235 protein-coding genes, 3 tRNA genes, 3 pseudogenes, 1 riboswitch and 3 other annotated features (2 of these 245 only partly in view) are annotated in these 230,686 nt (G+C 34.9%); of the genes and pseudogenes, 211 read left to right on the top strand and 30 right to left on the bottom strand.

All coding sequences use genetic code 11. The features are described from left to right. From QM017_RS03275 to trxA, 10 genes are all read left to right on the top strand, one after another. On the top strand, positions 1-354 hold the final stretch of the coding sequence (locus tag QM017_RS03275; protein WP_178198033.1) for a CdaR family protein. It extends 762 nt beyond the left edge of the window; only the last 354 of its 1,116 coding nucleotides appear in the window; the start codon falls outside the window, past its left edge; its stop codon occupies positions 352-354. A 23-nt stretch (positions 355-377) separates the two neighbouring features. Further along, positions 378-1,727 (top strand): phosphoglucosamine mutase, encoded by a 1,350-nt coding sequence (gene glmM / locus QM017_RS03280; RefSeq protein ID WP_178198034.1) that lies wholly within the window; start codon positions 378-380, stop codon positions 1,725-1,727. 43 nt (positions 1,728-1,770) lie between these two features. Further along, the gene (locus QM017_RS03285; protein ID WP_178198035.1) at positions 1,771-2,031 is read left to right on the top strand and encodes an IreB family regulatory phosphoprotein; all 261 of its coding nucleotides are present in this window, start codon (positions 1,771-1,773) and stop codon (positions 2,029-2,031) included. Positions 2,032-2,043: 12 nt separating this feature from the next. Continuing rightward, positions 2,044-2,472: a Holliday junction resolvase RuvX gene (gene ruvX / locus QM017_RS03290; protein ID WP_178198046.1), complete on the top strand. Its 429-nt coding sequence runs from the start codon at positions 2,044-2,046 to the stop codon at positions 2,470-2,472. A gap of 16 nt (positions 2,473-2,488) precedes the next feature. Then, the gene (locus QM017_RS03295; protein ID WP_178198036.1) at positions 2,489-2,782 is read left to right on the top strand and encodes a DUF1292 domain-containing protein; all 294 of its coding nucleotides are present in this window, start codon (positions 2,489-2,491) and stop codon (positions 2,780-2,782) included. A gap of 17 nt (positions 2,783-2,799) precedes the next feature. Further along, a complete protein-coding gene (locus tag QM017_RS03300) occupies positions 2,800-3,399 on the top strand; it encodes a sugar O-acetyltransferase (protein WP_282708847.1) in 600 nt (199 codons plus the stop codon). A gap of 84 nt (positions 3,400-3,483) precedes the next feature. After that, positions 3,484-3,732 (top strand): cell division protein ZapA, encoded by a 249-nt coding sequence (zapA, locus tag QM017_RS03305; RefSeq protein WP_282708848.1) that lies wholly within the window; start codon positions 3,484-3,486, stop codon positions 3,730-3,732. Positions 3,733-3,740: 8 nt separating this feature from the next. After that, the gene (locus QM017_RS03310; protein ID WP_178198039.1) at positions 3,741-4,241 is read left to right on the top strand and encodes a CvpA family protein; all 501 of its coding nucleotides are present in this window, start codon (positions 3,741-3,743) and stop codon (positions 4,239-4,241) included. Between the two features lie 22 nt (positions 4,242-4,263). After that, positions 4,264-6,624: an endonuclease MutS2 gene (locus QM017_RS03315; RefSeq protein WP_282708849.1), complete on the top strand. Its 2,361-nt coding sequence runs from the start codon at positions 4,264-4,266 to the stop codon at positions 6,622-6,624. 74 nt (positions 6,625-6,698) lie between these two features. After that, the gene (gene trxA, locus QM017_RS03320) at positions 6,699-7,007 is read left to right on the top strand and encodes a thioredoxin (protein WP_178198041.1); all 309 of its coding nucleotides are present in this window, start codon (positions 6,699-6,701) and stop codon (positions 7,005-7,007) included. Positions 7,008-7,178: 171 nt separating this feature from the next. On the opposite strand, the gene QM017_RS03325 is transcribed toward trxA, so the two are convergent. After that, entirely contained in the window at positions 7,179-7,625 is a 447-nt protein-coding gene (locus QM017_RS03325) for a YslB family protein (protein ID WP_282708850.1), read from the bottom strand. A gap of 157 nt (positions 7,626-7,782) precedes the next feature. Between QM017_RS03325 and QM017_RS03330 the strand changes: the two genes are divergently transcribed. The 7 genes from QM017_RS03330 (at position 7,783) to QM017_RS03360 (ending at position 11,465) form a co-directional block, all read left to right on the top strand. Beyond that, complete coding sequence (locus QM017_RS03330) at positions 7,783-8,379, top strand: XTP/dITP diphosphatase (protein ID WP_178198043.1); 597 nt, start codon at positions 7,783-7,785, stop codon at positions 8,377-8,379. Between the two features lie 12 nt (positions 8,380-8,391). Further along, entirely contained in the window at positions 8,392-8,907 is a 516-nt protein-coding gene (locus QM017_RS03335; RefSeq protein ID WP_178198044.1) for a metallophosphoesterase, read from the top strand. 649 nt (positions 8,908-9,556) lie between these two features. Further along, positions 9,557-9,628, top strand: a tRNA-Glu gene (locus tag QM017_RS03340). Positions 9,629-9,754: 126 nt separating this feature from the next. Continuing rightward, positions 9,755-10,063 carry a hypothetical protein gene (locus QM017_RS03345; protein ID WP_178198045.1) on the top strand — a complete coding sequence of 103 codons (309 nt, stop codon included), beginning with the start codon at positions 9,755-9,757 and terminating at the stop codon, positions 10,061-10,063. Positions 10,064-10,327: 264 nt separating this feature from the next. After that, positions 10,328-10,528 (top strand): hypothetical protein, encoded by a 201-nt coding sequence (locus tag QM017_RS03350; protein WP_282708851.1) that lies wholly within the window; start codon positions 10,328-10,330, stop codon positions 10,526-10,528. A 69-nt stretch (positions 10,529-10,597) separates the two neighbouring features. Continuing rightward, positions 10,598-11,203: an IS3 family transposase gene (locus QM017_RS03355; protein ID WP_282708852.1), complete on the top strand. Its 606-nt coding sequence runs from the start codon at positions 10,598-10,600 to the stop codon at positions 11,201-11,203. A gap of 133 nt (positions 11,204-11,336) precedes the next feature. Then, positions 11,337-11,465, top strand: a complete 129-nt coding sequence (locus tag QM017_RS03360; protein ID WP_178198025.1) for an IS3 family transposase — start codon at positions 11,337-11,339, stop codon at positions 11,463-11,465. Between the two features lie 77 nt (positions 11,466-11,542). Here QM017_RS03360 and QM017_RS03365 read toward each other — a convergent pair. Both QM017_RS03365 and QM017_RS03370 read right to left on the bottom strand, forming a co-directional pair. Then, positions 11,543-11,615: transfer RNA gene (locus QM017_RS03365), tRNA-Gln, on the bottom strand. 119 nt (positions 11,616-11,734) lie between these two features. Continuing rightward, complete coding sequence (locus QM017_RS03370) at positions 11,735-12,820, bottom strand: M42 family peptidase (protein ID WP_282708853.1); 1,086 nt, start codon at positions 12,818-12,820, stop codon at positions 11,735-11,737. Positions 12,821-13,217: 397 nt separating this feature from the next. On the opposite strand from QM017_RS03370, the gene QM017_RS03375 reads away from it, so the two are divergent. The 3 genes from QM017_RS03375 to QM017_RS03385 are packed head-to-tail and all read left to right on the top strand — an operon-like array spanning position 13,218 to position 15,698. Further along, complete coding sequence (locus QM017_RS03375; protein ID WP_178195614.1) at positions 13,218-14,672, top strand: amino acid ABC transporter substrate-binding protein/permease; 1,455 nt, start codon at positions 13,218-13,220, stop codon at positions 14,670-14,672. Continuing rightward, on the top strand, positions 14,672-15,412 hold the full coding sequence (locus QM017_RS03380; RefSeq protein ID WP_178195612.1) for an amino acid ABC transporter ATP-binding protein: 741 nt from the start codon (positions 14,672-14,674) through the stop codon (positions 15,410-15,412). The genes QM017_RS03375 and QM017_RS03380 overlap by 1 nt, the downstream gene beginning before the upstream one ends. Before the next feature lie 19 nt (positions 15,413-15,431). Then, positions 15,432-15,698: a LysR family transcriptional regulator gene (locus QM017_RS03385; RefSeq protein ID WP_282708855.1), complete on the top strand. Its 267-nt coding sequence runs from the start codon at positions 15,432-15,434 to the stop codon at positions 15,696-15,698. 37 nt (positions 15,699-15,735) lie between these two features. On the opposite strand, the gene QM017_RS03390 is transcribed toward QM017_RS03385, so the two are convergent. After that, positions 15,736-16,080 (bottom strand): hypothetical protein, encoded by a 345-nt coding sequence (locus QM017_RS03390; RefSeq protein ID WP_178195608.1) that lies wholly within the window; start codon positions 16,078-16,080, stop codon positions 15,736-15,738. Positions 16,081-16,267: 187 nt separating this feature from the next. Between QM017_RS03390 and QM017_RS03395 the strand changes: the two genes are divergently transcribed. Continuing rightward, positions 16,268-16,930, top strand: a complete 663-nt coding sequence (locus QM017_RS03395; RefSeq protein ID WP_178195606.1) for a histidine phosphatase family protein — start codon at positions 16,268-16,270, stop codon at positions 16,928-16,930. Positions 16,931-16,942: 12 nt separating this feature from the next. Further along, the gene (locus tag QM017_RS03400) at positions 16,943-17,938 is read left to right on the top strand and encodes a serine hydrolase domain-containing protein (protein ID WP_282709553.1); all 996 of its coding nucleotides are present in this window, start codon (positions 16,943-16,945) and stop codon (positions 17,936-17,938) included. A 39-nt stretch (positions 17,939-17,977) separates the two neighbouring features. Here the strand turns inward: QM017_RS03400 and QM017_RS03405 are convergent, their stop codons facing one another. After that, positions 17,978-18,682, bottom strand: coding sequence for a glutamine amidotransferase (locus QM017_RS03405; RefSeq protein ID WP_178195604.1), 705 nt, complete (start codon positions 18,680-18,682; stop codon positions 17,978-17,980). Further along, entirely contained in the window at positions 18,682-20,031 is a 1,350-nt protein-coding gene (locus QM017_RS03410) for a Mur ligase family protein (RefSeq protein ID WP_282708856.1), read from the bottom strand. Before QM017_RS03410 ends, QM017_RS03405 begins: the two co-directional genes overlap by 1 nt. Positions 20,032-20,197: 166 nt before the next feature. On the opposite strand from QM017_RS03410, the gene QM017_RS03415 reads away from it, so the two are divergent. The 27 genes from QM017_RS03415 (at position 20,198) to QM017_RS03545 (ending at position 42,925) form a co-directional block, all read left to right on the top strand. Then, positions 20,198-20,800 (top strand): thymidine kinase, encoded by a 603-nt coding sequence (locus tag QM017_RS03415; RefSeq protein ID WP_282708857.1) that lies wholly within the window; start codon positions 20,198-20,200, stop codon positions 20,798-20,800. Beyond that, positions 20,793-21,875 (top strand): peptide chain release factor 1, encoded by a 1,083-nt coding sequence (gene prfA / locus QM017_RS03420; protein ID WP_282708858.1) that lies wholly within the window; start codon positions 20,793-20,795, stop codon positions 21,873-21,875. The genes QM017_RS03415 and prfA overlap by 8 nt, the downstream gene beginning before the upstream one ends. After that, positions 21,868-22,713 carry a peptide chain release factor N(5)-glutamine methyltransferase gene (gene prmC / locus QM017_RS03425; protein WP_282708859.1) on the top strand — a complete coding sequence of 282 codons (846 nt, stop codon included), beginning with the start codon at positions 21,868-21,870 and terminating at the stop codon, positions 22,711-22,713. Before prfA ends, prmC begins: the two co-directional genes overlap by 8 nt. A gap of 15 nt (positions 22,714-22,728) precedes the next feature. Further along, a complete protein-coding gene (locus tag QM017_RS03430; protein ID WP_282708860.1) occupies positions 22,729-23,742 on the top strand; it encodes an L-threonylcarbamoyladenylate synthase in 1,014 nt (337 codons plus the stop codon). A gap of 317 nt (positions 23,743-24,059) precedes the next feature. After that, complete coding sequence (upp, locus tag QM017_RS03435) at positions 24,060-24,689, top strand: uracil phosphoribosyltransferase (RefSeq protein WP_178198221.1); 630 nt, start codon at positions 24,060-24,062, stop codon at positions 24,687-24,689. 289 nt (positions 24,690-24,978) lie between these two features. Beyond that, positions 24,979-25,692, top strand: coding sequence for a F0F1 ATP synthase subunit A (atpB, locus tag QM017_RS03440; RefSeq protein ID WP_178198220.1), 714 nt, complete (start codon positions 24,979-24,981; stop codon positions 25,690-25,692). A gap of 32 nt (positions 25,693-25,724) precedes the next feature. Then, positions 25,725-25,949 (top strand): F0F1 ATP synthase subunit C, encoded by a 225-nt coding sequence (atpE, locus tag QM017_RS03445; protein WP_178198219.1) that lies wholly within the window; start codon positions 25,725-25,727, stop codon positions 25,947-25,949. Positions 25,950-26,014: 65 nt separating this feature from the next. Then, entirely contained in the window at positions 26,015-26,539 is a 525-nt protein-coding gene (gene atpF / locus QM017_RS03450) for a F0F1 ATP synthase subunit B (RefSeq protein ID WP_178198218.1), read from the top strand. Next, positions 26,526-27,068 carry an ATP synthase F1 subunit delta gene (atpH, locus tag QM017_RS03455; protein WP_178198217.1) on the top strand — a complete coding sequence of 181 codons (543 nt, stop codon included), beginning with the start codon at positions 26,526-26,528 and terminating at the stop codon, positions 27,066-27,068. The genes atpF and atpH overlap by 14 nt, the downstream gene beginning before the upstream one ends. Before the next feature lie 22 nt (positions 27,069-27,090). Continuing rightward, entirely contained in the window at positions 27,091-28,602 is a 1,512-nt protein-coding gene (atpA, locus tag QM017_RS03460) for a F0F1 ATP synthase subunit alpha (protein ID WP_282708862.1), read from the top strand. A 19-nt stretch (positions 28,603-28,621) separates the two neighbouring features. Beyond that, positions 28,622-29,557 carry a F0F1 ATP synthase subunit gamma gene (locus QM017_RS03465; RefSeq protein WP_282708863.1) on the top strand — a complete coding sequence of 312 codons (936 nt, stop codon included), beginning with the start codon at positions 28,622-28,624 and terminating at the stop codon, positions 29,555-29,557. Between the two features lie 21 nt (positions 29,558-29,578). Next, on the top strand, positions 29,579-30,982 hold the full coding sequence (gene atpD / locus QM017_RS03470) for a F0F1 ATP synthase subunit beta (RefSeq protein WP_178198214.1): 1,404 nt from the start codon (positions 29,579-29,581) through the stop codon (positions 30,980-30,982). A 13-nt stretch (positions 30,983-30,995) separates the two neighbouring features. Then, a complete protein-coding gene (locus QM017_RS03475) occupies positions 30,996-31,418 on the top strand; it encodes a F0F1 ATP synthase subunit epsilon (RefSeq protein ID WP_178198213.1) in 423 nt (140 codons plus the stop codon). 262 nt (positions 31,419-31,680) lie between these two features. Then, positions 31,681-31,911 carry a DUF1146 family protein gene (locus tag QM017_RS03480; RefSeq protein ID WP_178198212.1) on the top strand — a complete coding sequence of 77 codons (231 nt, stop codon included), beginning with the start codon at positions 31,681-31,683 and terminating at the stop codon, positions 31,909-31,911. Positions 31,912-31,945: 34 nt separating this feature from the next. Further along, entirely contained in the window at positions 31,946-33,247 is a 1,302-nt protein-coding gene (gene murA, locus QM017_RS03485; RefSeq protein WP_282708864.1) for a UDP-N-acetylglucosamine 1-carboxyvinyltransferase, read from the top strand. 165 nt (positions 33,248-33,412) lie between these two features. Further along, the gene (locus QM017_RS03490; protein WP_282708865.1) at positions 33,413-34,402 is read left to right on the top strand and encodes a rod shape-determining protein; all 990 of its coding nucleotides are present in this window, start codon (positions 33,413-33,415) and stop codon (positions 34,400-34,402) included. Positions 34,403-34,415: 13 nt separating this feature from the next. Then, on the top strand, positions 34,416-34,682 hold the full coding sequence (gene yidD / locus QM017_RS03495; protein WP_178198209.1) for a membrane protein insertion efficiency factor YidD: 267 nt from the start codon (positions 34,416-34,418) through the stop codon (positions 34,680-34,682). 11 nt (positions 34,683-34,693) lie between these two features. Then, positions 34,694-34,915 carry a DUF2969 domain-containing protein gene (locus QM017_RS03500; protein WP_282708866.1) on the top strand — a complete coding sequence of 74 codons (222 nt, stop codon included), beginning with the start codon at positions 34,694-34,696 and terminating at the stop codon, positions 34,913-34,915. Between the two features lie 28 nt (positions 34,916-34,943). After that, the gene (locus QM017_RS03505; RefSeq protein WP_178198207.1) at positions 34,944-36,137 is read left to right on the top strand and encodes an FtsW/RodA/SpoVE family cell cycle protein; all 1,194 of its coding nucleotides are present in this window, start codon (positions 34,944-34,946) and stop codon (positions 36,135-36,137) included. A gap of 120 nt (positions 36,138-36,257) precedes the next feature. Further along, positions 36,258-36,614, top strand: coding sequence for an arsenate reductase family protein (locus QM017_RS03510; protein ID WP_178198206.1), 357 nt, complete (start codon positions 36,258-36,260; stop codon positions 36,612-36,614). Positions 36,615-36,697: 83 nt separating this feature from the next. Continuing rightward, positions 36,698-37,477 (top strand): Fe-S cluster assembly ATPase SufC, encoded by a 780-nt coding sequence (sufC, locus tag QM017_RS03515; protein WP_178198205.1) that lies wholly within the window; start codon positions 36,698-36,700, stop codon positions 37,475-37,477. 13 nt (positions 37,478-37,490) lie between these two features. Beyond that, positions 37,491-38,774 (top strand): Fe-S cluster assembly protein SufD, encoded by a 1,284-nt coding sequence (sufD, locus tag QM017_RS03520; protein ID WP_282708867.1) that lies wholly within the window; start codon positions 37,491-37,493, stop codon positions 38,772-38,774. Continuing rightward, positions 38,755-39,993 (top strand): cysteine desulfurase, encoded by a 1,239-nt coding sequence (locus QM017_RS03525; RefSeq protein WP_282708868.1) that lies wholly within the window; start codon positions 38,755-38,757, stop codon positions 39,991-39,993. Before sufD ends, QM017_RS03525 begins: the two co-directional genes overlap by 20 nt. Beyond that, complete coding sequence (sufU, locus tag QM017_RS03530; protein ID WP_178198202.1) at positions 39,980-40,420, top strand: Fe-S cluster assembly sulfur transfer protein SufU; 441 nt, start codon at positions 39,980-39,982, stop codon at positions 40,418-40,420. The genes QM017_RS03525 and sufU overlap by 14 nt, the downstream gene beginning before the upstream one ends. 1 nt (position 40,421) lies before the next feature. Then, entirely contained in the window at positions 40,422-41,825 is a 1,404-nt protein-coding gene (gene sufB / locus QM017_RS03535) for a Fe-S cluster assembly protein SufB (protein WP_282708869.1), read from the top strand. A 225-nt stretch (positions 41,826-42,050) separates the two neighbouring features. After that, positions 42,051-42,464: a hypothetical protein gene (locus QM017_RS03540; RefSeq protein ID WP_282708870.1), complete on the top strand. Its 414-nt coding sequence runs from the start codon at positions 42,051-42,053 to the stop codon at positions 42,462-42,464. 224 nt (positions 42,465-42,688) lie between these two features. After that, on the top strand, positions 42,689-42,925 hold the full coding sequence (locus tag QM017_RS03545; RefSeq protein WP_282708871.1) for a DUF4357 domain-containing protein: 237 nt from the start codon (positions 42,689-42,691) through the stop codon (positions 42,923-42,925). A 150-nt stretch (positions 42,926-43,075) separates the two neighbouring features. Here QM017_RS03545 and QM017_RS03550 read toward each other — a convergent pair whose 3' ends face one another. The 3 genes and pseudogenes from QM017_RS03550 to QM017_RS03560 form a co-directional block, all read right to left on the bottom strand. Beyond that, positions 43,076-43,996, bottom strand: coding sequence for a site-specific integrase (locus QM017_RS03550; RefSeq protein ID WP_282708872.1), 921 nt, complete (start codon positions 43,994-43,996; stop codon positions 43,076-43,078). A 26-nt stretch (positions 43,997-44,022) separates the two neighbouring features. Beyond that, positions 44,023-44,658, bottom strand: a complete 636-nt coding sequence (locus QM017_RS03555; protein WP_282709554.1) for a restriction endonuclease subunit S — start codon at positions 44,656-44,658, stop codon at positions 44,023-44,025. Between the two features lie 18 nt (positions 44,659-44,676). Beyond that, positions 44,677-45,090 (bottom strand): annotated as a pseudogene (locus QM017_RS03560) (restriction endonuclease subunit S); the annotation flags it as partial. Positions 45,091-45,239: 149 nt separating this feature from the next. Between QM017_RS03560 and QM017_RS03565 the strand changes: the two are divergent. From QM017_RS03565 to thiT, 20 genes and pseudogenes are all read left to right on the top strand, one after another. Further along, positions 45,240-47,837 (top strand): type I restriction-modification system subunit M, encoded by a 2,598-nt coding sequence (locus tag QM017_RS03565; protein WP_282708874.1) that lies wholly within the window; start codon positions 45,240-45,242, stop codon positions 47,835-47,837. Beyond that, positions 47,830-49,023 (top strand): restriction endonuclease subunit S, encoded by a 1,194-nt coding sequence (locus QM017_RS03570; protein WP_282708875.1) that lies wholly within the window; start codon positions 47,830-47,832, stop codon positions 49,021-49,023. The genes QM017_RS03565 and QM017_RS03570 overlap by 8 nt, the downstream gene beginning before the upstream one ends. Before the next feature lie 59 nt (positions 49,024-49,082). Then, a complete protein-coding gene (locus tag QM017_RS03575; RefSeq protein WP_282708876.1) occupies positions 49,083-52,166 on the top strand; it encodes an HsdR family type I site-specific deoxyribonuclease in 3,084 nt (1,027 codons plus the stop codon). Positions 52,167-52,300: 134 nt separating this feature from the next. Continuing rightward, complete coding sequence (locus QM017_RS03580) at positions 52,301-53,449, top strand: cysteine desulfurase family protein (protein WP_282708877.1); 1,149 nt, start codon at positions 52,301-52,303, stop codon at positions 53,447-53,449. A gap of 14 nt (positions 53,450-53,463) precedes the next feature. Continuing rightward, on the top strand, positions 53,464-54,681 hold the full coding sequence (thiI, locus tag QM017_RS03585) for a tRNA uracil 4-sulfurtransferase ThiI (protein ID WP_282708878.1): 1,218 nt from the start codon (positions 53,464-53,466) through the stop codon (positions 54,679-54,681). Positions 54,682-54,763: 82 nt separating this feature from the next. Then, a complete protein-coding gene (gene rihA / locus QM017_RS03590; protein WP_282708879.1) occupies positions 54,764-55,714 on the top strand; it encodes a pyrimidine-specific ribonucleoside hydrolase RihA in 951 nt (316 codons plus the stop codon). Positions 55,715-55,750: 36 nt separating this feature from the next. Next, positions 55,751-55,957, top strand: a binding site (T-box leader). A gap of 54 nt (positions 55,958-56,011) precedes the next feature. Continuing rightward, positions 56,012-58,675 carry a valine--tRNA ligase gene (locus QM017_RS03595; RefSeq protein ID WP_178198190.1) on the top strand — a complete coding sequence of 888 codons (2,664 nt, stop codon included), beginning with the start codon at positions 56,012-56,014 and terminating at the stop codon, positions 58,673-58,675. Between the two features lie 114 nt (positions 58,676-58,789). After that, entirely contained in the window at positions 58,790-60,100 is a 1,311-nt protein-coding gene (locus QM017_RS03600; protein ID WP_282708881.1) for a folylpolyglutamate synthase/dihydrofolate synthase family protein, read from the top strand. Then, positions 60,091-60,744 (top strand): HAD family phosphatase, encoded by a 654-nt coding sequence (locus QM017_RS03605; protein ID WP_178198188.1) that lies wholly within the window; start codon positions 60,091-60,093, stop codon positions 60,742-60,744. Before QM017_RS03600 ends, QM017_RS03605 begins: the two co-directional genes overlap by 10 nt. Before the next feature lie 46 nt (positions 60,745-60,790). Continuing rightward, positions 60,791-61,324, top strand: a complete 534-nt coding sequence (locus QM017_RS03610; RefSeq protein WP_178198187.1) for a JAB domain-containing protein — start codon at positions 60,791-60,793, stop codon at positions 61,322-61,324. Positions 61,325-61,915: 591 nt separating this feature from the next. After that, positions 61,916-62,065, top strand: a pseudogene (locus QM017_RS03615) (JAB domain-containing protein); the annotation flags it as partial. An 80-nt stretch (positions 62,066-62,145) separates the two neighbouring features. Continuing rightward, positions 62,146-62,355 (top strand): cold-shock protein, encoded by a 210-nt coding sequence (locus tag QM017_RS03620; RefSeq protein WP_282708883.1) that lies wholly within the window; start codon positions 62,146-62,148, stop codon positions 62,353-62,355. Between the two features lie 130 nt (positions 62,356-62,485). Continuing rightward, positions 62,486-63,490: a rod shape-determining protein gene (locus QM017_RS03625; RefSeq protein ID WP_178198184.1), complete on the top strand. Its 1,005-nt coding sequence runs from the start codon at positions 62,486-62,488 to the stop codon at positions 63,488-63,490. Between the two features lie 218 nt (positions 63,491-63,708). Further along, positions 63,709-64,560 carry a rod shape-determining protein MreC gene (mreC, locus tag QM017_RS03630; protein ID WP_282708885.1) on the top strand — a complete coding sequence of 284 codons (852 nt, stop codon included), beginning with the start codon at positions 63,709-63,711 and terminating at the stop codon, positions 64,558-64,560. A 13-nt stretch (positions 64,561-64,573) separates the two neighbouring features. Then, positions 64,574-65,089, top strand: a complete 516-nt coding sequence (gene mreD, locus QM017_RS03635; RefSeq protein WP_282708886.1) for a rod shape-determining protein MreD — start codon at positions 64,574-64,576, stop codon at positions 65,087-65,089. Between the two features lie 24 nt (positions 65,090-65,113). Further along, on the top strand, positions 65,114-65,779 hold the full coding sequence (locus QM017_RS03640; protein ID WP_282708887.1) for a septum site-determining protein MinC: 666 nt from the start codon (positions 65,114-65,116) through the stop codon (positions 65,777-65,779). A gap of 3 nt (positions 65,780-65,782) precedes the next feature. Beyond that, a complete protein-coding gene (gene minD, locus QM017_RS03645; RefSeq protein WP_282708888.1) occupies positions 65,783-66,586 on the top strand; it encodes a septum site-determining protein MinD in 804 nt (267 codons plus the stop codon). Between the two features lie 111 nt (positions 66,587-66,697). Further along, a complete protein-coding gene (gene cls, locus QM017_RS03650; RefSeq protein WP_282708889.1) occupies positions 66,698-68,167 on the top strand; it encodes a cardiolipin synthase in 1,470 nt (489 codons plus the stop codon). 128 nt (positions 68,168-68,295) lie between these two features. Further along, on the top strand, positions 68,296-69,228 hold the full coding sequence (locus tag QM017_RS03655; RefSeq protein WP_178198178.1) for an alpha/beta hydrolase: 933 nt from the start codon (positions 68,296-68,298) through the stop codon (positions 69,226-69,228). 122 nt (positions 69,229-69,350) lie between these two features. Beyond that, positions 69,351-69,450: riboswitch (TPP riboswitch) on the top strand. Positions 69,451-69,492: 42 nt separating this feature from the next. Continuing rightward, a complete protein-coding gene (gene thiT, locus QM017_RS03660) occupies positions 69,493-70,068 on the top strand; it encodes an energy-coupled thiamine transporter ThiT (protein WP_178198177.1) in 576 nt (191 codons plus the stop codon). 44 nt (positions 70,069-70,112) lie between these two features. Here thiT and QM017_RS03665 read toward each other — a convergent pair whose 3' ends face one another. Beyond that, a complete protein-coding gene (locus tag QM017_RS03665; RefSeq protein ID WP_178198223.1) occupies positions 70,113-70,229 on the bottom strand; it encodes a DUF4044 domain-containing protein in 117 nt (38 codons plus the stop codon). Positions 70,230-70,402: 173 nt separating this feature from the next. Here QM017_RS03665 and dapG point away from each other — a divergent pair, with 173 nt between their 5' ends. The 17 genes from dapG to ileS all read left to right on the top strand — a co-directional run bounded on the left by dapG (position 70,403) and on the right by ileS (position 88,472). Further along, positions 70,403-71,605 (top strand): aspartate kinase, encoded by a 1,203-nt coding sequence (dapG, locus tag QM017_RS03670; protein WP_282708890.1) that lies wholly within the window; start codon positions 70,403-70,405, stop codon positions 71,603-71,605. 22 nt (positions 71,606-71,627) lie between these two features. Continuing rightward, a complete protein-coding gene (locus QM017_RS03675) occupies positions 71,628-71,981 on the top strand; it encodes a DUF3397 family protein (RefSeq protein ID WP_178198175.1) in 354 nt (117 codons plus the stop codon). A gap of 175 nt (positions 71,982-72,156) precedes the next feature. Beyond that, on the top strand, positions 72,157-72,588 hold the full coding sequence (gene mraZ, locus QM017_RS03680) for a division/cell wall cluster transcriptional repressor MraZ (RefSeq protein WP_282708891.1): 432 nt from the start codon (positions 72,157-72,159) through the stop codon (positions 72,586-72,588). A 12-nt stretch (positions 72,589-72,600) separates the two neighbouring features. Further along, positions 72,601-73,548, top strand: coding sequence for a 16S rRNA (cytosine(1402)-N(4))-methyltransferase RsmH (gene rsmH, locus QM017_RS03685; RefSeq protein ID WP_282708892.1), 948 nt, complete (start codon positions 72,601-72,603; stop codon positions 73,546-73,548). A gap of 14 nt (positions 73,549-73,562) precedes the next feature. Beyond that, positions 73,563-73,928 (top strand): cell division protein FtsL, encoded by a 366-nt coding sequence (gene ftsL, locus QM017_RS03690; RefSeq protein WP_178198172.1) that lies wholly within the window; start codon positions 73,563-73,565, stop codon positions 73,926-73,928. After that, positions 73,925-76,066, top strand: a complete 2,142-nt coding sequence (locus tag QM017_RS03695) for a penicillin-binding transpeptidase domain-containing protein (RefSeq protein ID WP_282708893.1) — start codon at positions 73,925-73,927, stop codon at positions 76,064-76,066. Before ftsL ends, QM017_RS03695 begins: the two co-directional genes overlap by 4 nt. Positions 76,067-76,103: 37 nt before the next feature. Continuing rightward, positions 76,104-77,066 (top strand): phospho-N-acetylmuramoyl-pentapeptide-transferase, encoded by a 963-nt coding sequence (gene mraY, locus QM017_RS03700; protein WP_178198170.1) that lies wholly within the window; start codon positions 76,104-76,106, stop codon positions 77,064-77,066. 27 nt (positions 77,067-77,093) lie between these two features. Continuing rightward, on the top strand, positions 77,094-78,470 hold the full coding sequence (gene murD / locus QM017_RS03705; RefSeq protein ID WP_178198169.1) for a UDP-N-acetylmuramoyl-L-alanine--D-glutamate ligase: 1,377 nt from the start codon (positions 77,094-77,096) through the stop codon (positions 78,468-78,470). A 1-nt stretch (position 78,471) separates the two neighbouring features. Continuing rightward, on the top strand, positions 78,472-79,566 hold the full coding sequence (murG, locus tag QM017_RS03710) for an undecaprenyldiphospho-muramoylpentapeptide beta-N-acetylglucosaminyltransferase (RefSeq protein WP_282708894.1): 1,095 nt from the start codon (positions 78,472-78,474) through the stop codon (positions 79,564-79,566). Between the two features lie 26 nt (positions 79,567-79,592). Then, entirely contained in the window at positions 79,593-80,453 is an 861-nt protein-coding gene (locus QM017_RS03715) for a cell division protein FtsQ/DivIB (protein WP_178198167.1), read from the top strand. 133 nt (positions 80,454-80,586) lie between these two features. Next, positions 80,587-81,921, top strand: a complete 1,335-nt coding sequence (ftsA, locus tag QM017_RS03720; protein WP_282708896.1) for a cell division protein FtsA — start codon at positions 80,587-80,589, stop codon at positions 81,919-81,921. Between the two features lie 17 nt (positions 81,922-81,938). Beyond that, the gene (gene ftsZ, locus QM017_RS03725) at positions 81,939-83,135 is read left to right on the top strand and encodes a cell division protein FtsZ (RefSeq protein WP_282708897.1); all 1,197 of its coding nucleotides are present in this window, start codon (positions 81,939-81,941) and stop codon (positions 83,133-83,135) included. A gap of 26 nt (positions 83,136-83,161) precedes the next feature. Next, a complete protein-coding gene (gene sepF, locus QM017_RS03730; protein ID WP_282708898.1) occupies positions 83,162-83,584 on the top strand; it encodes a cell division protein SepF in 423 nt (140 codons plus the stop codon). 21 nt (positions 83,585-83,605) lie between these two features. After that, positions 83,606-83,860, top strand: coding sequence for a YggT family protein (locus QM017_RS03735; protein ID WP_178198222.1), 255 nt, complete (start codon positions 83,606-83,608; stop codon positions 83,858-83,860). A gap of 10 nt (positions 83,861-83,870) precedes the next feature. Next, positions 83,871-84,656, top strand: a complete 786-nt coding sequence (locus QM017_RS03740) for a YlmH/Sll1252 family protein (protein WP_178198163.1) — start codon at positions 83,871-83,873, stop codon at positions 84,654-84,656. Between the two features lie 34 nt (positions 84,657-84,690). Next, complete coding sequence (locus QM017_RS03745; RefSeq protein ID WP_178198162.1) at positions 84,691-85,422, top strand: DivIVA domain-containing protein; 732 nt, start codon at positions 84,691-84,693, stop codon at positions 85,420-85,422. A 254-nt stretch (positions 85,423-85,676) separates the two neighbouring features. Next, positions 85,677-88,472 carry an isoleucine--tRNA ligase gene (gene ileS / locus QM017_RS03750; protein ID WP_282708901.1) on the top strand — a complete coding sequence of 932 codons (2,796 nt, stop codon included), beginning with the start codon at positions 85,677-85,679 and terminating at the stop codon, positions 88,470-88,472. A 152-nt stretch (positions 88,473-88,624) separates the two neighbouring features. Here ileS and QM017_RS03755 read toward each other — a convergent pair whose 3' ends face one another. After that, positions 88,625-89,170, bottom strand: a complete 546-nt coding sequence (locus QM017_RS03755; protein WP_282709555.1) for a glycoside hydrolase family 16 protein — start codon at positions 89,168-89,170, stop codon at positions 88,625-88,627. Between the two features lie 12 nt (positions 89,171-89,182). Beyond that, positions 89,183-89,611, bottom strand: a complete 429-nt coding sequence (locus tag QM017_RS03760; RefSeq protein WP_282708902.1) for a hypothetical protein — start codon at positions 89,609-89,611, stop codon at positions 89,183-89,185. A gap of 267 nt (positions 89,612-89,878) precedes the next feature. Between QM017_RS03760 and dapF the strand changes: the two genes are divergently transcribed. From dapF to QM017_RS03810, 10 genes are all read left to right on the top strand, one after another. Then, positions 89,879-90,856, top strand: coding sequence for a diaminopimelate epimerase (gene dapF / locus QM017_RS03765; protein WP_282708903.1), 978 nt, complete (start codon positions 89,879-89,881; stop codon positions 90,854-90,856). Positions 90,857-90,864: 8 nt separating this feature from the next. Further along, positions 90,865-91,407 carry an NUDIX hydrolase gene (locus QM017_RS03770; protein WP_282708904.1) on the top strand — a complete coding sequence of 181 codons (543 nt, stop codon included), beginning with the start codon at positions 90,865-90,867 and terminating at the stop codon, positions 91,405-91,407. A 4-nt stretch (positions 91,408-91,411) separates the two neighbouring features. Further along, a complete protein-coding gene (locus QM017_RS03775) occupies positions 91,412-91,675 on the top strand; it encodes a hypothetical protein (RefSeq protein WP_178197258.1) in 264 nt (87 codons plus the stop codon). A gap of 15 nt (positions 91,676-91,690) precedes the next feature. After that, the gene (locus QM017_RS03780) at positions 91,691-92,380 is read left to right on the top strand and encodes a 5'-methylthioadenosine/adenosylhomocysteine nucleosidase (RefSeq protein WP_282708905.1); all 690 of its coding nucleotides are present in this window, start codon (positions 91,691-91,693) and stop codon (positions 92,378-92,380) included. A gap of 28 nt (positions 92,381-92,408) precedes the next feature. After that, the gene (locus tag QM017_RS03785; protein WP_282709556.1) at positions 92,409-93,551 is read left to right on the top strand and encodes a cysteine desulfurase family protein; all 1,143 of its coding nucleotides are present in this window, start codon (positions 92,409-92,411) and stop codon (positions 93,549-93,551) included. Positions 93,552-93,574: 23 nt separating this feature from the next. After that, positions 93,575-93,916 (top strand): DUF1831 domain-containing protein, encoded by a 342-nt coding sequence (locus tag QM017_RS03790; protein ID WP_178197262.1) that lies wholly within the window; start codon positions 93,575-93,577, stop codon positions 93,914-93,916. A 100-nt stretch (positions 93,917-94,016) separates the two neighbouring features. Continuing rightward, positions 94,017-95,150 (top strand): tRNA 2-thiouridine(34) synthase MnmA, encoded by a 1,134-nt coding sequence (gene mnmA / locus QM017_RS03795; RefSeq protein WP_282708906.1) that lies wholly within the window; start codon positions 94,017-94,019, stop codon positions 95,148-95,150. A gap of 378 nt (positions 95,151-95,528) precedes the next feature. After that, complete coding sequence (locus tag QM017_RS03800; RefSeq protein WP_282708907.1) at positions 95,529-96,182, top strand: histidine phosphatase family protein; 654 nt, start codon at positions 95,529-95,531, stop codon at positions 96,180-96,182. A 10-nt stretch (positions 96,183-96,192) separates the two neighbouring features. Further along, positions 96,193-96,834: a tetratricopeptide repeat protein gene (locus QM017_RS03805; RefSeq protein WP_282708908.1), complete on the top strand. Its 642-nt coding sequence runs from the start codon at positions 96,193-96,195 to the stop codon at positions 96,832-96,834. A gap of 17 nt (positions 96,835-96,851) precedes the next feature. Continuing rightward, positions 96,852-99,248 carry an ATP-dependent RecD-like DNA helicase gene (locus QM017_RS03810; RefSeq protein ID WP_282708909.1) on the top strand — a complete coding sequence of 799 codons (2,397 nt, stop codon included), beginning with the start codon at positions 96,852-96,854 and terminating at the stop codon, positions 99,246-99,248. A 27-nt stretch (positions 99,249-99,275) separates the two neighbouring features. Here QM017_RS03810 and QM017_RS03815 read toward each other — a convergent pair whose 3' ends face one another. From QM017_RS03815 to QM017_RS03825, 3 genes are all read right to left on the bottom strand, one after another. Further along, positions 99,276-100,250 carry a YegS/Rv2252/BmrU family lipid kinase gene (locus tag QM017_RS03815; RefSeq protein ID WP_178197271.1) on the bottom strand — a complete coding sequence of 325 codons (975 nt, stop codon included), beginning with the start codon at positions 100,248-100,250 and terminating at the stop codon, positions 99,276-99,278. Positions 100,251-100,322: 72 nt separating this feature from the next. Continuing rightward, positions 100,323-101,999 (bottom strand): ribonuclease J, encoded by a 1,677-nt coding sequence (locus QM017_RS03820; RefSeq protein ID WP_178197273.1) that lies wholly within the window; start codon positions 101,997-101,999, stop codon positions 100,323-100,325. Further along, entirely contained in the window at positions 101,996-102,214 is a 219-nt protein-coding gene (locus QM017_RS03825; RefSeq protein ID WP_178197275.1) for a DNA-directed RNA polymerase subunit epsilon, read from the bottom strand. Before QM017_RS03825 ends, QM017_RS03820 begins: the two co-directional genes overlap by 4 nt. A 242-nt stretch (positions 102,215-102,456) precedes the next feature. Between QM017_RS03825 and QM017_RS03830 the strand changes: the two genes are divergently transcribed. Beyond that, entirely contained in the window at positions 102,457-102,939 is a 483-nt protein-coding gene (locus QM017_RS03830; protein ID WP_282708910.1) for a hypothetical protein, read from the top strand. Between the two features lie 66 nt (positions 102,940-103,005). Here the strand turns inward: QM017_RS03830 and def are convergent, their stop codons facing one another. Then, the gene (gene def, locus QM017_RS03835; RefSeq protein WP_282708911.1) at positions 103,006-103,566 is read right to left on the bottom strand and encodes a peptide deformylase; all 561 of its coding nucleotides are present in this window, start codon (positions 103,564-103,566) and stop codon (positions 103,006-103,008) included. A gap of 156 nt (positions 103,567-103,722) precedes the next feature. On the opposite strand from def, the gene QM017_RS03840 reads away from it, so the two are divergent. The 15 genes from QM017_RS03840 to holA all read left to right on the top strand — a co-directional run bounded on the left by QM017_RS03840 (position 103,723) and on the right by holA (position 120,143). Next, entirely contained in the window at positions 103,723-104,004 is a 282-nt protein-coding gene (locus QM017_RS03840) for a UPF0223 family protein (protein ID WP_178197280.1), read from the top strand. A 1-nt stretch (position 104,005) separates the two neighbouring features. Continuing rightward, positions 104,006-104,782, top strand: coding sequence for an inositol monophosphatase family protein (locus QM017_RS03845; protein ID WP_282708913.1), 777 nt, complete (start codon positions 104,006-104,008; stop codon positions 104,780-104,782). Positions 104,783-104,913: 131 nt separating this feature from the next. Next, on the top strand, positions 104,914-106,758 hold the full coding sequence (gene typA, locus QM017_RS03850; RefSeq protein WP_178197284.1) for a translational GTPase TypA: 1,845 nt from the start codon (positions 104,914-104,916) through the stop codon (positions 106,756-106,758). 229 nt (positions 106,759-106,987) lie between these two features. Then, a complete protein-coding gene (locus QM017_RS03855) occupies positions 106,988-107,275 on the top strand; it encodes a DUF1507 family protein (RefSeq protein ID WP_178197286.1) in 288 nt (95 codons plus the stop codon). Between the two features lie 8 nt (positions 107,276-107,283). Beyond that, positions 107,284-108,492: an FtsW/RodA/SpoVE family cell cycle protein gene (locus QM017_RS03860; protein ID WP_349238467.1), complete on the top strand. Its 1,209-nt coding sequence runs from the start codon at positions 107,284-107,286 to the stop codon at positions 108,490-108,492. A 36-nt stretch (positions 108,493-108,528) separates the two neighbouring features. Continuing rightward, entirely contained in the window at positions 108,529-111,960 is a 3,432-nt protein-coding gene (locus tag QM017_RS03865; protein WP_178197290.1) for a pyruvate carboxylase, read from the top strand. Positions 111,961-111,973: 13 nt separating this feature from the next. Continuing rightward, a complete protein-coding gene (locus tag QM017_RS03870) occupies positions 111,974-113,074 on the top strand; it encodes a CAP-associated domain-containing protein (RefSeq protein WP_178197291.1) in 1,101 nt (366 codons plus the stop codon). Positions 113,075-113,099: 25 nt separating this feature from the next. After that, on the top strand, positions 113,100-113,384 hold the full coding sequence (locus QM017_RS03875) for a YlbG family protein (RefSeq protein ID WP_178197293.1): 285 nt from the start codon (positions 113,100-113,102) through the stop codon (positions 113,382-113,384). A gap of 14 nt (positions 113,385-113,398) precedes the next feature. Then, positions 113,399-113,953 (top strand): 16S rRNA (guanine(966)-N(2))-methyltransferase RsmD, encoded by a 555-nt coding sequence (rsmD, locus tag QM017_RS03880; protein ID WP_282708915.1) that lies wholly within the window; start codon positions 113,399-113,401, stop codon positions 113,951-113,953. Positions 113,954-114,007: 54 nt separating this feature from the next. Further along, the gene (gene coaD / locus QM017_RS03885; RefSeq protein WP_282708916.1) at positions 114,008-114,493 is read left to right on the top strand and encodes a pantetheine-phosphate adenylyltransferase; all 486 of its coding nucleotides are present in this window, start codon (positions 114,008-114,010) and stop codon (positions 114,491-114,493) included. Next, on the top strand, positions 114,489-115,520 hold the full coding sequence (locus QM017_RS03890) for a SepM family pheromone-processing serine protease (protein WP_282709557.1): 1,032 nt from the start codon (positions 114,489-114,491) through the stop codon (positions 115,518-115,520). The genes coaD and QM017_RS03890 overlap by 5 nt, the downstream gene beginning before the upstream one ends. A 75-nt stretch (positions 115,521-115,595) precedes the next feature. Beyond that, positions 115,596-116,291: a helix-hairpin-helix domain-containing protein gene (locus QM017_RS03895; RefSeq protein ID WP_178197301.1), complete on the top strand. Its 696-nt coding sequence runs from the start codon at positions 115,596-115,598 to the stop codon at positions 116,289-116,291. 68 nt (positions 116,292-116,359) lie between these two features. Next, positions 116,360-116,848, top strand: coding sequence for a ComE operon protein 2 (locus tag QM017_RS03900; protein WP_282708917.1), 489 nt, complete (start codon positions 116,360-116,362; stop codon positions 116,846-116,848). Positions 116,849-116,896: 48 nt separating this feature from the next. Further along, a complete protein-coding gene (locus QM017_RS03905; RefSeq protein WP_282708918.1) occupies positions 116,897-119,146 on the top strand; it encodes a DNA internalization-related competence protein ComEC/Rec2 in 2,250 nt (749 codons plus the stop codon). Next, entirely contained in the window at positions 119,118-120,143 is a 1,026-nt protein-coding gene (gene holA, locus QM017_RS03910; protein WP_178197308.1) for a DNA polymerase III subunit delta, read from the top strand. Before QM017_RS03905 ends, holA begins: the two co-directional genes overlap by 29 nt. An 89-nt stretch (positions 120,144-120,232) precedes the next feature. On the opposite strand, the gene rpsT is transcribed toward holA, so the two are convergent. Continuing rightward, complete coding sequence (gene rpsT / locus QM017_RS03915; RefSeq protein ID WP_178197310.1) at positions 120,233-120,487, bottom strand: 30S ribosomal protein S20; 255 nt, start codon at positions 120,485-120,487, stop codon at positions 120,233-120,235. A gap of 285 nt (positions 120,488-120,772) precedes the next feature. On the opposite strand from rpsT, the gene rpsO reads away from it, so the two are divergent. From rpsO to QM017_RS03975, 12 genes are all read left to right on the top strand, one after another. Then, positions 120,773-121,042 carry a 30S ribosomal protein S15 gene (rpsO, locus tag QM017_RS03920; protein WP_178197313.1) on the top strand — a complete coding sequence of 90 codons (270 nt, stop codon included), beginning with the start codon at positions 120,773-120,775 and terminating at the stop codon, positions 121,040-121,042. Positions 121,043-121,181: 139 nt separating this feature from the next. After that, on the top strand, positions 121,182-123,383 hold the full coding sequence (pnp, locus tag QM017_RS03925) for a polyribonucleotide nucleotidyltransferase (RefSeq protein ID WP_282708919.1): 2,202 nt from the start codon (positions 121,182-121,184) through the stop codon (positions 123,381-123,383). A 100-nt stretch (positions 123,384-123,483) separates the two neighbouring features. After that, the gene (locus tag QM017_RS03930; protein WP_282708920.1) at positions 123,484-124,536 is read left to right on the top strand and encodes an aspartate-semialdehyde dehydrogenase; all 1,053 of its coding nucleotides are present in this window, start codon (positions 123,484-123,486) and stop codon (positions 124,534-124,536) included. Between the two features lie 14 nt (positions 124,537-124,550). Further along, the gene (gene dapA / locus QM017_RS03935) at positions 124,551-125,426 is read left to right on the top strand and encodes a 4-hydroxy-tetrahydrodipicolinate synthase (RefSeq protein WP_178197401.1); all 876 of its coding nucleotides are present in this window, start codon (positions 124,551-124,553) and stop codon (positions 125,424-125,426) included. A gap of 17 nt (positions 125,427-125,443) precedes the next feature. Further along, a complete protein-coding gene (locus QM017_RS03940; RefSeq protein ID WP_282708923.1) occupies positions 125,444-127,174 on the top strand; it encodes a ribonuclease J in 1,731 nt (576 codons plus the stop codon). Between the two features lie 48 nt (positions 127,175-127,222). Then, positions 127,223-128,080 (top strand): hypothetical protein, encoded by an 858-nt coding sequence (locus tag QM017_RS03945; RefSeq protein ID WP_282708925.1) that lies wholly within the window; start codon positions 127,223-127,225, stop codon positions 128,078-128,080. A gap of 209 nt (positions 128,081-128,289) precedes the next feature. Next, a complete protein-coding gene (gene tuf, locus QM017_RS03950; RefSeq protein ID WP_178197324.1) occupies positions 128,290-129,477 on the top strand; it encodes an elongation factor Tu in 1,188 nt (395 codons plus the stop codon). A 217-nt stretch (positions 129,478-129,694) separates the two neighbouring features. Beyond that, positions 129,695-131,002 (top strand): trigger factor, encoded by a 1,308-nt coding sequence (tig, locus tag QM017_RS03955; protein WP_282708928.1) that lies wholly within the window; start codon positions 129,695-129,697, stop codon positions 131,000-131,002. Positions 131,003-131,167: 165 nt separating this feature from the next. Beyond that, complete coding sequence (clpX, locus tag QM017_RS03960; protein WP_282708930.1) at positions 131,168-132,406, top strand: ATP-dependent Clp protease ATP-binding subunit ClpX; 1,239 nt, start codon at positions 131,168-131,170, stop codon at positions 132,404-132,406. Positions 132,407-132,527: 121 nt separating this feature from the next. Further along, a complete protein-coding gene (gene gndA / locus QM017_RS03965) occupies positions 132,528-133,952 on the top strand; it encodes an NADP-dependent phosphogluconate dehydrogenase (RefSeq protein WP_178197330.1) in 1,425 nt (474 codons plus the stop codon). Positions 133,953-134,256: 304 nt separating this feature from the next. Beyond that, entirely contained in the window at positions 134,257-134,964 is a 708-nt protein-coding gene (locus tag QM017_RS03970) for a response regulator transcription factor (protein WP_282708931.1), read from the top strand. Continuing rightward, positions 134,961-136,460, top strand: coding sequence for an ATP-binding protein (locus QM017_RS03975; RefSeq protein ID WP_178197334.1), 1,500 nt, complete (start codon positions 134,961-134,963; stop codon positions 136,458-136,460). Before QM017_RS03970 ends, QM017_RS03975 begins: the two co-directional genes overlap by 4 nt. A 249-nt stretch (positions 136,461-136,709) precedes the next feature. Here QM017_RS03975 and yidC read toward each other — a convergent pair whose 3' ends face one another. Together yidC and QM017_RS03985 are read right to left on the bottom strand one after the other, a co-directional pair. Beyond that, the gene (gene yidC / locus QM017_RS03980; protein ID WP_282708932.1) at positions 136,710-137,633 is read right to left on the bottom strand and encodes a membrane protein insertase YidC; all 924 of its coding nucleotides are present in this window, start codon (positions 137,631-137,633) and stop codon (positions 136,710-136,712) included. Between the two features lie 148 nt (positions 137,634-137,781). Further along, positions 137,782-138,057 carry an acylphosphatase gene (locus QM017_RS03985; protein ID WP_282708933.1) on the bottom strand — a complete coding sequence of 92 codons (276 nt, stop codon included), beginning with the start codon at positions 138,055-138,057 and terminating at the stop codon, positions 137,782-137,784. A gap of 140 nt (positions 138,058-138,197) precedes the next feature. Here QM017_RS03985 and QM017_RS03990 point away from each other — a divergent pair, with 140 nt between their 5' ends. From QM017_RS03990 to QM017_RS04005, 4 genes are all read left to right on the top strand, one after another. Then, entirely contained in the window at positions 138,198-139,364 is a 1,167-nt protein-coding gene (locus QM017_RS03990) for a hydroxymethylglutaryl-CoA synthase (RefSeq protein ID WP_282708934.1), read from the top strand. Positions 139,365-139,657: 293 nt separating this feature from the next. Then, entirely contained in the window at positions 139,658-140,548 is an 891-nt protein-coding gene (locus QM017_RS03995) for an exonuclease SbcC (RefSeq protein WP_178197342.1), read from the top strand. Beyond that, positions 140,541-141,530, top strand: coding sequence for a hypothetical protein (locus tag QM017_RS04000; RefSeq protein WP_178197344.1), 990 nt, complete (start codon positions 140,541-140,543; stop codon positions 141,528-141,530). Before QM017_RS03995 ends, QM017_RS04000 begins: the two co-directional genes overlap by 8 nt. A gap of 15 nt (positions 141,531-141,545) precedes the next feature. Further along, entirely contained in the window at positions 141,546-142,004 is a 459-nt protein-coding gene (locus tag QM017_RS04005) for a hypothetical protein (protein WP_178197346.1), read from the top strand. Positions 142,005-142,245: 241 nt separating this feature from the next. On the opposite strand, the gene QM017_RS04010 is transcribed toward QM017_RS04005, so the two are convergent. Then, on the bottom strand, positions 142,246-143,535 hold the full coding sequence (locus QM017_RS04010; RefSeq protein WP_282708737.1) for an ISL3 family transposase: 1,290 nt from the start codon (positions 143,533-143,535) through the stop codon (positions 142,246-142,248). Positions 143,536-143,706: 171 nt separating this feature from the next. Next, positions 143,707-143,780 (bottom strand) — tRNA-Arg (locus tag QM017_RS04015). Positions 143,781-143,980: 200 nt separating this feature from the next. Between QM017_RS04015 and QM017_RS04020 the strand changes: the two genes are divergently transcribed. The 12 genes from QM017_RS04020 (at position 143,981) to QM017_RS04075 (ending at position 155,722) form a co-directional block, all read left to right on the top strand. Further along, positions 143,981-144,886 (top strand): ABC transporter ATP-binding protein, encoded by a 906-nt coding sequence (locus tag QM017_RS04020; protein WP_282708935.1) that lies wholly within the window; start codon positions 143,981-143,983, stop codon positions 144,884-144,886. Then, a complete protein-coding gene (locus QM017_RS04025; RefSeq protein WP_282708936.1) occupies positions 144,876-146,126 on the top strand; it encodes an ABC transporter permease in 1,251 nt (416 codons plus the stop codon). The genes QM017_RS04020 and QM017_RS04025 overlap by 11 nt, the downstream gene beginning before the upstream one ends. Before the next feature lie 90 nt (positions 146,127-146,216). After that, positions 146,217-146,870 (top strand): hypothetical protein, encoded by a 654-nt coding sequence (locus tag QM017_RS04030; protein WP_178197350.1) that lies wholly within the window; start codon positions 146,217-146,219, stop codon positions 146,868-146,870. A 24-nt stretch (positions 146,871-146,894) separates the two neighbouring features. Further along, on the top strand, positions 146,895-147,656 hold the full coding sequence (locus tag QM017_RS04035; RefSeq protein ID WP_282708937.1) for an RNA methyltransferase: 762 nt from the start codon (positions 146,895-146,897) through the stop codon (positions 147,654-147,656). Positions 147,657-147,785: 129 nt separating this feature from the next. After that, positions 147,786-148,280, top strand: coding sequence for an HD domain-containing protein (locus QM017_RS04040; protein ID WP_178197354.1), 495 nt, complete (start codon positions 147,786-147,788; stop codon positions 148,278-148,280). Positions 148,281-148,356: 76 nt separating this feature from the next. Next, positions 148,357-148,686: a helix-turn-helix domain-containing protein gene (locus tag QM017_RS04045; protein WP_282708938.1), complete on the top strand. Its 330-nt coding sequence runs from the start codon at positions 148,357-148,359 to the stop codon at positions 148,684-148,686. A 57-nt stretch (positions 148,687-148,743) separates the two neighbouring features. After that, positions 148,744-148,946, top strand: a binding site (T-box leader). Between the two features lie 45 nt (positions 148,947-148,991). After that, a complete protein-coding gene (pheS, locus tag QM017_RS04050; protein WP_282708939.1) occupies positions 148,992-150,038 on the top strand; it encodes a phenylalanine--tRNA ligase subunit alpha in 1,047 nt (348 codons plus the stop codon). A gap of 9 nt (positions 150,039-150,047) precedes the next feature. Next, positions 150,048-152,465 (top strand): phenylalanine--tRNA ligase subunit beta, encoded by a 2,418-nt coding sequence (gene pheT / locus QM017_RS04055; RefSeq protein ID WP_282708940.1) that lies wholly within the window; start codon positions 150,048-150,050, stop codon positions 152,463-152,465. A 104-nt stretch (positions 152,466-152,569) separates the two neighbouring features. After that, entirely contained in the window at positions 152,570-153,688 is a 1,119-nt protein-coding gene (gene mltG / locus QM017_RS04060) for an endolytic transglycosylase MltG (protein WP_282708941.1), read from the top strand. Between the two features lie 33 nt (positions 153,689-153,721). Further along, a complete protein-coding gene (gene udk, locus QM017_RS04065) occupies positions 153,722-154,363 on the top strand; it encodes a uridine kinase (RefSeq protein WP_178197360.1) in 642 nt (213 codons plus the stop codon). A 75-nt stretch (positions 154,364-154,438) separates the two neighbouring features. After that, a complete protein-coding gene (gene greA, locus QM017_RS04070) occupies positions 154,439-154,912 on the top strand; it encodes a transcription elongation factor GreA (protein WP_178197362.1) in 474 nt (157 codons plus the stop codon). Positions 154,913-154,969: 57 nt separating this feature from the next. Further along, positions 154,970-155,722 (top strand): NADPH-dependent oxidoreductase, encoded by a 753-nt coding sequence (locus QM017_RS04075; RefSeq protein ID WP_282708942.1) that lies wholly within the window; start codon positions 154,970-154,972, stop codon positions 155,720-155,722. A 461-nt stretch (positions 155,723-156,183) separates the two neighbouring features. Here the strand turns inward: QM017_RS04075 and QM017_RS04080 are convergent, their stop codons facing one another. Further along, a complete protein-coding gene (locus QM017_RS04080) occupies positions 156,184-157,146 on the bottom strand; it encodes a nucleoside hydrolase (protein WP_178197364.1) in 963 nt (320 codons plus the stop codon). A gap of 187 nt (positions 157,147-157,333) precedes the next feature. On the opposite strand from QM017_RS04080, the gene QM017_RS04085 reads away from it, so the two are divergent. From QM017_RS04085 to QM017_RS04120, 8 genes are all read left to right on the top strand, one after another. Further along, positions 157,334-157,825: a DUF3013 family protein gene (locus QM017_RS04085; RefSeq protein WP_282708943.1), complete on the top strand. Its 492-nt coding sequence runs from the start codon at positions 157,334-157,336 to the stop codon at positions 157,823-157,825. A 16-nt stretch (positions 157,826-157,841) separates the two neighbouring features. Next, positions 157,842-158,729, top strand: coding sequence for a 50S ribosomal protein L11 methyltransferase (gene prmA / locus QM017_RS04090; RefSeq protein ID WP_178197368.1), 888 nt, complete (start codon positions 157,842-157,844; stop codon positions 158,727-158,729). Then, positions 158,729-159,475, top strand: coding sequence for a 16S rRNA (uracil(1498)-N(3))-methyltransferase (locus tag QM017_RS04095; RefSeq protein ID WP_282708944.1), 747 nt, complete (start codon positions 158,729-158,731; stop codon positions 159,473-159,475). The genes prmA and QM017_RS04095 overlap by 1 nt, the downstream gene beginning before the upstream one ends. A 38-nt stretch (positions 159,476-159,513) precedes the next feature. Next, positions 159,514-159,840 (top strand): hypothetical protein, encoded by a 327-nt coding sequence (locus QM017_RS04100; protein ID WP_282708945.1) that lies wholly within the window; start codon positions 159,514-159,516, stop codon positions 159,838-159,840. 96 nt (positions 159,841-159,936) lie between these two features. Continuing rightward, a complete protein-coding gene (locus QM017_RS04105) occupies positions 159,937-162,150 on the top strand; it encodes a bifunctional (p)ppGpp synthetase/guanosine-3',5'-bis(diphosphate) 3'-pyrophosphohydrolase (RefSeq protein WP_178197374.1) in 2,214 nt (737 codons plus the stop codon). Between the two features lie 12 nt (positions 162,151-162,162). Further along, positions 162,163-162,609 carry a D-aminoacyl-tRNA deacylase gene (dtd, locus tag QM017_RS04110; RefSeq protein WP_178197376.1) on the top strand — a complete coding sequence of 149 codons (447 nt, stop codon included), beginning with the start codon at positions 162,163-162,165 and terminating at the stop codon, positions 162,607-162,609. A gap of 12 nt (positions 162,610-162,621) precedes the next feature. Continuing rightward, positions 162,622-163,557: an alpha/beta hydrolase gene (locus tag QM017_RS04115; RefSeq protein WP_282708946.1), complete on the top strand. Its 936-nt coding sequence runs from the start codon at positions 162,622-162,624 to the stop codon at positions 163,555-163,557. Next, positions 163,554-164,183 carry an HAD-IA family hydrolase gene (locus QM017_RS04120; RefSeq protein ID WP_178197380.1) on the top strand — a complete coding sequence of 210 codons (630 nt, stop codon included), beginning with the start codon at positions 163,554-163,556 and terminating at the stop codon, positions 164,181-164,183. Before QM017_RS04115 ends, QM017_RS04120 begins: the two co-directional genes overlap by 4 nt. Positions 164,184-164,225: 42 nt before the next feature. Here QM017_RS04120 and QM017_RS04125 read toward each other — a convergent pair whose 3' ends face one another. Beyond that, complete coding sequence (locus QM017_RS04125) at positions 164,226-165,098, bottom strand: N-acetylmuramoyl-L-alanine amidase (RefSeq protein WP_178197382.1); 873 nt, start codon at positions 165,096-165,098, stop codon at positions 164,226-164,228. 393 nt (positions 165,099-165,491) lie between these two features. Here QM017_RS04125 and hisS point away from each other — a divergent pair, with 393 nt between their 5' ends. The 6 genes from hisS (at position 165,492) to QM017_RS04155 (ending at position 172,002) form a co-directional block, all read left to right on the top strand. Continuing rightward, positions 165,492-166,760 carry a histidine--tRNA ligase gene (gene hisS, locus QM017_RS04130; protein WP_178197384.1) on the top strand — a complete coding sequence of 423 codons (1,269 nt, stop codon included), beginning with the start codon at positions 165,492-165,494 and terminating at the stop codon, positions 166,758-166,760. Between the two features lie 17 nt (positions 166,761-166,777). Continuing rightward, positions 166,778-168,565: an aspartate--tRNA ligase gene (gene aspS / locus QM017_RS04135; RefSeq protein ID WP_178197386.1), complete on the top strand. Its 1,788-nt coding sequence runs from the start codon at positions 166,778-166,780 to the stop codon at positions 168,563-168,565. Between the two features lie 128 nt (positions 168,566-168,693). Then, positions 168,694-169,215 (top strand): peptide-methionine (S)-S-oxide reductase MsrA, encoded by a 522-nt coding sequence (msrA, locus tag QM017_RS04140; RefSeq protein ID WP_282708947.1) that lies wholly within the window; start codon positions 168,694-168,696, stop codon positions 169,213-169,215. A 20-nt stretch (positions 169,216-169,235) separates the two neighbouring features. Further along, positions 169,236-170,108 (top strand): YitT family protein, encoded by an 873-nt coding sequence (locus QM017_RS04145; protein WP_178197389.1) that lies wholly within the window; start codon positions 169,236-169,238, stop codon positions 170,106-170,108. An 18-nt stretch (positions 170,109-170,126) separates the two neighbouring features. Further along, complete coding sequence (locus tag QM017_RS04150; RefSeq protein WP_282708948.1) at positions 170,127-171,086, top strand: glycosyltransferase family 2 protein; 960 nt, start codon at positions 170,127-170,129, stop codon at positions 171,084-171,086. Between the two features lie 13 nt (positions 171,087-171,099). Then, on the top strand, positions 171,100-172,002 hold the full coding sequence (locus tag QM017_RS04155; protein ID WP_282708949.1) for a deoxyribonuclease IV: 903 nt from the start codon (positions 171,100-171,102) through the stop codon (positions 172,000-172,002). Between the two features lie 47 nt (positions 172,003-172,049). Here the strand turns inward: QM017_RS04155 and QM017_RS04160 are convergent, their stop codons facing one another. Further along, complete coding sequence (locus QM017_RS04160) at positions 172,050-172,865, bottom strand: pyruvate, water dikinase regulatory protein (RefSeq protein ID WP_282708950.1); 816 nt, start codon at positions 172,863-172,865, stop codon at positions 172,050-172,052. A gap of 250 nt (positions 172,866-173,115) precedes the next feature. Between QM017_RS04160 and rpsU the strand changes: the two genes are divergently transcribed. The 25 genes and pseudogenes from rpsU (at position 173,116) to recN (ending at position 193,264) form a co-directional block, all read left to right on the top strand. Beyond that, complete coding sequence (gene rpsU / locus QM017_RS04165) at positions 173,116-173,301, top strand: 30S ribosomal protein S21 (protein ID WP_003694124.1); 186 nt, start codon at positions 173,116-173,118, stop codon at positions 173,299-173,301. 22 nt (positions 173,302-173,323) lie between these two features. Then, positions 173,324-173,767, top strand: a complete 444-nt coding sequence (locus tag QM017_RS04170; RefSeq protein WP_282708951.1) for a GatB/YqeY domain-containing protein — start codon at positions 173,324-173,326, stop codon at positions 173,765-173,767. Positions 173,768-173,899: 132 nt separating this feature from the next. Then, positions 173,900-174,895: a PhoH family protein gene (locus QM017_RS04175; RefSeq protein WP_282708952.1), complete on the top strand. Its 996-nt coding sequence runs from the start codon at positions 173,900-173,902 to the stop codon at positions 174,893-174,895. Then, positions 174,895-175,374, top strand: coding sequence for an rRNA maturation RNase YbeY (gene ybeY, locus QM017_RS04180; protein WP_282708953.1), 480 nt, complete (start codon positions 174,895-174,897; stop codon positions 175,372-175,374). The genes QM017_RS04175 and ybeY overlap by 1 nt, the downstream gene beginning before the upstream one ends. Further along, a complete protein-coding gene (locus tag QM017_RS04185; RefSeq protein ID WP_282708954.1) occupies positions 175,352-175,765 on the top strand; it encodes a diacylglycerol kinase family protein in 414 nt (137 codons plus the stop codon). Before ybeY ends, QM017_RS04185 begins: the two co-directional genes overlap by 23 nt. A 20-nt stretch (positions 175,766-175,785) precedes the next feature. Further along, positions 175,786-176,688, top strand: coding sequence for a GTPase Era (gene era, locus QM017_RS04190; protein WP_282708955.1), 903 nt, complete (start codon positions 175,786-175,788; stop codon positions 176,686-176,688). Positions 176,689-176,740: 52 nt separating this feature from the next. Next, on the top strand, positions 176,741-177,544 hold the full coding sequence (gene recO / locus QM017_RS04195) for a DNA repair protein RecO (RefSeq protein WP_282709558.1): 804 nt from the start codon (positions 176,741-176,743) through the stop codon (positions 177,542-177,544). A 277-nt stretch (positions 177,545-177,821) separates the two neighbouring features. Next, positions 177,822-178,739 (top strand): glycine--tRNA ligase subunit alpha, encoded by a 918-nt coding sequence (gene glyQ / locus QM017_RS04200; RefSeq protein ID WP_282708956.1) that lies wholly within the window; start codon positions 177,822-177,824, stop codon positions 178,737-178,739. Continuing rightward, a complete protein-coding gene (gene glyS, locus QM017_RS04205; RefSeq protein WP_282708957.1) occupies positions 178,739-180,820 on the top strand; it encodes a glycine--tRNA ligase subunit beta in 2,082 nt (693 codons plus the stop codon). The genes glyQ and glyS overlap by 1 nt, the downstream gene beginning before the upstream one ends. A 177-nt stretch (positions 180,821-180,997) precedes the next feature. Beyond that, positions 180,998-182,138: pseudogene (locus tag QM017_RS04210) on the top strand (MFS transporter). A 57-nt stretch (positions 182,139-182,195) separates the two neighbouring features. After that, positions 182,196-182,270 (top strand) — a sequence feature (ribosomal protein L21 leader region). 19 nt (positions 182,271-182,289) lie between these two features. Then, positions 182,290-182,598: a 50S ribosomal protein L21 gene (rplU, locus tag QM017_RS04215; RefSeq protein WP_178195518.1), complete on the top strand. Its 309-nt coding sequence runs from the start codon at positions 182,290-182,292 to the stop codon at positions 182,596-182,598. A 23-nt stretch (positions 182,599-182,621) separates the two neighbouring features. After that, positions 182,622-182,945, top strand: a complete 324-nt coding sequence (locus tag QM017_RS04220; RefSeq protein ID WP_178195516.1) for a ribosomal-processing cysteine protease Prp — start codon at positions 182,622-182,624, stop codon at positions 182,943-182,945. Positions 182,946-182,965: 20 nt separating this feature from the next. Then, positions 182,966-183,253: a 50S ribosomal protein L27 gene (gene rpmA, locus QM017_RS04225; RefSeq protein WP_178195541.1), complete on the top strand. Its 288-nt coding sequence runs from the start codon at positions 182,966-182,968 to the stop codon at positions 183,251-183,253. Positions 183,254-183,563: 310 nt separating this feature from the next. Then, positions 183,564-183,956, top strand: a complete 393-nt coding sequence (locus tag QM017_RS04230) for a type II toxin-antitoxin system HicB family antitoxin (RefSeq protein ID WP_282708958.1) — start codon at positions 183,564-183,566, stop codon at positions 183,954-183,956. A gap of 71 nt (positions 183,957-184,027) precedes the next feature. Next, positions 184,028-185,095: a Xaa-Pro peptidase family protein gene (locus tag QM017_RS04235; RefSeq protein ID WP_178195512.1), complete on the top strand. Its 1,068-nt coding sequence runs from the start codon at positions 184,028-184,030 to the stop codon at positions 185,093-185,095. Positions 185,096-185,247: 152 nt separating this feature from the next. Beyond that, entirely contained in the window at positions 185,248-185,805 is a 558-nt protein-coding gene (efp, locus tag QM017_RS04240) for an elongation factor P (protein WP_178195510.1), read from the top strand. Between the two features lie 21 nt (positions 185,806-185,826). After that, positions 185,827-186,258, top strand: a complete 432-nt coding sequence (locus QM017_RS04245) for an Asp23/Gls24 family envelope stress response protein (RefSeq protein ID WP_178195508.1) — start codon at positions 185,827-185,829, stop codon at positions 186,256-186,258. Continuing rightward, a complete protein-coding gene (gene nusB / locus QM017_RS04250) occupies positions 186,255-186,656 on the top strand; it encodes a transcription antitermination factor NusB (protein ID WP_178195505.1) in 402 nt (133 codons plus the stop codon). Before QM017_RS04245 ends, nusB begins: the two co-directional genes overlap by 4 nt. Before the next feature lie 118 nt (positions 186,657-186,774). After that, positions 186,775-187,623: a bifunctional methylenetetrahydrofolate dehydrogenase/methenyltetrahydrofolate cyclohydrolase FolD gene (folD, locus tag QM017_RS04255; RefSeq protein ID WP_178195503.1), complete on the top strand. Its 849-nt coding sequence runs from the start codon at positions 186,775-186,777 to the stop codon at positions 187,621-187,623. After that, positions 187,624-188,967 carry an exodeoxyribonuclease VII large subunit gene (gene xseA, locus QM017_RS04260; protein ID WP_282708959.1) on the top strand — a complete coding sequence of 448 codons (1,344 nt, stop codon included), beginning with the start codon at positions 187,624-187,626 and terminating at the stop codon, positions 188,965-188,967. Beyond that, a complete protein-coding gene (locus tag QM017_RS04265; RefSeq protein WP_178195499.1) occupies positions 188,967-189,185 on the top strand; it encodes an exodeoxyribonuclease VII small subunit in 219 nt (72 codons plus the stop codon). The genes xseA and QM017_RS04265 overlap by 1 nt, the downstream gene beginning before the upstream one ends. 13 nt (positions 189,186-189,198) lie before the next feature. Continuing rightward, a complete protein-coding gene (locus QM017_RS04270; RefSeq protein ID WP_282708960.1) occupies positions 189,199-190,080 on the top strand; it encodes a polyprenyl synthetase family protein in 882 nt (293 codons plus the stop codon). A gap of 3 nt (positions 190,081-190,083) precedes the next feature. Continuing rightward, the gene (locus tag QM017_RS04275) at positions 190,084-190,899 is read left to right on the top strand and encodes a TlyA family RNA methyltransferase (protein WP_178195497.1); all 816 of its coding nucleotides are present in this window, start codon (positions 190,084-190,086) and stop codon (positions 190,897-190,899) included. A gap of 91 nt (positions 190,900-190,990) precedes the next feature. Further along, positions 190,991-191,446 (top strand): ArgR family transcriptional regulator, encoded by a 456-nt coding sequence (locus QM017_RS04280; RefSeq protein WP_178195495.1) that lies wholly within the window; start codon positions 190,991-190,993, stop codon positions 191,444-191,446. 144 nt (positions 191,447-191,590) lie between these two features. Next, the gene (gene recN, locus QM017_RS04285) at positions 191,591-193,264 is read left to right on the top strand and encodes a DNA repair protein RecN (protein ID WP_178195493.1); all 1,674 of its coding nucleotides are present in this window, start codon (positions 191,591-191,593) and stop codon (positions 193,262-193,264) included. Positions 193,265-193,628: 364 nt separating this feature from the next. Here the strand turns inward: recN and lexA are convergent, their stop codons facing one another. Further along, positions 193,629-194,252 carry a transcriptional repressor LexA gene (gene lexA, locus QM017_RS04290; protein ID WP_178195491.1) on the bottom strand — a complete coding sequence of 208 codons (624 nt, stop codon included), beginning with the start codon at positions 194,250-194,252 and terminating at the stop codon, positions 193,629-193,631. Between the two features lie 149 nt (positions 194,253-194,401). On the opposite strand from lexA, the gene QM017_RS04295 reads away from it, so the two are divergent. Together QM017_RS04295 and QM017_RS04300 are read left to right on the top strand one after the other, a co-directional pair. Then, positions 194,402-194,650 (top strand): DUF896 domain-containing protein, encoded by a 249-nt coding sequence (locus tag QM017_RS04295; protein ID WP_282708961.1) that lies wholly within the window; start codon positions 194,402-194,404, stop codon positions 194,648-194,650. Between the two features lie 91 nt (positions 194,651-194,741). Then, complete coding sequence (locus tag QM017_RS04300) at positions 194,742-194,966, top strand: YneF family protein (protein ID WP_178195488.1); 225 nt, start codon at positions 194,742-194,744, stop codon at positions 194,964-194,966. A gap of 80 nt (positions 194,967-195,046) precedes the next feature. Here the strand turns inward: QM017_RS04300 and QM017_RS04305 are convergent, their stop codons facing one another. Beyond that, positions 195,047-195,673 (bottom strand): 1-acyl-sn-glycerol-3-phosphate acyltransferase, encoded by a 627-nt coding sequence (locus QM017_RS04305; RefSeq protein ID WP_178195486.1) that lies wholly within the window; start codon positions 195,671-195,673, stop codon positions 195,047-195,049. A gap of 91 nt (positions 195,674-195,764) precedes the next feature. Here QM017_RS04305 and QM017_RS04310 point away from each other — a divergent pair, with 91 nt between their 5' ends. The 5 genes from QM017_RS04310 (at position 195,765) to tsf (ending at position 199,887) form a co-directional block, all read left to right on the top strand. Continuing rightward, positions 195,765-196,517: a tRNA1(Val) (adenine(37)-N6)-methyltransferase gene (locus tag QM017_RS04310; protein ID WP_178195484.1), complete on the top strand. Its 753-nt coding sequence runs from the start codon at positions 195,765-195,767 to the stop codon at positions 196,515-196,517. After that, positions 196,507-196,785, top strand: coding sequence for a GIY-YIG nuclease family protein (locus tag QM017_RS04315; protein ID WP_178195482.1), 279 nt, complete (start codon positions 196,507-196,509; stop codon positions 196,783-196,785). Before QM017_RS04310 ends, QM017_RS04315 begins: the two co-directional genes overlap by 11 nt. A 112-nt stretch (positions 196,786-196,897) precedes the next feature. Beyond that, positions 196,898-197,890: a D-2-hydroxyacid dehydrogenase gene (locus tag QM017_RS04320; protein WP_178195480.1), complete on the top strand. Its 993-nt coding sequence runs from the start codon at positions 196,898-196,900 to the stop codon at positions 197,888-197,890. A gap of 225 nt (positions 197,891-198,115) precedes the next feature. Beyond that, positions 198,116-198,913 (top strand): 30S ribosomal protein S2, encoded by a 798-nt coding sequence (gene rpsB, locus QM017_RS04325; RefSeq protein WP_178195478.1) that lies wholly within the window; start codon positions 198,116-198,118, stop codon positions 198,911-198,913. A 95-nt stretch (positions 198,914-199,008) separates the two neighbouring features. Then, positions 199,009-199,887, top strand: coding sequence for a translation elongation factor Ts (gene tsf / locus QM017_RS04330; protein ID WP_178195476.1), 879 nt, complete (start codon positions 199,009-199,011; stop codon positions 199,885-199,887). Between the two features lie 125 nt (positions 199,888-200,012). On the opposite strand, the gene QM017_RS04335 is transcribed toward tsf, so the two are convergent. Next, positions 200,013-201,554, bottom strand: coding sequence for an Nramp family divalent metal transporter (locus tag QM017_RS04335; protein ID WP_282709559.1), 1,542 nt, complete (start codon positions 201,552-201,554; stop codon positions 200,013-200,015). A gap of 238 nt (positions 201,555-201,792) precedes the next feature. On the opposite strand from QM017_RS04335, the gene QM017_RS04340 reads away from it, so the two are divergent. From QM017_RS04340 to QM017_RS04375, 8 genes are all read left to right on the top strand, one after another. Continuing rightward, a complete protein-coding gene (locus QM017_RS04340; protein ID WP_282708962.1) occupies positions 201,793-202,833 on the top strand; it encodes a helix-turn-helix domain-containing protein in 1,041 nt (346 codons plus the stop codon). Beyond that, complete coding sequence (locus QM017_RS04345) at positions 202,820-204,244, top strand: RecQ family ATP-dependent DNA helicase (RefSeq protein WP_282708963.1); 1,425 nt, start codon at positions 202,820-202,822, stop codon at positions 204,242-204,244. Before QM017_RS04340 ends, QM017_RS04345 begins: the two co-directional genes overlap by 14 nt. A gap of 99 nt (positions 204,245-204,343) precedes the next feature. Then, positions 204,344-204,919: an SAG1386/EF1546 family surface-associated protein gene (locus QM017_RS04350; RefSeq protein WP_178195470.1), complete on the top strand. Its 576-nt coding sequence runs from the start codon at positions 204,344-204,346 to the stop codon at positions 204,917-204,919. 19 nt (positions 204,920-204,938) lie between these two features. Then, a complete protein-coding gene (cmk, locus tag QM017_RS04355) occupies positions 204,939-205,619 on the top strand; it encodes a (d)CMP kinase (RefSeq protein ID WP_178195468.1) in 681 nt (226 codons plus the stop codon). A 71-nt stretch (positions 205,620-205,690) separates the two neighbouring features. Further along, entirely contained in the window at positions 205,691-206,881 is a 1,191-nt protein-coding gene (rpsA, locus tag QM017_RS04360; protein WP_282708964.1) for a 30S ribosomal protein S1, read from the top strand. 107 nt (positions 206,882-206,988) lie between these two features. Next, positions 206,989-208,299, top strand: a complete 1,311-nt coding sequence (gene der / locus QM017_RS04365) for a ribosome biogenesis GTPase Der (protein ID WP_178195464.1) — start codon at positions 206,989-206,991, stop codon at positions 208,297-208,299. Positions 208,300-208,562: 263 nt separating this feature from the next. Beyond that, the gene (locus QM017_RS04370; RefSeq protein WP_178196416.1) at positions 208,563-208,838 is read left to right on the top strand and encodes an HU family DNA-binding protein; all 276 of its coding nucleotides are present in this window, start codon (positions 208,563-208,565) and stop codon (positions 208,836-208,838) included. 122 nt (positions 208,839-208,960) lie between these two features. Then, positions 208,961-210,229 (top strand): tetratricopeptide repeat protein, encoded by a 1,269-nt coding sequence (locus QM017_RS04375; RefSeq protein ID WP_282708965.1) that lies wholly within the window; start codon positions 208,961-208,963, stop codon positions 210,227-210,229. Positions 210,230-210,271: 42 nt separating this feature from the next. Here the strand turns inward: QM017_RS04375 and QM017_RS04380 are convergent, their stop codons facing one another. Next, entirely contained in the window at positions 210,272-211,093 is an 822-nt protein-coding gene (locus QM017_RS04380; RefSeq protein WP_282708966.1) for an integrase, read from the bottom strand. A 137-nt stretch (positions 211,094-211,230) separates the two neighbouring features. Continuing rightward, complete coding sequence (locus QM017_RS04385; RefSeq protein WP_282709560.1) at positions 211,231-212,052, bottom strand: YitT family protein; 822 nt, start codon at positions 212,050-212,052, stop codon at positions 211,231-211,233. A 163-nt stretch (positions 212,053-212,215) separates the two neighbouring features. Between QM017_RS04385 and dapB the strand changes: the two genes are divergently transcribed. The 5 genes from dapB to QM017_RS04410 are packed head-to-tail and all read left to right on the top strand — an operon-like array spanning position 212,216 to position 217,595. Further along, a complete protein-coding gene (gene dapB / locus QM017_RS04390) occupies positions 212,216-213,004 on the top strand; it encodes a 4-hydroxy-tetrahydrodipicolinate reductase (protein ID WP_178196408.1) in 789 nt (262 codons plus the stop codon). After that, positions 213,001-214,221, top strand: coding sequence for a CCA tRNA nucleotidyltransferase (locus tag QM017_RS04395; RefSeq protein ID WP_282708967.1), 1,221 nt, complete (start codon positions 213,001-213,003; stop codon positions 214,219-214,221). The genes dapB and QM017_RS04395 overlap by 4 nt, the downstream gene beginning before the upstream one ends. Further along, complete coding sequence (locus tag QM017_RS04400; protein WP_178196404.1) at positions 214,222-216,108, top strand: ABC-F family ATP-binding cassette domain-containing protein; 1,887 nt, start codon at positions 214,222-214,224, stop codon at positions 216,106-216,108. It begins immediately after the preceding gene. A gap of 17 nt (positions 216,109-216,125) precedes the next feature. Beyond that, the gene (locus QM017_RS04405; protein ID WP_178196402.1) at positions 216,126-217,082 is read left to right on the top strand and encodes a thymidylate synthase; all 957 of its coding nucleotides are present in this window, start codon (positions 216,126-216,128) and stop codon (positions 217,080-217,082) included. Positions 217,083-217,091: 9 nt separating this feature from the next. Next, complete coding sequence (locus QM017_RS04410) at positions 217,092-217,595, top strand: dihydrofolate reductase (RefSeq protein WP_282708968.1); 504 nt, start codon at positions 217,092-217,094, stop codon at positions 217,593-217,595. An 85-nt stretch (positions 217,596-217,680) separates the two neighbouring features. Here QM017_RS04410 and QM017_RS04415 read toward each other — a convergent pair whose 3' ends face one another. Continuing rightward, the gene (locus QM017_RS04415; protein WP_178196398.1) at positions 217,681-218,286 is read right to left on the bottom strand and encodes a hypothetical protein; all 606 of its coding nucleotides are present in this window, start codon (positions 218,284-218,286) and stop codon (positions 217,681-217,683) included. Positions 218,287-218,417: 131 nt separating this feature from the next. Here QM017_RS04415 and QM017_RS04420 point away from each other — a divergent pair, with 131 nt between their 5' ends. The 12 genes from QM017_RS04420 to trmFO form a co-directional block, all read left to right on the top strand. After that, positions 218,418-219,326 (top strand): SGNH/GDSL hydrolase family protein, encoded by a 909-nt coding sequence (locus QM017_RS04420; RefSeq protein WP_178196397.1) that lies wholly within the window; start codon positions 218,418-218,420, stop codon positions 219,324-219,326. A 4-nt stretch (positions 219,327-219,330) separates the two neighbouring features. Further along, positions 219,331-219,954, top strand: a complete 624-nt coding sequence (locus QM017_RS04425) for a YpmS family protein (protein WP_282708969.1) — start codon at positions 219,331-219,333, stop codon at positions 219,952-219,954. A gap of 15 nt (positions 219,955-219,969) precedes the next feature. Next, the gene (locus QM017_RS04430) at positions 219,970-220,194 is read left to right on the top strand and encodes a YozE family protein (RefSeq protein WP_178196393.1); all 225 of its coding nucleotides are present in this window, start codon (positions 219,970-219,972) and stop codon (positions 220,192-220,194) included. Positions 220,195-220,213: 19 nt separating this feature from the next. After that, positions 220,214-221,620: a S41 family peptidase gene (locus QM017_RS04435; protein ID WP_178196391.1), complete on the top strand. Its 1,407-nt coding sequence runs from the start codon at positions 220,214-220,216 to the stop codon at positions 221,618-221,620. Between the two features lie 101 nt (positions 221,621-221,721). Continuing rightward, the gene (gene lepB, locus QM017_RS04440; protein ID WP_282708970.1) at positions 221,722-222,258 is read left to right on the top strand and encodes a signal peptidase I; all 537 of its coding nucleotides are present in this window, start codon (positions 221,722-221,724) and stop codon (positions 222,256-222,258) included. Between the two features lie 208 nt (positions 222,259-222,466). Then, on the top strand, positions 222,467-224,725 hold the full coding sequence (gene pflB, locus QM017_RS04445) for a formate C-acetyltransferase (RefSeq protein WP_178196418.1): 2,259 nt from the start codon (positions 222,467-222,469) through the stop codon (positions 224,723-224,725). A gap of 183 nt (positions 224,726-224,908) precedes the next feature. Next, positions 224,909-225,637 (top strand): ABC transporter ATP-binding protein, encoded by a 729-nt coding sequence (locus tag QM017_RS04450; RefSeq protein ID WP_282708971.1) that lies wholly within the window; start codon positions 224,909-224,911, stop codon positions 225,635-225,637. 253 nt (positions 225,638-225,890) lie between these two features. Further along, on the top strand, positions 225,891-226,751 hold the full coding sequence (gene ylqF / locus QM017_RS04455; RefSeq protein ID WP_282708972.1) for a ribosome biogenesis GTPase YlqF: 861 nt from the start codon (positions 225,891-225,893) through the stop codon (positions 226,749-226,751). 5 nt (positions 226,752-226,756) lie between these two features. After that, a complete protein-coding gene (locus QM017_RS04460; RefSeq protein WP_282708973.1) occupies positions 226,757-227,524 on the top strand; it encodes a ribonuclease HII in 768 nt (255 codons plus the stop codon). Between the two features lie 58 nt (positions 227,525-227,582). Then, positions 227,583-228,467 (top strand): DNA-processing protein DprA, encoded by an 885-nt coding sequence (gene dprA / locus QM017_RS04465; RefSeq protein ID WP_178196381.1) that lies wholly within the window; start codon positions 227,583-227,585, stop codon positions 228,465-228,467. A 54-nt stretch (positions 228,468-228,521) separates the two neighbouring features. Continuing rightward, complete coding sequence (gene topA / locus QM017_RS04470) at positions 228,522-230,642, top strand: type I DNA topoisomerase (RefSeq protein ID WP_178196379.1); 2,121 nt, start codon at positions 228,522-228,524, stop codon at positions 230,640-230,642. A 23-nt stretch (positions 230,643-230,665) separates the two neighbouring features. Continuing rightward, a protein-coding gene (gene trmFO, locus QM017_RS04475; protein WP_178196377.1) for a methylenetetrahydrofolate--tRNA-(uracil(54)-C(5))-methyltransferase (FADH(2)-oxidizing) TrmFO crosses the window boundary here: on the top strand, positions 230,666-230,686 show its beginning. The gene runs 1,290 nt beyond the window's last position; only the first 21 of its 1,311 coding nucleotides appear in the window; the start codon lies at positions 230,666-230,668; its stop codon lies beyond the right edge, outside the window.

Raw genomic sequence — 230,686 nt, forward strand, 5'->3', positions numbered from 1 at the left:
AATAATAAACGGTATAGTTTTTATTCTGATACTAAATCTGTCATAGTTTATGGAACTAAAGATTCATTAAGTAAATTAACGACTTTAGATGTTCCTGTTTCAATTACAGGGGTTAATGAATCTTTAACGCGAACAATTCAGATTACACCCACATTGGCAGGAATAACATCTGTTGCACCAGATACCATCATGGTAAAGATTACGGTAACAGACGCTGCGCAAAGTTCATCAGCAGAATCAACTGTGGAAAACAATCAAACACAAGATAATGAAAATAAAGATCAAAGTGCCACAAGTAGCTCAAGTAGTAGTCAAATTAGTTCTTCGAGCTCGAGCGCAACTAATAAAAATTAATTTGTGAAATGAGGATATGAATAATGAAGTATTTTGGTACAGACGGTGTTAGAGGGATTGCAAATCAATCATTAAGTCCAGAATTGGCTTTTAGATTAGGACGTTGTGGAGGTTACGTTTTAACCCAACATGCTAAAGACACCAAGCGTGCACCGCGTGTGTTGGTAGCACGTGATACTAGAATTTCTGGACAAATGTTAGAACAAGCTTTGGTTGCAGGATTGCTTTCCGTAGGGATTGAAGTTTTTTCTTTGGGTGTAATTACAACACCAGGGGTTGCTTATTTGGTTCGTGCTCAAGGAGCTGATGCTGGGGTAATGATTTCAGCTTCACATAATCCTGCACAAGATAATGGTATTAAGTTTTTCGGCGGAGATGGCTATAAATTATCTGATGAACAAGAAGAAGAAATTGAAGATTTATTGGAAAAAGAAGATACTTTGCCACGTCCATCAGCTGAAGGTTTAGGTACAGTCAATGATTATCATGAAGCTGCATTGAAATATACTCAATTTTTAGAACAAACAATTCCAGATGATTTATCAGAAATGAGAATTGCAATTGATGCAGCCAATGGGGCAACTAGTGGTTTAGTATCACATTTATTTGCTGATTTAGGTGCTGACTTTGAATTGATGGCAACCAATCCAGATGGTTTGAATATCAATAAAGGTGTAGGCTCAACTCATCCTGAAGCTTTGGCTAAATTTGTAGTTGAAAAAGGTGTGCAAGCTGGGATTGCATTTGATGGTGATGGCGATCGTTGTATTGCTGTAGACGAATTAGGTAACATTATTGATGGCGACAAGATTATGTTTATTTGTGGTAAATATATGAATGAACGTGGCCGTTTGAAAAAAGATACAATCGTAACAACCGTTATGAGTAATATTGGTTTATATAAAGCCATGGAAAAGGAAGGTTTAACTTCTGTCAAAACTAAAGTTGGCGATCGCTATGTTGTCGAAGAAATGCGTAAATCTGGTTACAATATTGGTGGTGAACAATCAGGGCATATCGTCTTTTTAGACTTTAATACAACTGGTGACGGAATGTTGACAGCTTTACAATTACTAAATGTTATGAAGCAAACAGGTAAAAAGTTATCTGAATTAGCTAATGAAGTAATTACGTATCCACAAGAATTAGTTAATGTTAAGGTTACTGATAAAAAAGCGGCCTTAGATAATGAACAAATCAAAGCAGCAATCGCAAATGTTGAAGTTAAGATGGGTGATGAAGGACGCGTCTTGGTTCGCCCAAGCGGAACAGAAGATTTATTGCGTGTAATGGCCGAAGCTAAGACGGAAGAATTAGTTCATGAATATGTAATGGAAATCGTAGATGTTGTTCAACGGCAAATGGGTGTTTAAAAAGTTATTGAGGTAAAAAGGGCTTTTCATGGAGGTGCAAAAAATGAGTTCACTGGATAAAACAATGTATTTCAATTTTGAAGATGGCAATCAAAAAGATGTCCATGATACGTTGACTACGGTTTATGCGGCTTTGGAAGAAAAAGGATATAACCCGATTAATCAGATTGTAGGGTATTTGCTTTCAGGCGATCCGGCTTATATACCGCGACTCAATGATGCACGTAACTTGATTCGCAAGCATGAACGTGATGAAATTATTGAAGAGCTAGTTCGTTCATACTTGGATAAGGAGGATAAATAATTGGGACGAATCATGGGCTTAGATGTAGGTTCACGAACAGTCGGTGTAGCTCTTAGTGATGAGCTAGGATGGACTGCACAAGGATTAGAAATTATTCCTATCAATGAGGAACAAGGTGAATTTGGCATCGAACGTGTCAAAGAAATAGTTGATCAATATGAAGTGGTGGGCTTTTTATTAGGGTTACCCAAAAATATGAACAATACGTTAGGTCCTAGAGCACAAGCAAGTCAGGCCTATGGGGAGTTATTAACTACTACTTTTGGCTTGCCTGTTGATTTTGAAGATGAACGCTTAACAACAGTTGAAGCTGAAAGAATGCTTGTTGAACAAGCAGATACATCACGAAAAAAACGTAAGAAAGTCATTGATAAGTTAGCAGCAGGCTTAATTTTACAAAATTATTTGAATCGTAAAGGAAAATTATTAGAGTTATTATAAGAAATGAGGAAATAAAATGAGTGAACAAAATAACCAAGAATTAATTACATTAGTTGATGATCAAGGCAATGAAACTTTATACGAAGTTTTATTTACATTTGAATCTGAAGATTATGGCAAATCATATATTTTACTAATTCCAGCTGGTTCTGAACCAGAAGAACAAGTTGACGTTTTAGCATTTTCGTTTGATCCAAACGAAGATGGTGAAGCAACAGAAGCTGAGTTGCATGATATTGAAAGCGACGAAGAATGGGATATGGTTGAAGGTGTCTTAGATACATTTATCAACGATGAAAATATGCATTAATGATGGAATAAAATAACTTGCATACTGGAAAACTTTATTTTCCAAGCGATGAAAAATTAGTTTTAGAGCAACAAAAATGTTTAGAAAAAGTTTACGACTATAACTTAACCAGACCTAGTGAGACTTTAAAAAGACAAAATCTGTTAACAGAAATGTTAGCAGAAGTTGGTAAAGATTGCTATATTGAGCCACCTTTCCATGCTAATTGGGGCGGTAAGCACCTACATTTAGGGAAATCAGTGTATGCAAATTTTAATTTAACAGTGATCGATGATACACATATTTATGTCGGTGATTACGCTATGTTTGAACCTAATGTTGTTTTAGCAACGACAGGACATCCAATTTTACCAGAATTACGCCAAAAAGCTTACCAACATAATCAACTCATTAAGATTGGGAAAAATTGTTGGTTAGGAGCAGGGGTGATTGTTGTTGGTGGTGTGACAATCGGTGATAATACTGTGGCTGGCACTGGGAGTGTTGTTACCAAGGATTTACCAGCAAATGTCGTAGCAGTAGGTAATCTTTGTCGTGTTTTACGTCCAATCGGTGAACATGATAGGTACTATTATTTTAAGGATAAAGAGATTATCATGGATAATTTAGATTCTTAAGCTTAGATGCACAAAGGGATGCTCAATCAAAGAGCATCCCTTTGTGTGTTATAATGATAACAAGAAATAACGGGAGGAAAAAAGATGACAGATAAGCGGCGTTTTAAGGTACAAATTGCTAATCAAACTTATACCATAATTGGTAAAAGTACCCCAGAACACATGAATGCAGTCGTAGAATTAGTTGAACAACAATTATCTGAAATTAAAGAGATGATGCCAAATTTAAGTCCTGAAAAAGCAGCAATTTTATTGGCGATTAATGCGGTTTCAGATCAATTATATAAACAAGAACAATTAGATGAACTAATGACTAAACAAGTAGAAAAGTAGGTGGTGAGATGATAGTATCGTTAATTATCATCCTCATTTGGTTATTAGCTTTTCGACATGGATTTAAAAAAGGTTTAATTAATACTTTATTGAGCTTTACTGGCTATATTGTTATTTTTGCTTGTGCTCTTTTGTTTGCAATGCCTTTAGGTGATTGGTTATTAGAATTAACAAATGGTTTAAATCAATCACTAACTAGCCAATGGTTATATCGGTTACTTGCTTTTTGGCTACTTGTTTTTTTAGGTGCTTTGCTGTTTAGGATTTTAAAAAGATTTGCCAATAAAATTTTTCGTTTACCACTTTTGGCACAGCTTAATGCTTTAGCTGGAGGTATTTTAGGATTTTTAATTGCCTATGTAGTAGTTTTTTTAGGATTATTATTATTAAAAGATTGGCCAGCAATTACGATTCAACAGTCGCTCAATAATGTTGCCTTAGTTGAATGGATTCTTAATCAGACACCAATATTTTCAAATGAATTAATACAGTGGTGGCAACAATTTTAAGTTTTGAAAGGAGGGTATATCTGTGAATCCTAAGGTCTGTAAGACATTAGAATACGCTAAAGTAAAACAAGAATTAAAACCATATCTGTTAACACAAGATGGCTTAGAAATTGTAGAACAATTAAAGCCAAGCAGTGATTTTTTGGCAGTACAAACACAACTTTTAGAAACTAAAGATGGAGTCGATATTTTACGTTTAAAAGGTGATTTACCGCTTAGTAAGTTATTTAGTATCAAAGCACAACTAAAACGTTTAGAAATTCAAGCAAACTTAAGTGCTAAAGAATTAGCGGCTATTTGTCGGCTTTTACGTTGTAGCGGTGAGATAAAAAGTTTTTTTGCTAAATTAAAGCAAGAAGAAGTTAAACTTAGTCAGCTTTATGATTTAGTAGATGGTCTAGAAACTTTGCCTGAAATCAGTAAACATTTATTAGTTGCAATTGAACTTGATGGTTATGTTACTGATGAAGCTTCAGGACTTTTAAAAAGTTTACGCAGACAAATAGCAACGACAGAAAGCCAAATTAGAGAACAACTTGCACAGTTGACCAAAGGCAAGGATGCTAAATATTTAAGTGATGCTGTTGTTACTATTCGTAATGATCGCTATGTTATTCCGGTTAAATCAGAGTATCGCACTTATTTTGGTGGGATTGTTCATGATCAAAGTTCGTCTGGACAAACATTATTTGTTGAACCACGAGCAATGGTAGAATTAAATAATCGTTTGAAACAACAACAAGTAGCTGAAAAAGAAGAAATTAATCGTATTCTAGCTGCTTTTTCTGAGCAACTTGCACCTTATACAAAGCAACTGGCATTAGATGCTCAAATTTTGGCTCGGTTAGATTTTGTTAATGCTAAGGCTAAATATGCTAAGCAACTTAATGCAACGCAACCGTTATTATCTGAGAATAACGAAATTCATTTAAGAAAAGCATGGCATCCATTATTAGAAGCAAAAAAAGCTGTTAAAAACGATATATTGCTAGGTAAAGATTATCAAGCTATTGTGATTACCGGACCTAATACTGGGGGAAAAACAATTACGCTTAAAACACTAGGCTTAGTTCAATTAATGGGACAATCGGGCTTGTTTATTCCAGCTGGTGAAGAAAGCACATTAGCAGTCTTTAAAGAAATATTTGCAGATATCGGTGACGAACAGTCGATTGAACAAAGCTTGAGTACTTTTTCATCTCATATGACCAATATTGTTGAAATTTTAAACAATGCTGATGAACATTCATTAGTTTTATTTGATGAATTAGGCGCAGGAACTGATCCGCAAGAAGGCGCAGCATTAGCGATTGCAATTTTAGATGATTTAGGTGCAAAAGGTAGCTATGTGGTGGCGACTACTCATTATCCAGAGCTTAAAGCCTATGGTTATCAACGCCCTAAAACGATTAATGCTTCGATGGAATTTGACAGCCAGACTTTGCATCCAACCTATCATTTACTTTTAGGAATTCCTGGACGCAGTAATGCTTTTGATATTTCTTATCGTTTAGGGTTAGATCAACAAATTGTTGCCAATGCACGTCAATTGATTTCAAAAGATAGTCAAGAATTAGATGAGATGATTGCAGATTTGGTTAAAAAGCGTCAAGATGCTAAAGAAGAGCAGATTATGTTTAAACACTATTTAACACAAGCTCAGCAGTTGCATGAAGAGTTAGAAAATAACTATCATAAGTTTTTAAATGAACGTGAAAGCATGCTAGAAAAAGCACGAAAGCAAGCTAATGAAATTACAGAACAAACACGACAAAAAGCAGATGAATTAATTTCAGAGTTGCGTAAACTCAAGTTAGAATCAGCCGCTAATATTAAAGAAAATGAGTTATCAGATGTTAAAGGACGCTTGAATGCTTTAGAACAACCACTTAATTTGCAAAAAAATAAGGTATTAAAAAAGGCTAAAAAACAACAAAGTTTCCAACCTAACGATGATGTCTTAGTTAAAACTTATGGGCAACGTGGCGTCTTATTAAAAAAGAATGGGGCGCATAGTTGGGAAGTTCAAATCGGTATTTTAAAGATGAAAATAGATGAAGATGATCTTGAAAAAATTCAAGTCAATGAATCTAAGACAACACGGGCGCATACGAGTGTGAAATCAGCACGTAGTAGTCATGTTTCACCAAATCTAGATTTACGTGGCAAGCGTTATGAAGAGGCTTTAACCGAAGTTGATCGTTATTTAGATGCAGCTTTGTTGGCTGGATATCAATCGGTAACAATTGTTCATGGGAAAGGAACAGGGGCTTTACGCCAAGGAATTACTAATTTCTTGCAACAGCATCGTTCGGTTAAACGGTTTGAGTTTGCCCCACCTAATGCAGGTGGTAATGGAGCAACAGTAGTTTATTTCAAATAATCAGACAAAAATATTTGCAAAACAAGAAAAATATGGTAAAATTTACTTACTAAAGTATAGTGGGAGGGTAAAAAATGGCAGTAGAATTTACAAAAGAAAATTTCGCACAGACAGATGAAGGTTTAGCAATCATCGATTTTTGGGCAACATGGTGTGGCCCATGTCGTATGCAAGGACCAGTAATTGAACAATTAGCTTCAGAATATGAAGGTGAAATTTTAATTGGTAAAGTTGATGTTGATCAACAAAAAGAATTAGCTGCTCAATTTGGAGTAATGAGCATTCCAACGATTGTCTTCAAGAAAGATGGTCAAGTGGTAGACCAAGTGGTGGGATATCATTCTAAAGATCAATTAGAAGCGATTATCGCACGTTTAAAATAATAAAAATATGAGTATGATACCTTTTAAGTATGCAGATTAAGTATGCTTAAAAGGTATTTTTTATGGACATTGATAATTAAGATTAAAAGTTCAAAAAAGACCTGATCGCAAAATAAATACGCAATCAGGTCATATAAACAGTTTTATAATATTAAGCAAGCTATTTAGTTATTATTCTTTGTCATTAATGGGATCTTTTAAGTCGATCTTGACTAACAAGGTAACGCCATTTTTGTTAGTTTTAGCGATGATAGCTTCAGTGATAAAACCGACTTGTTGTTGAATTGTTTGAGCTAAAAATCCAGCTTCCAATAAGAACTCAGCTCGCCCTAACTCTTGTCGTTTTTTTACTATTGGCCCACTAAGCTCGAAGGTTTGTTCATCTTTTTTGACTTTGACTTGTTCTAACTTTCCAAAATTAGCGTCTAGATAAAAAGCACTTAAATTATCGAGGTTAGCGACTTTAAATTTACGTGCTAAAGATTTACCCATCCAATATAAGATATTGTTGTCTGTGCCAACTAATTCGGGAATTAAAGCATCACGCAAAAGAAGTGTGCCAAATGTAGTACCTAATGAATTAGTTTGAACGGCTGATTGATAAAATTCGTTTTCCATCGATTTGCTCCTTTAAAATCTCTATATTCCATTATACTTGTTACTGGCCAAAAATGAAATTAAAATAAGCATAAGTTTGTGTTAGTAGCTCTTGAATGTCTAGAGGTAATAAAGCATAATAATAGTAAATTAAGTTAAGTAGGGATTGATAATAATTATGGAAAAAATTTTGATTGCCACAAATAATCCAGGTAAGGCACGCGAATATAAGAAAATTTTTGAACCTAGGAGGTTAGAAGTCTATACTTTAGCAGATTTAAAAGAAGTTCCAGAAATTGTCGAAGATGGCCAAACCTTTGAACAAAATGCCACAATTAAAGCTCAAACATTAACCGATATGTTAAATGTTCCAGCATTAGCTGATGATTCAGGGATTGTAGTTGATGCTTTAGATGGAGCTCCTGGAATCTATTCAGCTAGATATGCAGGTGATCATGATGATCAAGCTAATAATGCTAAATTATTAGCCGAATTAAAAGATGTACCTTATGAGAAAAGAACAGCCCATTTTCATTGTTCGATTGTTGTGACTCGCCCTGGAAAAGAACCATTAGCAGTTGCAGGAGATGCATATGGTTATATTTTAACAAAGGCTCAAGGTACAGGTGGTTTTGGGTATGATCCATTATTTTATTATCCAAAATTAGATAAGACATTTGGGGAATTAAGTGCAGAAGAAAAAAATAAAATCAGTCATCGTGGATTGGCTGTTCAAAAATTAATGGAACAATTTGATCAATGGTGGCAAGTTTAGGAGGCATTTTAAATGAAATACTTAGTAATCAGTGATAATCATGGAGATGCACAAATTTTACAAACAGTTGCGCGTCATTTTAAAGGACAAGTCGATTACATGCTACATTGTGGAGACTCATGTTTATCGGCTGATTCACCAGCTTTAGTAGGTTATCAAACTGTGTTGGGCAACTGTGATTATGAAAATTATGCAGAAAAAAAGTTATTAGAAGTTGAGCAAGACAAGATTTTATTGACACATGGTCATCTTTATGATGTCAATTACGGGTTAAATAGATTGAGTTTAGCCGCTAAGCAAGAACAAGCAAACCTTGTCTTTTTTGGTCATACGCATTGCTTAGGAGTTGAGTATGTTGAAAATTGTTTATACCTAAATCCAGGCAGTATTAGTTATCCACGTGGACAGTATCGTGCTTTAGGTGGTAGCTTAGCAATCGTTGAGACAACACCAGCTAAAATCAAGGTTCAATACTATGATCGTAATTTTGACGCGGCAAAAGAATTAGCGTGGGAGTTTGCGCGTTAGTTGGTAAGAAAATGGCTAATCTTTAGGGATTAGCTATTTTCTTTGCTAAAAACAAACTAAAAAGCTGATTATCCGCTAAAACACTGTATCTATCAGCATTTTCAAGGGAGAAAAGCAATCAATTTACTACGATTGAATGAGCCTTGATACGTTAAATATCCCAGATATGCAAAGATATGGCATAACACATCAATATTGAAACAATAAAAAATTGAATATCTCATACTAAAGGAAATATAATTACTGGTCTTGGTGTAATGTTTTTTGCATTGTTGTATGGATTGAGGTATATTTTTCTAAATCGAAATGCTAAATACTCATATCTTGCAATGCTGTTAGCTTTTATAATTTAGATAATTATATTATCTTTTATATGGCGGTTAATCATAAGATTGACCGCTTTTGCCATATCCAGAAAGGAGTGTTATATGGTATTGCTCAAATACAAGGGAAAGCGTATCAGAGCTTCTGACAGAAACCTTGTGTATCGCTTTTGAAATTCAAATACTTTAAAAAGTATATAAGCAACATACAAAGATAGAATTGTGGAAGTAGCATAAAGTATGATAACATATCTATTTAAAAAAAGTACGACTTTAGTTTGACAAGTAAAGGCTGAAGAGTATAATTATAAGAGTAATTTGATTAATGCCCGTTGGTCAAATGGTTAAGACGTCGCCCTCTCAAGGCGGAGTTGCGGGTTCGATTCCCGTACGGGTGATTTTTACCAAGGTCAAGGATTTGGCGTTGGTTTTTTTGTTTAGAAAAATTTTAAGTTAGTGTGTTATGAAATACTAAATAGTGCTATAATGAAATGATAGATTAGACGATGATAAGGAGGGGGAAAATGTTAAGAAAGACCAAAAACTTCTTGAAAGCATACAACGTTGATTACATGAAAGAACATGTTAATCCTTTGATGGTGCCAGATAAGGTTTATGTTTTAAAGTTTGGTAAAAAAGGTGGCGAATACAATAATCGTTTTATAGTTGAACATAGTTATACTTGGACGGGTAGAATCAAGATTAATAAGATCACTTTACGTTTGCATGGACAACAACATCCACGTGAATTTAGAAATGAAACAGAATTGTTACACTATCTCAAGAAAAATGTTAAGCGGTATGCTAAACAATTAAAGCAACCAACTAAATAAACAAAAACCTCTTCACTAGTCTGATATGTACCCTCTTTACTGGACATCCAGTAAGGAGGGTTATTTTTATGCGCTACTCGCAAGAATATAAAATAAAATGTATCGAATTATACCGAGAAGGTAAATGGCCTGAAACACCAGATGGAATCAAAATATGGTGAGAAAATGGGCTCGAATGCAAGAAGTACATGATTTTGATATCTTAAAACACAAGAATTTCAATAAAAATTGGACTCCTGAAAAAAATTCAAATTAATTTCTCAAATGATTGCTGAAAAAGCTATTCAAGCAGGTATTAATGGTGGTTTATTGTATCAATGGGTTCGAAAATATAAGATTTATGGTTATAATGGTCTTGGAAATAAAAAGAAAGGTCGAAAATTCAGGAGCCCAACTATGAAAAAAGAGATATGCAAAAACCAAGAAAACTTAAAAAAAGCGAATATGAAGAGCTCATTCGGTTAAGAGCCGAAAATGAATATATTAAGACCAAAATTGCAGTGATAAAAAAAGGATCGCCTTGAGGCACGAAAAGTGGGCTGCGCAACTCAAGGCCAAAAAGCAGCGCTCATCAAAGAACTCCGGAAAGAAGGATATCAATTAAAGTATCTTTTAAAAGCCATGCGAATGGCTAGATCTACCTATTATTTTGAGATAAATAAAGTTGATGTTGTAAAAGTTAGAAACAAAGGATTGATCGCTAAGATTCAAGAAATATTTGAACGCAACAAAAGTAGATATGGCGTGCGTAGAGTTCACAAAGAACTAGTGAATTGTGGATATAATGTAAATCATAAACGAGTTCAACGTCTTATGCATAATATGAACTTGTTAGGAAAAACACCAAAACGTAGTTATCATTCTTATAAAGGTAAAGTCGGAAAAAGCACAGATAATATCATAGATAGAGATTTCAGCACACCTGCACCATTACAAAAATGGGCTACAGATGTATCGCAGTTTAGTTTTTCATGGGGAAAGTGTTATATTTCTCTAATTCTAGATATGAATACAAATGAGATTATTTCCTATGATTTGTCGTTAAATCCAAACTTAGAACAAATTAAACGAATGCTTGATATGGCCTTTAAAAAATTCCCATCTATAGAAGGACTAATATTGCATTCTGATCAAGGATAGCAGTATCAGCACGCGTATTTCAGAAATACCTTAAAAGAACACGGGATTATTCAATCGATGTCACGGAAAGGCAACTGTTATGATAATTGTGTCATGGAGACTTTCTTTGGAAGACTTAAAAATGAGGTCTTTTATGGATATGAAAAAGATCACAGCTCATTTAATTATTAGTAAATATATCGATTACTATAACAATCAAAGGATTAAAGCCAAAACAAAATGGATGCCTCCTGTAAAATACAAGGAAGCATCCATAGGATAATTTATTAAATTTTAACGTGTCCAGAAAACTGGGTACACATCAGTCTAGGCTGATGAAGAGGTTTTTATTATATATGATTGGGCATACAGGGTTCGAACCTGTAAATTATGGATTCAGAGTCCACTGCCTTACCAATTTGGCGAATGCCCAATAAAATCAACTTCTTTAGTATAGACCTTTTTTGAAATAGTTGTCAACCGACAAAATATCTATTTTGACGCATAAAAATAAGCTTTACTTCACGATTCTGTGAAATAAAGCTTATTTTTTTAATCTGCTAATTTAAAAGATGCAATTGTTTTTTCGTCTAATTCTTTAAGAACATTAACCGCAATTTTAACGGCGTTTTGGTAATCACTCAAAGCTGCCCAATTATAGGCGGTATGTTCGTAACGCACAGGGATACCTAAAACGATTGTTGGAGCTCCGTTCCAGTATGCAATGGCAGCTCCATTCATTCCTCCACCTGTTCTAACAGAACGTGTGTAAGGGATATTAAGTTTATCAGCAAGATTAGCTGCGAATTCTTCAAAAATCGGATTGGCAATGAATGTTGTATCTAAATCACGTAACATTGGTCCGCGTTTTAAACCTGTTTGAGCCAACCAATCAGGGGTGAAAGTATCATCACATGGACAACCTTCAAAAACAATTGCTAAGTCGGGATTAAGCTTGCGTGCTGTAACATGAGCACCTCGTAAGCCGACTTCTTCTTGGCTTGATAAGGCAGCTGTCACATCGACTGCTAAATTTTGACCTTGTAATTGATCTAAAACATCGATCAATGCTGCTGCTCCAAGGCGATTATCAAAATCTTTGCCTAAGAATAGGCCTGTTTGCTCAAAATATTCACAAGTAGCATCGACAAAGATTGGGCACCCTGTGTTAATCTTATATTCATCGATTGTTTCTTGCCGACTGGATGAACCAACATCGATTGACATTTCGGCAATTACAGGGACTTGATTTAACTCTTCTTTAGTCATGAAGTGAGGTGGCTTGGTTGCAACAACTCCTTTGATATATTTGCCTTCTTTATTTTTGATGACAACTTTAGTGGCAGGAATATTTGTAGGAACCCAGCCACCAAGTGTGGCAAATTTAATTAAACCGTTGGGACGAACGGCTTGAACAATAAAACCAACCGAATCAGAATGAGCATCGAGTTGAACAAGAGGCTTTTGTCCATTGTTTTCATGGCGTGCGACATATGCATTAAATAAGCCATCGACTTCGGTTTGACCATATTTTTTAGCATAGCTCAAGAAGCGTTTAACCATGGCTTGTTCGAAACCAGGTACGCTATATTCATCGGCAAATTCCTTGATTAAATTGATTTGTGAAGTTTTGTCCAAAATGAGGACCACCTTTCATGAAAAAATAACTGATATTTTTAATTCTACCACCGTGGTGATTAAAATTGGTAATTTTTTTGAATATTTAAATGTTATATTTTATTACATTTAAATGTAAATTTAATTTTTGGGGAAAATGCTTTTATATTAAATGGAAACACTATTTTTGATGATTTATTATATAACATGTATGAAAAAGGGTAGAGGAGTGATGTGGAAAAATATTATTTTTTTAAAAAGTTCCTCATAACGCTGAAAACCTTGTTAAATAAGTGTTTTCTTCCTTTTGGAGGGCTGGAAAAGAAAACATAGTTTATTTTAACTGAGGTTTTATGTATCATTTTATGACAAAGATATGCTATACTTAATATTATTAAAAAAGATTGGGGAAGATATGATGAAAAAATTTATTACAACGGTTAGTCTGATTTTTAGTGTGTGCTTAGCTTTCGTCTTCTTCCAGTCAACGACAGCTAATGCAAAAGAAAAAACGTATGTTATTGATACAGACGTAACTTTCCCACCGTTTGTGTATGCTAATGCAGACAATAAATATGTCGGAATTGATATGGATTTAATACGGGCAATCGCTAAAGAAGAAGGGTTTAAGGTTGATATTAAACCAGTTGGCTTTAATGCTGCGATTCAATCGGTAAGTTCTGGTCAAGCAGATGCAATGATTGCTGGGATGACGATTACAAATGAACGTAAGCAAAAGTTTGACTTTTCTGATCCATATTATTCTTCAGGAATTGTAATGGCAGTTAAGCCAGGATCTGGAATTAAGAGTCTTAAAGACTTGAAAGGTAAAAATGTTGCGGTTAAAACTGGAACAGCTGGGGCGGATTATGCAAACTCCATTAAGGATAAGTATGGTTTTACAACGACAACATTTGATGATTCTGATAGTGTTTATAATGATGTTAAAAATGAAAATTCCGTAGCATGTTTTGATGACAGTGCAGTTTTAGAATATGGCGTTAAGACCGGGCTAGGCTTAGAAATTGCTACAAAGCCGACCGATATTGGTGATTATGGTTTTGCTGTAAAAAAAGGTGAAAATCAAGAATTATTAGCAAAATTCAATGCGGGTTTAAAGAAACTCAAAGAAAACGGTGAATATAACAAGATTATCCAACGTTATGTAGGGAAAAAAGCAACTGTTGCCAAAAAACAAGCTACTGCCAAACAAGGCGATAGCCATACTATTTTAGGCTTGTTAAAAGAAAATAAAGAAGTTTTGTGGGATGGAGTTTTAGAAACCTTAAAATTAACCGTAGTTTCAATCATTGGAGCAACTATTTTTGGTGTTTTCCTAGGTCTTTTGGGAGTAGTACCTAATAAATTTGCGCGTGGAGTATCAACTACGATTATTTATATTTTCCGTGGGTTACCATTGATTGTTTTAGCACTGTTTATTTATAATGGTATTCCTAGTCTAACAGGTTCAAAGATTCCGGCTTTTATTGCAGGGGTTATCACTTTAACTTTGAATGAAGGTGCCTATACAGCGGCTTTTGTTAAAGGTGGAATTGAATCAATTGATAAAGGACAAATGGAAGCTGCAAGAAGTTTAGGTTTGCCGTTTGGCAAGGCGATGCGTAGGGTTATCTTACCGCAAGGGATTAAAGTGATGATTCCATCATTTATCAATCAATTTATTATTACTTTGAAAGATACCTCGATTTTATCAGTAATTGGGTTATTAGAATTGACACAAACTGGTAAAATCATTATTGCACGTAACCTTGAAGGCTTTAGAATCTGGGCGATTGTAGCCGTGATTTATTTACTTTTAATAACGTTATTGACATTATTATCTAACTGGGTTAAAAGGAGGATTCACAACTAATGGAAGAATTAAAGGTTAATGTTTCAAATTTAAAGAAAAGTTATGGCAGTAATGAAGTCTTAAAAGATATTGATTTTAAGGTCAAAGCTAATGAAGTAGTTGTGTTGATTGGGCCTTCTGGTTCTGGTAAAAGTACACTTTTGCGTTGCTTAAATCGCTTAGAAGAACCAACATCTGGTCAGATTATTATTGATGGTAACGACATAAGTAATCCTAAGACAGATATCGATAAGGCTAGAGAAGATATCGGAATGGTGTTTCAACATTTTAACTTGTTTAACAATCTGACGGTTGGTCAAAATATTATGTTAGCACCAGTTGAACTAGGGAAAATGTCTAAAGATGAAGCTAAAAAAGTGGCCTACCAATTACTTGAAACAGTTGGTTTAACTGATAAATTTGATGCGATGCCATCGTTATTATCTGGGGGACAAAAACAAAGAGTTGCGATTGCTAGGGCGTTAGCAATGAATCCTGATATCATGTTATTTGATGAACCAACTAGTGCGCTTGATCCAGAAATGGTCGGAGATGTTTTAGAAGTTATGAAAGCTCTAGCCAAAGATGGGATGACGATGGTGGTAGTGACTCATGAGATGGGATTTGCTAAAGAAGTGGCTGATCGTGTAGTCTTTATGGCCGATGGATACGTGGTTGAAGAAGGTACACCGCAAGAAGTGTTTGATAATCCGCAACATGAACGCACAAAAGCATTTTTAAATAAAGTTATTAACATTTAGTTAAAAAGGTGGATTCGCAATGATTAAAACATTATTAGTGATGCATGATGCTAAACATGATGATTATTATCGTATGAATAAAACTTTTTTTGAAAGTTTACCTTGTGTTGGCCAATACATCTACAATTCAGATGGCTTAGCTTATCGTGTCCAAGAGGTTGTTAATTTAGCAGGTTATGTTTCTAGTAAGGGAGTAGTTGCGATTTTAGTAGTACAATCAGCTGCCAAGGATGCACCAGTTAATAATTTATATGGTTTAGATATTGAACAAGATTTAGATGATTAATAAAAAACTCAGGCTGACAAATGTAAGCCTGAGTTTTTTAGCTTAATAGTTCTTCGTAAGAAATTTCGATGAAATAAGTTTCTTGTTTTGTTAAATAAGCTGTAGTTAACCAGATTTCATTGTATTTAAGTGATGCTTTGGTAACTTTATGCCACAAGTTTTCTAGTAATTGCTGGTGTTTTTGTTGTGCTGTAGGATACAAGCACCAAGAATCTAGCATATTGCATTGAAAGTAGCGTTGATAGTCGATTTGAAAATCAAAATTTTTAGGAATGAAGATTTGAATCACGTTGCAATAACTTGTTTTTGAAAAAACAACTTTATTTGGATTACGATAAATATATGTTAATAAATCAAAGATAGTTGCAGAATGTTTGGTCACTATTACAAACCTCCTTTTTAAAACTTTTTCTTATTTATTGTACCAGTTTTTAAAGGAGAAAAAAACCAATCTGTTCATTAAAAAGTATTTAAAAATAAGGATAATAAATCGCGTAAATCTTTTGAATACTTAGGCTTAACGTATTATAATCAAAGTATAATTTTTAATGGGAAGGAGGTAGATTTAAATGGCAGTTGTTCATTTTTATTTGGTACGGCATGGACAAACGCGGCTCAATCGCTCTAAAAGATTACAAGGCATAACCAATTCACCACTAACCAAAAAAGGGATTCGTATGGCAAGACGCTTAGGTTATGAGTTGCGTGATGTGAAGTTTACAGCGGTCTATACAAGTGATTTAAAACGTACAAAAGAGACCGCAAATTATATTTTGAGTGAAAACAAACAAAACTATACACCGATTTATAGTGATCCGGATTTACGTGAGTTAAGTTTTGGGAAATTTGAAGAAGCTAAAAATATCAAGATGATTCCGGTTGCGTTGCGAACATTAGGAGTTAAACGGATCTTACAAGCTTTCATGAATCAAGAGCATGTGGCTGAGTTGACAGAATTGTTTCGCACGATGGATGGTACAGAGCAAATAGAAGACTCTGCACATTTAAATCTGCGCATGACACGTGCTTTAGAAACAATCGCAAAGCAATATCAAGAAGAGGAATGCAATATTTTGATTGTAACACATGGGTTGATTTTATCGAATTTTATTGAAGGTTTACGTGGAGACGTTCCTTTGTTTTTATTGGATAATTCACGGGCTAGTCGTGTTGATTATCAAAATGGGCGTTTTACGATCGTTTATATCAATCAATTGAAACAAGATGGGTGAAAATAAGTAATGATTTATCCAAAGACAACACGTTTGTTACATGAATTACAAGAAAATAAAATAGTTCCAGGAGTTTCATATGCGCTTTTTGCCTCGGGAAAATTTCAAAGTGAATCTTTTGGATTTAGTCAAATTTTACCATGCAAAAAATTTTTAAAGCCAAATATGTTGTATGATGTAGCTTCTCTGACTAAGGTCATTGGGACGACAACGGTAATTTTAAAATTATTAGAACAACGCAAGATAGCGTTGGATGAACCGATTTGTCGGTATCTTTCACGATTTAAAGATAAACGTGTGACTGTACGTCATTTGCTGACACATACTTCTGCAATTAATGGTTACATAAAAAATCGTAATCAATTAGCAGCGTCTGATTTGTTAACGGCACTGTATGGTTTAGAAGTAGGGGATTGGATAGGGGAAAAAGTAGTTTATTCAGATATCGGTTTGATTTTTTTAGGCGAGATTATTGAGCATTTTTATCAAAGACCTGTACAAGAAGTTATCGTAACAGAAGTTTTAACGCCTTTAGAAATGTTTGATAGTACATTTGAACCTACAGATCTAAGCATGTGTGTACCGACACAATTAGATGAAAAAAGAGGTTTGATTTGTGGACAAGTCCATGATCCTAAAGCTTTTATCTTAAAAAAACATTGTGGTTCAGCAGGGTTATTTAGTTCATTAAACGATTTGGTGAAATTTAGCCAATGGTTGTTAGATTCAAAAGATCAAAGAGTACTTACACCAAAGACAATTGAGCTATTGTTTGCCGACCAAACTCCAAATAACAAATTAGGACGGTCGTTAGGTTGGGATTTGCGCTTTAATAAAAAAGGTGCTTTGTGTTTATACCATACAGGATTTACCGGAACTTTTATGTTATTGGATCGAAGCGAACAAAAAGGTTTGATCGTGTTAACGAATCGAATTCATCCAACTGGGGTTAATCAGCTTTTTTTGGATAAGCGTGATGAAATTGTGATGACATATTTAAATGAATAAAAGCGAAGTGAGACATTTTGTCAAACTTCGCTTTTTGCTTTAATAAGTCGGTTTAATTTCTAATTGTTCTTGTTTGCTTAAATTGGCATCTGGATATTTGCGCTTAAGTGCTAGTAACAAAATGCGTTTAGCCAATTCGCCATTACGTGCTAGAATTGGTCCATGAAAATAGCTACAAAAGACGTTTTTATAGATAGCACCTTCGCCTTTGTCTTGACCGTTGTTGCCATAACCTTCTAAAACTTTTCCTAAAGGACGCTCACCTTCTCCAAGATAGGTGACGCCGTTATGGTTTTCAAAGCCATGATAGATTTGTTTAGTTTCGGAATTTTCAATCACAACATCACCAATAAAGCGATTGTTATCTTGACTTTCAGTATAGTGATTTAAAGCAGCGATGCCATCGATTTTTTGGCCATTAGCACCAATGTAATATTTTCCTAATAACTGATATCCACCACAAATCGCAAGCATTGGACCATCACTTTCGATAAAATCAATCAAGGCTTGTTTTTTATTTTGAATATCTTTTGAGACGATGACTTGCTCATAGTCTTGTCCACCGCCAAAAAAAGCGAGATCAAATTTTTGTGGATTAAAATCAGTGTCTAATGAAACGATTTCGCTAGTTAGTTTAACATCCATTTGCTTGGCATAATAATCTAAGACTAAGACGTTACCAATATCTCCATAGGTATTTAATAAATCACCATAGAGATGGGCTAAATGTAGGCTGTAAGTCATTACTGCATTCCTCCTTTTAGGTAACCTTCGCTAGCCAAAAGTTTACGCAATTGTAAAACTGCTGTATAAGTCGCCAAAACATAAATATGTTTGCTAGGGACTGTTTTTAAATAAGTTACAACTTCTTCTAAATTAGGGCGTTGTACAAAAGTAGTCTGCTCAGCTCCTGCGACACGCAATCTAAAAGTGATATCGCGGTAACGTTGACCACCGGTTAAGACTACTGGAATATTGGTGAAGTCTAAACTTTCAAAATTTCCATCCCAAATCCAACTTGTATCAATACCATCTGCGTAATTAGCGTTCAATAAAACTGCAAGTGAAAACGGCTCGTTGTCGGTTTTGATCATTTCTAAGACTTGATCTAAGCCAACAGGGTTTTTGACTAGAATTAAAGTAACTTCTTTATCATCAAGTTTAATAACTTCTTGACGTCCAAAGACTTTTTGATCATTATTACTGATAGCTTGAGCGATTTCTTCCGGTTTAACATCGTATAAGCGTGCTACACTATAGGCAGCTAAAGCATTATAGATGTTGTAGGTTCCTCCGATAGGTAATGTGATTTCTTGTGTGTCGATTGTGAAAGTTGAACTTTGTGGAGTTTGACAACTCAACTTAGTCACTTTATGAGTTAATTTAGGGCGCTTGAAATCACAGTTTAAACAGATATACTTACCAAGGTTGCTATATGTTCGTTTGTAAAAATGTAAGATGTGTTGGCAATGTGGGCAAAGTAAACCATCGGTATTGGCCGGAGCATTTTGCAACATGTCTTCTTGATAGTCACAACCATAATAAATAGTTGGATTAGGTAAGGGCTTGCTGTTAAAGATAGGAGCATCTCCGTTAGCAATGATAGTTGCTTGGGGATGTTTTTTAATGCCTGTTAAGATTTTATCGTAAGTAGTATAGATTTCGCCATAACGATCCATTTGATCACGGAAAAGATTAGTTAAAACAAACGCACTAGGTTTGATATAATCGCAAATAATAGGGACATTGGCTTCGTCTGTTTCTAAAACAGCTAATTTTTTGTGTCCTTTAACTTTTTTGGCAGTTAAAAAGGCGGTTACGATACCTTGTTTCATGTTTGAACCGCTTGGATTGGTTAAGACGTTAGCAAACTTGGCATTTAAAGCTTTGACTGTTAAAGCTGTTGTCAAGGTTTTACCGTTAGTACCGGTTACGATGACAATTTCGTAGTCTGCAGCTAATTTTTTTAAAACGTCAGGATCGATTTTTAAAGTTAATTTACCGGGCAACGAGGTACCACCATGCAAAAAATTGTGTAAGAACCAGTAAGAAAATTTACCGGCTGTAATTGCAAGAGAACTTTTCAGAGTCATCTTGTTCCTCCATCATTAAATAATATGCTATCTTGTATATTAGCATAATTTAGCAAAATATGCTGAATTTATCGCTAAGATTGGTAAAAATAAAAACCGATGATGAAATTTTAGTGTAAATCATATATACTTGAAGGTAGAGACTAATTTTTGGAGTGTGGGATAGGTGGCACAGCTTTTTTTCCGTTATGGTGCGATGAATAGTGGTAAGACTATTGAAATTTTAAAGGTTGCTCATAACTACGAAGAACAAGATAAAGACGTTTTGATATTCACGAGCGGTGTAGATAATCGGGCTGGCATAGGATATGTTGCTAGTCGAATTGGAATGAAACGCAAGGCGATTCCTATTTTTGCGCAAACAGATGTATTTTCATGTGTTAAACAAAGCCAAACTAAGGTAGCTTGTGTTTTGATTGACGAGGCGCAATTTTTAAATAAACATCACATTTTACAACTAACCAAGATTGTTGACGAATTAAACATTCCAGTCATGGCATTTGGTTTGAAAAATGATTTTAGAAACGAATTGTTTGAAGGTTCTAAGTATTTGTTGTTGTATGCCGATAAAATTGAAGAAATGAAGACAATTTGTTGGTTTTGTGGTAAAAAAGCAACGATGAATTTACGGCTTCAAGATGGCAAACCAGTATATACAGGTGAACAGGTTCAAATTGGTGGCAATGAGATGTATTTTCCAACTTGCCGTAAGCATTACTTTGCACCAGAGTTATCAGTAAAATCAATTAAAGGAGAAAAAAATGGATAAGTTATTTGATAGACTACAAATGTTAGAAGATCGTTATGAAGAATTAGGAGAACTTTTATCTGATCCTGATGTGATTGCAGATACACAGCGTTTTACCAAGTTATCAAAAGAAATGGCGGATTTACGCGAAACAGTTGAAAGCTATGATCGCTATAAAGAAGTCATTCAGTTAATAAAAGATGATGAAGAAATGCTTGGTGGCGGTTTAGATGATGAAATGACTGAAATGGTTAAAGAAGAATTGGCAGATGCTAAACGTCAAAAAGAAACGCTTGAAGAACAAATCAAGATTTTGTTACTTCCTAAAGACCCTAACGATGATAAAAACATTATCATGGAAATTCGTGGAGCAGCTGGTGGAGATGAAGCGAGCTTGTTTGCCGGTGATTTGTTGACAATGTATACTAAATATGCTGAACGTCAAGGTTGGTCGATTGAAGTGATTGATTCAACATTGACTGAAGTCGGCGGTTTCAAAGAAGTTGCGCTATTGATTAATGGGAATAATGTGTATTCCAAGTTGAAATATGAAAGCGGCGCACACCGTGTACAACGTGTACCAGTGACTGAATCAGCTGGCCGTGTGCATACTTCAACGGCAACTGTGGTGGTCATGCCTGAATCCGAAGATGTTGAAATTGAAATTGATCCAAAAGATGTTCGTGTGGATGTTTACCGTGCTTCTGGGGCTGGTGGACAACATATTAATAAGACATCTTCAGCGGTGCGCATGACGCATTTACCAACCGGGATTGTTGTAGCAATGCAAGATCAACGTTCACAACAACAAAACCGTGAAAAGGCAATGAAAATCTTGAAAGCACGTGTTTATGATTACTATGCAAGTAAAGAACAAGATGCATACGATGAAAATCGTAAATCAGCGGTCGGGACAGGAGATCGTTCAGAACGTATTCGAACATACAACTATCCACAAAACCGTGTGACTGATCATCGAATTGGTTTAACCTTAAATAAATTAGATCGTATCATGAATGGTGAATTAGAAGATGTTGTTGATGCGCTAGTTTTATATGATCAAACAAAAGCATTGGAGAAACTCCAAAATGGCTAACATTACCTTTTTTGAAGCTCAGAAATGGGCTTTTTCTTTTATAAAACAGTTTGATAATAAGCATCAAGCAGATGTAATGTTGTTGCTTCAAGGCCAGATGAATTGGACCAAAGTTCAGCTACTAACCAATTATCAAACGCAAATGACAGTCAAAGATTGGGAGCATTTCAAAAGAAATGTTGAAAAATATTGTCAAGATTGGCCAGTGCAATACTTGTTAGGATATGCAGATTTTTTTGGTTTGCGTTTAAAAGTTACTCAAGCAACTTTGATTCCACGGCCAGAAACCCAAGATTTGGTTGAATGGATTTTAGAAACTGAAGAAGCTAAGCCACAAAAGGTCTTGGATTTAGGTACGGGTAGTGGTGCGATTGGGCTTGCTTTAAAGACACAACGTCCACAATGGCAAATTACTTTGAGTGATTTGATGCCAGAAGCATTAACAATAGCTAAAGAAAATGCACTTACTTTTGGTTTGACATGTCAATATGTTGTCAGTGATGTCTTAGATGCATTTGACAATCAAGCCAAATATGATATTTTGATTTCTAATCCACCATATATTGCAGATGATGAAGTAAAGTATATGGATGCTTCTGTTTTAAAGTATGAGCCACATAGCGCATTATTTGCTAAAAATCAGGGTTTAGCTATTTACCAAAAGATTGCCAAGCAAGCACCAATGCATTTGACAAAACATGGTAGAATTTATTTAGAGATAGGCTTCAAACAAGCACGAGCTGTCAGCGATATTTTTACACGACTATATCCAAAAGCTAAAATTGAAGTTAAACAAGATTTAAGTGGCCACGATCGAATGGTCAAGGTTAGTTTTTAGAAGGGAAAAATAGCGATGTTAATTACAAAGATTTATCAATTAAACGAAATTGCACAGGCTGCAAATGAATTAAGATTGGGTGAATTAATTGCTTTTCCAACCGAAACAGTCTATGGATTAGGCGCGGATGCGACAAATGAAAAAGCAGTAAAGCGTGTCTATCAAGCAAAGGGGCGACCTTCTGATAATCCGTTAATCGTAACTGTGTGTGATCGACAAATGGTGATTGAGTATACAGGTGAACTTTCTAAACAGGCAAGTGCGCTAATGGATGCTTTTTGGCCAGGACCATTGACTTTGATTCTAAAAATAAAGCCAAATGCGTTACCTAGTGTAGTAACTGGCGGGTTAAAGACTGCAGCCTTTAGAATGCCACAAAATCAAGCAACTTTAGAATTGATTAGACAAGCGCAGGTTCCTTTGGTAGGGCCATCAGCTAATTCTTCAGGTAAACCCAGTCCAACAACGGCGCAGCATGTTTTTCATGATTTAGAAGGGAAAATTGCTGGGATTTTGGATGATGGACCAACTCAAGTCGGAGTAGAGTCGACGATTTTAGATTTGAGCACCGAAACACCAACTGTTTTACGTCCAGGTGCGATTAGTCCTAAACAGATTGAAGCAATCTTAAAAACAGAAGTATTATATGATAACCATCAAGTTAAGCAACAAGAAGTACCAAAAGCGCCTGGAATGAAGTATAAGCATTATGCTCCAGATGCTCAGGTAATCATTGTAAATGAAACTTCTTGGCCAGCTGCTTTAGCTTGGGCTAAACAACAAGTTGAAGCTGTTGGAATAATGGCTACAACAGATATTTTAAATGAACTTGAAACTACTAAATTGACTTATTGTCTTGGTGATGATGTTGTTTCGGCTAGTCAGAAACTTTTTGATGGTTTGCGTTATTTTGATGAGCAACCGGCAGTAAAATATATTTTAGTACAAGGATTTGCAGAAGAAGATTTAGGAGCCGCATATATGAACCGCTTAAAAAAGGCGGCAGGTAACACTTTTTTTGATAAATAATAGTTGCTAACGTAAGTGTTTGTAACTTTTTGTTAAATGCCTATCTTACCAAATGAAAACGGTGAGAAAGGTGTTTTTTTATAAACAGTGCGCCTATATTTTTAAACTTGAAAGCTTATATAGTAGTTTAAAGTAAATTTAATATTAGCTTTATTTTATCTTAAAATTATGATTAAAGATTTTAGTAATTTAAATCACAAATTCTAGTTAAATTATTTGTGAAATTTTAAATTTAAGTAGCTGTAATGATTGGCAAAAAATGCTTAATCGTCTAAAATATTAAGAGAACAATTATTATTTTTTTAGGAGGAAATTTGATGGGAAAGTTTGAAGTTTTAGATCATCCATTGATTCAACATAAGATGACAATTATTAGAGACAAAAAGTGTGGTACACGTGAATTTCGACAATGTGTTGATGAAATTGCAGGTTTGATGGCTTATGAAGTTTCGCGTGATATGTCTTTAGAAGAAGTTGAAATTGAAACACCGCTTGTTAAAGGAAAATTTAAGCGCTTAGCAGGTAAAAAAGTGGTTATTGTTCCGATTTTACGTGCGGGGTTAGGTATGGTAGATGGGATGTTAGATATGATTCCAGCAGCTAAGGTAGGACATATTGGAATGTATCGTGATGAAGAAACACTTCAACCCCATGAATATTTTGTAAAGATGCCAGCAGACTTACAAGAACGTGAAATGATCATTGTAGATCCAATGTTAGCAACAGGTGGATCTGCGGTAATGGCTGTTGATGCCTTAAAGAAACGTGGTGCACGAGCAATTAAATTTGTTTGTTTAGTAGCCGCACCAGAAGGCGTAAAAGCTTTGCGTGAAGCTCATCCTGACATTGACATTTATGCAGCAGCTTTAGATGATCATTTGAATGAACATGGATATATCATTCCTGGTTTAGGGGATGCAGGCGATCGCTTATTTGGTACTAAGTAAAAATATGGAAACATATTTTAGAAAGTGTCGCATTTCACGAAGTTAGTATGAAAACGCTGTGAATGTTGTGGTATCAAATAATTATAATAGTGCAAGGTTACACATAATGTTTCTTGTATAGCTAAATTTGTGACAAAATGTGAAAAAAGTAGTAATTTGTGCTTTGTAATTTAGCTAGAATGGTGGTATTATTGCATTTGTATTCAAGGATGGGTGTCTTTGAATCTTTCTATCTTATGGTTCGACCATCTGTTTAACCGTATTGATCACAAGTGAAAAGAGGTGAAACTTGGTGGAGAATACTCAAATTTTTAAGCTTTTTGGTATTCCCTTTAACGTTGGTAACTGTCTTTCGAGTTTGCTTGCGGCGATTATCATTTTTGCACTAGTTTTTTGGCTGTCGCGTGATATTAAACTCAAGCCAACGGGTAAGCAAAATTTACTCGAATGGATGATGGATTTTACTAACGGTATTATCAAGAGCACCATTCCTGATGCAGAAGGAAAGAAATACGGCTTGTTGGCATTTACTTTGTTCTTGTTTGTATTTGTTTCTAACCAAATCGGGCTGATGCTACAGTTCACAATGAACGATATCACTTATGTCAAGAGTCCGACTGCTTCGCCAATGACGACGTTGACGTTGGCTTTCATGGTATTGTTATTAGCACACTTTGCTGGGGTGGCAAAATTTGGTTTTAAAGGCTATGTAAAAAATTCCTACTTTAGCCCAATGCCAGCCTTGTTACCAATCAATATCTTGGAACAATTTACGAATTTCTTGACGTTAGCTTTACGTTTATATGGGAACATTTACTCTGGTGAAGTTTTGCTCACCACGATAGGATCTTTTGCTAAATCAAAGGGTGTTTTAACATTTATCCCTGCGATTCCGCTAGAAATGATCTGGCAGGGTTTCTCCGTATTTATTGGATCAATCCAAGCCTATGTCTTTGTCACATTGACAATGGTATATATTTCTCAAAAGGTCGAAAAAGAATAATCATATAGGATACTAAGGAGGATTTTTATATTATGACTACAGGATTAGCTTTACTCGGTGCAGGGATTGCTGCAGGTTTTGCCGCTATTGGTACAGGTGTAGGTAACGGTTTGGTTATCTCAAAAATGTTGGAATCTATGTCTCGCCAACCAGAATTATCTGGACAATTAAGAACAAACATGTTCATCGGTGTTGGTTTGATCGAAGCTGTGCCTATCATCGCGATCGTTATTTCATTCATGTTATTGGCAAAATAATTTCCTTGATGTACGTAAACGTCAAACATTTAAAGTTATTTGTAGATTAAGGGAGGTGTCAATAGATGAATTCAACATTTTTACTCGGAGCTGCTGAAGGTGTGCAATGGGGTGATTTCTTATTCATCTTAATTTTGTTTGTCATCTTGATGCTTCTAATCAAAAAGTTTGCTTGGGGTCCGGTTTCTGACATGATGGAAAAGCGTGCCAGCAAGATTGCTTCTGATTTAGATTCTGCTGAAGATGCACGCCAAAAGGCTGAAGAGCTCGCACAAAAGCGTGAAGCAGCTCTTAAAGATTCACATGTTGAAGCTTCTAAAATCATTGATCGTGCTAAGAAAAATGGTGAACAGCAAAAAGCAAATATCGTTGATTCTGCTACGCTAGAAGTTAAGACAATGAAAGAAAATGCTAAAAAAGATATTCAACAAGAACGTCAAGAAGCATTAGACAGTGTCAAAAACGATGTGGCTGAATTATCTATTGAAATTGCTTCAAAAATCATTCAAAAAGAATTGAATGCTAACGACCAAAAAGCCTTAGTTGATTCTTACATCGAAGGGTTGGGGAAGCAAAATGGCACTAGATAAAGCAACGATTTCACATCGCTACGGTAAGGCGTTATTTGAACTTGCATTAGAACAAGACAAACGCCAAGAAGTATGTGAAGAACTCAATGAGTTACAAAAAGTTATTCAAGAAGAACCACAATTGGTTCTTTTCATGACAAGCCCACAGATTGGTGGTCAACAAAAGCTTGCCATGTTGAAAACATTACAAGAAGGTGCTAGTCAATTAACGGTTAATTTGTTAGCAATGCTACATGATTATGGCCGAATTGCTAATTTAGCATCTATCATCGATGAATTTAACAGATTAAATGATGAATTTGAAAAGACGGTGCGTGCAACCGTCACAACCGCAGTTGAATTGGATGAAGGACAAAAAGAAAAGCTAGCCGCCGCATTTGCTAATGTTGTTGGTGCTAATAAAGTTGTCATTGATCAAGTCGTTGATGAATCAATCATCGGCGGAGTTATTTTGCAATCACAAAGTAACATCTATGACGGCTCAATCAAATCCAAGCTTGAACGCATCAAGCGTCTGTTATTAAAATGATTTTTAAAGAGGTGAGACTTTTATGAGCATTAAGGCTGAGGAAATCAGTGCTTTGATTAAACAACAATTAGCAAATTACCAAGATGAGCTCACTGTTGATGAAGTCGGAACAGTCACTTATGTCGGTGACGGGATTGCTCGTGCAAACGGACTTGATAATGCCTTATCCGGCGAATTGTTGGAATTTGCAGACGGCACATATGGGATGGCTCAAAACTTAGAGTCAAATGATGTCGGTATCGTTATTTTAGGTGCTTATAAAGGCATTCGTGAAGGCGATACAATTAAGAGAACCGGTCGTATCATGGAAGTTCCTGTTGGGGAAGAATTGATTGGCCGTGTTGTTAATCCATTAGGACAACCAATTGATGGCCTAGGTGATGTTAAAACTACAAAGACCCGTCCAATCGAAAAGAAAGCTCCTGGTGTTATGGAACGTCAATCTGTTAGTGAACCATTACAAACAGGGCTTAAAGCGATCGATGCGTTAGTACCAATCGGTCGTGGTCAACGTGAATTAGTTATCGGGGACCGCAAGACAGGTAAGACATCTGTTGCTATCGATACAATTTTGAACCAACGTGATCAAAACATGATTTGTATCTACGTTGCTATTGGTCAAAAAGAATCAACTGTTAGAACACAAGTTGAAACATTGCGCAAGTATGGTGCGATGGATTATACAATCGTTGTGTCTGCTGGTCCTTCTTCACCAGCTCCATTACTTTGGTTAGCTCCATATGCAGGGGCTGCAATGGGTGAAGAATTCATGTACAACGGCAAACATGTTTTGATTGTATATGATGATTTGTCAAAACAAGCTGATGCTTATCGTGAACTTTCCCTTATCTTACGTCGGCCACCTGGTCGTGAAGCTTATCCAGGGGATGTTTTCTACTTGCATTCTCGCTTGTTGGAACGTGCTGCTAAGTTAAGCGATGAATTAGGTGGCGGTTCAATGACTGCTTTGCCATTCATTGAAACTAAAGCAGGGGATGTTTCTGCTTATATCCCAACCAACGTTATTTCAATCACTGATGGCCAAATCTTCTTAGATAGTGATAACTTCTATTCTGGTGTTCGTCCTGCTATTGATGCTGGTACTTCCGTTTCACGTGTTGGAGGTTCTGCACAAATTAAGGCGATGAAGAAGGTTGCTGGGACATTACGTTTGGATTTAGCCTCTTATCATGAATTAGAATCATTTGCACAATTTGGTTCTGATTTAGATGAAGCAACACAAGCTAAATTGAATCGTGGTCGTCGTACAGTGGAAGTTTTGAAACAACCATTGCATAAACCACTTCCAGTTGAACGTCAAGTTGTCATCTTATATGCTTTGACCCATGGTTACTTGGATGGTGTCTTAGTTGATGATATTTTGAATTTCCAAGATCAATTATTTGAATTTATTGAAAGTAATCACAATGAAATCTTTGCTGATATTGCTAGCTCCGGTCAACTTCCAGAAGGTAGCAAGTTAGATGATGTCATCAAAGAATTTGCTGAAACATTTCAATCAAGTGTGAGATAAGAAAGGGTGGTGAGAACTGATGCCAGCTTCTTTACAAGAAGTTAAACGTCGAATTGCATCGACTAAAAAGACCGGTCAAATTACTAGTGCTATGCAAATGGTTTCGACCGCTAAACTTAGTCAGATTCAACGACATACAGCTAACTACCAAGTTTATGCCACCAAGATTCGCAGTGTCATTACCCATTTGGCAAAATCTCACCTTTTAGATTCTGCCGCTGCTGGCGGAGGTAGTAATAAAGAAGGTCAAGTAAATAACTTGGCTTTATTAAAGCAAAGACCGGTCAAAAAAACTGGGATTGTGGTTATTACCTCAGACCGCGGGCTTGTGGGCAGCTACAACAGTAACGTTATCAAACAAACGATGGAATTAATCAATGATAATGGTCGTAGTCAAGATGATATAGTTATCGTTGCGATCGGTGGAACTGGCGCTGATTTCTTTAAAAAGCGTGGGTTTAATATTGGTTATGAATATCGTGGAGTTAACGATATTCCAACGTTTAGAGAAGTGCGTCGAATTGTTGAAGCAATCGTAACGATGTATGACAGTGAAATTTATGATGAGTTATATGTATGTTATAACCATTTCGTTAATACATTGACTTCTGTATTCCGTGCAGAAAAGATGTTGCCAATTTCAGCTGAAAATATGGGTAACGATGATTTTATCGAAGAAACCAAGGAAGGTTATAATATTTCTTATGAAACGGAACCTTCACAAGATGCAATTTTGGAGGTCATTTTGCCACAATATGCTTCTAGTTTGGTTTATGGAGCAATTTTAGATGCTAAAACTTCAGAACATGCTTCTAGCTCGACTGCGATGAAATCTGCTTCTGATAACGCTAAGGATTTAATTTCTTCGTTGCAGTTGCAATATAACCGTGCACGTCAAAGTGCAATTACTACAGAAATTACTGAAATCACAGGTGCTCAAGCAGCCTTAGATTAGTATAACAGGAGGAATTAACAAATGAGTTCTGGTAAAGTAGTTCAAGTTATCGGACCTGTTGTTGATGTGCAATTCCCTCTTAATGAAACATTACCTGATATTAACAATGCGCTTTATGTTGAACGCGAAGACGGTACAAAATTAGTTATCGAAGTTGCGCTTGAATTAGGCGATGGCGTAATGCGTACAATTGCCATGGATTCTACCGATGGTTTGAAGCGTGGTGCCGATGTTACGGATACTGGTCATTCAATCAGTGTTCCAGTTGGGGAAGATACACTTGGTCGTGTGTTTAATGTTTTAGGGGATACCATTGATAATGGACCTGAATTTGCAGCAGATCATCGTCGTGATCCAATCCACCGCGATGCACCTGCTTACGATCAATTAAGTACAAGTACAGAAATTCTTGAAACAGGGATTAAGGTTATCGACCTTTTGGCTCCTTATATCAAGGGTGGTAAGATTGGGTTATTCGGTGGTGCCGGTGTTGGTAAGACCGTTTTAATTCAAGAATTAATTCATAATATTGCTCAAGAACATAACGGTATTTCTGTGTTTACCGGTGTTGGTGAACGTACTCGTGAAGGTAATGACCTTTATTATGAAATGAAAGAATCCGGCGTTTTAGCTAAAACAGCTATGGTGTTTGGACAAATGAATGAGCCACCTGGAGCTCGTATGCGTGTGGCATTGACTGGTTTGACAATTGCGGAATACTTCCGTGATGTTGAAGGACAAGATGTGTTATTGTTCATCGATAACATTTTCCGTTTCACACAAGCTGGTTCAGAAGTTTCTGCTTTGCTTGGTCGCATTCCTTCTGCCGTAGGTTACCAACCTACACTTGCTACTGAAATGGGGCAATTACAAGAACGAATCACTTCGACCAAAAAAGGTTCGGTTACTTCGATTCAAGCTGTTTATGTGCCAGCCGATGACTATACCGATCCTGCGCCAGCAACAACTTTTGCTCACTTGGATGCCACAACTAACTTGGAACGTGCTTTGACACAACAAGGTATTTATCCAGCTGTGGATCCATTGGCTTCAACTTCAAGTGCTTTGTCACCAGAAGTTGTTGGCGAAGAACATTATGCAGTTGCAACTGAAGTTCAACATGTTTTGCAACGTTACCGTGAATTACAAGATATCATCTCTATTTTAGGTATGGATGAATTGTCTGATGAAGAAAAAGTTGTCGTAGCACGTGCACGTCGTATCCAATTCTTCTTATCACAAAATTTCCACGTTGCTGAAAACTTTACAGGTGTACCTGGCTCTTATGTTCCGGTTGCTGAAACTGTTAAAGGATTTAAGGAAATTTTGGAAGGTAAATATGATGATTTACCAGAAGATGCTTTCCGTTCAGTAGGTCGTATCGAAGAAGTTGTTGAAAAAGCTAAGCAAATGACAAACAATTAAGGAGGTATGTCGCATGGATGACAAACCCGTTTTAACTGTTAATGTCGTTACGCCAGACGGCAGTGTTTATGAAAATACAACAACTTTGGCGATTTGCAAGACAACTGTTGGGGAAGTTGGGATTATGCCCAACCATATTCCAATGTTGGCTTCGCTTGCCATCGATGAAGTCCGGGTTAAGGTTGCAGAAGATCAATTTGATGAAATTGCAATCAGTGGCGGATTTTTAGAATTTTCGGATAACGTTTTATCGATTGTTGCATCTGCAGCAGAACGCAAAGAAGATATCGATACTATTCGAGCAAAGCGTGCAAAAGAACGTGCTGAAAAGCGGATTGCACAAGCTAAGCAAACACAAGATATCGATGAATTGAAACGTGCTGAAGTTTCCTTACGGCGAGCAATGAACCGTTTGAATATTTCTAGTCATAAATAAGCAAGAACCTCTTTAAATTTTTAGATTTAAAGAGGTTTTTGTTTGAGTTAAATCAAAGCAAAAAATTGGTGGAATTTAGCCAAGGCGGCATTTTTCATGCTAGGTTAACAATGAAAATTTGACTCAAATTAAACAAAGCAATTAATATTTAAAAATACTTTGAAAAAAAGATAAATATTTCTTGAAGTGGTATAGTTATGGCTTGCTAGCCAATAACCAGTTATGCTATGATTATTTCGAGTTGATATGTGAGGGATGTATCATGAAATTTTATGGATTTATGGCAATTTTAACAATGATTAGTCATTTAGCTTTTATTACAATTGCATTTAATGGATTACAGGCATTACGATTAGATCATTATATTGCTCGTGAAAAACAAGCTAAGTTTAAAATTGTCTTAGTGATGTTATCAGTAGCAATCGGTTATGGTTGTAGCCAATTTTTCTTGAGTTTTATCGATAACATTCGTAATTTAGCTTATCTTTTATAATGGCTTGTGAAAGTAGACGTGGAGGAAGTTAGTCGTGGAAAAAATAATTGTACGTGGCGGTAGGCGTTTGGAAGGTACTGTAGAAATAGAAGGTGCCAAAAATGCAGTTTTGCCGATTTTAGCTGCGAGCATTTTACCTAAAAAAGGGCGAACAGTGTTAACTAATGTTCCGATTTTGTCGGATGTTTATACGATGAATAATGTCATTCGTTTCTTGAATGTTAAAGTTGGTATGGACGAAGTTGAAAAAAAGATTGTTTTAGATGCAACGGGAACTTTATCATACGAGGCACCATTTAAATATGTTTCTAAAATGCGTGCTTCAATCGTTGTTTTAGGCCCACTTTTAGCGCGTTTGAAGCATGCTAAAGTGGCTATGCCAGGTGGATGTGCGATTGGTTCACGTCCTATTGACTTGCATTTAAAAGGCTTAGAAGCAATGGGCGCTAAGATTACGCGACATGATGGTTATATCGAAGCAACAACGGATGGCTTAGTAGGAGCTAATATTTATCTTGATTTTCCAAGTGTTGGAGCTACACAAAATATTATGATGGCTGCTACCTTAGCAAAAGGGACGACTGTGATTGATAACGTGGCACGCGAGCCAGAAATTGTTGATCTTGCCAATGTTTTAAACAAAATGGGTGCTCGTGTGATGGGAGCTGGAACAGAAACCATCAAAATTATTGGTGTAGATGAGTTACATGGAACCGAACATTCGATTATTCAAGATCGTATTGAAGCGGGAACATTTATGGTTGCAGCAGCTCTGACCAAAGGCAATGTGTTAATCAAAAATGGAATTGTTGAACATAATAAGCCGTTGATTTCAAAATTAGAAGAAATGGGTGTTATTGTCCAAGATGAGCCTGAAGGTGTACGAATTATTGGACCTGAAACACTAAAACCAGTTGCTGTCAAAACTTTACCACATCCAGGTTTTCCAACTGATATGCAACCACAAGTAACGGTGTTACAATTGATGGCAAATGGAACGAGTATTTTGACTGAAACGGTTTTTGAAAATCGCTTTATGCATATGGAAGAATTACGGCGAATGAATGCTGATTTTAAAATCGAGGGTAATTCAGTAATCATGTATGGTCCAACTAAGTTTAGTGGAGCAGAAGTGGCGGCTACTGATTTGCGCGCAGCAGCAGCGTTGGTTTTAGCAGGTTTAGTGGCTGAGAGTGTAACGCAGGTAACGCAATTGCAATATTTGGATCGTGGATATTATCATTTTCATCAAAAATTAGCTGCGTTAGGTGCTCAAATCAAACGAATCAACGATGTGACTGAAGAAACCACGTATTCTATCCCTGTAAAAGGTTAATAAAGTTAAGTAGTGCTACGTCTTTGATGTGGCACTATTTTTTACTTAAAGATTTAGTTAATCCTTATTTTTGATTGTTACTAGTTATGGTATAATTAACTGGATACGAAAAATTTCGTCTACTAAATATAATTAACTATGAGGATTTAAAGAGGAGAAATTAGTATGGCTAAGGATATCGGTATCGATCTTGGAACTGCTAATGTTTTGATCAACATTCAAGGCAGTGGCATCGTTTTAAATGAGCCTTCAGTAGTTGCAATTGACACTCAAACCGGTCGCATTTTAGCGGTAGGATCAGAAGCTTATAAAATGGTGGGACGTACACCTAATAATATTCGAGCAGTTAGACCATTAAAAGACGGTGTAATTGCTGATTTTGATATGACAGAACAAATGTTGTCATATTTCATAAAGAAATTAAATGTAAAAGGTTTAATGTCTAAACCTAATATTTTGATTTGTTGCCCAACAAATACGACAGATATTGAACGAAAAGCAATCCGGCAAGCAGCTGAGAAATCTGGCGGTAGTAAGGTTTATCTAGAAAGTGAACCTAAAGTAGCGGCAGTGGGAGCTGGTTTGGATATCTTCCAACCATTTGGTAGCATGATTATTGATATTGGTGGTGGAACCAGTGATATTGCAGTCTTGTCATTAGGTGATATTGTTGAAAGTAGTTCATTGCGGGTAGCAGGTGATCGCTTAAACGTTGATATCGCAAATTATGTTAGAAAGAAACATAGTTTACAAATCGGTGAACATACAGCCGAAAAGATTAAGATTGAAATTGGGACTGTTGTTAAAGGCCACAGACAAGAAGCGATGAATGTTCGTGGCCGCGATGTTGTAACTGGTTTACCAAAAACAATCACGTTAACTTCAGATGAAGTACAAGAAGCAATTAAAGATACTTTAGATGCGATTGTAATTGCATGTAAGGATGTTTTAAGCAAGACCCCACCAGAACTTGCTTCCGATATTATTGATCGCGGAGTTGTTGTCACCGGTGGTGGTGCATTACTTGATGGAATTGATATTATGTTATCTGAGGAATTACAAGTTCCAGTGGTTGTTGCAGAAACGCCACTTGATGATGTTGCTGTTGGAACAGGAATTTTGTTAGATAATATCGATAAATTAACCGATAACTAACGGGTTTAAAAACTTGAAAAAACTATTAATTTTCTTGATACGTGGTTATCAAAAATTTATTTCTCCACTTTTGGGACCAAATTGTCGTTATCAGCCAACTTGTTCTGCTTATATGATTCAAGCACTAGAAAAGCATGGACTTTTATTAGGCTTTTTATTGGGAATCAGCCGGATTTTACGGTGCCATCCATTTGCCAAAGGAGGCTTTGATCCGGTGCCAGATAAGTTTAGTTTACGACGAAATTTACAAGACACGCATGAGAAGACAAAACATAAGTAGGAGGGACTTTTGTGTCTAAGAGAGAAAAAAATATTCAAATTATCGAAAATGAAAAAATGGTTAATGGGCAACTAGTGACCGAACTAACTATTAAAGACGAATCTTTAGGAACCATCAGCCAAGATGGCAAGCGTTTTGTTGCAAAATTACCAAGTGGTGAAGAGTTTCGAGTAGCAACACAAAACGAAGGAATAGACGTATTGATTCGAGACTATCACTTACATCGTGGCTAATAAAGCCGCATAAAGGAGCGAAAGCAGCATGAAAAATGACGGTCTTAAGCGATCTGGTAATGAAGATGCCAGAATCGATTGGGGGATTATTCTCTCTGTGATGTTACTTGCAGTTATTGGAATGTTGGCTTTATATGTTGCCATTAGTCATGACAATGGTAGTGTAGGTAAGGCTATGTTTACCCAAGCTATTTTTTATGGAATCGGTACGGCCTTAGTGGTTTTCATCATGCAATTTGATGCTGAACAACTTTGGAAAGTGGCGCCAATTGCTTATGGCTTAGGAATCACGCTTTTGATTTTAGTTTTGTTTTTTTACAGTCGTTCCTATGCAGCTAATACTGGGGCTAAGAGTTGGTTTGCTTTGGGGCCATTGACGTTTCAGCCATCTGAAGTAATGAAGCCTGCTTATATTTTGATGTTAGGTCGTGTCGTGACTCAACATAATAGCGAGTATTATACACACACTATTCGAACAGATTGGCAGTTATTAGGCAAGATGTTTGCTTGGACGTTACCGGTAGCAGTACTTTTGAAATTACAAAACGATTTTGGGACGATGTTAGTCTTTTTTGCCATTTTAGGTGGTGTTATTCTGGTATCCGGGATATCGTGGCGTATTATTGTGCCGGTGGTTTTAACCGTGACGATTTTAGGTGCATTGTTGATTTTCTTAGTGGTCTATAGTCGTGACATTTTATTGGCGATTGGATTTCACCAATATCAGTTTAGCCGTATTGATTCATGGCTTAATCCTTCAGCAAATACTTCCTCGAGTGCTTATCAATTATGGCGAAGCATGAAAGCTATTGGTTCAGGATTATTATTAGGTAAAGGATTTAATGTATCAAATGTTTATGTGCCCGTGCGTGAGTCAGATATGATTTTTTCTGTTATCGGTGAAAACTTCGGCTTTGTGGGTGGTTGCGTGTTGATTTTCATTTATCTTTTATTGATTTTCCAAATGATCCAAGTAACTTTTGAAACCAAAAACGAATTTTATGCTTATATTTCAACAGGCGTAATTATGATGATTTTATTTCATGTATTTGAAAATATTGGAATGAGTATTGGTTTGTTACCATTAACAGGGATTCCGTTGCCATTTATCAGTCAGGGTGGTTCTGCTTTAATTGGGAATATGATTGGAATTGGCTTGATTATGTCGATGAGATATCATTATAAGAGTTACATGTTTAGTAATGAGGAAACATTTAAATAGTTTAGGATTTTTCTAAAAAAGCTTATTTCTTTTAATAGAAATAGGCTTTTTGTTGTTTTTGAAATCAATTTGAGGCATAATAGATAGTGTAAAATATATTCTTTTAAAGAGGACTTGATTATGAAAAAATTTTATTGTTATTCACGTTGCAGTACTTGTAGAAAAGCACAAAAATGGTTGGAAGAACATCAAGTAGAGTTTGAAAGCCAAGATATTGTCAAAAATCCGCCTAGTCAAGAAGAGTTGTTAGCCTGGTTGACCGCTAGTGACAAACCATTACGTTATTTTTTTAATACAAGCGGACAACGATATCGTGAATTAGGCTTAAAAGATAAATTAGCAGATATGACATTACAAGAAGCTAGTGCATTATTGGCGAGTGATGGTAAGTTGATTAAACGACCATTGATGGTTGAAGATAAACAAGTAACTTGTGGTTTTAAAGAAGATGTTTATCAAGAATTATGGCTTGATTAGGAATAAAGGGTAATTGAAAATAGTTCTCAACTAGTCTACAATAAAGGAAATTACTCATAATTTTAGTGGAGGGACGAAAGAAAATGGCAACATTAGAAATTAAAGATCTTCATGTTGAAGTCGAAGGTAAAGAAATCTTAAAAGGGGTTAACTTAACACTTAAAACAGGTGAGATTCATGCAATCATGGGACCAAACGGAACCGGAAAATCTACACTTTCAGAATCAATCATGGGTAATCCTGCTTATAAAGTAACTCAAGGTGAAATTTTATTAGATGGTGAAAACATTTTGGAATGGGAAGTAGATGAACGTGCTAGAGCAGGCTTATTTTTAGCGATGCAATATCCATCTGAAATCCCAGGAATTACTAACGCTGAATTTATGCGCGCTGCTATTAATGCGCGTCGATCTGAAGATGATGCAATGTCTATTCGTGCATTCTTGAAAAAATTAGATGAAAAAATGGCCTTTTTAGATATGAAAGAAGAAATGGCCGATCGCTACTTGAACGAAGGCTTTTCTGGTGGTGAAAAGAAACGCAATGAAATTTTGCAAATGATGATGATTGAACCTAAGTTTGCCATTTTAGATGAAATTGATTCTGGGTTAGATATCGATGCGTTAAAAGTTGTATCTAAAGGTGTCAATGAAATGCGTGGAGCAGAGTTTGGGTCATTGATCATTACTCATTATCAACGTTTGCTAAATTATATCGTTCCAGATGTTGTGCATATTATGATGGGTGGTAAAGTTGTTAAAACTGGTGGTCCAGAGTTAGCTAAGCGTCTAGAAGAAGAAGGATATGCAACTTTACGCGACGAATTAGGTCTAGACATCAAATTAGTAGATGAACAGGCTTAAGGAGGATGGTTAGATGACAATGATTGAAGCAAATTCTGCAGATATTTTAGCTTATTGCAAAGCAAATAATGAGCCTGCTTGGTTTAAGGATCAACGCTTACAAGCTAAAGAGCTCGCACCAACCTTACCATTACCTAATTTTGAAAAGATTCGTTATCAAAGATGGCCAATTCATTTGACAAAAGATTTGGTTAATCCGCAAGTTACTCCAAATGAGACTTTAAATAATTTAAAGACTAAAAACTGTGTGGTTCAACAAGCTGACCGTATTATTTGGCAAGATGTAACTGAACTGACACAACAAGGTGTTGTGATTTGTGATTGGCAAACAGCATTAGCTAAACATCCTCAATTAATCGAGGAATATTTTATGACTAAGGCGACAAAGTTAGCTGAAAACCAATTAAACGCTGAACATGTGGCGCAATTAACCAGTGGGTTGTTGATTTATGTTCCTAAAAATGTAATATTAACAAAACCGCTAACAACTTATTTTGTGCAAGATGCGCAGGTACAACAAGATTATGTGCATCATGTTTTAATCATTGCAGATGACAATAGCGAATTTTCATATTTAGAAAATCTGTTAACTGTAGGTCAAGAACAAGCAACGGCTAACATTATTGTCGAAGTAATTGCTAAGCCAAATAGCCATATTAAGTTTGCTAGTGTCGATCGTTTGGGTAAAAATACGACGACATATCTTAATCGCCGAGGCTATTTGCAACAAGATGCTAAAATCGACTGGTCATTAGGGATGATGAACGATGGTAATATCGTTGGCGATTTTGATTCTGAATTGGTCGGAGATGGTTCACATGCGGAGGTAAAAGTGATTGCGATTTCGACTGGTAAACAATTTCAAGGAATCGATACACGTGTGACTAACTATGGGCGCCACTCGATTGGTAATATCTTGCAACATGGGGTAATCCTTGAAAAATCAAGTTTGGTCTTTAACGGTATCGGTCATATTATCAAAGGAGCTAAAAGAGCAAATGCCCAACAAGAAAGTCGCGTGTTGATGTTGTCTAAGCGTGGACGTGGTGATGCTAATCCGATCTTATTGATTGATGATAACGATGTTGTTGCAGGACATGCTGCTAGTGTAGGCCGAATTGATGAAGAAAAAATGTATTATTTGATGAGTCGAGGCTTACCAGAAAAATTAGCCCAAAGACTCGTGATTCGTGGTTTCTTAGGTTCGGTATTAAAAGAAATACCAAGTCGAGATGTGCAAGTTTACCTTGAACAGATGATTGAAAGGAAGTTAATCGATGGGCAAAAAGATTTCTGATGCACGCGCAGACTTTTTGATTTTAGACCAAATTGTCAACGATGAGCCGTTGGTTTATTTGGATAGTGCGGCAACAAGTCAAAAGCCTAAACAAGTGTTAACAGCACTGCAAAACTATTATGAAACGACTAATGCAAATGTGCATCGGGGCGTGTATCTTTTAGCGCAACAAGCAACCCAAGCTTACGAAGATATCAGACAAAAAGTTGCAACTTTTATCAATGCCAATAGTAGCCAAGAAATTGTTTATACTAAAGGAACGACAGAAGCACTTAATTGGATTGCGCAAGGCTATTTTCGCCAGTTTTTACAACCAGGTGATGAGATTGTTTTGAGTTATCTAGAACATCATAGTAATTTGGTGCCCTGGCAGATCGTAGCTAAGCAAACGGGTGCTAAACTTAAGTATATTAAGCTAACAGATGAAGGTTTTTTAGATCTTAATGATGCTACTAAGCAAATTACGCCTAAGACTAAAGTTGTGGCATTAGCTCATGTTTCAAATGTCTTAGGAGTATGTAATCCGTTAAAACAATTAGCGCAGTTAGCTCATGAAAATGGTGCATTATTAGTAGCTGATGGAGCTCAAGCAGTTGGGCATCAAAGTGTGGATGTCCAAGATTTAGATGTTGATTTTTATGCTTTTTCAGGTCATAAAATGCTAGCTCCAACTGGAATCGGGGTATTATGGGCCAAAGCAGAATTGCTAGATAAGATGAGTCCACTTGAATTTGGAGGCGAGATGATTGAAACTGTTGAATTATATGAAACAACTTTCAAGCAAGCGCCGTATAAATTTGAAGCAGGAACGCAAAATATCGCTGCAGTAGTTGGTTTGGGAGCAGCAATTGATTATTTGAATCAATATGGTGTAAAACAAATTGCTCAACATGAAAAAGAATTAATGCAGCAAGCTTTACCAGCACTACAAGCAATTCCTGGGATTACCATTTATGGTCCACTAGATCCGGCTAAACGCCATGGAATTATTTCGTTTAACTTGAATGATTTGCATCCACACGATACTGCAACAGCGCTAGATATGGAAGGCATCGCTGTGCGCGCCGGACACCATTGTGCGCAACCGCTGATGCGTTATTTGAATACGCCAGCAACAGTACGTGCTAGTTTTCATTTATATAATACACCACAAGACGTCAGCCGCTTGATTGACGCCATTTGGGCGACAAAGGAGTTTTTTGAAAATGGGTCTTTCTAAATTAGATAATTTATATCGGCAGATGATTTTAGATCATGCGACACATCCGCATCATCATGGACAATTGGCGCAGCCTGATCATCAATTAGAGCTGGCTAATCCAACGTGTGGTGACGTTTTGACTGTACAATTAGAATTAAAAGATGGCAAAGTTAGTGATGTAGCCTTTTTTGGAACGGGTTGTACGATTTCTCAAGCCTCTGCTTCAATGATGACCGATGAGATTATCGGTAAAACACCAGCTGAAATTGAAAAGATGGTATTAACCTTTTCGGAGATGGTGACTGGTAAAGAAGTGGATGATGAGATTTTAGGGGATGCTGCGATTTTAGAAGGTGTAGCACAATTTCCAGCGCGTATCAAATGTGCAACGCTTGCCTGGAAAGCAGTTTACCAAGCATTAAAGCAGCAAGGAAAGGAAGAGTGAGATGACTGAACCAAAGATGCCAGATATTGGCGGTGAATATAAATACGGATTTAAAGATGATATTGAGCCAATTTTTACGACCGGTGAAGGTTTAAACGAAGAGACGATTCGGGCAATTTCCAAGGCTAAAAATGAACCAGACTGGATGTTAGAATTTCGTTTGAAGTCTTTTGAAGTTTACAAAAAATTGCCAATGCCTGATTTTGGCCCTGATTTATCAGGAGTTAACTTTGAAACAATCAATTATTTTAGACGTGATTCTGATCGCGTAGCACGCAAATGGGAAGACGTGCCCGAAGATATAAAAAGAACCTTCGACCGTTTAGGCGTGCCTGAAGCTGAAAGAAAGTATTTGGCAGGATCTTCAGCTCAATATGAATCCGAAGTTGTTTATCACAACATGCGTGAAGACTTTGAAAAGATGGGCATTATCTTTATGGCAATGGATTCAGCGATTCAAGAATATCCTGATTTGGTGCGAGAATACTTTGGCAAATTAATTCCACCAACAGATAACAAGTTAGCCGCTTTGAATTCAGCTGTCTGGTCGGGGGGAACCTTTATTTATGTGCCTAAAGGTGTTAAGACACAAGTGCCAATTCAAAGTTACTTTAGAATTAATGCCGGAAATTCTGGACAGTTTGAAAGAACCTTGATTATTGTGGATGAGGATGCCAGTGTTAACTATGTTGAAGGTTGTACGGCACCTAATTATTCTGAAGATAGCTTGCATGCGGCTGTCGTAGAAGTTAATGTGTTAAAGAATGCCTATTGCCGTTATACCACGATTCAAAACTGGTCTGATAACGTGTATAGTTTGGAAACAAAACGCGCGCGAGCGTTAGAAAATGCGACAATGGAATGGGTTGATGGTAACCTCGGTTCAAAAGTGACGATGAAATATCCAGCCGTGTATCTTGATGGCAAAGGTGCAAGAGGGACGATGTTGTCGATTGCTTTTGCGGGTAAAGATATCAAATCAGATACTGGGGCTCGCATGATTCATAATGCACCAAATACTTCATCATCGATTGTTTCAAAATCATTGGCTAAAGATGGTGGTCGGGTGGACTATCGTGGTAAGGTGCGCTTTGGTCGCGATAGTGCCGGTTCAATTTCACATATCGAATGTGACACGATTATTATGGACGATAAATCTTCAAGTGATACAATTCCATTTAATGAAATCTTGAATGGCGATGTTTCGCTAGAACATGAAGCTAAAGTTTCCAAGATTTCTGAAGAACAATTGTATTACTTGATGAGTCGGGGAATTTCTGAAGAAAAAGCGACCGAAATGATTATCATGGGCTTTGTTGAGCCATTTACTAAAGAATTACCAATGGAATATGCCGTTGAGTTGAATCGTTTGATCGAATATCAAATGGAAGGCTCAGTTGGTTAAAGATATTTAAAGCTAGCAGTAATGCTGGCTTTTTTTGTTAGAGTTAAAACTATGCTATGGAAAAAGTTGTATATTATTGTATAATGAGAATGTTATTTTAATGCGATTTAGAAGCAAAAAGACCAATATGTATCATAGATTTAAAAATCAGTATGGTGATAACTGTAGGAACGAAATATTTATATTACGAAATATCTTAAGCATTTTGTGGAAGAAGGCATATAGATGAAAATAAGCGAGGTATTAGCTAAATTAAAAAAAGCACCAGATGATACAAAATATTCTAAAAGAATGTTTAAAGAATATGAAGAAGGAAAAGAAGATCAAATAATCAAGCAAAGCAATAGCCGTCATCGACGAGACTGGTTGATTATTGCTGATATTTATCATGATGGAAATTACAATCAAAAGTTTCATTTGCAAAATTATTTAGAATTTCGTTTGCAAGATGGTTTAACCAAAGACGATTTATTTGAAACAAATTGTTATAGATATTTAAGAAATGCAGCGTTAATTTTGTACATCAGAGAGGTAATTTTTGAAGAATCAACAAAGCAACTCGAAGAAGCGTTTAATAGGGCTAAAAAATACTATGAAAATAATGGCAGGGTTAATAATTGTCCTAATTTGAGGAAGTAAACAATTATTGACTTTATAATTGACGATTTAGTTTGGTTTTAAGGAATAGTGTGTTTTTGGCACCCTCAGTATAAAAGTAGCTACTTTTATGATAAAATATATTAAAAATTTATAGATGGGGAGATTTATATTATGGAGTCCAATCCCAGAAAATTACTAGACGAATTTATTCCGGAGGCTATGGGAAAACAGTTTGTAATTCCAGTATATCAGAGAAAATATACATGGACAGTAAAAAACAATTGATTCAATTGATGAAGGATTTGGTTGGGTTAATCGAAGATGAAACGAAACAAAAGCAACATTTTTTAGGAACTGTTGTCTATTTAGAAAATGTTGTTGATTATAAAACGGTGTCCAATGCAGCTACATTAGTTCTTGGTGGAAGTAGAAACGGCTGGGATTATTGGAAAGATTCAACTGGAATGAGTATAAATGATTCATTAAGGAAAAAGAAATGACTAAATAAAGAATTTAAGGTATTTAAGTTAGTCAATTTTATTGAAAAAGCAAGTAATTTAATTTTAGAAAAGAACTAAATCACAAATGCGTGGTTTAGTTCTTTTGTTATGTAGTAGACTTCCTGATTTTTTCAGAAAGTCTATATGAGTTTATTGTAAGTTGGATAAACAGCGCATCACAATATCAGTATCTTGGTTTTCAAGTTCTTGAATAACGTGTAAATAGGTGTTTTGAGTAGTTGTCATGCTAGAATGCCCCAGTCGGCGTGAAACACTAGCAATTGATACTCCAGCAAAAAGAAGTAAAGAAGCATGAGTATGTCGTAAGCCATGAATAGAAATTTCGGTAATACCAAGGGCTTTGCAGTGTCGAGCAAGAACTCCATTGGGGGTTGAATTATAGATTTTTTGTCCAGGCTTAACAAAGATTGGTTGATTTTCTGGTAAATCTTTAATAAGTTGGGAAAATTGAATAGCTGTCATCCAATCTAGTGAAACTTTACGCACTGATGAAAAATTTTTGGTAGGTTGAAATCCGCCACCTTCTTTATAATTCCAAGTCTTATTGATAGAAATTGATTGCCGTGGAAAATCGAAATCTGCAGGAGTTAATCCAAGAGCTTCAGAAAAACGGACACCTGTTTTAGCAATTAATAAAATTAACCAATCCCAGTTTATTTCTTCTTTCAAATTAAGATGTCCAATAAGTGACTGGAGTTCAAATTGATTTAGAAATTTACTTTTTTTAGGACGTGGAGCTTTTCCTTTAATTATTGCTCTACGTGTAGGGTCACGATCAATGAGTCCTTCATCTACGGCATCTAAAATAGCGGCTTTAATATGATGATGAAAGTCCATAGTAGTTGTACGCTCATGATACATAGCATAGTTGTTAAGCAAATTTTGATATGAAAGACGAGTTACTTCACAGAGTTTTAAATTTGGAGCAAGTCGGCGCAACCATTGAGAACTAAGCGAATATTTTTTCATGGTTACCTCACGTATTGCCCCTACTTTATAGGTTTCCACCCATTTATCAAAATAACAACATAGTAATTCTTGATTGTTCATAAAAAACATTCCTTTCTTAAAAGCTACTAATATTGTATGCCAAAATGCGTACGCTGATGAAGGGTGATAAGGTTGTCAAGACTGCGAAAATAGTCCGCAATTAGGTGTTGCTCATCCTTACATTCCGGATAGCACACCATAGTTTTTTGCACATTAGTCCTACTTAACGATAAAACTTTAATACCTTGCATAAGAGGTAGAAGCTGATAATGATAAGCGTTGGAATTTAAGTAATAACCGAGATAACCAAATGCCATTTTATTGTGTGGACGACATACCATAGTGTGGAGTCCAGACACGACATTTAACCCTTGTGAATTTCCTATTTCACAGACTTTTCCAGTTGTTTCATCTTCCGCTGTATCTGCAATTATAATATCGCCATCTTGTAATAATGCACCCTTGAAATCATCGCTACTTTTTCCTGTCACAAAAGGTATTTTATCGTTTTGAACATCTACAACAGAACCGTATTTTATGAGAATATCTCCGTAGTGAATATTTCTTACAGAACCACTCTCATAATTCAGTTCCGCACGAGATAAGGTGTTGTTAGGTATAGTACTATCAAACACTTCATCGAACTTACGCTGTTCCCAAGCGTTAGTAAATGATTTATGAATAGAAATAATGAATAATTTTGCAAAAAAACTATATTCCAATAATTCCTTACGCTGATGAAGGGTGATAAGGTTGTCAAGACTGCGAAAATATGTCCCAATTTTATGTTGCTCATCATATTGAGGTACGAAAATATTTATTTCATTTATAGCTCCTTTTGATAAACTCGGCACCCCGGTTGACTCATCTTCCCTTTTCCAGTCAATATTTTGGAATATATCAAAAGCAAAATTCAAATCAACTTCTTTTCTTGGAAGGGCATAGAACAGCGTATCTACTGTCCAAAATGGAGATTTTAAGATATAAGGTGCATTAATTGTACCTTTTCTCCCAATTCCAATTGCATCTTTATCATAAGATAAAGCTTCATTTACGCTAAGCATATAACCCCCAGTTCCATAAACAGGAATATCACCTTCCGAGAGATGTCTATAATCTTTACCACTACAAATATTAACTAACTCTCCCAACTTACGCTGTTCCCAAGAGTTTCAAAATGAGTTAATAATTTTTAAGAGTTTTTGATATAATTATACTATCTTACAATAAAATGAAAATTAGGGTAGTTGAAGTAATAAAGTTTTAGCCTATGTAAAATAGTTTTATTTTTGGAGGAAATAACATGATTACGTCAGAGGGAATTAAACGAAAATTATGGAATGGTGCCAACGATCTTCGAGGATCAATGGATGCTAGTAAATATAAGGATTATATGCTTGGATTGATGTTTTATAAGTTTTTGAGTGATAAAACTTTGCAAGTATTCAAGATTAATTTTGATAATAGAGATTTAGAAGGTGATAACCTTTTAAAAGAATATGAAAGAAGCTATGAACAATATGGCGAAACTTTAGAAAAAATGATGAAGAAGATTCTCGGATATTATGTTTTACCACAATATTTATATCAAAGATGGTTACAAGATATACGAGAAGGGGAGTTTGAATTACAAAAGGTAATGGATAGTTTAAATAGTTTTGAACGGTCAATTACAGTTGCAGAAGATTCAAACGATTTTAAAGGCCTTTTTTCTAGTTCAATTATTGATTTAACTAATACTGCCTTAGGAAGTGACTTAAATAAGCGAAGTAAAAACATTAAAGATTTAATTTTACTTTTTGCAGATTTGAACATGGTAGAGTTGCAAGAAGGTGATGTACTTGGTGATGCATATGAATACTTAATTGGACAATTTGCATCAAATGCAGGTAAAAAAGCAGGGGAGTTCTATACTCCACATCAAGTTAGTGAGGTTATGGCACAAATTATTGCCAAAACAACTCCACAAGTTGGATCTATTTATGATCCAACCGTGGGCTCAGGGTCATTGCTTTTAACTGTTAGCAAACATCTAAGCAAAGATGCTCAAAAAGCGTTGAATTATTATGGTCAAGAATATATTACAGAAACATATAATTTAACACGGATGAACCTTTTATTGCACGGAGTTCGGCCTGAGAAGATGGATATCAGAAATGGCAATACATTGGCGCAAGATTGGCCGGAGGATCCTGAAAAGCCTAATGAGGGAGTTCAATTTGATGCGGTTGTTATGAATCCGCCATATTCTGATAAAAGATGGAACAAGCGTGAAGACAAACCGTTAAAAGTGAGTGATCCACGTTTTGCAGATTTTGGAGTGTTGCCACCTGACAACAAAGGAGATTTTGCTTATTTAATGCATGGACTATATCACTTAGGGCAAAATGGGACAATGGCAATTGTTTTGCCTCATGGAGTACTATTCCGAGGAGCAGCAGAAGGGGAGATTCGGAAACGACTCCTAGATAAAAACTATATTGATGCAATTATTGGTTTACCAAGTAATTTATTTACCAATACTGGTATTCCGGTATGTGTCTTGATTTTAAAGAAAAATCGCGATTTATCTGATCCGGTTTTAATAATTGATGCATCTCGTAATTTTATAAAAGTTGCTAAGCAAAATGTTTTACAAGAAAAAGATATTGCCAAAATTGTTGATGTCTATACTAATAAAACTGAGATAAAAGGGTATAGTCACTTAGCGACACGTAAAGAAATCCAAGATAACGAATATAATATGAATATTCCGCGTTATGTAGAAGCGATAGATACTGAAGTTCCTCATGATGTTGATGCACATTTATTGGGTGGAATTCCAGAAAAAAATATTAAAGATTTAAAGGTCTTACAATCACTTGTTAAAGATGTCATGACTTCATCATTAGTCCAAATCAGACCAAATTATGTTGAGTTAAAATGCTCAATTTCTGAATTAACAGATAAGATTTTATCTAATGAACATATCCATGAATTAACAGCTGATCTTAAAGGAAAAACAGAAAAATATATTGATAAATATTGGGATATTTTGCGCAATGTAAGCCAACAAGATAACATTATTGATTTACGTGAAGCGATGTTAGTAGAAATTAAAGAATTACTTGCGAGTTATCATTTTATAGATGTTTATGAAGGTTATCAAGTTATTGCAGAACTTTGGAAAGAATTTTTAACTCATGATTTAGAGTTTATTAAAACAGAAGGGTTCCATAAGGTTGGCAAGAAACGAATTCCAAATCTAGTTGTAAAAGGAGCTGGAAATAAAAAAAGAGAAGAACAAGAAGGTTGGAACGGAGTAATTATTCCTAACGATTTAATTTCTAAGTATCTTTATGTTGAAGAAAACGAAGAACTAGATCGTATAAAATTTGAACAAGATAATATTGAAAATGAACTATCGGAACTAGCTGAGTCAGCTAAGAATGAAGAATCAGCAGAAAATGAATATTTATACGAAATTCTAAAGAAAAACAGCGATGATGAGCCGCAAGATACCTTTGACGCAAAACTAGTTAAAGATAAATTAAAAGAGGTAGCTAAGCAAACAGATGAATTCATTATAATTAATAAGGTAAAAGAGTTATTAGAAAAGAAAGCATCTTTAGCTAAAGAACTAAAAGAAAAGGAAAAAACTCTAAAAGAATCAATATATGAAAGAATAACAAAGCTAACAGATAAGGAAATTGATACGTTAGTAAGAGAAAAGTGGTTTGGAGACACAGTTGAAAAGATAACAAGCTTAATTGAGGCGCCAATTCACGCTGAATTAGCTACTTTAGAAATGTTACAAAGCAGATATGTTAATACCATAGATGATTTGGATAAAGAAATAAGTAATTTAGAAGCTGAGTTTGAAAAAATGATGAGCGATTTGGTGGTGATGCGAGATGAATAAAGGAAAAATACCAAAACGTCGCTTTAAAGAGTTTCAAAATGCAGACGCTTGGGAACAGCGTAAGTTGTCAGAGATATCAGATGTACGAGATGGAACACATGATTCCCCTAAATATGTGGAACAAGGTCATCCGTTTATTACCTCTAAAAATATAAGTGATGGGTCTATAAACTATGATGACGTTCAATATATTTCTAATGGAGATTTTGAAGAAATAAATAAACGTTCAAAAGTAGATATAAATGACATACTTATGGGGATGATTGGAACTATCGGAAATATCGCTCTAATCCGTACAGAACCTAATTTTACAATTAAAAATGTTGCTTTAATTAAAGATACAAAGCAAGTTGATTACTTATATCTATATAACTATTTACAATCTATGTCTGTAGAGCATCAACTAGCTAATTGTATGGATGGTGGAACCCAGAAATTCATTGCATTGGGAAAGATTCGACAACTAGAAATTATGATTCCATCAGAGCAAGAGCAAGTCGGAATAGGACATTATTTAGATAGCCTTGACAACCTTATCACCCTTCATCAGCGTAAGTTAGAAAAATTAAAAAATTTAAAATTAGCATATTTGTCTGAAATGTTTCCTGCTGAAGGAGAGCGTAAGCCTAAACGAAGATTCTCAGGATTTACTGGTGATTGGGAACAGCGCAAGTTGGGGGAAGTGGTAGAAATAACAATGGGTCAATCTCCATCCTCCAAGAACTATACCGAAAATCCAAATGATCATATCTTAGTTCAAGGAAACGCCGATATGAAGAATGGGCATGTTGTTCCAAGAGTATGGACAACACAAATTACTAAGCAAGCAGAGAAAGGTGATTTAATCCTTAGCGTTCGTGCACCAGTAGGAGATATTGGTAAGACAGATTATGACGTAGTTCTTGGTCGCGGTGTAGCAGCTATAAAAGGAAATAGTTTTATCTTCCAATTACTCACAAAAATGAAAATAAACGGATATTGGGCAAGATTTAGTACAGGTTCAACATTTGAAAGCATTAATTCTGACAATATAAAGAATGCCCAGATATCGATTCCAAGTCTTAGAGAACAAGAAAAAATTGGAGGATTATTCAACGAGTTTGATTCCCTCATCGCCCTTCATCAACGAAAGTTAGAAAAATTGCAAAATTTGAAAAAAGCTTATTTAAATGAGATGTTTGTTTAATTTCAGCGTAAGTAAAAAGAGTTTATTGTTTTTATTGGTTCGAGAGGAGACAGATTTTTATGAGTAATGTTGCCAAAAGTGCTAGTGAAAAAAGATTTCAAGAAAATTTTGTCCAAGAGTTGAAAAAGTTTAAATGGCAAACTCCAGATGAGCTAAATGGAAATACGCATAAAGTAACAGTTGATGACTTAATTGATCATTGGCGTTCTGAATTAAATCGAATAAATGCTGATCAATTAGAGGGAGTTGCATTGACCGATAATGAATTTAAGCAAGTTTTAGCTAAGGTCAGTCAAATAAACAATAGTTATGAAGCCGCTAAGATTTTAGCTATTGAAGATTCAAAAGGTAAGATTGATGGAATTTATCGTGATGATAATTTGCCTGGGGTAACACGTAGACAAATAACATTAACTATTTTTAAAAAGGCAGAAGTTAGTGGCGGAGACTCGTCGTATAAAATTGCTAGAGAAATATCTACTAGCAAAGGAAATCGTTTTGATATTGTCTTGTTGATTAATGGTTTGCCTTTAATTAATATTGAACAAAAGCGTGCTGATAAGACTTTGAATGAAGCTTTTGGTCAATTCAAACGGTATTATCAAGATGGTGAATATAGTAACAATTTTATGGCTTTTTCACAAATGATGGTGGTAACTTCTGAAATAGAGACACGTTATTTTGCTACACCTAAGACCATTGACGATTTTAATCCTAGTTTTGTTTTTCATTGGTCAGATAAAGAAAATAAAATTGTCAACGATTGGCGCAAAATAGTTGAAACTTTTTTGATGATTCCAATGGCACATCAAATGGTTGGGGATTATTTGGTAATCGATGAAGCAAAAGATGAAGAAAATAGACGACACATGTTGATGCGCCCTTATCAAGTCTATGCTTTACAAGCAATTGAATTAGCTGCTTTTGGATCAGATAATGAAAGTAAAATAGCTCATGGTGGTTTTGTGTGGCATACCACAGGTTCAGGTAAGACAATAACTAGCTTTAAAACAGCACTATTTCTTGCTACGAGAGCAGGATTTGACAAAGTTATTTTTTTAGTTGATAGACGAGAGCTAGATAGTAGAACATCTGATAATTTTAAAGCATATGCAGCATATGAACCTGTAACAGTTGATGATACTCAGTCTACTTATCAATTAAAAAAACGTTTGAAATCGTCGAAAGGAATTATAGTAACGACAACTTTTAAGCTAAATTCGTTAGTTAAAGATTTGGAAGAACAACATGATGATAGTTTAAAAGATAAGAATTTTATTTTTATCATTGATGAGGCTCATCGGACAACTATGGGACAAATGATGGGAACTATTAAACATTATTTCAAGCAAAATGGCTTATTTTATGGCTTTACAGGAACGCCTTTATTTGATGAAAATAATGTTAAAGGAAAAATTAATGAAAAAAGTGAAGTTATAAATACCACAGAAAAGCTGTTTGGACCGTTGCTTCATCAATATACTATTGATGAGGCAATTGCAGATGGTAATGTTTTAGGTTTTCATGTTGATTATATTAATACAGGGGAATTCAAAAACTATGAGGATTTGCGGGAACAAATTATTGAGAAATTTGTAAATGAAAATCCGCAGTCTTCAAGAAAAGCTATTGAGCGTGAGATTCAAGCTTTATCAGAGTTAGAAATAGAAAAAAAGGCCTCAGAACTTAATTTGTTAATCTATCAAGATAAAACGCATATTCCACGAGTTGTGACAGAAATTCTTGAAAATTGGGATAGTCAATCTCAAGCTAAAGAATTTAATGCAATTTTAACAGTAGCGTATAAGGAAAGGGTCTTGGCATATTATCAAGAGTTCAAAAAACAAATTAAGGATCGTGGAATAAAACTAAACGTAGCAATGACATTTAGTTTTGGAAATGAAAATGACCCTCAAAATGTTTCTTTAACTGATGTTGAACAAATGTTTAAGGACTATGCTGGTTTTACAGGAATCGAATTTGTGGCTGGTGATAAAAAACATGGAGAAGATGCTTATTTTGAAGATTTAATAGAACGTGCGACACGTGGTGGAAGTGGGAGAAATCCTAAGAATATTGACTTAATTATTGTGGCTGATCAACTTTTGACAGGCTATGATTCTAAAAGATTGAATACCTTATATGTTGATCGTAAATTAGAACTTCAAAAATTAATTCAAGCTTATTCACGAACGAATCGGGTGTTTGGTAGTTCTAAAGAGTTTGGAACAATTATTAATTTTCAATATCCACGAACAACAGAAGAAAGAGTAGATATGGCGCTTAAACTCTATGGAAGTGGTGGAAAAAATAGTCGTGTAATTGTTGATATGTATGAAGTAGCAGTTAACAAACTAAAAAATTGTATGCTACAATTACAGCAAGTTTGTCAAGATCCGACTGCTTGGGCAGATATTAAAGGTGACAAAAAGGCTGAAAAAGAATTTAAGAAAGCTTTTATGGCTGCTGCAAGTCAATTTAATCTAGTTGAGCAGTACTATGAATATAAGTGGGATGATAAACAATTTGGAATAACAGAGCATGTTTGGCTTCAATATGTAGGGGCTTATAAAAATATCTTTGATACACAAATTCCACCAGTTGAAGATGAAATAATTAGACCGTTAGTTGGTAAAACTAGATTAACTAGAACTCAGGTTATTAATGCATCTCATATTTTAGGTTTGATAGATGAAAAAATTCATGTAGTTAATGGATTGCAAACGATTGATAGTGAAACTTTAAGACTTATTTATGAGCAGATCCAAGAGTTAAGTGATATGGGTGAAGCTCAGCAAGCTAAATTACTAAAAGAATTTGTTGACGAGAAATTATCTAAAAATCAGTTAGCTGCAGGTTTAAGATTTGACGAAGCTTTCGAAGCTTGGAAGCAAGATAAAATACAAGCAGAAATTGTAGCCTTTGCTAGAGATTGGGGTATAAATGAAGAAATCTTGGCGCAATCTGTTAGAGATTATTCGGAAGCTAAGCCACATGAAATACCATATTATGATGAAATTTCAGAAAGTCTCTCATATTATGATGCAGAAAAAAAATCTGGTAAAAATGCGCTAGAACATAGAATGAGTTTATCAAATGAGATAGATGAATGGATGAAAAATTTAAAGAAAAATTATCAATAATAATTTATCTTTAAAAAGGACGTATTTTCCCTACGTCCTTTTTAATTTTTTCAGTTCACTTTTTTTAGCCTAAGTGATATGCTAAAATGATATTTGGTTTAAATACGAGAATAAAAAAATTAAGAAGGGAAAATATGATTTACTTTGATAATAGTGCAACGACCAAGGTTGCGCCTGCAGTTTTAGCCACTTATAATGCTGTTAGTGAAAAAATTTGGGGTAATCCTTCCTCGTTACATGCTTTAGGCGAACAGTCCTATGAATTATTGGAACAGGCCAGAGCTCAAATTGCGCAGCTGATAGGCTGCCAAGCTCATGAGATCTTTTTTACCAGTGGCGGTACGGAAGGCGACAACTGGATTATAAAAGGAACTGCTTTTGAAAAGATGAAATATGGCAAGCACATCATTGCTTCGAGCATTGAGCATCCAGCGGTCAGTCATACCTTACAACAATTAGTAAAATTAGGTTTTGAAGTAACATACTTGCCAGTTGATCGTCAAGGTCGTGTTAGTCCGGCCGATTTACGGCAAGCTTTACGTAAAGACACAATTTTGGTGACGGTGATGGCAGTTAATAATGAAGTTGGTAGCATTCAACCGCTAGCAGAAATTGCCGAGATTTTGAAAGAATATCCTAAGATTCATTTTCATGTCGATGCTGTCCAGGCCTTAGGCAAAGGGTTACAAACGTTGCTTAACAATGAACGTATTGATTTTTTAACTTTTTCAGGGCACAAATTTCATGCGCCGCGTGGAGTTGGTTTTATATATAAAAAACAAGGCAAGAAAATCCAACCTTTACTAGCTGGGGGCGGTCAAGAAAAAAACTTGCGTAGTGGGACCGAAAATCTGCCTGCAATCGCTGCGATGGCCAAGGCGTTACGTTTGCTTTTAGACGATGAACAAGCCAAAGTTAAGCAACAAGCCACCATCAAAGAGTATCTTGCAAATAAGCTTAGCACTTATCCAAATGTTGTCATGCATTCGCAAACAAGCGCAACTTTTGCACCGCACATCTTATGCTTTAGTATTTTAGGTGTTCGGGGCGAAACGATTGTGCATGCTTTTGAAAAAGAAGGTATCTACATTTCGACAACCAGTGCATGTTCGTCTAAAAAAGGTATTTCTTCAAGTACGCTAGCCGCAATGCATGTTGCCGATGATATTGCCACTAGTGCGGTGCGGGTTAGTTTAGATGAAGAAAACACTTTGAAAGAAGCTGAAGAATTTTTAGCTGTTTTTGCCAAATTATATCAACGTTTTGAACAATTAAATTCTTAAGAAAGGAAGTTTTTATGCAATACACAGAAATTATGGTTCGTTACGGCGAATTGTCAACCAAAGGCAAAAATCGCCAAAACTTTATCGATCGTTTAGCTACAAACGTTTCGCAAACTTTAAACGCTTTTCCGGAAGTAAAAATCAAGGCTCATCGTGATCGGATGCATATCCATTTAAACGGAGCTGATTCAGCTGAAATCATTAAACGCTTAAAAGTTGTTTTTGGGATTCAAAACTTTTCACCTTCCATTAAAGTTGAACGTGATGTAAAGCAAGTACGCCAAGTTGCTTTAGAATTAATGCAAAAACTGTATCATGAAGGAATGACCTTTAAGATCAATACACGGCGTTCCGATCACAACTTTGACTATGATACTAATCAAATGAATGATTATTTAGGTGGATATTTGTTAGAAAAAATTCCGGGATTAAAGGTTCAAATGAAAAATCCGGATGTAACTTTACGTTGTGAGATCCGCTTAAACGGAATCTATCTTTCCTATGAAACAATCGATGGAGCAGGTGGCTTGCCAGTTGGAACAGCAGGAAAAGCCGTTTTGATGCTTTCGGGTGGGATTGATTCACCTGTTGCGGGTTATTTGGCCTTAAAACGTGGAGTTGATATTGAAATGGTGCACTTCTTTAGTCCGCCATACACAAGTCAAAAAGCTTTAGATAAAGCTAAGGAATTAACTGTGAAGTTAACACCATTTGGCGGTAATATTCAATTTATCGAAGTGCCTTTTACCAAGATTCAAGAAGAAGTCAAAAAAGCCGTGCCATCTGGTTATTTGATGACGATTCAACGGCGCTTTATGTTTCGTTTGGCCGAAGCAATCGCGCGCAAACGCAATGATTTGGCGATCTTTAACGGTGAGGCTTTAGGGCAAGTTGCTTCACAAACACTTGAAAGTATGGCAGCCATCAATGATGTAACCAACATGCCAATCTTGCGACCAGTTGTTTCAATGGACAAAAATGAAATCATCGATATTGCCCAAAAGATTGATACTTTCGATTTATCAATCATGCCATTTGAAGATTGTTGCACGGTCTTTGCGCCACCAGCACCAAAGACTAAACCACGTATCGAAAAATGTCGTGAATATGAGCAAAGATTAGATGTCGAAGGCTTAGTCAATGAAGCTTTAGCAAATATCAAAGTAACTGAAATCAAACCAGGTGAAAGCTACTTAAACAAGCAAGCCGACACCTTTGCCGAATTACTTTAAAAAGGAGGCCATCTAAGAATTCTTAGGTGGCTTTTTTGTATGTTATAATAAAGATAACATTTTATTTAAAGGAGTGTTAACCATGGAAAAGATTATTTTAGATTGTGACCCCGGACATGATGATGCGATGGCTTTGATGATGGCCGTTGCTTCTCCTGAAATCGAATTGTTAGCGGTAACAACTTCAGCTGGTAACCAAACACCTGAAAAGACGTTAAATAACGCTTTGAAAATGTTGACTTTATTAGGTGCAACCGATGTGCCAGTCGCTGGTGGCAATCAGAGTCCTTTGATGAAAGAACTAGAAATTGCGGCGGATGTGCATGGTGATAGTGGTTTAGATGGGGCTCCATTACCTGAACCAAATTTTGCACCGGTTAAAATGCATGCAATCGAATTGATGGCACAGATTTTACGTGCGCAAGCAGAACCAATTACACTAGTGGTAACTGGTCCAATGACTAATATGGCGTTATTTTTGAAGGTTTATCCAGAATTGATGCCTAAAATTAAGCAAATTGTTTTCATGGGTGGCGCTAAAGGCTTTGGTAATCGCACGCCAGTGGCTGAATTTAACATTGCTGTTGATCCCGAAGCGGCTAAAATCGTGATGAATGCAGGAATTCCGCTTGTTATGGCAGGCTTAAACGTGACTCATCAAGCTCAGATTTGGCCCAATGAACTTGAAGAAATTGCCGCAATTACAGATAATGTCGTTGCGCAAACTCTTGCTGGTCAAATGAAGTTTTACAGCATTTATTACAGTGATGAAAAGTGGGGCTTTAAAGGAGTTCCAATGCATGATCCGTGTGTTTTGGCCTGGTTGATTGATCCAAGTTTGTTTACTTGTGCCAAATATAATGTCGATGTTGAAACCAAAGGTGAATTAACTAGCGGGCAAACCGTCGTTGATGAATGGGATTTGACCGGCAAACCTAAAAATACCGAAGTCTTGTTAGACGTTAAGCGTCAAGACTTTGTCGCTTTAATTTTCAAATTATTACATCATTTTGATGGGAAAACTACCTTCTAAGACTTGACGAGACTTTTTTTGAACGCTAAAATACACATATAAGTGATGAACAAGAGCAAAAAATTAAGCCTTTTTTCAGAGAAAGATGGGTTGGTGTGACATCTTAAAAAGTTAATTTTTTGGTAGCTTGGGAGCTGTTATCTTGAAATTAGTAGGGATAACCGGATGTCAATTCGTTAACAATGAGTTTAAGCGGGGTTAAAAGCCCAATTTAGGTGGTACCACGGCACTGTCGTCCTATTTGTGGATGGCAGTGTTTTTTTAAGCTCATTTTTACAAAAGAAAGGAAGATGATTTATGGCAAAAGAAGTTGAAATGTCAACTAAATACGATCCTAGTCAAGTTGAACCAGGACGCTATCAAACTTGGGTTGATGCTGGTTTATTTAAGCCAAACGCTAATCCAGAGGCAAAACCTTATTCAATTGTAATCCCACCGCCAAATGTTACCGGAAAGTTGCATTTAGGTCATGCATGGGATACAACTTTACAAGATATGATTATTCGCCAAAAAAGAATGCAAGGCTTTGATACTTTGTGGTTACCAGGGATGGACCATGCTGGGATTGCAACACAAGCTAAAGTTGAAGCGCGTTTAGCAGAAGATGGAATCTCACGTTACGACTTAGGACGTGAGAAATTTGTTGATAAAGTCTGGGAATGGAAAGGTGAATATGCTGATATTATTCATCAACAATGGGCTAAATTAGGCTTGTCACTTGATTATGATCGTGAACGTTTCACCTTAGATGAAGGCTTGTCTAAAGCTGTCCGCAAAGTTTTTGTTAAGCTTTATGAAAAAGGTTTGATTTATCGTGGCGAATACATCATCAACTGGGATCCAAAGGCTAAGACGGCTTTGTCTGATATCGAAGTTATCCACCAAGATGATCAAGGTGCCTTTTATCATGTGAAATATCCATTTGCCGATGAAGGTTTCACTTTTGCTGGTAAAAACTATATTGAAATTGCGACAACCCGTCCTGAAACAATGATGGGGGATGTGGCCGTAGCCGTTAATCCTAAAGATGAACGCTATCAAGAATTGATTGGTAAAGAAGTTATCTTGCCACTTCAAGGCCGTAAGATTCCAATCATTGCCGATGAATATGTTGATATTGAATTTGGAACGGGGATGGTAAAAATTACCCCAGCCCATGATCCTAACGACTTTGAAGTCGGGAATCGTCATAACTTGGAACGCATCAATACAATGAATGACGATGCAACCATGAATGAAAAAGCTGGCAAATACTGTGGCTTAGATCGTTTTGCAGCACGTAAAGCAATTGTGGCTGACTTACAAGAACAAGGCTACATGCTTGAAATCGAACCAATCACACACTCTGTTGGCCATTCAGAAAGAACCGGTGTCCAAGTTGAATCACGTCTATCAACACAATGGTTTGTGAAGATGGAACCTTTAGCTAAAGCTGCTTTAGCCAACCAACAAAGTGATGATCGGGTTGATTTTGTACCGCCACGCTTTGAACACACCTTTAATCAATGGATGGAAAATGTTCATGATTGGGTTATCTCACGCCAATTATGGTGGGGTCATCAGATTCCAGCTTGGTACCATAACGAAACTGGTGAAGTTTATGTTGGTGAACAAGCCCCAGCAGATATTGAAAATTGGACCCAAGATCCAGACGTTTTAGATACTTGGTTTTCAAGTGCTTTATGGCCATTTTCAACAATGGGTTGGCCAGATGAAAAAAGTGCTGACTTTAAGCGTTACTTCCCAACTAATACTTTAGTAACTGGTTATGATATCATCTTCTTTTGGGTTGCGCGGATGATGTTCCAAAGTGTTGAATTCACAAAACGTCGTCCGTTTAAACATGTGTTGATTCATGGTTTAATTCGTGATGAACAAGGTAGAAAGATGAGTAAATCACTAGGCAATGGGATTGATCCAATGGATGTCATCGACAAATACGGTGCCGATGCTTTACGGTGGTTCTTGTCAAATGGTTCAGCACCTGGTCAAGATGTGCGCTTCTCTTATACTAAGATGGATGCTGCTTGGAACTTCATCAATAAGATTTGGAATGCTAGTCGTTTTGTAATCATGAATCTAAGCGAAGACACAACCGGTCAATTACCAGCTAAAGAACAATGGCAATTAGCCGACAAATGGATCTTGGCGCGCTTAAATGAAACGGTTGAACAAGTAACACGCTTATTTGATAACTTTGAATTTGGTGAAGCAGGTCGTGCCTTGTATAACTTCATTTGGAATGATTTTTGTGATTGGTACATTGAAATGGCTAAAGAAAATCTCAATGGTCAAGATCAACAACAAAAACAAAACACGCAAAATATCTTATGCTATGTCTTAGATCAAACTTTACGCTTATTGCATCCAATCATGCCATTTGTGACTGAAAAAATCTGGTTGTCAATGCCACATCAAGGTCAATCTTTAGTAACCGCAGCTTATCCAACCCCAAATGCTGATTTTAGCAATGAAACAGCCAAAGCTGAAATGGAAAACTTAATCGAATTGATCAAAGCAGTACGTAACAGTCGGGCGGAAGTAAATGCGCCAATGTCTTCAGCAATTGAAATCTTAATTAAGACAACTAATCCACAAACTAAAGCGGTGTTTGAGGCTAATAAAGACTATATTGATCGTTTCTGCCATCCAAAACATTTGGAAATTGGTAGCGATGTAACACCACCAGCTTTAGCAATGACCTCAGTGATTACAGGAGCTGAAGTCTATTTACCATTAGCTGATTTAATTGATTTAAATGAAGAAGTTGCTCGTTTACAAAAAGAAGCAGCTAAGCTTGAAAGTGAAGTAGCACGTGGCGAAAAGAAATTAGGCAATGAACGCTTTGTGGCCAATGCACCAGAGCAAGTTGTCGCTAAAGAAAAAGAAAAATTAGCCGGCTATCAAGCTAAATTAGTAGCAACTAACGAACGGATTGCAGCTTTGAAAGCTCAACTTTAAGTAAAAAAAGACTTGTTTTAGTGCTAAAACAAGTCTTTTTTATTACATTAATTTACGTTAATAAGATTTTACGGTAAAATAAGGTTGAAACTATTATTAAAAGGATTTCAAAAAATGGAAATTACAACTTATCAGGATGCCTTAGCCTTTATTCATGGACGACAAAAATTTAAAAAGATTCCAAGTTTAAAGCGAATGCAGCAACTTTTAAAAAATTTAGGCAATCCCCAAGAAAAACTCAAGTTCATTCATATTACCGGAACAAATGGCAAAGGTTCAACAACCGCTTATACCCGTGATTTGTTATTAAATGCTGGGTTTAGTGTAGGAACTTTTATTTCACCATTTATTACCAAGTTTAATGAGCGTATCATGTTAAATGGTGTGATGATTAGTGATGCAGAACTTTTAGCTGAAGTCTTAGAACTTGCGCCTCATGTGGCTAAATTAGATCAACAAGATTTAGGACCAACTGAATTTGAAATTGTTACCGCATTGATGTTTAATTATTTTGCTAAAAAACGCCCCGATTATGTCATCTTAGAAGTCGGAATTGGTGGTTTATATGATTCAACTAATGTCATTACACCAGCTGTTAGTGTGATTACAACGGTTGCTTTAGATCACGGTGAGCTTTTAGGGACGACCTTAGCTCAAGTTGCCAAACACAAAGCCGGCATTATTAAAAAGCAAGTTCCACTTGTGCTAGGACAGCTACCAACCGAGGCCTTAGAGGTCATTAAGACAACTGCACAAGCAAAGCAAGCTAAAGTTTATGCCTTAGGAACTGATTTTGCAGTTACGTCTAAAAAGACCAGCACTTTTTTAGGAGAACAGTTTAGTTATCAAGGCTTAGAGCAAAACTTTATCGATTTAAAAACAAGTTTATTAGGGACCTATCAGCCTAAAAATGCCGCCTTAGCTATCACAGCCGTGTTGCTTTTAGCCAAACAAGAAGGCTGGCAGCTCACCAGTCAAATCGTCAAGCAAGCTATTGCCAAAACAAAATGGCCCGGTAGAATGGAAATTATTAATGAGGAACCATTAATTATTTTAGATGGAGCGCATAATTTAGCGGCGATTGAAGAACTCGATAAAACGCTCAAGCAACATTTTAAAAATTATCATGTACAGATTATTTTTGGGGCCTTAGCAGATAAACAACCACAACAAATGTTGGCTAAATTAGCGCAAGTAAAGCATTGTGAGGTTTATCTAACACCATTTGCTAGTCATCGCCCGACATTTGCGGCTCAAGAATTAGCCCAAAAGCTTAAGATGCAAGCATTTGAAAATTGGCCACAAGCTTTACAACAAGCACTTGATAACTTACAAGGGCAAGATTTAATTTTATTTACAGGATCGTTATATTTTATTTCGGAAGTAAGACAGTATTTTAAAGAAGGAGAATTGTCATGGATGTAGAATTAGTAATTTTTGATATGGATGGAGTTATTTTTGATTCAGAAAAAGTTTATTTCAAATCAAATAGCATTGCAGCCGAACAATTAGGCATGGATTATTCATTTGAATACTACCGTCAATTTATTGGTGGGGGCAATGAAGCAATGTTTGAACAAATGGTTAAAGACTATGGGGATCGTGATTTAATCAGCAAGTTTTTTGAAATTAGTTTTGCTAACATTTATCCAGTAGTTGACCAAGGTGAGTTGAAGTTAAAACCAGGATTTTTAGAATTAACTAAATATCTCGATGAACAAAAGATTGCCTATACGCTAGCTTCAAGCAATGACAAAGACAAAATTGAATATTTCTTAGAAAAAACGGGCTTAGAACATAATTTTCAACATATTATCTGTGCTGATGATGTGCATGAAGCTAAGCCAGATCCAGAAGTCTTTAATGTCGCTTGGGCAAAATCTGGCGCACCAGATAAGCAAAAAACAATTATTATCGAAGACTCAGTAAATGGCATTAAGGCCGCTAATAACGCGGAAATTCCAGTTATTATGGTACCTGATTATCTACAACCAGGTGAATACGAAAGACAACATACTTTAGCTATTTTAGACGATTTACATCAAGTCAAAGATTTTATTGTAAAATAAAAAGTTAAACCTTCCAGTGCGTATTTTATAACTGGGAGGTTTTTTTATGACATTAATTAATGAATATTCTAATGCCTATTTGACAGAACAAATTCAACGTTTTGGTGCACAAAATCTCAGTGACAAAGAACTGTTGTATTATGTTTTAAGTCAAACAACTAATCAAAAACAAGCAAAACAAGGTGTTAATAATTATTTTGCACAGCATACTAACTTAGGACAGTTTAGAGAATTGTTTAAAGGTGAATGGGTGTTGCTTTTTGCTAAGCAAGCGTGTTTTTTAGAAGTGTTAGTGGAGTTTTCAAAACGGATTAATTCGCTACGTCCATTAAATTTAGGGCAAATTTATTCAAGTCAAGAAATTGGTGAACATATGGCTAAAGAATTAGGAAATTTACAACAAGAAGTTTTAGTGTGTCTATATTTGGATACAAAAAATCAAATTTTAGCGCAAGAAACATTGTTTAAAGGAACTTTAAACAGTGCCACGGTTCATCCGCGTGAAATATTTAAAGAAGCTTTGCGTCATGCAGCAGCACGTTTCATGGTTATCCATAATCATCGTGAGACATGTTTGTAGTTGAAAAGACTGCACATATTTATAATATGAACGCTTTAGGTGTTGGATGAAATGATAAAGTAACGTTTTGAAGCATCCGCTTTGAGACTCCGACATGCGAATAGTTAGATGTTTAACTGTTGGTGTGAAACTCGGTAAAGGCGGCTTTTTGTGAGCCGGAAGTCGTAAAAAGTCTAATATGGTGAGGATACAAGTTTGTCGACGAACCACCGACTTAAAGATCTGAGTGGACAAAAAACAACTAGTGGTCAAGTAAAATGATGGTTATGAACGACCATGTGCATTTAAAGGATGTAGGTTAGTTGTTAGGTCAGAGGTGGCACCTAAGTTAGAAATTGAACACCTAAAGTGAACGTGGAAAGCTAGCAACGTGGAGAAAGCATCTTTGATGAAGCGGTTTGAGAAAAATAATAATTTCAATTAATGTTAGTGAGAGCGAAGGCACGAGCAAAGAAGCCTTTTAATCGAGGAAAAGCAACAGCCTTCAGCCGTCAAATGACGGTGGAACGCCGAGTACGGTGAAAGTCGTATGCTCGGTGTGAAGCAGGGGAAAAGTTGGAGTTAACAACAAAAGCTTACCTATTGCTATCAAGTGGAAACGTGACGCCTTCAAAAAATGATCTACTCTTAACTAAGAGATTAGCCGAGGCTGGCAAACTTTTAGGGATTGATTTGTTAGATCATTTGATTGTTGGACGCAATAATTATTTAAGCATGAGAGAAGAAAAAATTTTACATTAAGTCGTCTAGAACGCTTGTCGCTCATTTTAAATTATGTTAAACTTTCACAAAAGTGTTAAATTACAAGGGGTGAATGTGTGTTGCTAACTGGTAGTGTTTTGTCGTTTGATAAGCAAAAAGGTTTTGGTTTTATTAAGCCTGATGATCAAAGCGAAGAAGTATTTGTTCATTTTTCAGCAATTCAAAGTTCAGGTTACAAAACTTTAGAAGTCGGTCAGCGAGTAAATTTTGTCTCAGTTGAAGGCAAAAAAGGTCCACAAGCAGCTTTGGTAACTATCGAAGAGCAGTAAAAATAATATTTTCTTAAAAGTTAGACTATAATTTTAACTAAAAGATAAGCTCTAAGTATGGTATAATTTAAATAATGTGAATTTTATGCTTCACTCCTAGTTAGGAAGCATCATGAAGGGATGAAAGACAGTGTTCGGAATCGGGACAAAAAATATCGGAATTGATCTTGGAACTGCAAATACAATCGTTTATGCTGAAGGTAAAGGAATCGTTTTACGTGAACCTTCAGTTGTAGCTAAAAATACTAAAACAGGTGAAATAGTTTCTGTTGGTTCAGAAGCACGTGCCATGATTGGACGTACTCCAGCTAGTATTGTAGCAATTCGTCCAATGAAAGATGGCGTAATTGCTGATTATGATACAACAGTGGCAATGATGAAATATTATATTCAAAAAGCTTTGGGTGGTAAAAGTGGCAAGCCATACGTGATGGTTTGTGTACCAAGCGGTGTTACTGAAGTTGAAAAACGTGCTGTAATCGATGCTACACGTGTAGCTGGAGCTCGTGATGCTTATGTGATTGAAGAACCATTTGCTGCTGCAATTGGTGCAGGGCTACCAGTTATGGACCCAACAGGTAGTATGGTTGTTGATATCGGTGGTGGAACTACGGATGTTGCAACGATTTCTTTAGGTGGGATCGTTTCTAGTCGTTCAATTCGTATGGCTGGAGATAAGATTGATGATGCTATCATTTATTATGTGCGCAAGAATTACAATTTATTGATTGGTGAAAGAACAGCTGAGCAACTTAAGATGGATGTTGCTTCTGCTTCAGTGGAAGCTGCACGTGGATTAGATAGCCAAACTATTCGTGGTCGTGATTTGGTAACAGGTTTACCAAAGACTATTGAAATTAAGGCTGAAGATGTTGCCGAAGCTATCCAAGAAGTTGTTGAAGAAATTATCACAGCTATTAAAGAAACTTTGGAAGAAACATCACCAGAAATTGCAGCTGATGTTATCGATCACGGAATTGTTTTGACTGGTGGTGGAGCACAGTTGCGTCATTTGCCAGATGTTATCTCAGAAGCAACTAAAGTTCCTGTTTTTGTAGCAACTGAACCATTAGATTGTGTTGCTGTTGGTACGGGTGAATCTTTAAAGAGCATCGAAGTTATGAAGAAAAAATAGACGATTGAAGTCATTTTAGTTAGGAGGTTGGAGCTTAGTCGTCCAACCTCTTAATTTTTTTGTAAGGTAACTTAAAAAAATGAGTCCTAATTAACGTTATGCTATAATTTATAAAGTGATTGTTTTTACACGGCATAAATAATAAAAAAATGATATTATATTAATATGAGAAAGGAAAAAGCTAGGAGTAATTGAAGACTAGCTAGGAGTTTATTAAGATGCAAAAATCTTTTTTTAATAAGAAACTCGTAATCATCTTGATTGCAATTACAATTAGTTTTTTGATGATTGCCTTTTCGATTTCAGTACGTAACAATCGTTCGATGCCCACTTTTGTGCAACAGTTTGGTAATGAGGCAGCTGGGTTAGTAGAACGAGTAGTAAATGCCCCAATTGCAGCGGTTAGTTCAGCTGGAAAATCTTTTAGTGATTTGATTAACACTTATCAAGAAAATCAAGATTTAAAAAAGCAAGTTGATAATTTAGCTGCTCAAAAGGTTGAAAATCAAACGTTACGTGAAGAAAACAAGGCATTAAAACAACAATTAAAGTTAAATAAGTCTTTAACTGATTACGATAAAATCAGTGCATATGTTATTTCGCGTTCACCTTCGACTTGGCAAAATCAAGTTGTGATTAACAAGGGTTCTTTAGCAGGTGTGACTAAAAATGCTGCGGTACTATCACGAAGAGGATTGATTGGACGTGTCACAGAAGTCAACCAAACTAATAGTAAAGTTGAATTGATTACAACGCAAAATGATTCGGCTAATAGATTTGCAGTTCAATTGGTGAATGCCAAAGATAATGTTGTTAATGGATTGATTACCGGTTATGATGTCGATAACAATTTGTTAATAATGGGACAGGTAATCTTAAAAGAAGAAATCAAAAAAGGAACAAAAGTAATCACTTCTGGTATGGGAGGGAATACTCCTAAAGGTTTATTAATTGGAACCGTTGAAAAAGTGGCAGACAACGATTATGGCTTGCCATCAAAAATTTATATTAAACCCGCAGCTAATATTACTGATTTGGGTGTGGTAACGGTGGCCAAGAGAACTGATTAAAGGACGTGAAGTGATGCAAGCGATAGCTAAGAAGCGCTATATTTTTATTAGCGGAATGTTCATTTTTTTATTGCTCGATGGCTCGCTTAGCTACAATTTTTCAAAATGGATGTTTACTGCGACATCGAGTATGGAGAGTCGATTATTATTATTGTGGTTAATTTTAGCATTGTGTTATTTAGATTACGATAAGATTTTATGGTGGGCGTTTGTTGCAGGGATATTTTACGATTTATATTACAGCGGTATCTTGGGAATATTTACGTTTTTATTCCCATTGATGGTGTATTTAAATCGGGAAACCTTTAACTTTTTTTCACCGACATTTATGTTGGTCTTTTTGATCTATTTAATCGATGTAACTTTATTGACAACTTTATCTTATTGGATTAATTCGTTAATTGGATTGGCAAATGTTTCTGCAACTAATTTTATTGCACGAACATTAGGGCCAACATTAGCTTATAATATGTTTTTCTTTGTGGTCTTGTATGTGCCATTGAGAAAACTTTTTGAAAAATTCGCATGAGTTTAATTTAAAGGAGTTGTTAGCATGACAGCGGTTGTCTTAAAGGGGTTTAAAAATGGTTATGAATTAATTATTAAATCAGAAGCAAGCTTTGAACAAGTACTAGTAGAATTAACTGAGTTATTAAAAAAGCTACATGACGATACTAAGTCAACTAAACCAGTGGCATTTAATGTTAATACAAAACAACGCTTATTGACTGCTGAGCAAAAACAACAATTGGAAAAAGTTTTCAGTGTTTATCCACAATTTTCAATTCATAAGATTTTAGCAGATGTAATCACAGTAACCGATGCGCAAGAAATAATGCATAAAAACATGACACATTTTTGTGCAGATGTTATCCGCAATGGTCAAATTAAGACAATTGATGGAGATGTATTATTTTTAGGGTGTGTGCACCAAGGTGGCATCTTACAAGCTAAAGGAAGCATCTTTGTTTTAGGAGATGTTCAAGGAATTTTGCATGCTGGATATAAAGATGATACACGTGCTGTAATTGTTGGTAAAATCAAAGATGCTCAACAAGTTAGAATTGCAGATTTGGTAGATGTTTTAGAAGATGAGACAGTCGTGCAAGATGAAGATAATGTGGTCTATGTTAATGATTTGCATGATTTAGCGCATACACAAGTTGTTGAATTAAAGAACTTAAGACCGAAACTATTTGCACAGATGGGAGGTTTTTAATTTATGGGAAGATCAATAGTTATTACATCAGGTAAGGGTGGTGTTGGAAAGACAACTACAGCTGCTAATTTAGGCAGTGCCCTTGCGTTACTTAATAAGAAGGTGTGTTTAATCGATTTAGACATTGGTTTACGTAATTTAGACGTAGCCTTGGGATTGGATAATCGTATTATTTATGATATTGTTGACGTGGTTGAAAAACGAGCAAAGTTACATCAAGCTTTGATTAAAGATAAAAAGTTTGGTGATAAATTATTCTTACTACCGGCAGCACAAAATACTGATAAATCAGCTATTACCCCTGAACAAGTTAAAGAATTAGTTGAGGAGTTAAGACCTGATTTTGATTATATCTTATTAGATTGTCCGGCTGGTATTGAACAAGGGTTTATGAATGCTATTGCAGGAGCAGATGAAGCAATTGTTGTTTCTACACCTGAGGTTTCTGCTGTAAGAGATGCTGATCGAGTAGTTGGATTATTGGAACAGCGCCAACTAGAAAACCCACCAATGTTAGTAATTAGTCGAATTAGAAAGCATATGGTTAATGATGGAGATATGTTAGATATTGATGAAATAACACATCACTTAGCAATTAAATTATTAGGAATTGTTTTTGATGATGATGAAGTAATCAGTTCGGCTAATAAAGGTGAACCGATTGTTTTAAATGAAAATAATCCAGCTGGTCAAGGTTATCGTAATATTGCGCGTCGTCTAGAAGGAGAAACCGTACCGTTAATGTCTATGCAACAAGAAACGGGTGGCTTTTTCAAAAAAATCAGTGCATGGTTTAAGAAAGCTTAATTAGGTTATGCCATACTTAGGTGTGGCATAACTTTTTTTAGGCATCAGAGTGGAAATGTGCGTATAACCATAGTATAATCGCACTAGAATAATGACTAGGTGGTGGATGAAGTGGACGCAATTTCAAGCGTGATTGTGGCAATTATTGTTATTAACACTTTTTTAGCAGTAATTACGGTTTTTAAAGAAAAAAGAGATATTGCAGCAACATGGGCATGGCTGTTAGTCTTAAATTTATTACCAATTTTTGGATTCATTTTATACTTATTTGCCGGTAAAAAAATCTCTAAAGAAAAAATCTTTGATTTGAAGGCACAAACTAAACTAGGAATCGATCAACTTGTTGATTTACAAAAAGAACAATGGAATCGCCAAGAGCTGTTACCTAGTGATTTATTAACAAATGAGGCTAGACAAGCTGCGCATTTGTTTTTAGAATGTGATCAAGCTATTTTTACAAAAAATAATTCGTTGCAAATTTTTACTGATGGTAAAGAGAAATTTGCAGCACTTTTTGAAGATATGCGCAAGGCAACCAATCATATTCATATTGAATACTATTCAATCTTTAGTGATGAGATCGGTACGCAATTTTTAAAAGAACTAGAAGATGCAGCCAAGCGTGGTGTAGAAGTACGTGTAATTTATGATAGCATGGGATCTAGAGGGCAACGACATAACTTTTTTAAGAATTTAGAAAAATTAGGAGGACAAGCTGAACCATTCTTTGGCTCCAAGCGAGCACCGATTCATAGTCCTCGTATCAATTATCGTGATCACCGTAAAATCGTGGTTATCGATGGTAAGATTAGTTATATTGGTGGATTTAATGTTGGAGATCAATATTTAGGAAAATCAAAGAAGTTTGGCTACTGGCGTGATACACATGTCAGAATAGACGGTAATGCTACCGTTGCCTTACAATCTCGTTTCTTTATGGATTGGAATGCAACAATCAAAAATAGCAATGGTGGCAAAAAAGTAGAATATAGTGACAATTATTTTCCACTACGGCATGAATCAACAGCAGGTTCGACTGGTATTCAAATTGTTTCTTCTGGACCTGATAGTGAAACCGAGGCTATTAAATTAGGTTATTTAAAATTAATCAGTAGTGCTAATGAATATATCTATATTCAAACACCATACTTAATTCCTGACGATTCTGTATTAGAAGCTTTAAGTTTAGCTGCTTTGTCAGGTGTCAAGGTTAAAATTATGATTCCAAGTATGCCGGATCATATTTTTGTTTATCGAGCTACGCAATATTATGCAAAGAGTTTGCTTGAAAAAGGAATCGAGATTTATCAATACGAAAATGGCTTCCTTCACTGTAAATCATTTGTGATTGATGGTCAGTTGACATCAATTGGTTCAGCTAATATGGATATTCGAAGTTTTAAACTTAATTTTGAAACTAATGCGTTTTGTTATGATCGGCAATTAGCTTATGAATTTGCACATATTTTCGAAGAAGATCTTAAAAAATGTCGCCAGTTGACTCCAGAATTTTTTGAAAAACAATCAGCCTGGTTGAAATTTAAGCAATATTTCTCACGCTTATTATCACCAATTTTATAGTTAATCAAACTCATGAGCATTTTAAATGACATGAGTTTTTTAATTTTAGTTAAAAATAGTTAGCAAATTTCAAGAGAAGGTGTATAATAAATTTTGCCTGCGTAAAACATTTGAAACGAGGTTAGACTTTGAGTAAGAAAAAGAAAATTTTACTAATTAGCTTAGTCAGTGTTTTATGTATAATTGTCGTAGGCCTTGGTGCTGGGGCAAATTATTTGGTAAGTTATGCGTTTGGAAATCCATTAAAATCAACTAGAGCGCCTAAGCTAAAAGGAATCGATGCTCAATCGATTAGTTGGTTGAAAAAACAAGATCAAGAAGTTTGGCATCAAAGAGCTGTTGGAACCGATTTGGATTTGGTGGCTTATTATTTGCCGGCTAAAACAAAAACTAATAAAACGATTGTTGTTGCACATGGTTATCAAGGAAGTCATTGGAATATGGCTTCTTATATCAAGATGTTTCATGAATTAGGCTATAATGTCTTAGCTCCAGATGATCGTGGAAGTGGTGCAAGTCAAGGAAAGTATATTCATTTTGGATGGGATGATCGTTTAGATTATATCAAATGGGTTAAGCAAGTAATTGCTAAAGATGGTCAGGATTCAAGAATTGGTTTGTTTGGTGTCAGCATGGGAGGCGCTACTGTCATGATGATGAGTGGCGAAAAATTGCCAAGTCAAGTTAAAGCGATTATTGAAGATTGTGGTTATTCCAAGACAGAAGATGAACTAGCTTATCAATTAAAGGCGCAGTTTGGTTTGCCTAAAGAACCGTTGATTACGCTTGCTAATTGGATTGCTAAAGCGCGTGTAGGTTTTGACTTTAAAGAAGCTGACTCGCTTAAGCAACTTCAAAAAAACAAGTTACCAATCTTTTTTATTCACGGTGATAAAGATGATTTTGTTCCAACAAAGATGGTATATCAAAGTTATCGGGCAACTACAGCTCCAAAGCAAATTTGGATAACGAAAAATACGACTCATGCCAAGTCGTATATCAATTATCCTAAGCAATATCAAGAAAAAGTCAAAACGTTCTTAGATAAATATATGAACTAGTTTTGATTAATGACCTTAACTTCGAAACGGAACGGCTTGTCCGTTTTTTTATTTAAATAAAAAATGATATTTGAGTTTAAAGTGATTTCACGGTATAATCATTTTTGTAGTTAAATAAATGTTACCAGCACTAGGGGAGCCATTGGCTGAGAGTGAAATTTAATTTCAGACCCTTTGAACCTGTTCGTTAGTACGAGCGTAGGAAAGTGTTGCTTATTTATGCACTTCTTAGTGTCTGGCAACGTAGACATTAGGAGGTTTTTTATGCAAAGAACAACTACAACTAATAAGAGATTAAAGGTGATGCTTGAAGCGGCCTTGATGGCGGCATTAGCTACGATTTTATCGGTAGTCGTACCATCGATTGCTAGTTTCGATATAGCTTTAGGGATTATTCCCATAGTTATTTACAGCTTACGACGTGGTTTAAAGGCTGGGGTGCTAGCTGGCTTTTTATGGGGGTTATTGCCAATTTTGTTGGGCAAAGCTTCTGTGTTGACCTTATGGCAAGGGTTGTTAGAATATCCAATTGCTAATATGGTAGTTGGCTTAGCGGGCTTATATGCTAATAAAATAAAGCTAGCATTATTAAATAAACAACAAAAAACAGCTTGGTTATATTTATTTTTAGCAATTTTAATTAGTGTAACAGCTAAATATTTGATTCACTTTTATGCTGGAATTGTTTATTGGGGAAAGTATGCTCAATGGGGCTTAGGACCAATTTTATATTCGTTGGTGATAAATGGTGGAAGCTTAGTGATTAATTTAGTTTTAACTAGTATAGTTTCTTTTGCTATTGTTTCGCGCATGCCAGCATTAATTTCGTTGCAAGATTAAAAAACAGGATTTACACTAAATGTAAATCCTGTTTTTTAATGCTGTTATCCTAAAAAGGAACCAACAGCTCCTAAAACTAAGGCGCTTAAGGTGAAGATTAACATCAACCAAACAACGACCATTGTTATTTTTTGGAAAGTCGAACGCTTTTTTTTCAAAATAATTCACCCTTTATCATTTATACAGTTTACTATAATTCAAACATTATTCTCTGTCAAATTAAGATATTTATGATAATAAATTAAATTGCTATTAGTAAATTAAACAATTATAATAAAAAAAACGATGTTTTTTTAATCAGTCGTTAAAAGAACCAATGCAAGGGAGTTTTTCTATGAAAATAATGGTGCAAAAATTTGGTGGAACTTCAGTTCAAGATACTGATTCACGAAAAAAAGCGATGAAACATGTTGCATATTCGTTGAAAAATGGCTACAAAGTAGTAGTTGTTGTATCGGCAATTGGGCGTAAAGGTGCACCTTATGCAACTGATTCTTTGCTGGCTTTAGTTGGGGGAACAGATACACATTTAAATAAGCGTGAGTTAGATATGGTGGTATCTGTAGGTGAAATCATTTCGACGGCAGTTTTTGCTGAAATGTTAAATGCAAATGGAATTAAAGCAACAGCTTTAACGGGACCAGATGCAGGAATTAAGACGAATAACGATTATCAAAATGCGAAAGTTTTAGATGTTCAAACGGTAAATATTTTAAAAGCATTTGAAAATAATGATGTTGTCGTTGTAGCAGGTTTTCAAGGCTTATCAAAAGAAGGGCATATTACTACCTTAGGACGCGGGGGTTCAGACACCTCAGCAGCATTATTAGGTGTTGCTTTAGGTGCTGAAAGAGTTGATATTTTCACCGATGTATCTGGAATGATGACTGGTGATCCGCGTCTTGTTAAAAAAGCACGTTTTATTGAAAGTGTTAGTTATGAAGAAGTCGCTAATATGGCTCATGAAGGAGCTAAAGTAATTCATCCACGAGCAGTAGAAGTCGCTTATCAAGAAAACTTGCCTTTACGTATTCGTTCTACTTGGGATGATGTAACAGAAATGGGGACTTTAGTTTCTAACCGTAAATTAGCATTACGCCATTATCGTTCGGTGACCGGTGTTGCACATCAAGTTGGTTTAATGCAATTTACTATTTTTTCCAAAGATTGCGATGCACAAACCGTATTTGATTTGTTAGCAGAAAATAATCTAAGTGTAGACTTTATTAATATTGATTTAGAAAAAGTCGTATTTAACTTAGATCAAGAGCAAGGGCTAGTTGCACAAAAATTGTTGCAGTCACAAAATATTGCTGTGCAAATTATTGCAGATTGTGTTAAAGTTTCAATTATCGGGGCAGGAATGTTAGGAACCCCAGGGATTACTGCTAAGATGGTACGAGCTTTGACAAAACATCAAATTCAAATTTTGCAAACAACGGATAGTGATACTACAATTTGGGTTTTGGTGCATGGTAAAGATTTAACAGCAGCAGTTAATACTTTACATGATGTCTTTTTATTAGACGAAGAATAATGAAATAGGTGAAACAATGTTGATGGAATGGTATATACAACTAGCAATTATCTTTGTTTGCTGGCTAATATTAGATTTGATTTGGAAGAAATTAAAGATAAAAAAATTACGCGTAATTGATTTGTTAACACCATTGATTTTAGTGGCGCTTCATTTTTTGTCAGTGCAACTAATGGGATTATCAGTAATACCATTTATTATTTTTGGTTTAGCAGTTTTTGGTGTATTAAAAACTGTTTTACATGCTTATTTAGAGGGTGAAATTTTATATAGTTCCTTTTTATTAGGTTTTTGGCGTGTAGTTGATTTAGTTGCTTTAAGTAGTTATATTGTATTGTTGATTTTTCAATTGTGTATGCTTCTCAACATTGTCTAAACAAAGAAGCGATATCTGAGCATGATTTGATTGCTAAGATATCGCTTTTTTTAAATTATATAACTTTTTCTAAAATTATATAAAAGGATATTATTTTTTTAGTGGTATATTGTGGTGGAGAGTGGGGGAATGTGGTAGTATATAGGGTATAAGTGTAGTTTAGGAGATGATTTCTATGCTCATGGGAGAGTTTCGCCACGCCCTTGATTCTAAAGGACGTTTGATTATACCAGCAAAATTGCGTGAAAAACTTGGTGAGCGCTTCGTTTTAACACGAGGGCTCGATGGGTGTTTGTTTGGTTATCCTATGAGTAATTGGGAAACACTCGAAGAAAAACTACAAAAATTGCCTTTAGCAAAAAGAGATGCCAGAACTTTTGTCCGTTTCTTTTATTCGGCTGCAACTGAGTGCGAATATGATAAACAAGGAAGAATTAATATTCCTAAGTCATTACAAGAGCATGCTGCTTTGAGTAAAGCTTGTGTGATTGTTGGAGTTTCTGAACGAATTGAAATTTGGTCACAAGAACGTTGGCAAGAGATTTCGCAAAAGGCAGAAGAAGATTTTGATGAAATTGCAGAAAATATGATTGATTTTGGTTTTTAGAGGAGATTTTTTATGAGTGAGTTTCAACACACTACGGTTCTTTTAAATGAGGCTGTCGATAATTTAAATATTAAACCAGATGGTATTTATGTCGACTGTACCTTAGGTGGCGGTGGACATACTGCTAAAATCTTGAAACAATTGTCTCAAAAAGGACATTTATATTCATTTGATCAAGATCAAGTGGCGCTTGCTTATAATCAAGAAAAATTTGCACAAGAAATAGCAAATGGTCGTCTTACCTTAATTAAGAGTAATTTTTGCAATTTAAAAGTACAGTTGGAACAATTAGGTGTTAATCATGTAGATGGAGTTTTGTATGATTTAGGTGTTTCATCACCTCAATTTGATGTAGCAGATCGAGGATTTAGTTATCGCTTTGATGCGACTTTAGATATGCGAATGGATCAAAGTCAATCTTTAAATGCAAGAGTTATTGTTAATGAATGGCCCTATGAAGATTTAGTACGGATTTTCTTTCGTTATGGGGAAGAAAAATTTGCTAAATCAATAGCTAGAAAGATTGAACAAACAAGACAAAGTGAAGCAATCGAAACTACGGGACAGTTAGTCGAGTTAATAAAAGCTGCAATTCCAGCTAAGGTACGTCGTAAGAGTGGACATCCGGCAAAAAAAGTCTTTCAAGCAATTCGAATTGCTGTTAACGATGAATTAAAAGTCTTAGAACAATCACTTGAACAAGCATTAGAGATTTTAAACATAGATGGAAGAATTAGTGTGATTACTTTCCAATCTTTAGAAGATCGTTTGGTAAAATCTATGTTTAAAGAAAAGACAAGCTTACCTTCACTTCCTAATGGTTTACCGATTATTCCTGAAGAGCACCAACCCGATTTTAGGTTGGTAACGCGCAAGCCAATATTACCAACAAAAGAGGAAATAATACAAAATAAACGCGCACATTCGGCGAAATTACGTGTAATCGAGAAAATCAAATAAAGGATGTGGAAGTTATGCCAGCAACAGCAAGAAAATTAAATGTAGTTACGCCCAATCGGAAAGTCGATGTTAATCAACCGCAAACGCTAGCCCCTGGATATAGCGTTAATCCGTACATAAAGAAAACAAGAGCATTAATTATTAAAACAGCTCTTTGCTTAGCGTTTTTAGCAATCGTTATAGTTACATTCAATGCTAGATTAGCAACAGCTCAAATGCAGTTGCAAAAAGTTACCCAAAATGTCTCGCAAATCAATAATAGTAATGAAAGTAAAAAACAAGAGATAAGTGAATTATCGAGTCGTTCACGATTGGATAAAATTGCTAAAAAAGCGGGATTAACAATAGATGAACAAAAGGTAAGGAATGTTACTAAATGAAAATGGATAAACGGACGATGAATCAAAAAAAGCAAAAAAGTAATCGGAAATTATTTGGGATTATTTTATTTTTTGCAACATTAGTGTTTTTCACGGTTTTTATCGGCCGTTTTTTTTATGTTGCATTAGGTCATAATGTTTCAGGGATAAATCTTATCAAAAGTGCCCAAAGCATTTATGAACGGGCAACAACTATTAAAGCTAAACGTGGAACGATTTATACTGCAGATAAACAAGTAATTGCAGAAGATACCGAAACATATACGGTTTATGTAGTGCTTTCTAAAAATGCTGCTCCTAATTATTTAAAACCACAGCAAAAACCAGAGGCTGCTGAAATTTTGAGTAAAGCTTTGAATATGAGCTATGGTAAAGTTATTAAAATTTTGAATCCGGATAATCAAGAATTATATCAGGTAGAATTTAATGGTACTTCAATTTCACGCGAAACAAAGCAAATTATTGAAAAACAAATGGCTAAAAAAAATATCAAAGGTATTAATTTTACGGCCTCAGTTGCACGTTTATACCCTAATGGAGTTTTTGCCTCACATTTAATTGGGGTTGTTAAAAAAGATGAAAGTGATTCAGATAAGATGCTTGGAATCATGGGGTTAGAAAAGGTCTTTGATAAACAATTATCAGGTCAAGATGGGATTAAGACAGCTTCAACCGATGTTTATGGTATAGCAAATCCAAATACCAAAGTTAAAGCGCGTAAAGTCAAAGATGGAGATGATATTTATACAACATTAGATTCGCGTTTACAGACGTATTTAGAGACACTTTTAAGTAAAGCCCAAGAAAATTATCATCCTAAAAATATCAATGCAGTCTTGATGAATGCCAAAACTGGTGAAATTTTAGCTGCCAGTCAACGGCCAACCTTTAATGCGCAAACACGCGAAGGTATCAATGATCAATGGGCTAACACGTTATTTGAAGATACTTACGAACCAGGATCAACAATGAAAGTTTTTACGATGGCAGCTGCAATTGAAAGTGGGATATATAACCCAAATGCAACATATAAGTCAGGAACTTATCGAATTGATGGTATTCCAATTAATGACTGGGCAAGGAATTGGGGAACTTTAACATATCGTCAAGGTTTTATTCGTTCATCTAATGTTGGAATGGCCTATTTAGAACAACAAATGGGTGCTAAGACGTGGGAAAAGTATATTAAACGTTTTGGTTTTTTAAAAAGTACAAATAGTGGCTTAGGAAAAGAAGCAAGTGGTTCAATTAGTTTTAAATATCCTATTGAACAAGCAAACACTGCTTTTGGTCAAGGAATTGATGTGACAGTTTTACAGATGATGCAAGGGTTTAGTGCTATTGCTAATGGTGGGACAATGGTTAAACCGCGGTTGGTTGATAAGATTGTCGATCCAGATACCGATGATGTGGTTTATCAGTCTAAAAAAGAAGTAGTTGGTCATCCTGTATCAAAAGAAACGACAACACAGGTAATAGATATGATGCGTGACGTTGTCAATGATCCAAATGGGACAGGAACGCCATATAAAATGCAAGGGTATGATATTGCTGTGAAAACGGGTACGGCCCAATTTGCTAATGAATCTGGTAATGGTTATTTAACAGGTGAGAAAAATTATATTTTTTCTGTCGTAGGATTGGCACCTGCATCTAACCCAAAATATATTTTGTATGTTACAATGAAACAACCTAAGAGTTTAGGGACAGGTAATACAATTATTCTTTCGAGCATTTTTAATCCATTGATGAAACGGACTCTAGATCAGGATGAAGAAAGTATCAATGGAGCACAAACTATTACTGTTAAAAACGTGGTAGGTCAAAGTATAGAAACTGCTAAGGTACAGTTACAAGAAACTGGAGCTAATGTAGTAGTTGTAGGTAATGGTAGTGTGGTTAAAAAGCAAACCGATGTTAAAGAAACTTTATTAAAAGGACAAAGAGTGATTTTATTGACCAATGGTACTAAATTGATGCCAGATATTAGTGGTTGGTCGCGTAGTGATATTACCAAATTGGCTTATCTTTTAGGGGTAAAGGTTAGTTTTACAGGTTCAGGATATGCTACAAGTCAAAGTATTGTAGCTGGAACAGATGTAACTAATTTAAAGACTTTAGATGTAAAATTAAACTAAGTTTGTATTTAGTTGAAATAAAGGAGCAATTTTTTTAATGAGTACGATTCAAATCTTAATACCATTAATTAGTAGCTTAATTGTAACGGTATTATTTTTACCGTTGTTTATCGATTATGCACATAAAAAAAAGCAAGGTCAAATGATTAGAGAAGAAGGCCCAAGTTGGCATGAAAAAAAATCAGGAACACCAACTATGGGAGGTTTTGTTTTTAATTTGGCTATTTTGTTTACCGGGTTATGGTATCCATTATGGCAAAAAGAATTAACAGCAACACTGTTGGTATTAGATTTTATTTTGGTTTTATATGGCTTTTTAGGATTTTTTGATGATTCTATCAAATTGTGGAAGAAGCAAAATGAAGGCTTAAAAGCTTGGCAAAAATTATTGGGTCAAATTATTGGTGGTGTAATCTTTTTGATTGTTTATGTTCATAATAAAATGCCAATGGCACTACATTTTTTTGGATATGAACTCAATATAGGTTGGTTATATGCAGCTTTTGTTTTATTTTGGTTAGTTGGATTTTCTAATGCGGTTAATTTAACCGATGGTATTGATGGTTTAGTAGCAGGACAATCAATTATTGCTTTTGGAGCATATGCGGTTATTGCTTATGTGCAAAAACAAATTGATGTTTTAATCTTTTGTTTAGCAGTGATTGGAGCAATGATTGCCTTTTTAGGATTTAACCATAAGCCAGCTAAGGTATTCATGGGAGATATGGGATCGTTGGCTTTAGGTGGAGCTTTAGCGGCGGTCTCGATTATGTTAGGTCATGAATTATCCTTATTATTTATTGGAATAATTTTTGTTTGTGAAACAGCAAGTGTTATGTTACAAGTTACGTCATTTAAATTGACGGGCAAGCGTATCTTTAAAATGAGTCCGATACATCATCATTTTGAATTGTGTGGTTGGAGTGAATGGCGCATTGATTTAACATTTTGGTTAGTTGGATTGATTTTTGCAATTGTTAGTGTGTATATTATTATTTAGTAATTTATGTAAGGAAGTCCTGTTATTATGAAAATGATTAGTGATTATCAAGCAAAAAAAGTTTTAGTAGTCGGCTTAGGGAAAAGTGGTTTTAGTGTAGCCAAGCTGTTGGTTAAGTTAGGGGCTAAAGTTACCCTTAATGATAAAAAAACTGTAAATGATCAAGATACATTGGCACAATTAAAGCAGCTAGGAATCAAGGTTATTACTGGAAGTCATCCGTTGGAATTATTAGATGAAAATCAAATAGTTGTTAAAAATCCCGGAATTCCTTATAGTAATGAGTTAATTCAAGCTGCTCAAGCAAAGGGATTGCCGATTATCACAGAACCCGAAGTAGCTACAAAAGTACTAGAAGCTTCGCTAATAGGAGTTACAGGTTCTAACGGTAAAACAACTACGACAACATTAATTAGCCTGATGTTAAATGCGGGATTTCCTACTAAAAAAGCTTATGTTGCAGGAAATATTGGGATTCCATTGGCAGATGTTGCAAGCCAAGCTACTGTAGATGATACGGTAGTTGCAGAACTATCAAGTTTTCAATTATTAGGTATGCAAACTGTACATCCAAAAGTTGCAGTTTTAACTAATATTTATGAGGCGCATATTGATTATCATGGTTCGCGTCAAGCATATGTTGAAGCAAAGTTACGCTTGATTCAAAATCAAACTTCAAGTGATTATTTTGTTGTTAACTGGGATGAAATTGAATGGCAAGAATTGAGTAAAAAAGCCGTTAGCAAGGTTGTACCATTTTCACGTAAAAATCTAACACAAGCTGGTGCATATCAAAAAGATGGAGCATTATACTTTAAAGACGAAAAGATTATAGATGTTACTGATATCAAACTTCCAGGAACACATAATATTGAAAATGCTTTAGCTGCTATTTGTGTAGCGAAGATTTTTGGTGTAAAAACCGCAGCAATTTGTGAAGTGTTGGCAACCTTTGGTGGCGTTAGACACCGCACACAGTATGTAACGACAATTAATGAACGCAAATTTTACAATGATTCAAAAGCAACTAATATGCCTGCTACACAAAAGGCCTTAAGTGGTTTTGCTGATAATGTTATCTTATTGGCAGGTGGATTAGATCGTGGTTTTACTTTTGAAAATTTAGTACCTGATTTTAAAGAACATGTCTGTGCTTTAGTAGTTTTTGGGCAGACAGCAAAACTTTTTGCCAAAGCAGGCAAGCAAGCTGGGATAAAAGAGATTGTCGAAGTTAAAGATGCAGTAGCTGCAGTTAAAGTTGGTTATGAGTTAAGTAAGCCTGGAGATGTTATTTTACTTTCACCAGCATGTGCAAGTTGGGATCAATGGCCAACATTTGAGGTGCGGGGCGATAAATACATTGAAGAAATTCAAAAATTAGCCCAAGAAGTCGGAGGAAACTAAGATGAGACTATTAATCTCTGGTGGTGGAACTGGTGGTCATATTTATCCTGCGTTAGCGTTGATTGAAGAAGTTAAAAAAAAGCAACCAGATTCACAAATTTTATATGTTGGAACCACTAAAGGTTTGGAAAGTCGAATTGTTCCTAATGCAGGAATCGACTTTAAAACAATCGAAATTCAAGGCTTCAAACGGTCATTATCGTTGCAAAACTTTAAAACAGTTTATTTATTTTTAAAGAGTGTACGGGATGCTAAACAAATTATTCGTGAATTTAAACCAGATGTTGTAGTCGGAACTGGCGGATATGTTTGTGGTTCTGTAGTATATGCAGCTGCTAAATTAGGAGTGGCAACTTTTATTCATGAACAAAATAGTGTAGCTGGGGTAACAAATAAGTTTTTGAGTCGTTATGTTGATAAGATTGGTATTTGTTTTGATGATGTAAGTACAGCTTTTCCAAAACAAAAAGTTGTGTTTACTGGTAATCCACGTGCTCAACAAGTTGTTGGAATTAAGTCTAGTCAAAGATTAAAGGATTATGGATTGCAGGTAGGCAAAAAAACTGTTTTAATTTTTGGTGGTTCAAGAGGAGCTAAAAAAATTAATGAGACTGCGATTCAAACAGCGCCATTGTTTGCTGATAAAGATTATCAAGTTTTATTTGTTACAGGCCAAGTTCATTATCAACAAATAAAAGAAAAATTTGCAAACATACAATTGCCGGATAATTTTGTGATGGTTCCATATATTGATGATATGCCCGAATTGTTGCCAGATATTGATGTAATCGTAGGGCGAGCTGGTGCAACGAGTTTAGCTGAAATAACAGCATTAGGCATTCCAAGCGTCTTAATTCCAAGTCCATATGTAACGCATGATCATCAAACAAGTAATGCTTTGAGCTTGGTTAATAAAAAAGCAGCTTTGATGATTAAAGAAGATCAATTGACTACACAAAGTCTATTTGAGGCACTAGATGACTTGTTAAGTGATGAACAAAAACGCCAAGAAATGGCACAAAATGCTAAAAAAGCTGGAGTTGCAGATGCAAGTGATCGTGTCATAGATGTATTAGAAAATATAATGCACAAGTAGTAATTTAGTAGAAAGGAGCTAGCTAGATGGTCAAAAAAAATAACCGTAAAAATAATGATTATTATGCTAATCAAGAGCTAACTCCTTGGGAAATTGAACAACAAAAACGCCAAAAAAGGCAACAAAAACAGCAAAAAAAGCAGCGTTTTAAGCCGGAATCAATTAAAATAAATTTACCTAAATTAAAAGAAAGTCGTCAAAAGCGCTTGCGTTTGCGAATGAGTATTTTGTTAGCCGTATTTGGCACTTGTGCGTTAGTCATGTTATTTTTTATTTTACCATTTAGTAGAGTATGTAAAATAATTGTGCAAACCAATGATCCATTTTTGCGCAAAGAAGTAATTCAAGCCAGTGGTTTAAGCTATTATGAGTCTTTATTTGATGTAAAGCCACATACAAAGCAATTAGAGCAAAAAATTACACAACATGTTGGTGAAGTTAAAAGTACAAAGATTTCCTATCAAACAAGTACTGTCATCATTAATGTCAAGACTTATCCGTTGATTGGTTATGTTTTAAAAGATAATCAGTATTATAAATTAACGACTTCTGGCATTCCTGCAACACTTGCGGAAAAAAATATTAGCGGTAATTATCCTGTTTTTTATGGTGGAACAAAAAAACAAATTAAAAAGATGGCCAAGCAACTTTCACATGTTGCTCCCAAAATTATAAATGCTATTTCAGAGGTGCATTTTATTCCGACTAAAGCAGATCCAGGTAAGGTTCATCTTTACATGAATGATGGCAATGAAGTCATTGCAACTACAGCTACTTTTGATGAAAAAATCGGGTATTATCCAGGGATTGCAGAAAGTATGGGATATCAAGGAATCGTTGATTTAGAGGTAGGGGCATATTCTTATCCCTATTCTCAAACAAAATAAGAAAATTTATAATTAAAAGGTCTTAAATTATAGTATTTAGGGCCTTTTTTATGTTAAAATGAAGCGTAGTGTATACAATTGTAATTAAAAGTAAATTAATTAAGTGAAATTTTTAGTGGAAGGATTTGAGTTGATGGAAAATTCTGGAATTTACGTAGGATTGGACATCGGAACAACATCAATAAAAGTCATTATTGCAGAATATGTTAAAAATCAATTGAACATTATAGGTTATGGTAATGCTCGGTCAAATGGTTTGAGACGAGGAGTAATTGTGGACATAGATCAAGCTGTTAGTGCGATTAAGGCTGCAATTAAACAAGCTGAAGAAAAGGCGAGTGTATCAATTTCTCAAGTGACAGTTGGAGTTCCTGCTAACATGTTACAAATTGAACAATGTAAAGGAATTGTAGCTGTTAGTGCTGAAGATGGAAATTCAAAAGAAATAGATGATAATGATGTAAGAAGGGTTACAGAAGCTGCTTTAGTTCAAAATCTTCCTCCTGAAAGAGACGTTATCGATATTGTTCCAGATGAGTTTATTGTAGATGGATTTGATGGTATTAAAGATCCTCGAGGAATGGTAGGCGTTCGCATGGAGATGCATGGAGTAATGTATACTGGACCACGAACGATCTTACACAATACGAAAAAATGTATTGAAAAAGCAGGTTTGGTAGTCAAAAACACTGTGGTTGCGCCAATTGCATTATCAGAAATTGCTTTGAATGATGGAGAAAAAGATTTTGGAGCGATTTTAATTGATTTGGGTGGCGGTCAAACAACAGCAGCTGTTGTTCATGATCATAAATTAAAATATACTTATGTAGATCAAGAAGGCGGAGATTATGTAACACGCGATATTTCAGTTGTCTTGAATACTTCGATTGAAGATGCGGAAAATCTCAAACGCAATTATGGTTATGCTCTAGCCCAATTGGCTTCAAGTGAAGATTTCTTCCCAGTTCAAGTTGTTGGGCAACAAGAACCTGAAAAAATTACTGAAAGATATTTGGCCGAAATTATTGAAGCACGTATGTATCAAATATTCAGTAAAATGCGTAATGCACTTGAAAAAATCAATGCTTTGCAATTACCTGGTGGAATTATTTTGACCGGAGGGATGGCAGCCTTACCGGGAGTTAAAGAATTAGCCCAAGATGTTTTTGGAGTGAATGTGAAAATTTATGTTCCTCAAGAAATGAATTTACGTATTCCATCTTTTGCGCAGGTTATAGGACTGATTAGTCACATAACCAATCAAAGCGAAATTAATATGGTAGTAAAAGGCATTTTAGATGGCCAAGAGGCTCTTGAAGCATCAACAAACATACAGATAACTAATAATGAATCACATAAAGTTTATGAACAAACAACAAAACAAGATGACATGCCAAAAGAAGAAAAAAGTGGATTATTCAGTAAAGTTTTCAATGGCTTTAAAGGCATGTTCAATGATGATGAGTAACTAGGAGGAAATGAAGTATGGAATATTCATTAGATACAACGGTAGGAAGTAATGGTGCAAGAATTAAAGTAATTGGAGTCGGTGGAGCTGGTGGAAATGCCGTTAACCGTATGATTCAAGACGATGTTAAAGGTGTTGAATTTATTGTTGCTAATACCGATGTACAAGCTTTAGAAAGCTCTAAAGCGGAAGTCAAAATTCAATTGGGTCCTAAATTGACCGGTGGTCGTGGTGCTGGGTTCCAACCAGAAGTTGGTAGTAAAGCAGCTTTAGAAAGTGAAGAAGTAATTGCTGAAGCGTTAAAAGATGCTGATATGATTTTTGTTACAGCAGGTATGGGCGGTGGCACTGGTACAGGTGCAGCCCCAATTATCGCGCGTATTGCAAAAGAACAAGGTGCATTAACAGTTGGTGTTGTAACACGTCCATTTACTTTTGAAGGACCAAAGCGTTCAAATTATGCAGCTGAAGGTATCGTACAACTTAAGGAACAAGTTGATACATTAGTTATTATCTCAAATAATCGTTTATTAGAAATTGTTGATAAAAAGACACCAATGATGCAAGCTTTCCAAGAAGCAGATAATGTTTTACGCCAAGGTGTTCAAGGTATTTCTGATTTAATTACTTCGCCAGGATATGTGAACTTGGATTTTGCCGATGTGAAGACTGTTATGGAAAACCAAGGATCTGCATTAATGGGAATTGGTATTGCAAGTGGCGAAAACCGTGCCGAAGAAGCAACCAAAAAGGCTATTTCATCACCATTATTGGAAGTTTCCATTGCTGGTGCCGAACAAGTCTTGTTAAATATTACTGGTGGTCCAGATTTAAGCTTATATGAAGGACAAATTGCTTCTGACATTGTAGGACAAGCAGCAACTAATGATGTTAATATTATCTTTGGTACTTCGATTAACGAAAACTTGCAAGATGAAATTATTGTTACTGTAATTGCAACAGGAATTGATAAGAAAGAAAAAGCTGCTAAGTTGATGACCAACAGTCAAGCTAATTTGAAAAAAGATCCTTTGAGTGATTGGGATTTAACACGTGAGTTAAGTGGCGAGCGTAATGTTAATCAAATGAAACGCGACAATGATTTTAAAGATATTGAAAAGAAAGATTTCAATGTCTTTGGAACAGATTTTGCTCAGACAAATACAGATGATAATTTAGATGTGCCACCATTTTTACGTCATCGTAATAAATAAAATTAAAAATAGGGAGGAAATTGACAATGGCGGTTAAAGAAAAATTTTTCAATTTTTTTCATGGTGATGATGATTATGAAGAGTATGTGGATTATCAAGAAACAGACACTTCCCTTAGTGAAACCAAACCGCAAGCAACTCCCAAAGAAACAAAGGTGATGTCTTTGGTTAATAAGAATAATGGTGAAAAAAAGATTATGATTTTTGAACCACGAGTTTTCTCGGATGTTAAAGCGATTGCGACACGTTTGTTAAATGGACAAGCTGCAGTTGTCAATTTCCAAAGAATGGATGATCAACAAGCTCATCGTGTTGTTGATTTTTTATCGGGTGTTGTTTTGGCGGTAGATGGTAAGATTCAACGGATTGGAGAACAAATTTTTTTGTGTACTCCAAATGATTATGTTGTCGAAGGTGACATGACAGATAATTCGTTGATAGATATTTAAAAGAGTAGGAGCATTTAGGTGATATTTTTAATTCGGTTAATCAATATATTCTTTGAAGTTTATGAGATGGCGATTCTGGTTTATGTTTTGATGTCATGGTTTCCAGGTGCATATCAAACCAAGGTTGGTCAGTTGTTGACGCGCGTATGTCAACCTTACTTGAATATTTTTCGTTTTATACCACCGATATTGGGTGTAAGTTTTGCCCCGTTGGTTGCTTTGATTTTCCTAGAATTTGTTAAACAAGGTTTATACGCTATTTTATTTGGCTTTTAGGTGAAAAATGATGGATAATTCTGCAATTTATCAGCATTTTCGTCCTGAAGAGCGTCCATTGATAGATAATTTAGCTACTTTGATAGCACAAGCTGAAAATGAATATCGTCCAATTTTGACACATTTTTTAGATCCTAGACAGTGTTATATTGCGAACACTTTAGTTAAACGCAATGGTGGAGTTAAAATTAGTGAGCAGGGAGCTTATCCAGATGCCCAACGCAAACGATTAATATTTTATCCACCGTATTATGAGGTGCAAGCTAGTGACTTTGAGATAGCTATATTAGAAATTAATTATCCGGTTAAATTTGCAACGCTTAAACATAATCAGGTTTTAGGAACTTTATTAAACAGTGGTTTGAATCGAGAAGTATTCGGTGATATCATTCATAATCAGCAACGTTGGCAAGTTGTAGTGCAAGCAAATGTCGCAATGTATTTGATAAATGAAGTTCAAAAAATTGGAGCCATCAAAGTTAATCTACAACAAACACAAGACGTTTTACAAGCAACGCAGATTGATTGGCAAAAAGAGCAAGAAACAGTTAGTTCTTTACGTGTCGATAACGTGATAGCTGAGTTGTATCATATCTCACGTAAACATGCTAAAGAATTGATTTTGGCTAAAAAAGTTCAACTCAATTGGATGACTTTACCACGTGTTGATTACGAGTTAGCACAGTATGATTTGATATCTGTACGTGGCTATGGAAGAATTCAAATAGATGAAGTATTAGGCATGTCTAAGAAAGGCAAAATTAAGTTAGAAGTTTCAATTTTAAGAAAAAAATGATGAAATATCATCATACATAGGAGGTGTTGGGGAAATGACGTTGACCCCATTAGATATTCACAATAAAGAGTTTCATGTGAAGTTGCGCGGATATGATCAAGACGAAGTTAATGATTTTTTAGATCAAATTATCAAAGACTATGAGTTAGTGCTAAAAGAAAATGATAAATTAACAGGCAGTCTAGAACAAAGTCAAGAAAAATTGAAATATTTCAATGATTTAAAAGATTCATTAAATCAATCGATTATTGTGGCTCAAGAAGCTGCTGATAAGGTTAAGGCTAATTCTCAACGCGAAGCTGAAATTATCAATCGTGAAGCACAAAAACAAGGACAAGATATTATCGACCAGGCTAATGAAAAAGCACGACATATCATTGAAGAAGCTTCGCAAAAGGCTCAACGCTTAGCTTTGGAGACTGATGATTTACGTAAACAAGCACGGATTTTCCGTCAGAAACTACAAGTGATGATGGAATCTCAATTAGAAGTTGTTAAGGGTAGCGAATGGGATGAGATATTGAAACAAGGCGAAACAAGTAGCTATGAAGAAATTCAAGAAGCGATTCGTCTTAGTGAAGACCTTGACAAAGCTAGTGCTAAAGAAGTACAATCTATTTCAAATAGTGATGATGCAGTACTTACCGAAGATTTTGCTGTGGAACAAGCAAGTGAATCTGAAACTGTTGTGATTTTCCCTGACAGTACAGAAACTGCAAAACCACAACAGTTTGGTGAAGATATCATCATTGATGATGAAAAATAAAATTCAGAAGAACACGAATTTTTAGGTACAAACCAAGCGAGTCGGAGAATGGTGTAAGTCCGATGTTTTAGGCCTACTGATTTATCATCTTCGTTATGTTGGACTGAATTATAGTAGGTTCAATCGGCTCATTACCGTTACAAAATGACTTGAGAATGATTTTTAATCAAAAATTGGGTGGTACCACGATAGCCTCGTCCCTTGTTGGACGGGGCTTTTTCATTGTCAATCAAATATTTTTAAGGAGTTATGCCATGAGAATCAAAGATACTTTAAACTTAGGTAAGACTAAGTTTCCAATGCGCGGCAATTTGCCAGTCAAAGAAGCACAACGCCAACAGGAATGGGAAGAACAACAAGTTTATGGACGGCGTCAAAAATTAAATGCAGATAAACCAACATTTGTTTTACATGATGGCCCTCCATATGCGAATGGTAACATTCATATGGGACATGCGATGAATAAGATTTCTAAAGATTTCATCGTACGTGCAAAATCAATGATGGGCTTTAGAGCTCCATATGTTCCTGGATGGGATACACACGGCTTACCAATTGAACAACAATTAAAAAAAGCTGGTGTTAATAGAAAGACGATGTCTACGGCTGAATTTCGTGAAAAATGTCGTGAATATGCATTAGAACAAGTTGATAAACAACGGACTGATTTTAAGCGTTTAGGGGTTGCTGGTGAATGGGAAAATCCATATTTGACCTTGCATCCAGAATTTGAAGCCCAACAAATTAGAGTATTTGGAAAAATGGTAGAACGTGGCTTAATTTACAAAGGTAAAAAGCCAGTTTTTTGGTCATGGTCATCTGAATCAGCATTAGCTGAAGCTGAAGTTGAATATCATGATGTAACTTCACCATCTGCATTTTACGCTGAAAAAGTTCTAGATGGTAAAGGATTGTTAGATGCAAACACATATTTTGTTGTTTGGACGACAACACCATGGACAATTCCAGCTTCTGAAGGGATTACAATTGATGCTAACTTTGAATATGCTGTTGTTAAACCACAAAATGATGAACGCAAATTCATCTTGGCTGCTGAATTAGTTAATAAAAATGCAGAACTTTTCGGTTGGGAAGCATTTGAAATTGTTGAAACATTTAAGGGTGCGCAATTAGAAAAGATGACAGCACAGCATCCGTTTTATCCAGAACGTGAATTATTAGTGATGCTTGGAGACTTTGTAACACTTGATTCCGGGACTGGTTTAGTTCATACGGCACCTGGTTTTGGTGAGGACGACTTTAACGTTGGGACTAAATATGGTCTAGATATCTATGTACCAGTCGATGATCGTGGTTACATGACAGAAGACACAGGTGCAGATTTTGCTGGGGTATTTTACGAAGATGCTAACGCAGTTTCTTTAAAGAAATTACAAGAAGCAGGTTTATTATTAAAACAAATGGATTATGAACATAGTTATCCATTTGATTGGCGTACTAAAAAACCTATCATCTTTAGAGCTACCCCACAATGGTTTGCTTCTGTTGATAAGATTAGAGAAAATATTTTATCCGCTATTAATGAAGTTAAGTTCTTCCCAGAATGGGGTCAAAAACGTTTGTATAACATGATTCGTGACCGTGGTGACTGGGTAATTTCACGTCAACGTGTTTGGGGTGTGCCATTACCAATTTTTTATGCCGAAGATGGTACAGCTATCATGACTAAAGAAACAATTGAACATGTGGCTCAATTAGTTGAAGAACATGGCTCAAATATTTGGTTCCAAAAAGAAGCTAAAGAATTATTACCAGCTGGTTTTACGAGTGAACATTCACCTAATGGTATCTTTACTAAAGAAATGGATATTATGGATGTATGGTTTGATTCTGGTTCATCACATCAAGGTGTGTGCGCACAAAGAAGTTATCTTTCTTATCCGGCTGATTTATACCTTGAAGGTTCTGATCAATATCGCGGTTGGTTTAACTCTAGTTTGATTACTAGTGTATCTGTTTCTGATCATGCACCATATAAGCAAGTATTATCACAAGGATTTACATTGGATGGTAAAGGTCGTAAGATGAGTAAATCTCTTGGTAATGTTATTGTGCCTGATGAAGTCATTAAAAAGATGGGTGCAGAAATCATTCGTTTATGGGTCTTAAGTGTTGATACATCGGCTGATGTACGCGTGTCTATGGAAAGCTTCCAACAAATTTCTGAAAGTTATCGTAAGGTTCGTAATACCTTTAGATTCTTGTTGGCTAATGTTAGTGATTTTGAACCAAGCAAGGATGCTGTAGCATTTAGTGAAATGGAAGCTATCGATCAATACATGACTGTCTTAGTGAATAAATTTACGAAAGAAATTCTTGATGCGTATAGTAACTATCAGTTCATGGATATTTATAAGAACTTAATCAACTTTATTACGACAAACTTATCTGCATTTTATCTAGATGTAGCTAAAGATGTTGTTTATATTGAAGCACAAGATAGCCATAAACGCCGTTCAATGCAAACGGTGTTGTATGATGTAACAGTTCGTTTAGCTAAGCTGATGACACCTGTAATGCCACATACAACAGAAGAAGTTTGGGAATATCTTAAGGAAAAAGAAGATTATGTGCAATTAGCTGAAATGCCATTAGTTGAACATTTTGATAGAGAAGCAGACTTGCTTGAAAACTGGAGTCGCTTCATGAAGGTTCGTTCAGATGTCTTTAAGGCTTTAGAAGAAGCTCGTAATCAAAAACTAATCGGTAAATCGTTTGAAGCTGCAGTAACATTATATGTTTCAGAAAATATCAAAGATCAATTAAGCAAGCTAAATGCAGATATTCGTCAAGCATTGATTGTCTCAGAATTGACGCTTGCAGATTTGACAGATGCCCCAGCACAGGCACTTAAATTTGATGATATGGCTGTATTAGTTGAACATGCCCAAGGCGAAGTATGTCCACGTTGCCGAATGATTAAGACAGATGTTGGTACACATGAACACTTTGGACAATTGTGTGGACACTGTGCTCAAATTGTCGAAGAAAACTTCCCGCAAGCATTGACAGAAGGCTTAGAAGAATAGTAAGATTATTTATCCAATCGGATTGATAAAGTTTAAAGTTATTCATTTCAATAGTGAAGCTCTCTTTACTGGTTTTGCCAGTAAGGAGGGCTTTTTTATTGGTTTATTATGAAATAGTTAAGTTGTTTAACCAAATTGTATCAGAACTTGAATTAATAAAGTCGATATCGTTGCAACCTTGTTTTAAATCTGCACTTACTTGCAATTCGTGTTTTATCTGCAGTAGTAACAACATGTGTTTGTCCATACGATGGGAAATCTACAACGTTTAAAGTGTATGGTAAAGTTGGGATTTTTTGATAAGCACGCCAATAATCGATATCAAAAGATTTTGGATAAGGAATGCTTGGATCAAAAGCACCAGTCCAACCACCAACACGTTTTTCATAAAGCCCCAATAGTGTGAGCATTGGATAATCGGGACTTTTATTTATTGCTTTTAAAAGTTTTCCATCCAGATAAACGCTCATTGAAGTTGGTGTCCATTCAAAACCATAGGTATGGTAAGCTGCACTTAAATCTTGTTTAGTATCAACGACTTGGGCTTCATCATTAACATTACTATCCCATTTGTGCCAAGTATAATAAAGGTTATTTGGTTCACGTCCTAAAATTTCAAAGATATCGATTTCGCCATTTTCCTTAGAATCAGGATTATTATTTTGTTGGGCACCAATCATCCACCAAGCACTGTGAATTCCAGAGCCTTTTTAAACTCTAGCTCTGATTTCAAAATAGCCGTATTTTTGAATATGATTTAAAATAGTATTTTCATGATGATTAACATTAGGATAATTTGTCCATTTATGGAGCCAATCTTTTTCAGCAGTTTGTAGACCAGAAACAACCGTTTGTCCATCATACTCAGGATCCCAAGGTTGAGTTTCCTTATTGATTTTAAGATGCAAAATGCCAGAATTTAAAGCATAAGTTGCTGATGAATCATGCGATGTCCAATGTGGCAAATATCTATTACTAAAAATAGATTTATTGATATCTGTACCCGAAAACTCGTCTGAAGCTGTAATATAGTATTCTGTTTTTTGTGGAGTAGCAGGATCAATCTTGTCAGCAAAAATTGTACTAGAAGCAAATGTAGCTGCAGCAAATGCTACTGTACTATTATTAATTTTTTTCATAATTGTGTTTCCCCTAATTGTAATCATTTTAGATTTTGTTGATTAAAAAAACTTGTCACAAAAATTTACAATCAAACCATCCTCCATAAAAAGAAAGCGTTATCTAATAAACGTGATAAGATTATACTATTTTTATTGAAAAATCAATATTTTTTATAAAAATATTTTAAGTTGCAGTAACTAAGATATTTAGGTTTTTTGCTCCTCAAGCCATAAAATGGTATGATATAAATTATAGAAAAGATTGAATTGGTAGGGATGTAGACGATGAAATTACTAAAAGTTCATGGCTCTGGAAATGACTTTTATTTATTAGATGAAGAAAATTTAGATGAAACATTGACCGAAGATCAATTACGTATGCTAACGCGCAAATTATGCGATAGAACAATTGGCTTAAATGGTGGTGCAGACGGAGTATTGTATGTATGTCCAAGTCAAAAAAAAGAGGCGCTTGCTAAAATGCGCGTAATCAACGCTGATGGCAGTGAAGCTAGCATGTGTGGTAATGGATTACGTACAGTTGCACGCTATTTGAGCGAAAAATATGCTTTAGATACGTTTAAAGTTGAGACGATGTATGCGCAATTAGCAGTTGAAAAGCAACTAGACCTAGCTAAAGATGTAATGGCTTTTGGAGTAGAGATTTCACCTGTTAATTTTAATGCAAAACAAATAGGGATGAATCTTGGCTGTGATGAACTCTTGGAACAAAATGTACCAGAGTTTGATTCTGATTTGAAATTTTCAGCAGTATCAGTGCCCAATCCACATTTAATTACGTTTTGTAATCATCAAACACTCATATCTAATCGTTTAGGCAAACTAGCTGAAATGCTAAATGATGGAAAAAATCCATATTTTCCTGACGGGGTTAATGTTAGTTTTGTAGAAGTTTTGGCTAAAGATCGTTTATTTGTAAGAACTTATGAAAGAGGCGTTGGTTATACCAATGCTTGCGGAACAGCAATGTCTGCTTCAAGTTTAATGCATATTTTATTGAACGCTCCTAATTTGTTAGAACAACGGCTAACGGTTTTGAATCCAGGCGGAATGGTCCAAACAATTGTCCATCAAAAGCAAGATAAACAATACTTTATTTCATTGATTGGTAATGCAACTGTTGTCGCACACATTGAAATTAAGCAAGTAGCAGCTTTACAAGGTGATTTTTCTGAAGTTTTTTGGCAAGAAACGATCGAACAAGACGCATATGAAAAATTCATTACACAACTTGAAAAGTAGGTGGAAAAATGGAATTTGAAGAAAAAGTAACAAATGTCGAAAATGTTTTTAAAGGACATGTGATTGAGTTAAATGTTGAGACGGTTACACTTCCAGATGGACGCAAAGCCACACGCGAAATTATTCGCCATCAAGGAGCAGTAGGAGTCATTGCAATTACACCAGAAGACAAAATTGTCTTGATTCGACAATGGCGTGCACCTTTAGGTAAGGTAACTTTAGAAATTCCAGCAGGAAAAATTGAGCTTAAAGAAAAACAAACACCACTACAAACTGCTTTAAGAGAGCTAAACGAAGAAACAGGTTATCAAGCCCAATCTTTAGAACTTTTAACAGAATTTTATTCATCACCTGGATTTGCAGATGAAAAAATGTATCTTTATCACGCAGTTGGTTTGAGTAAGGCAAAAGAGAAGTTAGCACAAGATGACGATGAATTTTTAGAAATAGTTGAATTGGATTTAAAACAAGTTAATGAAGCTATTGCACGTAAAGAAATCTGTGATGCTAAGACATTAATGGCTATTTTATTTTGGAAAATGATGGAGTAAATGGATGAAAGAACCTTTGAGACGTTCTAAAGAAACAAAACCTTTAAGACGTAAAAAAAAGCCACAATATCAAAAACAAATGCCGGATTATGAAAAATATTTAGCTTCAAGTGAAGGATTAACCAGAAAGGAAGCTAAACAAGAGATGCAACAATTAGATGAAGAATTCAAGACAAAGCGCCTTGCTAAAAGATTAAATTGGGCTATAGTAATCTTGGTGATTTTGATTGTCTTGGTGTATTTATTCATGTTTTTTGTTAATTTTTAAAAGGTAGGAAATAAAATGAAATACGGTATAATTTGCGCAATGCAAGAAGAATTAAGGACACTTAAAGATAATTTAAATGAGTGTCATAATGCTAAAATTGGTGTTTACGAATTTTTTAGTGGTAAGTTAAATGAAGTAGATGTAGTCTTGGTGGAATCTGGAATTGGGAAAGTCCAAGCCAGTATCGTAACAACTTTATTGATTCAAGGCTTTAGTGTTGATTATGTGCTTAATTCAGGATCTGCTGGAGGAATTGGTCATGGTTTAGCAGTAGGTGATGTCGTATTGTCTGAAAGTGTAGCATATCATGATGTGGATGTGACAGCATTTGATTATTTACCAGGGCAACTACCTCAACAACCACAAAAGTTTAAAGCCGATCAAAACTTATTAGCTAAACTTAAAAAGGCAGCCCAAATCAGTGGTTTAAATGTTAAAAATGGTTTAATTGTATCAGGTGATCAATTCATTGCTTCTAAAGAAAAGATTGCTACAATTAAAGAGATTTATCCAGAGGCTTTGTGCTGTGAAATGGAAGGAGCTGCCGTTGGACAAACGGCTGCACAGTTTGGTGTGGGCTTTAGTGTGATTCGCGCAATGTCTGATACTGCAGATGAGCAGGCAAATCAATCTTTTGATGAGTTTATCATAGAAGCAGGAAAACGTTCGGCAGATATGATTTTAAATCTCACACGTTTAGGATAAGGAAAGGAAATGAAATAGCGATAAGATGATGGAACATATTTATTTAGATAATGCCGCAACTACGCCGATATTGCCAGAAGTTATCGCTTGTATGAATGAAGCAATGCAAGAGGTTTTTGGCAATCCTTCCGCCATTAATTACCATGGTCGTCAAGCAAAGCAAGTTCTTGAAAGATGTCGGCAAGTAATGGCAGATTCGCTAAATGCTAAATCTGCTAGTGAGATTATTTTTACTAGTGGTGGAACTGAAAGTGATAATACGGCAATCATTCAAAGTGCATTAACTAGACAAAATGAAGGTAAGCATATCATTACAACGGTTATCGAACATGAAGCTGTTTTGAAATCCATGCAGTATTTGCAAAAGCTCGGTTTTGAAATAACATATCTATTTGTAGACGAAAATGGCCAAATTTCTTTACAAGAATTAAAAGAAGCACTCAGACCAGATACTATTTTAGTTTCAATCATGGCTGGTAATAATGAGGTTGCTAGTTATTTACCATTAGAGCAGATTGGACAAATAGTAAAACAAACTAATGCATGGTTTCATACCGATGCTGTACAAGCTTATGGTATTACTGCAATTGATGTACAAAAATATCAAATCGATTTATTATCAGTATCAGCGCATAAATTGGGGGGACCTAAATTTATTGGCTTTTTGTATCAGCGCACAGGAATTGATTTTGGTGCATATTTAAAAGGTGGCAGTCAAGAAACAAATAGACGAGCTGGTACTCAAAACGTGCCGGCAATTGCAGGATTTGCTAAAGCTGTTGAAATTGCGCAACAGACATTAAAACAAAAACAAGCTAGTTATTATGAATTAAAAAATTACCTACTAACTAGTTTAACTAATGCGCAAGTTGATTTTGAGGTTAATGGTGTCCATGGAAAAGATGAATTAGCCCATATTGTCAATATTTGGTTTAAGGGTTGTCTTAATTCCCTTTTATTAACCAACCTTGATTTAGCAGGAATCAGTGTTTCGGCAGGTTCTGCTTGCACGGCAGGTTCCTTAGAACCATCGCATGTCTTAGCAGCGATGTATGGTGAGCATCCACGTGTTCAAGAGTCGCTACGTTTTAGTTTTGGTCCAACAACTACTAAAAAAGATATTGACTTGACGGTTCAAGCACTGGTAAAAATAATTAAGAGAATAAAATAGTTTTTAGAAAAGAGGTATGTATTATGGCATATGCACAACAAGCAGTTTTAAAAGGTAGTTCACAAGTTTATGGTTTATCCGCAAATATTAAGCGTTATACATTGCGTGACGTAGGTTTTATTGAATCTAAAGGTGGTAAATTTCAATTAGAACGTTCTTTAGATCCTAATTCACCATTTAACAAGAGTATTAAATTTAAGATGGTAATTGAACCAGATATGAAAAAATTCAAGATGGTAGTGACAGCACCTAATGGTTTAAAAGAAGTAGACGTTTATAATGTACCTAACTGTGAAAGCTATGTTGAGCAATTAAATTATTTATTGGATTTATTGATTGAACGTGAAGTTATCGTGAAGCTTTAACTTGTCAAAAAAAATGAACCTGTTATAATAGTTTGGACTGAAAAAAAACGACCTTCAACTCGTTTGGATTCAGAAATCTTAATGAAATGATGGTGAAAAAATGACAGACAACAGTAAGACGCGTGTTGTTGTTGGCATGAGTGGAGGCGTCGATTCATCGGTGGCTGCTTATTTGCTTAAACAACAAGGTTATGACGTTGTAGGTGTTTTCATGAAAAATTGGGATGACAAAAACGATAGTGGAGTTTGTACTGCAACCCAAGATTATGAAGATGTAGCTAAGGTAGCCGAACAAATTGGCATTCCTTATTATTCGGTTAACTTTGAAAAAGAATATTGGGACCGTGTTTTTACGTATTTTTTAGATGAATATAAGCGTGGTCGTACGCCTAATCCTGATGTGATGTGCAATAAAGAAGTTAAATTTAAAGCTTTTTTAGATTATGCAATGGCGTTAGATGCTGATTATATTGCAATGGGTCATTATGCGCGTATAAAGCGTGATGACGATGGGACGGTTCACTTGCTGCGAGGTAAAGATGATAATAAAGATCAAACATATTTTTTGAGCCAATTATCACAACAACAACTTAAAAATGCAATGTTTCCATTGGGAGATTTGCCTAAACCAGAGGTGCGTAAGATTGCCGAGCAAGCAGGTTTGGCAACTGCTAAAAAGAAAGATTCTACCGGTGTTTGTTTTATCGGTGAACGCAATTTTAGCAAGTTCTTGGATGAGTTTTTACCAGCTAAACCAGGTAAGATGGTCACTTTAGATGGTGAAGTTAAAGGTGAACATTATGGATTGATGCATTATACAATTGGGCAACGTAAAGGCTTAGGTATTGGTGGTGGCTCACAAAATAATGAACCATGGTTTGTTATCGGTAAGGATTTAAAAACTAATACTTTATATGTTGGTCAAGGTTATCATCATGAACATTTATATGCAACAAATCTACAGGCAAGTAAAATCAGTTTTGTAGTACCTGAACAAATCAAGGCGCGTGGCAATGAATTTCATTGTACAGCTAAGTTTCGCTATCGACAAAAAGACAGTGGCGTAACTGTTAAATTAGCAGATGATTGGCAAAGTTTAGAAGTGATTTTTGATCAACCAGTAAGAGCTATTACGCCAGGTCAAGAAGTTGTCTTTTATGATGGTGAAGAATGTTTAGGTAGCGCAACAATTGATCATGCTTATAAAGATGGGCAAATGTTGCAATATGTATGATAAGAAAATCAGGCAAATGCCTGGTTTTTTTATTACCTAAGCTTAGAATCATTAAGGTAATACCAACATATAAAGTCAAATAAAAAGTAAAAACTTATTTTGAAATGAGTAAATAAAATAGCAGATGTTTTGATTTTGCAGATGATAAAATTTTACGGTTATTTCAGTTAAATTTGGCATATAAGTTCATAGCCTTGATATTGTCAAGTAGATCAGTGGATGCTATGTAACCTCGTGAATGTAGTAACGGATGTTTAGTTAAAAAATGCAATTTTAAGATTTTTACAGATGAGGCAAATGTTTTTTTGAAAAAAAAGGTAACATTTGACTGAATTTATGAGATAATCAAAGAAGAATTTTTTAATGAGGATGTTTTAAATGACCAAGTTATTTTTTATTAGGCATGGCAAAACAAAATGGAATTTAGAAGGAAGATACCAAGGTGCACGTGGAGACTCTCCTTTGCTTGAACAAAGTTATCATGAAATAGAATTATTAGCCGCTTATTTACAAAAATATCAATTTGCTAAGATTTATTCAAGTCCGTTAAAACGTGCGCTGACAACGGCTAAACAACTCGCAAAAAAATTAAATCAACCTGTTAAAATTGAAGTAGATCAGGCATTTTGTGAATTTAATCTTGGAAAAATGGAGGGAATGAAATTCACAGAAGTTGAACGTCTATATCCTGAGATAGTTGATGCCTTTCGAAATCATCCCGAAAAATATGATCCAACAGAAATTGAAGGCGAGACATTTCAAGAATTATTTGAACGGATGACGCCAAAGATTGAAGAAATTTGTCGCCGTTATCCTACGCAAAATATCTTAATTGTCAGTCATGGAGCGGCTTTGTGTGCAGAAATTAGGCATCTTCAAGGTGTTAGTTTGGAAAAACTTCGCGCTAAAGGTGGTTTGGTAAATACAAGTACGACAATTCTTGAGACTAAGGATGGTCAAAGTTTTAAATGTTTAGCTTGGAATCAAACTGATTACTTAAACAAACAACTAGATTCTAGTGATATGGTGTAAGGTGAAAAAGATGCAAAAAAAGACTGGAGAAAAAGTGTTAACAAAATTAATTGCTAAAGTTGATGAAAATCCATATTGTCCTCAGGCATATTATGAATTAGGTAGTTTTTTAGTTGAATTAAAAAATTATGTGCAAGCAGAAGAACTTTTTAAACGAGCATTGAATGTTTTTGAAAAAGAACCACAAAAACAAGAGATTTTGCATTATGGCTTAGGCAATGTTTTTTATGCAAGTGAATTATATCCACAAGCAATACAAGAATTTCAATATATTACAGATAAAAATTTGAAGGCACAAGCATATATGATGCTAGCACAAACATATTATGCAACCAAAAATTATCAACAAGCATTAGCTTTTGCATTAACGGCTAGCAATACAAGTACACAAGCTTTAGATGCATATAAGTTGATGGCGGATTGCTTTTTGGCTTTAGGCGACTTTGATCAAGCACAAAAGTATTATCATCAAGTACTAAGTCAAAAAGTAGATGACGTGCATGCTAACTTTTATTGTGGGGTTTGTGCTACTGTTTTGGGGCAAGACGGGCAAGAATACTTTACTAAAGTTAAGCAAAAAGATTTAAAATATTATGAAAAAATGCATGAAAGATTGGCAGACATTCAAAACTTATTGAATACTAAAAAGTAAACGAGGTGGGTAACAAGGTGCTTAATTTATTTGAAGATGAGAGTCAACAAGGGTATATAATAGGCATTGTTACCCATGTTGTTTTTCAAACCAATACTAGTTTTTTTAAGGTTTTAAGTGTTGAGATTCAAGAAAGTGATCTAACAAGTTTGACATCAATTACCATAACAGGAAACTTTGCAGACCTCAAAGATGATATTAGCTATAAATTTTATGGTCAAATAAAAGAGCATCCAAAATATGGTGAACAATTCCAAGCAATCAATTATGAGGTTTTAAAACCAGAAACTATAGAAGGACTAGTAACTTATCTTTCGGGAGCTGATTTTGTTGGAATTGGTAAAGCTACGGCCCAAAAAATCGTTGCCCAACTCGGAAATGATTGTTTAGAAATTTTGACTAATCACCCAGAAAAAATTGCCCAACTCAATATAAGTCAAAAACAAAAAGAAAGTTTAAAACAAGGGATTGAAAAGACGACTGGCATTGAAACGATTTTATTTAAATTAGGGGAGCTAGGCTTTTCTAAAACTATGATTAATAAGATTCTTAACCAGTATCAAGAAAAAACGTTAGAGATTTTAAATACAGATCCCTATCGTTTAGTTTTAGAAATTGAAGGAATCGGATTTAATCGTGCAGATAAAATAGCTGCACAATTAGGTTTACAACATGATTGTAAGCAGCGAATTCAAGCGGCTTTCTTTTATGTTTTATATGATCACTGTCTAGCGAGTGGAGATACTTATTTACAAGCTGACCTATTGGTTGATAGAGTGTTAGAGTTATTAATGCATGGTCAAAATCAGCTTATTTCCATACAAAAGGTGACGGAACAATTAGTTGAGTTAGCATTTGACAAAAAAATAATTGTGATAAAAGATAAAGTTTATCCTAAAAAGTTTTATCAAGCAGAAGTGGATATTACACAAAACTTAGCACGTTTAAATACACAAGTAGATGAGCAAAAACAATATTCCAGAGAAGATATCATGCAAACGTTAGCCAAGGTAGAAAAAATGTTTGACGTTACTTATGATGAGATTCAAAAAAAGGCGATTATGAAAGCTTTACAAAGTCCAGTTTTTTTATTAACGGGTGGACCTGGGACTGGGAAAACAACGATTATTAATGGAATTGTGGCTGTATATGCGCTATTAAATGATATTGATTTAGGCAAAAGCCATCAAGCTCATTTTCCAATTTTGTTAGCTGCTCCAACAGGACGTGCTGCTAAGCGTATGAGTGAAACTACAGGTTTAAATGCAGTTACGATTCATCGCTTATTAGGTTTAAGTGGATATGATATCGATAGTGAACCAAATGATTTGGAAGGCAGTTTATTAATCATCGATGAAACTTCGATGGTTGACGTTGAATTAATGAGTCTGTTGTTACAAAGTACGCCAAGTGATATGCAAGTTATTTTTGTTGGCGACAAAAATCAGCTACCCTCTGTGGGACCAGGACAAGTATTTGCGGATTTATTGGCAAGTCAATGCTTAGCAAAAGAAGAATTAGTTAAAATTTATCGCCAAAGTGACTCTTCATCGATTGCAACGTTAGCTGCTCAAATCAAACAAGGGCAATGGCCAACTGATTTAACAGCTAAAAAAGGCGATCGCTCATTCATTGCTTGTCAAGCTACTCAAGTTGCCGATATTTTAAAACAAGTAGTTCAAGTCGCACTAAAAAAAGGTAATCAAGCTAAAGATATTCAAGTTTTGGCCCCTATGTACCGTGGTCAAGCGGGAATTGATGCACTTAATAAAATGTTGCAAGAATTGTTTAATCCACTTACCAAACGCAAAAAAGAGCTAGCCTTTAACGAAAATCAAACCCTTAGAATAGGCGACCGCGTGTTACAGCTTGTCAATGATCCAGAAAATAATGTTTTTAATGGTGATATTGGTAAAGTTATAGGTTTAGAATTGGCGCAAGACAAAAATGAAAGTGACAAGATTATTGTGTCATTTGATCAAAATGAGGTTACTTATGAACGTAAAGACTGGCATAATTTGGCGTTAGCTTATTGTATGTCGATTCATAAGTCACAAGGTGGCGAGTTTCCGATTGTTATTTTACCAATGGTTAGTCAATATAAACGGATGTTAGCGCGCAATTTGTTGTACACTGCGATAACTAGGGCTAAGGATAAATTGATTTTATTAGGACAACAAGAGGCTTTTTTGGAATGCATTAATGAAGATTCTTCGCAAAGACAAACGACGCTTCAACAGATGCTTGTGCAACAATTTGATGAAAGTTCTATAAAAGATGAAAAGAAAGCAAATTTATTAAAAGAAATCTATTTAACAAAAGATTTGATTATGAGTGAAGCCATTGATCCTTTAATCGGGATGAAAGGGCTGAGTCCTTTTGATTTTATGGACGAAAAAAGCGCAGCTAATTGAAAGTTTTGGCTTCAATTAGCTGCGCTTTTATTTGCGTTCTTTAACGGGAATACTTTGAATATCCATCCAAAATGGATATTTTTTAGCATTAAAATACAAGTCGTAATACTGACTACCAGTTTCTTCACCATCAACTTGTCCATATTCCAAAGAATTAATAATCAAATGAATATCCTTATTTTTATAATGATGAACAAAAGGTAAATCTGTTTGCTTTTGGAATCTCATCATGACGCTAAATAAGATAAATTTCAAAAAGCTCATGTTTTCAACAATCAATAAATCTAATTGATGATCAGTTGCGTTTGCTTTGGGGGATAAAACAATTTCACCATCATAATAAGGGTGATTAGCAATGTTGACTAAAAAAGCATGTTTGTAAAACTCATATTTACTACCAATCCGTACGGTAATTGCAAATGCTTCTTGATTAACATAAGCTTTAAAAAGATTAATGATATAAGGAATAAATGGCAAATGGAGTTTAGTGAAAGTTTCTTTAAAAGCAGGACGCTGATTTAAACTAACAATATAAGCATCGATTCCAACGCCAAAATCATTAAGGAAGTAACCTTGTTTAGCGTGAGTTGTTTCTACATAACTACCAATATCATAATATGAAGCTTCACTACAGTCTAAAACTTGTTGTAATGCTAGTAATGGATCTGTAGCAATTCCTATTCCAGAAGCAAAACCATTGTTACTACCCGAAGGAATGAAGGCTAAAGGAATATCAACTGTTTTAGCCGATTTAATTCCATTTAAGACGTCATTTAAAGTACCGTCTCCACCAACTACTAATACAAGCCATTTTTTAGCGCTGATGGTTGTTTGATGACTGGTAAATCTAAACGCCAATTTGAAGGCATCACCATTTTTTTTAGTGAATACCACTTGATAATCGATATTTTGTTCATCCAATTTAGCCTGTACTTTTAGCCAATTTAGTTGTGATTGTCCTTCATTGGCATTAGGATTAACAATGATAAAAAATGACTTCAAGCCTTTATCCTCCGTATATAGTAATTTTTATTTAACAGAAAAAACCTGCACATAAGCAGGTTTTTAAGCAACCTAAACAGTGATAAGCATTGGTAAAATCATTGGCTGTCTTTCTGTTTGGTCATATAGAAAACCTTGTAAGTCAGCAGTAATTGCTTCTTTTAACATGTTTTCTGTTATTTTTTCATTTTTTAATGTACGTTTAATTGTACGATAAACACGTTGACGGCCTTTATTAATTAACTCGCCTGATTCACGCATGTAGATAAATCCACGGGATAATAAATCAGGACCAGCTAAGACTTCACGCTTTTTCATATCAATAGTTGCTACAACGACTACTAGTCCCTCTTCAGAAAGAACGTGGCGGTCACGTAAGACGACATTACCAATATCGCCAATTCCAGAACCATCGATGTAGATATCACCAGCTTCAAAGTGTCCCGCTAGACGAGCAGAATCTTTAGTTAAAGCTAAGACATCACCATTTTCCATGATAAAGCAATTTTCTTTAGCAACATCGCAACGCTGTGCTAATTCGGTATGAATTTTAAGCATACGATATTCACCGTGTACTGGCATAAAATACTTAGGCTTCATCAGACGTAACATTAACATTTGTTCTTCTTGACCACCATGACCAGAAGTATGGATATTATTGACTTTACCATGAATGACCGTTGCGCCAGCTTCTTCAAGCTCATTAATAACCTTATTAACACTTGTCGTATTACCAGGAATAGGGGAACTTGAAAAGACCACTGTATCGCCGGGTTGAATTGAAACTTGGCGATGAGTACCATTTGCAATTCGACTTAAAGCAGCCATTGGTTCGCCTTGAGATCCAGTACATAAAATCATAACTTTATTAGCAGGTAAACTGTTAATTTCACGTGCTTCAACCAAGGCTTCATCGGGAATATCTAAATAACCTAATTCACGTCCATTTACAATAGCAGCTTCCATACTACGTCCAAAAACAGCAATTTTACGTCCGCGTTTGACCGCAGCCAAAGCTGCTTGTTGAATACGTGATATATTGGAGGCAAAAGTTGCAAATATAATGCGACCATCGACCTTTTCAAAAATTTGTCGGATAGATTTACCTACCCAACGTTCTGATTTAGTGAAATCTGGTACTTCAGCATTTGTACTATCTGAAAGTAAACATAACACGCCTTCTTCACCAAGTTTAGCCATCTTTTGAAGGTTAGGTGGTTGTTTGGTAACAGGTGTTAAGTCAAACTTGTAATCACCGGTACAAACAATAGTTCCTGACGGTGTCTTAATAGCAGCACCTAAAGTATCGGGAATAGAGTGAGTCGTTCTGAAAAATGAGATGCTAGTCTTTCTAAATTTTAAAACAGTATCTTCGCTGATTTCATGTAACTCTACCGAACGTAACAATCCATGTTCTTCTAGTTTGCTTTTAATCAATGCCAAGGCTAAAGGACCAGCATAAATAGGGATATTAATCTGTTGTAAAAGATAAGGAATCCCACCGATATGATCTTCGTGGCCATGAGTAATGATTAAAGCTTTGATTTTTTGCTTGTTAGCTACCAAGTATTGATAATTTGGAATAACGTAATCGATTCCTAATAAATCATCTTCAGGAAACTTGATACCCGCGTCAATGACAATGATTTCGTCTTGGAATTGAATACCATATGTGTTTTTCCCAATTTCTCCTAGTCCGCCAATTGCAAAAACAGCAGTTTCGTTATTTCTAACGACTAGCTTTTTCATCTGTCAAACTCCGTTAGTTTATAGTTGACGCTTTGTTGTTCATAAGCCAAAGCTGCTTGATCTAATCCTTCGATAAATTCGATATTGTATGGTGTTTGATTTTCGACCAAGATACGTGCTTCGACTTCTGAAGCAGCCTCGAGATATAAAACCTCGGTATTTTCACGACGAGGATTAATTTTCTTTGATGGTTGATAATAAACTTTAAAAATCATAATTAGTAATTAAATCTCCTTTAAAAAATAAATTTCAGGCAAGTTAAGACCTGAGTTAATAAATGTAACTTCCGAACAAGGATTGTTTGCACAATATTTAAATATATTCTAGCATATTATGGGGGTTAAGTATAGGATACTGAGTTGGAATAAAATACTTTTTATAATGTAAACGTTTTTTGTTAAAGAAAAATTAGACAATGTTGTATAATTAAGATAAGAAATGATTCGAGGTGATTTAGATGAGACCATTTTTTGTCTTATTTTTATTAGTCTTAGTCTTGCTGATGATTTTTAGTTGGCAAAAATATCGGCGTAATCAAGCCTTAAAGATTGTTCAAAATTCTAGTAAAAAAGTAACCGATGAAGCATTTTTGCACTGTATTAAACAACTTAAATTTTCTGAATATGATGGTAGTAAGGTTATAAATGAGATTGCTTCAGAGTATATTGCAGATGTGTGGGGAAAAGGAGTCTTAGCCTTTGAATACAGTATCGATGCACAAAAAATTACGACTGACCAACTTCCGTTAATTAAAGAAGAATTGACACATTTATTAAACAAATATGCTAAGACTCAAAATCTACCATCTTTAAATGGGCACCCCGTATTTTGTATTTCTGATATTTGGTTATTTGCAGATGTTTTACATGTTGATATTGCACATGTTGCTAATCAATCTACTCTTGGTTATTTACAAGACATAAAAAAATTAGAAGAATAAAAAACTGCTATGAAACAAATCAAATGTTTAAAAGATTAAACAATAAGATTTATTTCATGGCAGTTTTTATTCTAAGATTAGCATATCTTTTGGAATTACGAATGGATTGTTTTTATTGATGTGATCGTAAAACAATACACCGTTTAAATGATCTAGTTCATGTTGAACCACAATTGCTTCGTAACCGTTCAAACGTGCTTGATGTTCATTGCCATCTAAATCATACCAACGCAATTTGATGCGATTGTGGCGTGGAACATAGCCAGGAACTTCACGATCTACGGATAAGCAACCTTCGCCTTCACCTAAAGCAACCATTTGGACAGATTCGCTTAAGATGGTGGGATTGATTAAAACATGCTTGAAAAGAGGATCTTGTTCTTCTGTAGTCCCAGGAACTAATACAGCAGTCATACGCTTGGAAACTGCAAGTTGTGGAGCAGCCAAGCCAACACCTGCACGCAAGCCGTATTTTTCTGCAATTTCTTCATTTTGACTGTTTTCAAGAAATTCCATCATATCCTGTGCTAATTTTTTATCTTCTGGACTTAAAGGAAATTCGACCTTATTAGCACGTTGACGTAAAATAGGATTTCCTTCGCGAATGATATTTTTCATTGTAATCAAGGCCTTTAACCCCCATAATAAAAGATTATCTTCTTAATGATAGCATATTTTAAAAATAAATGGTATCAAGAGTTAAAAAGTGGGCTAACACATGTTTAATAATGGTTTTGTGGTATAATTTCAGTAAGAAATTTTAATTGCAAAGGAGTAAACTGAATGGAAAAAAGTTATGAGTATCCATTGCTACCAGAATGGACGACAGATGAATTAATCAGTGTTATTGATTTTTATGTTGCGGTAGAAAATCTTTATGAAAAAGGAACTAAGCGTGCGGAGTTCATTGATAAGTATCAAAAATTTTGTCAAATTGTTCCAGCTAAAATGACACAAAAACAGTTAGATAAGGAATTTGAAAGAGTTTCGAAGTTAAGCATTTATCGAGCTGTTAAATATGTACAAGCTCAATCAAATGATTTTGTAGTGTATCGTGAGGATTAAGATGACAGATTGGCAAGAAATTAATACTCATGTACAACAGTGGTTACAAACAGTAAAAAAACAGATTAAAGCAAGCCTACAATCCGACATAACTGTCCAAACTAAGACGAGTCGTACTGATTTAGTAACCAATGTAGATTGTTTAGTTGAACAATACTACACAAAGCAAATTTTAAAAACTTTCCCACAGTCACAAATCTTAGGCGAAGAAAGTAAGCATGCAGAAATTTGTTGGCAAAAAGGTTTGCTTTGGATTATCGATCCTATTGATGGAACGATGAATTTCGTGAAACAGCAGGCTAATTTTACAACAATGTTAGCTATTTATGAAGATGGACAGCCTAAGTTAGCTTATATTTTGGATGTGATGCAAGATAAGCTTTATTGGGGTGGACCAAAATGTGGAGTATATTGTAATGATGAACGTTTAAAAGCACCGGCTGATTTGCATTTGAAAGACGGGTTAGTTGGAATCAGTTGTCCTATGTTGCTTAATAATTATTGTAATTTGCAAGAAGTTGCTAGAAATGCAGCGGGGACACGGATTTATGGTAGTGCTGGGATTGAATATATTCATGTACTTACCGGTAAATGTATCGCATATGTGTCACATTTGCGGCCATGGGATTATGCTCCCGGTCAAATTTTGGCGCAAAGCATAGGTTTAGTCGTGAAAACGATTGACGGAAAAGCAGTAAATATGTTATCATCAACTGATGTATTGGTGGCTACGAAGAATGCACAACAAGAAATAGCTGCGATTATAGAGCACGCATAAAACTGTGAACAACGATATCACAGTTTTTTTATGGAAGGTTATGAAAATGGCGTGAACATTTTCATTTTGTTTCTGAAAAAATCTTGCGTACATTTCAAAGAGCACTAGAATTTTGAAAGGGAGAAATAAACTTGAAAACACGTGATGATATTCGCAACGTTGCTATTATTGCCCATGTTGACCATGGTAAAACAACGCTTGTTAACGAATTGCTTAAACAATCAAATACTTTAGACGATCATGCTCAAATCAGTGATCGTGCGATGGACTCTAACGATATTGAAAAAGAACGTGGAATTACCATTTTATCTAAAAATACTGCTGTTAAGTATAAAGATAAGCAAATCAATATTTTGGATACACCAGGACATGCCGACTTTGGGGGCGAAGTTGAACGTATCATGAAAATGGTTGATGGTGTTTTGTTAATCGTTGATGCTTTTGAAGGGACAATGCCACAAACGCGTTTTGTGTTAAAAAAGGCATTAGAACAACATTTAACACCAATTGTAATCATCAATAAAATCGACCGTCCAGGAGCTAGACCAGAAGAAGTTGTTGATGAAGTTTTAGATTTATTTATTGAATTAGGTGCAGATGAAGATCAATTAGATTTCCCCGTGATTTATGCTTCGGCTATGAATGGGACAACTTCTTTAGATCCAGATGTTGCTACACAAGCACACACAATGGATCCAATCTTTGATACAATTTTAGATGCTATTCCAGCTCCAATTGATAATTCAGAAGAACCATTGCAATTCCAAGTGGCAATGCTTGATTATAATGAGTTTGTGGGGCGTGTCGGAATCGGGCGCGTCTTTCGTGGAAGTGTTAAAGTCGGCGACAGCGTTACAGTTATGAAGCTTGATGGCTCTAAACAAAATTTCCGTGTAACTAAGTTATTTGGTTTCTTGGGCTTACAACGAATTGAAATTAATGAAGCTAAAGCTGGCGACTTAATCGCAGTTTCGGGGATGGATGATATTTTCGTTGGCGAAACCGTTTGTCCAGCTGATTCTCCAGAAGCTTTACCAGTTTTACGAATCGATCCACCAACCTTACAAATGACCTTTATGACTAATAACTCACCGTTTGTGGGTCGTGAAGGTGATCATGTGACTGCACGTAAGTTAGAAGATCGCTTGAAAGTACAATTGCACACTGATGTTTCTTTACGCGTTGAAGATACTGAATCTCCAGATGCTTGGATTGTTTCAGGCCGTGGAGAATTGCATTTATCAATTTTGATTGAAACCTTACGCCGTGAAGGTTTTGAATTAGCTGTATCTCGTCCAAAGGTTATTTATCGTGATATCGATGGAACATTATGTGAACCATTTGAAAATGTAGTAATCGATACACCTGATGAATACTCTGGTTCGGTAATTGACTCAATGGCACAACGCAAAGGTGAAATGGTTAACATGGAAACCGGAAATAACGGGCAAACACGTTTGACATTCTCTACTCCAACACGTGGCTTGATCGGTTATGATTCACAATTCTTATCCATGACACGTGGGTATGGTATCTTGAATCATACTTTTGCGGAATATAAACCAGTTATTAGAAATTGGGAACCAGGTCGTCGTAACGGTGCATTAGTATCTATCAACCAAGGTAAGGCTACGACGTATGCTATCATGGGTGTTGAAGGTCGTGGGACAATCTTTGTTGATCCAGGTACTGAAGTTTATGAGGGGATGATTGTGGGACAATCTTCACGTGAACGTGATATTTCAGTTAATGTTACTAAAGGTAAGAACATGACAAACGTTCGCTCTGCGACTAAAGATCAAACCGCAACGATTAAAAAGCCAACTCATTTGACTCTTGAAGAATCATTAGAATTCCTAAATGAAGATGAATTGTTAGAAATCACACCAGAAACAATTCGCTTACGCAAACGTACACTTGATACTAATATGCGTGAAAAAGAAGCTAAAAAGGCTAAAAAAGCAACGCAAGATTAAGAAGAGAAACTAGCTAGATAGTATTATTTAGCTAGTTTTTTTGTGTATTAGATTTTAAATGTTCGTTAATTAGAATCAAAATGAGATTTATTTTTGTTTTTATATTGCTTTTTGCAAGTTTTATCAGGATAATAAAAAAGAGTTTTCCCTTAAAAAGGAACCGATAACACACAACAATGAAAGAAAAATCTATGTTATAATTGATGGTAGTCATGAAAGGAGAAAGAAAATGGGAGAAGCTGTTACAAAAAAAGAGGCACTTGCTGTTTTAGAACAAAGTGCTTGTGCAATTCGCCAACTTATTAGCAATCAAAGGTCGACTCTTTGTTTGACAGGTTGTCCAGCTTTTGAAGAAGTTGCGGATACAAGGTTGTTTGGCTTTGCTTGTGAAGTTAAATTTGCGGTGGCTTGTGATTTGATTTCATATCAAGAAGGACAACAGCTAATCCGCAAATTGGAGGACGAATTGGAAGAAATTAAGAAACAAGCTTTCAAAGACTCTGAAAATATCGAATAAGTATTATGATGAAAACTTTACGAAAAAAAATGAGCTTTTTTGATTACTACCTGTTTATTCCATATTTATTATTATCTATTATTGGAACTGTGATGGTTTATTCGGCTAGTTCAATCAGTCAGTTGTATTTAGGCGGAGGATTTGATAGTTATCTATTAAAACAATTACTTTTTACTGTTTTAGGTGTGATTGTCTTTTTTATAGTCAGCTATCTTAATCAACGTATTTGGGCTAATATAATGGTTGTAGAATTTGGTTATGTTGTTTTAATTGGATTATTGATATACGCTTTAGTATTTGGAACGGCTGTTAATGGTGCTAAAGGCTGGATTAATCTAGGGGCTTTTAGTATTCAACCTGCAGAATTATGTAAGGTTTATATTGCTATTTATGTGGCATGGTTTTGTGGTATGCGTCAAAAAATCGTCAATCAAGATATTATTCCAACAAAGATAAACTTCTTAACTAGACCATATATTTTAGCTCTTATGATGATAATAATGTTGGGATTGATTTTAAAAGCGCCTGATACTGGTGGTTTTTTGATCAATTTCATGATTTTATTTATGATTTTATTGGCTGCTAGCAATTCACTAAAAATCGTTTTAGGTGGTTTAGTGGGGTTGCCAATTGCTTATAGTATATTATTGATAATATTGGCTAAAACAAAGCTTGGCACTCTTATGCCAGGATATGCTTATGGACGTATTTTGTCTTTTTTTGATCCTTTCAAGTATGCAACCGAAACTGGTAAACAAGTAGTCAACTCTTATTATGCAATCAGTAATGGTGGGCTATTAGGACAAGGAATTGGGAATAGTATTCAAAAAAGAGGTTATCTACCAGAAGCTCACACCGATTTTATTTTGGCAATTATTTCAGAAGAGTTAGGTGCGATTGGTGTGACAGTTGTATTGGTGTTATTATGTTGGATTATCATGCGCATCTTTTTGATAGGAATTCGTTCAAAAACAATATTTAATGCGTTGTTTTGTTATGGGATTGGAACTTTCTTTTTAATAGAAACCTTGTTAAATGTCGGCGCTGTTTGTGGCTTAGTACCTGTTACTGGTGTTACGCTACCATTTATTTCTTATGGTGGTTCTAGTATGTTGGTATTGTCGGCGGCTTTGGGAATGGTTGTTAATATTTCGATAAAACAAAAAAGAAAGCTAGAATTTGATGTGTTAGAAAAGAAACGTAAAAAATCAAGTTAAAAACTACATTGATTTTTAGAAAGTGGTGTATAGGAATTGAAGAAAATCTTAATTGCTAATCGTGGAGAAATTGCAATCCGTATAATTCGTGCATGTCATGAATTGAAATTAAAAACAGTAGCAGTTTATGCTAAAGAAGATGAATATGGTGTTCATCGTTTTAAGGCTGATGAAGCATATTTGATTGGAGAAGGTAAAAAACCAACTGATGCTTATTTAGATATGGATGCAATCATTGCAGTTGCTCAAAAGACAGGAGCTGATGCAATTCATCCAGGCTATGGTTTTTTATCAGAAAATGAAGAATTTGCTCAAAAATGTTTAGATGCTGGAATTATTTTTGTGGGTCCAAACGTTGAACATTTAGCTGTTTTTGGTGATAAGATTCAAGCTAAAGAAGCAGCAATTAAGGCAGGATTAAAAACAATTCCTGGTACAACAGATCCAGTTACTTCAATTACTGAAGTTCGTGAATTTGCTAAAGAACATGGGTATCCTATTATGGTTAAGGCGGCTTTGGGCGGCGGTGGCCGTGGGATGCGAATCGTGCACAATCCTAATCAACTAGAAGAAAGCTATAATCGTGCACGTAGCGAAGCAATGCAGTCGTTTGGTGACGATGAATTGTATGTAGAAAAATACTTGGAGAATCCAAAACATATTGAAGTTCAAATTTTAGCTGATAAGCATGGTAATGTTTTACATTTGTTTGAACGTGATTGCTCAGTTCAACGGAGACATCAAAAAGTTATTGAAATTGCACCAAGTATCTCGCTTGATGAACAAAGACGAAATGAAATTTGTCAAGCTGCAGTACGTTTAATGCAAAGTGTTAATTATTATAATGCCGGGACAGTTGAGTTTTTAGTGACGGCCGATGACTTTTATTTCATTGAAGTCAATCCGCGAGTACAAGTTGAACATACAATTACGGAAATGATTACAGATATTGATATTGTCCAAAGTCAAATTCAAATTGCAGCGGGTAAAGATTTGTTTGCTGACTTACATTTACCTAAGCAAGAACAATTAAGCTATCATGGAACTGCTTTGCAATGCCGAATCACAACTGAAGATCCGGAAAATAACTTTATGCCAGATACCGGAAAGATTGAAACTTATCGTTCTCCTGGTGGATTTGGCGTACGCTTAGATGGTGGAAATGCGTATGCTGGTGCAGTTGTTACGCCGTTTTTTGATTCTTTATTAGTTAAAGCTTGTGTTCAAGCTAGATCATTTACCGAAGCGGTTGCTAAAATGGATCGTGTTTTACGTGAATTTAAGATCCTAGGTGTAAAAACTAATATTGATTTCATGCGCAACGTTTTGAATCATCCAGTTTTTGCTAGTGGACAAGCACATACAACCTTTATTGATAATACACCTGAGTTATTTGAGATGAAACGTCAACAAAATACGGCAAACATGTTGCTTAAATACATTGCAGATGTAACGGTTAATGGTTTTCCTGGAGCTAAGAAACATCCAAAAGTTTATGCGCCAGACATTAAATTATCTGAAGGTTTGCATGAATATTCCAACGGTGAAAATGCTAAACAAATTTTAGATACAAAAGGTGCTTTAGCAACGATGGAATGGGTCAAAGCACAAAAAGAAGTTCTTTTGACAGACACAACAATGCGTGATGCACATCAAAGCTTGTTTGCAACACGTATGCGTACTAAAGATATGGAACCTGTCATTAAATACTATGATCGTATTATGCCAAATGTCTTTTCTGCTGAGGTTTGGGGCGGGGCAACCTTTGATGTGGCTTATCGCTTCTTAAATGAAGATCCATGGCAACGATTGAAGTTAATGCGCAAAAATATGCCACATACAATGTTGCAGATGCTATTTAGAGGTTCAAATGCTGTAGGATATAAAAACTATCCTGATAATGTCTTGCAAGAATTTATCAAGCAAAGTGCCCAAGACGGCATTGATGTCTTTAGAATCTTTGATAGTTTAAATTGGGTTAAACAAATGGAAAAAAGTATCCAATTTGTCCGTGATACTGGAAAGATTGCTGAAGGAACGATGTGTTATACGGGTGATATTTTAGATCCAAATGCGCATAAATATGATATTGCATATTACGTTAACTTAGCTAAAGATTTAGTGTCTGCTGGTTCGCAAATGATTGGAATCAAAGATATGGCAGGTTTGTTAAAACCACAAGCAGCTTATGAATTGATTAGTGCATTAAAAGAACAAATCGATGTACCATTACACTTGCATACACATGATACAACTGGCAATGGGATTGCAACTTATATTCAAGCAACTAAAGCAGGGGTAGATATTGTTGATGTAGCTTCAAGTGCTTTATCTGGTACGACTAGTCAACCAAGTATTAGTAGCTTGTATTACGCATTAGCTGGTGATAAGCGTCAACCAAAATTAGATATTGATAACGTTGAAACGCTCAATCGTTACTGGAGCGGCATTAAACCATTTTATCAAGATTTCATGAATGGTATGACTTCACCACAAACAGATATTTATCAAACAGGAATGCCGGGTGGACAGTATTCTAATTTGCAACAACAAGCTAAGGCTTTAGGGATTACTGATTTTGAATTGGTGAAAGCTAAGTATCGCGAAGTTAATGAGCTTTTAGGTGATATCGTTAAGGTTACTCCAAGTTCTAAAGTTGTCGGCGATTTTGCTATCTTCATGATTCAAAATGATTTGGACAAAGATAACGTTTTGCAACGTGGTAAGTTATTAGACTTCCCGGAATCTGTTGTCGCATTTTTTGCCGGTGATTTAGGACAGCCTGTGGGTGGTTTTCCAATAGATTTACAAAAGGTAGTTTTAAAAGATAAAAAGCCAATCACCGTTCGTCCTGGTAGTTTAGCAACGCCAATTGATTTTGAGCATGAGACTCAAGTATTAGCAGAAAAGTTACGGCGTACTCCAAGTAAAGAAGAAGTTTTGAGTTACATTTTGTATCCTGAAGTATTCATGGGATATGAAGAAACTTCAGAAAAATTTGGCTTGATGCATATTTTGGATACTCCAACCTTCTACCAAGGAATGCGTCCAGGAGAAACATTGCATGTTAAGGCTTCTGAAGGCAAATCGATGATTGTTCGGTTAGAGTCTATTTCAGATGCTGATGATGATGGTAACCGCAGTTTATTCTTCTCATTAAATGGACAAACTTTAGCGATTGTAACGCATGATAAGAGCAAAAAAGCTAAAGGACGAAAGGTTCCAAAAGCAGAACCGACAAATCGTAATCATATTGGAGCAACCTTGAGCGGTTCTGTATTAGAGATGTTAGTTCAAAAAAATCAAATTGTTCAAAAGGGTGAAGCTTTGGTGGTAACTGAGGCTATGAAGATGGAAACAACCATTAAAGCACCATTTGATGGTAAAGTAACACATATTTACGTCAAAAATGGTGATTTGCTAGAAAGTCAAGATTTATTGTTAGAATTAGAACCTGTTAAAAACTAGTTTCGGAGGGTATATGAAGCGCGCGTTTTGGCAATTTTGGGGGATATTTTTGTTAGTTTTGCTAACTAGTTATTTATTTACGGCGCTAGAACAACAAAACAGCCCACAAGTTAAACAAACAAAACACGATATAACACAAGTTAAATTAACCTCACCTAAGATTGATAAGATTAAAACAACAGAATTAGCTCAATATGTGGGAATGTCTAGTCGGCATTTTCAAGAAAAATTTGGGCAGCCTACCCTAACTTATCAGACGGCTGAAAATATGCAATGGTGGTTGTATAATTTTGATTCACAAGATTATTTAAGAGTCGGAATTGATAATTATACTAATCAAATTAGCTCGCTTTTTATTGTAGGTGAAAGGCAAGACATTGCACCATTTAGTATGGGGATGAGTTTTAAACAGCTTTTGAAGTTGAGTACTTTTTATGCTAATTTTGAAATAACAGCAAATGAACAAAAATTTCAATTAGAGTTATCAGAATCGGATATGAACACACATCCATTGATTGCTTTTGCAAATAATAGCTATGCAATTTGTTATCTAGAGCCAAAAACAAAGAAGTTATATGCATTAGAATATCTCAACGCAACTGAATTGTTACGTAAAGGATTTTATACTGTTTTATCTAAAACACCTTTACCAGTAGAATTTGGTGGTCAAGTAACCTGGGATGATTTATCCAAAGCAGTACCAGAAGATTTTTGGCAAACATTGAATGTAAAGACAGCTCTGGCTAAAAAGCAGTCATTAATTAAAGATGAGCAGTTGACTGATTTAGCAATGAAGACTATGACAACGTTAAAGCAAACACCTAAAGCTTTCTTGAATAAGAAACAGCAAAAAGCACTTCAAAATATGCAAAATGATGAATTTTCGCAAGTAACTAAGATAGATATATCTGATGATTCTGATTTTAACAAAAAAATGCTGACGGATTTTAAAGAAGATGTTGCTTTAAATATCTATGTGTTAGGTCCAGTTTTTTCAGCTCAAGATTTATTTACAGATAGTACTTTTTATGCAAGTACAAAAGAGTTTTTAAATGCTAAAAGGCTAGGAATTGCTTATGATAAAGGGCTTTTAGTGGTTGTGACTGGTCAGTGAGGTTTAAAAAGTGAGGTGGATGTTGATGGAATTTGAGATTAAACAACGCCAAAGTATTATTGTTTATTTGCAACATTTAAAGCAAAGCAAGCAACTTAGAAAGTATGGTAGTATTCAATATGTTTCTAGAAAGATGAAGTATGCTGTTTTGTATTTGGATAAAGAAGATGTTGCACAAACGGTAGCAAAACTAGAACAACTACGCTTTGTAAAGCAAGTATTACTTTCACCACGAGCGGAGTTAAGAGAAAAATATACTGCTGAATTATATCGATTGACAGATGAAGATCGAGATAAAATCAAGAGATAAAGAGTGATGAAAAAATGAGAATTGTTGCAGGTGAATATGGCGGTCGCAAGCTAAAGGCAGTTCCAGGAATGAAAACTAGACCAACTACAGATAAGGTTAAAGAAGCAATGTTTAACATTATGGGACCTTATTTTGCAGGGGGTGTGGCCTTAGATTTATTTGCTGGTAGTGGAGGTTTGAGTATTGAAGCGGTTTCAAGAGGTGTTGAGCATGCTTATCTAGTAGATCGACAATATCAAGCAATTAAAACAATTAAAGAAAATATTGAGGTTACTAAACAACCGGAACGATTTACTGTTTTAAAAGCGGATGCGCAAAGAATCCTATCTCAGTTTAGTGAACAGGGGCTACACTTTGATTATATTTTTTTAGATCCACCGTATAAACAACAACAAATCCTTGCATTATTAGGGCAAATGGTTCAAAAACAATTATTAGCGACAGATGCCATTATTGTTTGTGAGACAGATCAAGAAGCTAAACTTCCAGATCAATTACCGGGTTTTGAATGTTTTAGACAAGCAGATTATGGCATTACAAGATTAACTTTTTATCGTTATCAAAAATGAATTTTTTAAATTAAAGCAAGAAAGGAAATGCTATATTAATAGCAAAAAGCAAGTATGAAAGCAATTTTTCCGGGAAGTTTTGATCCAATAACAAATGGACATTTGGATTTAATTAAAAGAGCTAGCTTGATGTTTGATGAAGTAATAGTGGCTTTATTGACTAATAGTAGTAAACAAGGCTTCTTTACACTGGAAGAAAAGATAATTCTAACTAAAAAAGCAGTCGCAGATATTAAAAATGTTTCTGTTATTAGTGCAAAAGATGAATTGACAGTTGAAGTGGCTAAACGTTTGCATGCAGATGTGATGATAAGAGGTGTACGTAGTGTCAAGGATTTTGAATATGAACAAGAAATAGCTTTGATTAATAAACAACTAGCACCAGAAATTGAGACGGTTTTGTTGTTAGCTAATCCACAATACAGTGTAGTTTCTTCTAGTATGATTAAAGAAATCGCCAAATTCGGCGGAACAATAGAAAATTTTGTTTGTTCAGAAGTACAACAAGCTTTATTAAGAAAGTGGGCTGAGAAAGATTAAGACAAAAAAGTTCGTTGTTTTACTGAGTTTGTTAGCATTAGTGGTGGCTTTTTTCGCTTGTCCGTTGCCGTATTATGTTGAATATCCAGGCGCTGCCAAAAACGTTGCAGATTACGTTAAAGTTGATGGTAAAACGAGTCAAGCAAAAGGGAAATTAATGTTAGTTTATGTTAATATGATGCAGGCCACACCATTTATGTTATTAAAAGGATGGATTACACCGTTTTATGATATTGAGACAAAAAGTGAATCTTTGGGGACAAACACTATCAAAGAATACGATGCTATGGAACAATATTATATGCAAGATGCGGTTAATCAGGCGCAATATGTAGCATTAAATTTGGCACATCAACCAGTTACAGAAAAGTTTTATGGACTAGGTGTTATTACAACAACAAAAAACTCTGATTTTAAAGGTAAGTTACAACCAGGAGATTTAATTACTAAATTAGATGGTAAAAGTTATCCAACTCTAGAAACTTTTATGCAAGCACTGAAACAAAAAGACATAACAAAACCGGTGACACTGACGGTTTTGCGACAAAAAAAGACATTACAAATTACTGGTAAACTACAAAAAATTAACTCTAAGCAAAATGGCTTAGGAATTACAATGATGCAACAAGTGCAGATTCAAACTCCTAAAAAAATTGAAGCTAATATGCAAGATATTGGGGGACCTTCTGCAGGTTTGATGTTAACGTTGCAATTATATGAACAATTAGCACAAAAAGATTTGACAAAAGGGCGTAAAATTGCAGGGACTGGGACAATTGCTCAGGATGGACATGTAGGTGATATTGGCGGAATTGATAAAAAAGTTGTAGCAAGTGCTAAGTCAGGAGCAACAGTCTTTTTTGCACCTAATAATCCTGTATCTAAAGCGCAAAAAAAGGCTGATCCAGCAGCTTTAACTAATTATCAAGAAGCTAAAAGAGCGGCATCTAAAATCAAAACTAACATGAAGATAGTCCCGGTGAGAAATATCCAAGATGCTTTGAAATATTTAGAAAATAACGATTAGAAAGACTGTTCGTGAAAAAAGGAACAGTCTTTTTTGCGTATTTAAAGATGGTGCAAATAACAGGAGGTGAGCAGATTGGAAAGATTACAAGAATTTTTCCAAGAAAATAAATTTAAAATTATCATAATAGGTGTTTGTGCTGTTATTTTGTTGGGATTTGGTATTTTTAAAATTAGTATGCAACCTAAGCAAACTACACAACTAGATATGCAAAGCACAGTCAGTCAAAGTAGTATTTCACAAATTAATAGCCAAGCATCTAGTACAACTACAAAGTGGGTTTATGTTGATATTAAAGGGCAAGTCAATCATCCTGGAGTTTATAAACTAGCTAGCAGTGCGCGAGTTAATGATGTAATTAAACAAGCGGGTGGGGTAACCAAGCAAGCAGATTGTCAACAAGTTAATTTAGCGTGTAAATTATTTGATCAGATGTTAATTTATATTCCAAGTATAGGCGAAGAACCAACGATTGCAAGCCCGGCATTAATCTCACAAGAAAATCAACTGCAACAAGCAACGACGCAAGCAACAACTACAAATGAACAAGCAACAGCTCAAGAACCAACAGCAGATTCTGATAAGATTAATCTTAATACTGCAACTAAAGAACAACTTGAACAATTAACTGGAATTGGTGATAAAAAAGCCGATTTAATCTTACAATATCGTAGTGAACATGGAAGTTTTAAGTCAATCGATGAAATTAAAAATGTTTCAGGAATTGGTGATAAGACATTTGAAGCGATTAGTGGCCAATTAACGGTGTAATATAACAGATGAATTATGTTATACTCATAACTAGAAATGATTTTATGAGTAATGACGAGGTGGAAAAGATGGGAAAACAAAGAGTTCCTTGGAACCAATATTTTATGTCACAAGCAGTTTTATTATCAATGCGCAGTACATGTACACGCTTGGCAGTAGGTGCAATCTTAGTGCGCGATAAGCGTGTGATTGCGGGTGGTTATAATGGTTCTGTTTCTGGAGATGTGCATTGTATTGATGAAGGTTGTTATGTCGTAGAAAATCATTGTGTTAGAACGATTCATGCCGAGATGAATGCTATCTTACAGTGTGCTAAATTTGGAGTGGCAACAGATGGAGCAGAAATCTATGTGACAGATTTTCCATGTTTACAGTGTACAAAAATGTTATTACAAGCAGGGATTAGTAAGATTTATTATTTACGTAATTACAATAATGATCCTTATGCAATTTCGTTATTAAAGTTAAAAAATGTTCAAGTTGAACAAGTTAAGATTGACCCAGAATTTTTACAAGCGATAGTCGCTGGCGATATTTTTAATTCGACTGGTAAGTAATTTACGCGTCAATATTTGCTGTTTTTTACGGCTATCGCGTTGTTGGGGTTGGGCTATGTTAAATTATCTTTTTCATGGCTTGCATTAGTAGTTCTTGTAATTATTTGGGTACGCATTTTAGCGACCCAAAATAAAAAGATTGTTATCAGTATTGGAATATTAAGTTTTATTTTATTTGGTTATTTAACATTATGGCAAAATAATATAACAAAAAAATCCATTAATGAAGCAACAGAAATGAAAAGCCAACATTTATTGCTTTATCCAGATAATTGCGAAGTTAGTGGTAATTTATTGAAACTACAAGGTAAGTGGTTTGAAGGTAGACAAGAAGTAACTGCTTATTATACGCTAGAAAGTCAGGCACAACAGCAATATTGGCAAGCTAATCAAAAAACTAAAATTTTAACATTTGATGGTGAACTACAAGCAATTAATGGACCAACTAATGAAAATCAATTTGATTATCAACGCTTTATCTTAACCAAAAATATTGTCAATTCATTTCAAATCAGTCAACTGCAGCTCACTGATAATTTAAATGTACTTAAGTGGCACCAAAAATTTTTGGCTAGAATTCATGATTTACGCAAATCTTGGCTATTGAAACTAGATCATTGTAAACAACCTTTAGGATGGTTTGGGCAAGTCTTGTTGTTGGGGTATCAAAGTGATGATTTTCAAACAATTAGCGATAATATTTCACAACTCGGTTTATTATATTTGTTTTCTCTATCAGGGATGCATGTCTTTTATTTAGTTGCAGGTATCAAAAAACTTTTTAGCTGGTTACATCTTACTAAAGAAACAACTAATAAAGTATTATTATTGATATTACCGTTATATGCAATTTTAGGCGGAGGAGCTTTAAGTTTAACACGTTCTTTGGCTATGTCTTGGTTAAAGCTTTTTAGTGATTGCCTTAATTTAAGACAGTTACGTTTGAATACAACAGAAGCTTGGTCAATTGTGTTAATAATGAATCTTTTTTTAACGCCTGCAGCTATTTTTGCTTTGGGGGCACAATTAAGTTATTTATTGACGTTTATTTTAGTTGTTAATCGTCCTAAAAATGCGGTACTAACAGGTATTAAGATGAGTGCTTATAGCATTCCTTTGATGTTGTGGCATACCTTTGAGTGGAATATTTGGACTACATTATTGTCTATTTTGATTAATCCTTTGTTTGAATGGCTGATTTTACCGAGTGTTTTGCTTGGAATTTTTTGTTGGCCTATACAATTTATTTGTAATTATTTTTTAAAAGGATTAGTAGCAGTACTAGCGTTTTTAGCTAAATTAAAAGGAATGCTAATTTTTGGTAAACCAAGTTTATTTTTTGTGCTTGTTTTTTTAGGAATAACGTTTCTTTGTGAAAATAAAAAGCATCTTAAGACTAAGCTAACTTTGTTGATACTAGCCTATGTAAATTCATTTATTATTATTCACTGTCCGTTAGAAAGTGAAGTCGTATATTTTGATATTGGTCAAGGTGATAGCACGCTGATTCGAGATGCATTGAATCGGCAGGTTGTCTTGATTGATACTGGTGGACAATTAAATTTTAATACTGAAAAATGGCAAGAAAGAGTAACACAAACTAAAGGACAAACGATAATTGCGAATTATTTATTAAGTAAAGGTTTAGATCATATTGATGTCTTGTATTTAACGCATCAAGATACAGATCATGTAGGTAATTTTGCTAGTTTAAGTCAAAGTATTAAAATAAATAAAATTGCGGTACCTGCGGGGATGGAGAAATTAGCTAGTTTTCAAGTGCGTCTTAAACAGTCAATAAATAAAATGAGTGATGTAAGTCCATGTTTTGTAGGATATCAAGACCATTTAGCCAATGATTATCAGTTATTGCATCCATTTACTACCGGAGAAGGAAAAAATGAAGATTCGCTAGTTTTATATCGCAATATAAATGGAGTGCATTTTATTTTTACAGGAGATTTAGATCAAGCCAATGAACGTAAAATTTTAACAACATATCCACAATTAAAAGTTGATGTCTTAAAAACGGGACATCATGGAAGTAAAACTGCTACAGCTCCAGAGTTTGTAGCTGGTATTGGACCGCCTAAATTAGCAATTATTTCGGCAGGGAAAAATAATCGTTACGGTCATCCAAATGAAGAAACTTTGGAAACTTTAAGTACTTATCATGTGCCGTATTTGCTAACAGCCGATGTGGGAATGATTAAGTTAATTCCTAAAGATGCAACATTAAGTATTAAAACCTATGCAAGAGGAGCGTTTTATGATCAAAGCACAACAACTAATCGCTGATTTAAAAGCCAAGCGCAGTTTGGCAAATGTGTATTTAATTTTAGGGCAAGAACAATATTTAGCACGTCAAATCAAGCGTTTATTAATCAAAATGATTCCAAAAGATGAACAAGAGTTAAATATCGGTCAATATGATATGCAAGAAACACCGATTACACAAGCTTTAGATGATGCGATTTCAATTCCTTTTTTTGGACAAAAGCGCTTAGTCTTTATTGAAAATCCTTATTTTTTAACTGGAGAAAGCAAAAAGAATAAAGTAGAACACGATTTAGAGTTGTTAAACAATTATTTACTTGCACCAGAAAGTTCAACAACCTTGATTATTTTTGCTCCTTATGAAAAATTAGATAAGCGCAAAAAAGTTGTAAAAACACTTTTGAAAACGGCGTTAGTAGTGGAAAATGAACCTTTAAATGAACGCGAGCTAAAAAGCTATGTAAATAAATATTTACAAGGGATAAGCTTTACAATTCAACCATTGGCTTTAGATCTATTAATTGCGCGAACAAATGCAAATTTACCTCTTATTATGAGTGAGCTTAATAAAGTAATGTTGGCTAAAAAAGATGACAAAACGATAGATGTGACTACTGTAGAACAGATGGTGGCTATTTCTTTAGAACAAGACATTTTTGCTTTAGGAGATTTGGTGTTGAAGCACCAGGTAACAGATGCATTTAAACTATATAAAGATCTTTTGTTACAAAAAAAAGAGCCGTTAAAGTTAAATGCTTTATTAGTTAGTCAATTCCGCTTATTGTTGCAAGTTAAAATTTTACAGCAACAAGGATATCTGCAAGGCGATATCGTCAAGTTATTAAAAGTTCATCCTTATCGCGTTCAATTGGCTACAAAAACAATTATGCGATTTTCTCTTGGTAATTTACAAAATGCTTTTTTGGGATTAATCAAGGCAGAAGAAAAGCTAAAATCAACTAATCAAGCTCCTGAATTAATTTTTCAGATGTTTTTATTTGAATACTGTCAAAACTAAATAATTAAAAAGCGTATGAATAACTGAAGGAGTTAAGTTCATACGCTTTTTTATGGAAATAAAAAAACCAGGGAATCCCTGGTTAAAAATTATTTAGCTAAACGAGCAGCCATACGTGATTTATCACGAGCAGCTTTGTTAGCTTTGATTAAACCTTTTGAATGAGCTTTATCAACTGCAGAAACTGCTAACTTGTAAAGTTCTTCTACGTTATCTGCACCAGCAGTCTTAGCTTTTTCAAATTTTTTGATTGCTGTACGCATTTGGCTCAATTGAGCAGAGTTGCGAGCATTTGCTTTTTCACTTGTTTTAACACGTTCGATTGCGGATTTAATAATTGGCATGAAATTCACCTCCAACTTGGATGATTCCGTAATTCGGTATCACTGAATTTTTCAACATAAATCATTATACAAGAGCTAGCACAACAATGCAATAAAAAAATGCGTTTAATGTCAAGAAAATTTCCTTGACATAGATTTGAATACAAAAAAGACTTGCTTTTTAAGCCAATCTCTAGTAAATTATAGGAGTACGTATTAGCCGTACTAGACCTCTAACTTAGTTTGACGACAACACCGACGACTTACTCGGTTTGAGGCAACATTTATATGAAAGGTGGAAATACAATGGCTATTTCAAACGAAAAGAAAAACGAAATCATGAAGAAGTATGCTCGTCATGAAGGCGACACAGGTTCTGCAGAAGTTCAAATCGCAGTTTTAACAGCTGACATCAACGAACTTAACGAACATATTCGTACACACAAGAAAGACTTCGCTTCAAGACGCGGTTTGATGAAAAAAATCGGTCATCGTCGTAACTTGTTAGCATACTTGCGTAAGACAGATGTTCAACGTTATCGTGAATTAATCAAGAGCTTAGGCTTACGTCGTTAATTTTATTTCAAGCAAGGCTATTTGGCCTTGCTTTTTTAATATTTGAAAATTGTAACCGTTTTTTTAACGAAAAAGGTGTATACTTATTATTAAATGAACAAAATTGTAAAGAAGTTAAGATTCGGTGGAGGTAGTACTGATGAAAAATGTGTTTAAATTGGATATTTCAGGAAGAACATTACAAGTTGAAATTGGTGAAGTTGCAAAGCAAGCTAACGGGGCAGCACTTTTACGATATGGTGAAACAACGGTGTTAGCTGCTGCGGTTGGGAAAAAGGAAGCCGGTGAAGGGGATTTTTTCCCGTTAACGATTAATTACAATGAAAAAATGTATGCTGCTGGTAAGATGCCTGGTGGTTTTATTAAGCGTGAAGCTAAACCAAGTGAACATGCAACATTGACAGCACGTTTGATTGATCGTCCAATTAGGCCACTATTTCCTGAAGATTATCGCAACGAAGTTCAGATTACTAACACCGTTTTAAGTATTGAGCCAGATTGCTCACCAGAAATGACAGCTTTATTAGCTTCATCTATTGCTTTGTGTATTTCAGATATTCCGTTTTGTGGACCTGTGGCGGCTGTTAAGGTTGGTCGAGTAGATGGGAAATTAATTATTAATCCTACACCGCAACAAGAAGAACTTAGTGATATGGATTTGACGGTTGCCGGAACTAAAGAAAATATCAACATGGTAGAGTCAGGGGCAAAAGAAGTTAGCGAAGATGAAATTTTAGATGGTTTGATGTTTGCGCATGAAGAAATCAAACGAATTTGTGCGTTTGAAGAAAAAATTATTGCTCAGATAGGTAAAGCTAAGATGTCATACGATGTTTTACCACAAAATGAAGAATTACAAGCAGAAATTTATGATAAAGGTTATCAAGCTTTACGTGAAGCAATAACGACTTTTGATAAGTTACAACGTGATGCAAATATTGAACAAGCCAAGGCTGATTTAGTGGCTTTTTATGAGGAAAAATTTGCTCAAGCAGAAGATTATGATGAAAAAATGGCTGAGGTTGTTCAATTAATTGATGATTTAGAAAAGCAAACTGTAAGAACTTTAATTACTAAAGAAGATATTAGACCAGATGGACGTAAAATTGATGAAATTCGGCCTTTAGACGCACAGATTGATTTCTTACCACGTGTCCATGGATCGGGGTTATTTACACGTGGACAAACACAGGTGTTATCTGTTTTAACGTTAGCTACCTTAGGTGAAGGACAGACAATAGATGGCCTAGGCAAAGAAGAAACCAAGCATTTCATGCATCAATACAATTTCCCACAATTTAGTGTAGGTGAAACTGGTCGTTCAGGTGCACCTGGTAGACGTGAAATTGGACATGGGGCTTTGGGCGAAAGAGCCTTAAAGGCAGTGATTCCAAGTGAAGAACAATTCCCATATACAATTAGATTAGTAGCTGAAGTTTTGGAATCAAATGGTTCGTCTTCACAAGCAAGTATTTGTGCAGGAACATTAGCTTTGATGGCAGGTGGTGTTCCGATTAAAGCGCCTGTTGCTGGAATTGCAATGGGCTTGGTTAAAGAAGGACAAGACTATACTATCTTGACAGATATTCAAGGAATTGAAGATCATTTAGGCGATATGGACTTTAAGGTAGCTGGAACAAGAAAAGGTATTACAGCTTTACAGATGGATATTAAAGTTGATGGTGTAACCAGAGAAATCCTTGCGCAAGCTTTGGCTCAGGCTAAAAAAGCACGTTTCCAAATCTTAGATGTAATTGAAAACACAATTGCTCAACCAAGATTGCAACTTTCTGAATATGCACCAAAGATTGAATCGTTACAAATTAAAAAAGATCAAATTAAGATTGTTATCGGTAAAGGTGGCGACACAATCAATAAAATTATTGATGAAACTGGTGTAAAGATTGATATTGATGAGGAAGGTTTAGTCCAAATTGCATCTAATGATCAAGCGATGATTACACGTGCTAAAGAAATCATCGAAGAATTGACACGTGAAGCTAAAGTTGGAGATATTTATCAAGCTAAGGTAACAAGAATTGAAAAATTTGGAGCATTTGTTGAACTTTTCAAAGGAACAGAAGCCTTGGTTCATATTTCGCAATTAGCTGCTAAACGTGTAGAAAAAGTTGAAGATGTAGTTAAACTTGGTGATGTTTTAGAAGTTAAGGTAACTGAAATTGATTCACAAGGGCGCATCAACGCTTCACATAAAATTTTGTTACCTAAAGAAGATGATACCGAAGAAAGCAAGCAAGAAAAAAGAACACAAAATGGTAAAGCAGCAGGATACAAAAAAAGGGCAAATTCTAAATTTACAATTGAGCAAAAAAGTAAGTAAATAATTATACTTGCATATAAAAGTTGAATCATAGTAAAATCAAGCGTAATAGTATCACTGTATGGTATAATTAATTTTCAAGAGAAGAAGGGTTTTTTGTATGAATGAATATCGTGTAGCTGTCGTAGGTGCAACTGGTGCAGTTGGAACAAGAATGATTCAAATGTTGGAACAATCGAGTTTACCGATTGCAAGTGTTAAATTTTTAGCATCTAAACGCTCGGCAGGTAAAGTTTTGTCCTTTAAAGATCAAGATGTTGTAGTAGAGGAATTAGTGCCAGAATCATTTACAGATATCGATTTGGCATTGTTTTCTGCTGGTGGTGGGATTTCTAAGAAATTTGCACCTGAAGCGATTAAACGAGGAGCAGTAGTGGTTGACAATACTAGTGCTTTTAGAATGGATAAAGATGTTCCTTTGGTTGTGCCAGAAGTAAACGAACACGATTTATACAAACATCAAGGGTTAATTGCCAATCCAAATTGCTCAACGATTCAAATGATGGTAGCTTTAGAACCATTACGTAAAGTATATGGATTGAAAAAAATTGTTGTAACCACCCTTCAAGCGGTTTCTGGTGCAGGAAATCGTGCAATTGAAGAACTGATGACACAAACTAAAGATGTTTTAGACAAAAAAAGTTGTAAAGCAGAGGTTTTGCCTGTTGCTAGTGATCAAAAACATTATCAAATTGCTTTTAATCCACTACCTCAGATTGATGTCTTTGAAGATGATGGTTATACACATGAAGAATGGAAAATGATTAATGAAACTAAAAAGATTATGGGCGATCAATCCTTGCAGGTAACAGCAACATGTATTCGTGTTCCTGTTGCAATTGGGCATAGTGAATCAGTGTGGTTTGAGTTGGAAAAACCAGGAGCAAATGTAGCAAAAATTAAAGGAATCTTAGCTAAAGCCCCAGGGGTTGTTTTACAAGATGATCCAGCTAACCAAGTTTACCCACAACCAATTATGGCTGCAGGTAAAAAAGAAACGTTTGTGGGACGTATTCGATGTGATCAAGAACAAGAAAATGCCTTCCATTTGTATTGTGTAGCGGATAACTTATTAAAAGGTGCTGCTTGGAATTCTGTACAGATTGCAGAGCGTCTTCATGCTTTGGATTTATTAGCTGTACCTAAAAACTAAGTGAGGTTAAAATGATGGATTTAAAAAATGCGCAAATTATGACAGCGATGGTAACACCATTTACACAAGATGGCAGTCAAGTGAGTGTTCAACGTTTAGAAAAGTTAATCGAACATTTGTTGCAAACAGGAACACAAGCTATTTTGGCGTGTGGTACGACTGGTGAAGCACCAACTTTGACTGTAGCTGAAAAATTTACCGTTATCAGAGAGTGTGCACGTATTATTGATAAACGTGTTCCATTAATAGTGGGAACAGGCTCAAATAATACAGCTCAAACAATTGAATATACGAATCAAGTAGCCCAAATTCCTGGTGTCGATGCGGCATTGGTAGTTGTTCCTTATTACAATAAGCCTAATCAAGCAGGAATGTTAGCACATTTTACGGCTGTTGCGGATGCCACTAAGTTGCCTATTTTGATTTACAATATTCCTGGTAGAACAGGTGTAACGATGGAAGTAGAAACGATTAGTCAATTGGCTAAACATCCTAATATCATTGGTATTAAAGATTGTACAGGTAATGTCAATTTAGCTAAGATTATTGCCCAAACCCCAGCTGATTTTTTAGTGTACACGGGTGAAGATGAAAATACATTAGTAGCAAAAACATTAGGGGCAACAGGAGTTATTTCTGTGGCTAGTCATATCTATGGTCAAGAAATGCAACAAATGTATCAAGCGATTGATCAAGGAAATGTAAAAAAAGCAGCCACATTAATGTGTGACTTGACGCCTAAAGTTGAAGCATTGTTTAGTTTACCATCACCAGGCCCTATTAAGGCAGCTTTAAACCATCAAGGAATTCAGGTTGGAGGCTTGCGCTTGCCATTACTTGCACTAGATGAAAAACAAGAAGTAGCTTTATTTAAGCAATTAGAAATTTAACAGACCGAGGTGAAAGTATGAGTAAAATAAAAATCGTTTCACTAGGTGGCATACGTGAAAATGCTAAAAACATGTATGTCGTTGAAGTGGACGATGATATTTTTATTTTTGATTGTGGGTTAAAGTACCCAGAAAATGAATTGTTGGGGATAGATGTAGTTATCCCTGATTTTGAATATTTAAGACAAAATGCTCGCCGAATTGTGGGTGTGTTTTTAACACACGGACACGCCGATGCAATTGGAGCTTTACCGTATTTTGTTAGCGAATTTGATGTGCCAGTTTTTGGCTCGGAGTTGACGATTGCCTTAGCTAAGATTGCCTGTGAAAATGAAGATGACGCACGTAAATTTAAAGATTTTCATGTTATCAATGCACAAACTGAAATTGATTTTCAAACTGCGAGTGTATCATTTTTTAAAACAACACATTCGATCCCTGATTCATTAGGAATTGTTTTGAAAACAAAGCATGGTGATATTGTTTATACTGGTGATTTTAAATTTGATCAAACAGCTGCTAAAGGATATCAAACGGATTTAGCGCGCTTAGCAGAAATTGGTAAAGAAGGTGTTTTAGCTTTACTTAGCGATTCTGCTAATGCGGAAAACCCTAAAGAAGTTGTTAATGAACGCGTGATTTATGAGTTTATTAATGAAACTTTTGAATATCACAAAGGGCGTATTGTTGTTGCTTGTGTTGCTTCAAATATTTTGCGTTTACAACAAATTTTGAATGCAGCAGCGACACAAGGGCGTAAGGTAGCTTTAACAGGCCATGATGCCGAAAAAATTGTACGAACAGCAATGAAATTAAAAAAATTACACTTACCAACTAAAGATTTGTTGATTCGGATTGAAGATGTTTCAAAATACGATGACGAAAAAGTTGTTGTTTTAGAGACTGGTCGCTCAGGAGAACCACTCAAGTCATTGCAAAAAATGGCACAAGCTAAGCATAAGTTTATTAATTTCCATGAAGGAGATTTAGTTTTTATCACGACCACGCCTTCACATGCAATGGAAACCAATGTGGCTAAGACAAGAAATATGATTTATCGAACAGGTGCAGACGTACGTGCAATTTCTGATAAGTTTGCTTCTTCAGGTCATGCTAGTCGTAATGATTTACAACTATTATTTAACCTATTGAAACCACGTTATTTGTTCCCTGTACAAGGCGAGTATCGCTTGTTAGCAGCCAGTGCAGATTGCGCACAAGAAGTTGGGATTTTACCGCAAAACATTTTCTTATTGAAAAAAGGCGATGTGGCTGAATATGAACGGGGTAAGATGCTAGTTGCTTCTAGTGTAACTGTAGGCGATACAATGATTGATGGTAGCGGAGTTGGTGACATCGGAAATATTGTCTTGCGAGATCGTAAAATTTTATCTGAAGATGGTATTTTCATTGCAGTTGTAACGATTGACCGACGTAAAAAGAAAATTGTTGCAACACCTAAAATCACTTCTAGAGGCTTTGTTTACATCAAGAGCAGTAAAGATTTGATGCTTGAAAGTGAAGAGATTGTTACAAAAGTTGTCCAAAATAATCTTGACAACAAAGAGTTTGACTGGGGTCACTTGAAACAAGATATCAAAGAACAGTTGACTCATTACCTATATGAGCAAACAAAGCGTCATCCAGTTATTTTACCGGTAATTATGGAAATTAATCAAAACAACGGTAACGGTGCCAAATATAAGAAGAAAACAACAACACCTAAAAAGGTAAAGGAAGATAAATAATAAATACGACAAGCCTAGGCTTGTCGTATTTATTAGTGATTAAAAAATATGGAAAATAACGAATTATTTCAGCAAGCGCAAGATTATATTACAAATAAACAATATCAACGCGCACAGTTTTGTTTAGAACAACTTTATTTACAACAAAAAAACTTTCGCAATAACTATTATTTGGTATGTAATTTAAACAAGCTAGCACAGCATCAACAAGCTTATCAGATTGCACAGGAATACTTACCACAGTATCTAGAAGATGATGAACTGTTATTATTTTATTTAAATTTGGGATTTAAGGCTAAGCAAATTATTGCCTTAGAACAATTAATGCTAGCTATACGTGATATTTTAAATGATAAGATCAACTTGTTTTGGCAAGAACAATTAGCTAAGTATCAATTGGACAATCAAATTGATTTGGCGCGTATAAAAAAAGACTTTAAATACTTAGGGAGTTTACGGCCATTTGAGCAGCGTGGAGTTTTAATGCAAGCCTATCAGCTTACTGGCGAAGACTTTGTGGAAATTAGTCGAATGTTGTTATTAGACAGTGATGTTCATCAATTAATCAAAGTTCAAATTTTAGAAGATTTAGCAAAATTAGGAGTAACTGAAATTAATTATCGAAATATTTGGCAAGAAACGATAACAGTTAATTTACATGAGCTTAAATCTGTAGAACAAACAGATCAATATTTATATTATCAGACAAAATTTTTTGATGACTCAATGCGTTTACAAGAGATTTATTTGAAATTAACATTGTTATATCCAGATTTTTCAAAAATAGATGATTATAGTACATGGCAACATGTTTTGCTTAATGATCAACAAGTTGCACAACTATCAAATTCTTTGCAAAAGGTAGCGCAAGCACTAGAAGAGCAACTGACAGCTTGGATTTGTTAAAAATTAACCAAAAAATTTTATTAATTTTAATTTTAGTATTTACAAACACGGCTCTCATATATATAATAATTCAAGGATTCTACTTCAAAGGGCGATTAAAAGAGCAAAATTGCTTGGATTTCTGCCGGAGAAGTAGTATAATAAAAATTAAAGGATTATCGGCAAATTATTGCAGATTGTCTTTGCAAAATTACAGGAGGTTCGTATTAATGGCAAAAGAACATTACGAAAGAACAAAACCCCATGTTAACATTGGTACAATTGGCCACGTTGACCATGGTAAAACAACTTTAACAGCAGCAATCACAACAGTATTAGCTGAAAAAGGTTTGGCAGAAGCTTCTGATTACGCTTCTATCGATGCTGCTCCAGAAGAACGTGAACGTGGTATTACAATCAACACAGCTCACGTTGAATATGAAACAGAAAAACGTCACTACGCTCATATCGATGCTCCAGGACATGCTGATTACGTTAAGAACATGATTACTGGTGCTGCTCAAATGGATGGTGCTATCTTAGTTGTTGCTGCAACTGATGGTCCTATGCCACAAACACGTGAACACATCTTACTTGCTCGCCAAGTTGGTGTTGAATACTTGATCGTATTCTTGAACAAGTGTGACTTAGTTGACGATGAAGAATTGTTAGACTTAGTTGAAATGGAAGTTCGTGACTTATTAAGCGAATATGAATTCCCTGGCGATGACATTCCTGTTATCCGTGGTTCTGCTTTGAAAGCTCTTGAAGGCGATGCAGATGCAAAAGCTGTTATCTTAGAGTTAATGGATACAGTTGATGAATACATCCCAACTCCAGAACGTCCTACAGACAAGCCATTCTTGATGCCTGTTGAAGACGTGTTCACAATTACTGGTCGTGGTACAGTTGCTTCTGGTCGTATCGACCGTGGTATCGTTAAAGTTGGTGACGAAGTTGAAATCGTTGGTTTACATGATGATATCGTTAAGACAACTGTTACTGGTGTTGAAATGTTCCGTAAGACACTTGATCAAGGTGAAGCTGGCGATAACATTGGTGCTTTACTTCGTGGTGTTGACCGTAACCAAATCGAACGTGGTCAAGTTTTGGCTAAACCAGGTTCAATTCAAACACACAAGAAATTCAAAGGTGAAGTTTACGTTTTAACTAAAGAAGAAGGTGGCCGTCATACACCATTCTTCTCAAACTACCGCCCACAATTCTACTTCCATACAACAGACGTTACAGGTGTCATTGAATTACCTGAAGGTGTAGAAATGGTTATGCCTGGTGATAACGTAACATTTACTGTTGAATTGATCGCTCCAGTTGCTATCGAAAAAGGTCTTAAGTTCACAGTTCGTGAAGGTGGCCGTACAGTTGGTGCTGGTGTCGTTTCTGAAATCGACGACTAATATTAACGTTAATGGTTTAAAGGTCCGAGTGTTACTCGGACCTTTTTGTTTAATATAACAGTAAAAAATAGCCTAGAATTACTAAAAAAACTGAAGAATTTATGTTAAAAAAGGTTTTTTAAGTGATAAACATTTACTTTTTGGGAATTCTAAGGTACACTAATTGAGTATGCAATAGAATATTTATTGTACAAATTTTTCGCTCGGAGGGAAAATAATGTCTGTAAAATGGGAAAAACAAGAAGGTACAAATAATGGTAAATTAACATTTGAAATTGCACCTGAAAAAATCAAGGAAGGTTTAGATAAAGCATTTACACGTGTGAAGAAGTCCTTAAACGTTCCTGGATTCCGTAAAGGTAAAGTACCTCGTCAAATCTTTAACAAAATGTATGGTGAAGAAGCTTTATACCAAGAAGCTTTGAATGTCATCTTACCAGAAGTATACTCACAAGCTGTGCAAGAAGCAGGTATCAAGCCAGTAGATCAACCAGAAATCGATGTTGAATCAATGGAAAAAGGCCAAGCTTGGGTTATTGTTGCAGATGTGACAGTTGAACCAGAAGTTCAATTGGGTCAATACAAAGATTTAGAAGTTACACCACGTCCAACACGTGTATTGAAGGGTGATATCGATGCAGAATTAGAAAACCGTCGTCAACAACAAGCTGAACTTGTTTTGAAAGAAGATCAAGCAGCAGAAAACGGTGATACAGTTGTTATCGATTATGAAGGTAAAGTTGACGGTGTAGCTTTTGATGGTGGTAAAGCTGAAAATTACTCCTTAGAATTAGGTTCTGGTCAATTCATCCCAGGTTTTGAAGATCAATTAGTAGGTCACAAAGCTGGTGAAGAAGTCGAAGTTAAGGTAACCTTCCCCGAAGAATACCATGCAAAAGATTTAGCAGGTAAAGAAGCAATCTTTACAACAAAGATTCATGAAGTAAAAGCAAAACAATTACCTGAATTAGATGATGAATTTGCTAAAGATATTGATGAAGATGTTGAAACTTTAGAAGAATTAAAGGCTAAGATTAAAGAAGAAATCAAAGCCAAAAAAGTTGAAGCAGCTAATGCAGCTATCCAAGATGAAGCTTTAGAATTAGCAGTTGAAAACGCAACAATCGGTGAAATTCCTAGTGCAATGATTCATGAAGATGTTCATCGTCAAATGAACCAATATTTATCTGGAATGCAACAACAAGGTATCAGCCCAGATATGTACTATAAATTAACCGGTACAACTGAAGCTGACTTGCATAAACAATTTGAAGAAGGCTCTGAAAAACGTGTCAAGACTAACCTTGTTTTAGAAGCTATCGTAGCTGCTGAAAACTTAGAAATTTCTGACGAAGAAGTTGCTAAAGAAATTAAACAATTAGCTGAACAATACGGTATGGAAGAAGACGTGGTTCGTCAAGCATTGTCTGTTGACATGCTTAAGCACGATATTGCAATCAAGAAAGTTGTTGACATGATTGCAGGTTCTGCTAAACAAACTCGTAAAGCTGACGATGCTGAATAATTTAGCAGCGCTATTAAGATTTTAATAAGAAAAGCAAGCAGTGCTAGATCGCCGCAGTGTTGATTTGGCACTGCTTGTCTAATATTATGCATTTGAGCATAACTGTTAGCTTTTCAAATCGAAGTTTGGTAGAATTAAAGTAATTATTATGCAAGGGTGATTTTTATGTACGAAGATATGGACAATGGTGAACCAATCGCATGCTCATTTTGTGGTAAAGCGGAAGCACAGGTAAAAAGCATGATTTCTGGTCCTGGCGTATACATTTGTGACGAATGTGTAGCACTTGCACAATCGATTATTAATACTGAAAATAAAGAACAAGCTGCACGCGAGTTAACAGATATTCCAACTCCAAAAGAAATTGTTGATATTTTAAATGAATATGTGATTGGACAAGAAGAAGCCAAAAAAACATTAGCAGTGGCCGTTTATAATCATTACAAGCGTATCAATGCTAGTTTGAGCGATGATGAAACAGAATTACAAAAAAGTAACATTTGTTTAGTAGGACCAACTGGCTCAGGTAAGACATTTTTAGCACAAAGTTTGGCACGTATCTTAAATGTGCCATTTGCAATTGCTGATGCAACAACATTAACGGAAGCAGGTTATGTTGGAGAAGACGTTGAAAATATTTTACTAAAACTGTTACAAAATGCTGATTATGATGTACAAAGAGCACAACGAGGAATCATTTATATCGATGAAATTGATAAGATTGCTAAGAAAAGCGAAAATGTTTCGATTACACGAGATGTTTCTGGTGAAGGTGTGCAACAAGCATTGCTTAAAATTTTAGAAGGTACAGTGGCAAACGTTCCACCTCAGGGCGGAAGAAAGCATCCACAACAGGAATTTATTCAAATCGATACAACTAATATTTTATTTATTGTTGGTGGAGCATTTGATGGAATTGAAACGATGGTTAAAAATCGCTTAGGTGATAAAACCATTGGATTTGGGGTGGATTCTAAACAAAAATATGATGAAACCAAGAGCTTAATGCAACAAATCATTCCAGAAGATTTATTGAAGTTTGGTTTAATTCCGGAATTTATTGGACGCTTGCCGATTTTAACTGCTTTGGAAAAATTAACTAAAGAAGATTTGGTACGTATCTTGACCGAGCCTAAAAATGCTTTGGTTAAGCAATATAAAAAGTTAGTTGAGCTTGATGGTGTTCAATTAGACTTTGAACAGGAAGCTTTACAAGAAATAGCAAATCTTGCTTTAAAACGCAATACGGGTGCACGTGGATTGCGGTCCATTATAGAACATACGATGCGCGATGTGATGTTTGATATTCCTGATCAAAAAGATGTTGCTAAAGTAGTAATTACAAAAGAGACGGTCGATGATAAGTCTAAACCAATACTTATCAAAAAAGATGTCACAAATTAAACTAAAGTGCGTTAAGAGTTGTTTTTAACGCACTTTTTATTGTTAAATCTACCTTTTAATTTATTAGTTTTTTTGGTAAGATAAATAAGAAACAATAAGATATTTGGGAGGTTCTGCGAAAATGAATAAACCACAAATCGGGGTTGTCGGTATGGCTGTGATGGGTAAAAACCTTGCGTTAAACATCGAAAGTCGTGGCTATACCGTTGCAATTTTCAATAGAACAGGTGCAAAAACAAAAGAAGTAATTGAAGATCATCCGGATAAAAACTTGGTTGCAAGTTATACTATTGAAGATTTCGTTGCTTCTTTAGAAAAACCTAGAAGAATTATCTTGATGGTTAAAGCAGGCGCTGCAACTGATGCAACCATTAAGAGTCTATTACCTTACTTAGATAAAGGTGATGTGTTAATTGATGGCGGAAATACCTTCTTTGAAGATACAATGCGTCGTAATGCTGAATTAGATAATTCAGATATTAATTTCATTGGTATGGGTGTTTCTGGCGGTGAAAAAGGTGCCTTAGAAGGACCTTCCTTGATGCCTGGTGGACAAAAAGAAGCTTATGATTTGGTTGCACCAATCTTAGATAAGATTGCTGCTAAAGCAGAAGATGGACAATCTTGTGTGACCTATATTGGACCAAATGGGGCCGGCCATTATGTTAAAATGGTTCATAATGGAATAGAATATGGTGATATGGAATTAATTGCGGAAAGTTATGATCTTTTGCGCAATGTGTTAGGTCTATCCGTTGAAGAAATTGCAGATATCTTTAACGAGTGGAAGCAAGGCGAGCTTAGCAGCTATTTGATTGATATCACAGCTGAAATTTTAACACGAAAAGATGATGAAGGCACAGATAATCCAATTGTTGATATGATTTTAGACTGTGCAGGAAATAAAGGAACAGGTAAATGGAGTTCACAAAGTGCATTAGAACTAGGTGTTCCACAATCTTTGATTACTGAATCTGTTTATGCTCGGTACATTTCAACCTTTAAAAATGAACGTGTAGCTGCAAGTAAGGTCTTGGCTAAACCAGCAGTCTTTGATGCTAGTCAATTAGATAAAAAAGAATTTATTGAAAAGATTCGTCAAGCACTGTACTTTAGCAAGATTATGAGTTATGCACAAGGTTTCGAACAATTACGCGTTGCATCGGAACATTATGATTGGAATTTACGTTTTGGTGATTTGGCTAAAATTTGGCGTGAAGGTTGTATAATTCGAGCACAATTTTTACAAAAAATTACAGATGCATTCGAACGTAATCCAGAGTTGAAAAACTTGTTGTTAGATGAATATTTCACACAAATTGCTGCTAATTACCAAGATGCAGTGCGTGAAGTTGCATCTTTAGCAATTAAAGCAGGTGTGGCTTGCCCTTGCTTTACTAGTGCAATCACATACTATGATCAATATCGTTCTGCTGTGTTGCCAGCTAATATTATCCAAGCTCAACGTGATTACTTTGGAGCACACACTTATGAAAGAACCGATAAAGAAGGTATCTATCATTACTCTTGGTATCATGAAGAATAATTAGATATTATTAAATAAATATCCCAGAAGGTATCTTTTTAGGTTCTTTCTGGGATATTTAATTTAACAGTCAAATTCATTTTATAGCATAAGGAACAATTAATTGAACATAATAAAGTATATGTCTGAAAATTGATATAATACTCTATAAGATATAGCAATTATGGAAAATTAATAATTCATATATTTTAAATTAAAAAAATTAAGTTGTTGGAATAGGAATTATTATGCTAAAATGTTAAAATTGAGAAGAATATGAAGCTTTTTTAATAAACTAATTAATCTTAATAGGAGTGCATAGCTTATGAATAATAAGGTTTTAATCATTGAAGATGAAGAACGGCTATCTCAGTTTCTTTCGCTTGAATTAACGCATGAAGGGTATTATGTAGAGCAATTCGTCGATGGTAGAGAAGGTTTACAAAGTGCATTAGATAATGATTGGGACATCATTTTACTAGATTTAATGGTGCCAGGCTTAAATGGATTAGAAATTTGTCGACGGATTCGTCAAGTTAAAAAAACACCAATTATTATGATGACTGCTCGTGATTCGGTTATTGATCGAGTTGCTGGCTTAGATCATGGAGCTGATGACTATATCGTTAAACCATTTGCTATTGAAGAATTATTAGCACGCATTCGGTCTATCTTCCGCCGAATTGAATTTGAAAATGAACAAGCTCAAGGTGAAGATACACAACAAACAATTGTGACTTATAAAGATTTAAGCATTGAAAAAGAAAATCATGTTGTTCGTCGTGGTAACGAAGTAATTGAGCTAACTAAACGTGAATATGAGTTATTATTGACTTTAATGGAAAATATCAATGTTGTATTAGCACGTGATTTATTATTGCAAAAGGTTTGGGGATATGAAACTCAAATTGAAACGAATGTTGTAGATGTTTATATCCGTTATTTGCGTAATAAAATTGATCGTCCAGGAGATGAAAGTTATATTCAAACGGTTCGTGGAACTGGCTATGTGATGCGAGAAGATAAGAAATGAAAAGAATAATTTTAAAACAACCAGAGGTAGATAAGAAATTTATTTCGTTAAAGTTTAAATGGTCAATTGCTACTGGCTTAGGTGTTGTTTTAATATTTGCAGTCTTTTTTATCCTGCTGTACCAAAGTTTTTCTGCTTTACTTTTACAGCAAGAAGAAAATTATGCGCATAATGCAGTAGACACAGCGGTTGCACGTCTTGAAAATTATCAAGCTGAGTTGACAGTTGCTGATGTTAAAAAAGTTTTAAATTATGAAACGGCAGTTGATAAAAATACTGAAGGAATCTATAGTGATGCAGTATTTTCAACTCTTTCACGTAAATATCTTGGAGTGAGTGTTTATAATATCTCAGGGGATTTGATTTTTGCTTCGCGTGATGTTCCAGTTAGGTTTACCAAGGCCTTATTAGATAATGATACTTTGACTAAGGAAAGTGGGCAAAGCATTTTTGTGACTTCTAGACAAGTACGTTCGCGATTGACACATCAAGTTATTGGCTATGTGCAAGTAACTAATCGCTTGCATGATTACGATAAGACTCGTGGTAAGTTATTGTTAATTTTCTTTGTGTTTGGAATTACTGCAGGGGTTGCAGCTGCTTTGTTAAGTTATGGATTGTCGTCATGGTTCCTTAGACCAATTGATACTTTAAATGAAACAATTGGTAAAATTAATAATGATGAAAAAGGTAATGCGCTATCATATGTACGTGTTCCTGAGTTTAGGACACACGATGAGTTAGCAGATCTGGGAACTTTATTTAATAGTATGTTAGATCGGATGGAACGAAATATCTTACAACAACAACAGTTTGTTGAAGATGTTTCGCATGAATTACGTACGCCAGTCGCTATTATTCAAGGACATTTAAATATGTTGAATCGATGGGGCAAAGATGATCCTAAAGTTTTAAATGACTCAATTGAAGCATCGTTACAAGAAATTGAACGAATGAAGAGTTTAGTTCAAGAAATGTTAGATCTTTCTCGTGCAGAACAAGTAGAAATTCAATTTGCTAATGAAACTACTGATATACAGTCTATAGGGTTACAAGTTTTTGAAAATTTCAAGCTAATACATCCAGAATTTGTCTTTTTGATGGATGATGACTTAAAAGGACCAACCTTTGTGCAAATTTATCGTAATCATTTAGAGCAAGTATTGATTATCTTGTTAGACAATGCAGTCAAATATTCACGGGAACGCAAGGAAATTCAAATTTCAATGGCTAAAAATGAACGTTTTGTAGAAATTGTGGTACAAGATTTTGGTCAGGGAATAGCCAAAGAAGATATTACTCGCGTATTTGATAGATTTTATCGAGTAGATAAGTCAAGAAGCCGTGAACAAGGTGGCAACGGTTTAGGTTTAGCAATTGCTAAGCGTTTGATTGCTGGTTATCATGGCGATTTAACTGTTGAAAGTGTTTTTGGACAAGGATCAATTTTTAAGATTACCTTACCATTACTCAATATGAACAAAGAAAATGACTAAGCTTGTAGATAGTTTTTTATGAAATGCGCTTTGCCAATCGGATTGATAGAGTAAAGTTAGTAATTTTGATTTTTGAGTTCTCTTTACTGGTTTTGCCAGTAAGGAGGGCTTTTTTATTTTACTAAAAATCTTTTTAAAAGCATTGATTTTGGTATTTTTGTATGTTTGTTAAAAAAATAGGACCGCTAGAATTTCTAGCAGTCCTAAAAAATGCAGAGTTATAAAAAAGCGTAATATTTGCTTAAAAGCTTATTTACGGCGTTGTTGTTTTCCTGCGTTGCGCTTGCGATTATTAGCGTGCATATCAGCTGTTTTTTGATTATTTGATGCTGATGAAACTGGTTTAGTAGGTGTAACTTTAGCAACAACTTTTTTAGGTGGATTGGCTTTAAGTTCAGCTGCAACTTTTTGACGAATCTTTGGTCGCATAGCGTTGATGATTAAAGTTTGAATACATGCAATGATTCCACCTACAAAGAAATAAAGTCCTAATGCAGCGGGAGAAACATAGGCCATGAAAGCCATCATAACCGGATTGATAAGCATCATTGATTGCATTTGTTTCTTTTGTTCTTCAGGCATTCCTAATGTAGTTAGCCATCCTTGTAATGCGTAAATAACGACGGTTAAGATCACGAAAAATAGACTACGCTGACCTAAGTTAATACCATAAAAGACAGAACTGGAAAGTTCTGGTGAGTATTGGATAGCGGCATATAAAGCAGCAAAAATTGGCATTTGGATCAATAACGGTAAACATCCAATACCACCGGTCATAGATATGTTATTTTCTTTATATAGGGCCATCATTTCCTGACTAATAGCCATCTTTTCTTCTTGTGTGGTGGCACGTTTTTGACGTTCTTGAATATCCATCATTTGTGGCCGGATTGAAGCCATTTTTTCTTGTTGGATAGTGGCATTATGCGATTGTTTTAACATAATGGGCATCAAAACTAAACGAACAATAAATGTAATTAAAATGATAGACCATCCATAACTACCACCTAAGACGTTAGCTAGCCATTCTAAAGCGTGTTGCGTAGGAATTGCCAAATGATCATAAACAAAGCCATAAGGTTTGCCTGATTTAGTACGTTGAACACAGCCACTCAACAGAAGTGGAAGTAACAAAAATACAGGCATAAGCTTGTATAATTTAGTTTTTTTCATAATTCAAATCCTTTCGAAAAGTAAACTCTGAATATAACTATACTGTAAGCACGCATTTTTTTCAATCATTCACGTAATTTTAATTTTAGACATTTTATACTTATTTCCAAAAAAATACTTGGCAAATACTTGCCAAGTACAGCCATCATTAGTAATAAGTAACAGAAAATTTAGTATAATCTTTTGGAGCAACATCTTCAATTAATACTTCTGAGACACGACCAGCAGGAGTCGGTGAAGCTTTTATCCCACTGATAAATTGGTCTAAGATTTGTTGATGAGCTTGTGCAACAATAAAAACAGCGCCATCATCTAAATTTTTAACGTATCCTGTAACTCCTAATTTATCCGCTAATAATTTAGTCGTATAACGAAATCCGACACCTTGAACCAAGCCTTTGACTGTCATTTGAACTGCTGGCATATGAATTCCTCCTCAAAATAATAATAACTTTATCATAAATTATACTACAAATTCTTAAAAATAAGATTAAGAATGGTGCGGAATTCAAAAGATTGGTATATAATCAAATATATCTTAATTTTTTAGAATGGGGAGACATTATGAAGATCGGAATCGACAAATTAGGCTTTTATACGCCACAATATTATGTGGATATGGCGAAATTAGCCCATGCACGCAATGAAGATCCTAACAAGTATTTAATTGGGATAGGTCAAAGCAAGATGGCGGTGATTCCGCCTACGCAAGATGTTGTGACAATGGCAGCTAATGCGGCAGAAAAGATCTTAACTCCAGAAGACAAAGAAAAAATCGATATGGTTTTATTTGCAACAGAGTCGGGTATTGATAATTCAAAAGCAGCAGCAATTTATGTAGCCGATTTGTTAGGTTTAAAAAAAGAGTTACGTGCTGTGGAATTAAAACAGGCGTGTTATGCTGCAACTGCAGCTATTCAATTAGCTAAAGGATATGTAGCACTTAATCCCGATAAAAAGGTTTTGATTTTTGGTGCAGATATTTCACGCTACGGACTTAATACTGGTGGTGAACCAACACAAGGTGGCGGGGCAATGGCAATTTTGATTGCTAAAGATCCTAAGCTTTTAGTGCTAGAAGATGAAAGTGCAGTATATGCGCAAAATATCATGGATTTTTGGCGTCCTTTAGGTTTTAGTGAAGCATTGGTTGATGGAAAGTTTTCTGCTAATGCATATATGGACTTTTTTATCAAGGTATTTAATTCTTATTTAGCAAAGACTAATAAGAATTTAAAGAATTTTGAAGCATTGCTCTTTCATTTACCATATACTAAGATGGGCTTAAAGAGTCTACGCTTAGCTTTACAAGAACAACCAGAAGATCTTACGCAAAAACTGTTGGCTCGTTTTGAAGAATCGCGTGTATATAACATGCAAGTAGGTAATCTTTATACTGGCTCGCTTTATTTGAGCTTATTATCGTTACTTGATAATAGCAAAACTTTAAAAGCAGGTGATCGTATAGGGTTGTTTAGTTATGGTTCTGGAGCACAAGGCGAATTTTTCACTGGACTTTTGCAACCTGGATATCAAGATTATTTACAAGCAACAGATAATCAAGAATTTTTACAACAGCGTATAGAGGTTAGCGTGCAAGAATATGAAGAGTTGTTTAGTTCGTTATTACCAACTAATCAAGCAGATGTTAGCCTAGATGTAACTAAAGACCAAGCTAAATACGTTTTAAGTGGTGTCAAAGAATATAAACGCCAATATCTAGCACGTTAAAATTAATTAAATTATCAAAAGTACGAAGTTAGAAAAAAACTTCGTACTTTTTTGCGTATTTTAAAGATTAGAAAGAGGTGAAGTAAATGGATAAGTTTTTTAATAAAAATTTAAAGATACGTATTAATAACGAAAATAGAGCAAGTGTTTGTCGTTATTTACGCGAACATCGCGAACAATTCAAATGGAATGTTTAAGCATTTAAAAAATTTTCATTTAGTATTTGATTATCTCTCTTTTTTTTGTAACAATATAGATAAAGAAAAAAAGATTTACTGAAGAGGGATAAAAATATGACGGATTCAAACCAGTTTGTTTTAGCCAATCATGCTAAAGCAACAAATGATCTTGCTAATGTATTAAGTACTAAACTTCAATATTTACAAGAATTAGCAGATGCAGTTGCGAAGCAAGATGATTGTGCGATATATCGATTAATTGATCAAAATCGTTATCAAAGCGAAATTTTGCAAAATGAGGTTACTGATACAGATGAACCATATAAGCGTTTAATTGCAGATAGTTATACACAATTTAGCGCTTATTTGAGTACTAATTTAATTGTCTTTTTACGGCAACGCTATCCGTTCTTTTATTTTGAAGAAACACAAACAGGCCAATTTCGTTTTTACTTTGGAAATTGGTGGGGGAGACGTTTGTTTGGAACATTAGATGTATTAAATGTTAAATTTGATTTTGATGAAATCGAATATCAAAAATTAGCACAGGCATTTGCTTTAGAAGCACAAAATAAAATGATTAATAGTGATAAGATTGCTCAATTATCAGCAAAAGTTGATGAATTGCAAAGCTTAATTGATTCACAACAACAACGTGATCAACAAAAAGATAATTTACGTCATGAAATCAAACGTAATTCTCAAGAAAAAGCTTTGCCTTGGGAAACAGGAAAGTTAAAAGAAGAGCGTCAACGTCTGATTGCAAAACTATCCGAGTTAACAGAATTAGATGAACAAGCTCATGATGCACACAAAAAGATCCGTGACTATCAAGAAGAAATTTTGAACTTGTCCAAAGAAAATACATTACTGGGCTATGAAAAGCAAAGTATTGTAGCTAAGTTTGGGAGTTTTGAAGGTTTTGAAGAAAGTAATCGTATTTTATATCGGGATTACATTGCCGAACTAATTGCTAAAAAAGGGCAGGTGAATGTAAATGACTAAAGCTAAACCACAAGATCTCGAAGTTGCTACAAATATTGTTGAAGAAGAATTTGTTAATGAAAATATTGAATCCTCATTAAGTACTAAAGGGCGTTTGTTGACTTATAACGAACAACTACGGGCTAGCTTAGAAAATGGTATTGATTTTACCCGTATCTTAGATGTGTTGATTAATACTAATGATACAACTGAATTATTACAAGCAGCAATGAAGTTGGTTAATTATCAGTTAGATTCTGCATATCTTGTTTATTTACAAAAGTATAGTTTATCGGATTTTTATTTAATTTTCCTCAATCGTTTATTACAGTTGCATAAAAATGAAAATGTAACTTTGGCTGCTAGCGAGCAACATAATGAGTTATATCATGAATATCCTAATTTAGGTGCAGCAGGTTATTTTATTTTTACGACAGATAATCAAAATTCGGGTGCTTATTATACTGAAAAACAAACTGGACAAAAGTTATTTTATTTAGATTTTGAACGAAAAATTTTGCGCTTTAATAGTCAAACACTAACAGATTTACTGGTGATTAACTATGCACAACAATTTGAGTATGAAGTTATTGAAGAAATAGCTGATCTATTGTTAGCATTAGGACGTTATTTAAAAGAAGACTATGGTTTTGATGTTGATTTTAGTCTTCTTGATCCATCTAATAATGCCTTTTATGAGATTGCACATACGCAAATGCCACAAAAACCATTAGATCGGTTGTTTATTAAGGCAGCAGATGCAGGTTTTATGTTGACAAACGGCTTGAACAATGAAGCATCTTTAGTTTTAGGTGATATCAAATTAACTATTTGTGAACAAGAAAGCCAGGATGGACTTAATACTAAATGGGGTATTATGATTGATGATGAAAATCAAGAATTTTCATGGTTTAAGATGTTATTTAAGTATGAGTTTTTGCATGACTGGTATTTAGAAAATTTAGCTGATTTAGAATTAATGTGTGATAACCGATATTTTTAAGGATGTTAGTTACAGATGAATATTAAAGATATGAGTACAGTAGCGCGCTATGTTAGTCGAACTAGTACTTTACCGATGTTTAAATTTAGCCCAGAAGAACAATTAGCTGAAAAATATGTTCAATTAAATTTAGAATTAGCGAATTTGGCTAGTGTAGTTAAACAAGATAAAAAGCAAATATGTACCCAATATTGTCGGGTATTGGAGTTGTTTTTAGAGATTGCAAATACTAAAAAATGGACATATTTATTGGTATTGACCCCTGAGGACTTAGCAAAATTTCAGCAAAAATGGGCAGCAACTTCTTTTAATAACTTTTATTTAATCATTCAAGAACAATTAAATAAAAGTTATTTTCAACGACAAGAAAGAGCTTTTGCGCTAGCTTGGCGAATGGTTATTAAATTTGGAATGGTTGAATTAGCTTTGAATATGGATGAAGTTGAGCAGGAATACTACAAGTTATTTAAATAATCTAAAAAACTCTTTGTCAGATCAGCTCGATAGGTTTATTTGCTAAAAAAGCAAGACATTAATTTGTCCTCTTTATAGGAAATTTCTTGTAAAGAGGTCTTTTTTTATCCAAAATAAGGATTGATAAAAAGTCTATCAGTTCTTGAGAAATAAAAAAAGGTTCTTTGTCAAAAAGGACTGATGCCAAAATTTTAATTATTATTTTTAAACTATTAGATGGAAGTCTAATAGTTTTTTTGTTTTAGGTGGAGAAGAAAATTACATTATTTTTTAGCGAAAGCAGAATCCTGAGTCTAAAATGCTTAAAATTATTATAGCCATAGGCTATACGCTTAATTACTTTAATGTGATTATTGACGCCTTCAATAGGACCATTGGTAAGTCTAGGTAAAACAAAACTATTTTCTATTTCTGCCTTATGCTTCTTGATAGTTTTTAAAGCTTGTCTCATTTCTGGTGGAGGATTCCAAGAAACTGTATCAGTTAATAAATTTAGTAATTGACAACTGTTTTTACGGTACATTTGTAGAAGTAACTGATAATATTCATAGGCTGTTTTCAATTCAGAAGACATATCAAATAAACGATCTAAAACTTCAGAATCGCTTAATTCAGCGTATTTAAAATTTATCCTTGGATAATATCGATGATAATCAACATCATCTTGATTTTTTAGAAGTAGTTTCCAAAAACGTTTCAAAGCTCGATACTCATGGGTTCCAGCTCCATATTCTTTCATAACCCTAATTCTAATTTTATTCATAGCTGTATATGCCTGTGTAACCACATGAAATTTATCTGCAATAATAAATGCATTAGGGAATAGCTCCTTAATCAAACTGCGGTAAGGTGCATATAAGTCAACAGTTATAGTCATTACTGATAATCTAGCTTTGTAACTATATTGAATGAAATAATTCCTAAGGAATTTATTATTTCTTTCAGGAATTATATCTATAATCCGATGATTGACTGCGTTGATTAAACACATACTCATACCACTAGATGAAAATCTTTTACCAGATTTGAAGTCATCTAAGGATAAGTGACTAGGAAGCCAGTTACAATTGACTTTAAAATTATTTTCTACATTCTCTAAAGATCTAATAATTGTGTTTGAAGATGTAAAAGAGTCCGCAGCAATTTCACACATAGGTCTGGATAGACTTAAATCACGTACAAGTTTGGCTTTAACAGCATTAGAAAAATGATCATGATAGTTAGTATCTTTAAATTTAGCTGTCGCAGTCTTTTTGCACTCAGGACACAGATACTTCTGTTTTCTTATAGAAAGCACAAGCTTTTTACCAGCAGAAGAAAGATGAATATTATTAACTACTTTAGTGCCGTTATGTAACATCAATGCTTTACAATTAGGGCAATACATAGGGTAAGACAAATATAGATGACAGAGCAAAGCCTTACTATTTTTAATAATTTTTTCTTCAATATACGAAGTATATTGATATTTAGGGTCAATAGTTAAATTAGGGTCTGTAATTCCAAGTAAAAGTTTGATATTATTATCCATAGAGATGGTGTCCTTTCTTTAATTAGATTGGCGTTGTGGGCCATCTCTTTTATTTTGCCGTAAAAATGGAGAAAATAAAAGAAGGACCGTAATGCAAAAAAATTTTACATTATCAGTCCTAAATATTATACAACCTAAAAAAAGTCTTGGTATAAACCAAGACTCAAAAAGTGATTCGGGTGAGATTCGAACTCACGACCGTTCGCTTAGAAGGCGAATGCTCTATCCAGCTGAGCTACCGAACCAACAACATCAATTATTATAAGGCATCTAAGAGAAGTTGTCAAACAATATTTAAAAAATAAAATTATTTGTTTTAAAAATAAAATCTTACTTTAACTATAAGTGACGTCAATCATTATTTTAATAAAATAAGAAAAAAGTAATCTTGCTTGCGATTTCTTTTTTTGTTATGCTTTTCATAAAAAAGAAAGGATGTGATAACGTGGTTTTAGAAGTTAAAAATTTAGTGAAACAATTTGGAGACTATACCGCAGTAAATCATCTATCGTTCAAAATTGATGACGGTTGCATTTTTGGTTTGATTGGCCAAAATGGAGCTGGCAAGACAACAACTTTTAGATTAATTTTAGATTTTTTAAAGGCAAATGAGGGTGAAGTTTTATGGAATGGTCAGCCCTTAAAACAAGTGAGTAATGATATAATTGGTTATTTACCAGAAGAGCGTGGCTTGTATCCTAAGACAACTATTCGTGATCAACTTTTATATTTTGCGGGTTTGCGAGGAAAGACACGTGCAGAAATTGAGCCACAAATTGATGGTTGGTTAGAGCGATTTAAAGTTAAAGGCAAAAAAAACGATAAAGTCAAGATGTTGTCTAAGGGTAATCAACAAAAAGTACAATTGATTGCGACTTTGATTCATGAACCTAAATTAGTAATTTTAGATGAGCCATTCAGCGGGTTAGACCCAGTTAATGCTGATATTTTGATGGATGGTATTTTGGAACTCAAGAAAAAGGGTGCTTGTGTATTATTTTCAAGTCATAACATGAATAATGTTGAAAAATTGTGTGATCATTTGGTAATGATTCGTAATGGGCAACCCGTTTTAAACGGTAAAGTCAGTGAGATTCGCGAAAGCTTTGGTAAAACAAAACTATATTTACAAGCACCAGTTACTAAAGAGGAACTATTGGCCTTTCCAGCTGTTAAATCTGTTGAAATATTGGCTAATGGCAGTTTTGATATAACATTAAGTGATCCTAACGCAGGGCCTGAAATCTTTGCTTATGTAACTAAAGATGGTTATATTCCGATGTTTAGTCAACAGCCGCCAACGTTAGAAGAAATATTTAAGATTAAGGCAGGTGAGCCAAATGAATTCTAAGCTTTGGATTGTTGCACTGGATGTATATAAAAAGACGATTAAATCACCTTCTTTTATCATTATGATACTGGCCCCGATAATTTTATTGATATTAGGTTATATGGGGATGGAGTTTTTTACTAAGGCTTCTAGTGCGCAAAAAATTGGTATTTATAGTCAACAAACACAAGTAGTACAGGCTGTTAAACAATTTAAAAACGATGATTATAAATTTAAACAAGTTAATTCTATTAAACAAGCTCAAACAGAAATTAAAAACGATAAACTTGATTATTACTTAGTTTTAGACGTTAAACAAGATAAAATTAATGCAACTTTGTATGGTGAAGAATCACCTGGAAATACTTTAAAGAATAGTTTGACTCAAAGTTTGACAATGCTTCAATCTAGTTTACGTGCACGTTCTTTGAATTTGACTAGTCAGCAAGTTGCCAGTTTATCTGAGCCAGTAATCGTACAAAACCAGATGATTCGCTATGATGATAATGGTCAAGTAAAAGCTAGCAAAGATAATTCGGGTACAAGGTTTGCGATTGGCTATGCAGCTTGTATCATTGCTTTTATTATCATCATGACTTATGCACAAATTATTGCTCAAGAGATTGCTAGCGAAAAAGGTATGCGTATCATGGAAGTAATTTTATCAAGCGTTAAGGCACAAACGCATTTTTATGGTAAGCTTTTAGGTGTGCTTTTGTCAGCTATAACACAGTTTGCGATATTGCTTGTGTTGTATGGCGGATTTTATTTAGTTAAACGCGACACTTTAGAACAATTGAATTTAAATTTTAATTTTTCTGGTTTTACACCTGGATTTTTAGGATTAGTTATTGCATATGTATTTATCGGTTGTTTATTGTATAGCGTATTAGCTGCTTTATGTGGTTCGTTGGTTAATCGCTCGGAGGATACGGCTAAAGCAATTGTACCAGTAACATATTTAAGTTTAATTGGCTATTTAGTTGGTTTGGTATTAGGTGCTAATAAACCAGATAATATTTTAGTTCAGATTTGTGGTTATGTGCCATTTTTATCATCATTTGTTGAACCGATTCGTTTAGCAAATGGTGTAGTTAGTCCAGTTGAAAATATTTGTTCTTTAGGCTTAAGCATCATAACATTGATAGTATTGACAATTTTTTCAGCTAAAATGTATAAATCAAATGTTTTGATTTACAATCAAAAAGGTGTCTGGGCTGCGCTAAAAGATAGTATAGCATTGATGAAAAATGAAAAATAAAGGTATAGATCAGGCAAATGTCTGATCTTTTTTAGACTTAAAATTAGCTAAGCGGTATAATAAAAGTAAGACGTTCAAGGTGGTGAAGGTATGGTAAAAAAGTTTAGTGAACGCTTGGCATGTGAACGGTATGTAGCACGTAAATTGGAGCATTATATCGCTGAAAATGAATTAGCTCATCAAGATAATCCTGATATACATGTTCGAGTTTTTACCTTAGAAATTTTGATAAGTGAGGGTTGGCATGAAAAAATCGATGATTTAGAGGCCTTTTTAGCGATTCGCGGTCAAAAGTTACAAGCTAATCATTTTTATATTGCGTTGCTGATGGGCAAATTAGATGAAGCAAGGCAAACCTTTACCAAGCAAAGCTTCAGATATGTTGATTGTGCAGCTTTAGAGGAAATAAAGTTACGACAGTTTTTTGGCAATCCACTTTTTGGTTTCACTAATAAAAAAGACTTGTTAGCTTTTTGTTCTAATTTATTGACGATAGCCGCACGTAATATGACAGAATTTATTAGTGAGAGTTTAAAAAATGATGCATTTTTAGTAAGATATACTAAGACCTTTTTTGATGCTAAACTCAACTTGGTAACAATTGTTTTTCAATGCGATGCACAGCAATGGTTAAATCATCAAACTTTGATTAAACTTTGTCATAGATATCGTGCTGATATAATTTGTGGTCGATTACAATCTCAAAAAACAAAGCAAGTTTTACGTTTGAGTTTACATCTGTAACTTTGTGAGTAGGAGAAAAATATAATGAAAATAATTACGGCACCAGCTAATCCTAACGTTAAAGAATGGAAAAAATTAAGCACGAAAAAAGGACGTTTGAACCAAGAGCGTTATTTATTAGAAGGTTGGCATCTAGTCAAAGAAGCCTTTGTTGCTCAAGCAGAAATTTTGCAAGTAATTGTAACTAATGATTTTATTTGGCCAGAGCAAGTAGATTTAGAAAATTTAGATGTTTTTCAAATTACGCCTGAGATTGCTAAAATTTTAAGTCAAACACCTAGTCCTCAGGGAATTTTTGTGACTGTTAAGTTGCCTAAAACGCAGTTGATTCCTAAACAAGCAACTGGAGCATGGCTATTTTTAGATGGGGTACAAGATCCAGGAAACATTGGAACAATGGTTCGAACTGCAGATGCAGCAGGTTTTAGTGGAGTTGTTTTTGGAGAAAATACCGCAGATCCATACCAACCAAAAGTTACACGTGCGATGCAGGGAAGTCAGTTTCATTTGCATTTAGTAAAGGCGTCTTTAATCGAATGGATAGATGCTTTTCAAGCTAAAAACTTACCGGTTTTTGGAACAGAATTAAATCAAGATGCAAGAAGTTATGATCAAGTGGGACAATATAGCGATTTTGCTTTGATCATGGGTAATGAAGGAAATGGAATGAGCCTTGAGCTTTTAAAACAAACTTCTTTAAATCTATATATTCCAATCAAAGGACAAGCAGAATCGTTAAATGTAGCAGTGGCTGCAGGAATTTTAATGTTTAAATTAAAACGTTGATTGTTAAATTTCTTTAATGATTCTTGCTTTATGATGTTTTTTAGTTGTCACTAGTAAATGAAGGTAGTATGATACCATTAAGAAGTGTACTGGATTATTAATAGTAACAAGTGAGGTAAAATAGCATAGATGAAGAACAATGAATGGCGTAAGGATCAAGAGTATATGAGCTATGTTAGCGACCTTTTGAGTAAACCAGAAGTTAAGAAATTGAGCAATTACATGCAACATCACCATACGACTAGATTAGAACACAGTATTACGGTTTCATATTTAAGTTATAAATTAGCTAAAAAATTCCACTTAGATGCTAAAGCAGTTGCACGTGCTGGTATATTACATGACTTGTTTTATTATGATTGGCGTGTAACCAAGTTTGATCGAGGAACACATGCCTTTGTGCATCCACGAATTGCGTTGCGTAACGCCGAAAAATTAACAAAGTTAAGTTCTTTAGAAAAAGATATTATAATTAAACATATGTGGGGAGCTACGATTTATCCACCTAAGCATTTAGAAGGTGTCATTGTTTCGTTAGTTGATAAGTATTCTGCAACAGAAGAATATACAGGGCATTTGCTAAAGAAATATGTTACTGTTTTAAATAAAGCATCGATACATTAAGATAAATGTTTAGCGAAGGTTCGTCACCATTTTAAAGGAACGAACCTTTTTAAATTAAGATGGGGAGAGAAAAATCATGATAGAACAAAAAAACACTTTTAAAATGTGTCCAAAATTTGAAAAGACTTTTGGAATTTTAGGTAAGAAATGGAATGGTTTAATTATCGAAGTCTTATTGACTGAAGGACCACAACGTTTTAAAGATTTAGCACAAAAAATTGATAAATGTAGCGACCGCGTCTTGACCGAGCGCTTAAAAGAACTTGAAAATGAGGAGTTAGTGCAAAAAGTTGCATCTGATCAAGGGTGCCGAATGTGTTATTGTTTAACGCCACGTGGTGAAGATTTAAAGCAAATTATGGATGCAGTACATGCTTGGGCAGAAAAATGGTATTCTTGCTCTTAAGCATAAATTCAAGGGTTGACGTTGATTGATTTAGCGTTTAAACTAAAAACTATAATATTAAGAGCGTAGATAGAAAAGTAGTAGGTCAAGGAAGATGTTTCAGAGAAAAGCCGGTAGCTGAGAAGGTTTTAGCATTGATTGATTGAATTCGTTTCTAGAGTGACCGTGGGAAATAACGGTCCGGGATCTCCCGTTAACAGTTGTTAAGTGTCACTAGATGTAGTGAAACAAGGGTGGTACCGCGAAGCCTCGTCCCTTTTAGGGGGATGAGGCTTTTTTGCGCTGATGATGAAAGGATGAGAATGATGGATTTAAGGAAGAAATTAGAAGAATTGAAGCATAATGGATTAAACGATATCCAAAGTGCAAAAGATTTGGAGAAAATCAATGATATTCGAGTTAATCTGTTAGGAAAAAAAGGACCGATTACAGAAGTTTTACGCGGTATGCGTGATTTGTCAGCTGAAGAACGACCACAGGTTGGAAGTTTTGCAAATAAGATTCGTGATGAACTAGCCCAAGCAATTGCTAAGCGTAAAGAGGAATTAGAGTTAGAAAAAATCGCTGCTAAATTAGAACAAGAAACAATTGATGTAACTTTACCAGGCATACAAGTTAAGCAAGGTCAAGCACATGTTTTGACTCAAATTATTGATCAAATCGAAGAACTTTTTTTAGGAATGGGTTATCAAATCGTGGATGGACCTGAAGTAGAAGAAGATCATTATAATTTTGAAATGTTAAATCTTCCTAAAGATCATCCAGCCCGTGATATGCAAGATACATTTTATATTACAGAACAAATTTTGATGCGGACACAAACTTCGCCCGTTCAAGCACGAACAATGGAAGTGCATGACTTTAGTAAAGGTCCACTCAAGATGATTTCACCTGGAAAAGTTTATCGACGTGATACAGATGATGCAACGCATTCACATCAATTCCATCAAATCGAAGGACTAGTTATTGATAAAAATATTACAATGGCAGATTTAAAGGGTACATTAGAATTGATTGCCAAAACTGTTTTTGGCAAGGAGCGTGAAATTCGTATGCGTCCAAGCTATTTTCCATTCACAGAACCATCAGCAGAAGTTGATGTTTCATGTTTTAAATGTGGTGGTAAAGGCTGCAATGTTTGCAAAGGAACCGGTTGGATTGAAGTTTTAGGTTCTGGAATGGTTCATCCTAATGTTTTGAAAATGGCAGGAATTGATCCAGAAGTTTACGGTGGCTTTGCTTTTGGCTTAGGGCCAGACCGCTTTGCGATGCTTAAATATGGTGTTGAAGATATTCGTGATTTTTATTTAAATGATGCACGATTTTTGCAACAATTTTCTCAGAAAGGCTAGGATGAAGAGATGAAAGTTTCAACAAAATGGTTAAATGAATATGTTGATATTGCGGATTTAGATTTAGAACAATTAGCTGAAAAAATTGAACGGACAGCAGTTGAATTGGATGAAAATTATTGTATGGCAGATGGTCTAAAAAAGATTGTGGTCGGACATATTTTAAGTTTAGAACCTCATCCAGATTCTGATCATTTGAATGTGTGCCAAGTCGATGTAGGTCAACAAGAACTTTATCAAATTGTATGTGGAGCACCAAATGTTGCAGCAGGGCAAAATGTAATTGTAGCCTTACCAAATTCATGGATTGCAAATCATACAAAAATTAAAAAATCAAAGATGCGTGGTATTGTGTCTCAAGGAATGATCTGTTCTTTACAAGAGTTAGGTTTTAACGAAAGTGTTGTTCCTAAAGAATATGCTGAAGGAATTTATATTTTACCTGCGGACTGTGTTGCAGGGACAGAAATTTTTGAAATTTTAGGCATGGACGAACGTATTTTGGGTGTTGATATTACACCTAACCGTGCGGATTTATTAAGTATGCGAGGCGTTGCGCATGAAGTTGGTGCGATGTATGGGCGCAAGGTTAATTTACCACATCCAACTGTTGAAGAAAGTGTTGATGAAAACATTGCTGATTATGTGAATGTGCAAGCACCATCAGATTTAGCTGCGCCGTATATGATGCGTATCATCAAGGACGTTAAAATTAAAGAAAGTCCAATTTGGCTGCAAAAACGTTTATGGAATGCTGGTATTCGTCCTGCAAATAACGTAGTTGATGTGACAAATTATATTTTATTAGACTATGGACAACCTTTACATTCATTTGACTATGACAAGTTGGGTAGTCAAAATGTGGTAGTTCGTTTAGCTCATGAAGGTGAACAATTAGAAACACTTGATGGTGAAAAACGTACCTTACAAAAAGATGATATTGTAATTACAAATGGCAATATTCCTGTAGCTTTAGCAGGAACAATGGGTGGTGCTAATACAGCGGTTGATGCTCAAACAACAACAATTGCACTAGAAGCTGCCGTTTTTGATCCTAAGCGAATTCGTAAAACTTCACGCCGAGAAAACTTACATTCTGAAGCAGCAACACGCTTTGAACGTGGTATCAATATGGAAACAGTTCAAGAAGCGCTTGATGCTGCTGCGCAAATGATTGCACAACTCGGTGAAGGTCAAGTAATTAAAGGCGTTGCAAGTGCGAATAATACAGTTTATAAACGGCCAAACATTGAACTTAGTTTGACTAGGGTTAATGATGTTTTAGGAACAAAATTAGACATTCAAGAAATCAGCCAAATTTTTACTAACTTAGGTTTTGAACATGAAGTAATAAATGATCAGTTCGATGTACAAATTCCTGCTAGACGTTGGGATATTACGATTGGGGCTGATTTGATTGAAGAAATCGCACGACTTTATGGATATGACAATTTACCAACGACTTTGCCTGTTGGTCCAACTACAGCTGGAAGTTATACACCAGAACAAAGCTTAATCAGACAAACGCGCAAGATTTTAGAAAGTAGTGGCTTAAGTCAAGCAATTTCTTATGGATTAACTACGCAACAAAAGGCACAACGTTTCTTGTTAGAAGACGATGTTTACCCAACTGATCTTGCATTACCAATGAGTTTGGATCATACTACTTTACGAATGAATTTGGTGAGTGGACTATTAGATGATGCCGCTTATAATATGGCGCGAAAAGTTTCAAATGTTGCCTTATATGAACAAGGAAGAGTTTTTTATCGCTATAAATCAGATAGTCGTCCAAAAGAAATTGAACATGTAGCGGGAATTTTGATGGGAGATTTCCAAACTGATAGCTGGAATGGTCAAAAACAATCAGTTGATTTTTATCTAACTAAAGGAATTGTTGAAAACTTGTTAGAAACGCTTGGATTAGCACAAGAAATAACTTATCGTGCAACAGCTAGTTATCTAGAACTTCATCCGGGACGTAGTGCAAAGATTTATGCAGATGATACTTTAATTGGCTTTATCGGTGAGGTTCATCCATCTTTAGCTAAAGAATTGAAATTAAAACGCGTATACGTATTTGAATTAGATTTAGAAAAGATTATGGCTTTACCTAAGCGAGATGTGATTGCAACTACAATTTCTAAATATCCAAGTATTAGTCGTGATATTGCTTTAGCTGTTCCACATGAAATTACCAATGCTCAAATTGTCGAATGTATTAAGACTTATGGGGGCAAATATCTTAAAGAAGTTAAGTTATTTGATCTTTATCAAGGCAAACATATTGCCAAAGGCTTCAAGTCATTGGCTTATAGCTTAGTTTATAGTAATCCACAAGCAACTTTAGTAGATCAAGAAGTCAATGAAGCTTTTAATAAAGTTGTAGCTAAATTACAAGAAGAACTAGAAGTTAGTGTTCGTTAACTTAAAAACCGCTGTTTATGGCGGTTTTTATCTAATTAGAAAATTGCGTTTGGATATGCTCTAGAGTATAATAATAGGGCATAAAATAAATAAGGAGGGGTAGTGTGGACAATCAATCAGAGAATAAAAATCCACAAGAACAGCCAAAACAAGCTCGTAAAATTATTTGGATTGTAGCTGCGATGGTGGTATTGATGTTTGTTCTAATTGGCAGTTTTGGCTATAATTATGTTCAATCTGCACTTAAGCCACTTGATCCTAAATCGCATAAAAAAATTCAGGTAAAAATTCCGATTGGTAGTACTAACAAACAAATTGGTGTGATTTTAGAAGAAAAAAAAGTAATTAAAAATGGTTTTATTTTTGATTACTATGTTCGGACTAAGAAATTTGCTAGTTTTAAAGCCGGATATTACGAATTAACGCCTTCGATGACACTGACGCAAATAGCTCAAGAATTACAAAAAGGTGGTGCCAATGTGCCAATTAATTCAGGTAAAGTATTAGTGCGTGAAGGTGTAACAGCCGATGAAATCGGAGACGTAATAGCGACGAATACACGGTTTAGTAAAAAAGATTTCTTGGATTTATTAAATAATCCAAAATTTGTGACGCAATTAAAAAATACGTATCCGGAATTATTAACGTCCGCACTAGCTGCACAAAACGTTAGATATCGTTTAGAAGGATATTTGTATCCCGCAACATATACGGTAAGCAAAAAAACAACTTTGAAACAATTGATAGAACAAATGGTGGCAAAAAGCAATGAAATGTATGCTCCATATTTTGCACAAATTAAGCAAAAAGGTTGGAGCGTTCAGACAGCATTGACGCTAGCGTCTTTGGTTGAACGAGAAGGCGTAACGGATGATGATCGTCAAAAAATTGCCGGAGTTTTTGAAAATCGTTTGGAAAAAGGAATGATGATTCAATCTGATATCTCGGTTTTATATGCTTTAGGCACACACAAGAAAAATGTCACTTATGACGATTTGAATGTTGATTCTCCATATAATCTTTATAAGAATCAAGGTGTTGGCCCGGGACCGTTTAATAATCCAAGTATTACTTCGCTACAAGCAGTCTTAAATCCTAAAGATAAAGATAAGGGGTATTTATATTTTATTGCCAATTTAAAGACGGGAAAAGTTTACTTTTCACAGACTTATGAACAACATCAAGAATTGACGAAAAAATTAGCAAAAGATAATGATGCATAATGTAATATAAAATGCTTTTTGGGAGGAATTTTTATGGCACAGCAAAAAAACGCTCTAAAACATCCAATAATAATCGGGGTGACGGGAGGATCTGGTAGTGGAAAGACTTCGGTTTCACGAGCAATTTTTGAAAAATTAGGTGACCATTCTATCTTACGAATTGAGGAAGATTCGTATTATAAGAGTCAAGACGATAAACCAATGGAACAACGAGTAAGTGTGAATTATGATCATCCAGATGCATTTGATACTGATTTATTAATTGAACAGTTGACAGAGCTGTTGAACTATCGTGCCATTGACAAACCAGTATATGACTATACTATTCATACCCGTAGCAAAGAAACAGTTCATGTTGAACCAAAAGATGTGATTGTATTGGAAGGGATCTTAGTTTTAAATGATCCACGCTTGCGTGATTTAATGGACATTAAGATTTTTGTCGATACGGATGATGATATTCGTATTATTCGTCGAATTAAGCGGGATATGGAAGAACGCGGGCGTTCACTTCAATCTATCATTGATCAATACATGAAGACTGTTAAACCAATGTATCATCAATTTATTGAACCAACTAAACGTTATGCTGATGTTATTGTGCCAGAAGGTGGCGAAAATGAGGTAGCAATCGATTTATTGGTAACTAAGGTTAAAGATATTTTGACAAAATAAATGAATTTTTTTAAACATTCATGCTATAATCATGATAGTTTAATTATAGATTTTTAAATGAAGAGAGGTATTGTGATGGCTGAGCAAAAGACTTATCCAATGACTGAAGAAGGTAAAGCAAAGTTAGAAGCTGAATTAGAAGAATTACGGACAACTAAACGTGCTGAGATTATTGAACGAATTAAGATTGCGCGTTCTTTTGGAGACTTGTCAGAAAACTCTGAATATGAAGCAGCAAAAGATGAACAATCTTTTGTAGAAGGACGTATCAAAGAAATTGATCATATGTTAAATCATGCAGTTATCATTGATAATGCACATATTGCAGCTGGTGAAGTTGCAGTTGGTAAGACGGTAACATTCCAAGAAGATGATGATGAACCAGAAACTTATCAAATCGTAGGTGCTGCTGAAGCTGATCCGTTTGCGGGTAAGATTTCAAATGAATCACCGATTGCAATGGGCTTGATTGGTCATACTGTTGGGGAAGAAGTGGATATCGATACCCCAGGTGGAGCAATGACAGTTAAAATTTTAGAAGTAAAATAAACTATTAAAGAGTATAGCGTGCTATGCTCTTTTTTCTTAGAGAAATGGGTAAAAAATATGATTGAAAACGAAATGATTAAGCGACAACTAAACCATAAGACGATTCGGGCATTTAAGCCGCAAAAATTAACGGATGAACAGTTGACTACTTTATTTGAAGTCGCACGCCAAACGGCAAGCTCGATGTTTAACCAACAATTTTCTATTATTCGGGTAACAGATTCTAAAAAAAGACAACAAATTAGAGAAATATGTAATCAGCCATATGTAGGACAAAACGGTGAGTTATTAATTTTTGTAGTTGATTTGTATCGTAACTACATGATTCGAAAGCAAAAAGGTAATGATGCCGGGCGCTTGCATACTACAGATGTATTTATGCAAGGGGTATCGGATACATTATTGGCAGCACAAAATGTGACTAATGCAGCTGAAAGTATGGATTTAGGCTGTGTTTACTTAGGGAGTATTCAAAACGATTCTCAAAAGGTGATTGATATTTTGAATTTGCCTAAATTAACCTATCCTTTACTTGGAATGCAAATAGGGATTCCTGACCAACAGCCACAACTCAAACCACGCTTGCCTTTAAAATTTACGTGTTTTGAAGATGAATATGGTTATAATTATCAATTAGAAGATCTAGTAGAATATGATAAGGTAGTCAATACGTATTATGATTTACGTGATACTAATCAACGTGTAGATAGTTTTACATATCAGATTAATTCGGCTAAATTAGACCGACAAATTACTACACGTGATAATATGTTAGAAACTTTGCATCGTCAAGAATTATGTTGGAAATAAAAAATAGATTTTCTCTACTGGGATGAAATGTAGAGAAAATCTATTTTTTGTGGCTATGAATCTATAAAAACTAATAATTTTTTAAAATAAAAAAATGAAACTAGAACTAAAAATACAACTAATTAAAAATAATAAACATAGACTTAAACTAATCCATGCTTTACCGATTTTTTGACGCAAATTATTACCACATAAGATGCAAAATAACAGACAACTCAAGGTAAAAAGCAAAAAGATACTTTTTAGAGGCGCAAAGATGTCAAGCAAAAATAAAGCACATAATAATAATAGATTGCGCCAGTTCTTATACCAAAGAATTGTTCCAAAAAAAGCACTACGATATGAAAAACTACGATTCTTAGGTAAGATATTAAATTTGATAACGACGGATAATATCCATAAAACATATAGAGTTATTCCGATAATAATAACAATCCTAGTGTTCATAGGCCAAGTCCTGTTTATTTAACGTTAGCAAATAAATTTGTCAATTTAGTCATAAATTCATTTAAGAAGCGTTCTTTATCAACGTTAACCGCTGCTTGAGTAAATTTAGCCGGTTCATTGATACGTGTTTCATCGCCGATTGTTCGTCCCGCAAATGGTGCTTTTGTATCAACCTTCATGTTAAGTTTGATTGTTTCAACCAATGATGGATCAACAGCTACAGCAACTGCTAATGGATCATGCAAGGCACATCCGCCTAAATGAGGGCTTGTAACCTTATAAGCATCGATGTAATAGTCAACAATATCAGCAAATTTTTCTCCAGCCAAAGTATTCAAATCACGCCATTGTTGTGTTTCTTTTGTAGTTAACAATGTACGTGTAGTTACATCAAGGCCAACCATGGTTAAACGAAGATTGCTACGGAAAACTTCATCGGCAGCTTCTGGATCTTGATTGATATTGGCTTCTGTTACAGGAGTAACATTACCAGGCACGCACAATGCACCGCCCATCAAGGTTACATTGCCGATTAAATCAATGATGCTAGGATCTTTTTTGATGGCAGCAGCTAAGTTGGTCAATGGACCTGTTGGAACGATAATTAAGTTTTCTTGATATTCATGAGCTGCTTGGATAAAGAAATCCACACCAGACATAGTTTCAACACAACGTTTAGCCTTAGGAATTTGGACTTCGCCGATGCCATTTTTACCATGAATTTGCGCACTGATTGGCATTACTTCAAAAGAAGTAGTTGTTGAAGAATGTGAAAGTCCGGTATAAACAGGAACTTCCGGGTGACCAAGCAACTCAAGTAAATCTAAGCTGTTTTGTACACCATTTTCGACTAAGACATTACCATATGAACCAACGATTCCAATCAAATCACATTCCGGAGTAGCTAGTGCATAAGCAATAGCCATTGCATCGTCAATTCCTGTATCTAAGTCTAAAATCATTTTGTATTTAGCCATGATAAACACTCCTTACGAGATAAATATTTCTGTTTACTCTTATAGTTTAGCAAAAAAACTAATTTTTTTCATTAAGTCTTGAAATAATCATAATAACTAAGTAGAATTTATTGCTGACAGAGACCAAATTAAGGTATCATAAAAGATACAAGAGGCTTTTAAAAAGCCAAACGAAAGGATGAAGCTCATGCAACAAGCAGACCTTTTGACATTTTTAGAAAATGGCTTAGGACAGTTAGATTTCGATGGCGATTTAGATTTAGGATGGCAAAAAAAAGAACGGACATTTAGTATTGATTTGATTTTTTATGCGCAAAACAACGATCATCAAGAAATCACAGATAGTGAAGGTGTTTTGTCTAATGAAGAAATTATTACTTTTGTGGATTCTATTTTGATATATGATGAACAAAAATTTGATCCAAGCATGGTTCAACAAGATTATTTGATTTGTTTGCCATTTGCAGGCAAGCAAGGGTGGAGTCTAGCATATGGTCAAGCTTTTTTGACCTATTTGCAGATTATTTTAGATAATGGGCAATCTGATTTATTGAATTTCTTGAACAATTCGGAAGCGGAAATCTTTGAATTGGAATGGTCTAAAGACGAATTTGCTAAGATTTTAGCTGCAGAAGAAAAGCAATTACAAAATCAACGCTTATTATACCCAAAGTTTTAAAGGAAGTGGATTTATAGTGGAATGGACACAACTATCAGTCAAAACAACTAACGAGGCAAGTGAAGCTGTTTGCAATATCTTGCTGGAAGCAGGTGCACAAGGTGTTCAAATTGACGATAGCGATTATGCCCACCAAGTGGTAGTGATGACATATTTTACGGCACAAACACCTTTATATCAAAGCGTGGCGCAATTAGAGGCTAAGATCAAGAATTTACGTCAATATGGTTTAGATCCAGGGCAAGCACGAGTTTTATTAGAAAATCTCAATGATGATTCGTGGAGTCATGAATGGAAGAAATATTATCAGCCAATTCGCTTGGATAGATATCTGACAATTGTACCAAGTTGGACAGATTATCAAGCTAGTCAAATTGATGAAAAAATTATTCGCTTAGATCCAGGAAAAGCTTTTGGGACAGGGACACATCCGACAACGCGCTTAGCTTTGCAAGGCTTGCAACAAGTTTTACTTGGAGGCCAAAGTATGATTGATGTTGGAGCTGGTTCTGGAGTGTTAAGCATTGCAGCTAAGCTATTAGGAGCAAGTAAGGTTTGGGCCTATGATGTTGACGAAGAAGCCATTAAAGCAACACGCTTAAATATTGCATTAAATGACGGATGTCAAGATATTGAAGTAGCGACTAATGATTTGTTAAATGGAGTCTGTCAAAAGGTGGATATTGTTGTTGCTAATATTTTGGCAGAAGTTTTAGAACCGTTAATTCCGCAAGTACCAAGTTGCTTAAATGAAAATGGCTATCTTATTTTATCTGGAATTTTTTGGGATAAAAAAGAATTGATTGAAACTCTTTTGCAAAAATATAACTTTGAAATCATCGAGATTTTACAGCGTAAAGAATGGTATGGGATTGTCGCGCAATTAAAAGCAGGTGAGGCATAATGCAAAGATATTTTATTCAACAAACACAAATTAGCGAAGAAATAATGCTGCCAGCAGATATTTATAAGCATGCTGTGGTTGTTTTGCGGATGAAGGTTGGTGCCAAATTTGAATTAGTTAGTCAAGATCAAACGATTCACTTGATGGAAATTACACGCATTGAAAATAAAAGTGCATATGCTAAGCTCTGTGAGCGTTATGTCAAAGAAGTTGAACTACCTGTAAAAGTTAGCATTGTTTGTGGTGTTTCTAAAGGGGATAAAGCAGAATGGATTGTTCAAAAAGGAACAGAGCTTGGTGCTAATCAATTTATTTTTTATAACGCAGATTATTCGGTAGCTAAGTGGGATGCTAAAAAAGCACCTAAAAAGTGCAAACGACTAAGTAAAATTGCGCAAGCGGCTGCGGAGCAATCACATCGTACAATTATTCCAACTGTGAAGTTTGTACAAGACTTTAATGAGATTTTACAAATGGAAAGTACACAAAAAATAGTGGCTTATGAAGAGGCTGCTAAAGAAGGCGAAAAATCCCAATTATTATTGTCTTTGAGGCAATTAAAAAAAGAAAAAACACCTCATTTGCTAGCACTTTTTGGTCCTGAAGGTGGCATTTCTACCAAGGAAATTACACGACTAAAACAGGCTGATTTTGCTTTAGTTGGTATGGGACCAAGAATTATGCGTGCAGAAACTGCACCACTTTATTTACTTTCAGCTCTTTCTTTTATGTTTGAGTTAGAGTAAAATGATAATTAAGAAACTTTTGTAAAGTGAGGTTGTGTATGCTAAAAAAGGAACTACTATCATTAAAAACAATATGGTATTTGGCCTTTGCCGCTTTATTTGCGTTTGTAGTACCAATTATTTTTGTTACTTTGCAGATTGATGATACTATAAAGATAGGTTGTATCTTGTTTGGAATAAATGTATTTTATTCAGTCATTGTCGGATTATATGCAGGTAGACAGCAACATATGTGGATCTTTTTATTGCTGTTTCCAATCGTATATTTCATTGCTTACCGCTACTTTTTTGATGGCTATGCAAGGTATTTTGCACTAGTATATTTGTGTTTAACGTATCTTTCTTATGGAATTACAAAAGATTAGTTTTGTTGTAGGCACGTTTGATTTGAGATATCAGCGTGCTTTTTAATTTTAGACATTTGGCAAAAAGTTACATTAATGGAATGAGAGTGAGAAAAAATGGAAAAAGAGACGGTCTGGAGTGCACAAGATGTCTTAGATATGTGTAGAAAATATATGAATGAAGATCATGTTGCTTTTGTGAAGAAGGCTTGTGATTTTGCAACATACGTTCATCGTGAACAATTCAGAAAATCTGGTGAGCCATATATTATTCATCCAATCCAAGTGGCTGGAATTTTAGCGCAATTAAAGATGGATCCTGCTACAGTTAGTGCAGGCTTTTTGCATGATGTTGTTGAAGATACTTTGGTAATTTTAGCTGATTTAGGTGAGCTTTTTGGCAAAGATGTTGAAGTGATTGTTGATGGAGTTACTAAGTTAAGTAAAATTCAATATAAATCTCATCAAGAGCAATTAGCCGAAAACCATCGTAAGTTATTATTAGCAATGTCAAAGGATTTACGTGTGATTATTGTTAAATTAGCTGATCGTTTGCATAATATGCGCACACTGAGTCATTTGCGTCCAGATAAACAGCGACGTATTGCCAATGAAACATTAGAAATTTATGCACCGTTAGCTGATCGCTTAGGGATTAGTACAGTTAAATGGGAGTTAGAAGATACTTCTTTGCGTTATTTAAATCCACAACAATATTATCGTATTGTACACTTAATGAATTCTAAGCGTACAGAGCGTTTACAGTATATAGATGAAGTAATTGTACAAATTAAAGATGCTATCAAAGATTTGAACCTAGCTTGTGAAATTTATGGACGTCCTAAGCATATTTATTCTATCTATCGTAAAATGCGTGATCAACATAAGCAATTTAGTCAGATTTATGACTTATTAGCTGTGCGTGTGATTGTTGATTCTATTAAGGACTGTTATGCAGTCTTAGGGGCGATTCATACAAGATGGACACCAATGCCAGGACGTTTTAAAGATTATATTGCAATGCCTAAGGCTAATATGTATCAATCCTTGCACACTACCGTTCTTGGACCTAATGGAAAAACTTTTGAGGTTCAAATTCGAACAGAGGAAATGCATCGCGTTGCAGAATATGGGATTGCAGCTCACTGGGCTTATAAAGAAGGTAAGACTGATGGCATTAAGCAAACAACAACTGGTGACAAGTTAAACTTATTTAAAGAAATTATTGAATTACAAAATGAAGCTACAGATGCCAACGATTTTATGGAAAGTGTTAAAGGCGATTTATTTAGTGACCGAGTATATGTTTTTACACCTAAAGGAGATGTATACGAGTTACCTAAAGGTGCTGGTCCACTCGATATGGCATATTCAATTCATACTGAAATTGGAAATCATACGACTGGAGCAAAGGTTAATGGTAAGATTGTGCCACTAGATTACCAAGTTAAGACTGGTGATATTGTTGATATCATGACTTCGCAAAATTCAGCTGGTCCAAGTCGTGATTGGCTAGATTTAGTACACACAAATAAAGCACGCAATAAAATTAAACGTTTCTTTAAACAACAAGATCGTCTGCAAAATATTGAAAGAGGCAAAGAAATCTTGTTAAATAGCCTACAAGAAGAAGGCTATGATGCACATGAAGCCTTAACAGATAAGAATATCAAGCGAACTTTAGAAAAGAAACGTTTGACAAATATTGATGATTTATATGCTGCGATTGGATTTGGTGAGGTGCAACCGGTTGGTGTTGTTAATATTTTGACGCAAGATATTCGTGAACAACAAGAAAACGAACGTAAGCAACGCCAGGAAAAAGCATTACTAGAAGAACATCAAGAACTTGGGAATAAGACCACACAAAAGCATAAAAGCGATGAAAGTATTTTGATTGCAGGAATAGATAATATGTTGGTACGTTTGAGCCATTGCTGTAATCCAATTCCTGGAGATGAGATTGTTGGTTATATTACCAAAGGTCGTGGAGTATCAGTCCATCGAGTTGATTGTCCTAATATTAAAAATGCTGCTCAAGAAGGGCGCTTAATTGATGTTTCATGGAACCTTATTCCAGAAGTTCATACAATGTATAATGCCGATTTAGAAATTCAAGGATACAATCGTTCCGGAATGTTAAATGATGTTTTACAAACGATTAACAATACAACAAAGAATTTGAGTTCTGTAATGGGACGAGTTGATAATAACAAGATGGCGACAATCGAAGTAACTGTAAGCATTAAAGATAATATTCATTTACAAAGATTGATTGATAATTTAAAAAAAATTCCAGATGTTTATGTGGTTAAACGAACAATTCATTAGAGGAGAGTATAGATGAAAGTTGTTTTACAGCGCACAAAACAAGCAAGTGTCACGGTTAATGGCCAAATTATTGGTCAGATTTCTCATGGCTACGTTTTGTTAGTTGGTTTTTGCGATGGTGATGGCCTAAAAGAAATAGAATATTGTGTTCGAAAAATTGCAAATTTACGTATTTTTAGCGATGAAGAAGGTAAATTAAACTTGAGTCTAGCTCAAGTTGGAGGTCAAATTTTATCGATTTCTCAATTTACATTGTATGCAGAAACCAAAAAAGGAAATCGGCCAAGTTTTACTCAAGCGCAAGATCCACAGTTAGCAGATCAAAATTATCAAGTATTCAATCAAAAGCTTAGTGATTTAGGCTTTGTTGTGCAAACTGGCAAATTTGGTGCAGATATGCAGGTTCAATTAGTAAATGATGGACCCGTAACAATTATTTATGATACTGCTAATAAGTGAGGATAAGAGTAGATGATTTCATTAGAAAATGCAGCTAAAATGATTTGTGAACAACAACATCCTTTTCTCCCCACTTCAATTGGAATTGAGGTTTGGCGTCAAAGATTTGCTTTAGAGCAAGAAAAACAAGTATATTTGCATGAAGTTGACATGTATTGTGAAAAGATTGTTGCCCCAAATCTCCCAGCATTTGGAGTAAAGCTTTTCTTTCCTAAAGGGCATAATTTAAGCCAACGTTTACCAGTAGTTTATTACATTCATGGTGGACAATTTATGCGTGGAGATGCCCAGACTTATCATAAATTGATAGCTGAATTAACGATGCGTGCGAATGTTTGTTTGGTTTTTGTCGAATATGCTTTAGCGCCAGAGCAAAAAGCACCTGTACAATTTTTACAGAGTCAAGAAGGTTTTTTAGCTTTAGAAAAGCTCGCACTTAAATACCCCTTAGATTTAAATCGATTAATATTGGTTGGAGACGATGTTGGAGCTAGTATAGCTGTTTCTTTAGCTGTAAAACATAAAGATGCTAAAATATATAAATTAGTTTTATTTACACCAGTTGTAAATGCCAACTTTGATACGAGTTCTTATCATAGTTTTGCTGGTGGTTATGATTTGAGCCGCGAACAGATGAAATGGGCATGGGAGCAGTATTTGGGAGCAAATGCGTCGACTGATCCGCTTTTTTCGCCGCTATTATGGTCAAAGCAAGATTTAGCAACTTTACCTAAGACCTTGTTAATTACAGCTGAAGCAGATGTTGTCAGAGATGAAGGTGAAGCTTTAGGGCGTAAGATGCGTGATGCAGGAGTAGAAGTGGCTCAAGTTAGAATTCAAGGAATTATTCATGACTTTGTGGTTAAACATAGTTTAGATAAAACCAATGCTTGTCGAATTGCGATGAATTTAGCAGTCGACTGGATTAGAAAGAAAGATTACAAATGAAATATACAGATTATTTTTGGGATTTTGATGGAACTTTATATAATACTTATCCGCAAATGACAAAAGCTTTTGTTAAAACACTAGAGCAAGTAGGTGTTGTAGTTGATAAAAAGCAAGCTTATCAGATGATGCGTCAAAAATCATTAGGTGAAACTTTTGATTATTATTTAAAGAAAAATCCGCAGTTAAGTTTTTCTAAGTCACAACTACGAAAAAGATATCAAGTAATTGAGCAAAATATTTTGTTGAGTATGCAACCATTTGCGGAAACTAAAGAAGTTTGTCGGCAGATTGTTGCTGGTGGTGGACGTAACTTTTTATTGACTCATCGCGATCAAAGTGCGCTAAAATTGCTACAACGTGATGGTTTATTTACATTATTTACAGATTTTGTAACTGCTCAAAATCATTTTGCGCGTAAACCTAATCCAGAATCACTCAATTATTTATTAGATAAAAATGAGGTTGATCGTTCTAAAGCTGTAATGGTAGGTGACCGAAAATTAGACGTTTTAGCAGGACATAATGCTCAAATTGCAGGCATTTTATTTGATTATGATGATTTGTTGCAAGTGGATTTTATGTGCGAACGCAAGATTAAAAACTTAAATGAGCTATTAGATTAAAAAAGGCCTTGAAATGAAGAAAATGTTCATTTCAAGGCCTTTTTATTGTTGGGTATCTTGATTTTTGAAATATTTTATTAAGCCAGATGTGACATCTGTAATAACTTGATTTTGATACGCAGAATCAGAAATTTCAAAAAAATCACGATTAGAGTTAATATAACCCATTTCAAGTAAAACACTAGGAACGCTATTTTCGCGAATGACTAAAAAATTGCCAAATTCGATACCACGATTATCTAAATATAGTTTAGAAAAAGAAGAGTTAATCGCTTTGGCCAGTGCGTAAGAACCATTGTTTTTATGATAATAATAGGTGGTAAAACCAGTAGCTGAGTTTGCTACTGGAGCTGAGTCAAAGTGAAAACTAATAAAAGCATCGGCATGTACTTTTTCAGCTAAAGCAGGGCGCGTTCCTAAACCAACATAACTATCATCGTCACGTGTAAGATAGACTTTAGCTCCTAATCTTTCTAACTTTTGAGCTAAGGCCATGGAATAACGTAGTGTATATTTTTTTTCGTATTTTCCACTATTAGAAAGCGCACCAACATCGTTACCACCATGACCTGCATCAATCACAATTGTTGCATCGGCTAGATTAGTGATTGTACGTTTGTATTGTTGAGGTAATATCCAATCTGCAATCCAACCAAACTGTTTATTTTGTGTTTTAACATAATACCAATGATACTTAGAGCGAAGAACAGTCAAGCGTGTTCCTTTTGGAAGATCGGCTAATTCTTTGGATTCAATATCTGGTTTGTTAAATAATGTAGCGTAGTTGCTTTGAATTTCAACTTGTTTAAAATATGTTGTTGTACGATAAATAAAAATTCCAATCAAGATAAAGATTAAACAAAATAAAACATGTTTATGATAAGCAAAGTGAGTTTTTTGTGAACGTCTTTGCATATTTTCAACTCCAATAATGATTCAATTATTTTCATTATAACAAAGATTAGTTTGCAAAAACATAGTAAAAACTGGATTATTTCTTAAAAAATATGATGCAAAGCGCAATAACGCTTGACCTAATTAATGATAATTTGTATACTTGTAAGAAATAATAAGACCGGAAATGAAAGAAAAGTACAGCGTAAAAAAGTGCCCAGAAAGTGAGATTTTAGCTGCGAGTCTCATCTCTTTTTTACGAATTGGAAGACACTTTCTAGGTGCGTTTTGCCGTTAGTTACGTTATCCAAGAAGAGTTAAAATCAAGGTGGCACCGTGCTTTTTGCGCCCTTGTTGAGCTAATGAAGCTTGGCAAGGGTGTTTTTTATTCCCGGCAGACAAGGAGAAATTCAAATGAAGTATCAACGTCCGAAAGGAACTGCTGACATCTTGCCTAATCAATCAAGTAAATGGCAATTTGTTGAAGATAATGCGCGTCAATTATTTGCGAAGTATTGTTATCAAGAAATTAGAACTCCAATTTTTGAAAATTTTGATGTTTTTTCAAGAACATCAGGTGAAACATCTGATATTGTTACAAAAGAAATGTACGATTTTTATGATAAAGGTGATCGTCATATTACTCTAAGACCTGAAGGAACTGCTGGAGTAGTTCGTGCTTTTGTTGAAAATAAGTTATTTGCACCAGAAGTAAATAAACCATGTAAATTATATTATATGGGTCCTATGTTTCGTTATGAGCGTCCACAAGCAGGACGCTTGCGTGAATTTCATCAAATTGGAATCGAAGCGTTTGGCTGTGAAAATCCAGCTTTGGATGCTGAAGTGATCTCAATGGCGCTTGAATTACTTGCTCAGTTAGGAATTAAAAATATTAAATTAGCTTTAAATACTTTAGGAGATAATGAATCACGACAAGCGTATCGTCAAGCGTTAATTGATTACTTGACCCCACTTGCAGATCAATTATCTAATGATTCAAAACAACGACTTGAGAAAAATCCATTACGGATTTTGGATAGTAAAGAAGAATGTGATCAAGCTATTATTGCTAACGCTCCATCAATTTTAGATTATTTAACACCTAAGGCTAAAGAATATTTTGCAAACGTAAAAAGCTTATTGGATGCCTTAGAGATTTCATATGAAATTGATAGCAATATGGTTCGTGGTTTGGATTATTATAATCACACAATTTTTGAAATTATGAGTAATGATCAAGTTTTCGATAATAAATGGACAACTATTTGTGGTGGTGGACGTTACAGTGGTTTAGTCGAACAACTTGGAGGCCCAGAAATGCCAGGGATTGGATTTGGGATAGGTGTCGAACGGCTATTATTATTGCTAGAAAATTTAGAATTAGCTAATCCATTAGATGTTTACGTTGTTAGCATCGGAGAGCAAACACAAACCGAAACGTTTAAATTAGTGCAAAGTTTGCGTAAACAAGGTTTTGTAGCAGAAAAAGATTATCTTGAACGCAAAATTAAAGCACAATTTAAGACTGCGGATAAATTAAAAGCGCGGTATACATTGACTCTTGGTGAAAGTGAGTTAGAAACTGGCAAAATTAATTTAAAAGATATGCAAAACGGTGAAGAACACAGTGTAAACTTAGCTGATGTGTATGCTGATTTTGCGAAAATTTTAAAGGATTAAGAGAGGAGTTTTAAATAGTGAAACGAACAACATATGCAGGTTTAGTTGATGAGAGCTTTTTAGGTCAAGAAGTTATCTTGAATGGATGGGTTCAAAAACGGCGTGATTTAGGAAATTTAATTTTTATTGATTTACGTGATCGTGAAGGAATTGTTCAATTAGTTTTTAGCCAAGAATTTGGGCCTGAAGCATTAGAAATTGCAGATACTTTAAGAAATGAATTTGTTATTGAAGTCCAAGGTAAGGTAGTTGCCAGAGGAGAAAAAGCCATCAATCCTAATATGAAAACTGGTAAAGTTGAAGTGGAAGTCAAGCAAGTCAATGTCTTAAACAAAGCTAAGACTCCGCCGTTTTATATTGAAGATGACATCAATGTATCCGATGATTTGCGCTTGAAGTATCGTTATTTGGATTTACGTCGTCCTGAAATGCAACGTGCATTAAAGATTCGAAACCGAATTACACAAACAGTACACAGTTATTTAGATCAAAATGACTTTATCGACATTGAAACACCATATTTGACAAAATCAACTCCAGAAGGTGCACGTGATTATTTGGTGCCTTCACGTGTTTATCCAGGACATTTTTATGCTTTGCCACAATCACCACAGTTATTTAAACAATTGTTAATGAATGCTGGATTTGATCGTTATTATCAAATTGCTCGTTGTTTTAGAGATGAAGATTTACGTGGTGATCGTCAACCAGAATTTACTCAAATTGACATGGAAATGTCATTTATGACAGCAACTGAAATTCAAGAATTGACAGAAGGTTTGCTCAAAGCAATTATGAAAAATACTTTGGGAATTGAGTTGAAAACACCAATTCAACAGATTTCTTGGAATGAAGCGATGGATCGCTTTGGTTCTGATAAGCCAGATATTCGATTTGGAATGGAACTAAAGAATATGGCTGAAGTTGTGGCTAATTCAGGCTTTAAAGTGTTTGATACAACACTTGAAAACGGAGGCCAAGTCAAAGCAATTGCAGTCCCAGGTGGTGCAGATAAGTACTCACGTAAACAAATCGAACAAAAACAAGACTATATTAAACGTTTTGGGGCTAAAGGATTAGCTTGGGTTAAGGTTACAAACGAAGGCTTACAAGGACCTATTGCTAAATTCTTTGTTGATAAAACTACTGAAATCATGCAAGCTACTCAAGCAAATGTTGGTGATTTAATTTTATTTGTCGCTGATAAAGCAAGCGTTGTAGCTGATAGCTTAGGTTACTTGCGTGTGAACATTGCCAAAGAATTAGGTTTAATTGACGAAAATCAATTTGCTTTTGTATGGGTCGTAGATTGGCCATTATTTGAATATAGTGAAGATTTTGGCCGTTATATTGCAGCTCATCATCCATTTACGATGCCAAATGAAGAAGACTTAGAATTACTCAAGACAAACCCACATGAATGTCATGCTCAAAGTTACGATATTGTATTGAATGGGTATGAATTAGGCGGAGGTTCTATTCGTATTCATCAAAGAGAAGTGCAAGAAAATATGTTTGCAGCTTTAGGTTTTAGTGAACAAAGTGCTAAAGAACAATTTGGCTGGTTCTTAGATGCTTTAGACTACGGTTTCCCACCACATGGTGGTTTGGCTTTAGGTTTAGATCGCTTTGCAATGTTATTAGCGGGTAAGGAAAATATTCGTGAGGTAATTGCCTTTCCAAAGAATTCTAAAGCTTCTGAACCATTGACTAATGCACCAAGTTTTGTTTCGGATAAGCAATTGGATGAATTGTACTTGCAAACAGAAATACCTGCAGATGCTAAAATAAATGCACAAGATTAATTAAAAAGGTTGGGTTTACCAACCTTTTTTCTGTGAAATAAGGTATACTAAATTAGAACTAGAAGTTTATTAAATTGTATATCACAATTTTATAAATTGTATACAGCAATTTATAGGGGGAGAAACGTATGAAAAAACAAGATACGGCTATTTTTGCGGGCGGATGCTTTTGGTGTATGGTAGAACCCTTTGACCAACAACCTGGAATTATTTCGGTTCGCTCTGGATATACCGGAGGCAGTGTGCCTAATCCAACTTATGAGGAAGTAAAGAATGGTCAAACTGGTCACACAGAAGCAGTCAAAATTGTCTTTGATCCTACAATTATTAGTTATGAACGTCTAGTAGAGATATATTGGCAACAAACTGATCCAACAGATGCTATGGGACAATTTCAAGACCGTGGTAGTAGCTATCGCCCAGTGATTTTTGTTAAAGATGAAGTTCAACAGCAAATAGCCTTAAAATCTAAACAAAATTTACAAGCTAGTGGGCGTTTTAAAAAAACAATCGTGACGCAAATTGAACCGGCTACAGCTTTTTATGAAGCAGAAGAATATCATCAAGATTTCTATAAAAAAGATCAAGTGCGCTATGCTTTTGAAGAAGCTCAGGGACGTCAAGCGTTTAAAGAGAAATATTGGAACTAAATTGGAGATGAATTGAGCAGATGGATGAGTTACAAAGTATTTGGAAGCGTCATATTTATATTGCGCGTGCTTCCACGGCCTTTATTTATGGGATTATTGTGTCAGTTGCGATGAACTTTTTTTGGACACCAGGACATATTTATTCATCGGGAATTACTGGTTTAGCCCAGCTATTAACGACATTGTTAAAAGAAACTAATCTACCTTTATCAACGGCGTTTTTACTTTTTGCATTAAATGTGCCTTTGTTTATTTTGGCATGGTTTCAAATTGGACATCGCTTTACAATTTTTACATTTTTAGCGGTTATTTGTTCAAGTATAATGATTAAAATTATTCAACCAGTGACTTTGACACATGATCCAATTATTTGTGCTATTTTTGGAGCTGCAATTAATGGATGGGGCACGGGATTGGCGCTTAAAAATGGTATCTCAACTGGTGGTTTGGATATTTTAGGCTTAACCATTCGTAAACACACGGGGAAAAGTATAGGAACAATCAATATTATCTTTAATGCTTTTATTGTACTTGCTGCTGGTTTTGTTTATGGTTGGCCATATGCGTTTTATTCAGCTTTGGGTTTATTTGTTAATGCTAAGGTTATGGATATGGTTTATACAAGACAACAAAAAATGCAAGTGATGATTGTCACTAGCAAACCTAACTGCGTGGTTGAATGTATTCAAAATCGTATGCGTAGAGGAATTACGATAGTTCATGGTGCAGAAGGTGCGTATAAGCATGATACAAAGACTATTTTATTTACGGTTATTTCACGTTATGAACAACCAGAATTACGTAAGGCCATGGAAGAATCCGATCCACATGCTTTTGTAAGTATTGCAGATAACGTACACATTATGGGGCGCTTTTATGAACCGCAACCATAACATGACAAGGAGGAAAAAATGTCAGCTATCAAAGTCAGCATAGTCGTAGCAATTTATAATGTTGAAGCATATCTGGAAAAATGTTTAACGACCTTGCTTAAACAGACTTATCCAAACTATGAATTAATCTTAGTAGACGACGGTAGTAGTGATCGTTGTGGTGAAATTTGTCAGGATTTTAGTCAAAAAAATCCTGCTAAAATTAAATACTACCATAAAGAAAATGGTGGTTTGTCTGATGCACGTAATTATGGGTTACAATATGTGACAGGCGATTATGTTTTATTTATTGATTCAGACGATTATGTTGAAGAAAATATGTTAGAACGTATGGTCTTGATGAGTGCAGATGGGCAAAAAAAGATTGTCGAATGTAATTTTTTATGGGAGTATCCAGATAAAATACGCACTGATATACGAAAAAGTTATCGCAGTTTAAATGATTATTTAGTTAATGGACGTGTTGTTGCTTGGAACAAGATGTATTTGACTAGTTGGCTTAAAGAAAGTCAAGTATTGTTTCCTAAAGGAAAGCTTTATGAAGACCAAGCTTTTTTCTTTAAGTTGGTGACTTTTTTAGATAGTATTGATGATGTTGCTATAGATGAAGCTTGTGAGGTTCACTATGTGCAACGGGGAAATTCAATTTCTTATAGTGAAACTAAACGTATCGCGGATATTTTTTGGATTTATCAAGAAATAATCGATTTTTACCAAAATAAGGGTTGTTTAAGGCAATATTTTGCCGAACTTGAGTATCGTTTTAGTCGTAATCTACTAGGAAATGTTTTGTTGCGTAAGGTATTAAAACTCAAAGATAAAAAACTTAAGCAACAATTATTAACAAGAATATGGAAAAATGTTCATACTTGGTTTCCGGATTGGCGTAAAAATAAGTATCTTAAGACTAAAGATAAACAAAATATTTATTTACGTTTATTAAATAAGGTGAGTTATAAATTATTTTATCTATTATGAGGAGGAATGAGAAATGCTATTAGGTTCACACGTAAGTATGAGTGGCAAAGAGATGTTATTAGGAGCAGCTAAAGAAGCTGCTAGTTATCATGCAAGTACATTTATGATTTATACGGGAGCACCACAAAATACGCGACGTAAAGATATTTCTGAAATGAATATTGAAGCCGGCCAAAAATATATGCAAGAAAAAGGATTGAGCAACATTGTGGTTCATGCGCCGTATATCATTAATTTAGGTAATACCGTTAAGCCTGAAAATTTTGGCTTTGCAGTAGAATTTTTGCAAGCAGAAGTAATGCGTGCGCAAGCTTTAGGAGCAAAACAAATGACGCTTCATCCAGGTGCTCATGTTGGAGCTGGCAGTGATGCAGCTATTAAGAGTATTGCCAAAGGATTAAATGAAGTGCTGACGCAACAACAAGATTTACAGATTGCGATTGAAACGATGGCAGGTAAAGGCACTGAAGTCGGGAGAACCTTTGAAGAAATTGCAAAGATGTTTGAACTTGTGACATTTAACGACAAATTATCGGTAACTTTGGATACTTGTCACATTAATGATGCTGGCTATAATGTTAAAGAAGACTTTGATGGAGTTTTAAATGAGTTCGATCATATAATAGGATTGCAAAATTTAAAAGTTGTACATGTCAATGATTCTAAAAATCCTCAGGGTAGTCATAAAGATCGGCATGAAAATATTGGCTTTGGAACAATTGGTTTTGAAACATTAAATAAAGTAGTTCATCATCCGCAGTTAAAAGATATTCCTAAGATTATGGAAACTCCATATGTTGGACCAGATAAAAATGATAAGTACGCACCATATGCATATGAAATTGCGATGTTTAAAGCTGAACAATTTGATGCAGATTTATTGGATAAAATTTATCAAAATAAAGGTAAACTATAAATAAAAAATAAGCACGGACCTGGTTTTTCAGGTGTGTGCTTATTTTTTTAATTTGCTAAACTTTCCATAATTAAGGTTGCAGTTTCTTCAATTGATTTATGTGCAACGTTAATTGATAGGCATCCTAGTTTTTTATAAAGTTCATCTGCAAAGTTAAGTTCTGCTTTGATGTTATCAACGTTTGAATAAACGGTATCTGGATCAAGACCATACGAAATCATTCTATTTCTGCGAATATCATTTAAGACAGAAACATCGTTTGTTAAGCCAATTATTTTTTTAGGATCGACTTGATAGATTTCTTCGGGAATTTTGGTTTTAGGAACAAGTGGCAAATTAGCAACTTTATAACCGCGATTAGCTAGGTATAATGAAAGAGGCGTCTTAGATGTGCGTGATACACCTAATAAAACGATATCGGCTTTCAAAAAACCAGCAGGATCTTTACCGTCATCATAAGTTACAGCAAACTCAATGGCTTCAATCCGATTGAAATATTCCTTATCGGTATTATGATTCATACCCGCTTGATGTAGAGGTTCACATTTGGTACGTTTAGAAAATTTAGTGATTAAGTCTGAAATAATATCATAAGAATCTAGGTTGTTTTCTTGACAAAAATTAGCAACGTAATCTGCTAGTTTGTCTACAACTAAACTATAAACAACAAATGCTTGTTCACGTTTAGCCTGTTTTAAAATACCATCAAGCAATGAAGTCGTACGTGTAAGAGGGAAACGTTTAATATTAAAAATAGCATCAGGAAATTGGACCATGGCTGCTTGTACAAGATTAAAACCAGTTTCACCAAGTGAATCAGAGATGATGAACAAAGGAACTTTAGTTGGCGTTTTTTCTGACATAAAAAAACCTTCTTTCATAAAGTACTATAATTAGATTATATCCGTTTTCACATTTCTTCTCAAACAGATTTAAAGTTTATTAAAGAACTAATGAAGTTTTAGAGAAGACTAAAAATAATTTGCGTAATTTATTAAAGTTTTATTGACGTTGTATTTACCATTAGTTATAATGGAAAAGAACTGTTGAGTTTTGTTAGTTTAATACAATTTAAGACGGTTACATTTTTAGCTCGGAGGGAGGGAAATCACCATGTCAAAAACAGTCGTTCGTAAAAACGAATCTCTTGATGACGCTCTTCGTCGCTTCAAACGTTCCGTTTCAAAAACAGGTACTTTGCAAGAATATCGGAAACGTGAATTTTACGAGAAGCCAAGTGTAAAACGTAAGAAAAAATCCGAAGCAGCAAGAAAGCGTAAAAATAAGCGTCGTTTCTAGTTTCTAGAGGGAGGCAAATGTGATGAGTTTATTAGCATCATTACAAAAAGATATGGTGGCTGCGATGAAAGCTAAGGATAAAGAAACCTTAGGGACCATTCGAATGTTAAAAGCTGCCGTAACAAACGAGCAAATTAATGTAGGACATGATTTGACTGCTGATGAAGAAGTTAGTGTGTTGGCTCGTGAGTTAAAACAACGCAAGGATTCTTTGGAAGAATTCAAAGCTGCCAATCGGAGCGATTCGGTTGCTAAGTTAGAAGCCGAAATTAAAGTCGTTGAAAGTTACTTACCAAAGCAATTGAGTGCAGATGAAGTGAAGACCGTAGTTGAAGAAACGATTCAAGAAGTAGGTGCGACTTCAAAAGCTGATTTTGGTAAAGTGATGGGCGTTTTGATGCCAAAACTTAAAGGTAAAGCTGATGGTAAATTGGTCAATCAAATCGTTAAAGAGCTATTAAGTTAGACAATAAAAAAGAGTCTTGGATATCCAAGGCTCTTTTTTATGTGCAGAAAAGATAATTACGCAAGACTAGTTAAAACCTTGATTATATGATATATTAACAATATGAAATGCAACTAAAGGAGTCTTGATCTTTTGTCAAATCAACGAGTAATTGAAAAAAAATTTTATTTGCCCGATCCAAACTTAGAAGTTGCTTTGTTTGGTGTTAATGATAAATATTTAAAATTATTAGAAGAGGGCCAAAATGTTATCATTAAACCAGGTTCAGAAATTGTTAAGATTTCAGGAAAAGAAGATGACGTTATTTTAACGCGTGAAATTTTAAATGAGTTAACCAATCTTTTACAACAAGGTATTCGATTAGGCAGTGCGGATTTTGTTTCGGCCTTAAAAATGGCTCAAAGAGGAACGTTAGAGTATTTTCAAGATTTATATACGACTACTTTGTTAAAAGATTATCGTGGCCGTGCGATTCGAGTCAAAAATTATGGTCAAAGGCAATATGTTCAAGCGGTACGTAATAATGATTTAGTTTTTGGGATTGGTCCGGCTGGAACTGGAAAAACCTTCTTAGCGGTTGTGATGGCGGTAGCTGCTTTAAAAAGGAAAGAAGTTGAGCGCTTGATTTTGACGAGACCAGCAGTTGAAGCAGGCGAGTCACTAGGTTTTTTACCCGGTGATTTGAAAGAAAAAGTCGATCCCTACTTACGTCCAGTGTATGATGCTTTGCACACTATTTTAGGTGCAGAACATACAGAACGTTTGATTGAACGTGGAATTATTGAAATAGCTCCTTTGGCATATATGCGTGGGCGAACATTAGATAATGCGTTTGTAATTTTAGATGAAGCACAAAACACCACTAGAGCACAAATGAAGATGTTTTTGACTCGCTTAGGATTTGGATCAAAGATGATTATTAATGGTGATAAGACACAAATTGATTTACCTAAAGGGCATAAACAAAGTGGACTAGTTGATGCACAAAGAATTTTACAAGGCTTAGCTAACATTGAATTTGTAACTTTTGACGCAGCTGATGTTGTTCGTCATCCCGTGGTTGCACAAATTATCGATGCTTATGCAAATGTGGGACAAGAATTTAAAGAAGAAAAAGAGGAAGCATAATGGAATTAGCAATTTTTGATGAAACTAAACAAGTTTCACCCGAATGGATAAAATTAATCGAAGATGTTTTGAATTATGCTGGCGATTACCTAAAATTACCAAAAGATACAGAAATGTCAGTGACATTGATGGATAATGAAGCGATTCATCAAATTAATAAGCAGTATCGTGGGGTAGATAAACCCACTGATGTAATCAGTTTTGCGATTGAGGAAAACGATCCAACGGAAGTACCAATTATTCTTCCAGATGATGATGAGTTTGATTTGCCAAGAAATATTGGTGATATCATGGTTTCAGTTGACAAAGTTATTGAACAAGCAAAATATCTGGGACATTCACCCCAACGTGAATTAGGCTTTTTGGTAGTTCATGGTTTTTTACATTTAAATGGATACGACCATATGAATGATGCAGACGAAGCAGAGATGTTTGGTTTGCAGCGTGAAATTTTGGATGCATATGGACTTAAAAGATAAAGAAAAAAAAGCCAGATTGATTTGGAAGAATCAAACATTCTGTGAATCATTGCGCCATGCATGGGATGGAATAGTCGCTGTGTTTAAAGATGAACGCAATTTTAGATTTGACGTCTTTTCTCTAATCTTGGTCGTAATTATGGGAATATGGTTGCAAGTTTCAATGATGGAATGGTTATGGCTTTTGCTAGCATCATTTGCTGTTCTAATTAGTGAAGTTTGGAATACAGCAATTGAAAATGTAGTTGATTTGGCAACTTGCTATGAACGGCGGCCGTTAGCGAAGAAAGCTAAAGATATGGCGGCTGGTGCAGTATTGTTATCTGCTTTTTTTGCACTAATTGTTGCCGGAATTATTTTTGTTCCTAAATTATGGGGAATTTTGTTTTGAGTTAAGAAAGGAATTTTAAAGTGAGTAATGAATTTCGTTCGGGGTTTGTGGCGATTTTAGGTCGTCCTAACGTCGGAAAATCGACATTTTTAAATAAAGTTATCGGTCAAAAGATTGCGATTATGAGTGACAAAGCACAAACGACGCGCAATAAGATTCAAGGGATTTATACAACAAAGGATGCGCAGATTGTCTTTATTGATACACCAGGGATTCACAAGCCCCAAAGTCGCTTAGGTGATTTTATGGTAGAATCTGCTTTATCAACTTTAAATGAAGTTGACGCAATCTTGTTTATGGTTAATGCTACACAAAAGCGTGGACGTGGAGATGATTTTATCATCGAACGTTTAAAAAATGTCAATAAACCAATTTATTTAGTGATTAATAAAATTGATCAGGTTCATCCTAATGATTTGCTACCATTAGTAGATGACTATAAAGATACCTTAGATTATAAAGAAATCTATCCTATATCAGCACTGCAAGGAAACAATGTCGATGAATTAGTTGCTAATTTGATTAAGGATTTACCACAAGGACCGCAATTTTATCCAGAGGATCAAATTACCGATCATCCAGAACGCTTTATAGCGGGGGAATTGATTCGTGAAAAAGTTTTACAATTGACACGAGAAGAAGTTCCACATTCAGTAGCCGTTGTAGTAGAAAGAATTTATCGTGAAGACGAACAAAAAGTGCATGTACAAGCTACCATTATTGTAGAACGCAAGAGTCAAAAAGGAATTATTATCGGTAAAGGCGGGCAAATGTTGCGTAAAATCGGGACTTTAGCGCGCAAAGATATTGAAAAGATGCTTGGTGATAAGATTTATCTAGAACTTTGGGTAAAAGTTCAACCTAAATGGAAGGATAAAAAAGCAGATTTACAGGCATTTGGATATCGGCAAGACGATTATTAATGAAAAAGGCTAGATCGAGTTGATCTTGCCTTTTTATTTAAGGAGGCAAGTGATTTTGTTACAACAAGGTGTAGAATTTAACGGGATAGTTGTTTCTAGAAGAAATTATCGTGAGCGCGACATGTTAGTCGAGATCTTGACTGATCGTTATGGCTTTAAAACCTTTTTTATTCGTGGTGCTAAAAAAAGAGGCTTTAGGCTTGCTGCTGCAATTTTGCCTTTTAGTCACGGTAGTTATGTTGGTAGTATTAATGATGATGGACTTTCTTTTATCGATACTGCTCGAGAGGTTAGACAGTATCAAAATATTTGTCAAGATATTGAATTAAATGCTTATGCTTCATATATTTTAAGTCTAGGCAAAATAGCTTTAAAAGAAGACGTTGCTAATGCTTTATTATGGTGTGTGAAATTTCAAAAAGCAGTTGAGTTGATTGACGAGGGCTTTGATGCACAAATTATTACTAATATTATTGAAATTCAATTATTAGAATGTTTTGGTGTTAAGCCATATCTTGAAAGCTGTGTAATTTGTCAAAATACCAAGTTGGCTTTTGATTTTTCTGAAAATTATGGTGGTTTATTATGTCAAAAACATTGGTATTTAGACAAAAATAGGCTTCGTTTAGATCCAAGAACGATTTATTATTTGCGCTTGTTATCCGTGGTAGATTTAGAGCGTTTAAGCTCAATCAATGTCAAAAAAGAGACTAAAGATAGATTACAAGCAACAATTGATCGTATTTATCAAGATCAAGTTGGTGTTTATGTTAAGGCTAAAGATTTCATTAGACAGTTAAAAGATATCAGTCATTTTTTAGTATCAGATAATGAAAGGATAGATGTTGACAAATAGCGTTTTTTGGACTATTCTAACTTTATCTGAAAAAATAATAGAGACGTTGATGAAAAAAGGTTGTTTCTTTAGACGATTACAGCGAGTCTGAAGGGTGAAAGCAGACATTGTCTTGAAACAATTGGCGTTTTTGGAGTCTTATTTAATGAAGCTGCTAGTTAAGACTAGAAGTAGGGTGGAACCGCGATTAAAAATCGTCCCTATGTGACCGTTTGGCGTTGCATAGGGACTTTTTTTGTGGCGCTACGGTTGGAAATCTTTTGAGGAGGAAAAAAATATGACAAAAAAATTAGCAATGCAAGACATTATTTTGACTTTGCAACAATTTTGGGCTAAGCAAGGTTGTATGTTGATGCAAGCTTATGATACAGAAAAAGGGGCTGGAACAATGAGCCCATATACATTTTTACGTGCAATTGGGCCAGAGCCTTGGAATGTAGCTTATGTTGAACCATCACGTCGTCCTGCTGATGGACGGTATGGTGAAAATCCTAACCGTTTATATCAACATCATCAATTTCAAGTTATTATGAAGCCATCACCAAGTAACATTCAAGATTTATACTTAGAAAGCTTAAAGGCCTTGGGGATTGATCCTAAAGAACATGATGTTCGGTTTGTAGAAGATAACTGGGAAAACCCATCGATGGGGTGTGCTGGTGTTGGCTGGGAAGTTTGGTTAGATGGTATGGAAATTACACAGTTTACTTACTTCCAACAAGTTGGTGGCTTAGAAGTACGTCCAGTTGCAGCTGAAGTTACCTATGGTTTAGAACGATTATCATCATATATTCAAGATGTTAACTCTGTTTTTGATTTAGAATGGGCTGATGGCGTTAAGTATGGTGATATCTTCAAGCAACCAGAATATGAACATTCAAAATATTCCTTTGAAGAAAGTAACCAAGATATGTTACTTAAAGCGTTTGATACCTATGAAACAGAAGCTAAAAAACAAATTGCTAATGGCTTAGTACATCCAGCCTACGATTATATTTTGAAATGTAGTCATACTTTTAACTTATTAGATGCGCGCGGAGCTGTTTCGGTGACTGAACGGGCTGGTTATTTAGCGCGGATTCGTAATATGGCCAAATCTGTTGCTAAGGTTTTTGTTGAAGAGCGTAAGAAATTAGGCTATCCGTTGATTAAAGATGAAAAATTACGTCAAGAATTATTGAAGGAGGAAAAATAATGAGTCATACATTTTTACTTGAAATTGGTTTAGAAGAAATTCCGGCTCATGTCGTTACTCCAAGTGTTAACCAATTAGTTGAAAAAACCAAAGCTTTTTTAGATGCACAACGCTTAGCTTATGGCGAAATTTTACCTTACTCAACTCCACGGCGTTTAGGCTTAAAGATTGTTGATTTAGCAGATAAACAAGCTGATATTGAAGAAGAAGCTAAAGGACCAGCTAAAAAGATTGCTTTAGATGACGCTGGTAACTGGTCAAAGGCTGCTCAAGGCTTTTGTCGTGGTCAAGGGGTTAGTGTTGATGATCTTTTCTTTAAAGAGATTAAAGGTGTCGAATATGTATACGTTAAGAAATTCATCGCTGGTCAACTTGCTAAAGATGTTTTGCAAGGAATCAAAGAAGTTATCATGAGCATCAAGTTTCCAACGATGATGCGTTGGGCAAGTTATGATTTTGAATACGTTCGCCCATTACGTTGGTTAGTTGCGTTATTAGATAACGAAGTCGTTGAATTTAACATTTTAAATGTTGCTAGTGGACGTGTTAGTCAAGGGCATCGTTTTTTGGGTCAAACAGTGACTTTAAATGATGCTAATGAATACCCAGCAAGTTTATTACCTCAAAAAGTTATCGCTGATGCTAAGGAACGTAAAGATTTAATTGTTACACAAATCAAGGATTTAGCTGCGCGAAATGCTTGGAACGTCGATATTGATGAAGATTTGTTAGAAGAGGTTAACAACTTAGTCGAATATCCGACTGTTTTTGCAGGTAGCTTTGATGAAAAATATCTAGAAGTACCAGATGAAGTTTTAATTACTTCGATGAAAGATCATCAACGCTTCTTTTATGTTACCGATCAAAATGGTCAAATGCTACCAAACTTTATTTCGGTGCGTAACGGTAATGAAGATTATCTAGAAAATGTAATTGCTGGAAATGAAAAAGTTTTAACGGCGCGCTTAGAAGATGCTAAATTCTTCTATCATGAAGATCAACAACAAACAATTGCACACTATGTTGAACGCCTTAAAAAAGTTACTTTCCATGATAAAATTGGAACGATCTATGAAAAGATGCAACGGGTGGCTAAAATTAGTGCCTTTTTAGGTGAATATTTAGGTTTGAGCTCAGCTGAATTAGCCGATTTAGCTAGAGCTGCTGAAATCTATAAATTTGATCTAGTAACCGGTATGGTAGGTGAATTTGCCGAATTACAAGGGATTATGGGTGAAATCTACGCTAACTTAGCTAATGAAAATAAAGCTGTTGCAATTGCAATGCGCGAAGAATATATGCCAACAAGTGCAGAAGGACAACTGCCTGAAACTAATGTAGGTGCTGTGCTTTCGATTGCCGATAAGCTAGATAGTATCCAAGCATTCTTTAGTGCTGATATGATTCCAACTGGTTCAAACGATCCATATGCTTTGCGTCGTCAAGCATTAGGGATAGTTCGCATTACTTTGGATAAAGGCTGGAATCTTTCAACAACGTTACTACAACGTGCAATTGAACAAGCCGCTAGTCAAGTGCCTGAATTATATGAAAATATTGATCCATCTAAACATCAAGAAGAACGCGCAGCCTTTATTGTTGATCGCTTAGAACAACTATTAAGCAATGAAAATCTACGCCATGATGTGATTAGCGCGACAACAGCGGTTAAAGATAATCCATTTGTTCAAAGCAAACAAGCAAGTGAAGTTTTGAGTCAACATTTAGCGGATGCAGACTTTAAAGAAACAATTGAAGCTTTGACACGTGTTACACGTTTAGCTAAAAAAGCGCCTGAATTTTGTGATTGCGAAGAAGTTGATGGTGCATTGTTTGAAAATCAAGCTGAAATCAATTTGAATAAGGCAGTTGATGAAGTATTAGCTAACTATGCCAAACAAAATGTTGTGCAAAAATATGAAGCTTTACATTCCTTAAAAGAACCAATCAGTGCATATTTTGAACAAACAATGGTGATGGCAGATGACGAAGCTATCAAAAATAATCGTTTATTACAATTAAGTATTATTGCTGATTTAACTAGAGTATTTGGTTGTTTAGAAGAATTAAATGTTAAGTAATTAGTATAATGTAAGAGAAGTCTACACGAATTTCGTGGGGCTTCTTTTTAGTTGGTTTTGAAATTATGGAATTGACAAGTAAAAATTTCTGCGCTATTAATAAAGTGATAAATTTTTATTTATTAAGGAGAAAGAGTATTGTTCAAAAATTTTAAAATTCAAAGTTTGACTTTGATTATGGTAGCGTTTGTCTTAGGCTTTAGCGAATTTATCATTGTCGGTATTTTAAATGATTTAGCTAAGCAATTTACAGTTTCTGTAGCTAATGTTGGTTTGTTAGTAACGATGTTTGCCTTAATTTATGCAATTAGTACACCATTCATTACGTTATATATTGGTAGATTTAACCTTTTTAAAGTAATGTTAAGTTTACTAGCTAATTTTGGGTAATCTGTTAACGGCGTTAGCGGGGAATTATCTCACTTTAATTATTTCACGGATTATCACAGCTCTAGTTTCAGGCGTGATCATTTCGGTAGCATTAACATTTGCGACGTTTATTGCACCACTGGCTAAACGTGCTTGGTTAGTTTCGTGGATTTTTTCAGGTTTTAGCATTGCTTCGGTTTTTGGAGTGCCACTTGGGATACGGATTAGTACTTATTTGGGATGGGGGCAAGCTTTTTATTTGATTACAGCACTTAGTATTCTTACATGGATCTTATTTGTGCTAGCATTACCCCATGATGTTAAACAAGTTAAGAGTGGTGGCCTAAAGATGCAATTGGTGCTTTTGACTGATAAGCGAATTTGGTTAGGGATGTTATTACCACTCTTTAACCTAGGAGGGATATATGCCTTTTATACGTATTTACGTCCGAGTTTGTCACAAAGTTTGCATTTTCCAACAAGTTGGCTGACGGCTTTATTATTTGTTTATGGCTTAATGTCGTTATTTAGTAATCAATTTAGTGGTGTTTTAGCACAAAATGGTGGTTTAAATAAGATGCCATGGGTCTTTTTAGCACAAGTTTTGCTCTTAGGCTTTTTGCCGTTCTTTTTCATGAATCGTTGGATAGGACTAGGAGTTATCATGTTGTTAGCAATAAGCATGTATTTATTAAATTCACCGTTGCAACTGTATTTTTTACAAGTAGCTGAATAAGATTATCCCCAAGCGTTGGTTTTGGCTTCGTCTTTAAATTCAATTTTTGCTAATTTTGGGATAGCTTTGGGTTCAGCAACAGGAAGTTTTGTTGTCGAAAATTTCGGCTTAAAACCGTTAGGCCCAAGTGGCGCACTGTATGCACTGTTAGCATTTATTGTGGTTATATGCTTAAATAAAGCAAAGGCACACTATACTAAGAAAAGTTGTTAAGAATAGTTGACGTTTTGCTAAAAATTTGTTATGATTCAAATGTTGTATTTGTGCATGTCACAGCTACAACCGCACGTTTTAAGTTTAAGTGTTCAAATGAGCCACTACATTACGGCGAGTCTAAGTTTATAATCTCAAGGAGGTGCACATAATGTACGCAATCATTAAAACTGGCGGCAAGCAACTTAAAGTTGAAGCTGGTCAAGCTATCTATGTTGAAAAGTTAAACGCAAACGCAGGCGACAAGGTTACTTTTGACCAAGTTGTTTTAGTTGGCGGCGAAAAGACAGTTATCGGTACACCTGTTGTTGAAGGTGCTACAGTTACAGGTACTGTTGAAAAGCAAGGTCGTGCTAAGAAAGTTGTTACTTTCAAGTACAAACCAAAGAAGCATTCACATACAAAGCAAGGTCATCGTCAACCATATACAAAAGTTGTTATTGATGCAATTAACGCTTAATTACTTGAAAGTAGGCGCATAAGATGATTCACGCACAGATCAGACGACAAGGTTCCCAAATTAGCGGCTTTTGTTTGTCAGGACATGCGGGTTCTGGCGCATATGGACAAGATATTGTATGTGCAGCGGTCTCAGTCTTAGCGATTAATACCGTTAATAGCTTGGAAAAGTTAGCTTTGGTTAAGCCCAAAGTTGAAATTGACGAGGTAGATGGTGGTTATTTGAGTCTAGAACTCGACGCTCAAGATTTAGCAGACTTTAAGGCTCAATTGTTACTTCAAAGCTTTGTCTTAGGATTAAATGATATTGAGCGCAGTTATCAAGAATTTATTCAGATTAAAGATTAATCAAGGCTACGGGAGGTGCACTGATTATGTTGATGAACTTACAATTATTCGCTCACAAAAAGGGGGGCGGTTCCACATCTAACGGTCGTGACTCACGCTCCAAGCGTTTAGGCGCAAAGAGTGCTGATGGTCAAACAGTTACAGGCGGTTCAATCTTATACCGTCAACGTGGTACTCGTATCTACCCAGGTGTAAACGTTGGTATGGGTGGCGACAACACATTGTTCGCTAAAGTATCTGGCGTTGTTAAATTTGAACGTAAAGGTCGCGACAAGAAGCAAGTTTCTGTTTATCCAGTCGCTGAATAATTACGGAGCACAAAGCTTGATTTGACGGGCTTTGTGCTTTTTTGTTTGCTTAAAAAAATCATTTTTGCTAGATTTAGTTTTAAATCGACATAAATTTGGCAAATTTATATATATCTTTATAAAAGATGTTTCACTAATTATATAACAGTAGTACATAAAAAAGACGACAAGTTAATTACTAGTGCTAGGTGCTTTTTGGTATAATTAAATTGAAGCGTTAGCAATAATTTTTTTACTCTATTTTGGATTTATTCATGTAGATTTAACAAAATGAAAGGAATAGCGGTTTAATTACGCCTAAAATCAGCTTATGAAAGAAAAAATTTTAGTTTATCCGGTAATTGTTGCAAAATGTGATGATGAAAGTGGCAAATATTATAGTGTAACTTCGCCTAATATTAAGGGGATGGTGACGGATGGGACAACTTTACCTGAGGCAATTACGTATGCACAAGATGCAATCGCAACAATGATTGCTGATACAACATATCCAAAAGTCCAAGATCCAACAAAATGGCAATTAAGAAAAGATGAATATATCATGTGGATTTCTGTTAATATGACTAGATGGCTTAATGATTATGGCAAAACAGTCCGCAGAAATATTACGTTACCGGCTGTGTTAAATGAATGGGCTAAAGAAAATAATATCAATGTTTCCAAGGTTACAACCGAAGCATTAAAACGGTTGGCCAATATTTAATAGTTTAAATTATTAAATTTTATGTTAGTATAGAATAAATTAACTTTTTATGAAAGGTAAGTGAGCTTTTTATGAGTAATACACGTGTTGATAAATTACGCCAAAAGATGCAACAAATGAGTGTTGATGCCTTTTTAGTGACAGCTCCGTTTAATATTTATTATCTCAGTGGCTTTACAGGTGATGATGGTTTATTATTGGTGACTGAAAACGACAAGTATTTGATTACAGATGCACGCTTTAGTGAACAAGTAGCCCATCAAAATCCTGATTGGCAAGCTGTTATTACGCGTAATTACTTGCAAAGTGCCTGTGAATTGGCAAAGCAAAAAAATATAAGTGCAATGGCCTTTGAAAATACCATCAGTTATGCGCAATATGATTTGTTAGACGAATTAGCTCAATGTGATATTGTTCCTCTAGCAGGTATATTAGAGGAAATTCGTGCAATTAAAGATGAACAGGAAATAGAAATCATTAAAAAAAGCTGCGAACTTGCAGGTCAAGGTTATCGCTATGTGTTAGATATGATTGCAGCAGGTCAAACTGAAATGTATGTTGCTAATGAATTAGACCATTTTATGAAATTACATGGTGCGCAAGATAAATCGTTTGAAACAATTTTAGCTAGTGGAGAACATACAACGTGGCCACATGGGACTGCCAGTTCTAAAATAATTGAAACTGGTGATTTAGTGACGCTTGACTTTGGATATTATCTAGATCATTATACTTCTGATGTAACGCGAACCTTTAGTGTAGGTAAGCAAAGTGATGAAGTCAAAAAGATTTATGATACGGTATTAACAGCACAAATTAAGACAATCGAAGCCATTAAACCAGGTATCACAAGTAAAGAACTTGATGATATTGGGAGAGACTATATTAAAGCACAAGGCTATGGACAATATTTTGAACATGGAATGGGACATGGTATAGGATTAGATATTCATGAATTACCAAACATTAGTTATCGTAGTCAAGAAGTTTTGCAGCCAGGTCAAATCATTACGATTGAACCAGGGATTTATGTTCCAGGTGTTGGTGGAGTGCGGATTGAAGACGATATCTTAGTTACTAAAGATGGTTATGAAAATCTCACCCAGTTTACTAAGGAGTATTTAGAGATTTTAAACTAAATTTGTGAACGTTTTTCTTTTGAATAAAAACAGATATAACTTGACAAAGAGCCAATTTCACGTGAAAATAGGTTATGCGATAATTCTGGTAGTGTGTCCATTTTTAGTGACAAGTTAAACACTTCAGATGAACATCAAGGAGGAAAAACGAAATGATTTCAGTTAACGATTTTAAAAACGGGTTAACAATTGAAGTTGACGGCGAATTATGGCGTGTTGTTGAATTCCAACATGTTAAACCAGGTAAGGGGTCTGCATTTGTGCGTTCTAAATTAAAGAACTTACGTAATGGTGCCGTTCAAGAAAAAACATTCCGTGCAGGTGAAAAAGTAGCGCAAGCTCAAATTGACCGCAAGAAGATGCAATACTTATATGCAGATGGTAACAACTACATCTTCATGGATACAGAAACTTATGAACAATTAGAACTTCCAGGTGAACGTATCGAAAACGAATTGAAGTTCATGAAAGAAAACATGATTATTAGTATTATCATGTTTGGTGCAGAAACTTTAGGGGTAGAATTACCAAATACTGTTGATTTAGAAGTTTCTGAAACAGAACCTGGTATCAAAGGTGATACTGCTTCTGGTGGTTCTAAGCCAGCAACAATGGAAACTGGTTTAGTAGTTCAAGTCCCATTCTTTGTGAATGTGGGGGATGTTTTAACAATTAACACGGCTGATGGAACTTATATCTCACGTGCTTAATATTTAAAGGAGGTTTTTGTGATGGCTGAAGATAACAACATTGTCTTAGCAAGTAAGGAACCTAGCTTAGGTGAAGTTCAGATTGCTCCTGAAGTAGTTGAAGTGATTATCGGAATTGCAGCTAGCAAGGTCGAAGGTGTCTATGCAATGCAAGGTACTTTGGCAAATAGTTTTTCAAAGTTCTTTGGACGCCAAGATCGCAAAACAGGTGTAAAGCTTGACCAAGAAGAATCTGCTTTGAAAGTTGATGTTTATGTTTATCTAAACTATGGTGTTTCAGTGCCTAAAGTGGCTGTGCAAATCCAAGAAAAAATTAAACAACAAGTTTTGTTTATGACTGGTTTGGAAATTACACAAGTCGACGTTCATGTGCAAGGTGTTGTTCCTGAAAAGCAAGAACCAACAGTTGATCCTAATAACTTATTTGGTGAAGAAAACGGTGAAGAAAAGTGAGTATAAATAGACATCAAATTCGCAAGATAGCTTTTCAAACATTGTTTGCTTTAAGCAGTAACCCAGAAGCACAACCAGCAGATGTCTATCGTCAATTATTGGATGAAGTTTCAAAAGACCAACCAACGCCTGCTTATTTAGAACAACTTGTTAAAGGCGTTTTGAGTCAACAAGCAAAAATTGATGCGCTTATTGAACAACATCTTAATAAAAATTGGACATTGGCACGTTTGAATAAAACAGATCTTTTGATTTTACGTTTAGCTGTCTATGAAATCAAATTTGAACAAGATTTAGCAAATAAGATTGCTATAGATGAAGCGTTGCAATTAGCCAAAGAATTCAGTGACGAAAAATCACGCCGCTTTATCAATGGAGTTTTAAATAACTTGATTTAAAAATAATACCCTTTTTACTGCCTTATGTTAGTAAGAAGGGTATTTTAGTGCTTAATTTTATAGCCTTTGCATTCATAACTATGTTAAAATTAACCTAAATTAACTAGGAGGCTAGTAGATGACAGTATTATTAGACGGTAAAAAGTATTCTGCCAAGGTGAAAGATAATTTAAAACAAGAGGTAACACGGTTAAAAGAAGTTGGACTTCAACCTTGTTTAGTTGTAATTTTAGTCGGGGAAGATCCTGCTAGCCAAGTTTATGTTCGTAACAAAAAGAAAGCAGCCGAATTCATTGGTATCAAAACGATTGATCATACATTGCCTAAAACTACTACGCAACAACAAGTCTTGGAATTAGTTGAAAAGTATAATCAAGATCCTAGTATTCATGGAATCTTAGTACAATTACCGTTACCCAAGCATATTAGTGAAGAAAAAGTGACCCGTGCAATTTCTCCGCTAAAAGATGTTGATGGATTTCATCCTTTAAATATGGGACATTTGTTTATGAATGAGCCTTACTCCTTGCCTTGCACACCAAGAGGTATTATGGAGTTAATGAAAGAATACAAAATTGATGTAGTTGGGAAAAATGTAGTGATTGTTGGGCGCAGTAATATTGTTGGTCGTCCCATGGCAGCTTTAATGCTAAATGACGATGCAACGGTGACGATTACTCATAGTAAAACTAAAAACTTAAAAGAGATAACAAAACAAGCGGATATTTTAATTGTAGCAATTGGCAAGGCACTATTAATTACAGCCGATTATGTAAAAAAAGGCGTAGTAGTTATCGATGTTGGAATGAACCGCTTAGCTTCAGGAAAACTAGTGGGTGATGTTGATTTTGATGCCGTTAAAGAAGTGGCTGATTATATTACTCCTGTTCCTGGTGGAGTTGGTCCAATGACGATTGCAATGTTGATGAAACAAACTGTAGAATTTGCTAAAGAAAGTGTGAAGTAGATGCAAGAAAAAGAGCGCTACTTAACTGTCAGTGCATTGACTAAATATTTACACCGTAAATTTAGTGCAGATCCTTACTTAGGACGAGTTTATCTGACAGGAGAAATTTCAAATTTTAGATTACGGCCACGACATCAATACTTTTGTTTAAAAGATGATAGTTGCAAAATTGATGCGGTAATGTATGAAGGTAGTTTTAAAAAATTAAAGTTTCAGCCAGAAGAGGGAATGAAGGTTTTAGCAATTGGACGGATTGATTTATATGAGCCTAGTGGTGTTTATCAAATCATCATTGAAAAGCTTCAACCAGATGGTGTAGGAGCTTTGTATCAAGCATATGAACAATTGAAAAAAAAATTAGCAGCTGAAGGTTTATTTAGTGCACCTAAAAAATCATTAGTGCGTTATCCTAAGCGAATTGCGGTTATCACTAGTCCTTCGGGAGCTGTGATTCGCGATATTATTACGACTCTTAAACGACGCTATCCAATTGCACAAATTGTTTTATTTCCTGCAGTGGTGCAAGGAGAACAAGCGGTTGATTCTTTGGTAGCTAGACTTAAGGAAGTCAATATGCGTGGCGACTTTGATACGCTAATCATCGGTCGAGGTGGAGGTTCGATTGAAGATTTGTGGGCATTTAATGAAGAAAAAGTTGCTAAGGCAATTTATGCTAGTGAAATTCCTGTCATTTCATCTGTTGGTCATGAAACTGATACGACGATTGCAGATTTTGTAGCAGATGTTAGAGCAGCAACGCCCACTGCAGCTGCTGAGTTAGCCGCACCTGTTTTAAGTGATGAATTATTAAAAATTGGCCGTTTACGGCAAAGCCTATTAATTGCATTAAAAAATAGATTAGATTTGCAAAAAAAACATCTAGCTCAAGCTACTGCATCATATGTTTTTAGACAACCCAATCGCTTATATGAGGGTTATTTACAAAAATTAGATCGGTTAAATATGCGACAAAATCAGGTAATAATGCAATACTTGAATCGCGCTACTCAAGAATGTAGTCAACTTAAGAATAGATTAGAATTACAAAATCCACAGGAACTGTTGGAACGTAAATTGTTGATGACAACTAGCTTATCACAACGCTTAAAACAAGCGATGGAGATAATAATAAAGCAAGATGAACAATTTTTAATAAACATGATACAATCTTTAGATGCATTAAGTCCGCTTAAAGTTATGGGACGTGGATTTAGTTATGTAACTAGTGAAAAAGAAGTAATAACAAGTGTCAAACAACTTAAAAAAGAGCAATTGCTGACGTTACATTTGTTAGATGGGGTAGTACAAACAAAAGTTAAAGAGATAAAGGAGGACAACGATTAATGGCTGAAAAAACATTTGAAGAAAAAATGGTTCAATTAGAACAAATTGTTCAACAATTAGAACAAGGAAATGTTCCATTGCAACAAGCACTAGAACAATTTCAACAAGGAATTGCATTGAGTAAAGAGCTTCAAAAAACACTCCAAGATGCAGAACAAACATTGGCCCATGTCATTGATGATAATGGGGAAGAACAAGTCTTTGAAGAAGGAAATTAAGGTGAAAGATTAGATGTTGAATGATTTTCAAATAAAATATTTACCTTTGATAGATGAGCGAATGTGCTCTTATTTGGCAGATTTAAATACTTATCCAACATTAAAACAAGCGATGCTATATTCGGTGCAAGCTGGAGGCAAGAGATTACGTCCGCTATTATTGTTGGCAGTTTGCCAAAGTTTAGGCAGAAATATTGATGAGCAGGTTTTAGGTATCGGTGCAAGTCTAGAATTTATTCATACCTATTCGTTGATTCATGATGATTTGCCTGAAATGGATAATGATGACTTAAGACGCGGAAAACCAACCAATCATAAGGTTTTTGGCCAAGCAATGGCTGTTTTAGCAGGCGATGGATTGTTGACGACGGCTTTTGAAAATCTTGCATCACTTGATTTACCAGCTGAAAGTAAGGTTAAATTAATGGGGCAACTCGCATTAGCTGCAGGACCACAAGGAATGGTTGATGGCCAAGTTGGTGATATCGAAGGTGAACAAAAGCGACTGACTCTAGCTGAGTTAAAAATTGTTCATAAAAAGAAGACAGGTGCTTTGTTACATTTTGCTTGCTTGGCAGGGGCAATATTAGCTGATGCAGACTCTAAACAAACAGAAGCATTACTCAAGTTTGGGGATTGTTTTGGTTTGGCATTTCAAATTTATGATGATATCTTAGATGTGGTAAGTACCTCCGAAGAAATGGGTAAAGCAGTCCAAAAAGATGCGACAGAAAATAAGAATACTTTTCCAATTTTATTAGGACTTGATGGTGCCTATCAAGCATTAACCGATGTTTTAACCCAAGCAAAACAAGAGCTTGAAGTTTTAAAACAAATGGACGTAGATGTTACTTTGCTAAGTGAGTTTTTAGGATATTTTAAGTTAAGGAAGTAATTGATGAAAAAAGAACGAATTGATGTCCTTTTAGTTCAACAAGGACTGTTTGAAACTAGAGAACAAGCCAAACGTGCTGTGATGGCCGGAGAAATTTTGGGTGAAAATGAAGAACGTTTAGATAAACCAGGAATGAAGATTGATCCACAAACTAAGTTGCATTTTAAAGGGACTAAAATGCCGTATGTTAGTCGTGGCGGGTTAAAATTAGAAAAGGCAATAAAAGTTTTTAAGTTGCCGGTAAAAAATAAGATTGTCTTAGATATTGGCTCTTCAACTGGTGGTTTTACAGATGTGGTTTTACAAAAAGGAGCACAACTAAGCTATGCATTGGATGTAGGAACTAACCAATTAGCTTGGAAATTGCGACAAGATCCACGAGTAGTAGTCATGGAAAACACCAACTTTCGCTATAGTCAGTTAGCTGATTTTACAAATGGACAACCTGAGTTTGCTACAATTGATGTGTCATTTATCTCGTTGAAATTAATTTTGCCTAATTTACATGAGATTATCAAACAAGATGGTCAAGTTGTCGCATTAATCAAACCTCAATTTGAAGCGGGAAAAGAAAAAGTAGGTAAACACGGTATTGTGCGTGATGCCAAAGTTCATGAAGAAGTATTACAAGAGATTTTAACGTTTGCTTGTGAGCAAAAATACGATATTTTAGGCTTGGATTTTTCACCAATCACAGGTGGACAAGGAAATATCGAGTTTTTAGTAGCTTTGCGTGCAAGCGATACTTGCGGACAAATGATTGATAAAGATTTACTTTCACAAACGGTTAAAAATGCACATGCAACTTTGCAAGGTTAATTTTTAATTTTGTGCAAGTTGTTTTCTTTTATTTTTCAATAGTTGATGTGCTATTATAAGTGCAAGGTCAAAATAAAGTAAGGTGGTTTCAATGAGAAAGCAAGATAGACATAAATTAATTAAACAATTAATTCAAAATAATGTGATATATCGCCAAGAAGATTTTGTTAGTTTGTTGGCTCAACAAGGCATCGAGGTGACACAAGCAACAATTTCACGTGATGTTAAAGAAATGCAACTCATTAAACTTCCAAATAGCGATGGAACATATCAATATAGTTTGCCAACAGAAAAAAAGGTAAATACCGAAAAAAAGCTAAAGCGAACTTTGAAGGATGCTTATCTTTTTGCCAATTGTCATAATGATATGTGTATGTTTAAAGTGTTGCCAGGTAGTGGACCAAGTGTTTCGAATTTAATTGATCAAATGAATTATCCAGAAGTTTTTGCTTGTTTAAGCGATGATGATTCAATTGTTATCTTTGCTAAATCTGCACAAGAAGCAGCAGATTTACAACAAAAGTTATTACAATTAATCGAGATGTAATTAGTCAAGCCGTAATGACTTGGCTTTTTTTGTGATTGAATTTTTAATTTGGAAAAGATTTTACGTGTAGATAGCCTATGTTATAATAATAGAGGTTTATACATTTGAGAAAGGAAAAGCTGCGCTAGGCAGTCGGGCTGAATTTTGATTCAAGAGTTAGTTATTCGAGATTTGGCAATCATCGATAAATTAGATGTAGATTTTCAAGAAAAAATGACGGTCTTAACCGGTGAGACTGGAGCGGGGAAGTCGATTATTATCGATGCCTTAGGTCTATTAGCTGGAGGTCGAGGATCAAGTGAGTTTATTCGCAAAGGTGCTAATAAAACGTCATTGCAAGGCTTATTTATCGTGCCTAAGCATGCGATTACTAATCGAATCTTAGAACAGGTAGGAATTGAGTTAGAAGACGATACATTAATCTTACAGCGTGATATTCAACGTAATGGACGCAATATTTGTCGCATCAATGGTGTATTGGTTAATTTGGCAACTTTACGTCAGGTTGGCGAAACTTTAATTGATATTCATGGTCAAAATGAACATCAAGAATTGATGAAAGCAGAACAACATTTACATTTGCTTGACGAATATGATCACAATCTTCAAATATTAAAGCAAGATTATCAACAAGCATATAGAAAATATAAAAATTTAAAACAAGTAATTGCTAAACGCCAAGCAGATGAACAAGCGTGGGCTCAAAGATTAGATATGTTGCAATTTCAAGTTCAAGAAATTAGTGAAGCACAGCTTAAAGCTAGCGAAGAAAATGAGCTCATGCAAGAAAAAAGTCGACTTGATAATTATCAAGCAATTTATGGTGCGTTAGAGGGAAGTTATCAGTTATTAAATGGTGAAGAAGCCGATTTTTTGGGTGCGCTAGGCAAAGCGATGCATGAATTAGAAAAGGTAAATGAGTTAGCTCCAGAAATTCAAGGAGTATATGAAAAAATTGCGGGAGCCTACTATGAATTACAAGATGCTGCACGTGATGTTTCTAGTCAATTGGCAAATTTAGAGTGGGATGAAAATCGCTTAAATGCGCTTGAGCAGCGTTTAGAGTTATTGCATCAGTTGAAGCGCAAGTATGGAGATTCGATTCCTGAAGTTTTGGAATATTTAGCTAAGATTAAGCAAGAATTAGATGAGATGCGACTTAGTGAAAATGACAGTGACCAACAAAAAGAAGAATTGTGTAAAGCAAAAGAAAAGGCACAAACGTTGGCACAAAGATTATCAAGTAAGCGTAAAGAAGTTGCCAATAAATTAGAACAAGCAATTCAAGCCCAACTGAAAGCTTTGTACATGGATAAGGCGGTTTTCAAAGTTAATTTTGAGCAATTAGCAGCTTTAAATGAAAATGGTTGTGATAAGGTTGAGTTTTACTTGCAAACTAATCCAGGTGAAGCCATGGGATCTTTGGTTAAAATTGCTTCAGGCGGTGAGTTGTCGCGTATTATGTTAGCTCTTAAGACAATTTTTGCGCAAAATCAAGGAGTAACCAGTATTATCTTTGATGAAGTTGATACAGGAGTCAGTGGGCGAGTCGCCCAAGCCATTGCTGAAAAAATCAGTAGTGTCGCTCAAAATTCACAAGTTTTATGTATTACACATCTTCCGCAAGTTGCTGCTATTTCGGATAATCATTATTTTATTGCTAAGCATGTGATAAATGGTCGCACGGAAACGACACTTACTAAGTTAGATAAGCAACAACGTATTGATGAATTAGCCCGTATGTTATCAGGCTCAGAAATTACACAATTAACACGGCAACATGCTAAAGAATTGTTGGAACTAGCGACAAAACAATAAAAATTTTAGTATAAATGAAGGGGCTGGGAAAAAAGTACCAGTCTGGACATAAAAATAGCTGATTGAATTTCTAAAAATGAAATTTGATCAGCTATTTTTCTATTATATCTATTTTTGGTTCGTTTTTTTAGGGATTTTATCCCTCTTTTTTGGAATAAATGCCATAATTTTGATATGTTAATCGCCAAAAGTAGTAATCCTAATTCATTTCGAACTGCTTTTTCACCTCTAACATGAACTCGGCGCACGCCAATTTTTTGACGTGAGCCTTTTTTCTATTGAAGCTGAGTTTTTTCCCATTATTTGGCATAAAAAAATCCCTAGTATTTAAATGGAAAATAATAGAGAATTCATTAAAAAAAGATTAGATAATTGGCCGATAAAGACCAATAACTTTACCTAAGATAGTTATATAATCGAAATAAAAAGGTTCTAGCGCATCGTTTTCTGGTTGTAAACGATAGCGCCCATCTTCTTTAAAGAAACGTTTACAGGTTGCTTCGTTTTCTTCGGTCATTGCAATCACGATATCCCCATTTTGAGCTGTAGGTTGTTTTTTAACGATGACTTGGTCGCCGTCTAAGATGCCAATATTGATCATACTTTCACCGCGAATTGTCAACATAAACAAGTCTTGAGCCGAATCAAAACCAGGTGGCAGTGGAAAATAATCAGTAGTTTCTTCAACTGCTAATATAGGATTGCCAGCAGTAACCGTTCCAACTACGGGAATTTTAGTTAGTTTTTCTTGGATTCCTAAACTTTGTCGACCTTGTTTGGTAACTTCAATAGCTCTAGGTTTAGTAGGATCCTTTTGCAAGTAACCTTGTTCTTGTAAACGTGCTAAATAGCCATGAACCGTTGATGTGGATGACAAATTAACCGCTTCACCGATTTCACGAACAGTAGGGGGATAGCCTTTTTGATTGACATAATTATAGATGAATTCTAAAATAGCCAATTGACGTCGTTGTACAATTTTAGACATCACGATACCTCACTTAATTATTGATAGTTTGATTTTAGCATAATTTTGCATAAAATTCAAACTGATGTTCGTTTGAAATCCTTGTTTTTTTAGGCAATTTTGGGTATTATTAGGTATGATTAAAATTGAGAGTAAAGGAGAATTAATTAATGGAAAATGGTATTTCTAAGGATTTGATTGAACGCATCAATGAATTAGCTAAAAAAAAGAAAACAACAGGTTTAACACCCAAAGAAACTAGTGAACAACAACGTTTACGCGAAACATATTTGGCGATGTTTAGAGAAAATTTCCGTAGTCATGTTGAAATGCTTCAAGTGTATGATAAAAATGGGAAAGAAGTTACACCTAAAAAGGTCAAAGATATTCAAAGAAAACGTGGTTTACGGGACGATTAATTTAGCTTTTTTACGTGAAGTTCTTTATTTTTTCGTATTTCTTGTGTAAAATTATTTAATGAACTGTATAGATTAGAAAGGAGTAAGAGATATGTCAACTGGAATTTGGACTTTGATTGTGATTATTGCTTTAGTTGGTGGTTTTGCAGCCGGATTTTTTGCAGCACGTAAGTACATGGAAGATTACTTAAAGAAAAACCCACCATTCAATGAACAAATGTTGAAGCAAATGATGATTCAAATGGGGCAAAAGCCATCTGAAAAGAAGCTTCATCAAATGATGACAACAATGAAAGCAAACTATGGCAAAAAGTAGTTGCCAAAGCGTCCAAGAATCATCTTCTTGGACGTTTTTTAATGCAAAATAAAAAAAGCAAGAAAAAATCTTGCTTTAATTTATTTTTGTTTAGCAGGATCGATGTAAACAAAATTAGGATCGATTTGTTGATCAAGTCTGTGGAAGGCTTCTTCCATTTGAGCGATGACTTCTTGTTGAACTTCATCACTTGATTTAGTTGTCTTTGCAATTGTGATAGGGTCACCAAATGCCAAGGTAGTCTTTTTACGCGACAATAGACCTTTAAACGTCAAAGGTCCTTGATAAACGACAGGAACGATAGGTACCTTAGCCATTTTGGCAATTAAGACAACGCCACCTTTCATTTGCTGGGAGTGTCTAGTTCCAGAAGGAAACATGATTAAAGAAATATCACGCTTCTTAAGCCATTTAACAGGGGTTTTGATAACAGATGGCCCCGGTTTTTTACGATCAACTGGAAAGGCATTTGCATGAACTAGGATATAGCGTAAGATAGGATTTTTAAAAAGTTCTTCTTTAGCCATAAAGCAAAATTTTTTAGGTGCTGCTCCTAAGGCAAAATAAATCGGATCAAACCATGTACGATGAGGCCCGACTAGGATATAATTTCCTTGAGGTAATTTTTCTTTATTTAAGATACGTGGTTTACCATTAATTAAGTAAACGAACACGCGTGCAACTGCACGAATAAATGTATAAAACATACGAGTATCCTTTCTAAAACGTATTACAGTCTAAGTATGCCTAATTTGAAGGAAACTTGCAAGTAGCAAACTAAGAAAAGTAGGAAATAAAATGCAACAAAATTTAATTTTACCAGGTGAACGCATCGATGAATTATATGCCAATCAAGTCAAAATTATTCAAAGTCCAGAAGTCTTTTCTTTTTCTTTAGACGCTGTTTTGTTGGCTTACTTTGCACAACCAATCAAAAAAGCACAGGGACAAGTTGTCGATTTGTGTGCAGGAAATGGAGCTGTTGGACTATTTTTGAGTACAAAAACAAATGCTCATATTAAGATGATTGAGATTCAACCACGCTTAGCACAGATGGCACAAAGAAGTGTACTTTTAAATGAGCTTAGTACACAAATTGAAGTCTTGAATTTTGATTTAAATGATGCTTATCAATATTTAAAAAAAGACAGTATTGATACAGTTACGTGTAATCCGCCATATTTTGAAAATTTACCGGATAGCAAAAAGAATCCTAATGAACATTTGGCCTTGGCACGTCATGAAATTACGGTAACGTTAGCACAAGTAATCGAAAAGATGAGCGGTTTGCTTAAGATGGGAGGTAAATGTTATTTGGTCCACCGTCCGCAACGTTTATTAGAAATTTTAGATGAGATGCGCAAACAACGCTTAGCTCCTAAAAAGATTCAATTAGTTTATCCTAAAGCTAATAAAGAAGCTAATATGGTGTTAATCGAAGCTATCAAAGATGGTAGACCAGGAGGTGTTCGCTTCTTAGAACCATTAATCGTTTACGAGCAAAACGATGAGTATACGGCTATGGTAAAGGAAATTTTATATGGAAACTAAAAAATATTATGTTTATGTTTTGTGTTGTAGCGATCAAACACTTTATACCGGGTTTACGACTGATGTGACTAAGCGCTTAGCGGTACACAATGCGGGTAAAGGAGCTAAGTATACTAAAACTAGACGCCCATTACATTTATTATATTTTGAAGAATTTGTTGATAAATCACAAGCCTTAAAAGCCGAATATGCCTTTAAACGGTTAACACGAATACAAAAAGTGGCTTATTTAAGGGATAAAGGGGTTAAATTACCTTTAAAAAAATAATAAAGAAGCTAAAAACTTAGCTTTTTAGGCTAGTAAGATGGTACAATTGATAATGTATCTTGAATGGATAAATTTACAAGAATCAGTGAAATAAATTGGAGGAATTGTAGAGATGAAATTTATCGCTTTTAATGTTCGCGATGACGAACGACAATATTTTGAGACTTGGATTAAGGAAAATCAAATCGAAGTTGATTTGTATACAGATGAAATAACCCCAGATAACCTAGATTTAGTAAAGGGATATGATGCAGTTATTGCTTTACAGCCTAACGAATATCCAAAAGAGTTTTTCAGTAAGTTTGCTGAATTTGGCGGTAAGGTCTTTTCAATTCGTAATGTAGGTGTAGATAACATTGATTTAGAGGCAGCAGCTCAAAATAATATCCCGGTTACTAATGTACCCGCTTACTCACCAAATGCAATCGCAGAGTTTTCAGTAACCTTGTTATTGCAGTTATTACGTAATACTGAAATTTTCGAGAAGCGAATGCAAGCCAATGACTATCGTTGGGCACCATACGTAGGTAAAGAAATTCACGATTTAACTGTGGGAATCTTAGGAACAGGACGGATTGGACAAGCTGCTATTCAAATTTATAAAGGATTTGGTGCAAAGATTGTGGCCTTTGATCCTTATCATAACCCTGAATTAGAAAAAGAAGACATCTATGTTGACTCTAAAGAAGAGTTATATGCTAAAGCTGATGTAATTTCTTTACACATGCCAGCTACTAAACAAGATGAACACATGATTGATCAAGATGCTATTGCTTTGATGAAAGACGGTGTTTATATTATCAATACGGCTCGTGGAAGTTTAATTGATACTAAGGCATTGTTAGCAGCTTTGAAGTCAGGTAAAATTGCAGGAGCAGGATTGGATACTTATGAATATGAAAATCCTATTTTTAATCATGATTTACGTGGCCAAAAAATTGAAGACGAATTGTTTAATGAGTTGGTGTCTTTGGATAACGTCTTGGTAACACCACACGTAGCGTTTTATACACAAACAGCCGTTAAAAATATGGTAACTGTTGCTTTAGATAGTGCTAAATCAGTGATTGAAACCGGTAGTGCGGCTACTTTAGTAAAAAAATAATAGATTTAAAAATAGTTTCCAAGTTGGGAAACTATTTTTCTTTGGAAAATTTTAATGCTAGCCGTTGCAATCAAAGCTAGATTAAAGTATAATATTAAAGGCACTGTTATGTGCCAATTCACACCTTATGCGATAGACGAATGGGTGCTTATCTTAGATGAGTTGTTTGTCAATTGAACATAGGGGAGGAAAATCAAAAACTATATTATTCGGAGGTAAATTGTAATGGCAGTTATTACCATGAAACAATTACTTGAAGCTGGTGTACATTTTGGTCACCAAACACGTCGTTGGAACCCTAAGATGAAGAAATATATCTTCACAGAACGTAACGGTATCTACATTATCGACTTACAAAAGACTGTTAAGTTGATTGATGATGCATATGACTTCATGAAAGATGCCGCTGCAGATAACGGGGTTGTTTTATTTGTTGGTACAAAGAAACAAGCTCAAGATGCAGTTGCTGAAGAAGCAAAGCGCGCTGGTCAATACTTTGTAAACCATCGTTGGTTGGGTGGTACTTTAACAAACTGGAACACAATCCAAAAACGTATCAAGCGTTTGAAAGAAATCAAGGCAATGCAAGAAGATGGCACATTTGAACGTCTTCCTAAAAAAGAAGTGGCTTTATTATTGAAGCAATTAGAACGTCTTGAAAAATTCCTTGGCGGTATCGAAGACATGCCTCGCATTCCTGATGTATTGTTCATCGTAGACCCACGCAAGGAACGTATCGCAGTTAAGGAAGCTCAAAAGTTAAACATTCCTATCGTTGCTATGGTTGATACAAACGCTGACCCAGATGAAATCGACGTTAAGATTCCATCTAATGATGATGCAATTCGTGCCGTACGTTTGATTACAGCTAAGATGGCTGATGCTGTTATCGAAGCAAACCAAGGTGAAGAAAATGCACCTGTAACAGAAGAATCATTCGGCGCAGGTAACGAAGAAGTTGAATCAATCGAAGACATCGTTGAAGCCGTTGAAGGCAAAAACGATAGCGTAGATGCTGAATAGTTAATAAACTTAGGCTGTCTTAGATATTAGGCAATTGGGCCTTGCGTCTTAGACAGCCTTTTTTAAAAAATAAATTCAAGGGAGGCCATTAAACTATGGCAAAAATTACTGCTGCTCAAGTAAAAGAATTACGTGATAAGACAGGCGTTGGTATGATGGACGCTAAGAAAGCTTTAGTTGCTGTTGACGGTGACATGGATAAAGCTATCGATTTCTTACGCGAAAAAGGTATCGCTAAAGCTGCTAAAAAAAGCGATCGTATCGCTGCTGAAGGTTTAGCAAATGTTGCTGTTGCTGGTAACTTTGCAGCTATTGTTGAAGTTAACGCTGAAACAGACTTCGTTGCACAAAATGATCAATTTAAGGAACTCGTAAAGCATGTTGCTGAACTTATTGTTGCTAATAAACCAGCAGACGTTGAAGCTGCATTAGCAATGCCAACTCAAGGTGGTACTTTAAACGATGAAATCATCGAAGCAACTCAAGTTATCGGTGAAAAGATTACTTTCCGTCGTTTTGAATTAGTAGAAAAGACAGATTCTCAAAACTTTGGTGCATACTTGCACATGGGTGGCAAGATTGCTGCTTTAGTTGTAACAGAAGGTGCTGATGAAGCAACTGCAAAAGATGTTGCAATGCATGTTGCTGCTATCAATCCTAAGTATGTAAACCGCGATCAAGTTCCTGCTGAAGAAGTAGAACATGAAAAAGCTGTTTTAACAGAAGAAGCAAAGAACGAAGGTAAGCCAGAAAATATTATCGAAAAAATGGTTGAAGGTCGTTTGAACAAATTCTTTGCAGAAATCACTTTGGATGCACAAGCATTTGTTAAAGATCCAGATCAAACAGTTGCTAAGTATGTAGCTTCCAAGAATGGTTCTGTTATTTCCTTCATCCGTTATGAAGTAGGCGAAGGTATCGAAAAGAAAGAAGATAATTTCGTAGAAGAAGTTATGAGCCAAGTTAGAGGTTAATAACAAATAAAGCTCCAACAATCGTTATTGGTTGTTGGGGCTTTTTTGGTGTGAGGAAAAAGACGGATACTTATAATTGCTAAAAAGACCTGGCCAACCATATGAGATTGACCAGGTCTTTTGGCTTATTTTTTATCTTGTTGGGCTAGCTGTTGAGCATAACGTTTATTGCCTCGATAGAGCTCTACTATTGTCCAAATTAATAGCAAGATAATAGCAACAATTAAAACATATGCAATGTTATGTGCTAAAGTTAATTCACTAGCTGTAGGATTGTCGCCAAAGAACCCAGCAATTGAATCAGGAAGATTACGCAAGTTGAGGTAGGTCAAAGCGATAACAGAGATCCAACCTAAAATTTTAACCCATACAGGATTTTTAAATCGTTTACCCATTTCAACTTCATTACTTGTCATAATTAACAACGGTAGCATACAAAATGGTAAAGCAAAGGCTAAAAAGACTTGCGAATTGTTCATTAAATTATTTAAAGCTTCATGTTCTTTAACAGTACTTTGACCAGAAGATAAAACGACACAAATTAAAACAGGAATAACTGATAAAAGACGAGTTAATAAACGACGTGCCCACATTGGCATTCGCATGTGAATGAATCCTTCCATGATAACTTGTCCTGTTAACGTACCGGTAATAGTAGAATTTTGACCAGAGGCAAGTAAAGCAATCGCAAACAAAGTTGATAAAATGCCTGATTTGGCAACGCTGATTAAAACACCATTACTTAAAGTTGAAGTATCGGACAATGCTTCATATAATCCGAAAAATGAAGGATCTTTAACGGCCCCGCTTTTGAAAACTGCAACCCCCATGATAAGCAACAAGCAGTTAACAATAAAAGCAGCAGTTAATTGGATGTTTGAATCCCATGTAGTGAAACGAACAGCAGAAGCAACATCGTCTTCATTATCATGGTTAATTTTACGTGTTTGCGAAACTGCAGAATGTAGATATAGGTTATGTGGCATAACAGTTGCTCCGATAATTCCTAAAGCACCAGAAATAGGTGTCATACCACGGATTTCTGGTGAAGATGAAAAGGTATCTGCGGTAGGAATAAAGCCTTTAAAGACAGCACCCCAATCAGGATTTGAGAGTGCAACTTGATAAATAAAGACAAATAAGATTACTAAAATTAAAGCTACAACTAAAGCTTCGATTTTTCTAAAGCCAACTTTAGTTAATAATAAGAGAATAAAAACATCTAAAACAGTAATAAAGACAGCATAAACAAGTGGAATATCAAATAATAAATATAGTGCGATAGCCGCCCCGATAACCTCAGCGATATCTGTAGCCATAATTGCCAATTCAGTCATAATCCATAATAAGATTCCAAGTGCTTTACCAGTACGTGCCCGAATGGCTTGGGCTAAATCCATCTGGGTCACAATTCCAAGTTTGGCTGCCATGTATTGTAAAAGCATCGCAATCAAACTTGATATTAAGATCACAGACATTAGCAAGTATTGAAAATTTTGTCCCCCAGTAATTGAAGTTGACCAGTTACCAGGATCCATGTAACCCACAGCTACTAGAGCGCCTGGTCCGGAGTAAGCAAATAAAGTTTTCCAAAAGCCTTTACCCTTAGGAACTTCGACGGTTCCATTGATTTCTTCTAGCGAGCGCCCGTTGGCATAAGAAATCATTTTATGTTTATTGTGTTTTTGTGCAGTACTCACAATAAATTTCCACCTTTCTTTTTTCTTTCCAATAGGTATTGTACACCTTATTAAGCATAATGAAAAGTATTTTTAGGTATACCTTAGAAAATATCTCTTTAAACTAAAAAAATTAATAAAATTGTGAAATTTTAGTAGATATTTCTACACAGATTAAAGTTTTTTTTAGGTATAATATAATATAGAAAAGAAAGGAAGGATTTTTTTGGATAGTCGTTACTTGTTGTTATTTTTTGACCAAAATCAATTACGTCGTCCAAAGACTATTTGGCAGTTATTGACCGCCAAACTAACAACATCAACTTTATATGGTGGTTTACGCTACGATTTATTAAGTTATATCAAGACGCCACTTGAGATGAACGCATTGCAATATGAAAAGTCTTTACAAGAATTAATAGCTAAAGGATGGTTAGAAGTAAACGAAGAACAGTATTTGTTGACTGCTGCAGGATTACAACAAAAGAAACATTTTTTTGCTACACATCCATATCTTTGTTTAACACAACCAGGATTATTTGCACATATTGATTTACAATTATGGAATGCACGATTGTTATTAGTTGTTCAGGCTGTTTCGGAATTATGTCATCAAAACGCACATTATTATCCATGCGTTGAAGATGTTTTTGTTCAAGCTACTATCAAGCGTTGGTTTAAACAAATTGGTAAAGAAAATGCTTGTGCTATTATTAAGGAAAGTCTTAATGAATTTTTAAAAGCACAGGATATAAAACAGGCAACAATTTTTAGTGCGCAACTTGTAGGCCATGAATTTAGTGGTTTTACTAAGCAACAAATTGCACAACAATTTCTATTATCACCAGCAGAAGTGAGTTTTATTTGGTCAGATTTGGCTAGTGGATATGCATACTTTTTACAAACACATTATCCAAAAGCAAAAGTGTTGTTAGATGGTGTTTTCAAAGTAAACATTTTATCTGCTAGTGCACAAGAAACATTTAATCTATTTAAACAAGGTGTCAGTTTAAATCAAATTGCGCAAATAAAAAAGGTTAAAGTAAGTACAGTACAAGAGCATCTATTGAATGCTGCTATTTTAAGTCCGGATTTTGACTTTGATGTTTTTTTAAATAAACAAATACGCCTTTTTTTGATAAAACATCTAGGTTCTGATATAGATGCTTGGAATTATCAAAAAGTTGCTGAAAAAATTGACTTTTTTAGATTTAGATTGTATGAAATTGAAAAAAGTAAGGAGCGTAATGCATATGGGGAAACTTGAAGATTTTTTACAAAAAAAATACGGTTATCCCGATTTTAAAGATGGACAAAAACAAGTTATTCAGGCATTATTAGCCCAGCAAAATACTTTGGCGTTACTCGCAACTGGAACAGGCAAATCTTTATGCTATCAGTTTTATGGGAAATATACTAAACAAAGAGTTTTGATTATTTCGCCTTTACTATCTTTGATGCAAGATCAAGTTGAGCAAATGCGATACAATGGTGAAAAAAGAGTGATTGCATTAAATTCAATGTTAACAGCATCTCAAAGAAAGATAGTGTTACAACATCTTAAACAGTATCAATATGTATATTCATCTCCTGAAATATTGCAAAATCAAGAGGTAATGCAAGCATTAAGAAAGTTAAAATGGGGCTTGTTAGCTATTGATGAAGCACATTGTATTTCGCAATGGGGACCAGACTTTAGACCAGATTATTTGCAATTAGGAAATTTAAGAAAAAAATTAGCTAATCCATTGACGCTAGTATTAAGTGCCACAGTAACACCTAAAATTCAAATAGATATTATTGAAACTTTAGCATTCGATACAAAACCAACGATTATAAAAAGAAGTGTTAATCGTGAAAATATTTATTTAGCATGTGAAAAATATCCATCTGAAAAACAAAAAGCAGACAGATTATTAACCTTAGTTGCTAGTTTGACAGGACCAGGACTGATTTATTTTTCAAGTAAAAAGAAAGCCAATGAGTTTAGTGACTTAATTCGAACTGATTTAAAATTGCCTTGTAGTGCTTATCATGCTGATTTGGAATTAAGTGAACGTTATAAAATACAACAACAATTTATCAAAAATCAATTACAAGTAGTTTGTGCAACTAGTGCCTTTGGTATGGGGATCAACAAAAAAGATATTCGCTATGTCATCCACTATCACCTGTCAGCTAATGTTGAAAGTTATCTACAAGAAATTGGTCGAGCAGGGCGTGATGGAAGAGAAAGTTTAGCCTTATTGTTGTATACTCCTAATGATATTGATTTGCAAAGAAAATTAAGTCTAGATACAATTCCAGACAAGGTAGAGATAGCCAATTATTATTGCCATCCAATGACGGCAACGTTAACTTTTAAGCAAGAATTGCTAAAATATTATTATGATAGGCATTATAAGCTTGATGAAGTAATGGCTTTATTTGAGCAAAGATTAAATGTTAAAAGAAGTGATTTAAGTGCGATGCAGTCTTATATAGACTATCAAGGATGCAAGCGCCAATATCTATTGAAATATTTTGGTGAAACAAAAGATGTAAAGCATGATGAGAGATGCTGCCAAGTAAAAGGGAGTATAGATATGACAAAATTCAATGATGTCAGTGTTAAAATGAGAGAAAAACTTTTAATACCAAGTTATTCGGAGATTTTAGCACAAATTTTTGCTATTTGAATATTAAATATGAGAATAGCTATCACTAGGCATGCTCTTTGTTTTGAATGTTTTTTATGGTAGAATACCATATAGCACCGTTGATATGGAGGAAAGTTTATGAGTCAAAAAGATGATCGTCATACCAAAAAACCTTGGGAAAATACATTTGATGATGAAAAAGATGACCAAGGGAATTATTCGCGGACAGCTAGTCGTAAAAGTTCACATAAAAATACCGTTTTAACAACCTCACTTTTAATAGGTTTTGTTGCAATAATTGTTGCTACAATTGCACTGTACTTTATTTCACAAAAAACAGCAAGTCAGTCTTTTGATGACAACGGCAATGTCAAAGTTGTAACTTCTACTGGAAAGAAGAGTTCAAAAAAGGAGGCGGAAAGCTCTAAGGCTGAAAGTTCTAGTCGACAAGATGAAAATACTAGTGAAAGTGCTACTGAAAGTAGTCAAGAACAAGCAAATTCTTCTAGTCAACAAGAAGAACAAAGCTCATCTGCAAGTACAGCTGAATCGACACAAGACCAAGAGGGACAATATGTTACCGTACAAGCAGGTCAAGGCTTGTATCGTGTCGCTACTAATAATGGTTTAACAGTTGACGAGTTACTTAAATTAAACCCAGGTCTAACAGCTAATTCGACCTTAACTCCAGGGCAACAGTTGAGAATTAAATAGTTAGATTTAAGGAGATATGATGATGGATAAGATACAAATTGCAATTGATGGCCCAGCTTCTGCAGGTAAAAGTACAGTTGCAAAGTTAGTTGCGAAACAAATGAATTACGTATATTGCGATACAGGGGCAATGTATCGTGCTGTAACGTGGGCTGCGTTGCAAAAAGGTATTGCGTTAGATGACGATGTAGCCTTGGGACAATTGTTAGAAAAGATTACAATTAGCTTTCAAGCTGCCAAACCAGAACAAAAGGTCTTTGTTGATCAAAGCGAAGTTACTAAAGAGATTCGTATGCCTGAGGTTACTAATAATGTTTCGTTAGTAGCCGCTCAACCAAGTGTCCGCGCGTATTTAACAACAAAGCAACAAGAAATTGCACAAGCTGGCGGAATTGTGATGGATGGACGAGATATTGGAACAACTGTCTTGCCTAATGCACAGGTTAAGATTTTTTTGGTGGCAAGTGTTAAACAAAGAGCGCTACGTCGATACAAAGAAAATCAACAAAAAGGTATAAATACACCATTAGATGTTTTAGAAGATGAGATTGCTAAACGTGATTATAAAGATTCGCATCGTGAAGTTTCTCCTTTAGTGAAGGCTAAAGATGCAATTTTACTGGATACAACGTCGTTAACAATTGAGCAAGTTGTCGAAGAAATTACAAAAATTATTAAAAATAAAATCGAAATAATGTAATTATAACTGGAATTATTGAATAAAATAGGTTAAAATTATTTTAGAGTTAGTCGTTAAGGAGGACATAGTCCATGAGTGAATCAGAAAATAACAAGGATTTATTAGAAGCTTTGAATAGTGTTAAGCCAGTTAATGTTGGCGATGTGGTTAAAGGTGAAGTTTTAGCCTTTGATGACTCAAAGCAAGTTATCGTCGGAATTGAAGGCACAGGTGTTGAAGGTGTTGTTCCAGCACGTGAACTTAGTGTCAAGACAGATAATGTCGAAGATGAAATTAAGGTTGGAGATATCTTAGATTTAGTCGTTATTTCTAAGATTGGTTCTGACAAGGAAGGCGGTAGCTACTTGTTGTCACAACGCCGCTTAGAAGCTCGCAAAGTATGGGGCGAAATCGAAAGCAAATTTGAAGCAGGTGAAAAAATTGTTGCACCTGTAACACAAGTTGTTAAGGGCGGTTTAGTTGTTGACGCTGGTGTTCGTGGTTTTGTTCCTGCATCTATGGTTTCAGATCATTTTGTTGAAGATCTTAGCCAATTTAAGGGTCAAGAACTTGAACTTAAGATTGTTGAAATTGAACCAAGCGAAAATCGTTTAATTCTTTCTCATAAAGAAATTGCACAAGCTAAGCGTGAAGAAAAACGGCAAGCTGTTTTGAATAGTTTAGTTGCAGGTGATGTAGTTGAAGGAAAAGTTGCACGTTTAACTAATTTTGGTGCATTTATTGATTTGGGCGGTGTTGATGGTTTAGTACACGTTTCTGAAATTTCATTTGAACGCATTGGTAAACCAGCCGATGTTTTACAAGTTGGGCAAGATGTAAAAGTTAAGGTTTTAGCGGTTGATCCACAAGAAGATCGAATTTCACTTTCAATTAAACAAACATTGCCACAACCATGGGACAACATTCAAGAAAAAGTTGCGGAAGGTGATGTAGTTGAAGGGACCGTTAAACGTTTAACAAGCTTCGGTGCTTTTGTAGAAGTTTTCCCAGGTGTTGAAGGTTTAGTTCATATTTCACAAATTTCTCATAAGCATATTGCAACACCAAATGAAGTTTTAACTTCTGGTCAAATTGTTAAAGCAAAAGTTTTAGGTGTAAATGCACAAGAACATCGTTTAGCATTATCTATTAAAGCTTTGCAAGAAAAACCAGCAGTTAAAAAAGAAGAGGCTCCAGTTCAAGACGAAGAACCAGTTGAATTTCCTGAAGAAGAAAAGGGATTTACTTTAGGTGATATCGTTGGAGAAGAATTAAAAGATTAATTTAATTAGTGATAAATAACTAAACTGACCCAGAAGTTACTTGCCTTTGGGTCAGTTTTTTGTTAAAAATAAAAGATAGATAAAATAAGAAAGTGAGGCGTTGCTAGTTGGCAAATCCAGTAGTGGCAATCGTAGGACGACCTAATGTTGGTAAATCAACTGTTTTTAATCGAATTGCTGGTGAGCGCATTTCAATTGTTGAAGATATTGCCGGCGTGACTCGTGATCGTATTTACGCACAAAGTGAATGGTTAGGCCAACCATTTAACTTAATTGATACCGGTGGGATTGATATTGGAGATGAACCATTTTTAACCCAGATTACGGAACAAGCAAAAATTGCAATTGATGAAGCTGATGTAATTGTATTTGTTGTTAGTGGACGTGAAGGGGTCACAGATGCAGATGAAAAAGTTGCGCGTATCCTGTATCAAACCGATAAACCAGTAATTTTGGCTGTTAATAAAATTGATAATCCTGAATTACGTACAGAAATTTATGATTTTTATAGCTTAGGTTTTGGAGATCCCATAGCAATTTCTGGAACTCACGGAATTGGAACAGGAGATTTACTTGATCGGATTTGTAAAGAATTCCCTGTTAAAGGTGAAGCCAGTGAAGATAATTCAATTAAATTTAGCTTTATCGGCCGACCTAATGTTGGTAAATCTTCATTAGTTAATGCTATTTTAGGCGAAAATCGTGTAATCGTATCAAACGTTGAGGGAACGACTCGTGATGCAATCGATACTCGATTTGTGACTGAGGATCAAACAGAATTTACAATGATTGATACAGCCGGAATTCGTAAACGGGGCAAGGTTTATGAGTCAACCGAAAAATATTCAGTTTTACGTGCAATGCGCGCAATAGATCGCTCAGATGTAGTTTGTGTGGTTTTGAATGCTGAAGAGGGAATCAGAGAACAAGACAAACATGTTGCTGGCTATGCACACGAAGCAGGACGTGGTATTATCATTGTTGTTAATAAATGGGATACTTTGAAAAAAGATAATCATACAATGAAAGAATTCGAAACCAAAATTCGCCAAGAGTTTCAATATCTAAGTTATGCTCCGATTATTTTTGTTTCTGCTAAGACACATCAAAGATTGGAAAACCTGCCTAGTTTGATTAAGAAGGTAAATGATAATCACGCACGACGAGTATCTTCAGCTGTATTAAATGATGTTGTGATGGATGCTATTGCACATAATCCAACTCCAACCGATAATGGCAAACGATTGCGTGTTTATTATGCAACCCAGGTTGCGGTAAAACCTCCAACGTTGGTGGTTTTTGTCAATGATCCAGAATTAATGCATTTTTCATATGAACGTTTTTTAGAAAATCAAATTCGAACTGCATTTGATTTTGAGGGAACACCAATTAATGTTGTATCACGTAGACGTAAATAAAGCGTTTTAATTGAATTTTAGTTTATTTTGATGAAATTGTTGTTTCATTTTTAAATAATTAAATATTATTAAAAATAATTAGAAAATTTGGAAGTTTTTTGTCAAAAAAAATGTCAAAAAGCTTGTTATGATAGCTTTTTATATGCTATCATATCAATGAGCAATGATTTTGTTAGTCGTTGTTTTACAGTTTTCTAATTAGTTAGAAAGCAAATAAATGATATAAATATTTATATCAATTATTCACTCAGGAGGTGAAATATATGGCAAACAAAGCACAATTAATTGAAACTGTTGCAGAAAAAACAGGCTTGACCAAAAAAGATGCAACTGTTGCAGTTGATGCTGTTTTCGGTTCTATTCAAGATTTCTTGAAGGACGGCGAAAAAGTTCAACTTATCGGTTTTGGCAACTTTGAAGTTCGTGAACGTGCAGCTCGTAAGGGTCGTAACCCACAAACTGGCGACGAAATCGAAATTCCTGCAAGCAAGGTACCTGCTTTTAAACCAGGTAAGGCACTTAAAGATGCAGTTAAATAATTTTTAATTTCAATTACATCCAAGAACCTTAGATTTAATCTGAGGTTCTTTTTTAGTATACGATGTAAAATCAAAGAAGTTATGTTAGTATTATAAAAGATAATATTAAAAGGTGAGATTAGATGACGTATTCTGAAAAGACATTAGATTTATTGCTTAAAGGACAGATTCAAGCTGCTGAAAAAGAGTTTTTTTGGGCTTTGCGCAAAGATGAACCCGAAATGTTATTTAGTTTAGCAGAAGAGTTGTATTCTTTAGGTTTTTCTAACATGGCTAAGCGTGTTTATACTAAATTATTAGAACAATTTCCAACTGAGGATGAATTGAAAACGGCATTAGCAGAAATTGCTATAAGTGAAGGCAAAGATGATGAGGCATTAAATTACTTAAAACAAGTAACACCTACTTCGAATGCTTATTTAGAAGCTTTGTTAGTTTTAGCAGATCTTTATCAAACACAGGGTTTATTTGAGATTAGTGAGCAAAAATTATTACAAGCTTATCGTTTAGCTCCAGATGAGGCTGTAATCTGGTTTGCTTTAGGAGAACTTTACTTTAGCTTAAAACAATATCGCCAAGCAAGCGACTTTTATTTGAAATTAATAAAAGCAGATATTTTAGAATATGCTAAGGTTAACATTTTACAACGTTTAGGTGTCTCATATGCAGCCAGTGGAGAGTTTGAACAAGCACGACAGTATTTGGAACAAATACCGTTGCCTCAATTAGATGCTGATACGTTGTTTCAATTGGCTTTTACTCAATTACAGCTAAAAGATTACGAACATGCTATTCAAAATTTTGAAGAACTAAAAGAAATGACTGCTGACTATGCAACACTTTATCCTTATTTAGGTGTTGCATATGAACAAAATGGGCAACTAAATGATGCTTTAGTGACATTTCAAGAGGGGATAAGTGTTGATTCATATAATGTCGAATTATATCAAATGGCAGGACGTGTGGCTGCTAAGTTAGGACAAAATGAGCAAGCTCAAAAATACTGGCATAAGGGATTAGAGCTTGAACCAGAAAACTTGACTTTGTTACTTGAGCTAAGCAATTTGTTAGATGCATTGAAATTAGATGAGGAAAACTTAGCATTATTAGAAGAGTATTTGTCACAAGAACAAAGCGATCCGCAACTATATTGGAATCGTGGAAAAGCATTGGTTCGTTTAGATCGTTATGATGAAGCTATTGAAGATTATCAAGCAGTTTTAAAGCAATTAGATGAGTCCGTCGACTTTTTGCATGATGCAACTTTATTCTTTAGAAATGTCGGTTTGCGTGAAGAAGCATTGTATTGTGTTCAAAAATATTTACAACAAGTCAATGATGATTTTGAAATGGAACAGTTATTTACTGAATTAAATAGCGAACTATATTAAAAAAGCCTAGTGTAGGAAGCATTTTTCCTACAACTAGGTTTTTTAAAGTAATGCGGCTTGCTTTTTATAATAAATTAAAGATGTCGGATTAAGTCTCAATGTTGTTAGTAATCGCTCAGTTGGTGTATCAAGATGAGTATTTAAATGATATAAAATAGCACTTTGATAAAGTTTCTGTGGACTAAGGATTAAGCTACAATGAGCTTGATCCTTTTTTAAAAATTTATGCAATCCAGGTAAACTCAAACGAGGATTGGCCAAGTTAATTCGTTGTTTTAAAAACAAATCTTGACAGTTTTGAAGTTCTTGTAAAGGCGCAATAAAAACCATAAACTCGGTCAAAAACTTTTGTTGTTCAACAGATAGCTCACAGTTAGCTAAGATTTGATAAAAGTTTGGCTGTAGAATTTCATTAATCGTATAAAACTTACTGAGCAATAATAACATTAAACGTGTGTAATAACTTAAACTTTGATCTGTAAGAAAAGTTGTTAAATTAGTTGTCCAATCTAAACCGGTAATAGAAGTTTCTTGTTTTGCAAGTCCTTTAAGTGTTAACGTTGGCATACTAGTTGTTAACTTATGACTGAACAAAAAGATAAAATAGCTATTTAGATGAGTTAGTACCTTATTGTAAGTAGAATTTTTGATTTCACGTTTAACCTGTAACATATTGAAATAATCTTTGATATCACTTTGTTCTAGTAAGGAAAGATCAGGATTTTCACGGTAAATAGGGTTAAAATTGCGTAAATGGATAAAAAGATCAGAAACATCATGACAAATATCATTAATCGTGATGTCTTCTAAAAATTTTTCAGTTTGTAAATATTTCCGAAAGTGTTGTTCATAAGGAAAAGACATTTGATTATCCCCCTAATTCATAATAAGAAGTTACTTTAACTTTAACACAAAAAAACGTTCTAGACTAGTACCTGCTAAAAATCTAATGATTTACAGGCAAAAAAATCCAGGGCAAAGCCTGGATTGGTTGTAAAATTTTATTTTTGGGGTTCAAAAGAAAAGCCTTCTCCTAAAGCTTCTCCTACTTCAAGAATTGAAACGAATGCCCGTTGATCATAATTATCTATGATACGTTTAACCGCAGTAAGTTCACTAGGGCTCACAACGCAATAGATAGCTTTACGTTGTTCGTTAGAATAGGCACCTTCAGTGTGTAAGTAAGTTACACCACGATCGAGGTTTTCCATGATATCATGAGCGATTGTCTCTGGCGTAGAAGTGATGATAATAACGCCACGAGCAGCGTATGAACCTTCTTGTGTGAAGTTTACAATTCGTGAAAAGACATAGGCGGCTAATAGGGTATACATCATTTGACGGATATCGATATAGCTTAATGAAAGAACTAACACGATGGTATCAAAAATTAATAATGTTTTTCCCATAGCAACTCCGCGATGCCTTTCAAAGATACGTGCAACAACATCGGCACCACCGGTAGTTCCACCAAAACGATAAACTAAGCCAGAGCCACCACCACCTAAAATTCCGGCTAAAACACCAGCAATAAATAAGTCATGATGAATATCGATGCTTAAAGGAATTCGTTGCCAAATCCAAATCCAAACGGATAAGGTGATAGTACCAAATATTGTATATAATAAAGAACGTTTCCCTAAATAATGATAGCCAATAAGGATTAAAGGTATATTGAGTGCTAAAGTTGAGTAAGCCGGATTAATATGCAACCAATAGCGTAATATTAATGTAATTCCCGTAACGCCACCTTCCGCAAGATTGTTGGCGATATTAACCATTACTAAACCAAAGGCATATAAACCACAGCCAATAGTAATCATTAATAAATCGAGCAAGCGAACTTTTTCCTCATTTTTCAAGAAGACTCCCTCCCAGATCATAAATGTTTGCCTTACTATCATAACACTTTTAAAGAAATAACGCTAAAAATAAAAGAAGATTATGATATGATAGTAATATATATATTTAGAAGGAATGATTTGAATGATAAATGTGTTAGTAGCAGGATTTAAAGGTAAAATGGGTGCCACAACGGTCCAAATGATTATAGATAATCCTAAATTTAAATTGACAGCAGTATATGATCTTAAGGCACAAGAAAAAAATTTAAATGAGTTAATTGAATATCAAAATCAAGATGTAATTGTATATCGTGACAAAGAAGAAATTGCGACCGACAAAATCGATGTGTGGGTTGATTTTACTCATCCTAGTGCTGTTTTTGAAAATGTTAAGTTTGCACTAGAACACGGTATTTCACCTGTTGTTGGGACTACTGGATTAACTGCTCAACAGGTGACTCAATTACAAGAGATTGCCAGTCAAAGAAAAATTGGTGGTTTGATTGCGCCAAACTTTGGTATTTCAGCTGTGCTATTGATGCAATTTGCTAAGCAAGCCGCCAAGTATTTACCTGATGTTGAAATAATCGAGATGCATCATGATAATAAATTAGATGCGCCATCAGGAACAGCCCTTAATACTGCTAAGATGATTGCTGAAGTTAGACAAGAACATATTCAAGGTAACCCGCAAGAAACAGAATTACTCCCAGGAGCAAGAGGCGCTGATTATCAAGGAATGAAGATTCATGCAATTCGTTTACCAGGTTATGTGGCGCATGAACAAGTATTGTTTGGTGGTAAAGGTGAAGCATTAACAATTCGTCAGGATTCATTTGATCGTATTTCATTTATGTCAGGTGTAGCAGTGGCAGTTGAAAAGATTCAAAAATATCAAGAATTAATGGTGGGATTGGAAAATATTTTATGAGATTGACAAAAATTCCTCAAAAATTTAAAGAAGCATTACCAATCTTAAAGAAAATTCAAGAAGCCGGCTTTGAAGCTTATTTTGTAGGTGGCAGTGTGCGCGATACTTTATTAGGTTTGGAGATTCATGATATTGATATTGCCACAAGTGCTTATCCTGCAGAGATTAAGCAAATTTTTTCAAAAACGGTTGATACAGGGATTGAACATGGAACTGTAATGGTTTTAGATCATGGGATTGGCTATGAGATTACGACTTTTCGTACAGAATCGACATACCAAGACTATCGGCGCCCAGATAAAGTAGAATTTGTACGTTCATTAGCAGAGGATTTAAAGCGACGTGATTTGACGATTAATGCTTTGGCAATGGACTCTAATGGTCAGATTGTTGATTTGTTTGGAGGATTATCCGATTTAGACGCGCATATTATTCGAGCCGTTGGTATTGCGCAAGAACGGTTTCATGAAGATGCTTTACGAATGATGCGAGCCTTGCGTTTTTCTAGTCAATTGGATTTTAAAATTGAAAAACAAACACTTCAGGCAATCGTTCAAAACGCACCTTTATTAGAAAAAATTGCGGTTGAAAGAATTCATGTTGAGTGGATTAAACTATTAAAAGGAAAAGCCCCATCTCAGGGATTACAAGCATTTATTGAAACTAAGATGTATCGTTATTGTCCGCTGTTGGAAACTAAAAAGCAAGGATTACAAACTATGTTAGAAATGCAACCTTTTAGTTGTCAAAGCGATGAACAATGTTGGGCTTACTTGAGTTTTTGTTTGAATTTGACAAAACAAGATACAGTAGAGTTATTACGTGCTTGGAAATGTGCTAATGAAACTATTCAAAAGACACAAAAAGTTATAGCGTTTTTGCAATCGTTAAAGACTGAAAATGTGACTAAACGATTGTTATTTGAAACGGGAAAAGATTTAATTAGTTGTGCAAATCAATTAGCTTTACAAGCTGGCTTTGGTTGGAAAGAAGAACAATTAATGACTCAATATGAATTGTTGCCATTAAAAAATAAAAAACAGCTTTGTCTAAATGGAAAAGATTTAATGGCCTTAGGCTATCAACCAGGGCCTAGTTTAGGTGAATTATTAGCAAGAGTTGAGCAATTAGTTTTGGATGGTCAACTTAAAAATAATAGCCGAGACCTAGAAGCCTATGCTATAGAGCAATTATCAATGAATGAAAGAGTGAAGTAGATGCAAACTTTGCGAGTCGAGCACTTAACTAAAACTTATGGAGAAAAAACATTATTTGAAGATTTAAATTTCATTATTAATGAGGGCGATCGAATCGGACTTATTGGGACCAATGGCTCAGGTAAGACAACATTATTAAATGCATTAAGTCAAATTGATCCAGCTGACCAAGGAGATTTGATTTGTCCTAATGATTATCGGATTGGCTATTTAATGCAACAACCTCAACTGGATGAGCAAAAAAGTGTATTAGACGCAGTGTTTGATGGAGCTGCACCTGTTTTTCAAACTATTCGTGCTTATGAACAAGCGGTGGAAGCTTATGGTCAAAATCCAGACGATAAAAAATGCGAACAACGTTACATCAAAGCTGAAGCCTTAATGAATCAAGAAGATGCTTGGAATGCAGAAAGTGATGTGAAGATGATTTTGACGCAACTTCATATTACGGATCTGACACAACAAGTAGCTAGTCTTTCTGGTGGACAAAAGAAACGAGTAGGACTAGCGCAAGTTTTATTACAAGCACCAGATTTATTGATATTAGATGAACCAACTAACCATTTGGATTTCGATTCAATTGCATGGTTGGAAGGCTATTTGGCTAATTATAAGGGAGCCTTGTTAGTTGTAACTCATGATAGATACTTTCTTGATCGTTTAGCAACACAAATTATGGAATTATCATTTGGTAAGCTATACACTTACAGTGGCAATTACCAAGACTTTGTTAGCCAAAAAGCACAACGTGTTGAGCGTGAATTGATTCAAGAACATAAACAACAGCAACTTTATAAAAAAGAATTAGCTTGGATGCGTACAGGAGCTAAGGCACGTACAACTAAACAACAAGCACGTATTAATCGTTTCGAAGAGCTAGAAGGAAATTTAAATAAAGTTCAAGTTGATGGTAATGTTCAAATTGATTTGGCACAAAGCCGATTAGGTAAAAAAGTTTTGGAATTACAAAATGCAAGCTTAAAAATTGCAACGCACCAAATTATTAAAGATTTTGACTTATTGGTTAAAGCCGGAGATCGAATTGGGATTACAGGGGTTAATGGTGCAGGAAAATCAAGTTTTTTGAATGCTTTAGCAGGTAAGTTAAGTCTTGATCAAGGACAATTAATCGTAGGTGAAACGGTTAAATTGGCATATTATCAACAACAAACAGAACCAATTCCAGAAGATAAACGTATGATTAACTATTTAAATGAAATCGGTCAAGATATCGTTGATAAGAATGGTGAAAGAATCAGTACGACGCAACTTTTAGAACGATTCTTATTTCCACGATTCATGCACGGAACGTTGATTCGTAAGCTTTCTGGTGGAGAAAAACGGCGCTTATATTTATTAAAGCTCTTGATGCAACAACCAAATGTTTTGTTGTTAGACGAGCCGACTAATGATTTAGATATTGCAACATTAACGGTATTAGAAGATTATCTTGAAAATTTTAATGGAACGGTAATTACTGTGTCGCATGATCGTTATTTCTTGGATAAGGTAGCAGATGAATTACTAGTCTTTGAAGGTCAAGCTAAGATTGAACGTTTTATAGGTTTGTTTAGTGATTATCTTAAAAGACAACAAACTAACGAAAAGGTTCAAACAACTCAAATAAAAAAACAGGTTCAAGAAAAACCGGCAAAACAGCAGGTGAAAACCAAATTAACCTATGCTGAAAAGATTGAATATGCTAAGCTAGAAGAAGAAATCGAACAATTAGAGCAAAAGCAAGCCGAATTAACTATGCAGATGAATACTGCTAAAGGTGACGATTATGCTTTATTAGGCGATTTACAGCGTCAAATTGACGAATGTCAACAACAGGCAGAAGAAAAAATGTTACGCTGGGAAGAATTAGGGCAGTATGTGGAATAAATAAGGGAGTGTTTTAGATGGCGATTTTAGAAGAACCATATTTGCAGTTAATCCGAGATATTTTAAATCACGGAACTTTAAAAACAGATCGTACCAATACAGGGACTAAAAGTTTGTTTGGTTATCAAATGCGTTTTGATTTGAGTCAAGGTTTTCCGTTATTAACAACTAAACGTGTACCTTTTGGATTGATTAAAAGTGAATTGTTATGGTTTTTACGTGGTGATACGAATATTCAATATTTATTAAAGCATAATAATCACATTTGGGATGAATGGGCATTTAAAAATTGGGTAAATAGTGCTCAATATCAGGGCCCAGATATGCAAGATTTTGGTTTGCGTTCACAAAAAGATCCTGAGTTTGCTGAGATTTATCATGAACAAAAAGATATTTTTTGTCAAAAAATTGTATCTGATGATGAATTTGCACAAAAATACGGTAATTTAGGTGATGTTTATGGTGCACAATGGCGTCATTGGAAGACTAGTCAAGGACAAACAATCGATCAAATTAAAGATGTAATTGAAATGATTAAAACAACGCCAGATTCGCGGCGTTTGATTGTCACAGCTTGGAATCCAGAAGATGTACCAACCAGTGCTTTACCACCATGTCATAGTCTTTTTCAATTTTATGTAGCGGATAATAAGTTGAGCTGTCAGTTATATCAAAGAAGTGGGGATGTCTTTTTAGGTGTCCCGTTCAACATTGCAAGTTATGCTTTGTTGACACATCTGATTGCACGCGAAACAGGCTTACAAGTTGGTGAATTTGTGCATACTTTAGGTGATGCTCATATTTATAGCAATCATTTTGAACAAGTTAAAGAGCAATTAACACGAAAGCCACAAGATGCACCAACTTTATGGTTAAATCCAACTAAAAAAGCAGTTTTAGACTTTGAGATGGATGATATTAAGGTTGAAAATTATCAACCTGCACCGGCAATTAAAGCGCCGGTAGCAGTTTAGGAGGCTAGCATGTTAGGATTTATTTGGGCGCAAGATCAAGCAGGACATATCGGCTATCAGGGTAAACTTCCGTGGCATTTACCCTCTGATTTAGCCTACTTTAAACAAGTAACTGCCAGTCATCCGATGATTATGGGTAAAAAAACATTTGCAAGTTTTCCTGGGCTGTTACCGAATAGGTTACATGTGATTTTGACGCATGATGTGACACTTGCTGATAAATATGCGAATAATAAGCAAGTCTGTGTACTAAATAGTAAAGCTAAATTGGATGAATGGCTGGCTGAACATGCTGCTGAATTATGTTATATCATTGGTGGGGCTTCTTTGTTTGAACAATATAAAGATCAAGTAGATCTGCTATACGTCACACAAATTGCAGCAACATTTGAAGGTGATACTAAGATGCCTACTTTAAATTATGATGAATTTGAGTTGATTGAACAAAAATCAGGGAAAATCGATGAAAAAAATCATTATCCACATGAGTTTTTGGTTTATCGGCGCAAGTAAAAAAAGACTTTCTTACTTTTTTGATTTATACTTTTTTACTGGATCATCCAGTAAAAAAGTACATATCAGCTAGTAAGAAAGTTTTTTAGTTTACCAGTAAAATAAATCCAAGAATCCAGCTTAAAAGAGCAAAAAGTTCGAAAAAATTACCGAATAATGTAGTTTTAGAAAAGTTTTGCAAACAAAAACTCAAACTGCCTAAAATTAAAGCACTTATTAACCAAATCGAAACTATCTGTAATTGCCAAGTTAAAATAATAAAATTACTACTAAATAACAAGAGACCACTGATTATACCATAAATAGGGTGGCAATTAGGCCAAATACTTTTAAAGATTGTGCGCAATATACTCCAGATTAAGCTTAAACCAAAAAAGCACCATCCCCAAGCATTCAAGCTTAGTCCAAAGTTAAGTATAAAAAAACAACTGCTGATAAAAAAACAACCAAAGGCTAGACTTAGGAGGCTAAACACATGATAAGCTTTGGTTTTTGCTAAAGAATTAGCAAGGATTTTTAATCCAAAATAACAACATCCAAAACCCAATTGTAAACTAGCTGCAATAATCAGACTAGTAGAAGAATTAGTAGTTTTTAAAAGCCAGATATTTAACCAAATATTAAAACCTAAACAACAGGTAGCACAAAAACAGTTAAATAATTGATTAAATAAATTTTGTGGTTTAGTCATATTAACACTCCTTTAAAAAAGAGTTAATCTTCTCTTAAGCTCTGTATAAGGCTTTAAGTCAATTGTAGCATACTACAGGTTTTTGCGGTAAAATTATTAAAAGTTAGATTTTAAAGTTAGGAAAGATTAAAGTGAAACATCTTAAAAGCAGTCTTATTTTTATTGTTAGTTTAGTATGTTTAACCTTAGTGTTTTTAGGGGGATTATTTTTATTTTTTAAACCGCATCAAGAACTAAGCTCAAATTTTGCATCCCCACAAAAGGAAAAAAGAATTTCTCTAGTAGCAATTGGGGATTCGTTGACACATGGAGTTGGTGATACAACAAATAAAGGTGGCTATGTATATTTGATAAAAAAACGATTACAAAAAGAAGATTATCAAGTTCAAACTGCCAATTTTGGTAAAACTGGTGATCGTAGTGATCAAATTCAAACACGAATTGAACAACAAGCAAATATTCAAAAAAAGTTAAAAAAAGCAGATGTAATTACTTTGACCGTTGGTGGTAATGATTTAATGAAAGTTTTACAGGATAATTTTTTATTGTTAGCATCTAACCAACTAGATAGTGCAATGCCTAAAGCTGAAAAAAAATATCAAAAATCACTGACAGATTTACTATCAAAAATTCGTAGTTATAACAAAAAAGCACCAATATTCTTATTTAGTATTTATAACCCATTTTATGTTTATTTTCCGCAAATAACTGACTTGCAAAAATATACTAACCGCTGGAATCAAATTGCGCAAAATGTGGGTGAAAGTACAAAAGAAGTGTATTTTGTCGATATTAATCAACAACTTTCACAAGGACAATATTTGAAACAATCTAAGCAAAAATTGAAACAAACAACGCCTGTTGATTTGACGAAAATATCTAGTGATAAACTTGAAAATATTTTAACTAACCAAGAAGAAAAAAATAACTACTTATCAAGTGCTGATCATTTCCATCCTAATTTAAAAGGTTACAAATACATGGCTTCACAGTTGTATCAAGTTATGCAAGCTAATAAAGATAAGTGGCAAAAGGAGTAACGAAATGCAAACACGTAAACAAAATAAGATTTTGAAAAAGAAAATAAATCCATGGAAGTGGGCTTTTATTGTATTATTAGCTTTGATACTTGCAACTGGAGCGTTCATTTGGCTTAAGGTGACGATGCCAAGTAATGATCAAATACAGATTCAAAAAAGTGCTACACAATTAATAAAGGCACAACAAACGGCGGATATAGATGTATCGATGAATAAAGAACAGCTCAATGCTGCAATTAATTATTATTTAGCTAAAAAAGAAAAAAAGGGTATTAAATATCGTTTTTTACTAGATAAATCGGCAATTTTGATGGGAACAACAAAAATTTTAGGGAAAGATGTATCTTTTACTTTATATACGCAACCTAAATTAGATAAAGAAGGTAACATTATGCTTAAAGCAAAGTCAGTAGCAATTGGCTCATTGAATGCACCGCCTAGTTTTATCTTAGGTTACATCAAAGGAAATTATGACCTAGGTCAAGGAGTGCGTATCAATACTAAAAAAGAGACAATCACACTAGACTTAAATAAAATTGTTGAAAAACAAGGTCTTACAGTAAAAGGCCAAGAACTTGATTTAAATAAAGATAAATTTTTATTTAAAGTTTCGATACCATTAGAGTAATCAAGGAGATTAAAAATGAAAAGACAATCTTTTTATCAGTATTTAATGACTCAAAGAGATCCTAATGCAATTGATGAAATAGCACAATTTGCTAATAATGCTTTTTATGATCAAAGTTTTCCTAAACAAGCAAGTGAGTATGAAGAAGTTTCAGCTTATCTAGAATTAAATGCAGGCTATTTGCCAAGTATGTCGGTATTTGACGATGCTTGGCATAATTATCTTGAAAAATTAGCTTAGATATCAAAGAGGAATTTTTATGCGAAAAGAAAGGCGAAATACTAAAAAATATAGTCTGGGGGTAGTAGTACTAATTGGGGTATTAGCTCTTTTTATAGGAGCAAGTGGAATGTATTGGTTATTAAATGATCAATTAAATGCTTTACAAAAAACAAATAAATCGTTAGCAAAAATTAGTACAGTTTATCAAGCCATTTCAGATAATTACTATCAAGATGTTAAAGCTAATAAATTAACCGATAGTGCGATTGAGGGGATGGTAAAAAGCTTAGATGATCAATACTCAGAGTATTTAGACAAACAGGCAACAAAAAATCTTAATGAAACTATTTCTAGTAGTTTTGTAGGCATTGGTGTCGAAGTTACTAAGGATGATCAAGGAGTTAAAATTACAGCAATCACACCCAATTCACCTGCGCAAACAGCAGATTTACAAAAAGGGGATATCATTTTAAAAATCGATGGTAAAAAAATTGATAATAAAAGTTTAAATCAAGTTACTAAATTGATTAAGGGAAAGGCTAATACTGAAGTTAAAATGACGTTTAAGCGTCAAGATAAAATATTAACTAAAACACTAATGCGTAAAGAAATTAATGTAGCAACCGTAAATGGTTTTATTGATTCAAACGATAAACAAGTTGGTTATATTCAGATTACTAGTTTTTCGAAACGAACAACACAAGAGTTTAAAACTATGATTAAGAAATTACGAAAATCAGGTGCTAAAAAATGGATTATTGATGTGCGGGATAATCCAGGTGGCTTGCTAGATCAGGCCTTGAATTTATCATCGATGTTTTTGAAAGACGGTAAAACAATTATGCAAATTGAAGATAAACAAGGTCAAAAGCAAGTATACAAAGCACAAGCGAAGTATGATAAAGGGTTTAAGATTTTTGAACCAACCACGGTTTTGATTAATGGAAATTCAGCTAGTGCTGCTGAAATATTCGCAGGAGCCTTGAAACAAAGTGCGCATGTTAAGTTGGTAGGAACTAAGTCTTTTGGGAAAGGGACAGTACAAACTACTATACCATTTAAAGATCAAACAGAGCTTAAATTAACAATTGCAAAATGGTTAACACCTAAGGGAAATTGGATTCATCATAAAGGCTTACAACCAGACATAACCGCAAATAGCACGGTTTTTACCACCCAAGGTGTAATAAATGGTAATTATCAGCTTGGCGATGAAAGTCTTCAAGTTTGTATTTTACAAAAAATCTTAGCAGATTTGGGCTATACAGTAACAGTGAATGGGACTTTTGATGAAACGACCAAAAATGTTGTAGCACAGTTTCAACAAGAAAATAAACTGCAAGAAAATGGGAAAATAACGCAAACAACTTTAAATGTAATATTAGCTAAGTATCGTCTTCTTAAAGATACAGCATATCAAAAAGCAATTAATTTGTTAAAATAGATAGATAAAACACATCGTTTTTTACGATGTGTTTTTGTCATATCTAGTAAAAATATGTATACTAGTGAGTGAAAATAAATTTATTCAGTGAAGGTAATAAAATGCAAAAAATAAAAAAGATTAGATTTGGTTATTGGATTCCATTGATCTTTTGTGCTGTTTGTTTGGCTTTATTTATTCGTTTATTTGTACTGGTTCCTTTACAAGTTGAAGGAGATTCAATGGAACCAACCTTGCATAATCGTGATGAAGTATTAGTTAGACATTTTGGTAAAATCAAGCGTTTTGATATTGTTGTAATTAAAATGCCGAGTGGTGAAACTTATATAAAGCGCGTAATTGGCTTGCCTGGTGAGAAAATCGAATATAAAGATGATAAACTTTATGTTGATGGTAAATATATTTCTGAAAAGTTTTTGGAACCATTGGATTTAGATGCCAAACAAACATATACTTCGGATTTTACCTTAAAAGATTTGTTAAATGTAGATACAGTACCTGAAGGAAGATATTTTGTTTTAGGCGATAACCGACGAATAAGCAAAGATTCGCGAACTTTTGGTGCAGTAAAAACAGAATGGATTCAAGGACAGGCTGTTTTGACATATTGGCCGTTAAAAAATTTTAGTTGGCTATAACTTATAATAAATATTCGAAGAATGTGAAGTGTAGCACAAACAACTGCATAAAATCGCGCTTTTTGACAGAAATATAAGAATACATTTACATTGTATATCAGAATTTTCTTTTGACATTTGTCACAAAAGAATGTATTATATGTCTTGAAAGCGCTAATAATCTATTGCTTTTAAACACCCAAGGAGGTTAGTTATGGAAAAAATGGTTATGAAAGAATGGGAAGGCTTTAAAGCTGGTAGATGGCAAAGAGAAATTAATACCTTAGACTTCATTAAGCAAAATTATACTGAATATACAGGTGATGATAGCTTTTTAGAAAAAGCCGCTCCATCAACAGAAAAATTATGGAATAAGTTACAAGAGTTATTTGAAGTACAACACGAAAAAAATGGCGTGTATAACATGGATAATAATATCCCTGCAACAATTACTTCACATAAACCAGGTTATTTAATTAAAGAAGAAGAAAAAATTGTTGGTTTGCAAACTGACGAACCATTGAAGCAAGCATTTATGCCATTTGGTGGGATTAACATGGCTAACAAAGCACTTGTTTCTAATGGTTATGAAACTGACGATGAAATGACATTTATCTTTAACAAATGGCGTAAGACACATAACCAAGGTGTGTTTGATGCTTATACAGATGAAATGCGTTTAGCGCGTAAAAACAAGATTATTACAGGTTTACCAGATGCTTATGGTCGTGGCCGTATCATCGGCGATTACCGTCGGGTAGCTTTATATGGTATTGACTACTTGATGGAACAAAAGAAAAAAGACTGGAGCTTGATTGGTAATAAGGTAATGACAGACGATGTAATTCGTTTGCGTGAAGAAGTTACTGAACAATATCGTGCTTTAGCTGATATGAAAGAAATGGCAGCTTCATATGGTTACGATATTTCTAAACCAGCAACTAATGCTAAAGAAGCTATCCAATGGCTTTACTTTGGTTATTTAGCAGCTATCAAATCACAAAACGGTGCTGCAATGTCAATCGGTCGTATTTCTGCATTCTTAGATATTTATATTCAACGTGATTTAGATCGTGGTTTGATCACTGAATTTGAAGCACAAGAATTAATCGATCATTTAATCATGAAATTACGTATGGTTAAATTTGCACGTACTCCAGAATACAACCAATTATTCTCTGGCTTCCCAATTTGGGCAACATTATCAATTGCAGGGATGAATATCGATGGCCGTTCCTTAGTAACTAAAAATGATTTCCGTATCTTGCATACTTTAATCAACATGGGACCATCCCCAGAACCAAACTTGACTGTTTTATATTCTTCACGCTTACCAAAAGGCTTTAGAACATATGCAGCTAAGATTGCGCGCCAAACATCATCAATCCAATTTGAAAATGATGATTTGTTAAGACAATACTGGGGTTCTGATGACGCAGCGATTGCATGTTGTGTGTCTGCAACTGTTATCGGTAAAGATATGCAATTCTTCGGTGCTCGTGCTAACTTGGCTAAAGCTGTTTTGTATGCAATTAACGGTGGGGTTGATGAAATCACCAAGATGCAAGTTGGCCCACGCTTTAGACCAATGGAAGGCGATACGCTTGATTATGATGAATTTATCGAACGCTACAAGGATATCATGGATTGGTTAGCTGAATTATATGTAAATACTTTAAATGTAATTCACTACATGCATGATAAGTATGCTTATGAAGCTCCACAATTGGCTTTGATGGATACGCATTTGAAACGGACCTTTGCAACAGGGATTGCTGGTATTTCTCATGCGGCTGATTCCTTGATGGCGATTAAACATGGTAATGTTAAGGTTATCCGCGATGAAGATGGCATTGCTGTTGACTATATTCCACAAAACGAATTCCCAACTTATGGTAATGACAACGATGAAGCTGATGAAGCAGCAAACTGGATTTTAGAATACTTCATGAGCCAAATCAAACGTCAACACACATACCGTAATTCAACTCCAACCTTGTCATTATTGACAATTACTTCAAACGTTGTTTATGGTAAGAACACAGGTAACACTCCTGATGGTCGTCGTGCGGGTAAACCACTTGCTCCAGGGGCAAATCCAAGTTATCATGATGGTAAGTTCTTAGGTGAAAAGAATGGCTTGCTTGCATCCTTAAACTCAACAGCTAAGTTAAACTATGCATGTGCATTAGATGGAATTTCTGATACACAAACAATCAATCCAGGCGCTTTGGGCCGGACTGATGATGAAGACATGCAAATTGATAACTTACGTAACGTGTTAGATGGTTACTTCGATAAAGGTGGTTACCACCTAAACGTTAACGTCTTTGGGCGTGAATTGTTAGAAGAAATGGACAAGGATATTGATAATCCTAAGTATGCTAACTTCACTATTCGTGTTTCTGGTTATGCAGTTCGCTTTAGAGATTTGACACCAGAACAACGCCGTGACGTTATTTCTAGAACTGATCATCGTATGATGTAAGATAAGTGATTGATAGACCGAGTAAAACAGTGTTTTACTCGGTTTTTTTGTTTTGTAAAAAGAACTTTAACCAGAAATGATTAATTAAATCCGTTTTTTGACAAGGAGCAAAAAAATAAAAATAAATAAGTTATACTTAATAAATTAAGATGTAGCTAAAAAATCTGTTTTTTGGGGGAAAAGATGAATTTAATTGAGATTAATGATTTAAAAAAGAAATATGGTACTAAAGAAGTTTTGAAGGGGTTATCTTTAAGATTAGCATTGGGTAAAGTTTATACGCTACTTGGAAAAAATGGGGCGGGTAAAACAACTTTTATTAGTATTTTGCTTAAACTTATTAAAGAAGATTCCGGTGAAATTAAAAATAATTTGAATATTAAAAACGAAGTTGGAGTTGTTTTTCAAGAAGATTATTTTCCAAAAGATTTAAGTGTTAATGATTTAATTAAATTACAAGCTTCATTTTTTAAGCAAAAAGTCAATATTGATGAGCTTTTGACAAAATTTGATCTAATAAAAGAAAAAAAGCAAAAAACAGCGACACTTTCGAGCGGACAAAAGCGAAAACTTTCATTCTTACTTGCGACCTTGTCTGACCCTAAGTTATTAATTTTAGATGAACCAACAGCTGGCATGGATTATGATAGTGTAGAAAAGTTTGTAAAACAAATTAAACAATTAAAAGCGCAAGGCAAGACCATTTTGTTAATCACGCATGATTTATATCAGATTAAATCTTTTGTTGATTATATTTTATTGCTAAATGATAGAGTATTTGAAGAAAGTGTTGCAATCGACGTATTTATTGCTGAAGAATTGTATGAAATTCCTAAGAAACTGATAGATAATTTACCAAAAACAGAAGAAATTTTTTATTTAACTGAGCAAAGCGTGGATATGGTTTGGTAAAATTGCGAAAAATTTTAGACAATTATCCAAACGTTTTAATTAAAACTAGAAGTTCAGGTCACATTTTTAGTTAGATTATTGAAATTAATTAAGTTTAGGCTTTGATTTTGCCTAAACTTTTTTGTTTAAATGAAGTTGGAAAATTTATTTTAAAAATCAAAAAAGCTAAAAACATGTTACAATGGTACTTGATTACTTTATTTTTTTAAAAATTTAATTTCTAACTAATAATTAATGAAGGGATGATGAAACGATGGCAACTATTCAATGGTTTCCGGGCCATATGGCAAAGGCCTTACGTCAAGTTAAAGAAAATCTTAAAGCAGTCGATGTTGTTTTAGAATTAGTCGATGCAAGGTTACCAGAATCTTCGCGTAATCCTCAGTTAGCTGAATTATTAAATGATAAAATGTCGTTACTTGTTTTAACTAAGATGGATTTAGCAGACTCTAAGCAAACTAAAGCGTGGGTTAACTACTATGAAAGTTGCGGTCAACCAGCAATTGCAGTTAATAGCAATCAAGGAGCTTTAAAAATCATTGAAAAAAAATTAATGAGTATGTTAGCCGATAAAATTGCTAAAAGACAGGCACGTGGAATTAATAATCAAACCATTCGGGCGATGTGTGTAGGGATTCCTAATGTCGGAAAATCAACGCTCTTAAATCGATTAGTCAAAAAAAATGTTGCCCAAGTTGGTAATAAACCAGGGGTGACTAAATCTCAACAATGGCTAAAAGCTGGTAAAGAATTACAGTTGTTAGATACTCCAGGGGTATTATGGCCAAAATTCGAAGATGAGTTAGTTGGTAAAAAATTAGCTTTAACCGGTGCAATCAAAGATACGCTTTATCATAAAGATGATGTGGCATTGTATGCCTTAGAACATTTTATTGCAACTAATCCTGGGGCACTTACAGAACGTTACCGTTTGACACAACAACAATTACAAGAGCCAGTGGTTGATATTTTGTTAATGTTGACGCAAAAATTTGGCTTTAAAGATGATTACGAACGTGCAAGTGAACGATTGATTATTGAAATTCGTAAAGGTAAATTAGGCTGTTATACTTTAGATAAAGTTCCAGTTAATGCAAGCAAGTTAAAGGATTAGGAAAAATGACAAAATTAACGATTAAACAAGTTAAAGAATTACTAGCAAGTACACCTAGTCAACAAGAGTTAGAATTGTTAGCAAGCGATGAACGTAAAGGAGTGCAAACTCAATTACAAAGTTACTATAAAAAACAAGCACAACTAGCCCAAAAACAAGAACAGTTTGCCAAACGTTTGACATTAGAACGTCAGTTATGGCAACAAGACGTTGATTATATTGCAGGCATTGATGAAGTTGGACGTGGCCCATTAGCTGGTCCAGTGGTAAGTGCAGCAGTTATTTTGCCGCATGATTTTAATCTAGTTGATGTTAATGATTCTAAGCAATTATCTGAAAAAAAACGCGAAGAACTTTATTTAAAAATTTTAGAAGTAGCTGTGAGTGTTTCGATTGGCATTGCGGACAATCAACTGATTGATGATATTAATATTTATCAAGCTACTAGACAAGCCATGAAGCAAGCTGTTGAAAATTTAAGTGTACAACCACAACATTTATTAATTGATGCAATGCAAATTGATAGTCAAATCCCTCAAGACAAGTTAATTAAAGGTGATGCTAAATCAGCTTCAATTGCAGCAGCAAGTATTGTAGCTAAAGTTTATCGAGATCACTTGATGACTTTTTATGATCGTCTTTATCCTGGTTATGATTTTGCTAAAAATGATGGCTACGGGACCAAAAATCATTTGGCAGGTTTAGAAAGCTTAGGAATAACGCCAATTCATCGCTTAACTTTTGAACCAATTAAATCAAAATACATGTTTTAAGTGTTTTTTTGCGTATTTTATGATGGAAAATAATACGCAAAAGGACGTGACATATTAAATGAAAGAAAGAGACTTTTTGGTACGCTTGCATCTTTGTCCAGGAATTGGTTTAAGTGGGGAATATAAGCTTTATCAATTTTATCAAAAATTTACACGCCTACCAACGCCAATAGAGTTACAGGTTTTATTAAATTATACGGCTAAACAAGCTCAAAACTTTTATGATGCTTTTAAAAGTGAGCAATTAACGCAAAAAGTGGCTTTAAATATCACTAATAGTCAGGTGTTAACAATTGTAGATGAACAATATCCACTTCAATTAAAAGAAATATATCAGCCGCCTTTAGTGCTATTTTGCAAAGGTGATTTGAAATTGTTACAAACACCTATGTTAGCGATTGTTGGAGCAAGACAGATGAGTTCTTATGCTACACAAGTATTAGAAAGTTTTATGCCTAAATTAGCGATGAAGCTAACAATTGTAAGTGGTTTGGCTCAAGGAGTAGATAGTTTAGCTCAAAATTTAACACTAAAAAATTATGGTAAGACAATTGCGGTAATTGGAACGGGTTTAAATATTTCTTATCCCAAGAGTAATGCTTTTTTACAACAAGAAATTGGCAAAAAAGGGTTACTTCTTAGTGAATATGGTTTAGATGAAAAACCATTGCGGTTTCATTTTCCATATCGCAATCGTATTATTGCTGGATTAGCTCAAGCTACGCTGGTTGTTGAAGCCAGACATAAAAGTGGCAGTCTAATTACTGCTAATTTAGCTTTACAAGAGAATCGAGATGTTTTGGCAATTCCAGGATCACTATATCAACCTTTGTCTGAAGGATGTAATGAATTGATTCAAGCTGGGGCTAAATTGATACTTACACCGCAAGATATAATAGAAGAATTTTCAAATTACTTGACAAACTTCAATAAAATAGAATAACATGATAACGATTTTAATATATAAAATGAATAAATAACAAAGGAGTTGGGTTAGTTGCCTAAATCCCCTACAACAACTAAAAAAACAACGACTCGTAAAAAGAGTACTACTAAAAAGAACTTAGTCATTGTTGAATCACCTTCAAAGGCTAAAACAATTGAAAAATATTTAGGTTCACGCTATAAGGTTATGGCCAGTTTAGGTCATATTCGTGATTTGCCTAAGAGCACCATGGGTATTGATGTTGAAAATAATTATGAGCCACATTATATTTCAATTCGTGGTAAAGGTGAAATTATTAAAGAATTACGCAAAGAAGCTAAAAAAGCAGCACACGTTTATTTGGCAGCCGATCCGGACCGTGAAGGTGAAGCTATTGCTTGGCACTTGTCGTATCTTTTAGGTTTAGATCCTAAAGATAAAAATCGTGTGGTTTTCAACGAAATTACTAAAGATGCAGTTAAAAACGCCTTTAAAACACCGCGAGCAATCGATATGAATTTAGTTGATGCTCAACAAGCAAGACGTGTTTTGGATCGATTGGTTGGTTATTCAATCTCACCATTATTATGGGCGAAGGTCAAAAAAGGCTTGTCAGCTGGACGTGTCCAATCAATTGCACTTAATTTAATTATTAAGCGTGAAAATGAAATTAAGGCGTTTATCCCTGAAGAATATTGGACCTTAGATGCACAGTTTAAAAAAGATAAAAGTAGTTTTGAAGCTAGCTTTTATGGTTTAGATGGGAAAAAATCTGAATTAAAAAATAATGATGAAGTGCAAGCAGTGTTGGCTAAGCTTGATAAAAAACAGCCGTTTATAGTAGCAGAGGTTGAAAAAAAGGAACGTAAACGTCAACCTGCCTTACCATTTACAACTTCCACGATGCAACAAGTTGCTAATAATGTCTTGAAGTTTAAGACACAAAAGACAATGATGATAGCGCAACAACTATATGAAGGAATTAGTATTGGTCGTGGGGGCGCTGTTGGTTTGATTACGTATATGCGTACTGATTCAACACGTATCTCAGATGTAGCTAAACATGAAGCGGCTGAATATATTCATGATACTTACGGTGAACAGTATGCTGCTGTCAAGCCACGTAAAGGAAAAATCTCGGAAGGTGCACAAGATGCACACGAGGCTATCCGTCCGTCATCTGTATTAAGAACACCAGAGTCATTAGAAAAATATTTAACTAAAGATCAGCTAAAATTATATTCATTAATTTGGTCACGATTTGTTGCTAGTCAGATGACACCAGCTGTTATTGATACTATGCGAGTTGATTTGGAACAAAACGGTGTAACCTATCGTGCAAATGGCTCAAAGCTTAAATTTGATGGTTTTACTAAGGTCTACGCTGAAGCTAAACGCAAAGATAATATTTTGCCAGAATTAGCCCAAGGTGATGAAGTGATGATGGATAAAAATCAAGCTAATCAACATTTCACCTTGCCACCGGCACGTTATACGGAAGCTACCTTAATCAAAACTTTGGAAGAAAAAGGTGTGGGGCGTCCTTCAACTTATGCCCCAACATTAAATACGATTCAAAAGCGTTATTATGTTAAATTAGTTACACGTAAATTTGAACCAACTGAATTAGGTGAAATCGTCAATTCAATGATTGAAGAATGTTTCCCAGATATTTTAAATATTAATTTCACAGCGCAATTAGAAGATCGATTAGATGAAATTGAAGAAGGTAAACAAGAGTGGGTAAGACTGATTGACGAGTTTTATCAACCATTTGCTAAAGATGTTCAACTAGCTGAAAGTAAGTTAGAAAAAGTTAAGATTAAAGATGAACCAGCCGGAATTGATTGTGAGATTTGTGGGGCTCCGATGGTTATTAAAATGGGTAAGTATGGCAAGTTTTATGCTTGCAGTCGGTTCCCAGACTGTCGTAATACTAAAGCAATTACTAAAGAGATTGGTGTGACTTGCCCAGTTTGTCATAAAGGACAAATTATTGAACGAAAAACCAAGAAAAATCGTCTCTTTTATGGTTGTGAAAATTATCCTGAATGTGAGTTTATTTCTTGGGATAAACCAGTTGGTCGTGATTGTCCTAAATGTGGTCACTATCTCGTATACAAAAAGGTTAAAAAGGGTTTACAAGTTAAATGTCCAAATGATGATTATCAAGAAGCAATTCAAGGTGAATAAAGTAAATATTGAGGAGAAACTTAATGGAAAAAATAGTTAATGTT

This window comes from Ligilactobacillus sp. Marseille-Q7487 (genome assembly GCF_949152225.1).
Taxonomy (GTDB): domain Bacteria; phylum Bacillota; class Bacilli; order Lactobacillales; family Lactobacillaceae; genus Ligilactobacillus.

Bases quoted from the DNA above. Each gene is read 5' to 3' on its own strand.
- glmM (WP_178198034.1), top strand. From the start codon at position 378: ATGAAGTATTTTGGTACAGACGGTGTTAGAGGGATTGCAAATCAATCA.
- QM017_RS03285 (WP_178198035.1), top strand. From the start codon at position 1,771: ATGAGTTCACTGGATAAAACAATGTATTTCAATTTTGAAGATGGCAAT.
- ruvX (WP_178198046.1), top strand. From the start codon at position 2,044: ATGGGCTTAGATGTAGGTTCACGAACAGTCGGTGTAGCTCTTAGTGAT.
- QM017_RS03295 (WP_178198036.1), top strand. From the start codon at position 2,489: ATGAGTGAACAAAATAACCAAGAATTAATTACATTAGTTGATGATCAA.
- zapA (WP_282708848.1), top strand. From the start codon at position 3,484: ATGACAGATAAGCGGCGTTTTAAGGTACAAATTGCTAATCAAACTTAT.
- QM017_RS03310 (WP_178198039.1), top strand. From the start codon at position 3,741: ATGATAGTATCGTTAATTATCATCCTCATTTGGTTATTAGCTTTTCGA.
- trxA (WP_178198041.1), top strand. From the start codon at position 6,699: ATGGCAGTAGAATTTACAAAAGAAAATTTCGCACAGACAGATGAAGGT.
- QM017_RS03325 (WP_282708850.1), bottom strand. From the start codon at position 7,625: ATGGAAAACGAATTTTATCAATCAGCCGTTCAAACTAATTCATTAGGT.
- QM017_RS03330 (WP_178198043.1), top strand. From the start codon at position 7,783: ATGGAAAAAATTTTGATTGCCACAAATAATCCAGGTAAGGCACGCGAA.
- QM017_RS03335 (WP_178198044.1), top strand. From the start codon at position 8,392: ATGAAATACTTAGTAATCAGTGATAATCATGGAGATGCACAAATTTTA.
- QM017_RS03345 (WP_178198045.1), top strand. From the start codon at position 9,755: ATGTTAAGAAAGACCAAAAACTTCTTGAAAGCATACAACGTTGATTAC.
- QM017_RS03350 (WP_282708851.1), top strand. From the start codon at position 10,328: ATGATTGCTGAAAAAGCTATTCAAGCAGGTATTAATGGTGGTTTATTG.
- QM017_RS03360 (WP_178198025.1), top strand. From the start codon at position 11,337: ATGGATATGAAAAAGATCACAGCTCATTTAATTATTAGTAAATATATC.
- QM017_RS03375 (WP_178195614.1), top strand. From the start codon at position 13,218: ATGAAAAAATTTATTACAACGGTTAGTCTGATTTTTAGTGTGTGCTTA.
- QM017_RS03380 (WP_178195612.1), top strand. From the start codon at position 14,672: ATGGAAGAATTAAAGGTTAATGTTTCAAATTTAAAGAAAAGTTATGGC.
- QM017_RS03385 (WP_282708855.1), top strand. From the start codon at position 15,432: ATGATTAAAACATTATTAGTGATGCATGATGCTAAACATGATGATTAT.
- QM017_RS03395 (WP_178195606.1), top strand. From the start codon at position 16,268: ATGGCAGTTGTTCATTTTTATTTGGTACGGCATGGACAAACGCGGCTC.
- QM017_RS03405 (WP_178195604.1), bottom strand. From the start codon at position 18,682: ATGACTTACAGCCTACATTTAGCCCATCTCTATGGTGATTTATTAAAT.
- QM017_RS03410 (WP_282708856.1), bottom strand. From the start codon at position 20,031: ATGACTCTGAAAAGTTCTCTTGCAATTACAGCCGGTAAATTTTCTTAC.
- prfA (WP_282708858.1), top strand. From the start codon at position 20,793: ATGGATAAGTTATTTGATAGACTACAAATGTTAGAAGATCGTTATGAA.
- prmC (WP_282708859.1), top strand. From the start codon at position 21,868: ATGGCTAACATTACCTTTTTTGAAGCTCAGAAATGGGCTTTTTCTTTT.
- QM017_RS03430 (WP_282708860.1), top strand. From the start codon at position 22,729: ATGTTAATTACAAAGATTTATCAATTAAACGAAATTGCACAGGCTGCA.
- upp (WP_178198221.1), top strand. From the start codon at position 24,060: ATGGGAAAGTTTGAAGTTTTAGATCATCCATTGATTCAACATAAGATG.
- atpE (WP_178198219.1), top strand. From the start codon at position 25,725: ATGACTACAGGATTAGCTTTACTCGGTGCAGGGATTGCTGCAGGTTTT.
- atpF (WP_178198218.1), top strand. From the start codon at position 26,015: ATGAATTCAACATTTTTACTCGGAGCTGCTGAAGGTGTGCAATGGGGT.
- atpH (WP_178198217.1), top strand. From the start codon at position 26,526: ATGGCACTAGATAAAGCAACGATTTCACATCGCTACGGTAAGGCGTTA.
- atpA (WP_282708862.1), top strand. From the start codon at position 27,091: ATGAGCATTAAGGCTGAGGAAATCAGTGCTTTGATTAAACAACAATTA.
- QM017_RS03465 (WP_282708863.1), top strand. From the start codon at position 28,622: ATGCCAGCTTCTTTACAAGAAGTTAAACGTCGAATTGCATCGACTAAA.
- atpD (WP_178198214.1), top strand. From the start codon at position 29,579: ATGAGTTCTGGTAAAGTAGTTCAAGTTATCGGACCTGTTGTTGATGTG.
- QM017_RS03475 (WP_178198213.1), top strand. From the start codon at position 30,996: ATGGATGACAAACCCGTTTTAACTGTTAATGTCGTTACGCCAGACGGC.
- QM017_RS03480 (WP_178198212.1), top strand. From the start codon at position 31,681: ATGAAATTTTATGGATTTATGGCAATTTTAACAATGATTAGTCATTTA.
- QM017_RS03490 (WP_282708865.1), top strand. From the start codon at position 33,413: ATGGCTAAGGATATCGGTATCGATCTTGGAACTGCTAATGTTTTGATC.
- QM017_RS03505 (WP_178198207.1), top strand. From the start codon at position 34,944: ATGAAAAATGACGGTCTTAAGCGATCTGGTAATGAAGATGCCAGAATC.
- QM017_RS03510 (WP_178198206.1), top strand. From the start codon at position 36,258: ATGAAAAAATTTTATTGTTATTCACGTTGCAGTACTTGTAGAAAAGCA.
- sufC (WP_178198205.1), top strand. From the start codon at position 36,698: ATGGCAACATTAGAAATTAAAGATCTTCATGTTGAAGTCGAAGGTAAA.
- sufD (WP_282708867.1), top strand. From the start codon at position 37,491: ATGACAATGATTGAAGCAAATTCTGCAGATATTTTAGCTTATTGCAAA.
- QM017_RS03525 (WP_282708868.1), top strand. From the start codon at position 38,755: ATGGGCAAAAAGATTTCTGATGCACGCGCAGACTTTTTGATTTTAGAC.
- sufU (WP_178198202.1), top strand. From the start codon at position 39,980: ATGGGTCTTTCTAAATTAGATAATTTATATCGGCAGATGATTTTAGAT.
- sufB (WP_282708869.1), top strand. From the start codon at position 40,422: ATGACTGAACCAAAGATGCCAGATATTGGCGGTGAATATAAATACGGA.
- QM017_RS03540 (WP_282708870.1), top strand. From the start codon at position 42,051: ATGAAAATAAGCGAGGTATTAGCTAAATTAAAAAAAGCACCAGATGAT.
- QM017_RS03545 (WP_282708871.1), top strand. From the start codon at position 42,689: ATGGACAGTAAAAAACAATTGATTCAATTGATGAAGGATTTGGTTGGG.
- QM017_RS03550 (WP_282708872.1), bottom strand. From the start codon at position 43,996: ATGAACAATCAAGAATTACTATGTTGTTATTTTGATAAATGGGTGGAA.
- QM017_RS03565 (WP_282708874.1), top strand. From the start codon at position 45,240: ATGATTACGTCAGAGGGAATTAAACGAAAATTATGGAATGGTGCCAAC.
- QM017_RS03570 (WP_282708875.1), top strand. From the start codon at position 47,830: ATGAATAAAGGAAAAATACCAAAACGTCGCTTTAAAGAGTTTCAAAAT.
- QM017_RS03575 (WP_282708876.1), top strand. From the start codon at position 49,083: ATGAGTAATGTTGCCAAAAGTGCTAGTGAAAAAAGATTTCAAGAAAAT.
- QM017_RS03580 (WP_282708877.1), top strand. From the start codon at position 52,301: ATGATTTACTTTGATAATAGTGCAACGACCAAGGTTGCGCCTGCAGTT.
- thiI (WP_282708878.1), top strand. From the start codon at position 53,464: ATGCAATACACAGAAATTATGGTTCGTTACGGCGAATTGTCAACCAAA.
- rihA (WP_282708879.1), top strand. From the start codon at position 54,764: ATGGAAAAGATTATTTTAGATTGTGACCCCGGACATGATGATGCGATG.
- QM017_RS03595 (WP_178198190.1), top strand. From the start codon at position 56,012: ATGGCAAAAGAAGTTGAAATGTCAACTAAATACGATCCTAGTCAAGTT.
- QM017_RS03600 (WP_282708881.1), top strand. From the start codon at position 58,790: ATGGAAATTACAACTTATCAGGATGCCTTAGCCTTTATTCATGGACGA.
- QM017_RS03605 (WP_178198188.1), top strand. From the start codon at position 60,091: ATGGATGTAGAATTAGTAATTTTTGATATGGATGGAGTTATTTTTGAT.
- QM017_RS03610 (WP_178198187.1), top strand. From the start codon at position 60,791: ATGACATTAATTAATGAATATTCTAATGCCTATTTGACAGAACAAATT.
- mreC (WP_282708885.1), top strand. From the start codon at position 63,709: ATGCAAAAATCTTTTTTTAATAAGAAACTCGTAATCATCTTGATTGCA.
- mreD (WP_282708886.1), top strand. From the start codon at position 64,574: ATGCAAGCGATAGCTAAGAAGCGCTATATTTTTATTAGCGGAATGTTC.
- QM017_RS03640 (WP_282708887.1), top strand. From the start codon at position 65,114: ATGACAGCGGTTGTCTTAAAGGGGTTTAAAAATGGTTATGAATTAATT.
- minD (WP_282708888.1), top strand. From the start codon at position 65,783: ATGGGAAGATCAATAGTTATTACATCAGGTAAGGGTGGTGTTGGAAAG.
- thiT (WP_178198177.1), top strand. From the start codon at position 69,493: ATGCAAAGAACAACTACAACTAATAAGAGATTAAAGGTGATGCTTGAA.
- dapG (WP_282708890.1), top strand. From the start codon at position 70,403: ATGAAAATAATGGTGCAAAAATTTGGTGGAACTTCAGTTCAAGATACT.
- QM017_RS03675 (WP_178198175.1), top strand. From the start codon at position 71,628: ATGGAATGGTATATACAACTAGCAATTATCTTTGTTTGCTGGCTAATA.
- mraZ (WP_282708891.1), top strand. From the start codon at position 72,157: ATGCTCATGGGAGAGTTTCGCCACGCCCTTGATTCTAAAGGACGTTTG.
- rsmH (WP_282708892.1), top strand. From the start codon at position 72,601: ATGAGTGAGTTTCAACACACTACGGTTCTTTTAAATGAGGCTGTCGAT.
- ftsL (WP_178198172.1), top strand. From the start codon at position 73,563: ATGCCAGCAACAGCAAGAAAATTAAATGTAGTTACGCCCAATCGGAAA.
- QM017_RS03695 (WP_282708893.1), top strand. From the start codon at position 73,925: ATGAAAATGGATAAACGGACGATGAATCAAAAAAAGCAAAAAAGTAAT.
- mraY (WP_178198170.1), top strand. From the start codon at position 76,104: ATGAGTACGATTCAAATCTTAATACCATTAATTAGTAGCTTAATTGTA.
- murD (WP_178198169.1), top strand. From the start codon at position 77,094: ATGAAAATGATTAGTGATTATCAAGCAAAAAAAGTTTTAGTAGTCGGC.
- murG (WP_282708894.1), top strand. From the start codon at position 78,472: ATGAGACTATTAATCTCTGGTGGTGGAACTGGTGGTCATATTTATCCT.
- QM017_RS03715 (WP_178198167.1), top strand. From the start codon at position 79,593: ATGGTCAAAAAAAATAACCGTAAAAATAATGATTATTATGCTAATCAA.
- ftsA (WP_282708896.1), top strand. From the start codon at position 80,587: ATGGAAAATTCTGGAATTTACGTAGGATTGGACATCGGAACAACATCA.
- ftsZ (WP_282708897.1), top strand. From the start codon at position 81,939: ATGGAATATTCATTAGATACAACGGTAGGAAGTAATGGTGCAAGAATT.
- sepF (WP_282708898.1), top strand. From the start codon at position 83,162: ATGGCGGTTAAAGAAAAATTTTTCAATTTTTTTCATGGTGATGATGAT.
- QM017_RS03740 (WP_178198163.1), top strand. From the start codon at position 83,871: ATGGATAATTCTGCAATTTATCAGCATTTTCGTCCTGAAGAGCGTCCA.
- QM017_RS03745 (WP_178198162.1), top strand. From the start codon at position 84,691: ATGACGTTGACCCCATTAGATATTCACAATAAAGAGTTTCATGTGAAG.
- ileS (WP_282708901.1), top strand. From the start codon at position 85,677: ATGAGAATCAAAGATACTTTAAACTTAGGTAAGACTAAGTTTCCAATG.
- QM017_RS03760 (WP_282708902.1), bottom strand. From the start codon at position 89,611: ATGAAAAAAATTAATAATAGTACAGTAGCATTTGCTGCAGCTACATTT.
- dapF (WP_282708903.1), top strand. From the start codon at position 89,879: ATGAAATTACTAAAAGTTCATGGCTCTGGAAATGACTTTTATTTATTA.
- QM017_RS03770 (WP_282708904.1), top strand. From the start codon at position 90,865: ATGGAATTTGAAGAAAAAGTAACAAATGTCGAAAATGTTTTTAAAGGA.
- QM017_RS03775 (WP_178197258.1), top strand. From the start codon at position 91,412: ATGAAAGAACCTTTGAGACGTTCTAAAGAAACAAAACCTTTAAGACGT.
- QM017_RS03780 (WP_282708905.1), top strand. From the start codon at position 91,691: ATGAAATACGGTATAATTTGCGCAATGCAAGAAGAATTAAGGACACTT.
- QM017_RS03785 (WP_282709556.1), top strand. From the start codon at position 92,409: ATGGAACATATTTATTTAGATAATGCCGCAACTACGCCGATATTGCCA.
- QM017_RS03790 (WP_178197262.1), top strand. From the start codon at position 93,575: ATGGCATATGCACAACAAGCAGTTTTAAAAGGTAGTTCACAAGTTTAT.
- mnmA (WP_282708906.1), top strand. From the start codon at position 94,017: ATGACAGACAACAGTAAGACGCGTGTTGTTGTTGGCATGAGTGGAGGC.
- QM017_RS03800 (WP_282708907.1), top strand. From the start codon at position 95,529: ATGACCAAGTTATTTTTTATTAGGCATGGCAAAACAAAATGGAATTTA.
- QM017_RS03805 (WP_282708908.1), top strand. From the start codon at position 96,193: ATGCAAAAAAAGACTGGAGAAAAAGTGTTAACAAAATTAATTGCTAAA.
- QM017_RS03820 (WP_178197273.1), bottom strand. From the start codon at position 101,999: ATGAAAAAGCTAGTCGTTAGAAATAACGAAACTGCTGTTTTTGCAATT.
- QM017_RS03825 (WP_178197275.1), bottom strand. From the start codon at position 102,214: ATGATTTTTAAAGTTTATTATCAACCATCAAAGAAAATTAATCCTCGT.
- QM017_RS03830 (WP_282708910.1), top strand. From the start codon at position 102,457: ATGAGACCATTTTTTGTCTTATTTTTATTAGTCTTAGTCTTGCTGATG.
- QM017_RS03840 (WP_178197280.1), top strand. From the start codon at position 103,723: ATGGAAAAAAGTTATGAGTATCCATTGCTACCAGAATGGACGACAGAT.
- QM017_RS03845 (WP_282708913.1), top strand. From the start codon at position 104,006: ATGACAGATTGGCAAGAAATTAATACTCATGTACAACAGTGGTTACAA.
- QM017_RS03855 (WP_178197286.1), top strand. From the start codon at position 106,988: ATGGGAGAAGCTGTTACAAAAAAAGAGGCACTTGCTGTTTTAGAACAA.
- QM017_RS03860 (WP_349238467.1), top strand. From the start codon at position 107,284: ATGAAAACTTTACGAAAAAAAATGAGCTTTTTTGATTACTACCTGTTT.
- QM017_RS03870 (WP_178197291.1), top strand. From the start codon at position 111,974: ATGAAGCGCGCGTTTTGGCAATTTTGGGGGATATTTTTGTTAGTTTTG.
- QM017_RS03875 (WP_178197293.1), top strand. From the start codon at position 113,100: ATGGAATTTGAGATTAAACAACGCCAAAGTATTATTGTTTATTTGCAA.
- rsmD (WP_282708915.1), top strand. From the start codon at position 113,399: ATGAGAATTGTTGCAGGTGAATATGGCGGTCGCAAGCTAAAGGCAGTT.
- coaD (WP_282708916.1), top strand. From the start codon at position 114,008: ATGAAAGCAATTTTTCCGGGAAGTTTTGATCCAATAACAAATGGACAT.
- QM017_RS03900 (WP_282708917.1), top strand. From the start codon at position 116,360: ATGGGAAAACAAAGAGTTCCTTGGAACCAATATTTTATGTCACAAGCA.
- holA (WP_178197308.1), top strand. From the start codon at position 119,118: ATGATCAAAGCACAACAACTAATCGCTGATTTAAAAGCCAAGCGCAGT.
- rpsT (WP_178197310.1), bottom strand. From the start codon at position 120,487: ATGCCAATTATTAAATCCGCAATCGAACGTGTTAAAACAAGTGAAAAA.
- rpsO (WP_178197313.1), top strand. From the start codon at position 120,773: ATGGCTATTTCAAACGAAAAGAAAAACGAAATCATGAAGAAGTATGCT.
- pnp (WP_282708919.1), top strand. From the start codon at position 121,182: ATGAAAAATGTGTTTAAATTGGATATTTCAGGAAGAACATTACAAGTT.
- QM017_RS03930 (WP_282708920.1), top strand. From the start codon at position 123,484: ATGAATGAATATCGTGTAGCTGTCGTAGGTGCAACTGGTGCAGTTGGA.
- dapA (WP_178197401.1), top strand. From the start codon at position 124,551: ATGGATTTAAAAAATGCGCAAATTATGACAGCGATGGTAACACCATTT.
- QM017_RS03940 (WP_282708923.1), top strand. From the start codon at position 125,444: ATGAGTAAAATAAAAATCGTTTCACTAGGTGGCATACGTGAAAATGCT.
- QM017_RS03945 (WP_282708925.1), top strand. From the start codon at position 127,223: ATGGAAAATAACGAATTATTTCAGCAAGCGCAAGATTATATTACAAAT.
- tuf (WP_178197324.1), top strand. From the start codon at position 128,290: ATGGCAAAAGAACATTACGAAAGAACAAAACCCCATGTTAACATTGGT.
- tig (WP_282708928.1), top strand. From the start codon at position 129,695: ATGTCTGTAAAATGGGAAAAACAAGAAGGTACAAATAATGGTAAATTA.
- clpX (WP_282708930.1), top strand. From the start codon at position 131,168: ATGTACGAAGATATGGACAATGGTGAACCAATCGCATGCTCATTTTGT.
- gndA (WP_178197330.1), top strand. From the start codon at position 132,528: ATGAATAAACCACAAATCGGGGTTGTCGGTATGGCTGTGATGGGTAAA.
- QM017_RS03970 (WP_282708931.1), top strand. From the start codon at position 134,257: ATGAATAATAAGGTTTTAATCATTGAAGATGAAGAACGGCTATCTCAG.
- QM017_RS03975 (WP_178197334.1), top strand. From the start codon at position 134,961: ATGAAAAGAATAATTTTAAAACAACCAGAGGTAGATAAGAAATTTATT.
- yidC (WP_282708932.1), bottom strand. From the start codon at position 137,633: ATGAAAAAAACTAAATTATACAAGCTTATGCCTGTATTTTTGTTACTT.
- QM017_RS03985 (WP_282708933.1), bottom strand. From the start codon at position 138,057: ATGCCAGCAGTTCAAATGACAGTCAAAGGCTTGGTTCAAGGTGTCGGA.
- QM017_RS03990 (WP_282708934.1), top strand. From the start codon at position 138,198: ATGAAGATCGGAATCGACAAATTAGGCTTTTATACGCCACAATATTAT.
- QM017_RS03995 (WP_178197342.1), top strand. From the start codon at position 139,658: ATGACGGATTCAAACCAGTTTGTTTTAGCCAATCATGCTAAAGCAACA.
- QM017_RS04000 (WP_178197344.1), top strand. From the start codon at position 140,541: ATGACTAAAGCTAAACCACAAGATCTCGAAGTTGCTACAAATATTGTT.
- QM017_RS04005 (WP_178197346.1), top strand. From the start codon at position 141,546: ATGAATATTAAAGATATGAGTACAGTAGCGCGCTATGTTAGTCGAACT.
- QM017_RS04010 (WP_282708737.1), bottom strand. From the start codon at position 143,535: ATGGATAATAATATCAAACTTTTACTTGGAATTACAGACCCTAATTTA.
- QM017_RS04025 (WP_282708936.1), top strand. From the start codon at position 144,876: ATGAATTCTAAGCTTTGGATTGTTGCACTGGATGTATATAAAAAGACG.
- QM017_RS04030 (WP_178197350.1), top strand. From the start codon at position 146,217: ATGGTAAAAAAGTTTAGTGAACGCTTGGCATGTGAACGGTATGTAGCA.
- QM017_RS04035 (WP_282708937.1), top strand. From the start codon at position 146,895: ATGAAAATAATTACGGCACCAGCTAATCCTAACGTTAAAGAATGGAAA.
- QM017_RS04040 (WP_178197354.1), top strand. From the start codon at position 147,786: ATGAAGAACAATGAATGGCGTAAGGATCAAGAGTATATGAGCTATGTT.
- QM017_RS04045 (WP_282708938.1), top strand. From the start codon at position 148,357: ATGATAGAACAAAAAAACACTTTTAAAATGTGTCCAAAATTTGAAAAG.
- pheS (WP_282708939.1), top strand. From the start codon at position 148,992: ATGGATTTAAGGAAGAAATTAGAAGAATTGAAGCATAATGGATTAAAC.
- pheT (WP_282708940.1), top strand. From the start codon at position 150,048: ATGAAAGTTTCAACAAAATGGTTAAATGAATATGTTGATATTGCGGAT.
- udk (WP_178197360.1), top strand. From the start codon at position 153,722: ATGGCACAGCAAAAAAACGCTCTAAAACATCCAATAATAATCGGGGTG.
- greA (WP_178197362.1), top strand. From the start codon at position 154,439: ATGGCTGAGCAAAAGACTTATCCAATGACTGAAGAAGGTAAAGCAAAG.
- QM017_RS04075 (WP_282708942.1), top strand. From the start codon at position 154,970: ATGATTGAAAACGAAATGATTAAGCGACAACTAAACCATAAGACGATT.
- QM017_RS04080 (WP_178197364.1), bottom strand. From the start codon at position 157,146: ATGGCTAAATACAAAATGATTTTAGACTTAGATACAGGAATTGACGAT.
- QM017_RS04085 (WP_282708943.1), top strand. From the start codon at position 157,334: ATGCAACAAGCAGACCTTTTGACATTTTTAGAAAATGGCTTAGGACAG.
- QM017_RS04095 (WP_282708944.1), top strand. From the start codon at position 158,729: ATGCAAAGATATTTTATTCAACAAACACAAATTAGCGAAGAAATAATG.
- QM017_RS04100 (WP_282708945.1), top strand. From the start codon at position 159,514: ATGCTAAAAAAGGAACTACTATCATTAAAAACAATATGGTATTTGGCC.
- QM017_RS04105 (WP_178197374.1), top strand. From the start codon at position 159,937: ATGGAAAAAGAGACGGTCTGGAGTGCACAAGATGTCTTAGATATGTGT.
- dtd (WP_178197376.1), top strand. From the start codon at position 162,163: ATGAAAGTTGTTTTACAGCGCACAAAACAAGCAAGTGTCACGGTTAAT.
- QM017_RS04115 (WP_282708946.1), top strand. From the start codon at position 162,622: ATGATTTCATTAGAAAATGCAGCTAAAATGATTTGTGAACAACAACAT.
- QM017_RS04120 (WP_178197380.1), top strand. From the start codon at position 163,554: ATGAAATATACAGATTATTTTTGGGATTTTGATGGAACTTTATATAAT.
- QM017_RS04125 (WP_178197382.1), bottom strand. From the start codon at position 165,098: ATGCAAAGACGTTCACAAAAAACTCACTTTGCTTATCATAAACATGTT.
- hisS (WP_178197384.1), top strand. From the start codon at position 165,492: ATGAAGTATCAACGTCCGAAAGGAACTGCTGACATCTTGCCTAATCAA.
- msrA (WP_282708947.1), top strand. From the start codon at position 168,694: ATGAAAAAACAAGATACGGCTATTTTTGCGGGCGGATGCTTTTGGTGT.
- QM017_RS04145 (WP_178197389.1), top strand. From the start codon at position 169,236: ATGGATGAGTTACAAAGTATTTGGAAGCGTCATATTTATATTGCGCGT.
- QM017_RS04150 (WP_282708948.1), top strand. From the start codon at position 170,127: ATGTCAGCTATCAAAGTCAGCATAGTCGTAGCAATTTATAATGTTGAA.
- QM017_RS04155 (WP_282708949.1), top strand. From the start codon at position 171,100: ATGCTATTAGGTTCACACGTAAGTATGAGTGGCAAAGAGATGTTATTA.
- QM017_RS04160 (WP_282708950.1), bottom strand. From the start codon at position 172,865: ATGTCAGAAAAAACGCCAACTAAAGTTCCTTTGTTCATCATCTCTGAT.
- rpsU (WP_003694124.1), top strand. From the start codon at position 173,116: ATGTCAAAAACAGTCGTTCGTAAAAACGAATCTCTTGATGACGCTCTT.
- QM017_RS04170 (WP_282708951.1), top strand. From the start codon at position 173,324: ATGAGTTTATTAGCATCATTACAAAAAGATATGGTGGCTGCGATGAAA.
- ybeY (WP_282708953.1), top strand. From the start codon at position 174,895: ATGGAATTAGCAATTTTTGATGAAACTAAACAAGTTTCACCCGAATGG.
- QM017_RS04185 (WP_282708954.1), top strand. From the start codon at position 175,352: ATGCATATGGACTTAAAAGATAAAGAAAAAAAAGCCAGATTGATTTGG.
- glyQ (WP_282708956.1), top strand. From the start codon at position 177,822: ATGACAAAAAAATTAGCAATGCAAGACATTATTTTGACTTTGCAACAA.
- glyS (WP_282708957.1), top strand. From the start codon at position 178,739: ATGAGTCATACATTTTTACTTGAAATTGGTTTAGAAGAAATTCCGGCT.
- rplU (WP_178195518.1), top strand. From the start codon at position 182,290: ATGTACGCAATCATTAAAACTGGCGGCAAGCAACTTAAAGTTGAAGCT.
- QM017_RS04220 (WP_178195516.1), top strand. From the start codon at position 182,622: ATGATTCACGCACAGATCAGACGACAAGGTTCCCAAATTAGCGGCTTT.
- QM017_RS04230 (WP_282708958.1), top strand. From the start codon at position 183,564: ATGAAAGAAAAAATTTTAGTTTATCCGGTAATTGTTGCAAAATGTGAT.
- QM017_RS04235 (WP_178195512.1), top strand. From the start codon at position 184,028: ATGAGTAATACACGTGTTGATAAATTACGCCAAAAGATGCAACAAATG.
- efp (WP_178195510.1), top strand. From the start codon at position 185,248: ATGATTTCAGTTAACGATTTTAAAAACGGGTTAACAATTGAAGTTGAC.
- QM017_RS04245 (WP_178195508.1), top strand. From the start codon at position 185,827: ATGGCTGAAGATAACAACATTGTCTTAGCAAGTAAGGAACCTAGCTTA.
- folD (WP_178195503.1), top strand. From the start codon at position 186,775: ATGACAGTATTATTAGACGGTAAAAAGTATTCTGCCAAGGTGAAAGAT.
- xseA (WP_282708959.1), top strand. From the start codon at position 187,624: ATGCAAGAAAAAGAGCGCTACTTAACTGTCAGTGCATTGACTAAATAT.
- QM017_RS04265 (WP_178195499.1), top strand. From the start codon at position 188,967: ATGGCTGAAAAAACATTTGAAGAAAAAATGGTTCAATTAGAACAAATT.
- QM017_RS04270 (WP_282708960.1), top strand. From the start codon at position 189,199: ATGTTGAATGATTTTCAAATAAAATATTTACCTTTGATAGATGAGCGA.
- QM017_RS04275 (WP_178195497.1), top strand. From the start codon at position 190,084: ATGAAAAAAGAACGAATTGATGTCCTTTTAGTTCAACAAGGACTGTTT.
- QM017_RS04280 (WP_178195495.1), top strand. From the start codon at position 190,991: ATGAGAAAGCAAGATAGACATAAATTAATTAAACAATTAATTCAAAAT.
- lexA (WP_178195491.1), bottom strand. From the start codon at position 194,252: ATGTCTAAAATTGTACAACGACGTCAATTGGCTATTTTAGAATTCATC.
- QM017_RS04295 (WP_282708961.1), top strand. From the start codon at position 194,402: ATGGAAAATGGTATTTCTAAGGATTTGATTGAACGCATCAATGAATTA.
- QM017_RS04300 (WP_178195488.1), top strand. From the start codon at position 194,742: ATGTCAACTGGAATTTGGACTTTGATTGTGATTATTGCTTTAGTTGGT.
- QM017_RS04305 (WP_178195486.1), bottom strand. From the start codon at position 195,673: ATGTTTTATACATTTATTCGTGCAGTTGCACGCGTGTTCGTTTACTTA.
- QM017_RS04310 (WP_178195484.1), top strand. From the start codon at position 195,765: ATGCAACAAAATTTAATTTTACCAGGTGAACGCATCGATGAATTATAT.
- QM017_RS04315 (WP_178195482.1), top strand. From the start codon at position 196,507: ATGGAAACTAAAAAATATTATGTTTATGTTTTGTGTTGTAGCGATCAA.
- QM017_RS04320 (WP_178195480.1), top strand. From the start codon at position 196,898: ATGAAATTTATCGCTTTTAATGTTCGCGATGACGAACGACAATATTTT.
- rpsB (WP_178195478.1), top strand. From the start codon at position 198,116: ATGGCAGTTATTACCATGAAACAATTACTTGAAGCTGGTGTACATTTT.
- tsf (WP_178195476.1), top strand. From the start codon at position 199,009: ATGGCAAAAATTACTGCTGCTCAAGTAAAAGAATTACGTGATAAGACA.
- QM017_RS04335 (WP_282709559.1), bottom strand. From the start codon at position 201,554: ATGATTTCTTATGCCAACGGGCGCTCGCTAGAAGAAATCAATGGAACC.
- QM017_RS04345 (WP_282708963.1), top strand. From the start codon at position 202,820: ATGGGGAAACTTGAAGATTTTTTACAAAAAAAATACGGTTATCCCGAT.
- QM017_RS04350 (WP_178195470.1), top strand. From the start codon at position 204,344: ATGAGTCAAAAAGATGATCGTCATACCAAAAAACCTTGGGAAAATACA.
- cmk (WP_178195468.1), top strand. From the start codon at position 204,939: ATGATGGATAAGATACAAATTGCAATTGATGGCCCAGCTTCTGCAGGT.
- rpsA (WP_282708964.1), top strand. From the start codon at position 205,691: ATGAGTGAATCAGAAAATAACAAGGATTTATTAGAAGCTTTGAATAGT.
- QM017_RS04370 (WP_178196416.1), top strand. From the start codon at position 208,563: ATGGCAAACAAAGCACAATTAATTGAAACTGTTGCAGAAAAAACAGGC.
- QM017_RS04375 (WP_282708965.1), top strand. From the start codon at position 208,961: ATGACGTATTCTGAAAAGACATTAGATTTATTGCTTAAAGGACAGATT.
- QM017_RS04380 (WP_282708966.1), bottom strand. From the start codon at position 211,093: ATGTCTTTTCCTTATGAACAACACTTTCGGAAATATTTACAAACTGAA.
- QM017_RS04385 (WP_282709560.1), bottom strand. From the start codon at position 212,052: ATGATTACTATTGGCTGTGGTTTATATGCCTTTGGTTTAGTAATGGTT.
- dapB (WP_178196408.1), top strand. From the start codon at position 212,216: ATGATAAATGTGTTAGTAGCAGGATTTAAAGGTAAAATGGGTGCCACA.
- QM017_RS04395 (WP_282708967.1), top strand. From the start codon at position 213,001: ATGAGATTGACAAAAATTCCTCAAAAATTTAAAGAAGCATTACCAATC.
- QM017_RS04400 (WP_178196404.1), top strand. From the start codon at position 214,222: ATGCAAACTTTGCGAGTCGAGCACTTAACTAAAACTTATGGAGAAAAA.
- QM017_RS04405 (WP_178196402.1), top strand. From the start codon at position 216,126: ATGGCGATTTTAGAAGAACCATATTTGCAGTTAATCCGAGATATTTTA.
- QM017_RS04410 (WP_282708968.1), top strand. From the start codon at position 217,092: ATGTTAGGATTTATTTGGGCGCAAGATCAAGCAGGACATATCGGCTAT.
- QM017_RS04415 (WP_178196398.1), bottom strand. From the start codon at position 218,286: ATGACTAAACCACAAAATTTATTTAATCAATTATTTAACTGTTTTTGT.
- QM017_RS04425 (WP_282708969.1), top strand. From the start codon at position 219,331: ATGCAAACACGTAAACAAAATAAGATTTTGAAAAAGAAAATAAATCCA.
- QM017_RS04430 (WP_178196393.1), top strand. From the start codon at position 219,970: ATGAAAAGACAATCTTTTTATCAGTATTTAATGACTCAAAGAGATCCT.
- QM017_RS04435 (WP_178196391.1), top strand. From the start codon at position 220,214: ATGCGAAAAGAAAGGCGAAATACTAAAAAATATAGTCTGGGGGTAGTA.
- lepB (WP_282708970.1), top strand. From the start codon at position 221,722: ATGCAAAAAATAAAAAAGATTAGATTTGGTTATTGGATTCCATTGATC.
- pflB (WP_178196418.1), top strand. From the start codon at position 222,467: ATGAAAGAATGGGAAGGCTTTAAAGCTGGTAGATGGCAAAGAGAAATT.
- QM017_RS04450 (WP_282708971.1), top strand. From the start codon at position 224,909: ATGAATTTAATTGAGATTAATGATTTAAAAAAGAAATATGGTACTAAA.
- ylqF (WP_282708972.1), top strand. From the start codon at position 225,891: ATGGCAACTATTCAATGGTTTCCGGGCCATATGGCAAAGGCCTTACGT.
- QM017_RS04460 (WP_282708973.1), top strand. From the start codon at position 226,757: ATGACAAAATTAACGATTAAACAAGTTAAAGAATTACTAGCAAGTACA.
- dprA (WP_178196381.1), top strand. From the start codon at position 227,583: ATGAAAGAAAGAGACTTTTTGGTACGCTTGCATCTTTGTCCAGGAATT.